The organism is Peribacillus sp. ACCC06369 (assembly GCF_030348945.1).
Taxonomy (GTDB): Bacteria; Bacillota; Bacilli; order Bacillales; family DSM-1321; genus Peribacillus.
This window is the reverse complement of record NZ_JAUCEN010000002.1, coordinates 4,093,277-4,323,962: the sequence shown is the minus strand read 5'-3', so window position 1 is coordinate 4,323,962 and position 230,686 is coordinate 4,093,277. Positions and strand designations below refer to the sequence as shown.

General features: G+C 39.6%; 221 protein-coding genes, 4 pseudogenes, 1 riboswitch and 4 other annotated features (2 of these 230 cut by a window edge). Of the genes and pseudogenes, 161 read left to right on the top strand and 64 right to left on the bottom strand.

The features are described from left to right. The 5 genes from QUF78_RS21925 to QUF78_RS21905 form a co-directional block, all read right to left on the bottom strand. On the bottom strand, positions 1-84 hold the beginning of the coding sequence (locus tag QUF78_RS21925; protein WP_289326327.1) for a hypothetical protein. 84 nt of this gene lie to the left of the window's left edge; the window shows 84 of its 168 coding nt (coding positions 1-84); its start codon is at positions 82-84; the stop codon falls past the left edge of the window. Beyond that, positions 81-242 carry a hypothetical protein gene (locus QUF78_RS21920; protein WP_289326326.1) on the bottom strand — a complete coding sequence of 54 codons (162 nt, stop codon included), beginning with the start codon at positions 240-242 and terminating at the stop codon, positions 81-83. Before QUF78_RS21920 ends, QUF78_RS21925 begins: the two co-directional genes overlap by 4 nt. 451 nt (positions 243-693) lie before the next feature. Further along, complete coding sequence (locus QUF78_RS21915) at positions 694-1,176, bottom strand: hypothetical protein (RefSeq protein WP_289326325.1); 483 nt, start codon at positions 1,174-1,176, stop codon at positions 694-696. Positions 1,177-1,392: 216 nt separating this feature from the next. Beyond that, positions 1,393-1,863 carry a FixH family protein gene (locus QUF78_RS21910; RefSeq protein WP_289326324.1) on the bottom strand — a complete coding sequence of 157 codons (471 nt, stop codon included), beginning with the start codon at positions 1,861-1,863 and terminating at the stop codon, positions 1,393-1,395. A gap of 27 nt (positions 1,864-1,890) precedes the next feature. Continuing rightward, positions 1,891-3,234 (bottom strand): PepSY-associated TM helix domain-containing protein, encoded by a 1,344-nt coding sequence (locus QUF78_RS21905; RefSeq protein ID WP_289326323.1) that lies wholly within the window; start codon positions 3,232-3,234, stop codon positions 1,891-1,893. 398 nt (positions 3,235-3,632) lie between these two features. Here QUF78_RS21905 and QUF78_RS21900 point away from each other — a divergent pair, with 398 nt between their 5' ends. From QUF78_RS21900 to QUF78_RS21880, 5 genes are all read left to right on the top strand, one after another. Continuing rightward, positions 3,633-4,694, top strand: coding sequence for a M4 family metallopeptidase (locus QUF78_RS21900; protein WP_289326322.1), 1,062 nt, complete (start codon positions 3,633-3,635; stop codon positions 4,692-4,694). Between the two features lie 32 nt (positions 4,695-4,726). Beyond that, positions 4,727-5,044 (top strand): protealysin inhibitor emfourin, encoded by a 318-nt coding sequence (locus QUF78_RS21895; protein ID WP_289326321.1) that lies wholly within the window; start codon positions 4,727-4,729, stop codon positions 5,042-5,044. A gap of 496 nt (positions 5,045-5,540) precedes the next feature. Then, positions 5,541-6,101 (top strand): competence protein ComK, encoded by a 561-nt coding sequence (locus tag QUF78_RS21890; protein ID WP_289326320.1) that lies wholly within the window; start codon positions 5,541-5,543, stop codon positions 6,099-6,101. A 725-nt stretch (positions 6,102-6,826) separates the two neighbouring features. Then, the gene (locus QUF78_RS21885; RefSeq protein WP_289326319.1) at positions 6,827-8,140 is read left to right on the top strand and encodes an Nramp family divalent metal transporter; all 1,314 of its coding nucleotides are present in this window, start codon (positions 6,827-6,829) and stop codon (positions 8,138-8,140) included. A gap of 79 nt (positions 8,141-8,219) precedes the next feature. Further along, positions 8,220-9,197 carry a 2-hydroxyacid dehydrogenase gene (locus tag QUF78_RS21880; RefSeq protein WP_289326318.1) on the top strand — a complete coding sequence of 326 codons (978 nt, stop codon included), beginning with the start codon at positions 8,220-8,222 and terminating at the stop codon, positions 9,195-9,197. A gap of 222 nt (positions 9,198-9,419) precedes the next feature. Here the strand turns inward: QUF78_RS21880 and aspA are convergent, their stop codons facing one another. Beyond that, the gene (gene aspA, locus QUF78_RS21875; RefSeq protein ID WP_289326317.1) at positions 9,420-10,856 is read right to left on the bottom strand and encodes an aspartate ammonia-lyase; all 1,437 of its coding nucleotides are present in this window, start codon (positions 10,854-10,856) and stop codon (positions 9,420-9,422) included. 20 nt (positions 10,857-10,876) lie between these two features. Next, positions 10,877-12,148 (bottom strand): cation:dicarboxylate symporter family transporter, encoded by a 1,272-nt coding sequence (locus QUF78_RS21870; RefSeq protein ID WP_289326316.1) that lies wholly within the window; start codon positions 12,146-12,148, stop codon positions 10,877-10,879. A gap of 205 nt (positions 12,149-12,353) precedes the next feature. Here QUF78_RS21870 and QUF78_RS21865 point away from each other — a divergent pair, with 205 nt between their 5' ends. Continuing rightward, the gene (locus QUF78_RS21865) at positions 12,354-13,625 is read left to right on the top strand and encodes a sensor histidine kinase (RefSeq protein WP_289326315.1); all 1,272 of its coding nucleotides are present in this window, start codon (positions 12,354-12,356) and stop codon (positions 13,623-13,625) included. After that, the gene (locus QUF78_RS21860) at positions 13,622-14,542 is read left to right on the top strand and encodes a response regulator (RefSeq protein WP_289326314.1); all 921 of its coding nucleotides are present in this window, start codon (positions 13,622-13,624) and stop codon (positions 14,540-14,542) included. Before QUF78_RS21865 ends, QUF78_RS21860 begins: the two co-directional genes overlap by 4 nt. Before the next feature lie 175 nt (positions 14,543-14,717). On the opposite strand, the gene QUF78_RS21855 is transcribed toward QUF78_RS21860, so the two are convergent. After that, entirely contained in the window at positions 14,718-14,975 is a 258-nt protein-coding gene (locus tag QUF78_RS21855) for a zinc ribbon domain-containing protein (RefSeq protein ID WP_289315057.1), read from the bottom strand. Positions 14,976-15,226: 251 nt separating this feature from the next. Between QUF78_RS21855 and QUF78_RS21850 the strand changes: the two genes are divergently transcribed. From QUF78_RS21850 to QUF78_RS21830, 5 genes are all read left to right on the top strand, one after another. Then, entirely contained in the window at positions 15,227-15,394 is a 168-nt protein-coding gene (locus QUF78_RS21850; protein ID WP_483313862.1) for a hypothetical protein, read from the top strand. Positions 15,395-15,854: 460 nt separating this feature from the next. Further along, a complete protein-coding gene (gene helD / locus QUF78_RS21845) occupies positions 15,855-18,197 on the top strand; it encodes an RNA polymerase recycling motor HelD (RefSeq protein ID WP_289326313.1) in 2,343 nt (780 codons plus the stop codon). Between the two features lie 181 nt (positions 18,198-18,378). Then, positions 18,379-18,510: a small, acid-soluble spore protein L gene (gene sspL, locus QUF78_RS21840; RefSeq protein ID WP_289326312.1), complete on the top strand. Its 132-nt coding sequence runs from the start codon at positions 18,379-18,381 to the stop codon at positions 18,508-18,510. Positions 18,511-18,764: 254 nt separating this feature from the next. Beyond that, positions 18,765-21,935 carry an ATP-binding cassette domain-containing protein gene (locus QUF78_RS21835; protein ID WP_289326311.1) on the top strand — a complete coding sequence of 1,057 codons (3,171 nt, stop codon included), beginning with the start codon at positions 18,765-18,767 and terminating at the stop codon, positions 21,933-21,935. A gap of 221 nt (positions 21,936-22,156) precedes the next feature. Further along, complete coding sequence (locus tag QUF78_RS21830; protein ID WP_289326310.1) at positions 22,157-22,318, top strand: hypothetical protein; 162 nt, start codon at positions 22,157-22,159, stop codon at positions 22,316-22,318. Between the two features lie 106 nt (positions 22,319-22,424). On the opposite strand, the gene QUF78_RS21825 is transcribed toward QUF78_RS21830, so the two are convergent. Continuing rightward, positions 22,425-23,693: an ATP-binding protein gene (locus QUF78_RS21825; protein ID WP_289326309.1), complete on the bottom strand. Its 1,269-nt coding sequence runs from the start codon at positions 23,691-23,693 to the stop codon at positions 22,425-22,427. Positions 23,694-23,966: 273 nt separating this feature from the next. Here QUF78_RS21825 and QUF78_RS21820 point away from each other — a divergent pair, with 273 nt between their 5' ends. The 3 genes from QUF78_RS21820 to QUF78_RS21810 all read left to right on the top strand — a co-directional run bounded on the left by QUF78_RS21820 (position 23,967) and on the right by QUF78_RS21810 (position 26,370). Beyond that, complete coding sequence (locus QUF78_RS21820; RefSeq protein ID WP_289326308.1) at positions 23,967-24,425, top strand: SRPBCC family protein; 459 nt, start codon at positions 23,967-23,969, stop codon at positions 24,423-24,425. Between the two features lie 1,009 nt (positions 24,426-25,434). Beyond that, positions 25,435-25,608 carry a hypothetical protein gene (locus tag QUF78_RS21815; protein ID WP_289326307.1) on the top strand — a complete coding sequence of 58 codons (174 nt, stop codon included), beginning with the start codon at positions 25,435-25,437 and terminating at the stop codon, positions 25,606-25,608. Positions 25,609-25,833: 225 nt separating this feature from the next. Next, positions 25,834-26,370, top strand: coding sequence for a hypothetical protein (locus tag QUF78_RS21810; protein ID WP_289326306.1), 537 nt, complete (start codon positions 25,834-25,836; stop codon positions 26,368-26,370). A 451-nt stretch (positions 26,371-26,821) separates the two neighbouring features. On the opposite strand, the gene QUF78_RS21805 is transcribed toward QUF78_RS21810, so the two are convergent. After that, entirely contained in the window at positions 26,822-27,805 is a 984-nt protein-coding gene (locus QUF78_RS21805; RefSeq protein ID WP_289326305.1) for an ornithine cyclodeaminase family protein, read from the bottom strand. A gap of 33 nt (positions 27,806-27,838) precedes the next feature. Next, a complete protein-coding gene (locus tag QUF78_RS21800) occupies positions 27,839-29,137 on the bottom strand; it encodes an MFS transporter (RefSeq protein WP_289326304.1) in 1,299 nt (432 codons plus the stop codon). A 173-nt stretch (positions 29,138-29,310) separates the two neighbouring features. On the opposite strand from QUF78_RS21800, the gene QUF78_RS21795 reads away from it, so the two are divergent. Continuing rightward, on the top strand, positions 29,311-29,823 hold the full coding sequence (locus QUF78_RS21795; RefSeq protein WP_289326303.1) for a helix-turn-helix domain-containing protein: 513 nt from the start codon (positions 29,311-29,313) through the stop codon (positions 29,821-29,823). Between the two features lie 252 nt (positions 29,824-30,075). Here QUF78_RS21795 and QUF78_RS21790 read toward each other — a convergent pair whose 3' ends face one another. Further along, positions 30,076-31,266, bottom strand: coding sequence for an MFS transporter (locus QUF78_RS21790; protein WP_289326302.1), 1,191 nt, complete (start codon positions 31,264-31,266; stop codon positions 30,076-30,078). A gap of 659 nt (positions 31,267-31,925) precedes the next feature. Beyond that, complete coding sequence (locus QUF78_RS21785; protein WP_289326301.1) at positions 31,926-32,720, bottom strand: alpha/beta hydrolase; 795 nt, start codon at positions 32,718-32,720, stop codon at positions 31,926-31,928. Positions 32,721-33,081: 361 nt separating this feature from the next. Between QUF78_RS21785 and QUF78_RS21780 the strand changes: the two genes are divergently transcribed. The 7 genes from QUF78_RS21780 to QUF78_RS21750 all read left to right on the top strand — a co-directional run bounded on the left by QUF78_RS21780 (position 33,082) and on the right by QUF78_RS21750 (position 38,986). Further along, on the top strand, positions 33,082-33,831 hold the full coding sequence (locus tag QUF78_RS21780) for a methionine ABC transporter ATP-binding protein (protein ID WP_289326300.1): 750 nt from the start codon (positions 33,082-33,084) through the stop codon (positions 33,829-33,831). Next, the gene (locus QUF78_RS21775; RefSeq protein ID WP_289326299.1) at positions 33,824-34,486 is read left to right on the top strand and encodes a methionine ABC transporter permease; all 663 of its coding nucleotides are present in this window, start codon (positions 33,824-33,826) and stop codon (positions 34,484-34,486) included. Before QUF78_RS21780 ends, QUF78_RS21775 begins: the two co-directional genes overlap by 8 nt. An 18-nt stretch (positions 34,487-34,504) precedes the next feature. Then, entirely contained in the window at positions 34,505-35,332 is an 828-nt protein-coding gene (locus QUF78_RS21770) for a MetQ/NlpA family ABC transporter substrate-binding protein (protein WP_289326298.1), read from the top strand. 466 nt (positions 35,333-35,798) lie between these two features. Beyond that, positions 35,799-36,098, top strand: a complete 300-nt coding sequence (locus tag QUF78_RS21765; RefSeq protein ID WP_289326297.1) for a DUF2599 domain-containing protein — start codon at positions 35,799-35,801, stop codon at positions 36,096-36,098. Positions 36,099-36,122: 24 nt separating this feature from the next. Continuing rightward, positions 36,123-36,449 (top strand): hypothetical protein, encoded by a 327-nt coding sequence (locus QUF78_RS21760; RefSeq protein WP_289326296.1) that lies wholly within the window; start codon positions 36,123-36,125, stop codon positions 36,447-36,449. 297 nt (positions 36,450-36,746) lie between these two features. Further along, complete coding sequence (locus QUF78_RS21755; protein WP_289326295.1) at positions 36,747-38,555, top strand: ribonuclease YeeF family protein; 1,809 nt, start codon at positions 36,747-36,749, stop codon at positions 38,553-38,555. Positions 38,556-38,557: 2 nt separating this feature from the next. Beyond that, the gene (locus QUF78_RS21750) at positions 38,558-38,986 is read left to right on the top strand and encodes an SMI1/KNR4 family protein (protein WP_289326294.1); all 429 of its coding nucleotides are present in this window, start codon (positions 38,558-38,560) and stop codon (positions 38,984-38,986) included. Positions 38,987-39,186: 200 nt separating this feature from the next. Here the strand turns inward: QUF78_RS21750 and QUF78_RS21745 are convergent, their stop codons facing one another. Continuing rightward, positions 39,187-40,110: a DUF5655 domain-containing protein gene (locus QUF78_RS21745; protein ID WP_289326293.1), complete on the bottom strand. Its 924-nt coding sequence runs from the start codon at positions 40,108-40,110 to the stop codon at positions 39,187-39,189. A gap of 246 nt (positions 40,111-40,356) precedes the next feature. On the opposite strand from QUF78_RS21745, the gene QUF78_RS21740 reads away from it, so the two are divergent. From QUF78_RS21740 to QUF78_RS21730, 3 genes are all read left to right on the top strand, one after another. Then, positions 40,357-40,611 (top strand): tRNA-Val4, encoded by a 255-nt coding sequence (locus tag QUF78_RS21740; protein ID WP_289327382.1) that lies wholly within the window; start codon positions 40,357-40,359, stop codon positions 40,609-40,611. Between the two features lie 909 nt (positions 40,612-41,520). Further along, positions 41,521-41,901, top strand: coding sequence for a hypothetical protein (locus tag QUF78_RS21735; RefSeq protein ID WP_289326292.1), 381 nt, complete (start codon positions 41,521-41,523; stop codon positions 41,899-41,901). Positions 41,902-42,082: 181 nt separating this feature from the next. Continuing rightward, entirely contained in the window at positions 42,083-43,231 is a 1,149-nt protein-coding gene (locus QUF78_RS21730) for an AlbA family DNA-binding domain-containing protein (RefSeq protein WP_289326291.1), read from the top strand. Between the two features lie 568 nt (positions 43,232-43,799). On the opposite strand, the gene dcm is transcribed toward QUF78_RS21730, so the two are convergent. Further along, a complete protein-coding gene (gene dcm, locus QUF78_RS21725) occupies positions 43,800-46,823 on the bottom strand; it encodes a DNA (cytosine-5-)-methyltransferase (protein ID WP_289326290.1) in 3,024 nt (1,007 codons plus the stop codon). A gap of 141 nt (positions 46,824-46,964) precedes the next feature. Here dcm and QUF78_RS21720 point away from each other — a divergent pair, with 141 nt between their 5' ends. From QUF78_RS21720 to QUF78_RS21685, 8 genes are all read left to right on the top strand, one after another. After that, positions 46,965-48,614: an AAA family ATPase gene (locus tag QUF78_RS21720; protein ID WP_289326289.1), complete on the top strand. Its 1,650-nt coding sequence runs from the start codon at positions 46,965-46,967 to the stop codon at positions 48,612-48,614. 59 nt (positions 48,615-48,673) lie between these two features. Then, on the top strand, positions 48,674-50,338 hold the full coding sequence (locus QUF78_RS21715; protein WP_289326288.1) for a DUF2357 domain-containing protein: 1,665 nt from the start codon (positions 48,674-48,676) through the stop codon (positions 50,336-50,338). 891 nt (positions 50,339-51,229) lie between these two features. After that, a complete protein-coding gene (locus QUF78_RS21710; RefSeq protein WP_289326287.1) occupies positions 51,230-51,469 on the top strand; it encodes a hypothetical protein in 240 nt (79 codons plus the stop codon). Then, positions 51,414-51,977, top strand: a complete 564-nt coding sequence (locus QUF78_RS21705) for a hypothetical protein (RefSeq protein WP_289326286.1) — start codon at positions 51,414-51,416, stop codon at positions 51,975-51,977. Before QUF78_RS21710 ends, QUF78_RS21705 begins: the two co-directional genes overlap by 56 nt. 406 nt (positions 51,978-52,383) lie before the next feature. Beyond that, the gene (locus tag QUF78_RS21700) at positions 52,384-52,668 is read left to right on the top strand and encodes a hypothetical protein (protein WP_289326285.1); all 285 of its coding nucleotides are present in this window, start codon (positions 52,384-52,386) and stop codon (positions 52,666-52,668) included. A 233-nt stretch (positions 52,669-52,901) separates the two neighbouring features. Then, positions 52,902-53,879, top strand: coding sequence for a hypothetical protein (locus QUF78_RS21695; protein ID WP_289326284.1), 978 nt, complete (start codon positions 52,902-52,904; stop codon positions 53,877-53,879). A 15-nt stretch (positions 53,880-53,894) separates the two neighbouring features. After that, positions 53,895-55,223, top strand: coding sequence for a hypothetical protein (locus QUF78_RS21690; protein ID WP_289326283.1), 1,329 nt, complete (start codon positions 53,895-53,897; stop codon positions 55,221-55,223). A gap of 12 nt (positions 55,224-55,235) precedes the next feature. Then, positions 55,236-55,367, top strand: coding sequence for a hypothetical protein (locus QUF78_RS21685; protein ID WP_289326282.1), 132 nt, complete (start codon positions 55,236-55,238; stop codon positions 55,365-55,367). 253 nt (positions 55,368-55,620) lie between these two features. Here the strand turns inward: QUF78_RS21685 and mcrC are convergent, their stop codons facing one another. Both mcrC and QUF78_RS21675 read right to left on the bottom strand, forming a co-directional pair. Next, complete coding sequence (gene mcrC, locus QUF78_RS21680; protein WP_289326281.1) at positions 55,621-56,664, bottom strand: 5-methylcytosine-specific restriction endonuclease system specificity protein McrC; 1,044 nt, start codon at positions 56,662-56,664, stop codon at positions 55,621-55,623. Further along, positions 56,642-59,095, bottom strand: coding sequence for an AAA family ATPase (locus QUF78_RS21675; RefSeq protein WP_289326280.1), 2,454 nt, complete (start codon positions 59,093-59,095; stop codon positions 56,642-56,644). Before QUF78_RS21675 ends, mcrC begins: the two co-directional genes overlap by 23 nt. 210 nt (positions 59,096-59,305) lie before the next feature. On the opposite strand from QUF78_RS21675, the gene QUF78_RS21670 reads away from it, so the two are divergent. Both QUF78_RS21670 and QUF78_RS21665 read left to right on the top strand, forming a co-directional pair. Then, on the top strand, positions 59,306-60,049 hold the full coding sequence (locus tag QUF78_RS21670) for a sodium:solute symporter family transporter (RefSeq protein ID WP_289326279.1): 744 nt from the start codon (positions 59,306-59,308) through the stop codon (positions 60,047-60,049). Between the two features lie 514 nt (positions 60,050-60,563). Continuing rightward, entirely contained in the window at positions 60,564-62,018 is a 1,455-nt protein-coding gene (locus tag QUF78_RS21665) for an Msr family ABC-F type ribosomal protection protein (RefSeq protein ID WP_289326278.1), read from the top strand. 72 nt (positions 62,019-62,090) lie between these two features. Here the strand turns inward: QUF78_RS21665 and QUF78_RS21660 are convergent, their stop codons facing one another. After that, the gene (locus QUF78_RS21660) at positions 62,091-62,585 is read right to left on the bottom strand and encodes a L,D-transpeptidase family protein (RefSeq protein ID WP_289327381.1); all 495 of its coding nucleotides are present in this window, start codon (positions 62,583-62,585) and stop codon (positions 62,091-62,093) included. 214 nt (positions 62,586-62,799) lie between these two features. Between QUF78_RS21660 and QUF78_RS21655 the strand changes: the two genes are divergently transcribed. From QUF78_RS21655 to QUF78_RS21645, 3 genes are all read left to right on the top strand, one after another. Continuing rightward, positions 62,800-63,138 carry a hypothetical protein gene (locus QUF78_RS21655; RefSeq protein WP_057276953.1) on the top strand — a complete coding sequence of 113 codons (339 nt, stop codon included), beginning with the start codon at positions 62,800-62,802 and terminating at the stop codon, positions 63,136-63,138. Positions 63,139-63,358: 220 nt separating this feature from the next. Continuing rightward, positions 63,359-64,084 carry a ZIP family metal transporter gene (locus tag QUF78_RS21650; protein WP_289326277.1) on the top strand — a complete coding sequence of 242 codons (726 nt, stop codon included), beginning with the start codon at positions 63,359-63,361 and terminating at the stop codon, positions 64,082-64,084. Between the two features lie 402 nt (positions 64,085-64,486). After that, entirely contained in the window at positions 64,487-64,852 is a 366-nt protein-coding gene (locus QUF78_RS21645) for a hypothetical protein (protein WP_289326276.1), read from the top strand. Positions 64,853-64,995: 143 nt separating this feature from the next. On the opposite strand, the gene QUF78_RS21640 is transcribed toward QUF78_RS21645, so the two are convergent. The 3 genes from QUF78_RS21640 to QUF78_RS21630 all read right to left on the bottom strand — a co-directional run bounded on the left by QUF78_RS21640 (position 64,996) and on the right by QUF78_RS21630 (position 68,140). Next, complete coding sequence (locus tag QUF78_RS21640) at positions 64,996-65,877, bottom strand: 5'-methylthioadenosine/S-adenosylhomocysteine nucleosidase (RefSeq protein ID WP_289326275.1); 882 nt, start codon at positions 65,875-65,877, stop codon at positions 64,996-64,998. 176 nt (positions 65,878-66,053) lie between these two features. Beyond that, positions 66,054-66,157: riboswitch (purine riboswitch) on the bottom strand. 520 nt (positions 66,158-66,677) lie between these two features. Further along, entirely contained in the window at positions 66,678-67,031 is a 354-nt protein-coding gene (locus QUF78_RS21635) for a hypothetical protein (protein WP_289326274.1), read from the bottom strand. A gap of 182 nt (positions 67,032-67,213) precedes the next feature. Continuing rightward, the gene (locus QUF78_RS21630; protein WP_289326273.1) at positions 67,214-68,140 is read right to left on the bottom strand and encodes an NAD(P)-dependent alcohol dehydrogenase; all 927 of its coding nucleotides are present in this window, start codon (positions 68,138-68,140) and stop codon (positions 67,214-67,216) included. A 148-nt stretch (positions 68,141-68,288) separates the two neighbouring features. Here QUF78_RS21630 and QUF78_RS21625 point away from each other — a divergent pair. Further along, positions 68,289-68,579, top strand: a pseudogene (locus QUF78_RS21625) (GntP family permease); the annotation flags it as partial. Between the two features lie 232 nt (positions 68,580-68,811). Further along, the gene (locus QUF78_RS21620; RefSeq protein ID WP_289326272.1) at positions 68,812-69,066 is read left to right on the top strand and encodes a sigma-G-dependent sporulation-specific acid-soluble spore protein CsgA; all 255 of its coding nucleotides are present in this window, start codon (positions 68,812-68,814) and stop codon (positions 69,064-69,066) included. Between the two features lie 47 nt (positions 69,067-69,113). Here QUF78_RS21620 and QUF78_RS21615 read toward each other — a convergent pair whose 3' ends face one another. Both QUF78_RS21615 and QUF78_RS21610 read right to left on the bottom strand, forming a co-directional pair. Then, a complete protein-coding gene (locus QUF78_RS21615; RefSeq protein ID WP_289315088.1) occupies positions 69,114-69,758 on the bottom strand; it encodes a hypothetical protein in 645 nt (214 codons plus the stop codon). A gap of 396 nt (positions 69,759-70,154) precedes the next feature. Beyond that, positions 70,155-71,021 carry a LysR family transcriptional regulator gene (locus QUF78_RS21610; protein WP_289326271.1) on the bottom strand — a complete coding sequence of 289 codons (867 nt, stop codon included), beginning with the start codon at positions 71,019-71,021 and terminating at the stop codon, positions 70,155-70,157. Positions 71,022-71,213: 192 nt separating this feature from the next. Between QUF78_RS21610 and QUF78_RS21605 the strand changes: the two genes are divergently transcribed. The 7 genes from QUF78_RS21605 to QUF78_RS21575 all read left to right on the top strand — a co-directional run bounded on the left by QUF78_RS21605 (position 71,214) and on the right by QUF78_RS21575 (position 74,891). After that, positions 71,214-71,495 (top strand): DUF2798 domain-containing protein, encoded by a 282-nt coding sequence (locus tag QUF78_RS21605; RefSeq protein WP_289326270.1) that lies wholly within the window; start codon positions 71,214-71,216, stop codon positions 71,493-71,495. 192 nt (positions 71,496-71,687) lie between these two features. Then, complete coding sequence (locus QUF78_RS21600; RefSeq protein ID WP_289326269.1) at positions 71,688-71,906, top strand: DUF1659 domain-containing protein; 219 nt, start codon at positions 71,688-71,690, stop codon at positions 71,904-71,906. A gap of 39 nt (positions 71,907-71,945) precedes the next feature. Next, positions 71,946-72,164, top strand: coding sequence for a DUF2922 domain-containing protein (locus QUF78_RS21595; protein WP_289326268.1), 219 nt, complete (start codon positions 71,946-71,948; stop codon positions 72,162-72,164). Positions 72,165-72,214: 50 nt separating this feature from the next. Beyond that, positions 72,215-72,370 carry a YvrJ family protein gene (locus tag QUF78_RS21590; protein ID WP_289315092.1) on the top strand — a complete coding sequence of 52 codons (156 nt, stop codon included), beginning with the start codon at positions 72,215-72,217 and terminating at the stop codon, positions 72,368-72,370. A gap of 155 nt (positions 72,371-72,525) precedes the next feature. Beyond that, the gene (locus QUF78_RS21585) at positions 72,526-72,792 is read left to right on the top strand and encodes a KGG domain-containing protein (protein ID WP_289326267.1); all 267 of its coding nucleotides are present in this window, start codon (positions 72,526-72,528) and stop codon (positions 72,790-72,792) included. Positions 72,793-72,905: 113 nt separating this feature from the next. After that, entirely contained in the window at positions 72,906-73,370 is a 465-nt protein-coding gene (locus QUF78_RS21580; RefSeq protein ID WP_289326266.1) for a KGG domain-containing protein, read from the top strand. A 174-nt stretch (positions 73,371-73,544) separates the two neighbouring features. Continuing rightward, positions 73,545-74,891 carry a DUF3238 domain-containing protein gene (locus QUF78_RS21575; RefSeq protein WP_289326265.1) on the top strand — a complete coding sequence of 449 codons (1,347 nt, stop codon included), beginning with the start codon at positions 73,545-73,547 and terminating at the stop codon, positions 74,889-74,891. A gap of 113 nt (positions 74,892-75,004) precedes the next feature. Here QUF78_RS21575 and QUF78_RS21570 read toward each other — a convergent pair whose 3' ends face one another. Next, complete coding sequence (locus tag QUF78_RS21570) at positions 75,005-75,397, bottom strand: thiol-disulfide oxidoreductase DCC family protein (RefSeq protein WP_289326264.1); 393 nt, start codon at positions 75,395-75,397, stop codon at positions 75,005-75,007. A gap of 393 nt (positions 75,398-75,790) precedes the next feature. On the opposite strand from QUF78_RS21570, the gene QUF78_RS21565 reads away from it, so the two are divergent. From QUF78_RS21565 to QUF78_RS21555, 3 genes are all read left to right on the top strand, one after another. Beyond that, on the top strand, positions 75,791-76,762 hold the full coding sequence (locus QUF78_RS21565) for an acyltransferase family protein (RefSeq protein WP_289326263.1): 972 nt from the start codon (positions 75,791-75,793) through the stop codon (positions 76,760-76,762). Between the two features lie 447 nt (positions 76,763-77,209). Continuing rightward, the gene (locus tag QUF78_RS21560) at positions 77,210-78,319 is read left to right on the top strand and encodes a D-alanyl-D-alanine carboxypeptidase family protein (RefSeq protein ID WP_289326262.1); all 1,110 of its coding nucleotides are present in this window, start codon (positions 77,210-77,212) and stop codon (positions 78,317-78,319) included. A 66-nt stretch (positions 78,320-78,385) separates the two neighbouring features. Next, on the top strand, positions 78,386-78,898 hold the full coding sequence (locus QUF78_RS21555; protein ID WP_289327380.1) for a DUF3189 family protein: 513 nt from the start codon (positions 78,386-78,388) through the stop codon (positions 78,896-78,898). A 245-nt stretch (positions 78,899-79,143) separates the two neighbouring features. Here the strand turns inward: QUF78_RS21555 and QUF78_RS21550 are convergent, their stop codons facing one another. Continuing rightward, positions 79,144-79,323, bottom strand: coding sequence for a small acid-soluble spore protein H (locus tag QUF78_RS21550; protein ID WP_054399815.1), 180 nt, complete (start codon positions 79,321-79,323; stop codon positions 79,144-79,146). A gap of 240 nt (positions 79,324-79,563) precedes the next feature. Between QUF78_RS21550 and QUF78_RS21545 the strand changes: the two genes are divergently transcribed. The 9 genes from QUF78_RS21545 (at position 79,564) to QUF78_RS21505 (ending at position 86,521) form a co-directional block, all read left to right on the top strand. Further along, positions 79,564-80,025, top strand: a complete 462-nt coding sequence (locus tag QUF78_RS21545; protein ID WP_289326261.1) for a GNAT family N-acetyltransferase — start codon at positions 79,564-79,566, stop codon at positions 80,023-80,025. A gap of 143 nt (positions 80,026-80,168) precedes the next feature. After that, positions 80,169-80,819 carry a hypothetical protein gene (locus tag QUF78_RS21540; RefSeq protein ID WP_289326260.1) on the top strand — a complete coding sequence of 217 codons (651 nt, stop codon included), beginning with the start codon at positions 80,169-80,171 and terminating at the stop codon, positions 80,817-80,819. A 327-nt stretch (positions 80,820-81,146) separates the two neighbouring features. After that, a complete protein-coding gene (locus QUF78_RS21535) occupies positions 81,147-82,019 on the top strand; it encodes an AraC family transcriptional regulator (RefSeq protein ID WP_289326259.1) in 873 nt (290 codons plus the stop codon). A gap of 191 nt (positions 82,020-82,210) precedes the next feature. After that, the gene (locus QUF78_RS21530) at positions 82,211-82,957 is read left to right on the top strand and encodes a class I SAM-dependent methyltransferase (RefSeq protein WP_289326258.1); all 747 of its coding nucleotides are present in this window, start codon (positions 82,211-82,213) and stop codon (positions 82,955-82,957) included. A 58-nt stretch (positions 82,958-83,015) separates the two neighbouring features. Further along, positions 83,016-83,552, top strand: coding sequence for a DUF1572 domain-containing protein (locus tag QUF78_RS21525; protein WP_289326257.1), 537 nt, complete (start codon positions 83,016-83,018; stop codon positions 83,550-83,552). A gap of 1,066 nt (positions 83,553-84,618) precedes the next feature. Continuing rightward, a complete protein-coding gene (locus QUF78_RS21520) occupies positions 84,619-84,930 on the top strand; it encodes a DUF6980 family protein (RefSeq protein ID WP_483313861.1) in 312 nt (103 codons plus the stop codon). 191 nt (positions 84,931-85,121) lie between these two features. Then, on the top strand, positions 85,122-85,301 hold the full coding sequence (locus QUF78_RS21515) for a DUF4083 domain-containing protein (RefSeq protein ID WP_289326255.1): 180 nt from the start codon (positions 85,122-85,124) through the stop codon (positions 85,299-85,301). A gap of 129 nt (positions 85,302-85,430) precedes the next feature. Further along, complete coding sequence (locus QUF78_RS21510; protein WP_289326254.1) at positions 85,431-85,805, top strand: hypothetical protein; 375 nt, start codon at positions 85,431-85,433, stop codon at positions 85,803-85,805. Between the two features lie 197 nt (positions 85,806-86,002). Further along, the gene (locus QUF78_RS21505) at positions 86,003-86,521 is read left to right on the top strand and encodes a histidine phosphatase family protein (protein ID WP_289326253.1); all 519 of its coding nucleotides are present in this window, start codon (positions 86,003-86,005) and stop codon (positions 86,519-86,521) included. A 94-nt stretch (positions 86,522-86,615) separates the two neighbouring features. On the opposite strand, the gene mleCBF is transcribed toward QUF78_RS21505, so the two are convergent. Continuing rightward, positions 86,616-87,458 (bottom strand): CBF family alpha/beta fold macrolide esterase, encoded by an 843-nt coding sequence (gene mleCBF / locus QUF78_RS21500; protein ID WP_289326252.1) that lies wholly within the window; start codon positions 87,456-87,458, stop codon positions 86,616-86,618. Between the two features lie 318 nt (positions 87,459-87,776). After that, complete coding sequence (locus QUF78_RS21495; RefSeq protein WP_289326251.1) at positions 87,777-88,553, bottom strand: 3-hydroxybutyrate dehydrogenase; 777 nt, start codon at positions 88,551-88,553, stop codon at positions 87,777-87,779. A gap of 253 nt (positions 88,554-88,806) precedes the next feature. Here QUF78_RS21495 and QUF78_RS21490 point away from each other — a divergent pair, with 253 nt between their 5' ends. From QUF78_RS21490 to QUF78_RS21465, 6 genes are all read left to right on the top strand, one after another. Continuing rightward, positions 88,807-89,754 carry a 3-hydroxyacyl-CoA dehydrogenase family protein gene (locus tag QUF78_RS21490; RefSeq protein WP_289326250.1) on the top strand — a complete coding sequence of 316 codons (948 nt, stop codon included), beginning with the start codon at positions 88,807-88,809 and terminating at the stop codon, positions 89,752-89,754. Beyond that, positions 89,751-90,926: an acetyl-CoA C-acetyltransferase gene (locus tag QUF78_RS21485; protein WP_289326249.1), complete on the top strand. Its 1,176-nt coding sequence runs from the start codon at positions 89,751-89,753 to the stop codon at positions 90,924-90,926. Before QUF78_RS21490 ends, QUF78_RS21485 begins: the two co-directional genes overlap by 4 nt. A 64-nt stretch (positions 90,927-90,990) precedes the next feature. After that, positions 90,991-92,661 carry a sigma-54 interaction domain-containing protein gene (locus tag QUF78_RS21480; RefSeq protein WP_289326248.1) on the top strand — a complete coding sequence of 557 codons (1,671 nt, stop codon included), beginning with the start codon at positions 90,991-90,993 and terminating at the stop codon, positions 92,659-92,661. 813 nt (positions 92,662-93,474) lie between these two features. Next, positions 93,475-94,860: a GntP family permease gene (locus QUF78_RS21475; RefSeq protein ID WP_289326247.1), complete on the top strand. Its 1,386-nt coding sequence runs from the start codon at positions 93,475-93,477 to the stop codon at positions 94,858-94,860. A gap of 32 nt (positions 94,861-94,892) precedes the next feature. Further along, positions 94,893-95,588 (top strand): CoA transferase subunit A, encoded by a 696-nt coding sequence (locus tag QUF78_RS21470; protein ID WP_289326246.1) that lies wholly within the window; start codon positions 94,893-94,895, stop codon positions 95,586-95,588. 17 nt (positions 95,589-95,605) lie between these two features. Next, complete coding sequence (locus QUF78_RS21465) at positions 95,606-96,253, top strand: 3-oxoacid CoA-transferase subunit B (protein ID WP_370016234.1); 648 nt, start codon at positions 95,606-95,608, stop codon at positions 96,251-96,253. Positions 96,254-96,590: 337 nt separating this feature from the next. Here QUF78_RS21465 and QUF78_RS21460 read toward each other — a convergent pair whose 3' ends face one another. After that, positions 96,591-97,505, bottom strand: coding sequence for an iron-hydroxamate ABC transporter substrate-binding protein (locus tag QUF78_RS21460; protein WP_289326245.1), 915 nt, complete (start codon positions 97,503-97,505; stop codon positions 96,591-96,593). A gap of 432 nt (positions 97,506-97,937) precedes the next feature. Between QUF78_RS21460 and QUF78_RS21455 the strand changes: the two genes are divergently transcribed. Then, the gene (locus QUF78_RS21455; RefSeq protein ID WP_289326244.1) at positions 97,938-98,855 is read left to right on the top strand and encodes a peptidoglycan-binding protein; all 918 of its coding nucleotides are present in this window, start codon (positions 97,938-97,940) and stop codon (positions 98,853-98,855) included. A 208-nt stretch (positions 98,856-99,063) separates the two neighbouring features. Here the strand turns inward: QUF78_RS21455 and QUF78_RS21450 are convergent, their stop codons facing one another. Further along, the gene (locus QUF78_RS21450; protein ID WP_483313895.1) at positions 99,064-99,576 is read right to left on the bottom strand and encodes a GNAT family N-acetyltransferase; all 513 of its coding nucleotides are present in this window, start codon (positions 99,574-99,576) and stop codon (positions 99,064-99,066) included. Between the two features lie 166 nt (positions 99,577-99,742). On the opposite strand from QUF78_RS21450, the gene QUF78_RS21445 reads away from it, so the two are divergent. The 13 genes from QUF78_RS21445 to QUF78_RS21385 all read left to right on the top strand — a co-directional run bounded on the left by QUF78_RS21445 (position 99,743) and on the right by QUF78_RS21385 (position 114,518). Continuing rightward, the gene (locus tag QUF78_RS21445) at positions 99,743-101,224 is read left to right on the top strand and encodes a sigma-54 interaction domain-containing protein (RefSeq protein WP_289326242.1); all 1,482 of its coding nucleotides are present in this window, start codon (positions 99,743-99,745) and stop codon (positions 101,222-101,224) included. Positions 101,225-101,491: 267 nt separating this feature from the next. After that, the gene (gene kamA / locus QUF78_RS21440) at positions 101,492-102,928 is read left to right on the top strand and encodes a lysine 2,3-aminomutase (protein ID WP_289327379.1); all 1,437 of its coding nucleotides are present in this window, start codon (positions 101,492-101,494) and stop codon (positions 102,926-102,928) included. Positions 102,929-102,930: 2 nt separating this feature from the next. Further along, positions 102,931-103,197, top strand: coding sequence for a YokU family protein (locus QUF78_RS21435; protein ID WP_289315114.1), 267 nt, complete (start codon positions 102,931-102,933; stop codon positions 103,195-103,197). Between the two features lie 65 nt (positions 103,198-103,262). After that, the gene (ablB, locus tag QUF78_RS21430; RefSeq protein ID WP_289326241.1) at positions 103,263-104,126 is read left to right on the top strand and encodes a putative beta-lysine N-acetyltransferase; all 864 of its coding nucleotides are present in this window, start codon (positions 103,263-103,265) and stop codon (positions 104,124-104,126) included. Between the two features lie 13 nt (positions 104,127-104,139). Further along, the gene (locus QUF78_RS21425) at positions 104,140-104,370 is read left to right on the top strand and encodes a ferredoxin (protein WP_289326240.1); all 231 of its coding nucleotides are present in this window, start codon (positions 104,140-104,142) and stop codon (positions 104,368-104,370) included. A gap of 80 nt (positions 104,371-104,450) precedes the next feature. Further along, on the top strand, positions 104,451-105,818 hold the full coding sequence (locus tag QUF78_RS21420; protein WP_289326239.1) for an aspartate aminotransferase family protein: 1,368 nt from the start codon (positions 104,451-104,453) through the stop codon (positions 105,816-105,818). 10 nt (positions 105,819-105,828) lie between these two features. Beyond that, positions 105,829-106,527, top strand: coding sequence for a CoA transferase subunit A (locus QUF78_RS21415; RefSeq protein WP_289315117.1), 699 nt, complete (start codon positions 105,829-105,831; stop codon positions 106,525-106,527). Beyond that, on the top strand, positions 106,512-107,174 hold the full coding sequence (locus QUF78_RS21410; protein ID WP_289326238.1) for a 3-oxoacid CoA-transferase subunit B: 663 nt from the start codon (positions 106,512-106,514) through the stop codon (positions 107,172-107,174). Before QUF78_RS21415 ends, QUF78_RS21410 begins: the two co-directional genes overlap by 16 nt. A 19-nt stretch (positions 107,175-107,193) precedes the next feature. Continuing rightward, positions 107,194-108,375, top strand: coding sequence for a thiolase family protein (locus QUF78_RS21405; RefSeq protein ID WP_289326237.1), 1,182 nt, complete (start codon positions 107,194-107,196; stop codon positions 108,373-108,375). Between the two features lie 11 nt (positions 108,376-108,386). After that, on the top strand, positions 108,387-109,712 hold the full coding sequence (locus QUF78_RS21400; RefSeq protein WP_289326236.1) for a peptidase: 1,326 nt from the start codon (positions 108,387-108,389) through the stop codon (positions 109,710-109,712). A gap of 160 nt (positions 109,713-109,872) precedes the next feature. Then, positions 109,873-111,360, top strand: a complete 1,488-nt coding sequence (locus QUF78_RS21395) for an amino acid permease (RefSeq protein WP_289326235.1) — start codon at positions 109,873-109,875, stop codon at positions 111,358-111,360. Between the two features lie 318 nt (positions 111,361-111,678). Next, on the top strand, positions 111,679-113,037 hold the full coding sequence (locus QUF78_RS21390; protein WP_289323635.1) for an IS1182 family transposase: 1,359 nt from the start codon (positions 111,679-111,681) through the stop codon (positions 113,035-113,037). Positions 113,038-113,861: 824 nt separating this feature from the next. Next, entirely contained in the window at positions 113,862-114,518 is a 657-nt protein-coding gene (locus tag QUF78_RS21385; RefSeq protein WP_289326234.1) for a DUF7010 family protein, read from the top strand. Positions 114,519-114,556: 38 nt separating this feature from the next. On the opposite strand, the gene QUF78_RS21380 is transcribed toward QUF78_RS21385, so the two are convergent. After that, complete coding sequence (locus QUF78_RS21380; protein WP_289326233.1) at positions 114,557-114,832, bottom strand: hypothetical protein; 276 nt, start codon at positions 114,830-114,832, stop codon at positions 114,557-114,559. 120 nt (positions 114,833-114,952) lie between these two features. Further along, positions 114,953-115,172: a binding site (T-box leader), on the top strand. Positions 115,173-115,202: 30 nt separating this feature from the next. Next, positions 115,203-115,427 (top strand) — a binding site (T-box leader). A gap of 31 nt (positions 115,428-115,458) precedes the next feature. Further along, positions 115,459-115,683, top strand: a binding site (T-box leader). Positions 115,684-115,742: 59 nt separating this feature from the next. Here QUF78_RS21380 and thrS point away from each other — a divergent pair. Beyond that, positions 115,743-117,650, top strand: a complete 1,908-nt coding sequence (gene thrS, locus QUF78_RS21375) for a threonine--tRNA ligase (RefSeq protein WP_483313894.1) — start codon at positions 115,743-115,745, stop codon at positions 117,648-117,650. Here the strand turns inward: thrS and QUF78_RS21370 are convergent. From QUF78_RS21370 to QUF78_RS21355, 4 genes are all read right to left on the bottom strand, one after another. Then, the gene (locus tag QUF78_RS21370) at positions 117,647-117,784 is read right to left on the bottom strand and encodes a hypothetical protein (RefSeq protein WP_289326231.1); all 138 of its coding nucleotides are present in this window, start codon (positions 117,782-117,784) and stop codon (positions 117,647-117,649) included. The genes thrS and QUF78_RS21370 overlap by 4 nt on opposite strands. Positions 117,785-117,835: 51 nt before the next feature. Next, on the bottom strand, positions 117,836-118,360 hold the full coding sequence (locus QUF78_RS21365) for a hypothetical protein (RefSeq protein WP_483313860.1): 525 nt from the start codon (positions 118,358-118,360) through the stop codon (positions 117,836-117,838). A gap of 114 nt (positions 118,361-118,474) precedes the next feature. Further along, positions 118,475-118,615, bottom strand: coding sequence for a hypothetical protein (locus tag QUF78_RS21360; protein ID WP_289326230.1), 141 nt, complete (start codon positions 118,613-118,615; stop codon positions 118,475-118,477). Further along, positions 118,581-119,207 (bottom strand): LysE family transporter, encoded by a 627-nt coding sequence (locus tag QUF78_RS21355; protein WP_289326229.1) that lies wholly within the window; start codon positions 119,205-119,207, stop codon positions 118,581-118,583. Before QUF78_RS21355 ends, QUF78_RS21360 begins: the two co-directional genes overlap by 35 nt. 252 nt (positions 119,208-119,459) lie before the next feature. On the opposite strand from QUF78_RS21355, the gene asnA reads away from it, so the two are divergent. From asnA to QUF78_RS21335, 4 genes are all read left to right on the top strand, one after another. Further along, a complete protein-coding gene (gene asnA, locus QUF78_RS21350) occupies positions 119,460-120,455 on the top strand; it encodes an aspartate--ammonia ligase (RefSeq protein ID WP_289327377.1) in 996 nt (331 codons plus the stop codon). Between the two features lie 326 nt (positions 120,456-120,781). Then, entirely contained in the window at positions 120,782-122,017 is a 1,236-nt protein-coding gene (locus tag QUF78_RS21345; protein ID WP_289326228.1) for an MFS transporter, read from the top strand. Positions 122,018-122,200: 183 nt separating this feature from the next. Continuing rightward, positions 122,201-122,833, top strand: a complete 633-nt coding sequence (locus QUF78_RS21340) for a LysE family transporter (protein ID WP_289326227.1) — start codon at positions 122,201-122,203, stop codon at positions 122,831-122,833. A gap of 192 nt (positions 122,834-123,025) precedes the next feature. Next, the gene (locus QUF78_RS21335; protein WP_289327376.1) at positions 123,026-124,363 is read left to right on the top strand and encodes an amino acid permease; all 1,338 of its coding nucleotides are present in this window, start codon (positions 123,026-123,028) and stop codon (positions 124,361-124,363) included. 50 nt (positions 124,364-124,413) lie between these two features. Here QUF78_RS21335 and QUF78_RS21330 read toward each other — a convergent pair whose 3' ends face one another. Together QUF78_RS21330 and QUF78_RS21325 are read right to left on the bottom strand one after the other, a co-directional pair. After that, entirely contained in the window at positions 124,414-126,087 is a 1,674-nt protein-coding gene (locus QUF78_RS21330; RefSeq protein WP_289326226.1) for a ribonuclease J, read from the bottom strand. A gap of 238 nt (positions 126,088-126,325) precedes the next feature. Continuing rightward, entirely contained in the window at positions 126,326-127,222 is an 897-nt protein-coding gene (locus QUF78_RS21325; RefSeq protein WP_289326225.1) for a TetR/AcrR family transcriptional regulator, read from the bottom strand. Positions 127,223-127,479: 257 nt separating this feature from the next. Between QUF78_RS21325 and QUF78_RS21320 the strand changes: the two genes are divergently transcribed. Further along, a complete protein-coding gene (locus QUF78_RS21320; protein ID WP_289327375.1) occupies positions 127,480-128,928 on the top strand; it encodes a DHA2 family efflux MFS transporter permease subunit in 1,449 nt (482 codons plus the stop codon). A gap of 227 nt (positions 128,929-129,155) precedes the next feature. On the opposite strand, the gene QUF78_RS21315 is transcribed toward QUF78_RS21320, so the two are convergent. Then, positions 129,156-131,159 carry a YhgE/Pip domain-containing protein gene (locus QUF78_RS21315; protein WP_289326224.1) on the bottom strand — a complete coding sequence of 668 codons (2,004 nt, stop codon included), beginning with the start codon at positions 131,157-131,159 and terminating at the stop codon, positions 129,156-129,158. A 122-nt stretch (positions 131,160-131,281) separates the two neighbouring features. On the opposite strand from QUF78_RS21315, the gene QUF78_RS21310 reads away from it, so the two are divergent. Further along, positions 131,282-132,184: a LysR family transcriptional regulator gene (locus QUF78_RS21310; protein ID WP_289326223.1), complete on the top strand. Its 903-nt coding sequence runs from the start codon at positions 131,282-131,284 to the stop codon at positions 132,182-132,184. A 215-nt stretch (positions 132,185-132,399) separates the two neighbouring features. Then, on the top strand, positions 132,400-133,089 hold the full coding sequence (locus QUF78_RS21305) for an alpha/beta fold hydrolase (RefSeq protein WP_289326222.1): 690 nt from the start codon (positions 132,400-132,402) through the stop codon (positions 133,087-133,089). 89 nt (positions 133,090-133,178) lie between these two features. Here QUF78_RS21305 and QUF78_RS21300 read toward each other — a convergent pair whose 3' ends face one another. After that, complete coding sequence (locus QUF78_RS21300; protein ID WP_289326221.1) at positions 133,179-133,805, bottom strand: TetR/AcrR family transcriptional regulator; 627 nt, start codon at positions 133,803-133,805, stop codon at positions 133,179-133,181. Positions 133,806-133,994: 189 nt separating this feature from the next. Here QUF78_RS21300 and QUF78_RS21295 point away from each other — a divergent pair, with 189 nt between their 5' ends. Continuing rightward, positions 133,995-134,753: an SDR family oxidoreductase gene (locus tag QUF78_RS21295; protein ID WP_289315136.1), complete on the top strand. Its 759-nt coding sequence runs from the start codon at positions 133,995-133,997 to the stop codon at positions 134,751-134,753. A gap of 389 nt (positions 134,754-135,142) precedes the next feature. Here QUF78_RS21295 and QUF78_RS21290 read toward each other — a convergent pair whose 3' ends face one another. From QUF78_RS21290 to QUF78_RS21280, 3 genes are all read right to left on the bottom strand, one after another. Then, a complete protein-coding gene (locus QUF78_RS21290) occupies positions 135,143-135,844 on the bottom strand; it encodes a FadR/GntR family transcriptional regulator (RefSeq protein ID WP_289326220.1) in 702 nt (233 codons plus the stop codon). Positions 135,845-135,994: 150 nt separating this feature from the next. Next, positions 135,995-137,353, bottom strand: a complete 1,359-nt coding sequence (gudD, locus tag QUF78_RS21285) for a glucarate dehydratase (RefSeq protein WP_289326219.1) — start codon at positions 137,351-137,353, stop codon at positions 135,995-135,997. Between the two features lie 31 nt (positions 137,354-137,384). After that, entirely contained in the window at positions 137,385-138,746 is a 1,362-nt protein-coding gene (locus tag QUF78_RS21280) for an MFS transporter (RefSeq protein ID WP_289326218.1), read from the bottom strand. Between the two features lie 311 nt (positions 138,747-139,057). On the opposite strand from QUF78_RS21280, the gene kdgD reads away from it, so the two are divergent. The 6 genes and pseudogenes from kdgD (at position 139,058) to QUF78_RS21250 (ending at position 144,599) form a co-directional block, all read left to right on the top strand. Beyond that, a complete protein-coding gene (gene kdgD, locus QUF78_RS21275) occupies positions 139,058-139,990 on the top strand; it encodes a 5-dehydro-4-deoxyglucarate dehydratase (protein ID WP_289326217.1) in 933 nt (310 codons plus the stop codon). Positions 139,991-140,007: 17 nt separating this feature from the next. Beyond that, positions 140,008-141,471 carry an alpha-ketoglutaric semialdehyde dehydrogenase GucD gene (gucD, locus tag QUF78_RS21270; RefSeq protein ID WP_289326216.1) on the top strand — a complete coding sequence of 488 codons (1,464 nt, stop codon included), beginning with the start codon at positions 140,008-140,010 and terminating at the stop codon, positions 141,469-141,471. A gap of 124 nt (positions 141,472-141,595) precedes the next feature. Beyond that, positions 141,596-143,119 (top strand): galactarate dehydratase, encoded by a 1,524-nt coding sequence (gene garD, locus QUF78_RS21265; protein ID WP_483313893.1) that lies wholly within the window; start codon positions 141,596-141,598, stop codon positions 143,117-143,119. A gap of 207 nt (positions 143,120-143,326) precedes the next feature. Next, a complete protein-coding gene (locus tag QUF78_RS21260) occupies positions 143,327-143,779 on the top strand; it encodes a GNAT family N-acetyltransferase (protein ID WP_289326214.1) in 453 nt (150 codons plus the stop codon). A 131-nt stretch (positions 143,780-143,910) separates the two neighbouring features. Then, positions 143,911-144,111 (top strand): annotated as a pseudogene (locus tag QUF78_RS21255) (recombinase family protein); the annotation flags it as partial. A gap of 74 nt (positions 144,112-144,185) precedes the next feature. Beyond that, positions 144,186-144,599, top strand: coding sequence for a hypothetical protein (locus QUF78_RS21250; RefSeq protein ID WP_289326213.1), 414 nt, complete (start codon positions 144,186-144,188; stop codon positions 144,597-144,599). 155 nt (positions 144,600-144,754) lie between these two features. On the opposite strand, the gene QUF78_RS21245 is transcribed toward QUF78_RS21250, so the two are convergent. Then, the gene (locus tag QUF78_RS21245; RefSeq protein WP_289323635.1) at positions 144,755-146,113 is read right to left on the bottom strand and encodes an IS1182 family transposase; all 1,359 of its coding nucleotides are present in this window, start codon (positions 146,111-146,113) and stop codon (positions 144,755-144,757) included. 505 nt (positions 146,114-146,618) lie between these two features. Here QUF78_RS21245 and QUF78_RS21240 point away from each other — a divergent pair. The 6 genes from QUF78_RS21240 (at position 146,619) to QUF78_RS21215 (ending at position 153,336) form a co-directional block, all read left to right on the top strand. Beyond that, the gene (locus QUF78_RS21240; RefSeq protein WP_289315146.1) at positions 146,619-146,930 is read left to right on the top strand and encodes a hypothetical protein; all 312 of its coding nucleotides are present in this window, start codon (positions 146,619-146,621) and stop codon (positions 146,928-146,930) included. A gap of 35 nt (positions 146,931-146,965) precedes the next feature. Continuing rightward, positions 146,966-147,442 carry a VOC family protein gene (locus tag QUF78_RS21235; protein ID WP_289326212.1) on the top strand — a complete coding sequence of 159 codons (477 nt, stop codon included), beginning with the start codon at positions 146,966-146,968 and terminating at the stop codon, positions 147,440-147,442. Positions 147,443-147,515: 73 nt separating this feature from the next. Further along, positions 147,516-147,965: an ASCH domain-containing protein gene (locus QUF78_RS21230; RefSeq protein WP_289326211.1), complete on the top strand. Its 450-nt coding sequence runs from the start codon at positions 147,516-147,518 to the stop codon at positions 147,963-147,965. A 103-nt stretch (positions 147,966-148,068) separates the two neighbouring features. Next, on the top strand, positions 148,069-148,767 hold the full coding sequence (locus QUF78_RS21225) for a polysaccharide deacetylase family protein (RefSeq protein WP_289326210.1): 699 nt from the start codon (positions 148,069-148,071) through the stop codon (positions 148,765-148,767). A 601-nt stretch (positions 148,768-149,368) separates the two neighbouring features. Next, positions 149,369-152,407, top strand: a complete 3,039-nt coding sequence (locus QUF78_RS21220) for an efflux RND transporter permease subunit (RefSeq protein WP_289326209.1) — start codon at positions 149,369-149,371, stop codon at positions 152,405-152,407. Positions 152,408-152,685: 278 nt separating this feature from the next. Next, positions 152,686-153,336 carry a DsbA family oxidoreductase gene (locus tag QUF78_RS21215; protein WP_289326208.1) on the top strand — a complete coding sequence of 217 codons (651 nt, stop codon included), beginning with the start codon at positions 152,686-152,688 and terminating at the stop codon, positions 153,334-153,336. A gap of 167 nt (positions 153,337-153,503) precedes the next feature. On the opposite strand, the gene QUF78_RS21210 is transcribed toward QUF78_RS21215, so the two are convergent. Together QUF78_RS21210 and QUF78_RS21205 are read right to left on the bottom strand one after the other, a co-directional pair. Continuing rightward, the gene (locus tag QUF78_RS21210) at positions 153,504-154,142 is read right to left on the bottom strand and encodes a hypothetical protein (protein WP_289326207.1); all 639 of its coding nucleotides are present in this window, start codon (positions 154,140-154,142) and stop codon (positions 153,504-153,506) included. A gap of 443 nt (positions 154,143-154,585) precedes the next feature. Further along, positions 154,586-154,726, bottom strand: coding sequence for a hypothetical protein (locus QUF78_RS21205; RefSeq protein WP_289326206.1), 141 nt, complete (start codon positions 154,724-154,726; stop codon positions 154,586-154,588). A 285-nt stretch (positions 154,727-155,011) separates the two neighbouring features. On the opposite strand from QUF78_RS21205, the gene QUF78_RS21200 reads away from it, so the two are divergent. The 4 genes from QUF78_RS21200 (at position 155,012) to QUF78_RS21185 (ending at position 156,617) form a co-directional block, all read left to right on the top strand. Then, the gene (locus tag QUF78_RS21200; RefSeq protein WP_289326205.1) at positions 155,012-155,623 is read left to right on the top strand and encodes a flavodoxin domain-containing protein; all 612 of its coding nucleotides are present in this window, start codon (positions 155,012-155,014) and stop codon (positions 155,621-155,623) included. Further along, entirely contained in the window at positions 155,544-155,711 is a 168-nt protein-coding gene (locus tag QUF78_RS21195; RefSeq protein ID WP_289326204.1) for a Fur-regulated basic protein FbpA, read from the top strand. Before QUF78_RS21200 ends, QUF78_RS21195 begins: the two co-directional genes overlap by 80 nt. Beyond that, a complete protein-coding gene (locus tag QUF78_RS21190) occupies positions 155,704-155,853 on the top strand; it encodes an FbpB family small basic protein (protein ID WP_148357550.1) in 150 nt (49 codons plus the stop codon). Before QUF78_RS21195 ends, QUF78_RS21190 begins: the two co-directional genes overlap by 8 nt. A gap of 311 nt (positions 155,854-156,164) precedes the next feature. Next, positions 156,165-156,617: a DinB family protein gene (locus QUF78_RS21185; protein WP_289315155.1), complete on the top strand. Its 453-nt coding sequence runs from the start codon at positions 156,165-156,167 to the stop codon at positions 156,615-156,617. Between the two features lie 29 nt (positions 156,618-156,646). Here the strand turns inward: QUF78_RS21185 and QUF78_RS21180 are convergent, their stop codons facing one another. Beyond that, positions 156,647-157,306, bottom strand: coding sequence for a DUF2238 domain-containing protein (locus QUF78_RS21180; protein WP_289326203.1), 660 nt, complete (start codon positions 157,304-157,306; stop codon positions 156,647-156,649). Positions 157,307-157,407: 101 nt separating this feature from the next. Then, on the bottom strand, positions 157,408-158,178 hold the full coding sequence (locus tag QUF78_RS21175) for an alpha/beta fold hydrolase (protein WP_289326202.1): 771 nt from the start codon (positions 158,176-158,178) through the stop codon (positions 157,408-157,410). Between the two features lie 277 nt (positions 158,179-158,455). Between QUF78_RS21175 and QUF78_RS21170 the strand changes: the two genes are divergently transcribed. Continuing rightward, positions 158,456-158,638 carry a hypothetical protein gene (locus QUF78_RS21170; protein ID WP_289326201.1) on the top strand — a complete coding sequence of 61 codons (183 nt, stop codon included), beginning with the start codon at positions 158,456-158,458 and terminating at the stop codon, positions 158,636-158,638. Positions 158,639-158,774: 136 nt separating this feature from the next. Here QUF78_RS21170 and QUF78_RS21165 read toward each other — a convergent pair whose 3' ends face one another. Then, entirely contained in the window at positions 158,775-160,133 is a 1,359-nt protein-coding gene (locus tag QUF78_RS21165) for an IS1182 family transposase (protein WP_289323635.1), read from the bottom strand. A gap of 486 nt (positions 160,134-160,619) precedes the next feature. Here QUF78_RS21165 and QUF78_RS21160 point away from each other — a divergent pair, with 486 nt between their 5' ends. Further along, positions 160,620-161,180, top strand: a complete 561-nt coding sequence (locus QUF78_RS21160) for a peptidoglycan-binding domain-containing protein (RefSeq protein ID WP_289326200.1) — start codon at positions 160,620-160,622, stop codon at positions 161,178-161,180. 545 nt (positions 161,181-161,725) lie between these two features. Here QUF78_RS21160 and QUF78_RS21155 read toward each other — a convergent pair. Then, entirely contained in the window at positions 161,726-162,154 is a 429-nt protein-coding gene (locus QUF78_RS21155; RefSeq protein WP_289315160.1) for a hypothetical protein, read from the bottom strand. A 223-nt stretch (positions 162,155-162,377) separates the two neighbouring features. Here QUF78_RS21155 and QUF78_RS21150 point away from each other — a divergent pair, with 223 nt between their 5' ends. Both QUF78_RS21150 and QUF78_RS21145 read left to right on the top strand, forming a co-directional pair. Then, positions 162,378-163,805, top strand: coding sequence for a phospholipase D-like domain-containing protein (locus tag QUF78_RS21150; protein WP_289326199.1), 1,428 nt, complete (start codon positions 162,378-162,380; stop codon positions 163,803-163,805). An 85-nt stretch (positions 163,806-163,890) separates the two neighbouring features. Further along, the gene (locus tag QUF78_RS21145; protein WP_353957921.1) at positions 163,891-164,820 is read left to right on the top strand and encodes an MBL fold metallo-hydrolase; all 930 of its coding nucleotides are present in this window, start codon (positions 163,891-163,893) and stop codon (positions 164,818-164,820) included. Between the two features lie 528 nt (positions 164,821-165,348). Here QUF78_RS21145 and QUF78_RS21140 read toward each other — a convergent pair. The 5 genes from QUF78_RS21140 to kynU all read right to left on the bottom strand — a co-directional run bounded on the left by QUF78_RS21140 (position 165,349) and on the right by kynU (position 170,610). Further along, positions 165,349-165,981: a LysE family translocator gene (locus QUF78_RS21140; RefSeq protein WP_289315164.1), complete on the bottom strand. Its 633-nt coding sequence runs from the start codon at positions 165,979-165,981 to the stop codon at positions 165,349-165,351. A gap of 199 nt (positions 165,982-166,180) precedes the next feature. After that, positions 166,181-166,807 carry an arylformamidase gene (gene kynB, locus QUF78_RS21135; protein ID WP_289326198.1) on the bottom strand — a complete coding sequence of 209 codons (627 nt, stop codon included), beginning with the start codon at positions 166,805-166,807 and terminating at the stop codon, positions 166,181-166,183. 63 nt (positions 166,808-166,870) lie between these two features. Next, positions 166,871-167,725, bottom strand: coding sequence for a tryptophan 2,3-dioxygenase (gene kynA, locus QUF78_RS21130; protein WP_289326197.1), 855 nt, complete (start codon positions 167,723-167,725; stop codon positions 166,871-166,873). 55 nt (positions 167,726-167,780) lie between these two features. Continuing rightward, the gene (locus QUF78_RS21125; protein WP_289326196.1) at positions 167,781-169,202 is read right to left on the bottom strand and encodes an amino acid permease; all 1,422 of its coding nucleotides are present in this window, start codon (positions 169,200-169,202) and stop codon (positions 167,781-167,783) included. Positions 169,203-169,332: 130 nt separating this feature from the next. Then, complete coding sequence (gene kynU, locus QUF78_RS21120; protein WP_289326195.1) at positions 169,333-170,610, bottom strand: kynureninase; 1,278 nt, start codon at positions 170,608-170,610, stop codon at positions 169,333-169,335. 182 nt (positions 170,611-170,792) lie between these two features. On the opposite strand from kynU, the gene QUF78_RS21115 reads away from it, so the two are divergent. Continuing rightward, complete coding sequence (locus tag QUF78_RS21115; protein WP_289326194.1) at positions 170,793-171,407, top strand: TetR/AcrR family transcriptional regulator; 615 nt, start codon at positions 170,793-170,795, stop codon at positions 171,405-171,407. Positions 171,408-171,462: 55 nt separating this feature from the next. Here the strand turns inward: QUF78_RS21115 and QUF78_RS21110 are convergent, their stop codons facing one another. From QUF78_RS21110 to QUF78_RS21100, 3 genes are read right to left on the bottom strand one after another with little or no spacing between them, the layout of a single operon-like run. After that, positions 171,463-171,618, bottom strand: a complete 156-nt coding sequence (locus QUF78_RS21110; protein ID WP_289326193.1) for a hypothetical protein — start codon at positions 171,616-171,618, stop codon at positions 171,463-171,465. Beyond that, on the bottom strand, positions 171,566-171,688 hold the full coding sequence (locus QUF78_RS21105; protein WP_289326192.1) for a hypothetical protein: 123 nt from the start codon (positions 171,686-171,688) through the stop codon (positions 171,566-171,568). The genes QUF78_RS21110 and QUF78_RS21105 overlap by 53 nt, the downstream gene beginning before the upstream one ends. 6 nt (positions 171,689-171,694) lie before the next feature. Next, positions 171,695-171,967 carry a hypothetical protein gene (locus QUF78_RS21100; RefSeq protein WP_289326191.1) on the bottom strand — a complete coding sequence of 91 codons (273 nt, stop codon included), beginning with the start codon at positions 171,965-171,967 and terminating at the stop codon, positions 171,695-171,697. A gap of 134 nt (positions 171,968-172,101) precedes the next feature. On the opposite strand from QUF78_RS21100, the gene QUF78_RS21095 reads away from it, so the two are divergent. The 6 genes from QUF78_RS21095 (at position 172,102) to QUF78_RS21070 (ending at position 176,130) form a co-directional block, all read left to right on the top strand. Continuing rightward, a complete protein-coding gene (locus QUF78_RS21095) occupies positions 172,102-172,449 on the top strand; it encodes a lmo0954 family membrane protein (RefSeq protein ID WP_289315174.1) in 348 nt (115 codons plus the stop codon). Positions 172,450-172,468: 19 nt separating this feature from the next. Next, complete coding sequence (locus QUF78_RS21090; protein WP_289326190.1) at positions 172,469-173,104, top strand: PspA/IM30 family protein; 636 nt, start codon at positions 172,469-172,471, stop codon at positions 173,102-173,104. Between the two features lie 154 nt (positions 173,105-173,258). After that, positions 173,259-174,005, top strand: a complete 747-nt coding sequence (gene liaF, locus QUF78_RS21085; RefSeq protein ID WP_289315176.1) for a cell wall-active antibiotics response protein LiaF — start codon at positions 173,259-173,261, stop codon at positions 174,003-174,005. Then, the gene (locus tag QUF78_RS21080; RefSeq protein WP_289326189.1) at positions 174,002-175,048 is read left to right on the top strand and encodes a sensor histidine kinase; all 1,047 of its coding nucleotides are present in this window, start codon (positions 174,002-174,004) and stop codon (positions 175,046-175,048) included. The genes liaF and QUF78_RS21080 overlap by 4 nt, the downstream gene beginning before the upstream one ends. Beyond that, a complete protein-coding gene (locus QUF78_RS21075) occupies positions 175,041-175,682 on the top strand; it encodes a response regulator transcription factor (RefSeq protein ID WP_289326188.1) in 642 nt (213 codons plus the stop codon). The genes QUF78_RS21080 and QUF78_RS21075 overlap by 8 nt, the downstream gene beginning before the upstream one ends. 148 nt (positions 175,683-175,830) lie before the next feature. Next, on the top strand, positions 175,831-176,130 hold the full coding sequence (locus QUF78_RS21070; RefSeq protein WP_289326187.1) for a hypothetical protein: 300 nt from the start codon (positions 175,831-175,833) through the stop codon (positions 176,128-176,130). 72 nt (positions 176,131-176,202) lie between these two features. On the opposite strand, the gene QUF78_RS21065 is transcribed toward QUF78_RS21070, so the two are convergent. Then, positions 176,203-177,366, bottom strand: a complete 1,164-nt coding sequence (locus QUF78_RS21065; protein WP_289326186.1) for an MFS transporter — start codon at positions 177,364-177,366, stop codon at positions 176,203-176,205. Between the two features lie 209 nt (positions 177,367-177,575). On the opposite strand from QUF78_RS21065, the gene QUF78_RS21060 reads away from it, so the two are divergent. Then, the gene (locus tag QUF78_RS21060) at positions 177,576-177,809 is read left to right on the top strand and encodes a hypothetical protein (RefSeq protein WP_289326185.1); all 234 of its coding nucleotides are present in this window, start codon (positions 177,576-177,578) and stop codon (positions 177,807-177,809) included. A gap of 344 nt (positions 177,810-178,153) precedes the next feature. Here QUF78_RS21060 and QUF78_RS21055 read toward each other — a convergent pair whose 3' ends face one another. Continuing rightward, the gene (locus QUF78_RS21055; protein ID WP_289326184.1) at positions 178,154-178,378 is read right to left on the bottom strand and encodes a hypothetical protein; all 225 of its coding nucleotides are present in this window, start codon (positions 178,376-178,378) and stop codon (positions 178,154-178,156) included. Between the two features lie 791 nt (positions 178,379-179,169). Further along, positions 179,170-179,405: a binding site (T-box leader), on the top strand. Between the two features lie 59 nt (positions 179,406-179,464). Here QUF78_RS21055 and QUF78_RS21050 point away from each other — a divergent pair. The 5 genes from QUF78_RS21050 to QUF78_RS21030 all read left to right on the top strand — a co-directional run bounded on the left by QUF78_RS21050 (position 179,465) and on the right by QUF78_RS21030 (position 184,428). Then, positions 179,465-180,814: an amino acid permease gene (locus tag QUF78_RS21050; RefSeq protein ID WP_289315181.1), complete on the top strand. Its 1,350-nt coding sequence runs from the start codon at positions 179,465-179,467 to the stop codon at positions 180,812-180,814. A 243-nt stretch (positions 180,815-181,057) separates the two neighbouring features. After that, positions 181,058-181,714, top strand: coding sequence for a phosphatase PAP2 family protein (locus QUF78_RS21045; RefSeq protein WP_289326183.1), 657 nt, complete (start codon positions 181,058-181,060; stop codon positions 181,712-181,714). Positions 181,715-181,880: 166 nt separating this feature from the next. Beyond that, a complete protein-coding gene (locus tag QUF78_RS21040; protein WP_289326182.1) occupies positions 181,881-183,086 on the top strand; it encodes a hypothetical protein in 1,206 nt (401 codons plus the stop codon). A gap of 254 nt (positions 183,087-183,340) precedes the next feature. Beyond that, complete coding sequence (locus QUF78_RS21035) at positions 183,341-183,670, top strand: PadR family transcriptional regulator (protein WP_214770658.1); 330 nt, start codon at positions 183,341-183,343, stop codon at positions 183,668-183,670. Positions 183,671-183,672: 2 nt separating this feature from the next. Beyond that, positions 183,673-184,428: an HAAS domain-containing protein gene (locus QUF78_RS21030; RefSeq protein WP_289326181.1), complete on the top strand. Its 756-nt coding sequence runs from the start codon at positions 183,673-183,675 to the stop codon at positions 184,426-184,428. 81 nt (positions 184,429-184,509) lie between these two features. Here the strand turns inward: QUF78_RS21030 and QUF78_RS21025 are convergent, their stop codons facing one another. After that, on the bottom strand, positions 184,510-185,898 hold the full coding sequence (locus QUF78_RS21025; RefSeq protein ID WP_289326180.1) for an L-cystine transporter: 1,389 nt from the start codon (positions 185,896-185,898) through the stop codon (positions 184,510-184,512). A 291-nt stretch (positions 185,899-186,189) separates the two neighbouring features. Here QUF78_RS21025 and QUF78_RS21020 point away from each other — a divergent pair, with 291 nt between their 5' ends. Both QUF78_RS21020 and QUF78_RS21015 read left to right on the top strand, forming a co-directional pair. Then, the gene (locus tag QUF78_RS21020) at positions 186,190-186,699 is read left to right on the top strand and encodes a GNAT family N-acetyltransferase (RefSeq protein ID WP_289326179.1); all 510 of its coding nucleotides are present in this window, start codon (positions 186,190-186,192) and stop codon (positions 186,697-186,699) included. Between the two features lie 186 nt (positions 186,700-186,885). Further along, entirely contained in the window at positions 186,886-187,749 is an 864-nt protein-coding gene (locus QUF78_RS21015; protein WP_289326178.1) for a pentapeptide repeat-containing protein, read from the top strand. A 49-nt stretch (positions 187,750-187,798) separates the two neighbouring features. Here QUF78_RS21015 and QUF78_RS21010 read toward each other — a convergent pair whose 3' ends face one another. Then, on the bottom strand, positions 187,799-188,557 hold the full coding sequence (locus QUF78_RS21010; protein ID WP_289326177.1) for a hypothetical protein: 759 nt from the start codon (positions 188,555-188,557) through the stop codon (positions 187,799-187,801). 108 nt (positions 188,558-188,665) lie between these two features. Here QUF78_RS21010 and QUF78_RS21005 point away from each other — a divergent pair, with 108 nt between their 5' ends. Both QUF78_RS21005 and QUF78_RS21000 read left to right on the top strand, forming a co-directional pair. Continuing rightward, complete coding sequence (locus QUF78_RS21005; RefSeq protein WP_289326176.1) at positions 188,666-189,403, top strand: MerR family transcriptional regulator; 738 nt, start codon at positions 188,666-188,668, stop codon at positions 189,401-189,403. Positions 189,404-189,628: 225 nt separating this feature from the next. Beyond that, positions 189,629-190,054, top strand: a complete 426-nt coding sequence (locus QUF78_RS21000; RefSeq protein WP_289326175.1) for a UPF0715 family protein — start codon at positions 189,629-189,631, stop codon at positions 190,052-190,054. A 31-nt stretch (positions 190,055-190,085) separates the two neighbouring features. Here QUF78_RS21000 and QUF78_RS20995 read toward each other — a convergent pair whose 3' ends face one another. Then, complete coding sequence (locus tag QUF78_RS20995) at positions 190,086-190,766, bottom strand: copper homeostasis protein CutC (RefSeq protein WP_289326174.1); 681 nt, start codon at positions 190,764-190,766, stop codon at positions 190,086-190,088. A 318-nt stretch (positions 190,767-191,084) separates the two neighbouring features. Here QUF78_RS20995 and QUF78_RS20990 point away from each other — a divergent pair, with 318 nt between their 5' ends. From QUF78_RS20990 to QUF78_RS20975, 4 genes are all read left to right on the top strand, one after another. Beyond that, the gene (locus QUF78_RS20990) at positions 191,085-191,351 is read left to right on the top strand and encodes a transporter suffix domain-containing protein (protein WP_370016172.1); all 267 of its coding nucleotides are present in this window, start codon (positions 191,085-191,087) and stop codon (positions 191,349-191,351) included. 55 nt (positions 191,352-191,406) lie between these two features. Then, positions 191,407-192,057 (top strand): NUDIX hydrolase, encoded by a 651-nt coding sequence (locus tag QUF78_RS20985; RefSeq protein ID WP_289326173.1) that lies wholly within the window; start codon positions 191,407-191,409, stop codon positions 192,055-192,057. A 386-nt stretch (positions 192,058-192,443) separates the two neighbouring features. After that, positions 192,444-192,905 carry a YjfA family protein gene (locus tag QUF78_RS20980; protein WP_289326172.1) on the top strand — a complete coding sequence of 154 codons (462 nt, stop codon included), beginning with the start codon at positions 192,444-192,446 and terminating at the stop codon, positions 192,903-192,905. Between the two features lie 42 nt (positions 192,906-192,947). Continuing rightward, complete coding sequence (locus QUF78_RS20975) at positions 192,948-193,433, top strand: DUF2690 domain-containing protein (RefSeq protein ID WP_370016170.1); 486 nt, start codon at positions 192,948-192,950, stop codon at positions 193,431-193,433. An 82-nt stretch (positions 193,434-193,515) separates the two neighbouring features. On the opposite strand, the gene QUF78_RS20970 is transcribed toward QUF78_RS20975, so the two are convergent. Next, a complete protein-coding gene (locus tag QUF78_RS20970; protein WP_289326171.1) occupies positions 193,516-194,046 on the bottom strand; it encodes a methylated-DNA--[protein]-cysteine S-methyltransferase in 531 nt (176 codons plus the stop codon). 20 nt (positions 194,047-194,066) lie between these two features. Further along, a complete protein-coding gene (locus QUF78_RS20965; protein WP_289326170.1) occupies positions 194,067-194,633 on the bottom strand; it encodes a bifunctional transcriptional activator/DNA repair enzyme AdaA in 567 nt (188 codons plus the stop codon). A gap of 210 nt (positions 194,634-194,843) precedes the next feature. Here QUF78_RS20965 and QUF78_RS20960 point away from each other — a divergent pair, with 210 nt between their 5' ends. The 19 genes and pseudogenes from QUF78_RS20960 to QUF78_RS20870 all read left to right on the top strand — a co-directional run bounded on the left by QUF78_RS20960 (position 194,844) and on the right by QUF78_RS20870 (position 216,890). Beyond that, positions 194,844-195,770 (top strand): DNA-3-methyladenine glycosylase family protein, encoded by a 927-nt coding sequence (locus tag QUF78_RS20960; protein WP_289326169.1) that lies wholly within the window; start codon positions 194,844-194,846, stop codon positions 195,768-195,770. A 408-nt stretch (positions 195,771-196,178) separates the two neighbouring features. Then, positions 196,179-196,553, top strand: a complete 375-nt coding sequence (locus QUF78_RS20955) for a collagen-like protein (RefSeq protein WP_483313859.1) — start codon at positions 196,179-196,181, stop codon at positions 196,551-196,553. 423 nt (positions 196,554-196,976) lie between these two features. Continuing rightward, complete coding sequence (locus tag QUF78_RS20950) at positions 196,977-198,572, top strand: ATP-binding protein (protein ID WP_289326168.1); 1,596 nt, start codon at positions 196,977-196,979, stop codon at positions 198,570-198,572. Then, positions 198,566-199,255: a response regulator gene (locus QUF78_RS20945; RefSeq protein WP_289326167.1), complete on the top strand. Its 690-nt coding sequence runs from the start codon at positions 198,566-198,568 to the stop codon at positions 199,253-199,255. The genes QUF78_RS20950 and QUF78_RS20945 overlap by 7 nt, the downstream gene beginning before the upstream one ends. A gap of 131 nt (positions 199,256-199,386) precedes the next feature. Next, positions 199,387-199,932, top strand: a pseudogene (locus QUF78_RS20940) (helix-turn-helix domain-containing protein); the annotation flags it as partial. Between the two features lie 277 nt (positions 199,933-200,209). Next, entirely contained in the window at positions 200,210-201,502 is a 1,293-nt protein-coding gene (locus QUF78_RS20935) for a CitMHS family transporter (protein ID WP_289326166.1), read from the top strand. A gap of 206 nt (positions 201,503-201,708) precedes the next feature. Further along, the gene (locus QUF78_RS20930; RefSeq protein WP_289326165.1) at positions 201,709-203,652 is read left to right on the top strand and encodes a PTS mannitol transporter subunit IICBA; all 1,944 of its coding nucleotides are present in this window, start codon (positions 201,709-201,711) and stop codon (positions 203,650-203,652) included. Between the two features lie 86 nt (positions 203,653-203,738). Further along, positions 203,739-205,829: a BglG family transcription antiterminator gene (locus tag QUF78_RS20925; protein ID WP_289326164.1), complete on the top strand. Its 2,091-nt coding sequence runs from the start codon at positions 203,739-203,741 to the stop codon at positions 205,827-205,829. Positions 205,830-205,834: 5 nt separating this feature from the next. Beyond that, positions 205,835-206,980, top strand: coding sequence for a mannitol-1-phosphate 5-dehydrogenase (locus tag QUF78_RS20920; RefSeq protein WP_289326163.1), 1,146 nt, complete (start codon positions 205,835-205,837; stop codon positions 206,978-206,980). Positions 206,981-207,701: 721 nt separating this feature from the next. Further along, positions 207,702-209,231, top strand: coding sequence for a nickel ABC transporter substrate-binding protein (nikA, locus tag QUF78_RS20915; protein ID WP_289326162.1), 1,530 nt, complete (start codon positions 207,702-207,704; stop codon positions 209,229-209,231). Further along, positions 209,231-210,184 carry a nickel ABC transporter permease gene (nikB, locus tag QUF78_RS20910; protein WP_289326161.1) on the top strand — a complete coding sequence of 318 codons (954 nt, stop codon included), beginning with the start codon at positions 209,231-209,233 and terminating at the stop codon, positions 210,182-210,184. Before nikA ends, nikB begins: the two co-directional genes overlap by 1 nt. Next, the gene (gene nikC, locus QUF78_RS20905; protein WP_289326160.1) at positions 210,175-211,014 is read left to right on the top strand and encodes a nickel transporter permease; all 840 of its coding nucleotides are present in this window, start codon (positions 210,175-210,177) and stop codon (positions 211,012-211,014) included. The genes nikB and nikC overlap by 10 nt, the downstream gene beginning before the upstream one ends. Further along, positions 211,011-211,808: an ABC transporter ATP-binding protein gene (locus QUF78_RS20900; protein WP_289326159.1), complete on the top strand. Its 798-nt coding sequence runs from the start codon at positions 211,011-211,013 to the stop codon at positions 211,806-211,808. The genes nikC and QUF78_RS20900 overlap by 4 nt, the downstream gene beginning before the upstream one ends. Next, entirely contained in the window at positions 211,805-212,569 is a 765-nt protein-coding gene (locus tag QUF78_RS20895) for an ABC transporter ATP-binding protein (RefSeq protein ID WP_289326158.1), read from the top strand. The genes QUF78_RS20900 and QUF78_RS20895 overlap by 4 nt, the downstream gene beginning before the upstream one ends. 69 nt (positions 212,570-212,638) lie before the next feature. Further along, a pseudogene (locus tag QUF78_RS20890) lies at positions 212,639-213,974 on the top strand (MATE family efflux transporter). Next, positions 213,952-214,773 (top strand): nicotianamine synthase family protein, encoded by an 822-nt coding sequence (locus QUF78_RS20885; protein ID WP_289326157.1) that lies wholly within the window; start codon positions 213,952-213,954, stop codon positions 214,771-214,773. Before QUF78_RS20890 ends, QUF78_RS20885 begins: the two are co-directional and overlap by 23 nt. Before the next feature lie 126 nt (positions 214,774-214,899). Then, positions 214,900-215,304 carry a DoxX family protein gene (locus QUF78_RS20880; RefSeq protein WP_289315206.1) on the top strand — a complete coding sequence of 135 codons (405 nt, stop codon included), beginning with the start codon at positions 214,900-214,902 and terminating at the stop codon, positions 215,302-215,304. Positions 215,305-215,308: 4 nt separating this feature from the next. Beyond that, positions 215,309-216,154 carry a VOC family protein gene (locus QUF78_RS20875; protein WP_289326156.1) on the top strand — a complete coding sequence of 282 codons (846 nt, stop codon included), beginning with the start codon at positions 215,309-215,311 and terminating at the stop codon, positions 216,152-216,154. Positions 216,155-216,203: 49 nt separating this feature from the next. Beyond that, on the top strand, positions 216,204-216,890 hold the full coding sequence (locus QUF78_RS20870; RefSeq protein ID WP_289326155.1) for an FMN-dependent NADH-azoreductase: 687 nt from the start codon (positions 216,204-216,206) through the stop codon (positions 216,888-216,890). Between the two features lie 101 nt (positions 216,891-216,991). On the opposite strand, the gene QUF78_RS20865 is transcribed toward QUF78_RS20870, so the two are convergent. Beyond that, positions 216,992-218,404: a sigma-54 interaction domain-containing protein gene (locus QUF78_RS20865; protein ID WP_289326154.1), complete on the bottom strand. Its 1,413-nt coding sequence runs from the start codon at positions 218,402-218,404 to the stop codon at positions 216,992-216,994. A 382-nt stretch (positions 218,405-218,786) separates the two neighbouring features. Between QUF78_RS20865 and pruA the strand changes: the two genes are divergently transcribed. The 12 genes from pruA to QUF78_RS20805 all read left to right on the top strand — a co-directional run. After that, complete coding sequence (pruA, locus tag QUF78_RS20860) at positions 218,787-220,334, top strand: L-glutamate gamma-semialdehyde dehydrogenase (RefSeq protein ID WP_289326153.1); 1,548 nt, start codon at positions 218,787-218,789, stop codon at positions 220,332-220,334. 17 nt (positions 220,335-220,351) lie between these two features. Beyond that, complete coding sequence (locus tag QUF78_RS20855) at positions 220,352-221,545, top strand: ornithine--oxo-acid transaminase (protein ID WP_289315211.1); 1,194 nt, start codon at positions 220,352-220,354, stop codon at positions 221,543-221,545. Between the two features lie 22 nt (positions 221,546-221,567). Then, positions 221,568-222,833 carry a Glu/Leu/Phe/Val family dehydrogenase gene (locus tag QUF78_RS20850; RefSeq protein WP_289326152.1) on the top strand — a complete coding sequence of 422 codons (1,266 nt, stop codon included), beginning with the start codon at positions 221,568-221,570 and terminating at the stop codon, positions 222,831-222,833. 37 nt (positions 222,834-222,870) lie between these two features. Further along, on the top strand, positions 222,871-223,125 hold the full coding sequence (locus QUF78_RS20845; protein ID WP_289315213.1) for a biotin/lipoyl attachment domain-containing protein: 255 nt from the start codon (positions 222,871-222,873) through the stop codon (positions 223,123-223,125). A 273-nt stretch (positions 223,126-223,398) separates the two neighbouring features. Further along, positions 223,399-223,638: a hypothetical protein gene (locus tag QUF78_RS20840; protein ID WP_289326151.1), complete on the top strand. Its 240-nt coding sequence runs from the start codon at positions 223,399-223,401 to the stop codon at positions 223,636-223,638. Between the two features lie 281 nt (positions 223,639-223,919). Continuing rightward, entirely contained in the window at positions 223,920-224,597 is a 678-nt protein-coding gene (locus QUF78_RS20835) for a DUF975 family protein (RefSeq protein ID WP_289326150.1), read from the top strand. 136 nt (positions 224,598-224,733) lie between these two features. Further along, entirely contained in the window at positions 224,734-224,913 is a 180-nt protein-coding gene (locus tag QUF78_RS20830) for a DUF4083 domain-containing protein (protein WP_289315216.1), read from the top strand. A 770-nt stretch (positions 224,914-225,683) separates the two neighbouring features. Continuing rightward, a complete protein-coding gene (locus QUF78_RS20825) occupies positions 225,684-226,922 on the top strand; it encodes a cytochrome P450 (protein ID WP_289327371.1) in 1,239 nt (412 codons plus the stop codon). A gap of 449 nt (positions 226,923-227,371) precedes the next feature. Next, positions 227,372-228,022, top strand: coding sequence for a phosphatase PAP2 family protein (locus tag QUF78_RS20820; RefSeq protein WP_289326149.1), 651 nt, complete (start codon positions 227,372-227,374; stop codon positions 228,020-228,022). Between the two features lie 82 nt (positions 228,023-228,104). After that, positions 228,105-228,716, top strand: a complete 612-nt coding sequence (locus QUF78_RS20815) for a DedA family protein (RefSeq protein WP_289326148.1) — start codon at positions 228,105-228,107, stop codon at positions 228,714-228,716. A gap of 180 nt (positions 228,717-228,896) precedes the next feature. Then, on the top strand, positions 228,897-230,534 hold the full coding sequence (locus tag QUF78_RS20810) for a spore germination protein (protein WP_289326147.1): 1,638 nt from the start codon (positions 228,897-228,899) through the stop codon (positions 230,532-230,534). Next, on the top strand, positions 230,524-230,686 hold the beginning of the coding sequence (locus QUF78_RS20805; protein ID WP_289326146.1) for a Ger(x)C family spore germination protein. 1,061 nt of this gene lie beyond the right edge of the window; 163 of the gene's 1,224 nt are visible here — the first part of the coding sequence; its start codon is at positions 230,524-230,526; its stop codon lies off the right edge, out of view. The genes QUF78_RS20810 and QUF78_RS20805 overlap by 11 nt, the downstream gene beginning before the upstream one ends.

The window sequence follows — 230,686 nt, the reverse complement described above, 5'->3', positions numbered from 1 at the left end:
ATTCTTATCGTTTTGAATGACAACAAATATGAAAATTCCATATAGCAAAATTGGAATGGTTAAAAGGATTCTGAGCTTAGTCACATGTCATCCTCCCATTTATCCTCAAATATTAATACATCAAGCATTTGAGCCACTTGAAAATCCTTTTCTGCAATTGCATTTATTAAACTTGTACAATTATTTTCCCTAAGAACATCTGCTAATAATTGTAAATCCATTGTCATTACTGCTGGTTTCATAGTGTCCCCCTTCTAATTTACCAAATATTCTGTCAGTTCTGTTATTACAATAGTATGAAGTACAGGGAAAATGCTGTCAATCAATATTCCATCTGTACTCATTTTGAGTTAATGGATTCAAAAGTTATCTACCAAAATCACTATCTCATATATTAATCTGCATAGTTAGATAGTCATTGGTGTGCCTCCTTGCATCCGTTCACTTCAGCGCATCGCCTTTTCCGTTTGGGAAAGGGTTTATTTTTTGCCATCCTATGTGGGCATCGGGATTACATCAAAATGTAATATCATGATGGGAAACATTTGAAAAGATGAGGTATCAGAAAAGTAATCCCTAAATTCTCAACCAACCTGTCAGTTCAATAAGGCTTTTGGTAATTTGCTATAGGAAAGAATCGTCCCTAGGAAATACAGAGACGATTCACACCCTTTCTACACAGAAAGGATTTCCCTATGTTGTTCTGCCCCAAAAATTCTGATACTGATGAAGGATATTCGATGTTAAAAAAGCTCCAACAGGAGGTAATTGCTCGGCATAGGTATTACCACTAACAGGAAATTCATTCAGAGCTATATCAGTAGTGGCAATCCACGATCCAGACTCACCTGCTTGTAAAGAGGGAGGCTTCATAAGAAAACGTCCGCGTAAAATAAAATGTCGAACTCTAATCTGGAAATCATCAATAATGGTTAAGTTGCCAGAGAATGTGGCATAAGGTGAATCGAATGTGAGTTGTTTGGTGCTTTCATTCCAGAAGCCATTAATCGGAATAGGTGTACCACGAAAATTAGCCGTACCACTTACTCTATTATCTGTAATGGAGTTAATGTTAAGTGTTCCCCAAATAATCGTTCTGCCAGCTATTGAAGAGTGGATACCCCATACAGATGGGAATGGAAAGCTAACCGTAGCAGTTCCCTGTGAAGTTACCAATGCTATGCCCTCCCTTAAAGTTTGTTTATGTTCTGAGGAAGCTCCCTTGTTTATAGGAACAATCCAGTATATGCGGCACGAGCAGAATAATCCAATAAATAAAGGTGAAGCATTACATACCCTGCCTGTAACTGCATCCTCTCCTAACCATCGTGGTAAACAAATATCCATAAAAAATCCGGTCTTCAAATGAAAACCGGATTTCAAATAAATTTATTAATGATGATGTTCATGACTTTCTTCTTGTTTTTGGATCCCTTTTTGCAAGAATTTCAATTCACTTTCAGACAGTTTTCCTACGATAAACTGTTTTTGAGGCATAATGATTGAACCATCGTTACTAGCATGTACTTTTATATAGTATAGGCCATCACTATCAAAGTTTTTACGTAAAGTATAAGTGCCGTTTACCTCTTCCTCAGCTTGTTCCATACTATATTTGAGAGAGCCATCTTGTTTCCATATCTCAAAATGAACATAATCTGCGTTTTCAACCTTTTTACCACCTTGAGTAAGAACAGCCTTTATCGTCTCCTGTGTATTAGCTGAAAAGGATGCTGGTATAATTATTTCAGCTTCAAGTGGTGTTTCTTCTTTGTATAGATTAGTGACATCCTTTTCAAGTGAACACGCACTTAACAATAGGCTGAAAATAAAGATTAAAGAAATACATATATATTTTTTCACGGCAAAAACCACCCTTTACATTTCGAATTATGCATTCAAAAACTTCTTAACTGCAGATATTCGTTTAATAATTAACCAGTCAATTAGCCAAACAACAATAAGAGACAAACCAACCAAAGGAAACAAAATTCCTAGACCTATTAACAGAAATAGAAAGAATCTCATGTTCTTTATAGGAGGAGCTTTTGGTGCACCTAATCCTTTTTTCGGCTTTCGCTTCCACCATAAATAAAATCCACTAAATGCAACAAGGATAATTCCTAAACAAATAAGAAGGCTGATTATTTGATTAATCAAACCAAATTGAGTCCCTTTATGCAAGGTAATCCCCCAAGCAACTATTTTTCCTATTAAACCGTAATGATCATAACGATAATCAGCTAGAACAGCACCGGAATATTGGTCAATATGAATAGTTGCTTCATCTTGTGCTTTCGGTGGAAAAGCTGACAATGTATAAACGCCATCCGTTTCTTTTGGAATATTAATGCTATAACTTCGATGCATACCCTCACGATTCGCTATCGTGACTACATCATCAATGGACAGTGGGATAAAACCTTGAATATCTGAGATAGGTACATCTAAATTTTCTGCAGCCCAAGGAACATCTGCAATGTCTTTTGTTTTAATTAAGGATGTTGGAGCACTTCCTGTCCATATGGAAGGAGGATACCCAGATCCGGAATTGGTAGCTAACGATTGAAAATTACTTCCCCAAAAACCTGACCAAGGCAAACCTGTCATAATTAAAAATAACATTCCTGCTGATATCCAAAATGCAGGTACTGCATGTAAATCTCTTCTGAAAGTATTTTTCCCTTTATTTATTCTTGGAAAAAGAACACCAGAAAGACTTAGCTTATTTTTGGGATACCATAAATAAAGACCAGAAACTATTAACACAACTGCCCAACACGCAGCTAACTCTACAATTCTATCTCCCAAGGTGCCAGCCATCAGTTCACCGTGAATTTCCTCGATTTTATCCATAATTCTGTCTTCATCATTTAACTCTCCAATAGATTTACCTGTATAGGGGTCTATAAAAATGGTAAGAGACTCATTATTAGTAGTAATGCTCACTTCGCTTGAACGGGAGGCATTTTCTCCGGGATGATATTTTGTCACCACTGCATCTGGGTATAGCTTCTTCACTTTCTCAATCTGCCGAGATGCTGGTAATTTATCTCCTTGCGGTGTTACCTCTTGGTAGTCTTGATAAAGTACTTGTTCAATCTGTGGCTTAAATAAATAGATTGAACCAGTAACTGCCAGAATGATAAGTAAGGGTGCAAAAATAATTCCAGCGTAAAAATGCCATCTCCATACTGTTCTATACAGAGCGGCGTTTGGTTGTTTAGTTTCCATTTATACAGGACCTCCAAGTAGTACTATTAAATTCACCTATATAGATGATAAAAGAAAGTTGTGAGAAAAATATGAAATTTATTCAAAAAAAGGAAGTTTGAATTTGTTAAAGATGAGATGGTCATTCCAAATAAGAAGAATAACTGGAACAAAGGAGCGAACGTAATGAGAAAGAGTTTGCGATTGGTAGAGTTGGAAGGAATGGAGGGAAATGGGGTAAGTGCGGCGAAAGTAATCTATAGAATGTCTTGAAGATAGGAAGAGCAGCGAGACAACAATGTAAACGGATCAGAGATAAACTGCTAATGAAGATGAAGACAAACACATTAAGGGAAGCAGCACACTTGAAAAAAGAAACTGTAATAGATCGTAAAAAAAATCATGGAGGGGTGTTAAATATGCACAAAAGAGATTGTTCCAAATTGAAGTGTCAGTGTTTCATTGTACCTAACTATATTCTTGAGAATTTGGCACAAAATGAAGTGGAAGAAGCACGGATCAGTTTAGCGAAAAGCCGTCAAATGCGCAGGCGCAGAATTTTGAAAGAATATGATATTGACGGGGTTGTTGCTTTAACTGATGCAGGATCTGGGCGTCATGGTGAATCTGCCCGCCATGTTTATGATTGTAAAGGAGGAACCAAGCTCCGGGAGAATGAGGCTAGGAAAGAAGGAGATCGATCAAGTGCAGACTCGGTAGTTAACGCTGCATACGATTATAGCGGAGTTGTGCGTGATTATTTCAAGGATGTCTTGCACCGTAATTCAATTGATAACCAAGGCCTTGATATCATTCTGAACGTTCATTATGGGAATAAATTCACGAATGCCTATTGGGACGGGGATGAAATGGTATTTGGTGACGGAGATGGGGTCATCTTTAGCAATTTTGCCAATTCACTCGATGTAATCGGACACGAACTGACACATGGGGTTACGCAGTTCACAAGTGGATTGGAGTATGAAGGTCAGTCGGGGGCCTTGAATGAACATCTTTCGGATGTGTTTGGAATTGCCATAAAACAATTTCATTTAAAGCAAACAGCTGGTGATGCCGATTGGCTAATCGGTGCTGATATAATGGGACCAACACTGAAAGGACAGGCCCTCCGTTCGATGAAAGCACCAGGTACTGCATTTGACAATAAGTTGATGGGTAAAGATATTCAGCCAGATCACATGAGGAACTTCTATAAAGGAGAGCGGGATAATCATGGTGTCCATATCAATAGCGGCATACCCAACAAGGCCTTTTATCTAGTATCCATGGAGATTGGAACGGACAAAGCGGCTTTGATCTGGTTCAATGCAATGCAAAATTTATTTGCAACGGCAAACTTCAATCAATTTGTACAAATAGTCATCAAGGCAGCACAAAAACTTGTTGATAGCGGAGAAGTTACCAAAACAGCCATAGAGACAATCGAAAATGCTTTTAAAGCGGTTGGACTGCCTGAGTAGTCATATTCGATGAATAGGAGGCTTCATCTACAATGCATATCAAATTTAGCTGCATGGGGGGAATGGCCAACCTCGACTTGAATTTTCAGATAGATACAGATGAATTGCCGAAGGAGAAAAATGAGGAATTACAGAACTTAATGAAGACAGCGGACCTTCCTAATGCTCAACTAAATAAAATGGCCGGAGCTAAAGCTCAAGGGTTTGACTCGTTTTCATACCAGCTGGATATAGCTGATGAAAAGAAGAAACAGTCTTTCTCATTTACTGACACAACAGCTCCAGAGGCAGTTCGGCCCTTGTTGGATTACTTACGTAATTTGGCCATTGAAATAAAGATGGCAGAATGAAATGAAGGTAATGAAAGAAGGTCTATCTACTCAGATAGACCTTTTTTTACGTGGTTTTAAAACTTCACAAAAATGTCATTTTATTTCACTTTTTGTATGGATTTTGGCAGTTAGTTCTCTAAATGGACACAGATTAACAAGGAAAGATCGATCTAGAGCAGAAAGCTTGAAAAGGAAATTGGAAAGTATGGCCGTTTGATGGCAAATTGTAAAGAGTTAGCTATCAAACAGGTAATGGAATCACAAAAAGGGAACGAATTTTGCTAGAGGTAAAATCAGAGCGATTTTACAAAAAATGCATATAATAGGATAATGGTCGCATAGAGGTGAAGTGAATGACATCTCATGAAATGAAAGTGACGATAGCCAGAAATAAAAACCCCTAGGTGAGTACGTCCGGGAAGACAATCACCTAAGGGCTTGCGAGCAGGAGTATACCTGCCTCTATATCCAGTATACTCCAAGAAAGTGAATAGTAAATGGGGGAGTGAATGGAATGATGATCCGAAAAAATTATTTAATGAATATGGAAACGGTGGGAATGATGGAGCGTTACGATTCGAATGGTGCCGAGATGACCATGGTAGTGGAAGGAGAAAACACATTCCATGTTGCACAACCGCGCCAGGAAATCCTGAATAACACGCTAAACCACTTTGGATTGGACCTTGACGGCGGGCTTGCAGCAGCAAAATCCGTGCTTGGCGGAAAATACAGGCTGCCCGTCTGTATAAACGCCCAGCTTGGAATGGTCTGGTTCTCCTCCCGCTCTTTCCGGAAAAGAGGAGGGGTCTGGTTTTCCTACATCCACATTCGTGATTTAGAGGAAATGAACGAAAAAGAAACAATGGTCCACACAAACTATGGACATTGCCTTCCTGTATCCTTAAGCAAAAATCAGCTCGCCTTCAAAAGGGACCAAGCATCCTATCTGCATACCACCTTCCATGGACGCTCTTTAGGCAAAAAAACCTTTTATTACGAGCCGGGAAGCGGAATCACCTTTTGCAAAGAACCTGGTGAGGTCCATTACAGGGTGAAAGGGAAGGAAATCTAGCCAAGGAAAATGTAAAGGTAGACCACCTGAATTAGCCATGAGAAACAACTTAAAGGAGCATGATTTCATTTGAAATCATGCTCCTTGTTATTATTGATTGGAAAAGTGACAACAATCCAATGTAATAAAATTCACGTCAAACATCTCACTCTAGGTACTGTTATTTGTTATTTTGTGATAACGTCGTTTTATAAATTTTCCATTTTTACAAAGAAAGATTTGCTTGTTTAAGAGAATGTAAAACGTAAAAAGTCTGACTCCATTAAATATTGGGAGTCAGGCTTTTTTACTTTCTAAAAAAGTAATTTGTTTCTAAGAGAATGTATGGATTGGAGAAAAGAATATTCGAGAATTTTTGAGGCTGCCAGTCTGAAAGATAGCGTCCTGATTTATCAACTAATTAGAAAGGTCATGAGGCTTTTTATGGTTTTATTTTAAAGAATATTCTAAAATTTATTATTGACTTACATTTTAATTTGTCTTACAATTGCGTTTGTAATAGTCGAAACATTCAATTAAATGGAAGGGGAGCTTTTTTAAGGAGCTGATTCACTTCAACATGAAGCATGACAACATCCTGAGTGTAAACTCTATGTCAATTCCGGAATCATATTTTCAGAAAGTTTTGTCATATTTTCAATATCTGTATGTCTTGAGTAAGCCATTTATTTTTTACTCAGGGAAATGAAAGCGAATACATACTCTTTGGGATGGAGTTGAAAAACTTGAAAAATCAATCTAATCTTGCTGAATCTACTGTAATGGCTCCTGAGTTCGAAAGTAGGAAACAAAATTTTTTCACGAAGTTTAAAACAGCTTATGGTCCAGGAATACTTGCCGTATTAACGTGGCTTGGAGCTGGTGATCTGGTGACTTCTTCTGTTGCCGGGGCAGATTATGGATATAGTTTAATGTGGATTTTAGCTTTATCATTAATCCTTCGTTTTCTTATCGTTAATATCATTGCTCGGTTCCAGCTTTGTAACACAGAGGGGTTAACCATTCTTGAAGGATATGGACGTATTCATCCATTTTTCGGTTACTTTATGTTTGGTTATGCATTAATAATGGGTCATCTTTTTAATGCATATATGATTAAGGGTGCGGGAGAGGTATTATCGACCCTGTTCCATGTTAATCAGCCATTCTTGGCTTCAATGGTAGTTGTAGCATTAGTTTTCATGCTTATTGGCAGAAATATTTATAATAGAATTGAAAGTGTAATGAAAGTTCTTTTGGCATTATTGACGATTGCCTTCTTGTACCTGGCCATTTCAGCAACACCGGATGTGGGGCAAATCATTAAAGGGACGGTCGGTTTTAGCATTCCAAGTGATACTGGCGTTCATGGAGCATTATTGGTGGCGATTTCAATTATAGGTGCAGTGGCAGGATCCATTTCGAACTTTGTTCATCCATATTTCATGAGAGAAAAGGGTTGGACGAAACCGAGTCACGTCAAGGTTCAAAGAAATGATTTACTGTTTGCCATCGGAGTTTGCATTGTGATCAATTTGGCCATTTGGGTTGTAGGTGCAGAAATTTTAAAACCAAATGGAATTCATGTGGAAACGATTGATGATTTGGCAATGGCATTACAAATGTCGTTAGGGCAATTTGGCTGGTACATTTTTTATCTTGGTGTATTTGGCGTATTGTTTGCGAGTATAGTAGGGAAGTCAACTGGTTTTCCAAGATTGATTGTAGACGCCTTTTACGTAATTAATAAGGACCGACGCGAAAAGTACAATGGGAAATATGAAAAAGATCCAATGTATAAATGGATTACGATTTTTGTATTAGTTACTCCAATCATTTGGTCCATTCCTGGCATGCCTGGTTTTATTGCATTGACAATTGGTGTAAATGCAATAAACATAATCGGTTTCCCTATTATCGCAATAGGAATGCTTGTACTATCAAATCGAAAAAACTTGATGGGTAAATATAAAAATAATTGGTTCGAAAATATTGTTCTGACCCTAGCCTCCGTTTTAGCGGTCTGGTCAGCAGTCCAATTGGCTCTTACCTTTATTTGAAATAATGGTAGATTATAGTTAGGGGATTTGTCTGCTTGGGTAATGAACATCAAACTTTATTCGAAGTGAGGGATCAATGATGAAACCGAGAGTAATCATTTATAAGAAAGTGGATCAAGAAGTGTTGGATTATATTCAAAAGACATGTGATGTCGTATATTTTGAGGGTCTTGACTCACAAAATCATCCTGAATTCCTTCAAGAGTTGAAGACAGCACAAGGGATATTAGGTTCAGGATTAAAAGTGGATAAAAGTTTACTGGATCAGGCACCGCAATTAAAAATCGTCTGTAATTCGTCGGTTGGTTACGACAATCTGGATGTAACAGAGCTGTCCAATCGGGGAATTATGGCTACGAATACTCCTGAGGTATTAAATGAGACAGTCGCCGATACGATTATGGGCTTGATGTTATCCACAGCGAGAAGAATGCCAGAGTTGGATCAATTGGTGAAGTCAGGGCAATGGACATCGAATATCGGGGAAAAATGGTTTGGGGTGGATGTCCATCATAAAGTATTAGGAATCATCGGAATGGGAGGAATAGGATCTGCCGTTTCAAAGAGGGCTCATTTTGGGTTTGGCATGAACATTTTATATCACAACAGATCCAGAAATGAGGAAGCGGAACAAAAGTATGGGGCTACATACTGTTCAATGGAAGATCTGTTAAAGCAGTCTGATTTCGTCTGCTTAATGACACCGCTCACTCCCCAAACCGAAAATATGATGGGGGAAAAAGAATTCAAACTCATGAAGGAGTCCGCCATCTTCATCAATTGTTCAAGAGGGAAAACAGTGGATGAAGAAGCCTTGATCCATGCGCTAACAACCGGTGAAATTCACGCGGCAGGACTGGATGTCTTTGTACAAGAGCCCGTCAAGGAAGACAACCCATTGCTTTCCATGAAGAATGTTGTCACTTTGCCTCATATCGGTTCCGCAACATATGAAACCCGCTTGAAAATGGCGATGCTGGCCGCAACCAACCTTGTTGCCGGATTACAGGGGGAAACTCCGCCTACCTTAATTAAAGCTGGTGTAAAGGTAAAGTAATTTATAAGGAATGAATTACGCTGGATAGTCCTTTATGGGGCTATCCAGTTTTTCAATTCCGGATTATCCAGTATTTTTACTCATCCTGCAAAGCAAAAAAAGCCCTCTCTATAAAAGAGGGCTTCAGGGAGTTCGGATTTACTGTTTTCAGAAATCCTCATTGGATTTCAAAACAACTGGAGTTATTCATCAACCGCAACTGCCATTCATCAAAATCGGAAATTACGATCTGTCGAACAGCTCAGCCCCGGAAATACCTGGGTTTGTCATCTCGTAAGGATTTAAAATAAGATCAAGCTCTTCCTCTGTTAACACATCATACTGGAGGCATAGTTCACGTACTGATTTTCCCTTTAAAATGGCTTCCCGTGCGATACGGGCTGCCACTTCGTATCCAATATGCGGATTAACAGCCGTGATAATCCCTACGCTTTTTTCCACATTCTCTTTTAGACGGTCTTCGTTTGCTTCAATATCCACCAGACAGTAGTCTGTAAAGGCACGGAATGCATTGTTCATAATGCTGATGGATTGAAGCAAATTGAACACAAGCACAGGTTCCATCACGTTCAGTTCAAGCTGACCCGCTTCAGATGCCAGGCAAATGGTATGGTCATTGCCAATAACCTGGAACGCTACTTGATTGATCATTTCAGGCATGACCGGATTGACTTTTCCCGGCATGATGGATGAACCTGGCTGACGAGCCGGCAAGTTAATTTCCGCAAGGCCCGCACGGGGACCTGAGGCCATTAAACGTAGGTCGTTCGCAATTTTGGACATATTCATCATACATATTTTCAATGCAGCAGAGACTTCTGTATAAGCATCTGTATTTTGTGTCGCATCAACAAGATGCTCGGCCCCGACAAGCGGAAGCCCGCTAATATCCGCCAAATGTTCAACCACACTTTCGATGTAGCGAGGGTCTGCATTTAATCCTGTTCCCACAGCCGTTGCGCCCATATTTATCTCATATAAATGCTGGCGTGATTGTTGAATGCGTTTAATATCCCGCTCTATTACACGGCTATATGCTTCAAACTCTTGACCAAGACGGATGGGCACTGCATCTTGAAGATGTGTCCGTCCCATTTTAATCACATGGTCAAATTGTTGGGCCTTTTTCCTGAAGATAGTAAGCATATATTCCATCGTATTCAACAATTTTTCTAGTGAAATAAGAGTGGCGATATGAATCGAGCTCGGGAACACATCGTTTGTTGATTGTGACATGTTCACATGGCTATTAGGACTTAATTGAACATAGTCCCCTTTCTCTTTTCCAAGCAATTCGAGTGCACGGTTACCAATGACTTCGTTTGCGTTCATATTCATGGATGTACCTGCACCGCCCTGGATGGGGTCCACGATAAAATGATCATGCCATTTGCCTTCGATTACTTCGTCTGCTGCCTGAATGATCATCTTACCAAGACCATCGTACAAACGTTTAGTATCCATATTTGCTAAAGCCGCTGCTTTTTTCACGATAGCCAATGCTTTAATCAATTCTTCATGAATGCGATAGCCTGTAATCGGAAAGTTTTCGACTGCACGCAATGTTTGGATACCATAGTATGCATGCACTGGTACTTGTTTTGATCCTAAGAAATCTTTCTCAATACGTACGTTATGATTTATTTGGACTGTTGACATCGTGTTTCCCCCTTTATAGTTTATGCTACGTCTGATTGTTTAATAGAATCAACGTAATGGTCTGCTTTTTCCTGGTCAAATTCGCCTTCCCACTTCGACATGACAATCGCCGCCAATGAGTTCCCCACGACATTAACCGCTGATCTTCCCATATCCAAAATTCGGTCGATACCGGCAATGAACGCAACACCTTCCACCGGCAGTCCCATAGAACCAAGTGTTGTTAAAACAACAACGAATGACGCACCCGGAACGCCAGCCATTCCTTTTGACGTTAACATCAGTACTAGTAACAACGTAATCTGTTGTGTAATGGATAGATCAATACCATACATTTGTGCCACGAAGAGTGAAGCAAGTGCCTGATATATCGATGAGCCGTCTAGATTAAACGTATAGCCTGTTGGAATAACAAAAGAAGTAATGGACTTCGGGCAGCCAAACTTCTCCATTTTGTCCATAAGCCTTGGTAATACCGACTCTGAACTTGCTGTTGTAAAGGCCAAAATCAGTTCATCCTTTAATACTTTCAGGATAACGAAAATGCTTGTCCCAGACATTTTCGCGATAATTCCAAGAATGACGAACACGAAGAATACCATCGTCACATAAACGGCAACGACTAGGTTCCCTAAAGGAATTAAAGTTGCGATGCCAAATTTAGCAACGGTTACACCAATGAGTGCAAATACGCCAAAGGGGGCAAATTTCATGACTAGATTCGTCACCCAAAACATTACTTCCAACACACCTTCAAAGAATCCTAGAATAGGCTTTCCTTTTTCGCCTATCGCAGCCACACCTAAGCCGAATAAAACAGAAAAGAAGATAATCGGTAATAAATCCGCTTGAGCCATTGATTCAAATACATTTTGAGGAACAATATGAGAAATTGTTTCTCCAAAGCCACTGCTTCCAGCCGTCTTTGTTGTTTCTTCATATTTTGAAATATCGCTTTTTTCAAGATTGCTTGTATCTAAACCAGCCCCCGGATGGAACAAGTTTGCCGCCAGTAATCCAATGACAATGGCAATTGTGGTGACAATCTCAAAATATAGAAGAGTCTTCCCGCCTAATTTTCCTAGTTTTTTAATATCGCCGACTCCCGCAATGGAGACTACTAATGCAGCCATGACAATCGGGATGACAATCATTTTAATTAAATGAATGAAAATATCACCGATAGGTACCATAATGGCCATGGCTGTTTCATTACCATGGAATAAAGCACCGACAACGATACCTAGTACAAGTGCAACAAAAATTTGAGTAGCTAAGCCAAACTTTTTCATTTAAATTCCTCCTATGATAGTTGCATTATTGTTAACGCTTTCAATTTTTAGATTATTTTAAGTTTATGATCATCCTACTGGAACCTACTGAAACCTACTGATACTTACAAGGGCCAGAAAAAATAATAATTTCAGTCAAAACCCTTCTCTCCTTTTTACCATTTCATGTGTTATGTTTTTACTATAGTGACTGGGAGGGACCGTATTGAAAAAGAGGATAAGGATATTACTATTGATTATGATTGCGGTGCCTCTGGCGGGTGAATTCAAGTTTTATCCATTCGATGATACATTCAGAGTCAGTTTGGGAACCCCCGTATTTTTCTTGTTTTTACTATGGGGGAGGGGAATCCACCCGATTATTGCAGGCATATTAACGGGGATGAGTGTGTTTGTTTTTCGTTTTTCACTGGCTGTCGGGATACGGGACATATCTGTTGAGGAAGCGATGTATCTTTATGTTCCAGCCTTTTTCTATTACTTCATCTACGCGTTCGCATTTCATAAAACGAAATTGAACGAACGGCACAATCAGCCGTTTATGATCGGACTTTTAGGGGTATTGATCGAGCTTTTTGCAAGTGTATCGGAAATGATGATCCGTTCTTTCTTGGCGAATCAGGGCACACCCTTGCTAGCCATGGACCAACTCGTTTTAATCGCCTTTATTCGAAGCTTTTTCGTCCTCGGCTTTTTTAATATATTAAAGCTGAGAGAAGCAAAATTCGCAGAAGCGGAGCAGCGCATGCAAAAGGAACAAATGCTGCTTTTCATTTCAAGTTTGTATGAAGAATCGGTTCAACTGAAGAAAACGATGCAAAATGCGGAAGAAATCACCCGCACTTGTTATGACTTTTACCGTCGGTTAAAATCAGAGGGGACTAATGGAAGCGATGCGCAAACTGCGTTGCAGATTGCCGGTCTCGTGCATGAAATCAAAAAAGATAACCAGCGGATTTATGCGGGGCTGTCGGAACTCGTGTCTTCCGAAAACCTGCAGGAATATATGAATATCGAAGAGCTTGGTAACATCATGATCGTGTCCAATAGACGATATGCAGAGTCCCTTCGCAAAGATATTTCATTTTCCTTGCATATAGATGGTGACCATCCGCCCTACCATGTATATATGGTATTATCATTAATAAATAATTTATTGGCCAATGCAGTGGAAGCCATTAAAGAAGAGGGGGACGTATCACTGCATGTGAAAAGGAAAGATCAATTCGTGGAGTTTTGCATCAGTGACAATGGCCCCGGCATTGCACCGAAGCAGAAGGAACTCATTTTTACAGCAGGATATACAAAGAAATTCGATGCGGCGGGAAACCCTTCGACGGGAATCGGTTTATCGTATGTGAAACAAACTGTTGAAAAATTTGGAGGACATATCAGGCTAATGGATAACTATAAAGAGACCGTATTCATCGTAGAACTTCCGATTGATGCGATTATGGAGAAAGGGTTAACGAAATGAATTATTTCATTATAGATGACGATCCTGCCATTCGAGGAATGCTGACAGAGATGATTGAAGATGAAGATTTAGGAAAAGTGGTAGGAGAAGCAGAAGACGGATCGCTAGTGAATAATGGCTTGCTGTTTTTAAAAAAAGCAGACGTTGTCCTAATTGATTTGCTCATGCCAATAAGGGACGGAATTGAAACGATCAGGGCTCTTGCTGATGGATTTCAAGGGAAGTTTGTGATGATTTCGCAAGTGGAATCGAAGGAACTGATTGGAGAGGCGTATAGATTAGGGGCGGAATACTACATTACAAAACCGCTGAACCAAGTTGAAATTTCAAGCATATTAAACAAAGTAAATGAGCGAATACTGGTGGATCAATCAATCCAGGGCATTCAAAAATCGTTGAACGTTTTTACGGGCCGCCCGAAGTCTTCGAAAGTGCCCTCCTCCCATACAAAAAATATTATGGAAGCCGGACGTTCCTTAATTTCCGATTTAGGTATGATTGGCGAAGGGGGAAGCGAGGATTTACTAAACATTTTAGGATTCCTCCAAAATGAAAAGCAAAGACTCGGTTCCGCCTACACGTTTCCATATTTAAAGGAAATTTTTGCAGGGATTGCTGCTGAAAAGCTGGGAGATCAGGCGAAAGAGGCCGAAATCCAGAAAGAAATGAAAGCTTCTGAGCAGCGTGTCCGTCGCGCTCTTAACCAGGCCCTCATCCATATCGCTTCATTAGGATTGACAGATTATTTGAATCCAAAATTCGAAGCCTATTCATCCACATTTTTTGATTTCTCGGAAGTCCGCAAAAAAATGCTGGAGCTGGAAGACAAGAGCAAAAAAGTAAGCAGCCAGAGCCGTAATAACATGAAAAAGTTTATCCAAGTGCTGTTTATGGAAGCAAGACAGATGATGAAATAATAAACCAGAAACACAAGTGAAATTGATTGAAAATTCACAAAAAAATAATAAAGACAAATCCGTTTATATGGATTTGTCTTTATCACTTTTTTCTTCGTATTTTTTATGAACAGTATGACTTTCTTTCAAATCTACAGAAAAAGATAAAAAAGTTATTCGTTTTCTAATAGTTTGACTAATGCCATCGCTCTAACTTTGGTATTCCTCTAGTAAAAAACTTAGCAATAAATTTAGGCATTTTCATATTTTCCATCAAATGATTTTGAACAAATTTTTGCATTTCTATCGCAGTAATATTTTGAGTGAATTCACCATTTATATAACAATGACTACAATATTTAGTACTTTTACTACCATCTTTTTCAGTTCCTCCACCTAATTCATCTTTAGAGAGCGGCATTCCACAACTCTGACATGTTTTATATCTTTTCATTATAAATTCTCCTACAAAAAGTTTTAATCTAAACAAATTATAAGGCAAGAAATTATGAGTAGAACTGACTGAAGTTTGGGACAAGCCCCACATATGTAGGACAAATCCATCAGGCAAGCCTTTTTTGAATCGTTCTGTTTAATTGACAATGCATGCAGATAAGGAGGCAGTAGAATTACGGATTACAGAAAGAAAGGAACTCGTCTTTAATATAGACCAGATCGGTCATAATATACTTGGAGATGAAGGAAATGAGTAAAAAGATAGGAAGCGCCAGAATCGCACCAAGTGTTAACCCGCAAGGACATGGAAAAGATGTCGAATTCTCCACAGAGCCAAAAAGCGAGCTTGAAAACAAGCAAAAAGGTCCAATACAAAATAAGCGGTATACGGGTAAATTAAGGTCACACTTCATATGAGAAAGCCCTTCTCTATATCGAGAGGGGGCTATTGTAATCCTCTTATAAGGAGGTTCTGATCATCATCTGTATGCAGGTGTAGGACAATATGAATCACAAGTCATCGATACTACGAGTCAAACCGTTGATGAGAGTGTCGTAGCTACCATGAAATCAGTGAGAGCGAAGAAATGGGGCCTTCGAATATGTAAATGGACAAAAAAATAACCAGCCATGCGACATGCTGGAGTGGTTACTGACATCAAATGTTAAGTTGGATTGTTCCTCCATGCGTTAAAAACGACGGATCTTTCATGGCAACTGTTATGTAATATTCATTGATATAATTCTGGAATTGTGATAAATTAGTATAGAAACACATTTACGAATTATATATAAACAGTTTATCCCTTATTTTAATTATAAGGTTAAACTCACCTCTAGTCAACCCCTAATTTCTTTTTTTGAAGGAGTGTCTGATATGAACAATGAAATTCAGCAGGAGCAAGAACGTTTGGATGAGGTGATAGAAACAATTACGAAGCAAATCAGCAAAATAGAAGGAGAGACTTTACAGCGTAGAAAAGAAGTTGTTAATATCCGGAAACACTTTTGGGATGACCTCAAGGTTAATGTGGATACTTTCGATGATTACCTCGAGACGATCATTGGCTTAAGGCAACAGGCTCAAGACTTGTCACAAAGCGAAGGTGCACATAGATATTCCTTCAAGAGGTTGTCAACACTGCGCCGCATGCAGGGGGCACCTTATTTCGGCCGGATTGATTTAACTGAAGAAGGGGCTTCCCTTACGGAACATATTTATATTGGGACCGCCACCCTTACTGATACAACAGGAGAAAACTTCATTGTCTACGATTGGAGGGCTCCGATTTCGAGTGTTTATTATGACTATCCTCCCGGTCCCGTAGAATACTCTACTCCCGGAGGCGTAATTCGGGGGATGCTGGAGAATAAGTGGCAATATATCATCAAGGGAGGCGTTATCGACTCAATGTTCGATACGAGTCTCACCATTGGAGATGAGATACTGCAGCAGGTGCTTGGTAAGGGGACGGATAAGCATATGCACAGTATTGTGTCCACCATTCAACGGGAGCAAAATAGAATCATCCGGAACGATCGCGGACGTCTGCTCATTGTTCAAGGAGCCGCTGGCAGTGGCAAGACATCAGCTGCCCTCCAAAGGATCGCTTACTTGCTTTATAAGTATCGAGATAGGATTAAGGCCGATCAAATCATTCTATTCTCACCTAACTCCATGTTTAATAACTACGTATCCAATGTACTACCCGAACTTGGCGAAGAGAATATGCAGCAGGTAACATTCCAGGAATATTTGGACCATCGTCTGGCTGACTCATTTCAAGTTGAGGACCCTTATGAGCAATTAGAATTTTTGTTGACTGGAGCGGATCATCCTTCCTATAGCACTAGGGCAGCGAGTATCCGATTTAAGGCTTCAATTCGCTTCTTTGAGATAATCAAAACATACAGTCAATCACTGGAATCATCTGGAATGATCTTTAGAGGGTTCAAGTTCCGAGGAGAAACGCTCGTCTCCGCCAAACAAATCTCAGAAAGATTTTATAACAGAGACACCACACTAAGATTTCACAATAGGATTGAAAAGTTGAAAGAATGGTTATGTGAGTTACTTGATGAAAGGGAAAAGTTTGAATTGAAACAACCTTGGGTCCAGGAGGAAATCGAGTATCTTAGCAAAGAAGACTATCAAAAGGTATATACCTACTTAGAGAAAAAACGCGGCGTTAATGAAGATTCCTTTGACGATTATGAGATGGAGAATAAAATGCTCGCGCGTATGATTGTTCGAAAGAAATTGAAGACGTTACGCAAACGGATAAAAGCATTTCATTTTATCAACATTAAGGGAATATACAAGCAACTTTTTGACGATCAAATACGGATCGAAGTGTGGAATGAGGGTAAAACACCTATCGAAAGGGAAATTTGCTTATCAACGCAAAAAATGCTGGACGAAGGTAAACTGCATTACGAAGACGCGACTCCATTTTTGCTACTGAAGGAGCTAATTCTAGGATTTCAGACAAATACCTCTATAAAATACGTGCTTGTAGATGAAGCACAAGATTATTCTCCATTTCAATTCGAGTTTTTGAAACGGTTGTTTCCTTCTGCAAGGATGACCGTGCTCGGTGACTTTAACCAGGCAATATTCGCTCATGCCAGCGAACGGGTGGATTTCCAGACTCTTACCAGTTTATACGGAATAAGTGAAACCGAGAGTATAACCTTGGATCAAAGCTACAGATCCACAAAGCAGATTATAGAATTTACACGTGAACTAGTTCCTGAAGGCCATCGAATTAAGGCATTCGACCGTGAAGGTGAAAAGCCTGTACTGACCCAAGTCTCCAGCCGTGATGAATTGCACCACAAAATCGTGACTAAAGTCAAAGACTTTCAAAGTCGTGAGTATAATACAATCGCAATAATATGTAAATCTGCTGCGGAAAGTGCCGCTGCATATGATGCCCTTAGTATCATCGGTGAAATTAAACTCGTACAGAAAGGCACAAATGAATATGAACAGGGTGTTGTTGTGATACCGGCTTATTTGGCCAAAGGCATCGAATTTGATGCTGTCATCATTTATGATGCATCTGTGCAAGCTTACGGTGATGAGAGCTTACGAAGATTGTTCTACACCGCATGTACCAGGGCTATGCATAACTTGCAGATATATACGGTTGGCGAACCCAGTCCTTTCTTGCTCAACAACGATGCAACGAAGAGTTTACTTCTGACCCTAGATTGACAAAGAGGGCCCGAATATGGAAAACAACTTTTTTGAAACCTGTGTAGACTTTAGTTCTATGCAGGTTTTTTATTGGGGTACTCTTTATAAATTCCTGATCGCAGGCAGAAGTTCACAGATAGAAAGGACCTCCATTTTAATTTACAACAGTTCGGACATAATATACTTGGAGGTGAAGGAAATGAGCAAAAAGACAGGAAGAGGTCGAATCGCACCAAGTGTAAACCCGCAGGGACATGGAAAAGATGTCGAATTCGCCACTGAGCCCAAAAGCGAACTTGAAAACAAGGCAAAAAAGTCCAATACAAAATAAGTGTATTGAGCAAAAATATGGTCATACTTCGTAAAGAAAGCCCTTCTCTTAATCGAGAGGGGCTTTTATAATCTATATCTTATTGATTATGGAGAAAAACCTAGTCCACGATTTTTGTCGATGAATCATACGTTTTTGGAGCAGCGGAATGTGAAAGAATAGTAAAATGGGGCTACCGTTAAAAAAATACCAAATACATTTGTCGCTGTGCTAATATGAAAGACTGAGCTTAATAAAATGGAGAGGAGTTACAAATGAAAATAAATCGATTAATAGCGAACAATATAAACCATTTAGATGCAGCACTTCAAGACGATCAATCATTAGGAATTGCTGGGTTATCCGGTTCCGGGAAGACGACTTTTTGTCAAACCATTGGGGAAGAATCCAAGAAGCGTCTCGTTTCCTTATTGCCCAAGTCTGAATATCAATATTTATTTCCTAATATTATGGAAACCAACTTCAGCGCCATCAAGATGGAGGAAATGCCGCTGGTCCTTTTTCTCGGCAAATCATCCATTTCAGCCAATCCCCGTTCAACCATTGGCACACATACTGGTGTCTTTAAAGAGATTCGTGTTTGTCTTGCTGAAAAATTCAATCTTTCTCCGGAAGTTTTTTCATTTAATAATGCCTTAGGCTGGTGCCCCACTTGTAAAGGACGCGGTACGACGAAAAATGTCGAATGTCCAAAGTGTGAGGGGAAACGCTACAATCAAGAAGTCGAGCAATATACGATTGAATTATTAGATCGCCCGCATACTATTTCCGATATCAACAACTTAAGCATCGAAACGATCCTATCACTCGCAGAGACATTACATATTAGTGAAGCTAAACAGCATATTCTCCAAAATATAATCAATATGAATATTGGTTATTTAAGTTTAAATCGTATTATGGGGACAGTGTCAGGGGGAGAATTAACACGGCTTTACTTGGCCGAATTTATGGCAACAAGTGAAAATACCGTGATCATCATTGATGAAATCTCCGTCGGTCTTGATCATCAAACCCTATTGAAAATTTTGGAACAGATTAAGCAATTAGGATATAAGAATCAAATTTGGCTCATTGATCACTCAGACACGGTATTAGATAGCACAAATGAACAATTGTTCTTTGGACCTGGCAGCGGGAAATATGGCGGGAAAATTGTTGAGGAATCACCACGTCCCAAACCAATCGCCTGGGAACGAAATGAAGCAGCGCCAACGGAATACTATCAATTTCAGGATCTTTACTGCCGTAATATTCAAATGGAAGAAATCCGGATTCCAAAGAATAGGCTGGTTACCTTTACGGGTGAGTCAGGTTGTGGGAAATCTACACTTGTCAATGAATGTATCTCTAAAGATTTTCAGAAGCGGTATCCAAAAGATAAACTGGTCATGGTCGGGCAGGATCGAAACAAATCGATTACCAGTCGATCAACCGTTGCGACATTTCTTGATATTAAAAAGAAACTAACCAAATACAGTGATGAAATTGATGATATTTTTCTGCGTTCGATTGAAGATATCATCGAAGAATTGCCAAATGAAGACATCGCTCATAAACGCTTGAGCTTATTGATCAAACTTGGGCTTGGTTATTTGACGTTGGAAAGAAAAACACAAACACTATCGACGGGTGAATTTCAATGTGTCCACTTAGTTTCCGAGCTTTTCGCGAAGACAAGAAACCCGCATACGCTGTTCATTTTTGACGAGCCTTCAAAAGGGTTATCGCAAAATATATTAAACCAATTCATCGATAGTGTCAGGGTCATCCTGGAGGATGAATCCGTCTCCATCATCATGATTGAACATAATGGTTATATGCTGGATAGCTCGGATTATATCGTTGATTTTGGTAAACGACAGCTAACACCTGTCCAACATCTTGACGTTGTCAGTCATGATGATCATTTTCGACACAATAACTGTGAGGATCAAGTGGAACCATTGCAAATCACTTCTACACTCCGGTCAAAAAATGGCATCAATTATTTACAGGAAAATCATCTGGACTATTTCAAAAAGGCAGAGAACGTCTATAAGGGCGGCATTTTAAAAAGCCTATCACCAATCGCTCGTGTGATTTATGGTGAATACGAATCAGACACGATTGCACCTGTGATCGCCATCGATCTTGAACGGCACTTGTACAGTCAATATACGTTTCTTTATGAATTGGGCGGAATGATCAACCATATAGTGGCTGCACATCCAACCAATAAAGATACAAGAAGCTTCGATTTCTATTCTGCAGAAAATCATTGTCCAAGCTGTTCGGGCCGCAGGGTCATTGAAAAATTTGACTTTGATGTCGTCATTCAAGACAAAAACGTGCCATTCTGGGATGGCTTATTACATCCAGACGTGATGGAAGTACTAAAATATTATCAACATTCAAAACTGCAATTCCTGTTTGATGAGATCAAGAATGAACTCGGTCACGACATTAGTAAAAGCTATAATGAGATGACAGATGCCGAAAAGCAGACCTTCTTATATGGGTATTGGGAAAAGTCCTTTTACGATAAAGCAGGCAAGGCATCAAGAACATGGGAAGGATTCAATTTCATCATTGGACGTTATATGTTCATATCGAAATCGATCATTAAAGAGCAGATGAAAGCATCAAAAGAGATGATCGCCTGTCCTGTCTGTCAAGGAACGATCCTCAAGCATCATAAAAAACTGACATTTGGTGATACAGACATTCGCGAGATCATCCAACAGCCGATTGATCAAGTTATCAAAATTGTTGGGAAGCTTCCAGAACTGGAAAAACTAAAAGCGATTGTGGGGGGCGATATCGCACTTACAGATGATGTCTCATTCCTTCCTCGGGAAACAAAAGCGGCGTTGAAAATGCTCGAACTGGAACTGGCAAGCTTCGTCGGCTATGAAGTGGTTTTACAAAATACCCTGCCATTCTGGGGCAGCATTAAAGGCAATATCGAAGCAATCAGCAGCAAAAACCAGATCACCATCTGTGACTTTGCCAATATTAACGAAACAAGAGAAACCATTATTGATAAATACTTCACCAATGGCAAATACAAAAAACTAACCTATGTCTATGAAGCATTTGGCTACAAAAAAATCGTTACCCAAATCAATAAAATAAAAGCAAGTCATAAATGCCCATTCTGTAATGGGAAGAAAGTCATTTCAGAAGATAACATCCATGACGGTGTGTATAAATTAACGATACCCTGTGTGAGTTGTCATGCCAGTGGCATCGATGATGAAGGGCGTAAAGCAATCGTCGAAGACATCGACGTGCAGACCTGGCTGACAGGGAAAGTAAGGGATGTCGTGGCAGAAAGTGAACGTACCGAGGCCGTTGCCGATATTCCCATTTTCAACCGGATTCGTGAATTGAACAAACGAGATATGATGGCGGTTCATCAATGCCTTGAACAGAAAAAATAAATTTAACAGCACTCAATTGAAAAAAGTCCGCCGATAAAGGCGGAGTTCTGTTTGAATATAAAAGGGGTTCAGAGTCCGAATATAGTGAGGTGAAGGTCGATCATGAACGGTCGAATACTATGTGGGATAGGTCGAATACTGTGCGTGAACGGCCGAATATTGTGTGGTTTAGGTCGATAAACTGCGTCAATGGCCCAAGACAGTGTAGCTGGTCGAATAAAATGCTCCGGTTATTATGGTTTTTTACTGTAATCCTCATTGGATTGAAGAAATTTGCGACACTCCTGCCGAATTACTGGCTAGCCGAGACCCCACAGGCGCTTGCGCCGAGGAGGCTTGGCAGGCAGTCGGCGGAAAGGGAGCGGATTTCTGAAATCATCTGAACTTTTTAAATAAAAAACTGCAAGCAAACTGAGTTTTCATCGAGTTTGTCTACAGTTTGAAAGTCCGCCGATAATGGCGGACTTTTTTTATGAAAAGATTCTTCATTTATTTTTTAGGATTATCTTCATGATAAACGGGAAGTGTTACTGAAATCGTTGTTCCCTTATTCAAAAGGCTATTTATATGAAGTGAACCATTCATCGTTTGGATGGTCTTAACAGCTACCATAGATCCTAGCCCTGTCCCTTTTTCTTTGGAACTGTAATAAGGTTCGCCAAAACGATTTATTTGTTCTTTGTTCATTCCTATTCCATTGTCACTTATTTCGATAATCATGCCGGAATTATTAATATAGGAAACAATACTAAGTTCCCCGCCATTTGGCATAGCCTCGATACCATTTTTAATCAGGTTTAGGAAGCATTGCTTGAAATGTTGAATATTCCCGCGGGTAGTGCCTGGAGTCAACTGTTCTGATATATTAACTAAATTCATGTTAGCTAAAGGTCTTATCATTTCAATTACATATCCTATTTCACGGTTAATTAAAATAGTATCCACTTTTTCAATTGCAGGTTTGGCAAATGCTAAGTATTCACTAATAATTGATTCTGCACTATCAAGTTCTCTAACAATATGTTTTATATATTGTTCTTTTACTTCTTGAGAAATATCAGAATCCTTTAGCAGTTGAACAAATCCTTTCACAACCGTTAAAGGATTCCTGACTTCATGTGAAATACTAGCTGCAAGCTGACTAACTATCTCCATCTTTTCAAGCCTTACCATTTGTGTACGGATTAAAATTGCATCTTTTAAAATTTCCATGATATATACAGCTAAACCTATAATGAAAGGAGGAAGGATAATAAAGTAAAATACATAGGCATCCGTTATTCGAAAATAATCAGACATAACGAGTGAAATAAAGCTGGTTAGGATTCCTAGAAACAAAATTAATAGTATCGAGCTATTTAGCTTATTTTTTCTATTAAAATTTTTGAATTTGGAAGAAAATAGAGCCGTTATAATAAATATAACGATATAAACAATTAACGTAAGTAAATTGAAACCATAAAAAGCAAACCTAACTGTTAATATTATGACTAACAGGGCAGCCCCTACAGGCCAACCACCATAAAGTGTCCCTATTATAAAAGGAATTTGCCTGAGGTCATGGACACAATATTCATCTATATAAATAGGGAACTTCATACATAATATAATGGGAATGCTCATGCATGCAGTAATAAGGGTCTTGCGATACTGATTTAACCTTTTGCCATGATCTAATAAAATGTAATAAATCAAAATGCTTACTAAAATATAAAAGAGATTATCTAATATATTTTGATTAATATAAATAAAATTCATTGGATTCTCCTGAAAATTACAATTTGGTCTATTATACAAGAATAACACTAAATGGGAGGAATTTAATAAAGTAATTTATTGACAGAAAGAAAATTCTAAAAAGAGTTGTTTAACAATGCCCTAGGTAAAAATGTCACTTGGGCTAGGACATACTCTGCACCTTATGATTTCAAATGGACGTAATGATCCCCATTTCATTCAACCAATGATTTATCAGTGTTAATTTGGTATTACATAGGAAAGTGAATATAATGTAAGTAGAGGTGATTTTCTTTGAAAAAATGGACAAGAGAAATAGAAATAAACGCCCCAATTGAACAGGTTTGGAAATTTCTTGATGGTTCTGTAGAGAATATGCAACGAATCATGCCTCAGGTGGTTGAACAAAAGCCCGTTAAAATAACGGAAGAAGTAGTTGGAAGTGTATATCGCCAAAAATATAGAGAAGGAAAACGAACAGAAGAGTATGATATAGAAACATTAGAATATTTGAATGAAACTAATGAGAAGAAGCTAAAAGTAGGCTTTATACTTGCTAAAATGTTTGAAATTACAGCTCTTTATGAACTAAATAAAATCAATGACAATAAGACTTCCTTTACATATACAGTCACCAGTCGCCCGTTAAAATGGTTTTTAAAAATATTATTATTGTTTGCTACCGATAAAGTGGTAGTTGAATTTTTAGAACGTGTCAAAAAGGTAGCTGAAGCAGAAACAAGTGGGTCATGAATTAATTAAGTCAATCTTCCGCATTATAGGGGGGCATATAACTTGCCCATGTTGGAGGGTGTGCTTTGAACGTTTCATTCCACTGCAGGCACTGTCTTTCCGCGGGCGGTCCGCCCTCGGCGCTTTTGCGCCTGTGGGGTCTCCCTTGGACGCGTATTTCCCGCAGGAGTCTCGCACCTTCCGTTTCAATCAACTCTGAGTGAAAACTAAGTAGACACAGCAACACAGATAGAAAAAGAATCCATCTTTTTTCAAGATGGATTTTTTTTTATTTGTCGTAAAACATTGGGGTGTAGGGGATTTTTGACTGAACTTACAGGTGTTTACCCCAAAAAGGGAGTTGCTTCGGACGTTATTTTTTCTAATGGAGGCACTTAACGACGTTTTAAGAAATACGAGAATAATAAGTTATGGTATCGGAGTAGGAGTAAAGGCAGGATTAGAAGATGATAAGTAATTCTAAAAAACAGTGGTTAAAACAAAATTAAAATTAGGTGGTGAATTTTGATATTGATGTCTACAAATAAAGAGAATTATAAAAAGGCTTTAAATTTCGGATTATTATTTTACTCGATATTCGTGGGGTTAAGTGGAACAATTTCCTTTGCAATTCTATTATTTTGGGTTGTCCCAAAAGATCAAATACCAACAATATTAGTACCTTTACTTTTCATAACTTTTTTTCTCTATGGTACTTGTGCTTTATCTATACTTATTCGTTCAAAAATCATTAAAAAATGAGTGATTATTAGTTGAAACTTTTTCCAATATAAAAGGTAATTGATGGTGGCTAAATTTGATAATATAAAAAATAGTAATCATAGTTTTTTTCTTCAATGCATCTGATATCACACGAGTATTTGGTTTAATTAATATTATTAAATATTCCATATATGAAAATCCTGAATTCAATTTTGGGATATTTCAATCTGAATTTTTGGTTATTATAGCATTATGATAAAGCTTCTTATACCGCTGCTTATAAGAAATACTAATAGGAAGAGGAGTAATGAAAACGATGGGTAAGAAAAAAGTTCAGTTACTTGCTTCACTATTATTTATAGTTAGTCTTTCTTTGATAGTTTCAGCTTGTTCCGATTCCAAGAAAGATGATGTAAGTGACGTAATTTCGGAGGATAAAAAAAATCTAAAGGGAATGAAATGGATGGTACTTTTGCGGTAGATGTGGATGTTCCACAAGAAACTGTAGGTGATGCGGATTACTTTTTTATCTGCTTTGTTCTATTTAACGATATTCGCCTCCTTTTGAGCAAGGCTCTTCTACCTATAGTTATAATTTTCAAGAAATGTGTGGTTTGAATGAAATGGGTATTTGTGGTTGGTGTGATCGTTTCAGTTCTTTTTATGAGTATTTGGATAAATAATCCATTTAAAAAGGAAGTATTCTATGGAAAAAAAATACGGCTTCGCGAATTTATTCCCTCCTAAAAGAATTGAGGAAGTAGCTTATATATTAGAGCATGATTTAGACGGAATAGAGATTCCTAAAGAAGATGAACGTATAAAATATATACTGGCTGATCCTTATGCTCCAGAAATGAAGCTAATTAAAGGAGTATATTTAATCTATAATAAAACGATACTAGAATTACTCACAGGAAAAATTCATTCTATTAATAGCTATGAATTTAAATACCCTAAGGAAAAGAATAGAAAGATTTCAGATACAGACATAGAATATGCACTGGACATGGCAACAATTGTAGTACTTGCAAGCACAAATAATAAAATACTCACGACCTATTTTATTAGTGGTTCTGCTGAAAAACTAAACAGTATATTAAACTTATGTATTGGCTACTCCAAAGATTTAGAATACGATGAACATAAAGCTAGTTTACAAAATTTTAAAAATGATATTGAAATAGTTAGTCAGATGGAATTATTAGAGAAAATACTTGGAAATGATTCTGGCGTAAGTTAAGTAATTAAAGATTTCTGTATATTAAATAGTTAAACACATCTATTGTCTTACAATCCTAAAACCAACTGTTGTTGGCAGGGGTACGGTTAAAGCTAAAACATTTGGTAAGTATTCTACAGCAATTGATGATAAAGTAAAAGTGATTGAAAAAGTTAGCAGTGGAGCTGTATGTAGCAATGGAAGAAAATCATGTATCTGTAGTGCCGACCACCATGAGCAGTGCCGTACCATTCGCCGATAAATAAAGACCTTTGTAAAAACCAGCCGCCGAGACTTGGTGAACATCACCAAGTCTCGGCGGCTATTTTAATGATTAACGATCCATCGTTTCTATTTTCAATGCCAAATAACCGACGAAGCGACTTAATGAAGTAGTTGGAAAAGAATAGGTCATCATGAGTTCCTTCTGGATTTAACTAAAATAATAGACCGCAACATGTACGAGCTTCTGTTATACCTCAATCTCCATCCCGATGTTCCGTTCTTTCGATTGGCAGTAAACACCTTTTGCCACAGCGAGGTCAAAGTAAGCAGCACCGACTGATTTAAAGAAGGTAATTTCCTCATCATTTTCCCTGCCTGTTTTGGTCAGCATTACAAGTTCAAAAAGCTCCCCATGAATATCATTAAACGACCAATTTCCCTGATTGGCTGCATGAATGAGTTCTCCTGCTTCATCCTTCACGCCCGCCAAATCGTCGACGATAATTTTAGCAGCGCGTGAAACCGTGGTATTATCCACTTCTTTCATATACGGCAAATAAGAACCGACCCCGTTAATGTGTGTGCCCGGCTTTAAATCCAGCCCATTAAATACAGGCTCGTTCGAGCGGGTTGCACAGCAAATAATATCTGCTTGACGAACAGCTGTTGAAACATCTTCGCAAACTTCAAAAGGAACGGTTACTCCGAATGCCCGCAGCTTTTCACCGAATTTCTCCGCTTTCTCTGATGTGCGATTTACTAATAAAATACGCTCAATGTCCCTTACGGCTAACACACCAATTGCTTGTTCAAATCCCATAGCTCCTGTTCCAATAATCGTGAGAACCCTGGCGTCTTTACGAGCAAGAAAGTCTGTGGCAATGCCGCTCAATGCCCCCGTTCTGAGACGTGTTAAATATGAGGCATTCAACAACGCTAAATGTTCGCCATTTTCCGCATCTGACAGCAAGATGACTCCTTGTGTTGTTGCCATCCCCCTTGAAGGATTCTTTGGAAAAATGGTAACAACTTTAACAGCCGAAACTTCTTCAGATAAATCAGCGCTTGGCATGTAAAGTGCCGATGCCTCGTGTTGAGGGAAAGCAAGAACTGTGCGATGAGGGTTGTCTATTCTTTGAGCACCATGTGCACGTAATACGGCCTTTACATCCGAAATTGCGTCCTTCATTTCATATGATTGTTGAATTTCCTTTTCACTTATAACCAACATTCAATTGTCCTCCTTTAAGTAAAAAACCATAGGTTACATGGCGCTACTATTATGCGTTTCGTCTAATTTCTGATTGCTGCGATCCTTAACTGCCCAAATCGCCGCTAGGGAAAGGACAGATGCAAAAATAATATAAATGGCGACAGGAACATAGGAGTTATTAAACCTATTAAGTAAAGCAGTTGCAACTAGCGGCGCTGTTCCTCCTGCCAGAGCTGCCCCGATTTGATATCCAAGCGTGATGCCGGTATAACGAATCCTTGCATCGAAAATTTCCGAGAACATCGTTCCAAGAACAGCTGTGATTGGAGCCCAAATAACCCCTAAACCTATCACTGTTGCAATGATTAATAGCAGTACCGATTTTTGCTGCAGCAACCAGAAGTATGGGAATGCAAACAGTGCCATCCCAATCGTTCCGGCTATAAACAGCTTTTTGCGGCCAATTTTATCGGATAACATCCCCATGAATGGTATTAAAATTGTCGTTATAATTGTTGCAATCATGACTGCAGTCAAGGTAGCTGTCCGTGAGAAACCGAGATTCGAAGTAGCATATGATACGACAAATGTGCTGAAAATATAAAATGGCGCTGTTTCTACCACTTTGGCTCCCACGGCGATAATCACTTCACGCCAATAATTCTTAAGAGTTTCTACAATCGGTAGCTTTGGAACTTCTCCGGATTCCTTTACTTTTTTGAAAGACGGTGTTTCATCAATTCCTTTACGAATCCATAGGCCAAAAAACACAAGCAAAGCACTAAAAATAAATGGTAAACGCCATCCCCAAGTCATGAATGCGCTTTCAGGAAGCAGTGTCATAATAGATAAGGCAATGGTTCCAAGCAGCATTCCTATTGTAACACCCATCTGAGGAATAGCTCCGAACAAGCCCCGTTTTTCAGCGGGAGCATATTCAACGGCCAATAAAAGCGCGCCTCCCCATTCACCGCCAATTCCTAGACCTTGAACTAAGCGCAACGTGATTAATAAAATCGGCGCCCAAATACCAACGGCTTGATACGTAGGAAGAAGCCCCATCCCAAATGTTGCGACCCCCATTAAACTTAGTGTTATAACAAGTGTTTTCTTTCTCCCGATACGATCGCCAATATGACTAAAGATCACTCCGCCAAAAGGGCGGATGAAGAATGCTAACGCAAAGGATGCATAGGAAAGCAACAGCCCTATTGTCGGATCCTCATTCACGAAGAATAGCTGGTTAAACACGAGAGCTGCAACGGTCCCATATAAAAAATAGTCAAACCACTCAATCGAACTTCCGACTAAACTCGCGATTAATATTCGCCGCATTTGTTTCTTTTCCATCATGAGTCACCCCTTTAAAATTGAAGTATCACTTCAATTTATTATTTTCTTCATTTTAAATAATTAGAAATTTTCTGTCAATATTTTTTTAATAAGTTATTAATGACGGAGCATTCATCAAATTTTGTCATGTATAATGAAGCTAGATACTATGTAAAAAAGGGGGCATCTGTATGCCTTTTGATTCAATCGGAAAAAAACTCAAATTATTGAGGAAAGAGCGAAAACTAACATTAAAGAGTCTGGCTGAACAAACAGGCGTTTCGATCAGCTTTTTATCACAAGTAGAACGGGGAAAATCAAGCGTCACATTAGAGTCATTAAAAAAAATCGCTGATACATTAGATGTCAATCCAAGTTTCTTTTTTTCTGAGGACCGCTCCCAAGAAAATTCAGATTATAATCATGAACAATTTCATTATCAGAATTTATCCAGCGGCATTCGTGATGCTGTTTTTTCGCCTATTCTAGTCACGTTAAAGCCAGGGGAAAATAAAGGAAGCGCTTTTTCTCATAGCGGACATGAATTCTTATTCATTATCGAAGGGAAGTTAACAGTGGAAATAGAGGGAGAAAGAATGGAACTCCATGAACAGCAGTCGTTCATGTTCGATGCTAGAAAAGCCCATTACTGGTTTAACTTCTCGGATAAAATTGTCCGGTTTTTGATGGTGTCGTCGAAATAACGTCACGGTATATAAATGGAAGAAAAAGCGTATAATTCAGGCAGCGTAAATCGCAATTGTCCGCTTGGTTTTTAGAGGTAAGCACCTAGTTTTATTTTTAAAAGAAGTATCAAAGAACAACTAACGTTCTTGATACTTCTTTCTTCAATTTTATTTGAAGGATTAACTGTAATCCCTTTTATTAGGATATGGAAAGATTTTAGTTCTATTGAGGTACCCTAGGAAGCATACCAAGGCGTACTTAGCTTTTTCTTATGCTGCTTTCTTTTGTTTTTGGTCTAAGCGATGACTTAGGAAAGTTAGAAGACTTGCACAGATAGCAACCAGCCCACCGACCAATGCCACACTCATCAAATCTCCCTGGTGGTAAACAATTCCACCTAATGCGGAACCAAAGGCGATACCGACATTGCTTGCTACTGGCATCAGTGAAGCAGCTAGTCCTGTAGCTTTTGGTTGATAAATACCGGCAAGGTCTATCAAATAAAGCTGGGTGGATGTTGTTAAGAGGATGGCCATTAATGACATCAAGCTAATGTTAACCAATCCCAAGATAAAATTATTTGTCGTCCAATATAAACTGATCAAAACAATTGCTTGCACGAGGAAAACAAACCGGAGGCGTCCGATAGCATTGTAGCTGGCAATTTTACCCGCGAGTATGTTGCTGAAAATGGAAATAAATCCGTAGCCAAACAAAATCAAACTGATTGAACTACTTGGTGCTTCCATTCCTTTCAGGATCGGAACAAGATACGTATAAACGGCATACGTCGCTCCAAATCCAAGAGATGGAATGAAAAAAGCCATTAAAATTCGCGGGTGTGTTAACAAAGAAAATTGATCACGCATCGAACTGCGAATTGTACTTTGCATAGTAGGCAATACGAAGAAAGATGCCAAAAACGCAATAGCTCCGAGAAAAGACGTTAACAGGAAGGTTGCATTCCAGTCATACCATTCAGCGATGACAGTGCCTATTGGTACTCCAATCACGTTTGCAAGAGTAAAACCACCGAAAACGAACGATATAGCAAGTCCACGTTTAGAAATCGGTATGGTTTCACTTGCAACAACCATGGCAAGTGAAATTAAAACCCCTGTTACAATCGCAGTCATCATCCGAAGTGCAAGGAGCATGATGTAGCTCGTCGAAATCACGCACAAAGCATTCAGGATGATGAACGAACCTATCAAAAACAACATCCATTTACGCTTTGGAAAATGGCTTGTTGCCGACATCACGAGTGGTGTGGCAATGGCAAACGTAATCGCAAACGCAGAAACGAGTGTGCCTGCTTTTGCATTTGTGATATGGAGACTCGAGGAAATATCGGTTAAGATCCCGATGATAACAAATTCGCTTGTCCCGAGAACAAATGTTAATAAAGTAAGTGTTAAGATAAGTAACCAATGTCGCTTGGATAATTCTGTGGCGTGCATAAATACCTCTTTTCTTAGATGAATGTAAATGTGTCACAGGGTAGATAAACAATTTAACTATCATACCATAAAACATTTTTACGAGGAAAACCCTTGCTTAGTTATCGTTAGTTATTTCTTGCTAAAAAACTTGTAGCTGAATCATTCAGTGATTTTACCGGACCTGTTATATACGGATTTATAAGGAAAAGCATAAGGGTAACAAGATGGTATGGAAAAAGCTATTTAAATAACAGGTTAACAAAAACATGTTGGCAGTGGGCCTATCAACCTGCTCTGGGCGCTTTTTACTCAACCAAAGCTTTTTATCGTATGTGGGCATCAAGTCCTTCCATTTGATGGAACGATCATGAGGTTCTGCTGCATGCTGATTGCGATCATTGTATCGATCAATGGCTTTTGATCACTGTTGGAAGTGAGGAAGGGTTTATGGCAGAGGATGCAAAGTTCTATATGCCATGCTGAATAGACAATCATTAAAGGAATTAGCGTTGAGCTGTATGTAGCGATGGATGAAAATCATGCTTCTGTAGTGCCGACCATTATAGTAGGGCCTTTCAATTCGCCAATAGATAAAGATCTTTGAAAAAAGCAGCCCCCAAGACTGGAGGGAAATCACCAGTCTTGGGGGCTATTGTGATGCAATCGATTAAGGCTAATTAACGATCCAGCGTTTCGGTTTTATTTTCCATGCCAAATAACCAACGAAGTGACTGAATGAAGTAGGTAGAAAAGAATAGGTCATCATGAGTTCCTTCTGGATCTGACTCAAATAATAGATTAGATTCCAAATAGCCTTCCTTGATAAATTCTTGATGGGCCTTCTTCGTGTAGTCAACCATATGCTGTTGAATCGTTTCTTTATAAATTCCCTCTAATTGCCCAACATATAAATAGAGCTGATGATCTTGACGATTCACAGTTGGTTTGATATAGATATTTCCTTGCCGTTCAATCTTTTCCCCTTGAAGATAGCGAAGAACATCCTCGTACCAAAAAGAAGCAGATAATGAGATATATTGATGGAATACCTCTGGATAATGATAGGAGGCGAAAATCGAAACAAGTCCTCCAAGTGAGCAGCCGGAAATAGCTGTATGTGAAGGTTCAGGATTCGTAGCAAAATGGGCATCTATATAGGGCTTTATTTCGGTTACAACAGTATGTAAATAAATCTGTGCTTGTCCTTCAAAGGTAGAAGCATGTGGTGCAAGTGATTGTGCTACCCACGGGGTATAGTCATTGTTGCGATCAATTGGTTCAATTCCAATAACGATAAGTGGTTCAATTTGACCTGAAAGAATTAAATGATCGATATAGTTTGCAGCTTGCATGGCAGTTTCTCCACCATCATGCATATAGATCGTTCGGTATTTCTTGGATTGATCGTAACTTGAGGGTAAGATGACACATACCTCATAGTTGGCAATTTTCTCATCAAGGTATTGAATCATGTATTTTCCTCCATGTCCTATAGAATATTCGTATTTTGTGATAATGATAACCATTATCATTTATAATTATAATACACCCTCTATTAGTTTAAAATGAATAATCCGATTAATAGAGTGAAAACTCAAAAAAATCCAGTCATAAAGGATGATAATTATGAAATAATCACTCATATCTAAGAATGATATATAAAAAGCCAATAGAAAGAGGGAGCCTAATAGGGTTGGAAGTCTTTAACTGTTAATTTGTGTCTTTGCATTTGGTCCTCATTAGTTGATAAAATGTTTCTCAGTTGTGTTTCTTTGATGAAACTATAATGAGGAGCGATATGCTTACCTTTCAACAAATAGAAAGTGGGATTTTATGATAAACCTGCATCAAGTGAGTAAAAAATTTTCACAGTTTCAGGCCATTAAGTCTGTTACTTTAACAATACCTAAAGGTGAAATTCATGGAATAATCGGAGCAAGTGGAGCAGGGAAATCAACGTTGCTGCGGTTAATGAATTTGTTGGAGACCCCAGATGCGGGCGAAGTGGAGGTAAACGGCCAAAGATTGACAACACTGAACAATAAAGCACTTCGAGGGGCACGGAAGTCGATTGGCATGATCTTTCAGCATTTTAATCTTGTGGCAAATAACACGGTTTATGACAATGTGGCGGCCTCTTTAGAACTGGCAAATTATCCAAAGAAAGAACGTCGGAACCGTGTTGTAGAGTGTCTTCAATTTGTCGGATTGGAGAAGGAGATGGAGAGATATCCTGCACAATTAAGCGGGGGACAAAAGCAACGTGTTGCCATTGCAAGGGCATTGGCAAATAACCCGCAAGTGTTGTTATGTGATGAACCGACCTCTTCCCTTGATCCAAATACAACGGCTGAAATATTAGACGTGCTAGAGAACATAAACAAACGCTTCGGTGTGACGATTGTCATTGTTAGTCATGAGCTGGATGTCATTAAAAGTATATGCAATCGTGTTACGATCATGGCAGATGGAGAGATTTATGACACTGTCTTAATCGAACCAACCGGGATTCAAAAAAGGGATAATCGTCCAGAATACTTTATCGAACAATTAGCAGAGAATGGTGGGCTAGGTCATGCCTGAGATTTTAGTTCAATATGAGGCAGAAATTTGGCAGTCAATTGGAGAAACCATTACCATGGTTGGTGTGTCCATTTTAGCTGCGATTTTGATTGGATTGCCTGTCGGGACCTTGCTATTTCTTTGTAAGAAGGGTCATTTGCTTGAAAATCCGTGGGCTTTCTCGATTTTAAATTTACTTGTGAATATTATCCGTTCATTCCCATTTTTGTTATTGGTTGTTTTTTTAATCCCGTTTACAAGACTCATAATCGGCACAGCCATTGGTACAGCATCTGCTTGCGTTCCATTAGCGATCATTGCCATTGCCCATTATTCGCGATTGGTCGAGCAATCTTTATTGGATGTGCCAAAGGGTGTGATCGAGGCAGCCATTTCCATGGGGGCTTCTGTAAAGGATGTCATATTCAAATTTCTTTACGTGGAGGCTCGTTCAGGGCTTGTCCTCGGACTAACAACATCGATTATCAGCTTTATTTCCTATTCAACGATCATGGGAGTGGTCGGAGGCGGCGGTATCGGCGACTTTGCCATCAGGTATGGCTATCAGCAGTTTAAAACAGAGCTAATGATTTATATGATTATCATTATGATTATTCTAGTGCAGCTTATCCAATTTATTGGCACAGCTGTAGCCAGAATGATTGATAAAAGATAAATAATGGAGGGAAACATCATGAAAAAAATACTCTTTCTCATGACAGCAATTATGTTGCTTTTAGTAGGATGTGGCAAGGCGGATGAAGGAAAAGAGAAAGAAAATGCGCAGAATCAGGAGAAGGAAGAGGTAACATTGAAAGTGGCCTCACTCATTCCCCCAATGACGGAAATTCTTGAGCTTGTTAAACCAAAGCTAGCAGAGGAGGGCATTAACCTGGAAATGGTTGTATTAGGTGATAATGTGCAGCCTAACACCGCACTAGCGGCAAAAGAAGTGGATGTGAACTTCTTCCAGCACGTTCCTTATATGGAGGAATTCAATCGAAACAAAAATGCCGAGCTTGTACCTGTGAAACCAATTTATTTTGCCAATTATGGTGTGTATTCCAAAGAATACGATTCAATCGATCAATTGCCAGAGGGTGCCGTTATTGCCATTGCAAATGATGTGTCGAATATTGATCGTTCATTGGCATTGCTAGCACAGCATAAAGTTATTACTTTAAAGGAAAAAAAGGGTCCATATTATACAATGTCTGATATTACTGAGAACACTAAAAACTATCAGTTTAAAGAAGTGGATTTATTAATGCTAGCGAGAACGTATGATGAAGCAGATGCGATAGTGATAACACCAGCTTACGCTGCACCGCTTGGTTTGACACCAAATAATGACGCTCTTCTCACAGAAGGTGTTGAAAATGACTTTGCGATTACATTAGTGGCACGCAAGGATAACGTGGATTCTGAGCCAGTCCAAAAGCTGGCCAAGGCTATGACAAGCCCAGAGGTACGCAAATTTTTAGAAGAGAAATATAGTGAAACGGCCATACCGGCATTTTAATTTTGATACAAAGAAAGGGCTATTCCTTCAACAGGAATAGCCCTTATTTACGTATCAGTTTAACTTTGTGATCACCCACCGTCTAGCTACTATTAAAAATACTGTCCAGCTTGCCAATTTTGTGGCTCCTGGACAGCATATCTTTGTCATAAAGCCACTTACTAACAGTAAAATTGAATTTCAAAAACAAATGTTTAATGATCCCTTCATGGGTATGCGCCCATTATATGTAAATATATTAATCTTTTAAACCCTTGATACTTTTAGTGTCAGGGGGTTTTTAATTTGTGGGGAAAAAGGTATCACAAAGAGGTGGTTCACAGCTTTTTTACCTATCTAATATGTGAGTGGACGGAAAGAAGGGAAATATTCCATATGTGGAAATCCTGAATTCATTTTTGGGATCAATCAATCCTAGTTTTTTGTTAATGTTCCATTATAGGAAAAAACAAAAAAGGAGAAGAAAATGAAAAAACGAGCTAGAACCTGTACTAAAGCTTATATTACCGCTCATTGGGCTTTGGGTCCGTCTAGTATGACAGGTCTTTCTCAAGCAAAAATTATGTTGGATATGTGGAGTGAAGTGACGGCTGATGCTGATTTCAAGAAGTATATTAGTAGCTCAAAGGTAGGTAGAATTAAAGACCAGTTTATATGTCATGCAGCTAATCCTCTTACTATTTATAAAAGTTCTTGGAACTTAGAACCGTGGCGACCTGATAAAACTTTGGCTGGTACTTATATTAATATTTGTAATCCAGAATAAGTTATGGTCAGAAGGGGGTATAAGATGCTAATTGAAAGTATGAGTGACTATTTTTATGAGCCATTGTACATACCGATTTTATTGCTGCTGCTTGGATTGTTATATTTAGGTATTTTAGTATATAGTTTTACAATAATTAAGTTTAATTTCATAGGCTATGGTTTAATAGGAATATCTATAATAACGTATCTTCTTGTTGGCTTGTATTTGACCGGAAAAGGATATTATTCAGACGGACACGCTCCAGATCTATTTCTTTTTGGAAGTATGGGTTTTTTAGAGCTTACTTTATTAACTTATCCTTATATATTTCTTACTTTGGCGGTGGTTCTTGGTAAAAAAGGCGAGTAATTCAGGGGAGAAATCAAAGCTTTATCTGGGGTTTAATAGAAAATAAACATCTAGAATTAACCATAATCTGGTCAGAGAAAAATTAATTTAGTTTTGGATTGAGGGCGCTCTTTAAGCGCTCTTTTGTTTTTTTAGTGATTTTGGAACAAACGAGCCACTTATCTTGTTAATTCTTGAATAAATATAGAAACTCTTCTAAAATATATTTAATCCACAATTTAACAGTAAATAAAATTATTACATACAAATGACATCTAGTTATAAAAAAAGTAGTTGAAAGGACTTTCCATAATGTCGATGATTTACGAATCTCAAACACTAGTTCAGGCCATGCAAACGCGTGTCGGACAATATAAGGACCTAAAAGAACAGCTCACTGAATTAAAAAAAGGATTTGAGAGTATCGTTAATTTAGATGATGAGCTGCAGGGGCAAGGCGCAGTGGCAATCAAAGGGTTTTACAAAGCACAGATCGATGTCGTGGATTCTTGGCTGCGTCTGATCAATCGGCATGTTGCCTTTTTAAGTGGAATTCAAGGAGATACAATCGAAGCGAACCTTAGTGAAACAATGGTTACGGTCCCTTTTTTAGAGGAAGAGCTGACAAATGCCAATCGGAATTCTAAGGAAATGGTCACAGCCCAAAAACATGATCTGAAAAAAATATTTTCCGGAATTGATGATATCATTCAGTTAGAGCCTTTCTCCGATGATTCGTTCTTTGAAAATATCGAGAAGGCTGACAAGAAACTGACCCAAACGATAGACAAAGTAAACGAAATCGATCATAAGTGGACGACTGAATATGCCAAATCCGAAGAGGACCAAGCGGCAGTGACGGCAGTCATGGAGCAATTGAAAGTATCCAGTACAAGGGGAGGAGAAGTATCCCCTCTCTATTTTAATGCAACAGCTTATAAAAATAGTGAAGCCTATAAAAACCTAGAAGTAAGGAAAAAAGAAACCGCGGAATATCTGAAGGTTAAGCAAGAGGAAGCGGAGAATCGCCGGATCAAAGAATTGAAGGCACAACTCGATCATGTAACGGATCCAGATGAGTTTCTCAAAATCGCCAAGCAGATCGGGTATGAAAACTTAGGACCCACCCAGCAGCAATATGTCCTACAAATAGAATCCTCAAAGCAAACAGCAGACATTGCAAAAGGAATAGGCGTAGGCCTATATGATGTAGGTAAAGACTTTGTGACGGGAATATGGGATTTTGTCACAGATCCTGGGGAAACGGTTGAAGGCGTGGCAAACTCGATCATGCACCCGATAAAAACCTATAAATATATATCCAAGTCCATCTCGGACTCTTATGAACGGGATATGGTAAATGGCGATGCCTATTCGCGGGCTCACTGGGTATCCTATGCCCTCGGAACAGTCGTCACATCAGTAGTAGGAACAAAAGGCGCAGGTGCTGTAGCGAAGACTGGGGCAGCGACTACAAAAGCGGCTGCAGTAAAAGGCGTTACGAAAGCAAAAGAACTGGCCACTATCCCTAACCTATTGCCATACAATCCTAAAAACCAACTGTCGTTGGCAGGGGGAGTACCTTATAATGTGGTTAATGGTACGGGGTTAAAGGAACAGTTAATTTCAATGGCGAGAGTGGAGTCGGAGATTAGTGGTCAGGCTGTGGATATAGGCACTTACCGACATTTTAAGGAATACAAGAATAATAAGTACTTTACTCGAATAGTAGAATATAATGCAGGCAAAGTCGGAACAGGCTTTACTTATAAAGTCTATCAAAGAAGCGATATTAATTGGGATATGGTTCGAACAAGGGGAGCTAAAAAGGGTAGAGGGTTAACAAATGCAGAAGCCTCAGCAAAGTATGGTCTAGCACCTATCCTAGATGATGCAGGTAGTGTTGCAACGCTACACCATTCACAACAACAAGGCATTGGGCCATTATTTGAAGCATCAACTAGGTATCATAACATCAGTAATGCAAAAAGAGCCCCATTACATCCTTACAAAGGAAAGTTGAATCCATATTATCCTATGGATGAGGGAACGAGAGAAGCATTTCAAAAAGTAGATTCTATTAATTATTGGAAAACAAGGGGACGAGAAGCTTTAGGAGGGAATTAAAAATGAGTATTTTGCCTGAGAAATTAGATCAAGTTCTAGGAGAGGACATTTATAAACGTGAAGATAAAAGTAAAGTAGATGAGGCATTAAATAGTTTAGAAGTAGATGTATCAAATACATTCCGTGAATTTTACCATTATTATGCTGGACCTTTTTGGGAAGAGTTTGTACCTTTTGAGTTACTAGATATCGTAGATGAAGAGAATAATATTGAATCATATACATTTATTTCCCGAAAAGAGTATGGCTTTCCGAAAAAGTATTTAGTTTTAAGTGAAATGTCAGCAAATGCTGTATTAGTGCTTGATGCTGTAACGGATAAAGTCTATACGGTGAATTTTGAGGGCGGAGATGAGTTACTTTTAACAGGAGAATTAAAAGAAACGTGGCCTACATTTTATGAGTTTTTGAAAGCATATTTTAACTGCTAGTAGAAGAAGTTCCACATCCTAGGAAAACAATGGATAGAACGTTTACACGAACCCTCAGAAATTGGTGCAACAGCCGTTTGCCTAGCATCAGAAGGTGCAGCAGCCTACATGAAGAGACCGGCTTTACGGCAGAATGTAATATACTAAAAGTCTGTTAAAGTGATACCAAATAAAAAACGGGCTTGCGTAATGCTTGCCCGTTAACTTGCGTCATAACTCATATTAATAAGATGCTTTGCCTTCTCAATATCTTCATCGCTAGCTATTACAACCTCTAAATCCCCTGTACCGTAATGACCGATATTACTTACATCACGAGTAAAGCTACTTTCTAAGGTAATACTTTGCGGATTCACTTTTAAGTAAAGAAGTAATTTGCCCGTTTGGGGGTGTATTTCTACGCACGCAAAGTTTTTAATCCGTTTAAACGCTATGTAATGTTTTAATATTTTTACTTGTACATCATCACCTAAAGCTAACATATATGCTTTTACTGTTTCAAATCTATCGGTTAATTGCGTATTGGCTTGCTCTAAATAATCCGACACCGTTTTAGCTTTTGTATTTCTGTTAGCATGAGTAGTTGGTGCACCTTCATCGCTATTATGAACAGTTTGTGCAGTTGTAGCGTTAACTAAATCGAGTAACAATAGCCCGTCTGCATAATGCTTATAAACGTATAACTCGATATTTCGGTTAATTTGTTCTACTGCGTGTTCATCATATTTAGTAAAGCCTCCTGCTATGCAAAGTAAACGGGGGCTACTCCAGTCAATAGCGTCTGAAACTGTTTGCCCGTATTTACGCATAACCATTAGTTCAAATTCGGCTTTATGGTCAAGCAGCCAATTTAAATAAAATAATCCTTGATTAATAACATTTTCGTTAATGGATCGCTTATATTCAATAATTACGGGAGAATTATTTTCATCAATACCTAACGTATCAATTCTACCTGCATGGCGTTTACCCGTACTATATTCGGAATCTAAAAAACGCACACCTAAAAACGTATCTAAATGACGTTCAATTATGTGTTGTAAGGATTTTTCAATAGCAACTGATTTTCCTGCTAGTTCATCAACGGTATCACCGTTTAAACGAAACAGTTTTATATCTCCCATAATACACTCCTTCCTTTACGTTACTTAAAATTATATCATTAACGGTTTGGATAATCTTCCCTTAGTTTAGGGTTAGAGTAAACATCTTATCCGTAATTGACGGACTTTCCAAAAGCGTCATAGAAACCGATAGAAAATAATTCTTAATCTCCATAACCTCATGTCGACATATACTATCGTCCTTGGATAATATGATTTACAAAATATTCATATAAGTTTAAGAAAGATCCATTTGGCGATTTAGGAATAATATTGCCGGAAGAAATTTGTCTTTTCTCAGGTTTCATTGAAAATATTGCAACAATAGAACAAGTCGATGAATATATAGAATATATTGAGAAGGTTATAAACGGGACAAATGAGAACTTTGAAATTGAATTATATGCTACTAGTTTGCTCATAAAAAAAGATGTAACAATTGTTGAAAAATTTATTAGAATTGAAGTACCTCATGAAAATACAATAGAAACAAAGCAATTTATAGAATTACTATTAGTATGACGAGATAAAATTCCAGATATATTCAAAGGATAAATTCGGCGGACTTCGATTGATAAAGTCAGTCGAGGATCTTTAATAACTTATATAGAGTTGTAAAGTTGCCTGAAAGGAAGGAACGAAACAGTATAAATATCATCATCAAGATGGCTTGTAGAGAAAGATGTCCATATAGAGAGTTTACTCATACAGGAGGGCTAGGGGTATCAACTATTAATGGAAAATAGATAAGAGGAGGAATTAAAAATGGTATAAATTAAAAACACGAATAATAAACACTCTCTAGAAGTGATAGAGCAATTTGAAACGGAAAATAATGTGAAGTTAACGGAAAAGTACAGGGAATTTTTACTTAAATGGATGGGGGAACCCCTGAGCCAAGTGTATTTGATATACCTGATGAGCAGCGAAAAAGTGTTTTAAATGTATTTAAGGGGATTGGTGATATGTATGATAACTTGGAAGAGGTAATAAACATATTCCATATGGATTTATTCCCATAGCAGATATTCTGCTGGTAATTTTGCTTCGGCACTAAAGTCCTTAAACGAATTATATTTATTTTTGGGATAATGTGCAAGAACCTGAAAATCCTGATGATATGCCCAATATGTATTTTCAAGCGAATGATATTAATGAATTTTCAGAAATATATAGAAAGGTATGAAAAGAGATTTATAGATTTTGGAGTAAAAGAAATATAAATAAATGAACTTACTGATCAGGCGATAACAGTGGAATCTAATCGGTAAATAAGTCTGGAGAAGGGAGGCGTTACTAAATGTCTCCTTTTACTTTGTGAATAGAGATTAAAAAAAATTTAAGGAAATATAATAGGAAAACCCTTTCGTGTGGTATAATTTTCCTGTTGATAATTATATATGAAGGGAACGATTTCGATAGCCTTGTTTGATGGAGTTTTTTAACAAATTAAATGATAGGCTTGTTCAAATAAAGAATGCGTCCAAGTTTACAATAAAAGATCTAACCGAAGGTGAGATAAAAAGCATTTTCGAAGAACATAGATTGCCAATAGAAGTTATTTTTCTTACTATAATTTATATAGAAGATATAAACCTCTTTAAGCATGGCCCAAGAATTGGAGAAGAACTAAGAGCACTCACAAGCAACAAGCTCTCTTTCATACAAACTTACAACGATAAAAGACTGTTTTCTCCAAACATTACTAGTATTAGAGAAGCAAGAGATTATATTAATAATTACTTAGTTCAAATGTTTAGGGTCCAGGATGAAAATGAAGGTGTTATCCTTCAGTTGCTGCTATGGAAATAGGAGCACTTAGGAAATTTTACAGTTTCCGAGAAACATGAAATATCAAAATAGAATATCTGAATATCCTATTTCCTTAAGGGATTGATTTTGTCTAATGCATCAAAAACAATACTTTTAAAATGTCCAGTTTATATAAAGGAAACTAATTCTTTTGGACAGGCCTAAGTGAAAGGATAAAAAAATGAAATTACTTAACAAAGCGCCACATGTTATAGATAAGGAAGATATACAGGAATTAATAGATGCAAAAGTTATAGAAAATAAAAGAATAGAATATAAAAAAGAGTTACCGGGATTAGCGGAAAAGGATAAAGTTGAATTTGGACGTGATGTATCGTCATTTGCGAATGCTTCAGGTGGTTATATTATTTTTGGCATAGAATCTAATACTGCGGGAGAACCAATAAGGTTTAATCCTTTAATAGTGAATGCAGACCAAGAAATCTTAAGAATCGAGTCTATGATTCGAAGTAAAATAGAGCCAAGAATTCCTGGGGTTGTTACGGTACCAATTAATTTAGAAGAAGGTTATTTAATTGTTATATACATTCCTAAGAGTTGGGTATCTCCACATGTCATGAAAATTAATAACGAAAGGTTTGAGTTTTATTCGAGAACATCAAATGGTAAATATCCTCTTGATTATAATGAAATTAGATCAAATTTTTTAGCTGCTGAAAGAACTTTTGATAGGATAAGAGATTTCCGCACAGCTAGAATCGGAAATATAATCTCCGATGAAATGCCAATTGCTTTAGAAGACAATCCTAAGATAGTTTTACACAATATCCCAATTAGCGCATACAATCATTTAGGAAATGTAGTGGATTTATCACCACTTCCCCAAAATACAAACTATTTAGAGCCGATAGATGGTGGGATTTCGGGCTTAAGGTATAACTTTGACGGGTATCTTACTTTCTATAATTATAAAGACAAAGTAAATAATGATTCGTATCTACAAGTGTTTAAGGATGGAAGTATTGAATCCGTAAATGCTTCAATAATAAAAAAAGGTTCCAAACACTTAACTATTAATACAATAGAACGAGAACTTGTTAAAGCTGTGGAGCGTTACATAGAAATTAACAAGTTGTTGAATATTCAACCACCATTCGTATTAATGGTATGCTTAATTGGCGTAAAGGGGTATACCATTATGGATTCAGCTCCCATAGATAGAGAGTTTTTAATTATTCCTGAAATTATTGTCGATTCACTTGATAAAAATATCCCACAGGCAATGAAGCCTATATTTGATGCAATTTGGAATTCTACTGGGTGGGCTTATTCAACTAACTATGAAGATGGGAATTGGAAATTAAAGTAGTACTTTGTATTTATGAGTACATACGGTCCATTATTTACTTTATAAGTAGAAGACAAAAAACTGTTAGCTTTAAAGGGCTAACAGTTTTTAAAATGCTCAAAAATTTAGCTGATAAGACTTTTATATTGTATTTAAAGTAAGTAAAAAGAAAGTTAGGAAAAAACTAAAAAAACAATTTTTTGGTTGTTATTTTTTCATTTTATACACTTATATGAATGGGCGGCATGATGTAATCATCACCTTGAAGCCTTATTCATCGATAGGTCAAAGTGAAATTCCTGAATTGGAAATGACCAATTGAATAAGTATTATGGAGTATAGTTTATACATCCACCTACTGCTAAGAATATTAAGGTAATTCCTAATATGTGGAGAACACCCCCTTTTACAATCGTTCAATGTAAAAGGGGGTGGTTTAATAATATATTCAACTTGTTTAAGAATAGCTTAAAGCCAGCCTTTCGTTACTGGTGCTTTTGCTACACTATTATGATAAGAAACCTCAAAAAACAAAAAAGCACTCAATGAGTGCTTTTAAGAAATGACACTAACCTTGTAGGCTCTATCTTCATTTACCTAACAGTACTGGTTCTACTTCATTAAGGATTTCAAAAATATCACTCTGATGAGTTATTTTAAAATCACTTTCATTAATCATTGTATCTAAATCTTTACTGGTTAATATATCTACTACACTTTTAGCAATCGCTTGACTCATTAACGGTGGAACAGCATTGCCGATTTGTTTTCCAATAGATGTAACATCACCTAGGAAACGATATTTGTCTTTAAAAGATTGAAGACGTGAAGCTTCACGTGGTGTTATTGTTCGATGTTGCTCTGGGTGAATAATACGTCCTACTGACGGTGTGTTTAATCTTGTTGTAAGTGTATACGATGGATGTTCCTTTTCCATCCTACCGTACGCTCCGCTATGAACTGAACGTGTTTGGAACTCTTCCGGTAAATCTTTCTGTGTCATACCAGGTTTTATCATTTTCATTTTTTCGATTGTAGATATTTTATGAACAGAAGAAATGTGATTGAATAATTTTCCAGATGAATTACGCATTAGCATTTGATAAAAGTTTTGTGCTTCAGAATCTAATGTCGTTTCCTCTATACCTTGCCCACTCTCTAACGGCGGTAAATCACTAATAGCATCCCATACTGATACATATGTTTCAACTGCATGTGTTGATTCTGGAAAGAAAAGGTCTGAGTTCAACCCTAGACGATTTCCGATAAAAATAGCACGTTTACGTAATTGTGGTACACCATAATCTGCTGCATTTAAAATCCTTGCACTTACGTGATATCCAAGCTCTCTAAATAAATCGAAAATAGCTTCTTTAAAACGGCCTTCCGAAAAATTCAAAATTCCTTCAACGTTTTCAAAAATGAATACCTTAGGTCTAAAGTCTTTTACCATTCGATAGAATTCTTTAAACAACTCATTACGAGGGTCTTCAATTAGTTTTTGTTGATTACGTATGCGATTACCAGCCATTGAGAATCCTTGGCATGGTGGACCACCAATAATGACATCGCAATTTAAACTTTTATTACTAAAAATCTTTTTAATATCATTAGTTTTTAACTGTGTAATGTCTTCATTAAACACAAACGTTTCCGGATTATTATACAAGTATGTTTGTGCAATTTGGGAATCGAACTCAACAGCAGCTACAATATTAAATCCCTCTTCCTTAAACCCTTCTGAAAAACCCCCTGCACCTGAGAATAAATCTAGCACATTTAATTTGTTGGAATTTTTCACAACCATATCTTGGCATAACCATTTATATTCACCATTATCTTCTTCGTATTTAAAGTGTTTCTTTAGCAAATTTTCTACATTAATAACTTCATTTTTATCATTCATATATGCTTGGTTTTTAGCTATTAAAGGCAAAATATATTCATATAACTCAGCTGAGTTAACACCTTGTTTTTCTAAAATAAGATTGCGAGCGCTATTTATGATAAAAGGTTCGGAATTTTTCATGTAGTTAATTTCAAACTCTTTAAACGGCGATACTTTTCTAAAGTTATAAACAAAGTCGCCTTTTAGTGTATTGTCCCTATTAATACCTTGCGTTCCAGAAGAAACGGCTTGTGGTTGCATAACAATATTCACTAATTCGAAGCCAGCTTTCACTGTACCTTCTAAGATAGCCTTCCATACTTTTAAGTCGCGATTATGAAATGTGAAGGATAAATACTTATTCGGTTTAAGTACGCGATAGAGTTCTTTAAAGGTATCTGAAATTAAACTTTCGAATTCATCGATAGTTTTCTTTCGATATGGATCTAAAATGATTTCTTCTTCGTAGTTAACATCTTTGTGAAACCATGAATTCCAAAAATGGCTTAATGCAAGATATGCAATACTTTCTCCATATGGAGGATCAGTGAAAATATAATCAACACTTTCTGATTCAATAAATTGCAAATTAGTAGAACTGCGATTGTGAATATCAGCCAACTTATTATTTATATTTAATAGTTCGGATTTTCCTTTAAAGATAGCTTCACAACGCATTTTGAAACAATCAAAAACGTTACGTTCTGTATGCACTTTTGGCACCCAAAACTTACTAATAACCCAGCCAGACTTATACATCACATTTTCTATATCTCCAGGGAGCATTTTAGATACATTTGGAAGCATTGAAGAAATACTAAACATTAACATAGATTTAACGTTAGGATCTTCAACTTTATCAACTTCTTTCAGAAGGCTTGAAATAATAAGCAATGCTCTTTCTGTAAATAGTTCATATATATATGTTTTTTTATTACGACGGACATATTGTAATATTGCGTCTTTAGGATAAATTAAATCTCCCTTTTGATCTAATTGAAGAAAGTGATTTTTGTATTCTTCAATTAGTTGTAAGTCCTCTTCATTTACATCACATTTAAACTTTCCATGCGTTGGGCAAATACCACGAACACGTTTCGCTTCGTCATTCTCCCATACCATTATTGTATATGAACAAGATTCTTGGCATATCGGACATTTTGTATCGTATAGGTATTTATACTTAGTGTTCACTGTATTTAAAATGCGTTCGTATTCATATTTAAAAACAGATAAGTCAACAGGTTTTAAAGTATTTTCAACAATTGAAATAGCTGTCGGATTAATGTCTACTCCGATGGATTTACGGTTTAACTTCACCGATTCAATTACCGTTACCCCACTACCCATAAATGGATCTAATACAACATCATTCTCTTTCGTAAAATGCGAAATATATTCTGAAATGACGTTATGTGCTTTTCTTCCCCAATATTTATGCATTAAATAATGCTTTGGATGTGACTTTGGAGGAATAAAAGAATTAATAGGCATCAACTCATTTACTCTCGCTTCTATATTTTTAGTAGCATCAATAATTTGGTTATTATAAAATTCTTCTTTGAATTTTATAATAGCGTCTTTTTTAAATCGTCTATATTGTCCTACACCTACTCGTAAACAAGGAATATAGCCGTTATCAGCCCATCTTTTTACTGTCATATCTGAAACATCTAACAATTCAGCCACTTGTTTAGTTGTTAAAAACTTATTACTTTTCTGCATAATTCACCTCGAAAAAGTCGAACATTACAAACATTATCGCACGATACGAACGTATAATCTATACTTTTTTTTATTATTTTAATAAAAATGTTGGGGGAAAGTGGTAAAATAATATGAATTTAGTCGATTGGAGGATATAACTTGAAATATTTCAATTTTTTCAGAAGCAAAGGCTTTAATTATTCAGATGAGGTGTTAACAAATTTTGCTCTTTCATTAAAAACAAAACCTTTTGTAATTCTTTCAGGTATTTCTGGATCAGGAAAATCTAAAATAGCTCAGATTTTCTCTGAATTTCTAGTAGATGACCTTTCGAAACAATTCGCTTTTATGTCAGTAAAACCGAATTGGAAAGACAGCAAAGATTTACTTGGCTACCACAATATCATTACAGATGAGTACGAAACGACACCGTTCTTAAACTTATTAATCCGTGCTGCAAAGGAACCAGACAAACCGTTCTTCTTACTATTAGATGAGATGAACCTTGCCAAAGTGGAACACTACTTCTCTGATTTTTTAAGCTGCATCGAGAGCAGAAATTACATAGAACAAACTACAACTACTGCAACTACTGAAGAAGAAGTAATTACACGTCTAAATAGTCTATATACAGATAGACCAACAGTATCAGAAGCAATTGTATTATCTGCGTTTGATTTAAAAGAAAAGGGTTATTCTGTGCATACCCAGTTTTACCTCATTGAAGAATATAGAAATAATAGATTCTCACAATGGTGGTATAATTCTTTTTCAAGTTCAAAAAATTGGACGGCTCAATATAGGAGTGAATTTAATCAGGGAGACAATCGATTAGCGAATCGACTATTTGAGTCACCTTCAGGTGGAAAAGTTTATCGTTTAAAACAAGAAAGTGAACTTAGAGGCACAGAGTTAACAAGATATAAAGAAATTGAGGAGAAATATTTCCAATTAACAAAAGCTAATACTTTGACTAATAAGGTAATTACACAAGAACCAATGATTTTACATTCAAAAGTTAATAGTTTACCTAGCACGGATTCAGCTTATCCATCAAAAATTATTAATAATGTTTCTACTGCGGCAGATTGGTATGATGACGCAACGAATACATACTTTATCCCAAGCAAGCTTGAGATTCCAGTAAATATCTTTGTAGTCGGTACAGTAAATATTGACGAAACAACATATATGTTTAGTCCTAAAGTATTAGACCGTGCCAATTTAATTGAATTTAACGACGTAGATATTTCAAGCATTTTCGATACACCTTCAACAACAACTGGTCAACCATTTAAATTGCAGAATGATCCTATTTTATTACCTTTAGAATTGGCTACATTGCAATTATCACAAGGTCTAGCCACTTCCAATCCAGATGTTATGAATGACTTACTGGAGATATTTAAATTACTAGAAAAATACAATTTACATTTTGGTTATCGTGTCATTAATGAAGTTTCACTTTACATCACAAATGCACTTAAAGACGTTACTACTTATCAAAATCTTGCGGGAGATGCATTAGATTTCCAACTACTTCAAAAGGTATTACCGAAATTCAACGGTTCCATCCAAAAGTTATGGGATCCTTTTGTTGAAATTCTATCGTACATACGAATCTCTAATGCCACACCATTGCAAGCCGAGCAATTAAATAGTATGACAACTCAACTGTTTAACAAAGAACTAGTGAAAGTGACAAATGCAGATTACACAAGCGTGTTCAAATACCCACGAACGGCGAAAAAATTATTAATTCTATTACGCAATCTTGAAAACTATGGCTTTACAAGCTTTATTGAATAATGTCACTTTACCTTGTAAAACCATTCTTTTAAAGAAACTATAAGAATAGAGGTGAAATTGTGACAAAACAAAACATCAAATATTTTAAAAATAATCATGTAATTATTTATCCGAGTGTGTTTGCAGAATCAATAGATGCTTCAAACGTAAAAACGCCGTTTGAAAATTGCGATAATGAAATTCTTCAATATGATGAATCGTTAAATGAGTTATTTTTAGAAGAAGTCACTTCTTATACAGTGGAAACACTGGATGACACAACATTTGTAAAAAATGACTTTAAATCGATTGGAATCTATGTATCAAAAAGTACAGGACTACTCAAATATGTAAATTACTTGGGTGCTGCTACTTTCAGAGGACTAAAACTTAATATTGTTAGCCAAAAGCTTTCAGAAGAGGCTGTACAATCAGTCATATCAGATATTCAAAAATCATATTTAGACTTAGTCTATGACTATCATAATCCTACCGCATTAAAAACAAGAAATACAAAGCGAAATCAAGTCAGCATTGAATATCATAAACTTAAGTTAATATTGGGCATGCTTGAACATAGGCGACCTGAAAAAAATATATATAAAATTATGGAGAGAATACTCAACAAACCATTTCAAAGCTATTATAAGCAAGAGCGTACTGTATCGGCTCATGATTCATTTTCATTTGGAGATCTAGATATGTCTAGAATGGTATCCGGTAGAAATGAGTACTATCCAATTCGACCGACACAGCTACAGAATAGCAAACTCGTTAATAGTTTCTATATTCATACAGGAAAACGGATCTTGCCAATGTACTATACTTTAAATGAAACACTCGACACTTTCGATAGTCATGAAAATCGTTTTATAAAATATTTTCTAACGTTATTAATTGACTATTTAAAGAAACTCGACAAAATGGTTACACAAAAAGGTATTTTTGGCTATAACAAGACTTTAAAACAATCAATACAACTACATGAGAAAAAACTAAGCCATATTGTCACATCGTCCTTTTTTAGAAAGATTGCTCCATTAACGATGATTCCTTATCAATCACAAGTTCTTAACAAACGTGAAGGATACAGAGAACTATTCCATTACTATAATATTTTAAGCACTCAACAGGAACTCGTATTTGATGATGAAATAGACAATTTAATCGATTCTAAACGTATTGATAAATTATATGAGCTTTGGTGTTTTTTTAAAGTAGTTGATGTCTTCAAGCAAATTAACCATGGGTTATATGAGGAAAACATAACTTTAACAGTTAATAAGGAACGCATCTTATTTAGCGAAAAAAACGAAAATTGCTATTATACTTTTACTAATTTTTTAGGTCTAAATCTCGATATAAAAGTACATTTCCAAAAATTCTTTAGTGGTAGTGATACCTATACGTTAAAATATGATCCTGATATCACGGTGGAATTTTTAAAAAATGGCACCTTATATTTTCGTGTTTTCTTTGATGCAAAATATCGTGTTGAATTTGATAAAAACGAAGTAGGAAAATTTAAACCAGATGACATCAACAAAATGCATGCATATATCGATGCAATTTACTATAGTAAAGGTGCTTATATCCTTTATCCCGGTGATGTTGAGAAGATTTTCCCTGTGAACCCAAAAAATATACTACCAGGTGTAGGTGCATTGTGTTTAAAGCCTATAAACAACGGAGATAAATTAAAACTGGTTACCTTTATCACGAATATCATTAATGAATTAAAATAAATAGTTTGTACATACAGTTCTTTACTGCGGAAAATATTATGGAAATAGACACTATTCTCTTTCCTCAGTTCTCAAAACGTTATTCAAAGTTTCAAGGTTATCAACCCTTGTTGATTGGTCGTCTTTTAAATGCCCGAAATAGGTTTTATACCATATTTAGAACACATATCATAGCTCAATATACCTTTGGGACTTCTCAACTAACTGTTCTTTTGAGTTGCTGTAAAGTGTGTATAGATGTTGATTGTTATTTAAATATCAGAGTCACCTAACCGTATTGAACCTCATTTCTACTTGCACCGGCTTCAAATAAAAGGGGAAAAATGTATATGGAGCAACCCATGAATAATATTCTAAGTTGTTTTAATCACTTCATTGAGTTTTTCGTATAGAAAAGCTAAGCAGAGACCAGAAGTTTGAACAAAACTTCTATAGAAAATTGGATATCTTAAGTATAGAAACGTGTGTGAAGTTTTGTACTTACACTTAAGGGGCAGGTTCTTTTAAGAGTGCAGTTTGATTTTTATTTAGGACGCAGTTTACATTGATTCCGATTCTTCTAATTTGGAATGATGGTTTGGATTTCCTTGGATTTATGGATATTAAGGAAGACCTTAAGTCAGGTCAGTTGATGGCCGTGATGAAAAAGCGGAACAGATAGCGGATGATCTTTTTTATGTTGCTTGATGAGATGAATTAAGAGAGAGTAGAGCATTATTTTAGCAATGCTAAGTTTGATGGAGAGAGGTATGTTGGGGATGGGAAAATTGGTTACGTCTACTCTTCGAAACAAGATATTAGGCTGCTTGTGAGCCTTTATGTTATTGGGAGGATCAATAATGGATAACACGACATCCTTTTAGTAAAAAGGTGCTTGTCTGGGGAATACGAATGAGTTTAATTAATTGCTGGTTGCCCATTTTGCCCCACGCCACCGAAATGGTCGATCAATTACTAAAATATTTCATTGAAAAAAGTCCTGAGGAAATTCAGCGTGAAGGGATATTACCTAGGGGAACGAAAGAGGAATGGGAATCAACTTTAGAAGAAAAAGTACTTGTCGGAACGGTTTCGAATGAAGCAATTTATCGAGACTTTATTCAGCAGGGCTACTATCAGCTTCCAAATTAATAGCCTAAAAAAGGGCTGGCAAGAAGCAAATTATGTAGCGCTTTATACGACTTCAGAACTTGGGGAGAACGGTGTTAGAGAGTATGGAGAAATCAAGCGAATCGCTACTGAAGAAGATTCTGTTCGTTTCTTTGTAGAGGTTTGGAAGAACACAAAGCAGGTTATCCGTCCTGTAAAATACGGCATAGCAACATATATGATGACAACTCTTTCTTTACTAAACGAGGCGAAAGAGCTGCCTGAGCTGTACATGAAAAACAAACAGGAAACCACTCTTTGGAGGATGCTCAGAAGGATCTCAGATCAGATTGAGATTAACCTGGATAACAAGGTTTTAGATGAAGCCTTAGGAGTAGGGACTTTCTCGTTTAAAGAAATCGAAATCCATTTGGACAAAGAGAAACGAACCTTATCCATTAGGAATGATAGTCAGGAGCGGGTACTGGGAACAGATTTACTAATCCATCAGCCTTCCAAAGTATTTAGAGAAGTTCTTAGTTTGCTTTGAGCCACTATACTTTCGTATTGTGGTTTTTTTCTACCTCGTCTCATGTGCAATCCTCTGTTTCCCAACATTACGTTGTAATACCCCATAAAAAGGAAATGAAGGAAAAACCAAATGGAATGCATTCTTTTGGGGAAGGATTTCGGGTTCTGCTGTCTTACATATGCTCTTGGCTTCATCTTCAAAGATGATGCCAAGGTGCACAATTAACGGCATATTCACGTCAGCAGGCTTGATTTGCTTCGAGTAAATCGAATAGTAGCAAAAAAATGAGATTGCTCTCTTTAAAAGGATAAGAGGCAATATTCTGTTATTGAGAAGGTCGTTATGAGGTTGGATTATATCAAGAGATATAGGAAAACTGATATAATCAAGGTGGTAAATGGTGGATATAAAAAGGAGGAATTACATGTGTACAGAATGTAATATTAAGTCATCAACAGTCGTTGGTTCTGTTGTAATTAATGTTAGAAGGTGTAAGAAAAGGCCTGCAAATGATCATGGCGTTGGAATAGTTGGAAAGTTATTCTATGTAACTAAAATAGCATCTCGAGGAGAAGGGGTGTATGGACATGTAATAAACGAAACTACCGGAAGACTACAAAAAACTCAGGCTCATATTAGAGATTGCGAGTTTGAATTAACTAATTATAAATGGGAAAATGGGATTAGTTCAAAAATACAAAATATATAGGAGGAGGGGTTCAAGAGAAGAAAATATTATTTCGACAATTACTTTAAGTGATAAAGACTTATCATATATTACGTTAGAAGTTGAAGAGTTTAAAATGATTTGTAGAAATGTTGCAAATGTACACTTAAATTTCTTTGATTATATAAAGGCTAAATATTAAAAAACAGCTTTAAATGGTGTGACACGTTTTTGAACTTTCAAAATTCAAATCTCAAAGTTTTAAGGAGATAAGAATGTCTATTTATAAAAATATTTTTCATTATTATCGTGGACCATCGAAAAAAGGCGCCGAAGACACTAAACATTTACAAATCGAAAATAATACCACGAAGGCATTTGTTAATGTTTTACAAAATTCTTCACCAACTCTTACCATGAAACTGACAAAATGGTTAGGGTTAAACGGAAATGAAAATGATACTTTTGAGTACATGTATCAAGTCTCTAATGAGCTTCATCGCAAGACTCCACAAGCTGTTGTAATAGGAATTGCAGAAACTAAAAACATGATAAATAACTTACAAATGAAGAAATATTATATTCCCGATGGAGCAATTTTATCAGAAAATGTTTCTATTTTAATAGAAACGAAGATAGGATTAAATTCTTACTTAGAAATTAACCAGCTTGAAGGTCATAAAAAAAGATTTGCTATAAATCAAAAGGTTGAAAAAAATATTATTTTGACCTGGAGTGATATCAGGAACTTTTTACAGGAACAATATCAATTTTTTAAACAGTCAAATGATGTATTAACATGTTTCTTATTGGAACAGTTTGAAGAATTCTGTGTTATTAATTGTATAGGTGGAACAAAGACAAATGAATATTTCTTTCTTCAGTTTGAAAAGGTTAAGGCTCAAAAGTTAGCAAGAAAAATTCATGACTATATCTGGAATGAATCAGGATACCAAGATATACAAGATGCTGGAACGAAAGATGGGATAGGATATAAAAGAGTAAGAAAGCCCAAATTTGCTACTTTATCTATCCAAAGGCAAAGACATTTTATTCTTCATTTCGGCAAGAAAGAGGAGAGATTAGGTCTTAGTATTCAAGAAGAGATAGATAAAATGCTGAGTAGGAACTTTTATAGACCAGACTATGAGATTGAAAAATATCCTCATGAAGCTTATATAAGATTAGAATGGGTAGATAATTTTGAACAAATTAAACCTTACATCGATTTAGCATATAATTTACGATCGTAAAAAAGGAGATTAAGCATGATGGAGCCAAAGGCTTTTGGATCATTTGTTAAAAGGGGAGAAAATATTTATCGAACATCAGCTTACATTCAGTGGGGAGATTCGGAGGAATCTATTGGAGCATGTCTTTTACAAAATCCAGGATCAGCTACACTAGATAAAGAATTAACTCAGTTACTTAATGCAGTGGGGTCTGCCAGTGGTTGGATAAAGGCAGAAGATCCTACTATGAAACAGTTAGTCTCTGTTATCGAAGGAATTTACGGTAAAGACAAGCCTATTTCAGGTCGATTACATATCTATAATATTTTTAATCTTCAAAATACTAAGTCGGAAGATGCAATAGAGCATTTTGAAAATCTTGTCCAATCTGGTGAATATGATATTACAAAACCGCTAGTTAATATAAACGAATTTAAATTGCATCCTTGGATTCTCCTTGGTTGGGGAGTCAAGCACGAAAGGAGATGGGAGAACTATCGACTGATTAAGGAGAAATGGCGTAAATTAATAAAGGACACAAAGATTCCTTCTTTCGGAAAAAAACATGAAAAAAAGAATGAATATTATCACCCATGCCCACTCATTGCATCACACAGGCCAATGATGGCTCAAGAGCTGATTAATATATATAAGCAGCAGTTTTGTATTCAACGTTTTCCAAGCTATGCAACAAAACCTAATTTGATCGTAGAAATGAAACAAGTAGAAAAATATGACGATGACGACTATGGATGGTATAGAACGCCTGCAAATCCTGAATCCGTTGTAAAGGGATTCTCTCACCTAAGCATCCAAAGTGGCTATAAACTAAGGGCGTATCAATTTAGTGATGGTGGCGGTAATGGTAATGGAATCGTATGGGCAATTCCTGAAAAAAAGGAGTTACAGGATGTAGAAGATTGTAAGCAATTAGATGGTTTCTTATCGGCTCCAAAACCAGCTCATGCATTGTCAGATTTTATGCAAGTCATTGAAGGAGATAAAACACCTTTATCTTATTTACAGGCGGCAATCGTATATCATGAATTACATGAATTTGGAGCTAATTGGCATGGGACATCTTGGGGAAGAGATGTTATCTTGCCAGTGCAAGATGAATCAGGAGATGAATCATATGAGAATTACAGTAATGATCAATGGGAAATGATTGAGAAAGAGCCTGATATAAAAGAGCCTCATTTTTATTACAGTAGGGAAGGATACCCCGTCATTGTATTTCATACCATAAATGATATCGGCACAGTCACATGGAATCGATATGTACATGTATTTAATAAAGATGATTATACATTAAAAGTTGAACAAACATGTATTGCGACTGGTGGTGCTGGAATTATCTTTTAGTGAGGCGATTGAATGAATGATACTTGGTTCAAGCCGATCACTTCTAATTTAACGGCACCGATCTTTCCTAACTACTTAACTGAAACAGAGTATCGAAAACAAATCTACTTTGCAGACAAATCCTCTAAAAAGCTTTGGGAGTAAGATGAAGTAGGAGTTAGTAAGTTGATTTCGACTAGTGTTAATTTCTTTTGAAGAAATATTTTTAAGCTGAACTTTAACGTTACCCCAGATGATCAAAAGATTTTTTTGAATATTACGGATATTTGTATAGATAGGCTGTATTATCACTTTGAGCGGAAGGCTAGATAGTCATTACTATAAGTCCGATTACAAATTTGTAATCGGACTTTGCAGTTATTGGTCTAGAAATATAAATATGGGTGACTTCTTTTTACTACCTTAATACAACTATTTCAAGTAACCTTTCATGGATAGACTCCCAGTTGCTATTTAAATCCACTGTGAAAATTTTCATAGGAAAGCCCTTCACTACATAGGAGAGATTCAGTGCCTTACCGGTTTTTGGATACAGTAGGATGCCTATTGTTTCCTTCCCTATAGCTTTTTTATGATTACTTAAATAAGCAAAAAGCTGATAGAGATTTCCGCTAATTAGTTTTTGAGATCCCCAGTTTTGTATAAGCGAGTTTTGATAGTATTTTGTATCCATGATAATTTTCCACTCAATATTTTCAAGTGATATATCTGTTTGCATCAGGGGGAGATAGGCGGTGTTTTCTCCCTCTGCTTCCCAATAAATGTTTTCTCGGTAAACTTTGAATTCTGGTAACTCTATTTTATAAAAGGAGCGAACGAACTCCTCGAAAAGACGTGCCATCGCTTTTGGTTCTCTTTCAAAATCTGCGAATGTAGTTTCTAGACCTTCCTCATGCATTAACAACGATTCAAATAGAAAACGACAAATATCCAATACAAAACGATAATGTTGGTTACTTCTGTGGAGCTTGATCTTATAAAAAATTTGGGGATCAAGCTTAATAGTACTGATACCTTCAAAATACGGGTATAGTTGACGAACCTCTCCTTTAAGCGTTGGATCTAAGTTTGAACTTTGGATCAATTTAACCAGGGTAGACTTGATAATCTGGTTGTGGAGAATGTCATGGCTCATATCTTCAAATTCACAATGCATTTTTCCTCGTTTAAAGGAAAAAGTATTAATAGATTCCTGAAAATGGATTCTTCCTCTTAAGTTTGATAGTTCCTCTTGATAGCTCTTATATTCTCTATAAAACCCTTTTTTGATTAGGGATCGGAGTTTAACTAGTAGAATCCTTGTCAAAAGGTGCTTCATATCCTTTTCATTTTCACGAGAAATGTTGGCAAAGTCTTTCTCTGCTAAATGTCCCCATGCATAGCAAAGCATATAATAGAGATTTTTAATTGGAATTTTGTTAGAGTCTGGAGAGGAGACCATTTACTTTATCCTCCTGATCAAACCAATACTCTCTAAGCAATGGGGCAATTTCTAAGCGAATAATCCGTTCATACCATTTTTGCTCATCCTCCACCTGCTCGAAGGTAGGGCAGAAATAACTATGTCCAATCTCATATCCTTTGCCCAGGTTGACAGTATCTTTTATGATTTCCTGATTGATTTCACTAATGGTTGTGGTTAATTTATCGATAAATCCTTGACTAATTCCTTTATTGATTAGATATTCTTCAAATTGTTCTGTATGGAAAGCCGGTTCCAAAGTAATAAACGAGAATCTTCTACGAAGGGCATAATCTACCATGGCTAATGAACGGTCTGCAGTGTTCATTGTTCCAATAAGATATAAGTTTTTAGGAATATAAAAAGTATCCTCACCTTCACTATAAGCAAGCTTTACGGAATATTTCTTTCCTCGTTTATCAGCTTCAATCAGCATCATTAGTTCTCCGAAAATCTTCGAAAGGTTTCCTCGATTAATTTCATCAATAATCATATAATAATTGCTTTCCGGATCATTAATCGCTTTTTTACAGAAGGAGTAAAAAATGCCATCCTTTAAAGAAAAATGCCCTTGTGCACTCGGTTTATAACCTCTAATAAAGTCTTCATAAGAATAGGATTGATGAAACTGAATCATTTCTATTTTCGTATCATCCCTAGTGCCCAAATGTAGATAAGCAAGTCGCTTAGCAATAAAGGTTTTTCCAACTCCTGGCGGCCCTTGGAGAATGAGATTTTTCTTATAATCAAGAGTTTCAAGGATTTCCTCTATCGTTTCTTCATCCATAAAAACTTCTGTGAGAATTTGCTCACTATTATAGAGAGCAGCTTTTTCAATAACAATAGGCATAGTTGAATCATTTTCTAGATAAACAGAATTTTCTCTTCCGACCATATCTAACAATTCTTTTACAAAATCCTCATAGGGACTGATATCTGTTAGGGTTTTGGTGATCAACTGATTATTTTCAATTTCCCATTTCCCAGTTGCTAGCCATTCTACCTTACGCAATGATTGGTAACGTTCACGTGTTGGATCGTATTTGTAATCCGAAACAATTTTTCCATAAGCAATAATCTGTTTGATTCCTTTTTTGATAAAAACATAATCGCCAATTTTCATTTCATGAGCGAACTGATAGTTGGCAAGTGCATCATTATTAGGGTTGTGATCAAACTGGAACGCTTCTTTTAAAGCTTCTGCTATTTCTCTCTTGCTTTTATATTGTTTAAGGTCACTAATTTCTTCCCAGCCAATTGCTATTAGCTCATTTTGGTGGAAATCCTTCCACATCGAGTTGCCTTCCCCAGCTGCTAATAGCCAAAATTGTGGAAGATCATCCTCTTCAGTTTGATACTCTATTTTCCCGTATTTCTCAAATAGAAAACTAAAGAATTGATCAATTTCATAAAAAATGGGCAGGTTAGTTCTCTTTCCGACTATTTCAAGATATGTGTCCACTATTTTATTTTCTTGCATGCAAATCTGGAATTTTAGTAATTTGGTCGCAAAGGAATCTCCGCGTGAATAATTAGGAGTCAGTTCTAGGATATTTTCTGCTGCCACTTTGTCTCTTTGATTGTAAAAACAATATTCTTCTGAAAAAAGATTTCCTATTAATTCACTGATAACACTTGTTCCGAATCCAAAAAGCTTGTATTCCCCATCAGAGAGAAAACGATCAATTCGGTCTTTGATGGAATCATTTCCGTAAATAAGGTATTCAAAGCTTTTTCGGTAATGGTCAATAGGAGCATTCATATTTCCGAGGGCTCGCTTCTTAGCAAGCGGCATTCGAAAAGCATTGATATGATTGCCCAACTCCTGAATGTCTTTCCATTCCATCGCTTGTATGTTTTCCTGTTTTTTAAATTGATTGAAAAATTGATAGCTTTCTTGTAAATACTCAATATTCGTCAAAAACCAGTTTTGTGCTTCGTCCTTAAAAAAATGAAGGAATTTTTCTGTTGTAGAAAGGTTTAGTCTATCTTCGATTTCTGAAGGTGAATTCCATAGGTTTTTGAGACGATTGAATTCGTCATCAGTTAATCGGTAGTTTGTCATTTGACTGATTTTGAATATTTGTAAGTTCATTGTATCTGGGATTTCTTTTAATTCATGACGAAATAGCATTTGTTCTTCTGCTGTTAAACGACATTCGAGTACTTTTAAGTCTACCTTGAAATCCTCCTCATTTTCATAAGGTTCTGACACAATTTCGCATAATGCGATTACACCGCCAGAATTTTTGATTCTGCCATCAGATCTCCAAATAAAGACTTGATCTTTTTGTTGAATCTCATCCAAATACTGCTTTTGTCTGATTGACCAGTTTATGACTTCATTTTCTAAGAAGTATGTATCTAAATCAAAATGTTTTGGGTTTCCTTGAAAAATCCACTTGCCCATTTAAGAATTCCTCCTTTTAAATTAATATATTATTTTATCATAAACCATTTTTGTAATTTTTAAATCAATTTAGGTAACTCAATTCACTATATACAGCCTATATAAATTTATTGATACCATCATGCTCCTTTTCCCTAACCTCTGTTTACCCCAATTATCAACGCTTTCCGTGCCGGCGTTTGGGCCACCGTTTCCATTTTGACCGTCTATTTGTTTCTCCATATCAGCATATCGACAATCACCACCATTAAAGCGGATATCGCACCGACGGAAAAGGTATTCATTTGGGCAGCGATGAATATTGTCCCGACATGGCTTGGAGTCATCATCGTTAGCGGCATCATGGCTGCGGCATTATCTTCCTGTTCGAGCGTCCTTCAGATTATAGGAAGCAGCATTACACGGGATATCATGGAACAATCACGGAAAAAGGAATACACAGATCATCATCTATTACGGGCCAGCCGCATTTCCATGGTTGTGATCAGCTTGATCATCTTATTGATTGGATTGTTCCAGCCGCCTGCTGTCATGTGGATCGGCTACTTTGCGGCCACATTATTTGCAGCATCATGGGGACCGATTGCCATATCAAGCGTATTTTCAAAGAAGGTAACAAAAGAAGGAGCTTTTTGGAGCATCGTATTCGGCTTCTTTGGCGTGATACTCGGGGAAAGCCTCAGCATGTTCGGAATTAGCCTTCCTGTATACTTCAATCCTGTAATCATCGGTTTAATCCTAAGCATAGGCGCACTTATCATTGGCTCCAAGTATGGAACGATCACCATCGAAGAAAGGGAGTTCCAAGCAAATATCCTTCAAACCCCGATTGAAATAGATGAGCAAAAAGAAATGACTATCACCCGCAGATACCCGGCCTATTTAATGATCAGCGGCGTCATGATCATCATGGTTACACTGGTGTTTTATTATTGGCCGATAAATATGAATTGATTGATAGAACGATACTATTGTACTGGCAGGGGAAATCCTTGCCTTTTTTTATATAAAATAAAAAATCATTGACTGATGGAAATATCCTGGTTAGAATAGGGGCAAGATTTGAAAGGAGCGATAAACGTGGCATTTTTACAACTATACTGATATACACACATATTATGGAAAAAACCACTTTGTATAAGGGGTTATTTGCTGTGTGTATAGGATGGATATGTTGTAGAAGTTTTGTCGTTCTACCGAATATCTATGCCGATTTTTTTAGTACACAGAGCATCTGTGTACTTTTTTATTTTGGAGAGATTTTTACATGATGATGTTACTTTTCTATTGATGCGAGTTTGGAAGATAAGCTCATATCGATTACATGGTAATGCAACGGTGACTATGAAGATGAAATAGGGGGAATGTAAATTGCAGTTCTTATTATTCTTTTGATGCGAGCTTGAAATAGAAGCTCGTATCGATCCAAGCTATCGATACGAAATCACAAATTTCGGAGGTAGCGAATATGGAACAAATATGCTTTGAATTAGAAAATATCAAAGTGACCTATTTAGATAAAGAGATATTGAAGATTGAACGATTAGCTGTACATCAATTTGACCGCATCGGCATCGTCGGGAAAAATGGTACAGGGAAAAGTACGTTATTAAAGTTACTTGCTCGAGAAATTCAACCGACAAGCGGAAAAGTAAAGAGTTACGTTGATTGTGGCTATTTTGAGCAAGTTAAAGCCCCTGCTATTGCAGAAACTGATCCAGCGTTAGTGGGAAAATTAGCAGTTCCGCGAAATTCAGAATCGCTAAGCGGCGGTGAGCAAACAAGAGTGAAGCTTGCCCAATTGTTTACCCACTATTTCGAAGCGTTACTTATCGATGAGCCGACAACCAACTTGGACCAAGACGGCATTTCGTTTTTATTTGATGAATTACGCTATTACTATGGTGCGCTTCTATTGATTAGTCATGACCGGGCTGTATTGGATGAACTTGTCACAACGATCTGGGAAGTGCATGAAGGCAAGGTAAATGTATATTCCGGAAATTACAGCGAGTACATGGCACAGAAGCAGTTACAACGTGAACAACAGAGGCAAGCTCATGAACAATTCATAAAAGAAAAAAGCCGGCTTGAAAAAGCAGCGCAGGAAAAAATGAAAAAAGCTGAAAAAATCGCTCAAGCTGGAAGATTATCGAAAAAAGAGGCGAATGCAAAACCGAATAAGACGTTTATGACGAAATCAAAAGGCACCAGCCAAAAAGCCGCACAACGTGCAGCGAAGGCAATTGAGCATCGAGCGGAAAAACTTCAGGAAGTCGAAGCTGTACAAGAGGAAAGGCAAATCGTGTTTCGCCAGTCAAAGCAATTGGAATTGCATAATAAGTTCCCGATAATGGCAGACCGATTGACTCTACAAGTGAAGGAGAAAGTATTATTGGATGAAGTGAGTTTCCAGCTGCCACTCGGTAAAAAAATAGCCATTACGGGCAGCAACGGGAGCGGTAAAAGTACTTTGCTGCACCATATTGCTAATAATGGTGCAGGCTTAGCGCTTTCTCCAAAAGCGAAAATTGGTTACTTCCGTCAAATGAGCTATAGATTTGCAAAGGATGAAACGGTTCTGCAATTCTTGGGAGATCGCTCAGAATATGATGAAGGATTTTTAAGAAGCGTCCTGCATTCGATGCAGTTTGTCGGTACAGATATACTGAAAAGTGTTCAGTCATTAAGTGGCGGCGAAGCGATTCGCCTCCAACTTTGTCAGTTGTTCTTAGGGGAATACAACATTCTGCTATTAGATGAACCGACCAATTTTTTAGATATTACTGCCATTGAAGCATTAGAACGATTTATAGCGGCATATGAAGGGACGATCATATTTGTATCCCATGATCAAGCGTTCATAAATCATGTAGGAGATCTTCAGTATAAAATTCATGCGAAAAAATTGGTTCAAGTGTAATTTTTAAGTTTATGCCAAAATAAGCCGATGAGAAAATCTCGTCGGCTTATTTATAATAATTCACTAAACACATTAAGGATGAATCGTAACCAATGTCCCGATTGGAACAGTTCTTGATAATTCCTCCACGTCCCGATTATGCATGCGAATACAGCCTTTTGAGACGGCTTTACCAATCGAGCTGGGATCATTCGTTCCGTGAATGCCATAGTGTTCTTTTGATAAACTCATCCACATGGTACCGAATGGGCCTCCGGGGTTGGGGGCTTTATTAATGATGATGAACTGCCCTACTGGTGTACCGAACAGCATTCTTCCAACGGCAATCGGATATTGTTTTTGCAGTACTCCATTTTTTAGCAGCCTTAGCTTACGATTATTAACGGACACATCGATCTGAAATGGAATGGTATCGGGAGGAGGAAAACCAGGTATTAAAATGGGTTGACCAGGGTAAATGACATTTGGATTTATTGACGGGTTGGCAGAGATGATTGCTGATAGTGGTTTCCGATAGTCCCTTGATATCTGTGTCAGTGTTTCACCTGGTTTAACTGTATGAATCAGTCTGAACACCTCCAAAGGTTATAGTTGTCATGTTACATTCTATGTAATTATTAAAAAGTGTTTCGTAACTGCCACAAGACCATGACAGGCTGTTATCTTTTTTTAATAAAACTTATTTGTTAAGTAACTAAGCAGAAAAGAAACCGAAATGAAGTTTTGATAAAATAAGTTTTTATGGAGACGGATTTTTGTTAGTTAAAGAGGGGGAACAAGGGTGGAGGAACATGTGAAAAAGGCTTTAGTTGAATGGAATGAAGAAATTAGTGATGTGTTAAATGGGATAGAAAAAGAGTATGAAGAAGTTAAGCGTGACCTTCAGGTTTATTCCTATAAATTCAATATCACTAAACAAGTTGTGCAATCCACTATAAATGATGAAATTATTCGGAACATCCGCGAGCTCTATCATAAACCTTTTGAACAAAAGTTGAACGAATTGAAAGAATCGATAAAAGAGCTGGAAGAGAAGAGAAAGGTTTTCCAAATGTTTGTTGATAAGATTGAAAAGGTTAGTGAAAGAGAAGAAGGAAAGCCTCAAATATCAGTCATATAAGGCAGAGATTCAGAGCCTCAATCCATAGGAATCCTTATGGGATAACCGGATCGGCTCTACTATTTTTTTCATACTCATCTACCATGGCAGGGATTTATAACTGCTTTTTTTTTGAGGGGATTTTGCAAAAAAAGCGCTAACCGCCTCTATTCCCGGATCACCGTTTACCCCAACATCAACCAGGGTACACTATCCTATAAAAAGGAAATGGGGGAGTAGCATGTGGAATGCGGTCTTTTGGGGAGGGGTTTCGGGTTCTGCTGTCTTGATTGGCGCACTTGCCGCCATCTTCATTCCGATAAAGAAAAACATCATTGGCTATATAATGGCATTTGGTACTGGAGTATTGATAGGTGCAGCGGCATATGAGCTGCTTGCTGATTCGGTTCGTGATGGAGGAATCTGGGCAACGGCGATTGGATTCATAACAGGGGCCGCCGTGTTTACTGGCTTGGATATTCTTGTTTCCAAAAAAGGTGCGAATAAAAGGAAACGGTCCAATAACAGCTCTTCAAAAGAAGCGGGCCTAGCCATTTTTATTGGGACGGTGATGGATGCCATACCGGAGTCGATCATGATTGGAGCAAGCTTAATAAGCGGTGGCTCGGTAAGCTGGCTATTGATCATTGCCATCTTCATCAGTAATATCCCTGAGGGACTCTCCAGTACAACTGGTCTGCTTAAAAGTGACTATTCAAAGAAGAAAATCATGCTGCTGTGGTTTTCCGTAATGCTCATTTCAGCTTTATCTTCGATGTCGGGCTATCTATTTCTCGATCATGCCCCGGAATATGTTCTGGCAGCGATGGCAGCCTTTGCAGGCGGCGGAATCATCGCCATGATAGCGTCAACGATGATGCCTGAAGCGTATGAAGACGGAGGACCAATCACGGGTATATTCACCGCAGCCGGCCTGCTTGTATCTTTGGTTTTGGATTCGATGTGATAACGAAAAAGGAGATTGTCCCCTTGGAAAAGGGGGCATTTTTTGTGTGGGAAGTAGTTTATGGAGAATTAGAAAGCTGTTGTGGAAAAAAGCCAATTTTATAAACCTGGGTCTATTAGTAAGTGTTTATCATTCCTATCTTTTTACAATTAAGACTTTTGATTATTGATTTTAGATAAAAGTTCATCCCAATCGGAGGGAAACCCATAGTAAAATAAGGAAATTAAGAATGAAATTCCCTATTTAGCGGGCGAGTTCTAGGTTTCTTTGTGTATGTATTCCATTAGAACTTTCAGTATAGCGAGGAAATCTATCTTTAAAGAATAATTGTTGGTGTTAAAATATCATTTCAAATCATACACTTTTCATATATTGGATTTTGGAAATTGAGGTGATGGAGAAATGAACTACGAGATGCAAATAGCGAATATGTTGGCTAAAAACATAAATGGTTTCATTACATTCGTTCGGGAAAATCATGAAAATGAAAACAATTGCTTTTGTTTAAATAGAGATAAATTGTATCAATTAAAGCTTCTTGTTGAGGAGTTTAAGTTTCAAGTATTGGCCGATGAACTTAAACGGATCAATCGGTTTACCTGGGATGAAAACTACACTACGTTATTAGTAGATAGATTCAGGAAAGGAATGGGCATCATTGAAGAATACGTAGAAAATAACTACAGTGATTTATTCATTTTTACCGCTAGAATTTACACATTGAATAGCCTCAGTTTAACCTTTTGTAACGAGGAAGAATCAATATAACCACAAAAAAATAGTCCGTTAATTTGGGCATCCGCGAATAAAAGAGAGCACATATTATCGTATATAATATGTGCTCTTCTTCTATTTCATTATAGGGATAGTTGACCAAAAAGATTCTAATTCTTTTTGCTCCGAGCCCGATCTTATTTGCTTGGCATCGCAGAGATATATTTTTTGACTACTTCATACACATATTCTTGATTGGCTGCTGCTGTATTAGGGTTATATTTACCGCCATTCACTTTATTATTGGATAGCACTCGTATACCTAAGAAGGGAACATCGTAAGCTTTGGCGATTTGTGCTGCCGAAGCTCCTTCCATTTCTTCAACAGATGTACCATATTTCGTATGGAACCACTTTATCCGATCCACTTCATTATTCCAAACGTCTGCAGAACCGATAGTACCATCGACAACCTTACCTTTTGTGTAGGTATCTTTAACTGCATGAGCAGCTGCGAGTAAATCCTTATCTCCCTCGTAAAAGCGTGGTTTTTCAGCGTTAGGATCTTCTCCTGCACTTCCTTCAGAAGCCATTAGGTCCATTGGTTTCCAAATGGTTGGATCAATTCCTTGGTTTTCAGTTTTATCTGCCGTTTTTAATGAACCTAGGTTTACCGTTCTTTTTCCTAAAACAACATCAAAAACGTTTAAACTTGGGTCATGTCCGCCTGATGTTCCTTGATTGATGATGGCAATGGGGTTATATCTTTCAATGGCCAATGCTGTAGCGGCAGCTGTGTTTTCCATCCCTTTACCTGTTTTTGCAACGATTACAGGATAATTGTCTAAAGTTCCAATGTAAAATACAAAATCTCCTGATTTTTCTTCTTTGACATTTTTTAACCTTTTCGCGAAATTTTCAGCTTCGATCGGCATTGGACCTTGAATCATGATAGGCCTTTGAGTCTTTTTTTCGGCCGTTTCATTTTTGGAAGCCGAACTGCATGCTGCAATCACCGACACGAAAAGTAATGTAAGGATTCCTAATAGAGTGTACTTTTTGAACATGTTTTTTCTCATATAATTTCTCCTTAAAACATATTTATTCGATTGTTTGATACACTCGCCGTTGCGGTCAAAGAAAAAGGTCCAGAACGGCAGAATGATTACTGCCTTCTAGACCTACGATAGTCAAAGTAAAGATGATTAAGCAAAATGATTATAATGCTAAATCATTAGCTGCTCAAGAAAGCGGGCAGCCGAATACTTTAACTCGTAGTCTAGTTCTTTCACTGGGAACCAGGTAGAAACGCTCAGACCATATTTCCGAGCATATACGAGTAAATTACGATTATTACTTTGCTAATATAACAAACAAATGATAGAAAATCAATAAAAAAGTGAACGTTTAAATATAAAATTGTTTTAATGTTCGTATTTAAGGGGAGGTTCGATAAAAAATCCAATTTCTTACAAGGTAAATGGGGTTTTAGTGGGGGCTTGGACACAATCATTATGTGGATGCTTTTCGAATAGTATAATTTAAAGGCCAAGTCAGAGATAGAAGATTCGGAAGTGTCTCATCACGAACCATAATTTTTAAAACAAGACTATGGTTTTCTTAATGTTTTTTTGAGGGGTTGTAAATCTGATCGTTGATTGGAACGTAGGGCACTCGCTTTCCGCGGGCGGTACGGAAGCCTCCTGGCCGCTCGGCTGCAGGGTCTCCCTTGGACACGCTTTTCCCGCAGGAGTCTCGTACCTTCCGTTCCAATTAACTGGAATGTTTTTAAATAGAAAAATGAGGAATTTTCGTTCATTAATGAATAGGGCGAAAAATGATTACAGGATAGAAGAATAGGTGCAAAGGGTGCACCTATTTAGTTAATCGCCCATAAAAAGATGGCTAAAGCGATCATTGAAGAGATGATACCAAGCATTGCTTTCCACTTTGATGAAGCGTTCAACCATATAAAGACACTGCTCACTATCATTCCAATAGAAAAAAGCACGCCGCTAATCACTTTCATCCATGTCATTTCAAAAATTGGTTCGACCAACAAGAATACGAAACTGAGTGCGACTATACCATATGTAGCGATAAAACGCTTACTCGTAACATCAGTCTTCAGGTCATTTCGTTCATCTTCTGACATCTTTTTATAACCCCGCCACATCATGAAGGCCGGAATCCCTAACATTAAAACTAATCGTACGATTGCATCTATATTCATTGAGTCCTCCAGAAATTGATACATATCTTCCATATACGTTTGTATCTGGTTAAAGTTTCAATATAAAAAAGGACACCTTTCATAATGACATCCGAATCACGTTACGACATACCCCTTTAGATCCATTGTCTAAGGGGTATTTTCATGTCCAAAAAGGTAGTTAAAACATGTGCAATGTTTTGTCAGGATTTATCATGATCAACCAAAGTAATAACTACATTTCCCTTTTTATGGCCTTGTTCCACATATCTATGAGCCTCGGGAATCTGTTCCAGCGGGTAACGTTTATCAATGACTGATTTTAACTTTTCTGTTTCGATAAGCTCCTTGAGGAATAGTAAATCTTCCGTAAGTATCTTTGCTATCCCTTGTCCTTCAACAGACACGAATCTCCCGTTCGGGCTTAGTGCTTTCTTGCAAGTGGCTTTCGAGCTTTTCCCGACTGCATCAAAGATGATATCATATCGTTCTTGTCTTTCCGTGAAGTCCTCTTCCGTATAATCAATTACCGTATCGGCTCCCAGCGATTTTACCAATTCAAAATTAGCGGCACTGCATACTCCGGTAACTTCTGTGCCAAAGTATTTGGCAAGTTGTACAGCGGAAGTGCCAACCGAACCGGATGCACCGTAGATGAGGACTTTTTGTCCGTCCTGGATATTGGCTTTTCTGAAAAAATGCAGGGCTGTCGTTCCCCCAAAAGAAACGGCGGAGGCTTCTTCATAGGTCATATTAGTAGGCTTCAGTGCCATGGGCCCGTCTTCAGGTAAGCATGTGTATTCGGCATGTGCCCCAAAATTCATGCCAGTCATGGAAAAAATCTGATCACCTTGTTTGAATTTTTTCACATTCTTCCCTATTTCCTCTATCTCCCCGGCCAACTCCACTCCGAGTATCGGTTTTCGCGGTTTTCTAAGACCCAGGAAGATCCGCATCGGCAGCCATAACAAGAAAGGGCTCTTGAAGCTCCGGACCCTTATGTCCCCTGAAGCCACTGTTGCCGCATGGACCTTTACCAGAACTTCATTGTCCTTGGGAGTTGGTTTAGCTACCTCTTGGAGTTCCAGTACATCGGGTGAACCGTATTTCGTGCATATCATTGCTTTCATCGCGAGTCTCCTTAGTTTTTGGATTCAATCTTTTAATACTATGAAATAAGCTGAAAGATAAAACTACATTGATACGAAACTAAAGAAACTTTTGAATGAATGCTTAAAAGCAGTGAGATTTCACATCCGAAATCCACTGCTTCAGTTTGTAGAAGGGTCGGCATCCGGGGGAATGGGTATTGCATTAAGCGCAATGGCCGATAAATACAATCAGGCGATCGCCGCGGCAAATATCTCACCCGAAGTGATGCACCGTGTCGTTGCCATGGCATCAGGAGGCATGGACACACTTCCGCATAACGGAGCCGTCATCACCCTGCTTGCCGTCACAGGATTAACGCATAGACAATCATATGGCAGCATATTCATGATTACCATCATTAAATCATTGGCTGTCTTTGTGATCATTGCTCTCTATTCTTGGTTTGGTATTGTATAAATAACGAATTCACGAGTAAATCCTTGAAATTCACGAGTAAAACTCCAAAACTCACGAGTAAAAGCCAAGAATTCACGAGTAACTCCCCAAAACTTATGAGTAAAACCCTAAAAAGAAGGGATATCCAATTTGGATATCCCTTTTTTGGGGTCAACAGAGGAATTTATCAGCAAATAATGGGGGAAGTTATAAATGAAGCATCTAAAAATTAACATTCGAGAGGGATGGTAAGATGGATCGTACGATTGGTTTCTTACGCGAGATATTGTCTAACTATACGGACCAATATCCTGAAGCGCAGGAAATTTATAATAAAATCAAAAGTGGACATTTTCATTCTGAAGAAGAACTCGTCAATAAGCTTACTGGAAAAGAATCCAGTCTCCTTAACCATATTCTTCCCCAGGAAATTAAGCATGCAAAGGAAGTCAGTGATACGGAACGGGTCACTCAATTGTCGGAGGTATATGAACTGCTTCTTATTTAATAAAACCTTGTCCATGATGATCATGGACAAGGTTTTGTTGGTTTTTTTTACTCCATTTCACTAAGTGAATCCATATGACTGGCTATCATGGCGATGATCGTGCTAGCTTCTTCCCTGCTGAAAATGAAATTTGTTTCATCCTTTATCAAGTCATCATCCGCTGTCCGAATTCGGTTGATCCGTTTCAACACGCCATCACCCGTTTCCTGCACGATGCCGAATTGATAGGTGACCTCCACTTCATTATCCTGGATATAGGCGGTCACTTCAGGCGTCTCCCAATCTACATCGATTTCGTATACATCGGATTCTTCGCCGCCGTCTGTATCATAAGATTCATCATACTCATCATCCAATTCAAATTCATAATCGTTGTCGTCCTCTTCCAAATAATTATGGAAGCTTTCATGGACAGCATCGACGATATCTTCAATATCTGAAAGGATTACCTTGCTAATCTGCCCTAAATCCGGATCGAAGGATTCCATATAAAATTCCTCATTATACGGATCGAAAAACAGCGTGGAAAAATAATCTCTCTCATCGTCATCCAGCTCTGTATAAAATTCGATGCGTGGATGCTTAGACCCACGTTCCACGATCATGCTGCCATTGCGGTCGTATTTCTCACAAATTGATTTAAGATGATCCTGCAATTCCCCGCTTACTCTGTCAAACCATTCTAATGACATCCAACATCCACTTCCTTTCATCATTATTATTTCCCAGAAAAGGCGAACATGACATTCCATTTAAAGCCAAATGGAATTTAACTTCACATCAAAAATGTCAGTTATAAAAAAAAAATTTAAAGGAAAAATAAAATGAAAAGCAAAAACGGTATTTTAATCAGAAAAAATTCTTGGATTTAAGCAATCGGGACGGGATAAGGCTAAATGTCTGGTTGTACTATTCCAACAATTGCACTGCTTTTTGCAAACTGCAGTGCCTTACTAAATAAAACCAAACCATCTAATGGAAGAGTGTTTATCGAAGCGAATTAAGGCTTTATTTATTGGATTTTTTAATCCAGCCGTTATTGTAGAATACGAAGGTTCCATTTATAGATAACGCAGTTTTGAGCATTTTTATCTAGCTTCCCTATACCTTTCAATAATAAAGTCAATAAAATACCTACTTGCTATTGGCAATACCCTTTTATCCTTGTATGCCAAAGTAATTGTTCGAATAATAGAAGGAGTGATAGTTTTCGTCACAATATTATAGGGACATCTATTTAAGAGAAGTTTCGGTAAAATCGAAATGCCAAGCTCTTGTTCAATCATGGACATGATCGCATAGGGATCATATACTCGATACTGTGTATCAGGTTCAAAATTGTACTGTTTAAAAACTATTAAAGGTTCATTTATAACTCCCTCATCCAGCAGGATATAAGGATCTTTTAGCAATTCTTTTAATGAGACTTTTGTGGATGATGCTAAAGGATGATTTTCTGACAATGCAGCCAGCATTTCATCTTCTTGCAAGGGTATCGTAGTTAGATCCGAAACATTTGAATTCACAAAGCCAAAGTCTACGCTGCCTTCTTTAATCCAGTTTGAGATTTCCGTATAATTTCCTTGATGTAATTCGAAATGAACAGTTGGGTAAAGTTCCTTAAAATCTTTGATCAATCCCGGTATCCAATGGCATGTAACACTGGAAAAGGTGCCAATTCGAATAAGGCCACTTTGCAGTCCTTCCATCTCTTTATGCTTTTCAGTCAGTTCCCTATGTGAATTACAAATCTTCCTGATATAGGGCAAAAATTCCTCGCCATCCGGTGTCAGTGTAATCCCCTTTCGAGAACGTAAAATAAGAGTGGTAGAAAGCTCTTCCTCCAATGAATGCACCATTTGGCTAATGGCGGACTGAGTATAGCCAAGTTCTTCAGCAGCTTTTGTAAAACTGCCTGTTTCTATGGTTTTGATAAAAGCATAATACGAATTCAACCTCACAAACCCCTTTACATTAGTAATTCTAATAGATCTATTATAAAAATTGGTTTTACTAATGTAAATGGAAGAAATAAAATATAGTTGTGAACAGGACTACGTAAAACGGTTGGGAAGTAATGTTTCACTTGTTAAATTAATTGAAAGTATCATGGAACCTATTAGATCAGGAGTTGAAGTAGAAAAATAATGAATATTAACGTTAAATACAGAAATATTATTTATGCATTTTTAATGGCTTTTTGTATGTCCTTTTTTATTTCATTTATATTAGTCTCAATAAATAGTGGGTATGATCAACTATTCTTATCTACATGGTTAAAAACTTGGTCCCAGGCTTTTATCTGTGCTTTCTTTGGAGCTTACTTTTTTCCGAGAGTAATACAACAAATAATGAGAAGAATTAATTTTGTGGAAAAACCGCTAATAATTGAGGAAGATTTTTTAGTGAGAGAAGAAGATAATAGATAATGGCCAGTAGAGAATTTGTGGATATTGTTTTAAAGGCATTCCTGAAAAACAGTAAAAAATATGGTTTTTAGAAGACTGATAAAGAGAGCTGCCCAAATGGGCGGCTTTTTATTCGTTCCCTGAAGAAATTTCAAGGCCATGCTACTTTCATCCCGTAAAAGTTTATATAGAGTGTGAAAGGGGGTGAGTGGCATGGCAAACCAGATTCCAGTATCAAGTACGTTGCGGATCGATTTTGAGACGGGGTTAAATGAAAAAGGGGCTCTCGTTTTCAGGCGGAGGTCATTTTCGAACATCAAGGTCGATGCGACGGCAGATCAGTTATTTTCGACAGCTGTTGCAATCGCGAGTGTGCAGAATTATCCAATGGGGGAAGTGACTCGAGTGGATACGTATTCATTGTTTGGCTAATTGGCTTTTGGAAAGTTGGAAGAGGGGAGGTGACATGAAATGGCTAAAGTACTGGAAATGATTTTCGTTACGAAGGAAGGGCAGTCAGCGACGATTTCTGTTGATAATCCGAAGGAGCCGGTCAGTGTAAATACGGTTAAACTGGCTATGGAAAAAGTGATAGCGGGGAATGTGTTCGTTACATCTTCCGGGGATTTCGTAGATTTGAAAGCGGCGCGCGTTGTCGAGCGGAATGTCGAGGAAGTGGAACTTATCTAACGGGGGAAGGTCATCTTTGTAGGACGCCCTGGAAGTGAGGTGAATTAAAAGTGGATCAAATCCTGCCATTTGTCAGTGATATTGGGTTCCCGATCATTGTTACCCTTTATTTGCTTCATAGGATTGAAACGAAATTGGATACTTTGAATGAGACGCTTGTGGAGCTGCCAAATCGCTTGCGAGAAGGGATTTCCAAGTCAGGTTAACGAAAAGCGGGGAGCATCATGAGTGATAACATTCATGATGCTCTTCCTTTTAAATGGCAAAGTTTTAATAGATTCTAGTTTTATACCGAAACTATCGGGTATACATAAAACTGTAGCTAGTTCATGAAAAATCCAAATAATAAGGAGGAGTTTTAATGACTAACAACAATGAAAAAATGAGTAGGGAAGAAGCTGGCCGCAAAGGCGGGGAAGCGACAGCCAAAAATCATGATAAGGAATTTTTCCAGGAAATCGGCCAAAAAGGCGGAGAAGCGACATCCGAAAGTCATGGTAAGGAATTCTATCAGGAAATTGGACAAAAAGGCGGAGAGGCACGGGCCAATCAACGTGATGGGTCCGATGATGGAAAAATGAGCAGGGAAGAAGCAGGGCGCAAGGGCGGGGAAAAGAGTCGCCGTTAAATAGAAGAAGCGACCTGAAGTATTTGTAGATTCTAGTTTTATAGTCGTTCAAGCGGGTATATGACACATGTAGCTAGTTCATGGAAAATCCAAATAATAAGGAGGAATTTTTAATGACTAACAACAATGATAAAATGAATCGTGAAGAAGCAGGCCGTAAAGGTGGAGAAACAACAGCAAAAAATCATGATAAGGAATTCTATCAAGAGATTGGCCAAAAAGGCGGAGAAGCGACATCCGAAAATCATGGTAAGGAATTCTATCAAGAGATTGGCCAAAAAGGCGGAGAAGCGACATCCGAAAATCATGGTAAGGAATTCTATCAAGAGATTGGCCAAAAAGGCGGAGAAGCGACATCCGACAATCATGATAAGGAATTTTATCAGGAGATTGGCCAAAAAGGCGGAGAAGCGACATCCGAAAGTCATGGTAAGGAATTCTATCAGGAAATCGGCGAAAAAGGCGGAGAGGCACGGGCCAATCAACGAGATGGCGACGGCAGCTCTGACGGTTCCGGTAATGGGAAAATGAGCCGGAAAGAAGCAGGACGCAAAGGCGGGGAAAAAAGCCGCCGTTAAAATAGAAGGAAAAATCAGTAAAACACATAAATGATCGAGGGAAGTAACCATTCCCTCGGTTTTTTTATGTTGATTCAACATCGTGTCCCGGGGAAATGCCTATCACAGCACATTGCAAAGTGTGCTTGGAGTTTAAAGTGGGTAAAGAAATAACACCTAGAAAAGGAAGAGGTGATGAAGAAGTTGATCGCTCATTATTCATTTCCCCGTTTAAAAGTGGGTGGAGTTACATTCACTGCACGGCATTCATTGCTTGCTCTTGGTCTTGCGGGAATCGCTTATCTCCTTTCCAATAAGCGGAAGCATCAAGTGGTATTCAAAACGGCTTCATTGATGTGTAAGATCGAAAGGAAAAAAGATGCCATTAAGCTTAGGTGGCCTGATGAAGGGGGCTTCTATCGGGTATATAGGGGGCAAGAGCTCATTTACAGCGGCTCGGAGCCAAGTATTGCAGATCGGGGTTTGACTCCAGGGACCATCTATACGTACACGATAGATAGCTTGAATGAAAAAGAACAGGCAGTGAACAGGATGAAGATACAGACATCAACGACCGCCGAGAATAAAAAAGAGGATAATATCCTTTTGGATATGGTGTTCACCACGATTGTCGCAAAAGGCCAAACCAGCCTGGAATGGGAGCCCATCAAAGGGATAAAGGAGTATAGGGTTTACCGGAACAGCGTGGAGGTTGGGAAAGTGGATGGATGTTCCTTCAGTGATCGGAGCATTAGTGAAGATCAAGCATACACCTACACCATCAAAGCGAAGCGGCCCCTGCCACTTTCAGAGCAAGAGTCCTTTGCGTTGAAATCCCTTTTGGCGAGTATTGTCGGAGCATTTAAAAAAGGTTCTTCCCAAGCACAGGCAGCGATCGAGGAAATAACGAATACCAAAAAGATAGGACCTGTGAAACAGCTTTTACAGTCAGTTGAAAACGATGTGGATGGTAAAAAGAAAAGAAATTGGCAGCTGCGCTATTCCACCTTTTTACCGGAAGAATGGCTGAAAAACCCCAATCTTGCCTCAAAGGTTCCATATTTTAAAGGTGACAACCGCGGGTTTGATCCTGAATCATCCCGTTACCGGACTAGGGTCGATGTGTATATTCACGAAAAGGAGAAGAAAGCCGAAATTGAATTTTCCAAAGCCGTCGGGAAGAGTGAGGCCTACAACCATGATGGGGATTTCCTCGAAGAAGGAGTGGCATCCGATGAAGACATTGTAGTGAAGCACGTGTTATCCAATCATGAGAAAACGACAATACAACTGACACACTCTGTAGGCAACCCAATCATCATTTCTCCTGCCGTGGATTATAAAGTGATCGGGACCTTTTACCGAAATGGCGAAATCAATATAGCCGGCTATCATGATCAGGCACCGCATCACGAAGTCTACCTAAAGGAGGCAGATGCCCCAAACTGGCAACCCCTGCACCAAGCGGAAAACAAAGGGCTCGAAATGATGGCGCATCCTACGGCGAATCATTTATGGAGATACTCCACATTTACACAATGAAAGGACGAAAAGCCATGATCGCTGATCGTCCTTTTTTTTGACCATTTCTAATACAACAAACAAAAAGGACCTCGAATACTTTGAAGTCCTTTTTGCTTCTCGATTAGGTCTTATTATAAAAACCGCTTTCGAACACTTGGCGATGGAAGCATACAGCTTTCTTCTTTCTTACCGAACCATTTGTAACGGTTTCTGGCAATGAAGTCATAAACGAAGTTCCGGATGAAGCTTGGAACGATGATGAAACCGTAAAGCAATTTCCATGCCCCTTTTAAGCGGCGGCAAATCCTCAAGGCTGCAGACGATTTATAGTAGGCCTGATCCTTTTCGATCAGCACCATGCTATCTATATCTGCAGGAACATCGTACTTCTTCAGCAACTCTTGACCAGCCTCACTTTGAAGCGAAGCGTAATGAAAAAGCCCCTGTGGATCCCGCTTGATAATGAACTGGACACTCGAATCGCAAAAGTTGCATTCACCATCAAATAAAATGACCGGATTCATGAACATTCCTCCTATAGAGAGACGTTTATCATACTCATGCTTATATAATACACTACCCGTTTTGGTAAGGCGAAAACGGCTGGAACTGTTTGGAGTTTTGAAATGTTGGAAGGTGATTTTGATTGTTCCGGCAAGTCACTAAACGGGTGCGTTAGCGCCATAAGAAGGCCGCAATTGGCGGTGGAATTTGGTTTCAGTCTCTGTCTGTTATCAAACTGTTATTTTCCATTAACCATACTGTAAACAAGCTATGTTATGGTAGATACTCCAATGAAGTTCCTTTAGTAAAAAGCCGGCAATCCTTTATTAGAGGAGAGCCGGTTTTTTCATTCAAACCATAATTGAGGATTAGGAGATATAACTAGCAGTTTCTTTATAGGAGGTAAGATTTTTTTGAAACGTGATCCTTATTTTGATAATGCGAAAGCTGTTTTAATCGTACTAGTGGTTTTGGGACACACATTAGCTCGAATGGTAGAAGAAAACGAATGGATTTTAACTATTTATTTGTTTGTTTTTTCGTTCCATATGCCAGCTTTTATTTTAGTATCCGGCTATTTTTCAAGAAAGATAAAAAGTAAAAAGGACCTCTGGGTGCTAATAAAGAAAATATTAATTCCCTATGTAATATTCCAGGTGATTTATACCTTCTATTATCAGAAGTTATTTGATGAACCAATTGAATTCTCCATTTTGACTCCAAGGTGGGCCTTATGGTTCTTAATAAGCTTATTCTGTTGGAATATATTATTGTTTATATTTTCCTCCAGGAAATATGGAATCGTTTTTTCGATAATTGTATCTCTAATAATTGGTTACATTGGTGAAGTAAATGAATGGTTAAGTTTGTCGAGAACGTTCTTTTTCTTTCCTTTCTTTTTAATTGGACATTTTTTAGAAAAAGATCATTTTGAATGGGTTAAAAAGAAAAGTAATGCCCTAATCGGCTGGGTTGTACTAGGGTTAATCTTTACCGGTATTTACTTCTATGGTGAAATTACTTGGAGGGAATGGTTTTATGGCCGTTTAGGTTATAAGGAATTAATGGAAGGTTCCATTGCCCTCGGTTTTATATATAAGTTGATCGTTTATTTAATCATGGGAGCAGCAACTTATTGCTTTTTTTGTATTGTTCCTAAAAAGCATACATTTTTTACTGAAATAGGATCCATTACATTAGTTATTTATCTTTTTCATATGTTTATTTTGGAATATGTTTATAACTCATTTATATATGATTGGATCAAAGAAAGTGGCCAATATTATGTTTTATTAGTCATACCTGTAACCATTATATTTATATTATCAAGAAAACCAATTGTAAAAGTGGAATGTGTGTTAATAGGTATGAAAATGAAAACATAACAGATAATTGAAGATAGGTTTAAATAAAGCTTGTAAAAAATTCAGGTCCGAAATACATGGACATGAATATTTCATAAAGAAATGATCAAGCATCTAAAAAGTAACTAGCCCTTCAGTTTGAAGGGTTTTTTCATGAAAAGATATTGTCATGCAGGAGGATCCATCGCCATCAAGATAAAAAAACACACAGATCCCCTAATTGGGTGATTTACAAAAAAACTATTTAAAAGGGAAATCTTTTTTATTTAGTTGGAGACTCCCACTAAAAGGGCAATCCCCCTTATAAAGTTATATCAGGAAAGAATATGAAAGATATTACCCGAAATGTTTCCAAAATTATTAAAGGGTAATTACTGTTTTATTTCAATTTCAATAATCCATCTCTAAACATTCAGATTTATTTTATTATGACTATATAGGATTTAACTATCATTAAAGGAGCGGCATATGAAAAAGTTTTTCTTCATCTTCATTTTGGCTTTAATCCCTTTCGCCTCTACGACTGTAAGTGCAGAATCTGACTTACCTCTCAATAGTGAAGCCGGGATCATTATTGACGCGAAAAGTGGAAACGTATTATACGAAAAAAACATGGATAAAAGTATGTATCCAGCCAGTCTAACGAAAGTTGCCACTGCTATATATGCTATAGAACACGGGGATAAGAATGAACTGGTGACTGTTAGCAAAAAAGCAGCGGAGGCAGACGGGTCTTCGGTATTTATTGAACCTGGGGAGGAAATAGAGCTTTCCAAATTAATTGCAGGGATGCTAATCAACTCCGGAAATGATGCAGCTATCGCTATTGCCGAGCATATGTCTGGTAGTGAAAAACTGTTCATGGAAGATCTGAATGAGTTTTTAAGAAAAGAAGTAAACGTCACCGATACTCATTTTACGAACCCCCATGGATTGTTTGACAAAAACCACGTAACTACAGCAAGTGACCTTGCGAAAATTACCCAATATGCAATGAAAAATGAAATTTTCCGTGAATATCTTGGGAAGAAGGAGTTACCATGGGAAGTGGAAACATGGGACACAACTCTAGTTACCCATCATAAAATGTTAAAAGGCGAACTACCCTATAAGGGAATAACCGGCGGGAAAACCGGTTTCGTCAGTAAATCCGGCTACACCTTGATTTCTACTGCTACTAGAGGAGAACAGGACTTGATTGCCGTCACTCTAAATGCTCCTTCGGACAAGGTTGCCTATTCTGATACTGAGCTTTTATTCAGCTATGCCTTTGAAAACTTTATATCAGCCAAAATTGATAAAAAAAGCATACTGTATTCAGCGGACTACTCTAATTCCTACACGCTGAACGAAGACTTATACTATACTCATTTAATTAATGATATACCCAGTCTAAAAACGAGCAATGATGGAATTCTCTCAATCATGAACCAAGAAGGGGAAGCAATAGAATCCTTTGACCTTAAAACGGTCGCTGATGTCAGGAACACAGTTTTGCCTGCCTCGATTAAAAAAGAAACAATCAATGAGAAGCTAATAAATTTTTCTTTCCCATCTCTAGGATGGGGAGGCATATAACCAGCCGAATTGGAAATGGAGTATCTGACCATAATAGTATTAAATAAAACTATTAGGGATGATTTCATGATGTATATCTATAATGATTATGGGGGTACACATACCACGTCTTTGGCTGCCGCATATCATTTAAAACAATTACCTCAATCGGAAAGAAAACTAACTTCGGAAGAAATATTACATGTAAAATATTTCAATAAATTAACAAAAAAAGAATTTGGAAAGCTAATTTTTCGCGGGACCGATGAAGAGGGCAACTCAGTTTATACAATTGGACATAAAAGAGACAAACTTGTTGTTCCAGCATTAAAAGAATTGACTTTACTACTAGAAGAGAAATTTCACTTTAACGAAAAAATAGTATTCTCCAATACATCACCAACTGTACCTATTGCCATGTCCATAGGGGGATATTTATCAAGAGCATTAAAAATTGATTTTATAGGTGTACCATTATTAATTATAGGCACCAAACAATGCTGTGATAATATTTTTCGGTTGGTTGAAAATACGAAACAAATTGGGAAAGCAGCGACTGGGGAAAAAGTGATTATATTGGAAAATGAAATATATAAGTAAGAAAGTTTTATCCCTGTTAGTAAAAGATTGCTTTGCCCCTAGGAATTCGAATGTCGATATATATAAAGTCAACAATTGATGTTGGCTTTTTTTGTTACGCTTTTAATGAAGATGTGCTATAGAGAGGTGGTGCTTGTTCATCTAACGGGCATTAGGGGATAGATTAATTAATATGATGATAATTGAATTGAACCGAATAATAAACCACCACCCGAAAGTGGAGGTTTATTATTGAATCGAGGAAATTACTGTTCTTGTAAGCTGGTTACAGAAACACTTTGTTTTTTATTGGGATCATCAAGGGGATGGATTGTAGCCGTTCCATTTTGTTCATCCACGTGCTCAATGTAGATACTTTCCTCATTATAGGTTACAGTAACCATATTTGGTGAAGAAGCAATTTCTTCCGCTCGTTGTGCGTTCATTTTAGCCACCTCCTTTGGACTTGCAACATGTATAATATTTGTTTCGAATTACTTAGATATACTTGTTGTAATTAAAATGCTTGCAAGAATCCCTTACACCCTTACTTAACTAACTGGTGCGTTAGCTGAAGATCGAGTCAGTTTTTAATTATTTCCAATAACGCGGCATGTTAGTTCAAAAGACTAAAATCAGTGGTTTGATATAATTACAGTACATTAAAAAGTTTAGGGGGATGTAAAATGACTATATGGGTAAATAAGGGATTTTCGATTTCTACTAATAAAAAGTATTTAGATGTAGATTTAATACATGATTTTTTGAATCAAGAAGCTTACTGGTCAAAGGGGATACTCAAGGAAACAGTAATAAAGTCAATTGAAAATACGACCTTATGCTTTGGGGTTTATAAAGGTGAAATAGGTAATGAAGGAAGTGAACAAGTTGGATTTGCAAGGGTAATAACCGATTTAGCAACCCATGCGTACCTTTGCGATGTGTTTATATTACCTGACTATCGTAAATTGGGATTATCAAAATGGTTAATGGATGTTATCACCAACCATTCCGAACTAGAAGGGGTTCGCAGGTTTATGTTAGCTACTAAAGATGCACATTCATTATATAAAAAATACGGTTTTAATCAGATTGATAATTCAGAGCTATTTATGCAAAAAGTCCGTAAATCCCCATATCAACAATAAGGTTATTTTCATTAGCAGGTGCAAAAGTTCTCTAAGGGACAGTGACGAATTGCTCTTTTCTTATAGAGCAAAAGGGCTGAAGCAGCAATTCTTACTTATATGCAGGAAAACAGTATATATACGAAAAGATATGAGGAATTAAAATGGAAAAATTTAATTTGATCAAGCAAAATCATAGTGTAGTTCCAAATTATAAAGTAAATGATAAGGAAGTTTCTTTTGATATATACATTAGTCCAAAACAAGAGGTCTGCATTATTGGGATATTAGATAATAACTATATATGCTGGTGTTCTATAACTACGATTTCTGACTATGAAAATAATTCTGCTATTTTTCAATATGTATCGAATCTCCAAATAAAAACGATATCGAATAATCATAAAGCTTTAGGAGATCGGTATAAAGAAGTTAAAAGTTGGCATAGAATGCAGATTTGTAAGAGACCTTATCAAGATCAGTATCTATATTATTCGCCAGTAAGTTCTTCCTTCTTTACGGAAAGTGAATTTTTCGCAAGAGAAATCTATACGTTTTATAAACAAGAGAGAGCCAAATGTGAATACAGGTTAATTGACGATGCTTATATAACTATTTTAGAAAGATATAAAAGCATTTTAAATAAAGAAAACCAAGAATATAGTTATTATTACGAAATGAACCCACTAATTAGGATAATAAAAGATGAAAGTTATATAAAACTATGTCCTATATCAGAAATCAGACAATTATATTTAGAATGCCTTGAAAAATGTGATGGTTTATATAACGGATATATGACAGCGGTTCGTTAAAAAATATAATTTCGGGGTGAATAAAAGGGCCATTTTGATTAAAATCAATCAAAAAATGCGGTTGCCCAATTTAAAGAATTTTGAACGAAAAGCTTCTTCTTACTGAACATGAATAAAAATAATAAAATGACTTACAGTGTGATCGTTTTCTTTACTTTTGTAAAAGGTTGCTTTTTTATTGAAAGTCTATAAAGAGATTGTGAGGGGTTGTACTTAAACTAACTGAAGTTTAGCTGAAGTAGGATTAGACCCTGCATAATCGTGCACAGAATGTCGGATGATTAGTTTCAACTCCTGCTATTCTGTTGATATAAGGGAGGTCATTGAATGGATTTGCTCAAAAATATGAATGGCGCCATTAAATTCATTGAAGACAATCTTACGAATGAAATTGACTTTAAAGAAGTTGCAAGGCTAGCTTATTGTTCGGAATATCATTTTAAAAGGATGTTTTCCTTCCTGGCAGGTATTTCCCTATCCGAGTATATCCGCCGAAGACGACTTACGCTTGCGGCGTTTGAGCTTAAAGATAACAAGATAAAGGTCATTGATATAGCGATAAAGTACGGGTACAGCTCACCGGACTCTTTTACAAGGGCGTTTCAACATTTGCATGGTATCACACCATCAGAAGCGAGAAGTAATGGCCATTCACTTAAAGCCTTTCCACCGATGTCCTTCCAATTATCCATTAAAGGAGGCAGTGAAATGAACTACCGAATTGAAGAAAAAGAGGCATTTCGCATTATTGGAATTAAAAAAAGAGTTCCGATCATTTTTAACGGGGTTAATCCAGAGATTGCATCCATGTGGCAAAGTTTAGACGAGAAAATGATAAATGAACTTAAAGACCTTTCGAATGTCGAGCCAACCGGACTGCTTAGTGCATCTACGAACTTTTCCGAAGGCAGGCTGGAGGAAAAAGGGGAGCTTGATCATTATATCGGCGCAGCTACAACGAAGGAATGTTCAGATAACTTAACACAGCTTGAAGTTGATGCATCTACATGGGCGGTATTCGAAGCAGTCGGACCTTTTCCTGAAACACTGCAAAATGTATGGGGCCGTATTTATTCCGAATGGTTTCCATCCTCTAACTATGAACAAATCGAGGGGCCGGAAATCCTTTGGAACGAAAATAAAGATGTAACCTCACCAACATTTCGAAGTGAAATCTGGATTCCCGTTTTGAAAAAGTAAGCATAGGCATAAGATTTATCCGAAGAGCTGTTTCGACAGCTCTTATTTATTTTTAGCTGGGGATCGTAGCTGCCTTAGGCAGCTTTTTTATTATGGAACTATCGGTGGCAGGTCTAAGCAAAAGAGGTCTTTTTATTATGTTTCGAGAATTAATATTAATAGATTAATGCTAGAACAGGGGGAGGAAATGAATGAAACAAAATATTTATGATAATCAGATTTTCTTTAATGAATATGCGTCGTTACGTGAGAGTGGTGTTACCTATAATGATTTTGTTGAGCAGCCATCAATTAAATCTACCATTTCAAACCTTAAGGGGAAATCAATATTAGATTTAGGTTGTGGAACTGGTCATTTTTCAAGGTATTGTATAGAAAACGGTGCTTCGAAAGTTTTAGGTGTAGATATTTCAAGAAATATGATTGAACAGGCGAAAAAAGATAACAATCACGAGAAAATAGATTATATGTGCATACCAATAGAAGACCTGGATCTACCAAATCAAAAATTGGACTTAATCATAAGTTCTTTGGCTATTCATTACATAGAAGATTACCCAAACCTAATTAAGAAGATTAATGGATTATTAAAAAAGAACGGTGAATTTATCTTTTCAACTGAACATCCGATAGTTACAGCTCGAAAAGAGATGGATAATTGGATTCACGATAATGAAGGGGTTAAATTACATTGGGCATTGGATAATTACCAGGAAGAAGGAAAAAGGGAACAACATTGGTATATTGATGGTGTGATTATATATCATAGAACCATTTCAACTTTAATAAATACACTTATAGATAATGGGTTTGTAGTAGAAAAGATTATTGAACCACAATCAATCCCTACTGGATTAGAGCAAATGCCGAAATTAATTAATGAAAACCGGAGACCGTCTTTTATTATTATTAAATCAAGAAATGGGGATAGGAGCTAACTTGGCAGTTTAGTTGTGAAGGCTCTAAGAAATCAGATTAATTGTAGGGGGCGGAATAATGAATATAGGAAACGAATATTTAAAAATTGTAATTGAAAGATTTAAAAGTGTAAAAGATCTTGGAGATAAAACGATAAACCAATTATCTGAAGAGGAGATCTATTGGACTTATAATGACGTGTCAAATAGTATCGCAATAATAGTAAAGCATCTGAGTGGAAATATGGTTTCAAGGTGGACTGACTTTTTAACAACAGACGGAGAGAAGGAATATAGAAATCGTGACGAAGAATTTTCAGATGATATATCTTCAAAATCAGAGCTCACAATTGTTTGGGAAAAGGGTTGGCAAACCCTGATTGATACATTAACTGGTTTAAGTGAGCAAGATTTATTAAAAAAAATATATATTCGTGGAGAAGGTCATTTGGTATTAGAGGCTATTGAGAGGCAAATGGCACATTATTCTTATCATGTTGGGCAAATTGTTTATATTGGTAAACAAGTAAAAAACAATAAATGGGAAAGCCTCAGTATACCAAAGGGGAAATCTGAAGAATATTTAAAACAAATGCTTGATAAACACCGAGAGTAGATCGATCGTTATTGAGTTAACTGGTGCGTTGAAGATAGGAGCTGTCTTTAAGGCAGCTTTTTCATTATGAATAAGAAGTCGAATTTGCACGCATTATTCCTTCAAATACGATTACAATATCGCCCCAACCAAAATGTTAGTTGATTTCGCACAATTGATAAGGTTTTGGTCACATTTACAACGACCCGGGTATGATTTGTAAGTACCATAGCAATAATCGTGAGTACGGCAGCAGGTATCAAGAGAGTGAGCTAAATATAGATTTTGAAGAAAAAAAGAAAATTGTCAATGATGAAGATTGTTGGTTCAATCCTTTCAAATTTAAACAGATTATTAAATTAATGGGTGCGTTAGCTGAAGTTCGGAGCTGTCTTTACCGGCACCCTAGAGCAATTGGCTCGGCTCAGCGGTACAACCGTGTAAGGCCCGCGGATACAACCGACCTTTAATTATAATTACGGATCAAATCGTTTGGTAGGATCAGATCTTTTTTTTGTTTTTATAATAATAACATAAATAGAACAGATGTTCCAGTGGTTATGTGTAAATATATTACATTTTTTAAGCCGGCTCTGTTAAAGGGTATGTTGATTTTTTTGTAGAACTAACGGGGCAGGGGAGTTTAAGAAGAAAAGCTTGAACAGGATAGGCAGCCGTATTTGATTCTTGATTAGGAAATTTTTTTGTTTTTTTGACGATAAAATATGTTGTTGGTAAATGGAATTATGGAACTAAATGGGTATCTATAATTAGCTAAAAAAGGGGAATTTTATTTGATTGCACTAATTATCTCTGTATATATAACTATTACACTTGTATCGCTCTTTACTTTCGCTGGGCCTTATTCTCCATTGGTGGGACTTGCCATCGGATTCCCAATACATATGCTAATATTACTTACACAAATATATAAAGAAGTAAAAAAGATATCTAAAAAACTATACGAATAGTTTGTGCCAACTCTACAATATTCAACTAACAGGTGCTCTACTTCAACAAGGGATTAAAATAACATTAAACCCATGTACTTAGAAACCAATAAAGGTTTGAACTCAAGGAGATTTTTATGAATGATCACTGCTGCGAAACTATGAAAGATCAAGTTAATATTATGTGCAACGTTCACGCTGACCCATTTGATTGTCCAGACACTTTGATTACTTATAATGATAAATTTGATGAATATGGGTTAATAATCCAGGATGGTGGCAGCTCAAGTATAGAGATAACCTATTGTCCCTGGTGTGGCACGAAATTACCTGGTTCTAAAAGAGATTTATGGTTTGAAGTCCTTGAACAATTAGGATTTGATGACCCTGCCGAGCAATCTATTCCAGAGGAATTTAAAACAGATAAATGGTATAAGAATTGTAAATGAGCAGAAGTTTCACTAGCTTGTTGAAAGATACTTAGGGTGCTTTTAAGAACTATGGTGTGCTTTAGCTTTACTTCTATTTTTCTTATTCAACAATAGGCGTAGGTTGTTAGTTCAACAAGCTTAGTGTAGACGTTCTGCGCAGTTTATATATGTTATAATTAATTCAAAAAAAGAGAAAAGGTGGATTTTTTTTGAATTTTAATGCCGGTGATATAGTATTTCAACTTATTATGTTTATTTTGTTGTTTGGTATCATTTTTGCTGTTTACTTTTTCGTTCGTTCCCTTCTTACAAGGACAAACAAATCCAATAGCGTAAAACAAAAACTTGATAGAGTAATTGAGCTACTTGAAAAGGATAAAAGGGATTAATTTACTTTTTATCCTTTTTTTCTGAACAGTTTATTATTGCTGATCAGCAGCTCCTCTTATGCAACAAATGGGACAGTTTAGCTCAACAAGAAAATGTTAAAATAGGGAGTTGAAAGGTGGTGATGGTGAGTGAATGTATTCCCGGATGAAGACGATCTTCTTTCGTTGTTTGAGTGTGAACCTACATTATTTGATACCACTGAGAAAGGTTTACCATTTTATCACAATAAAGCAACATATCAATTTTCTAATGGAGAGGAAGACTTTATTGTTACACTATCTCCATCTTACGGTGAAGTGAAAATACAAGTAACTCTACCGACTTCAAATAAATTGTTATCACTTTTGGATTTAAAACGAGTTGAAAAGTTTGAGATTACAGCAGACAAAAGGGAACTTTCAAGTGTACTTTTAACGGTTCTGAATGAGGATTCCCAACAAACAATAGAAATTGATTTTAAGCCAAAATATAAACTGATTTTTAGAGAACATTATACACGGTAAAACTCAGTCTTGTTCGACTAACGGATGCTTTACTTCATTACCAGGAGCTGATCAGCAGCTCCTTTTCTTATGCAAGGAACAAGTTTCATGCAGGTATAAATTGTAACGAATACCTCTGTTTTTATTCTTTTAAAGGTTTTATTAAACATTGAATAGAATTACTAATTTGGATAAATAAACAAAATTGAGGTGTTATCTTGCAGATACTATTAATTCGACATGGTGAGTCAGAAGACGATTTTTTAGAAGAAAATTATGAAGGATCTACAGATTTACCGCTAACTATTAAGGGCGTGGAACAAGTGGAAAAAATGTGTCGTCGTGTTTCAGAAGAGTTTCCACCGGAATTCATATGGTCAAGTACCTTGATTCGTGCCAGTAAAACTGCCGAAACTTTATCCAATACTATCAAATGTCCAGTAACATTCTTGGATGAGTTACGAGAGATGCAAGATAGGGAGAGTGAATCTGATTTTAGATTACGAGCTCAAAATGTACTTTCCCATCTTAGAGAAAACAGTGCAAACTATAAAAGGATTGCGGTTGTGTCCCACGGGGGTATGATTACAAAAATAATTGAAAGTTTTCTTCAATTGCCACACGAAATTGATGATGTGTGGTTCAATTCCAATAATACTGGCATTCATCTTCTTGAGTATACCGAACATCCAGATAAACTTATTAGATTTTTAAACAGTACCACGCATTTGAATTAACGTTTGTGTACGCTATATAACAAAGGAAGCCCAATTTCTCGTTTGTACCACTGAGAAATTGGGCTTTTATTAGGGTCATCTTCGACTTATTCTTTTACCACGAACTAAGCTTTATAACTGAATCTATAATTTTGTCCCAATCTTCACTATGAATCTCATGCCCTGATCCATCAAGAGTCACTAATTCTGCATGAGGGATGGCTTTCGTAAGTGCAAGCCCGTGCTCGTATGGCAGGGCTGGATCTTCTGTGCCATGGATAATGAGGACAGGCACACTGATCTCACCAATTCTATCGTAATACACGTCCCCGCCTTGCAGCATGGCATGATTAAATCTGCTCGGTAGCTGTTTGGCGCGATCAAACTCTCTTTCCGCCAGTTTATACATTCTTTCCTGCTCATAAGGTTTGGAACCGGCTAATGTTTTCCATCCGTCCGCAAGGTAAGGGATGGCCGCCTCCCGATTTGACCAATCGATGGAAGCACTCTTCGCATGGTGATCCAATATAGTCTGGTCCATTGGAGGCAGTTTTTCCATCACAGTCCCGAACACACTTGATGCAATTAGCGTAAGGGTAAATACGCGTTTCGGATATTTTAAGGCAAGAATCTGGCCGATCATACCGCCTAGGGACATTCCGACGATATGAGCTTGCTTTATGGAATAAGCGTCCAGGACACCCACGGCATCGTCAGCCATGTCCGTTATTGTATAGTTGGAAGTACCGGGTTCATAAACGGCCGATCGTCCCAGATCCCGATGATCGTACCGAATGACAAACCTCCCCTGACCAGCGAGTCGGAGACAGAAATCCTCATCCCACCAGTCTAATGAAGACATGGCTCCCATGATTAAAAGCACAGCAGGGTCCTTAGGGTTTCCAAAACTTTCCGTACATATATCGACTTTATTTATTTTCAGTATCTGTTCACTCATGTTTTTTACCTCCGTATTAAATATTATCTAATTACGCAGATCAATAAATTCTTTCCGGAGCATGATTGGCCTGCCCCTTTAATTATCGCAGTCTAACCCACTTAATAATCATGACGGGGCCTCCTTTTATTTTTGTAAAATGGAAGGTATTCCTATAATACTGTAACATGTGGAAATCCTTTGCGCCACCAAAATTTTCCACATTCCTTCCTCAGGAAAAAGTCTGTCCTGTTATTCCATGAATGCAGAAAAGCCCGAATAAAAGAGCACCTTTTTGGTGCCATTCATTCGGGCTTTTGTTCTTTTGCAAGATGTATTTTATTGAGCTGTATACCCGCCATCTAACACAACTGCCTGGCCGGTGATGCCTCGTGCTTTGTCGCTTGCAAGGAAAATGGCGTAGTCGGCAATTTCGCTTACGTCGAGCAAGCGGTTTTGTGGGACGAGCGGATAGATGACTTCTTCCAAAACGCTTTCCAGCGGTACTTGCCTTGTTTTTGCTAAGTCCTCCAGTTGACCGCGGACGAGAGGTGTGTCCACGTATCCTGGGCAAAGGGCATTTACGGTTATGCCTGAAGAGGCGCTTTCTAAGGCGGCTACTTTCGTTAATCCGATTACACCGTGTTTTGCACTATTGTAAGCTGCTTTGTTGGCGAATCCAATTAGCCCGTTAATGGAAGAGATGTTGATGATTCTGCCGAAGCCTTGTTCTTTCATGATGGGCAAAACGTTCTTGATCGCGATGAATGGAGCGGTCAGCATGATTTTGATCATCAGTTCGAATTTTTCAGTTGGAAACTCTTCGATTGGTGCAACATGTTGAAGGCCGGCGTTATTAATGAAAATATCAATTCGTCCATATTTGTCTTTAGCTTGTTTGATTAGTTGGATAATATCTTCTTCACTTGTTACGTCTGCTTTTAAGCCGATAACATCCAAGCCTTTGTTCCTTAGGTCCAATGCAGCTTTTTCAACAGTGTTTAGATCAAGGTCGGACAAAACGACCTTTGCGCCATTTTCAGCAAATATTTTTCCAATCTCAAAGCCAATTCCTCTGGCAGATCCGGTAATTATCGCCACTTTATCTTTAACCATATTACATTCCTCCAATAAAAATGTAATGGTCCAGGTCTGTCATTTTAAGTTGGTGAACAGGGATATTTAACAAGGGAAGGGAATATAAAGGGAAGGTTATGAAAATATGGTATAGGTTATTGAGTAAGAGTCTATCATGATTTTCAAAATAACAAAAGAATTTTTGTTTACCCATATTGCTGGCACAGATATTGCATACATAAAAAGGTGAGTAAAAGCAGGTAATTTAAACGGATAAGAAAGGAGAATCTGGATGATTAAAAAAATAGCCATTATCGGTTCAGGTGTAATGGGGAGTGGAATCACTCAATCATTTGCAGTTGGCGGGTATTCCGTCACCATCAACGATATAAAGGAAGAGTATCTATCATATGCCCAAAATCGAATCTCTGAGAATCTAGCATTGCTCATTGAGGAAGGGGTCTTGACTGATCGGGAAAAGCAAGGTGCCTTAGCTAATATTACATATAGTGTAGATTTGGAAGAGGCTATAAGGGATGCTGATTTTATCATTGAGGCCATTCCGGAAGTCATCGGGTTGAAGTTGGATCTTTATCAGCAATTGGAGAAGATAATCAAACCGGATGCAATTGTAGCTTCAAATACATCGACCTTTCCGATTTCCCAATTGATGGAGAAGGCCTCGTTTGCGGACCGAATGGTTATCACGCATTTCTTTAATCCTGGCCATTTGGTTCCTTTGGTTGAAGTTGTTCAGCATAACGGCACAAAGCCGGAAGTCGTCAAGACAACACTTGATTTGATGCGTAAAATCGGTAAGTCTCCGATTCTCTTGAAAAAAGAAATAGCAGGATTCATTGCTAACCGTTTGCAGACTGCCTTGATGCGGGAAGCCTTTTATCTATTAAAAGAGGGCGTTGCCAATGCTGAGGATATTGATACAGCGATAACGGCAGGACCAGGTTTTCGATGGGCATTTACAGGGCCAATCGAGATTGCTGATTTTGGCGGACTGGATACATGGCAGCGTGTTTTTGATAATGTTTCACCAGTGTTGGATCAGAGTAAGGAAGCCCCTGTTTTGATTCGTGATTTGGTCGAAAAGGGGAAGCTTGGGGCGAAGTCGGGTGAAGGGATTTTCACGTATGAGGAATCTACCGTTTCTCAGAAAATCAATGAGAGGGACCGTAATTTTATTAAACTAGGTAAATTAAAAATGGAGAAGGAGGAAGTACTATGAGAGAAGTAGTGATAGTAGGGGCAGCAAGAACACCAGTGGGTGCGTTTGGAGGCAGTCTTGCCAATGTTTCAGCGGTTGACTTGGGAGTTGTGGCAGCAAAGGAAGCGATTAAGCGGGCAAATATCTCGGCTGATATGATTGATGAGGTATTGATCGGGAATATTCTATCTGCTGGATTAGGGCAAAATGTGGCACGTCAGGTTGCGATTCATGCAGGGATTCCGGAAACAACGCCGGCTATGGCCGTTAATAAACTTTGCGGGTCTGGCCTCCGTACGGTAATAATGGGAGCGCAATTCATTGCCCTTGGTGATGCCGATGTGATTCTTGCTGGGGGGATTGAAAGCATGAGCAATGCCCCGTATTTACTTCCAAATTATCGTTTTGGACAGAAAATGGGTAATGCCGAAGCAGTGGATTCAATGACCTATGATGCCTTAACGGATGTTTTCAATCAGTATCATATGGGCGTGACTGCGGAGAATATTGCGGAGCAGTGGGACATCAGCCGGGAAAAGCAGGATGAATTTGCTTTAGATAGCCAATTGAAGGCTGAAAAGGCGCAGCTAGAAGGACGATTTGCAGATGAAATCGTACCTGTTGAATATAAACGCAGAGGAAAGACAATCTTGGTAGACCAAGATGAGCACCCACGTCATGGGCTGACGATAGACCAGCTAACGAAGCTGCGTCCTGCTTTTAAGGAAAATGGAACGGTTACGGCTGGAAATGCATCCGGGATCAATGATGGTGGGGCGATGTTGGTCCTGATGTCCAAAGAAAAAGCGGACGAGCTGGGACTGGAAACGCTAGCGACAATTAAGTCATATGGAAACGCCGCGCTTGATCCGAAAATCATGGGATACGGCCCAGTGCCTGCGACAAGAAAAGCTTTGGCAAAAGCGGGATTATCAATAGATGATATTGATTTGATGGAAGTGAATGAAGCCTTTGCGGCCCAGTCACTTGCCGTGCTGAAGGATCTTGAATTGAATCCGGAAAAAGTGAATGTAAATGGCGGGGCAATTGCTTTGGGCCACCCGGTAGGTGCATCTGGTGCCCGCATCTTAGTGACATTGTTGTATGAAATGAAGCGTAGGGATGCAAAAACCGGCCTTGCCACCCTATGTATCGGAGGTGGACAGGGAACTGCGCTGATTGTGGAACGTTGATGCATTGGCCTCAATTTCCTATGATATAATGGGGGGAACTTCAGACCGGTTAAGGAGAATGGGAATGGCCAGCGATAATAAAACTGTTCAATTGGAATTGGTGAAAGCGATATTGGAAGAATTACCTTTTGGGGTTTTGGTAACGAAAAACGAAAAAGAAATCGTTTTATGCAATAGCGTATTATCTGAGGCTTTTGCCGAGAATCAATTTGACCTGCGAGTAAATTTAATTATCGAAAAAAACCTTATACCAGACGTAAATACTCCTATTCGTTTGAAAGGTAATAATGGGATTGTCAGAAAAGCAATCGTTCAAATGGTTGATGAGGAATATCAGATTTATCTCCTATTGTTTACAAATAATAAAAGTGATTTCCTTAATATCGATAATCATGAAGAAATTCTGTTTAAGGATATCATCGAATTTGCCTATGATGGCTTGGTGATGGTCGATACGGAAGGGTATGTCCAAATGCTGAGCCACGCTTATGCGGATTTTCTTGGAGTCGATCAGGAAAGCTCTATTGGGAGACATGTAACGGAGGTCATTGAAAATACCCGTATGCATGTGGTCGCCAAAACTGGAAAGCAAGAGGTCGCTGAATTACAGAAGATTAAAGATAATTATATAATTGCGACCCGCTCCCCGATACGGAAACAAGGTAAATTAATGGGAGCGGTCGGGAAGATTCTTTTTAAGAATGTCGGGCAGTTCACCGCTCTTTCCAAGCGGATAAACTCACTTGAAGTAGAGCTGAAAAAGTACAAAGGCGATTTTCGCGAGAGAAATAAGGCCTCCTATACGTTTGATCATTTGATGGGAAGAAGTCCAGAATTCATGGAAGTAAAAGGTCAAGCGAAAATTGCTGCTAAAAGCGACTCAAATGTGTTGATATTGGGTGAAAGCGGAACTGGTAAGGAACTGTTTGCGCATTCAATTCATAATGCCAGCAGACGGGCCATGGGTGTATTTGTCAAAGTGAACTGTGCAGCCATCCCAGCAGAGCTGCTGGAGTCAGAGCTTTTTGGCTATGAAGAGGGTTCTTTCACTGGTGCAAAAAAAGGCGGAAAAGCAGGTAAGTTCGAAGCGGCTGAAGGCGGGACGATTTTTCTGGATGAAATCGGTGAGCTGCCACTGCATATGCAAGTGAAATTGCTCCGTGTTTTACAAGAAAAAGAAATTGAACGGGTCGGCTCGACGGGAAGCATTCCCATTGATGTACGGGTAATTGCTGCAACGAATCGTAATTTGGAGGAAATGGTCTCGAAAGGGGAATTCCGACTTGATATGTATTACCGGTTAAAGGTCATGCAAATCCACGTACCTTCCTTAAGGGAGCGACCGGAAGACATTGAAATACTGGTAAATCATTTTGTTGAAAAGTACCAGAACCTCATGAAAAAACGCGTACAGGGCATGAGTGATCAAGCATTACGGCTCCTTCGCCTTTATAAATGGCCGGGTAATATTCGTGAGTTGGAAAATATCATTGAACGTGCATTGAATATCGTCGATGAAGAGGAAATGATACGTTCCAAGCATCTTCCTAAAGAAATAACGGGACATAAAGAATCAGTCTCAATCCGCACTTTAGCTGAAGTAATGGATGAAACTGAACGGGGTGCAATAGTTTCATGTTTGGAAATGACTTCTGGTAATAAATCAGAAACGGCAAAGAGACTCGGAGTGAGCCGAACAACACTGTATGAAAAAATGAATAAATATGGTTTATGATTGTAGAAAAGAACCCTTATGCCAAAGGGTTCTTTCTGAATTTTAAAACAATTTTGATTGGAACGAGTGTGAGAAACTCCTGCTTAGAAAAGCGTGTCCAAAGGAGACCCCGCAGGCGCAAATGTGTCGAGGGCGGATCGCCCGCGGAAAGCGAGTGCCTGGAGTTGAACGCAACGGTCAATTTATACAAATCCTCAAAAAATCATTATTATGGAGTTTGTCGACATTCTGAAGTGCCCTTTAGCCAAAGGGTACTTTTTTTATACTTTTAAACCACCTCTTAAGAATAGATACACATTTGTGCATGTTTTACACCCGTAAATCCTTGAGTGTGTTAAGAAATCCGTACACAAAACAAGAGGGAATTTGAATGTTGTAAGAAAAGGTTTACACTTTTTTGGGGTTTATGACTTCTGTGTATTGAAACCTTGACAGTTTTAAGGGGTTTCAGCTTTTACAATTTATAAAAAGAGAGATGAAATCTTTGAAAAGGCTTTAAAAGATGATGTTTTTTTAATTTAGGATAAGTTGGCACAAGAATTGCATAAATACTTTGGTGAATGGCCTATCTGTCATTTTATCTGGTGTTTCGACGTAAAATGAAAAGGGATTTTTAATTCAATAGTTTGTTGAAAGCGTTCTCAATAAATGGGAAGCACTTAGTAAGATCATTCAGCTTGACTTGGGGAAGGCAGGTTTGGATGGTGAAAGCGGAAAAATTAAAAATATGGAATTTAGGGAGATTAATGTTTCTACTTAAAGGCTTCCGAAATAATTTGGGGGCAAGGGGAGAAAAGAAAAGGGGGAATTAAATTGGTGATTCAAATCTTAGCCATTGCTGTGGCTTTAGGACTTTTAATCTTTTTAGCCTATCGGGGCTATCCGGTCATTATCATAGCGCCGATTGTTACGTTATTGGCAGTCATTTTATCTGGCGGGCATTTGCTGCCGAGTTATACAGAAACTTATATGACGTTTGCTGCTAACTATGTAAAAGCATTTTTCCCGATATTTTTATTAGGGGCCGTATTTGGAAAAGTCATGGAGATGAGCGGTGCAGCAGCATCCATTGCCAAGACCATCGTAAAATCACTAGGTTCAAAGCAGGCTATTCTTGCTGTAGTGCTGGCTTGTTCGGCGCTGACATATGGCGGGGTTTCGCTGTTTGTAGTGGCATTTGCCGTTTATCCATTTGCAGCTGCAATTTTTAAAGAAGCAGACATTCCTAAGCGATTATTGCCAGGAACGATTGCATTAGGCGCATTCACTTATACGATGGATGCCCTTCCTGGAACACCACAGATTCAAAATATCATTCCAACGAACTATTTCGGAACAGATACTTATGCAGCTCCATTAATCGGGATTATTGGCGCGATCATGGTATTCACTGGCGGAATGATCTGGTTAGAACGTCGTCGTAAACAAGCGGTGGCAAATGGTGAAGGCTACGGGGAAGGACATATTAATGAACCGGAAAGTGCCGAAGAGCAAAACCTGCCTAACTTTTGGCTGTCCATCGTACCGCTCGTCCTTGTCGTAGCGTTTAATTTTGCTTTCAGTCGCAGTGCCATTTCGGTTAAGCACTGGTATGATGCATCGGTGTTGAAGGAATCCTTCAATATTGCCGATGTAAGCACAGTCACTTCATCCTGGTCTTTGATTGTTGCACTGACAATCGGTATTATTGCAGCGATGCTTCTGAATGTTGGGCGTATAAAGCTCAAATTGGCAAGTGGATTAACAGCTGCTGCAATGGGATCTTTGCTTGCGATATTCAATACTGCGTCTGAAGTTGGTTTTGGTAATGTTGTGAAAACGCTTCCTGGATTCTCGGTGATTCAAAACTGGGTGTTCAATGCAAGCGGTAATCCACTCGTATCGGAGGCTATTGCCGTCAATGTACTGGCAGGGATTACAGGGTCTGCATCTGGTGGACTTTCGATTGCGTTAGAAGTAATGGGCGGTCACTATTTACAGGTGGCTCAAAGTGTTGGAATCAGCCCGGAAATGCTACATCGAATTGCATCCATGGCATCTGGCGGAATGGATACGCTTCCACATAACGGTGCCGTTATTACTTTACTTGCTATTACAGGACTGACACATCGTCAATCCTACAAGGATATCTTTGCGATCACGATTTTGAAAACAGTGACTGTGTTCATCCTTGCTTTTGCAACTTCCCTATTTATTTAATAGAATAGTATTAGGAATGGAGATGATGGAAAATGAGTAAATTATTAACATCTTTTGAAAGCGCTATTCAACAAATCGAGGATGGAGCAACCATTATCGTTGGCGGGTTCGGATTAAGCGGAATTCCAGAAAATCTGATTTTTGCTTTGCGTGATAAAGGTGTAAAGGATTTGACCATTGTCAGCAACAATTGTGGAGTCGATGATTGGGGTCTAGGTCTTTTGCTGGAAAATAGACAAATCAAAAAAATGATCGCTTCTTATGTAGGGGAAAATAAATTATTTGAGCAGCAATTTTTAAGTGGAGAGCTGGAGGTCGAGCTAGTTCCCCAAGGAACGCTTGCTGAGCGTCTAAGAGCGGGTGGAGCAGGAATCCCTGCCTTCTATACAGCTACTGGAGTAGGAACGGAAGTCGCCAAAGGTAAAGAACATAAAGAGTTTGATGGTCGCACATACATTATGGAAAAAGGAATAGTCGGAGATTTTTCCTTTGTGAAAGCTTGGAAAGCAGATCATTTCGGTAATCTCGTCTATCGGAAAACGGCAAGAAACTTTAACCCTGTCGTTGCCACCGCGGGGAAAGTCACGATTGTTGAAGTGGAGGAGCTTGTGAACACAGGAGAGCTCGATCCAGATGAAATTCATACTTCAGGGGTTTATGTACAAAAAGTACTTGTAGGAAACCGTTATGAAAAACGAATTGAAAAACTTACAACTGCTAACGCATAAAAAGGAGGAGTATTCGAATGACTAGACAACAAATTTTAGAACGGGCCGTTAAAGAAATCCAAGATGGTATGTGTGTAAATTTAGGAATCGGAATGCCGACCTTGATTGCTAACATGATTCCAAATGACTTTAATGTTATGCTTCAATCGGAAAATGGCTTACTGGGAATCGGACCATATCCAGAAAAAGATGCAGTCGATCCGGATTTGATTAATGCAGGAAAAGAAACAGTAACGGCAAAAGCCGGTGCATCATTTTTTGATAGTGCTGAATCGTTCGCAATGATTCGCGGCGGCCACATCGATCTAGCCATTTTAGGCGGGATGGAAGTTTCCGAAAATGGGGACTTGGCAAACTGGATGATTCCAGGGAAGATGGTAAAAGGAATGGGAGGTGCGATGGACCTCGTCCAAGGAGCAAAACGGATCGTTGTCATCATGGACCATGTGAACAAACATGGGGAATCCAAAGTGAAAAAGAGTTGTACACTGCCATTGACGGGAGAAAAGGTCGTCCATTGCCTGATTACAGAATTGGCCGTATTTCATTTTACAGAAGCGGGTATGGAATTGATTGAATTGCAAAATGGCATAACACTTGATGAAGTGAAAAGTAAAACAGAGGCTGACTTTACAATAAGCCCCTCTATTGAAATTAAGGCATAGTAAGAGATTACTTGAATTGACCTATCAGGGAAACGGATAAAACTCATTATTAGGCTACTTTCAGTTCGTAAACGTACGGACGGAGGTAGTCTAATTTTTTTGATGTTGAAATAAATTCCCTTTCTATGTTAAAAAGCAGTTTGTATTTTACTAGAGATTGTGGAGGCAAAACAGGCTTTTCAATTCAGTTATCAATCTTAGAAAAATTATCATCTTCCATTTTTTACATAGAGTTTGTATGGAGAAATAAAAAAACTGTAGGCAAACACGGTTTTCATCGAGTTCGTCTACAGTCTGAAAGAAGGAATTCTTATTAAATGAATTCCTTCTTTGCATATTAATTGTTAAGAAATGATTTTTCGAAGAATTCCAGAAGATACTCTAGTGTGATTGGATCACTGTAAGTTGATGCTTTACTATTTATTTCAAATACACGATCGTTCTTAACCGCAGGTATATTTTTCCATGAATCAGTCTCCAAAAATGAATTAACAACATCCGGGTTTTTACTAAAGATCATATAATCTCCAGAATACTCAGGAAGCACTTCCGATGAGAGGACATAAATGCCTGATTTAAGTGCCTTTTCTTTTACTTTCGCAGGCATTTTCAAATCCATTGCTTGATACAATATTTCTGTCCCGCGTGCATAATTATTTCCAAATACATAAAACTCCTTGGCATCATTTTCAATTACAGAAACGGTTGCATCTTCGCCAATTTTTGCACGTATCGCTTCTCCTGCGGATTCTGCACGCGTTTTGAAATCATTAACCCATTCTTTTGCTTCCTTTTCTTTGTTTAAGAGTTTTCCGATTTCTATCTGCTGTGATAAATAATCCAATTTCCCCCAAGTGAATACTACAGTAGGAGCAATTTCATTTAGTTTGCCAATATTTTTCATCTCGGATCCTACTATGATTAGGTCCGGTTCCAGTTCGATGATTTTCTCCAGGCTATCTTCTGAAACGACTTCCACTCCCTTAAGTTTTTCTTGAAAAAGGGGATTCATATTAGTCCATTGATCTATCCCAACGATATTACCTTCTAAAGCCAAAACATTAGGTCCATTAGAGAGAGCAATTATTCTTTTTGGGTTTTTAGGAATCTCAATAGGGCCAGTTTCTGATTGATAGGTAAATGTTTCTTCTTTAGTCTTGGCTGCATTATCTTCGTTCGCTGTCTCGTTGTTCCCACAAGCACTAAGAATAAGTACGAACAAGAGTAGGAATGGTATGAATAGTTTTTTCATTCTGATTTTCTCCTTGCTTATTATAGTATAAGTTTAAAAAATGTATGTAATTAGTAATGATATTCATTTTCAATTACTATCAATATCTTAATGGTAATGATAATCATTGTCAATTAATTTCGCCAGATTGCTAAACTCATTGAATTAAGCTGTTGCCCCTACTTGTAGAAACATGTTTAAGGCTGGGTGGGGTGAAGCTATGAAAATACACGGAGGACTAAGAGAACTGTTCAAAGATCGGCAATGTTGGTCTAGATGTGGCAAAGGAAGATAGCCAAAGTAAGGTCAGGGATTTTTTAGATGGATCAGAACTGAAGAACCTTTCAATAGGCATAATCATTTAACGAAGCCTTTAATAACAAAATGGAAATATTTCAGCCATGCTACTTTTCCGTTAAAAAGGCTTATATAAGGTTTAAAGGAGGGATTACATTGACAGTAGCATTACGAACATTATTGGATAGATCAGTGAAAAAGATGGGGACAAGGATGAATCCAGTGGTGAAGGCATCAGCATTGGAAATGATCGAACGTGCTTATAATGAAGGGATTTATGTACAGATAAGTGCTGGCCACCGCTCTTTGGAAGAACAAGCTGCGCTTTATGGCCAAGGAAGAGTTTACAGCTACAATGGAAAAAACTATAGTAATCTAGCTAAGCCTAATGTGACAAACGCTAAACCAGGCCAGTCTTATCATAATTTTGGACTGGCTATTGATTTTTTCACTGTGAGTGATGATGGCAAGAAAGCGAACTGGACAGTGAATTCAAAGTGGCAGCGTGTAGCTGCTATAGGTAAGGATTTAGGATTTAAATGGGGCGGGGATTGGAGTTCATTCAAGGATTATCCCCACTTGGAAATGACGGGTGGGCTATCCTATTCACAGTTACAAGCAGGGAAAGAACCTCATCTTACCTTTAAATTCGAAAAAACGGATCTCCCGAAAACCAGCAAAGGAGATACCTATATAATTTCCATACAAAATACGTTAAATAGCCGGTATAAAGCAGCAATTTCCGTTGATGGGTTTTACGGTCCCGAAACTCGATCGGCCCTTATAAAAGCTATACAAACGGAACTGAATAAGCAATTCAATAAAAAGCTTGCTGTCGATGGAAAATGGGGACCTAAAACCAAGACTGCAATCGTCACCGTAAAAAAAGGAGCTGCAGGCAATATCACATGGATTCTCCAAGCAGCACTTTACATGGAAGGATTTAACCCTGGGCCCCTTGACGCAGAATTCGGTGAGAATACAGAGATGGCATTATTTAAATACCAGAAGGCAAGCAAGATTTCTGCAGATAAGCAAGCAGGTAAAGAAACATGGAATGAATTGTTTGCTTGATAGAGAATGCAGGTAAATGATGGCCGATTTGATCCTACACAGCATAATTCGACCTACACAGCAATAATTCGACACTTCGCAATAATCCGACCAACACCAAATCCGGCCTGCACACGATATTATTCGACCTCACCCCGAACCTTACCCGGGAAATAATTCACCTAAACTCGGCATAATTCGACTTACCCGGGAATAATCCGTAAAGAATTCATTCAAGTTCCAAGCACCAATCATTGCATCGCATTAGGCTTCCCAGTGGGTATTCGAATTCACATTCGGAGATGAGGCGGAAGTCTAGCTTACGGCAAATTGCGTTTGACGCAGGATTATTGATTGACGGGAATGCGTGAATATATTTATATTTCCGTTCGGCTTTGATTTTGGCTATCAGAGCCTTCATGGCATGGGATGCGATTCCTTGTCCCTGAAATGAAGGGAGGACGCTCCAACCGCTTTCGTACACATTTTCATTATTCCATTCGGTTTGCCAGTAGCCAACGGAACCAGCCGCTTCTGTCTCTGGAAACAGGATGATGCTAAACATGCATCCCTTATTTCCCAGCTGAAGATACCGCTGATGCCGTTTCATGATTTGTTCATTACTTTCCGGACCACCAAGATGTGCCATCATTTCTGGGGCATTAAGTTGAAAAAGTAAATCAAGGTCCTTATCTTCCCATGGTTTAATTTCTAATCTGGTTTCTTTGCTTCGTTCTGTAATCCGACTCACCCCTACCTTTTTATTTTCTTATAGTAACTTTCTTTGCTGGATGCGAGATACCTTTTTTTATATGTGAAATTACTATTCTATTGGAGTAGGATTTTATTAAAGATAAAGAGATGAAAGTTTCCCATTAAATGCTATAATTTACAGGTGATTCTATCAAATGACAGAGAACGGAGATGAAGAAATGAAATCTTCAGTGAATCAGTTTTCCACTCAATTTGAATGGATATTGAATGTGATCAATGTGGGTGTCCATATAGTGAATAAAGATGGGGATACGGTTTTCTACAATGAAATGATGGCACATATCGATGGGCTTGATCGTGAACAGGTATTGGGGGAGAATATCTTTCAGCTTTATCCATCCTTGACCGATGAATCCAGTACGCTGCATGTAGCATTGGAAAAGGGCGTGGAAACGAATGAGTCCATCCAGACGTATGTCAATTTAAAAGAGAAAAAAATAACTTCAATCAATAGTACGTATCCTTTATATGAGGATGGTGAAATTATTGGGGCAGTGGAAATAGCAAAGGATATTACGAAGGTCATGAATATGTACGACCAAATTGTTGATTTGCGTTCCCAGCTGGCCGAGACCCATAAGAAAACCAAGTTCCTTGAAGGGACGGCGACCTACCATTTCAGTGATTTAATCGGTGATAGCCATGCATTTAAGCAAGCCATTTCATTGGCGAAAAAAGCGGCCCGTACACATTCCCCAGTCATGATTTATGGACCTACAGGGACGGGAAAAGAATTGGTCGCTCAAAGTATACATAATGTAAGTGCTCAGCGAAATCAACCATTCATAGCGCAAAACTGTGCGGCTGTTCCAAAGGAATTGATGGAGGGGCTGCTGTTCGGTACGACGAAAGGGGCTTTTACTGGAGCGATGGATCGCCTGGGCATTTTTGAACAGGCAAATGGCGGTACCCTTTTCCTTGATGAGTTGAATAGCCTCGATCTCGGCCTGCAGGCAAAATTGCTGCGGGTGCTTCAGGAAGGCGAGGTACGCCGTGTTGGGGGTTCGAAGGAGCAAAAGGTTAATGTGAAGATCATTGCTGCGATGAACATTTCTCCAGAAGAGGCGTTAGATCGGGGAATCATTCGCTCGGATTTATTCTTTCGCCTGAATGTCGTGACGATCCAAATGCCTTCACTGCTGGAGCGTAAAACGGATATTCCGGAAATCGTCAATCACTTTATTCAGAAATTCAACAAATCATTCTTTACGGAAGTACGCGGAATCAGTCATAAGGCGATGCAGAGGCTTCTTCAATATCCATGGCCCGGGAACATTCGTGAACTGGGACATGCCATCGAGTTAACCTTTAACGTCATGGACGCAGGGGAAGATATGATTGATGAACACCATCTTCCTGCATATCTTTTTCCTTCAGGGAATTACGCTGCATCAAATACGCAGAACCATCCTTCCCCATTGAAAAATAAGATTGATTTACCTGTCGTTCTTGAAGAAATGGAAAGGGAAATGATCATCAATATGTTCGAGAAATATAACGGGAATATCAGCAAAACGGCTGAAGCCCTCAATATTAAAAGACAGGGATTACAATATAAGTTAAACAAGTACGGCATTGAAAAAGTTTATACGGCAGGATCGAGAGAATCAAAATAAATGTGGTTGTATTTGAAAACGCTGTCAAATCATTGATAATGATGTAACTTGAAGAGGGCTCTTGTGTAAAGAGACCCTCTTTTTTTTGTTTGGCGCAAAGAATCTGGCTGCAAAAAATTAGGCATAACGAAAAATTATTTGCGGTTTTAAGGTCGATTTGTCCCCCTTTTCTTATGTTTCCCTTGTTTTGAATGTTGGCATCAATCTTGCAAATGTATATAGATAAGTTCTTAGAATAAGGGGGCATATTAAATGAATTTGATGGGAATGGATGTAAAACATACAGAATACCTTGGTGGGCGCAGGCATTATAATGATATCGAACTTTGGAAGGACGTAACGGAAGAGCAGTGGAATGATTGGATCTGGCAATTGACCAATACGATTAAAACATTGGATGATCTGAAAAAGGTCGTCAACTTGACACCTGATGAAGAGGAAGGTGTCCGGATTTCGACTCAAACGATTCCATTGAACATTACGCCATATTATGCATCTTTGATGAATCCGGATGATCCTCGCTGTCCGATTCGTTTACAGTCGGTACCGCTTTCGGCAGAAATGAACAAAACCAGATATGATTTGGAGGATCCGCTGCATGAGGATGAGGATTCCCCTGTTCCAGGATTGACGCATCGTTATCCGGATCGCGTTCTATTCCTTGTAACGAACCAATGCTCCATGTACTGCAGGTATTGTACGCGCCGCCGTTTTTCAGGTCAGGTTGGCATGGGTGTTCCCAAAAAGCAGCTGGACGGGGCGATTGAATATATCCGGAATACTCCCGAAGTTAGGGACGTGCTGATTTCTGGAGGAGACGGCCTGTTGATCAATGATAAGATCCTTGAATATGTATTGAGTAACTTACGTGCCATCCCGCATGTGGAAATCATTCGGATCGGAACTCGTGCACCGGTCGTTTTCCCGCAGAGGATTACGGAAAATTTATGCAATATTCTGAAAAAGTATCATCCGATTTGGTTAAATACGCATTTCAATCATTCCCTTGAATTGACGGATGAAGCGAAAAAGGCATGCGATATGCTGTCGATGGCAGGCGTGCCGCTTGGTAATCAGGCTGTCATCCTGGCTGGCATCAACGATAGTGTCCATATCATGAAAAAGCTTATGCATGACTGTGTTAAAGCAAGGGTTAGGCCTTATTACATTTATCAATGTGATCTATCTGAAGGGATTGGCCATTTCCGGGCGCCGGTTTCAAAAGGACTGGAAATCATTGAAGCGCTTCGCGGCCATACATCAGGATATGCGGTGCCAACCTTTGTGGTGGATGCTCCTGGCGGTGGAGGAAAGATTGCCTTGACTCCGAATTACCTGCTTTCGCAAAGTCCGGATAAAGTCGTTTTACGGAACTTTGAAGGAGTGATCACTAGTTATCCGGAGCCGAAGAATTATGTTTCCGGCAGTGCGGATGCTTACTTTGATGAAGTGTATGGTACTGAGGATAGGAAAGAAGCCGTGGGGATTTCCGCTCTCATGACGGATGAGAAATTCAATTTGGTGCCAGAGGGCCTTCGCCGTCTTGACAAGAGAAAGGCGTATGAAACCACTGATGAACATGCATCATTGAAGGATCGCCGTGATAAACGGGATGAAATGAAGGAAAAATTAAGGTTAGCCCAAGAAAAAAAGAATGCCTTGGTCGGAAGCGGCTCGGTGAAATCTGAAGGCAAGGAGGAATGAAGATGGATTGCTTGTGGTGTAATGCCCCAAACGTAGAAGAAAGTGAAAAAAAGGATTGTTACTGGATCATGCCTGATGGGAAACGCTCTATAAGAGTCCTTCAAGTTCCAGCCTTGAACTGTCCGGAATGTGGAATCTATGTGTCTGATTCGATGAATCAAAAGGTGGACGAAGCCTTATCCATATATGATGTGAGTGAATACCCTGATGAGTTTACGTATGAGCAGCTTCTTCAGGCACCCGTCAAAAAATTATTCAATTGGAAATAGAATGCCGGGAGAAGCGGATGATATGCATCTCTTCTCCCGAATTCTTTAAATAAGGGGGTTACATAATGCCTGTTCAAAAGCTGCCTTTTTTCACCCAGATCGAGACTGGGGATTGTTATACCATGGAACTCTATCATGATCATGCCAATCAGCGCTTGCGCATGGATGATTATCGGGGAAATATCCAAAAAGCGATGGCCCGGGCGCTTGTCATCGCAAAGGAGCAGGGCTTTACTAAAGTGATACTTAAAGCTAGAAACGAAGATTTATCTGCGGCATTGGGACAAGGATACATGCTGGAAGGAATATTAAGCAGGTATTTCAACGGGAATGATGCCTATTGCATGGCTTTCTATTTAACGGATGAAAGGCGAACGAGCGACTTTTGGGTCAAGGAAGATAAAGTCATCCAAGATGTAAGTGAGATTCCCAGACTGATGGATATGCAGAAAATTCCTGAAAATTATATCCTCCGTTTTGCTACAGATGAAGATGCGCAAGAGCTGGCTAATTTATATGGTGAAATTTTTGAAACCTATCCTACACCGATGAATGATGAGCGATATATCAAGAAAGTGATGGAGGAAGGTACGATCTTCAGTGTTATCGAATATGAAGGATCCATTGTGAGTGCTGCATCCGCGGAAGTGAATGAGATGTATCATAATGCTGAATTGACGGACTGTGCAACGATTCCCCATCATCGAAAGCATGGTTTCATGAAGGTGCTAATCTCTGCATTGGAACAAGAATTGATCAGGAAAAACATTTATTGCTCTTATTCATTGGCGCGATCATTGTCGATGGGAATGAACGCCGTTTTTCATCAGCTTGGTTATGAATATGGCGGCAGATTAACGAAGAATTGCAATATTTGGGATAAGTATGAGGACATGAATATTTGGGGTAAAGATTTATCTTTCAAGTAGGAGGATTGTTTCTATGGCTAAATACACATGGGTTGATAAAGAAACCTGTATTGCCTGCGGGGCGTGCGGTTCAACAGGTCCTGAAATTTATGACTATGACGATCAAGGGATTGCTTTTGTGATCTTGGATGATAATCAGGGGATTGCCGAAGTTCCTGAAATCCTGCATGAGGACATGCAGGATGCTATGGAAGGCTGCCCTACAGAGTCAATCCTGATTCAGGATGAACCTTTTAGCTGGTAAACTAGGTTTTTTTAATCTGGGAAATTAGTTGATTAATAGAATGCTGCACAGTGGGTACGAACGTTAAAAGGAGAGATGACATGACACGCAATTATTTGATTAAGCCTACTTTAGATCATGACTATCCCACTATCTCTCATGGGAATGGAATTTATCTTTATGATACAGATGGAAAACAGTATATAGACGGATCATCAGGTGCTGTTACGGCAAGTATTGGCCATGGTGTAATAGACGTTGTCGATGCAATGACGGAGCAGGCCCGCAAAGTTTCTTTTGCATACAGGTCTCATTTTACGAGTGAAGCCGCAGAAGCATTAGCCAAAAAGCTAAGTGATTTGGCTCCAGGGGATTTGAATTGGTCATTTTTCGTGAATAGCGGATCCGAAGCGACCGAAACGGCGATGAAGATAGCGATTCAGCATTGGCAAGAAAAAGGATATGAGCGAAAAAATCGTATCGTCTCCAGATGGACGAGTTATCACGGGATTACGATGGGCGCTTTATCGATGTCAGGTCATGTACCGAGGAGAAAGCGTTTTGTTCCGCTATTGGAAGATTTCCCTAGCATTTCCGCTCCCTACTGTTATCGCTGTCCTTATAATAATGAATCTTCCGGCTGCAAGCTTCAGTGTGCTAATGAACTGGAAACAGCCATTCAAAGGGTCGGCTCCGAGAATATCGCAGCCTTCATCGCAGAGCCGATCATCGGGGCATCCGCTGGTGCTGTAACACCGCCGGATGGCTACTATCAAAGGATTAAGGAAATCTGCGAAAACTATGACATTCTTTTTATCGCCGATGAGGTAATGACGGGAATCGGACGGACAGGAAAAATGTTCGCGATGGAACATTGGGGAGTCGACCCGGATATCATCGCATTGGGTAAAGGAATGAGCGCCGGTTATACTCCAATGGCAGCCACAATGGTTAGTGACCGTGTCATGGAGCCCATTTTAAAAGGCTCGAATTCAATCATGGCTGGACACACATATAGTGCAAATCCTCTATCTGCAGCCGTTTCATTGGAAGTGCTTTCCTACATTGAGGGAAATGACCTGGTTCAGGCGGCTGAAGATAAAGGTCAATATCTGTTTAAGAAGCTGCAAGGGTTGGCTGGGAAATTCGACATAATTGGTGATGTACGGGGGAAAGGGCTTCTCCTCGGACTTGAGTTTGTCTCCAATCGGATTTCAAAAACGCCATTCGACTTGCAAATTGGCCTGACCACTAGGCTTGTCAATAAGGCTTTTGCGAAGGGATTGTTGATCTATCCTGCTGCGGGTGCGATTGAAGGAATCGCTGGTGATGCGGTTATCCTATCTCCGCCATTAATCATTACGAATGAAGAAATCGATCGCCTCGTCAAGATACTGGAAGCTTCCCTTGAAGAGTTGCAGCGTGAATTGCACTCGGAAGGCTTGATTGAGGACATGCAGGCTATTTAGGAGGAACGGTATGAAGCAGGTCATTACGAAGAAAAACAAAATTGTGACCCTGGAAGAAGCACTGGAGCATATTTCCGATGGATGCACGCTCATGTATGGCGGATTTGGCGGAGTGGGGACTCCCCCCACGCTCGTGCAGGGTATCCTGGCCAAAGGTGTTAAGGATTTGACCTTGATTGGCAATGATACTGGATTCCCTGATATCGGCATTGGCCGGCTTGTGACTGCTGAAAGGGCAAAGAAAGTCATCGCCTCACATATCGGATCCAATCCTAATGCAGGCAGGCTCATGACTGAAGGAAAGCTGCAAGTGGAGTTTTCACCGCAAGGGACATTAGCAGAACGGATTCGTGCTGGCGGTGTAGGCTTAGGCGGGATTTTTGTCGATGTCGGGATTGGCACGATAGCCGAAGAAGGCAAGAACAAGATGGTCATAGAAGGAAAAGAATATTTGGTGGAAACCGCGTTGACCGCTGAAGTCAGCATCGTCCATGCGAAAAAGGCAGATTCACTAGGGAATTTAGTGTACGACAAGACTGCATGCAATTTCAATCCGCTGGTAGCGATGGCAGGGGCCTTCACGATTGCGGAAGTGGAAGAAATCGTTCCTGCAGGCGAATTGGATCCGGAGTGTATTGCCACACCAGGCATTTATGTAGATATGGTGATTCCGACAAAAGGGGTGAATTGGAAATGGGCATGGCAGTAGATGTACGAAATCGCATCGCGAAACGCGCCGCCAAGGAAATCCATGACGGATTGATCGTCAATTTAGGCATCGGCATTCCTACCCTGGTGGCCGACCATATACCTCAAGATATCCATGTGCTGTTCCATGCGGAAAATGGCGTTCTCGGTACAGGTCCAAGTCCGGATCCGGGGAAAGAAGATCCTGCCCTCTGTAATGCGGGAGGGTTCCCGATCACCACTGTAATGGGCGCTTCATACTTTGACAGTGCAACTGCATTTGGAATGATCCGGAAAGGATACATCGACATCACCATCCTTGGAGCCTTGGAAGTCAGTGAAAAGGGGGACTTGGCGAATTGGATCGTCCCAGGTAAGCGAGTGCCAGGGATGGGTGGGGCGATGGAGCTTGCCCAGAAAGCCAAAAAGGTGATCGTCCTGATGAATCACGTGAATAAGCAGGGTGAATCGAAGATATTGAAGACCTGTACGCTTCCATTGACGGCAAGGCAAAGTGTGGATTTAATCATTACGGAGATGGCTGTCATGGAAGTTACGGAAGAGGGATTGGTGCTGAAGGAAGTCATGGCGCCATATACCGTTGATGATGTGATAAGGAATACAGAGGCGACATTGAAAATCCATGCTGCTGTCAACACCATTGAATAGGTAAGAGGAGGAAAAAAGCATGAATGAGGTTGTCATCGTTGCTGGAGCGCGAACTGCAGTTGGATCCTTTGGCAAATCACTACGGAATGTTAAAGCTATCGAATTGGGCCGTCAAGTATTGGAAGGTTTAATGGATAATTATGGGTTAGGTAAAGAAAAGGTAAATGAAGTGATTTTCGGACATGGCTATGTCCACGGAGGCGGACTTAACTCGGCCCGAATTTCGTCGCAGATGGCATGTTTCCCACACAGTGTCCCAGGCCACGTTGTAATCAAAGCATGTGGATCAGGTTTAAAGGCCATTACCAACGCCGCTTTAACTATCGCTGCTGGTCAAGAAGACGTAATCATTGCCGGCGGAGTGGAGAGCATGAGCAATGTGCCTTATATCGTGAAAAATAGATGGGGCGGTAAATTTGGAAACGTAACGATGGAGGATGCTCTGCTGGCAGATGGATTAATATGTTCCTTGGGAAATGAGCATATGGGAATAACTGCCGAGCGCTTGGCTGAAAAATACGGTATCCGTCGTGAAGAACAGGATCAATTTGCTTACCAAAGCCACAAGAAGGCTTGGAAAGCTATAGTAGAGGGTCGCTTTGATAGAGAAATTATTTCGCTTAAAATCAAAGATCGAAAAGGACTTCAAATCTTCAACCATGACGAAGGTGTACGCGAGGACATTCATCTAGATCAACTAGCCAGTCTTCCAGCAGTATTCAAAAATGAAGGAACCATTACGGCAGGAAATGCCTGTCCTATGAATGATGGAGCTGCAGCTGTACTATTAATGTCCAAGCAGCAAGCAGAAGAAAAGGGATTAAAACCGCTCTTGAAAATAAAGGCTTTCGCCAGTGCAGGAGTTGAACCTGGAGTTATGGGGATTGGACCCGTACCAGCGACTCGAAAGGCATTGGCAAAAGCAGGTCTATCGTTAGAGGATATTGGACTGATTGAACTTAATGAAGCCTTTGCTGCCCAAGCACTTGCAGTGATCAAGGAGTTAGATTTGAATCAGGATATTGTCAATGTCAATGGAGGGGCAATTGCACTTGGTCACCCTGTAGGAGCAACAGGTGCAAAATTGACAGTCACATTGATGCATGAAATGTTGCGTTCACAAGTTAAGTACGGAATGGTAACGTTGTGTATGGCAGGTGGAATGGGACTTTCAGTAATCTATGAGAATATGTGTATTTAAGGAGGATAAATGTGCCGGATATAAAAAAACGGATAAACCAATGGATCAAGGATCATCGGGAAGAAGGAACAGACCTATTGCAAAAAATGGTACAAGCCCCGAGTACGCAAGGAAATGAAGCCGGGGCACAGGCCATCGTCGCCGAAAAGCTGGAGGAAATGGGTTTGCAAATCGATAGTTGGGAACCTGACGGCGGCGAACTGAAGAAGCATTCTTATTTCCATTCTCCACGAAGTGATTTCTCCAACAGCCCTAATGTGGTGGGAATCATGAAAGGGACTGGAGGCGGCCGTTCCATCATTTTGAACGGGCACATCGATGTGGTTCCTGACGGTGACCGGGCACAATGGGACGACGATCCATATAGTGGAGCCATTAAGAATGGAAGAATGTTTGGACGTGGCGTAACCGATATGAAAGGGGGCAATGTGTCCCTGATCCTTGCCATGCAGGCATTGAAGGAAAATGGCATCCAATTAAAAGGAGATGTCATTTTTCAAAGTGTGATTGAAGAAGAAAGCGGCGGGGCCGGAACATTAGCAGCCGTCCTGAGGGGATATAAAGCTGATGCTGCCCTTATCCCTGAACCGACGAATATGAGGATTTTCCCGAAACAGCAGGGCTCGATGTGGTTCCGGGTCCATGTTAAAGGACGTTCAGCCCATGGCGGAACAAGGTATGAAGGCGTTAGTGCCATTGAAAAAAGCATGATCGTCATCAATCATATTCGGGCCTTGGAAGAGAAGCGAAATGCACGTATCAGTGACCCGCTTTATCAGAACACGCCTATTCCGATTCCAATCAATCTAGGTGTCATTGAAGGTGGCAATTGGCCGTCATCCGTTCCCGACCTTGTGAAAATCGAGGGGAGGATGGGCGTTGCGCCGGAGGAAACGATGGAGCAGGCGAAGGACGAAATGGCTGACTGGTTAGTGCAGCTGAAAGAAGTGGACGAATGGTTCAAGGAAAACCCGCCCGTATTGGAATGGTTTGGGGCACGCTGGGTTCCAGGAGCAATTGATGTAGAGCATGAACTGATGAATGCGCTTGTTCATCAATATCGGCGAGTTGCTGGACAGGACCCGGTCATTGAAGCCTCCCCGTGGGGAACGGATGGGGGATTGCTGACACATGTCGGTGAAACGCCCGCAATCGTATTCGGGCCTGGAGTAACCGAGGTTGCCCATTATCCAAATGAATACATCCTACTCGACAATGTGTTCTCGACAGCGGAGATCATTGCCCTTACTTTAATTCAATGGTGTGGAATGGAACAAGATCAGGATGAGGCTATTCCTGTAGGGAATAAGCTGACGATTCAAGGCAATGGCAATTAAACCGAATAGTAGACTAGCCAGTAAATATCAGGATTTTCCTTAACTGCAATAAAGTCTTCCACAAAACGATTGTGGGAGACTATTCATATCTGAAAATATCTCTTTTACTATTTCTTGAACTTTTAATATTAAAAGAAAATGAGGTAGGGACCATATGGACATGAATCTCATTAATAATCAAGAACCGACAGTTAAAAGGAATCTCAATGATAATCAAGAACCGACAGTTAAAAGGAATCTGAAAGCAAGGCATATGACCATGATAGCCATTGGCGGTTCAATAGGAACCGGATTATTCCTGGCAAGCGGGGCAACCATCCAGAGTGCAGGGCCCGGTGGTGCCCTCGCTGCATATGCCTGCATTGGAATCATGGTTTATTTCCTTATGACGAGCTTAGGGGAAATGGCAACATATATGCCTGTATCGGGCTCATTTTCCACCTATGCCACGCGCTTTGTAGATCCCGCATTCGGCTTTGCACTTGGCTGGAATTATTGGTTTAACTGGGCAGTCACCCTTGCCGTGGAAATAGCTGCAGCAGCCATCATCATGAAATTCTGGCTCCCTGATGTACCCAGCCTTATCTGGAGTGCATTATTTCTTGGAATCGTCTTCACCCTCAACGCCCTATCCATTAAAAGCTTTGGTGAATCTGAATATTGGTTTGCTTTAATAAAAGTCGTCGCCATCATTTTCTTTATCATTATTGGATTATTGACCATCTTAGGGGTTTTTGGCGGAAAGGTGATCGGGTTTGAAAACTTCACCATGGATGAGGCTCCATTCAAGGGAGGGTTTTTATCGATCATCAGCATCTTTCTAATAGCGGGATTTTCTTTTCAAGGCACGGAACTGGTTGGTATTGCTGCCGGAGAAAGTGAGGAACCCGAAAAAAATGTTCCGAATGCGATCCGCCAAGTATTTTGGCGCATCCTATTGTTTTACATCGGGGCTATCCTCATACTCGGCCTGTTAATTCCTTATACGAGCCCAAGTTTGCTGAACGGGGATGTGGAAAATATTTCTGTAAGCCCTTTCACACTTGTTTTTGAACGCGCAGGACTTGCATTCGCGGCATCCGTCATGAATGCTGTCGTGTTAACTTCCTTACTATCCGCAGGGAACTCGGGGCTTTATGCATCAACACGGATGTTATGGTCGATGGCAAAAGATAATCAAGCTCCCAAATTCCTCGGCAAGGTCAATCGCAGGGGAATCCCGATGAATGCTTTGCTCATCACGGCATTTATTGGGGGACTCGCCTTCTTGACCTCCATTTTTGGGGACCATGTATTTACATGGCTATTGAACGCATCGGGGCTAACCGGCTTTATCGCCTGGATTGGAATTGCCATAAGCCATTATCGCTTTAGACGTGCCTATGTTGCACAAGGTGGTGACTTAACCGAATTGAAATATAAAGCAAAATGGTTTCCATTCGGGCCGATTTTTTCATTCATCCTTTGCATGGTTGTCATAGCAGGACAAAACTATGAAGCATACCTAAGCGGCAGCATCGACTGGTATGGCGTCACTGTCTCCTATATCGGATTACCGATATTCCTGGCAATTTGGTTAGGTTACAAAATTTATCATAAAACCAAATTAATTTCATTGAAAGATTGCCAATTTGATAAAACCATTTAGCTGATAGGAATAGAAAAACCTGAGACCCCTTTGGGGACTCAGGTCAGACTGTAGACAAACTCGATGAAAATCGAGTTTGTCTATTTTTTATGAGTTGTACAATTTGGCCGTTGATTTTCCACTCCAGGCACTCGCTTTCCGCGGGCGGTCGGGGAGCCTCCTCGGCTTTCGCCTGCGGGGTCTCCCCTAGACGCGCTTTTCCCGCAGGAGTCTCGTACCTTCCGTTCCAATCAACTTTGTCTTACCTTTTAGATAAACACTTTTGCCTGGAGTCATTTTTGTTTTAAAATAGAAGTATTAAAACTTGAGGTGATGAGGATGCTTTCTAAACATGATTCTATTCAGCGAGATCAACTTGAAATGATTACGTTAGATCAACTGGTGCCACTGAACCATTTGGTTCGTAAAATGGAGGCTGCCATTGACTTCACTTTCATTTATGACTTGGTGAAAGAGATGTATTCAGAGGTAGGACGCCCAAGTATTGATCCAGTTATTTTAGTTAAACTGACATTCATTCAATATACCTTCGGTATTCGTTCCATGCGTAAAACGATTGAAGAAGTTGAAACCAATATGGCTTACCGTTGGTTCTTAGGCTATGGTTTCCATGATAAAGTACCTCATTTCTCTACGTTCGGGAAAAATTATGAGCGACGCTTTAAAGATACAGACCTGTTTGAACAGATTTTCTATCGCATTTTAATGACAGCTGCTAATAAAAAGTTAATAAGTGCTGAACACGTTTTCGTGGATTCCACACATGTGAAAGCCAGTGCGAATAAAAGGAAATTTGAAAAGAAAATCGTTCGTAAAGAAACACGAGCGTATCAAGGGCGTCTTCAAGAAGAAATCAATCAAGATCGTGAAAAACATGGAAAGAAGCCTTTTCCATCAGATAAATTTGATAAAGAAGAGACCAAAGAGATTAAAGAAAGTACAACGGATTCTGAGAGTGGCTACTATGTGAAAGATGAACGAACAAAACAGTTTGCCTATTCATTCCATGCGGCCGCAGACCGCAACGGTTTTGTATTGGGAACGATTGTAACACCTGGAAATATACATGACAGTCAGATCTTAGAGCCACTAGTTGAACAAGTGATTGAGAAAGTTGGAAAACCGGAAGCCGTTGCCGCAGATGCAGCTTATAAAACACCAGCGATTACAAGCTACCTATTTAACAAAGAAATCATACCGGCTTTACCTTATACACGTCCTCGCACCAAAGAAGGATTTTTCCGCAAACAGGACTATGTATACGATGAACATTTTGATTGTTACCTTTGTCCTTCGGGAGAGCTATTAAAGTACTCAACAACCAATAAAGAGGGCTATCGCGAGTATAAATCACCCAAACACACTTGTGCGACATGCTCATTTTTATCTCAGTGTACAGAAAGCAAAGACCATCAAAAAGTGGTGACACGGCATATTTGGCAAACACATGTGGAAGAAGCAGATCATCTGCGTCATCATCAAGATGTAAAAACTATATATGCGAAACGTAAAGAAACGATTGAGCGTGTATTCGCAGATGCAAAAGAAAAGCATGGTATGCGTTGGACAACTTTAAGGGGACTTAAAAAATTGTCGATGCAGGCGATGCTTACTTTCGCTGCCATTAATTTAAAGAAGATGGCCAATTGGACATGGCGAGGTCCAAAAATGGCCTAACATAGTGGGCTCGTAGAGCCCCAATCTCCTAACTTCAGGCAAAAATTCAAAGGGAATCTCAAAAAGGGGTTCGGAATTTTTTAATTCCGAACCCCTTTTGTCTACAAACTGACCTGAGACCCCTTTGGGGACTCAGGTTTTTCTATAGTCAACTTAGTTAATTAAGAAAATGCTAAATTAGACGCGATATTGTATGAACCCAGTTATATCTCCGAAAGTAGGAATATATCGACGAAAATCCAGTTATATCTCCGAAAATAGGAATATATCGGCGTAAATCCAGTTATATCTCCGAAAGTAGGAATATATCGACGAAAATCCAGTTATATCTCCGAAAATAGGAATATATCGGCGTAAACCCAGTTATATCTCCGAGAGTAGGAATATATCGACGAAAATCCAGTTATATCTCCGAAAGTAGGAATATATCGGCGTAAACCCAGTTATATCTCCGAAAGTAGGAATATATCGACGAAAATCCAGTTATATCTCCGAAAGTAGGAATATATCGACGAAAATCCAGTTATATCTCCGAAAGTAAGAATATATCGACGAAAACCCAGTTATATCTCCGAAAATAGAAATATATCGACGAAAAGGGCAATTATCTCATTATGGCGGTAAGTAGACATATTCTCTTAGGTCCCCGATAAAAACGGTCGTTTTATTTGCTGCCAGCCCATTCAATGTTGGCTGAAGGTGAAGTGGCACCATAATAGTCAATGCTTTGGCATTTTTGCAGTTTGGTCTGCCTGGCTTAAGACCGTGATGATGAATAATCGGGGAGTGAGCGCAATACTATTACTCTATGTACGATATTACCTGTGGATGAAAGGAAACTGATGATGCAAACCTCAAGACTCATATCGAAAGAGGCGTTTCGCGGTTCTGGAATTGGCGTCATTTTCATGGCATTATTCGGCACGTTGTGGGCAGGTACCGGTGTAATGGGATTGCAAGGGTGGGGGTTTCCTTACGTGGAACTTGCTGCCATATTCGTAGGAATCATAATGGTTATAGAGGGCATTTCCTTAATATATACATCACAAAAAATGCCCGATCAAGTTTCAGAAAATGGGGCTAGGCGTTTGAAACGTATGAATTTCTGGTTTAATATCGTTTTCATTGCCGAAGGTTTACTGATTGGGATTGCCATCGCCATCTGTAATATGATCAATCAGACCGATCTTATTCCTGGAGTCATCGCCATTATTGTAGGGATTCATTTTTTACCTTTGGCGGCGCTTTTTCAAATCAAGATCTACTATGCAACAGGAGTGCTTCTCTGTTTATTGGCGCTTATCACATTACTTATTGTGCCAGACACCGTCATGTTTGGGGAGCATCAAATCCTTGCACCGTTATCCTTGCTTGGCTTTGGATGCGCGCTAATTCTTTGGACCACTGGACTGACATTATTGCTTAGTGTAAAGAATCCAAGGGAAGCGAAAGAGGAAGATTCACACAATGAAAATAAATAGGAAACATACAAAAACCCGCCGTGGCGAACGGGTTTTGATTAATTTTTCATCCAGGTTAATAGCCTGACAATTTGAAATGGTTCATTCCAAACCAGAATGAAACTTAAAAGAAAGAAGGCAGCCACAGCCAGAAACTTCGTCTTTCCTTTTTCGCTTTTTAACATGGCCCCGAAACTAAATAACATACCAATAAGTAACGCACCGAATCCTGAGACCATTAGAAGCTCGAAGGATTTTGGTAAAAAAAAGGCGCAGCAAAATGATACGGCACCAATCACAGCAAATAGGAAAGACCAATTGCTTAAACTTTTCATGACGACTCCTTTTTACTAATTATACCAATTTAGTGTTTATAATGAAATTAAAAAATTTGAGGTTGTCACTTATGGGAATATATTGTAATATATATAACAATATAAAAATCCATTTACATTTTAGAAGCATTGATAAGGACATGAATCATTTTTACGGTCTGCAGAGAGGGAAGGGCAGCTGCAAACTTCCTGGCTTAGGAAAATGATTTACCGCCTTTGAGCCATATCGGTGAACGAGAGTAACTGATATCGTCTAAGCTACGTTACAGCTCCAGAGCCATGAGTAATCTACTTATGGGAAATTGGGTGGAATCACGGGTATAACGCACTCGTCCCTTATATAGGGATGGGTGCGTTTTTTTTATATAAAAATATTGCCATGATAAGGACATGAATCATTTTTACGGTCTGCAGAGAGGGAAGGGCAGCTGCAAACTTCCTGGCTTAGGAAAATGATTTACCGCCTTTGAGCTATATCGGTGAACGAGAGTAACTGATATCGTCTAAGCTGCGTTAAAAGCTCCAGAGCCATGAGTGTTTTCTTGCTTATGGGAAATTGGGTGGAATCACGGGTATAAACGCACTCGTCCCTTATATAGGGATGGGTGCGTTTTTTTATATATAAAAATATTGCCATGATAAGGACATGAATCATTTTTACGGTCTGCAGAGAGGGAAGGGCAGCTGCGAACTTCCTGGCTTAGGAAAATGATTTACCGCCTTTGAGCTATATCGGTGAACGAGAGTAACTGATATCGTCTAAGCTGCGTTAAAAGCTCCAGAGCCATGAGTGTTTTCTTGCTTATGGGAAATTGGGTGGAATCACGGGTATAAACGCACTCGTCCCTTATATAGGGATGGGTGCGTTTTTTTATTACTAAAAAGGGGTGTTTATGTGATGGGTGAAAAAATGATTAAAGTTCAATTCCCGGATGGGCAGCAAAAGGAATATCCGCAAGGGATGACAGTGGAAAGTGTGGCAGGGTCCATCAGCCCAAGTTTAAGGAAAAAGGCAGTAGTAGGAATACTGGATAAACAACTGGTTGATCTAAGTCACAAGTTGAATAAGGATGCCGAACTGTCAATCTTGAATCTGGATTCGGATGAAGGATTACAAGTTTTGCGACATACATCGGCGCATGTTTTGGCACAGGCTGTGAAAAGATTATACCGAAATGTGGAATTAGGGATGGGGCCAGTCGTAGAAGATGGTTTTTACTATGATTTTAAGTTAGATCATCCTTTGAGCTCAGAAGATTTACAAGCTATTGAAAAAGAGATGGAACATATCATAAGTGAAGATCTGGAAATTAAAAGGATCGAAGTGTCTTATGCAGAAGCTGTGAAGTTATTCCAGGATAGAGGGGAGTCATTCAAACTGGATATAGCAAAGAATATCCCTAAAGATGAAAAACTAACGATCTATCAACAGGGGGAATTCGTCGATCTTTGCAGAGGACCCCACCTTCCATCCACATCATTTGTAAAATCGTTCAAATTGACTCGTGTATCGGGAGCCTATTGGCGGGGAGACAATCAAAATGAAGTTCTTCAAAGGGTGTATGGCGTGGCTTTCCGAAAGAAAAGAGATTTACAGGATCATTTTAAATTCCTGGAGGAGGCGGCCAAACGAGATCACCGCAAATTAGGGAAGCAGTTGGAGTTATTCATGTTTTCGGAGGAAGCTCCTGGAATGCCGTTTTATTTACCGAAAGGACAAATCGTTAGAAATGAATTGGAGAAGTTCTCGCGGGAGATCCAGACTGAAGCTGATTACGACGAAGTTCGGACTCCTTTCATGATGAACCAGCGGTTATGGGAACATTCGGGTCACTGGGATCATTACCATGAGAATATGTACTTCACTGAGGTGGATCAAACAAAATTCGCGATGAAGCCTATGAACTGTCCAGGTCATATGCTTATTTTCAAAAACAATCTTTATTCTTACAGGGATTTACCCATCCGGATGGCCGAGTTCGGTCAAGTCCACCGTCATGAATATAGCGGTGCATTGAACGGGATGTTGCGGGTCCGTACATTTTGTCAGGATGATGCCCACATTTTTGTTCGGCAGGATCAAATCGAAAGTGAAATTAAACAAGTGTTTCATCTGATTGATAAGGTGTATCGCACTTTTGGTTTCGAGTATTCGGTGGAACTCTCGACTCGTCCAGAGGATTTAATGGGCGAAGATTCCCTTTGGGAAGCTTCTGAAACAGCCTTGAAAAATGTTCTGGAAAGCATCGGGATACATTATCAATTAAATGAAGGGGACGGGGCATTTTATGGACCGAAAATTGATTTTCATATTAAAGATGCATTAAAACGAAGCCATCAATGTGCAACAATCCAACTTGATTTTCAGATGCCCGATAAATTTGATCTGACTTACATCGATGAAAATAATGAAAAGGTTCGTCCTGTCGTCATTCATCGTGCCATATTTGGATCGATCGATCGTTTTTTTGGAATCCTGATTGAACATTTTGCTGGTGCTTTTCCGGTATGGCTTGCCCCCGTGCAAGTACAGATCATCCCTGTCTCACAAGTTCATTTGAATTATTGTTTAAAGGTTCAAAAAGAACTGAAGAATCAAGGCATAAGAGTGAAAATTGATGATCGGAATGAAAAGATGGGGTATAAAGTCAGGGAAGCTCAAATAATGAAAATTCCATATATGCTGGTCCTTGGCGATAAAGAGGAGAAAGAAAATGAAGTGAATGTCCGGAAATACGGGGAACAAGAATTTGAAAATGTCGCAATTGAACGGTTCATCAATAAAATGGTCCAGCAAATAAAAGAACGGAGCATCTAATAAGAAAGGAGCTTAATCCGGAACTCACGAGTAAATGCGCGAAACTCACGAGTAAAAGCACGAAATTCACGAGTAAAAGCACGAAATTCACGAGTAAATGCGCGAAACTCACGAGTAAATGCTTGAGTTTCCATAAATGCCCATAAAAAAAGACAGCCGAATATATCGTCTGTCTTTTTTTTTATCTATCTACAAATCCATACCCAGCCAACGCCAGGAATGAACTGCTGGAAACAGTTACCCCCCGGGCCGCCTTGTCCGCCGCCTTGTCCGCCGCCTTGTCCGCCGCCTTGTCCACCACCTTGTCCGCCGCCTTGTCCGCCGCCTTGTCCGCCACCTTGGCCACCACCTTGGCCACCACCTTGACCGCCACCTTGTCCGCCGCCACCAACAGGGCAGGTTAATCCTAGATATTGTAATCCGACTATATCTGTATGATGAACCTCATTTGGGATGCCGCCTTCGAGTATCTGTACCATATTAGTAACATTATTTATCCCCATCAAAATAAAGGTGTGCTGGGTGTTACCCCAAAAACCTCTGAAACAATGACCTTGTCGGCCTGCGTTTAAATGTGACTGAATAGTGGCTACTGGAACCAGTGTTTGTACTGGAAGTCTGTCATCATAATAAGGCAAATTAGCATAAGAATTATCATAATAATATGGAACATTATAAGAGTAATAACCGTAATTATTATACATTTTCAAGAAATCCTCCCTTTGTGTTTACCCTTTCAGACTATGAACAAAGAGGGGCTAGTGTCCGACATGGACAAATATGGACAATAAAATAGGCGGCCTATTTTATAAAAAATAAGATAATTAATACGAACTCACGAGTAAAGAATCGAAATTCACGAGTAAATCCGCCAAACTCACGAGTAAATGCCTGAAATTCACGAGTAAATGCTTACATCTCCTTAAATCTTTATGTAAACAAAACTTTGGCTGCCTGGATGGCAAAGTAAATGCCAATCCCTATAAGGGATATTCCTGAAATGATCGAGATGCCCATTAGAATGGGTTTGGATAAGAAACGTCTGAAGGTGCTGGCGATGATGGCCATTGTGAAATCCCAGGCTAAGAGGCCGATAAGGATTCCTGAACTGTATAAAAGTAAATGATCCATATCATATTTGGATGCGGAGTTTGCGAGAATCGATCCATAAATCCCCAACCAAAACAAAATGGATAAAGGATTCGAAAGGGACATGATGAATCCTGTTAGGAATGAAGAAAAAAGGGAATCTTTTGCTTTTCGTTCATTCACTTCAATCTTACCCGCACTAAGCAGACTTTCGATTCCGGTATAGGTCAGGACGAAAAAGCCAAAGAGCCACAAAAATGTCTTCATGAAGGAGTTGTCCAAAAAGTGGACGACACCGAAAAAGACGAGGGCTATAAAAACAAAATCGGCTAAAATGGCACCCCAGCCAAAAACCCAGGCATGCCAAAAACCTTTCTTGATCCCTTTGTCCAATTGTGCAGCGTTAATGGGACCGATAGGAGCCGCCAGTGATAAGCCCAATAATACATAGCTGAAAAAAACACCCAATTCATCACCTCATCGTTTGTTACATCTTCGTTAATTGAATGTATTCAAACAATTGGACTTGTACCACCTTTTTAGTCCTTTTTTTGAGTGGATATGGTGAATTTAGTCCGGTTTGCTGCACTCGGTAGAGACCCTTTTTGTAACAACACAGAAAGGTCCTTCATAATGTAATTTAGTCAAAAAAAGACGTCAAATTAAATTCATGCGCTATGTTCAAAAGGGAATTGGAGGATAATTATGCCAAAATTATCAATGCCAAATAAGTACAAAACAATTCTTGATATCATGCATACTGATATTGCAATTAATGAAATTAAGGATCATTTTGAAGAAGGACTTTCAACTGCGTTAAACCTTATAAAAGTATCAGCCCCTATTGTTTTAAATGAGGGTAATGGAATAAATGACAACTTAAATGGTGTGGAACGGATTCTTACCTTTGATGCTCTGGATATTAAGAATAAAAAAATAGAAGTGGTTCAATCTTTGGCAAAGTGGAAAAGAATAACTCTATCTAGGTATGGTTTTGCTTCGGATGAAGGAATTTACACAAATATGAATGCGATCAGACGTGATGAAAAATTAGATAATTTACACTCGTTATTTGTGGATCAATGGGACTGGGAGAAAGTCATAGCGAAAGAACAACGTAACGTAGATACATTAAAATCTGAAGTGAAAAAAATATATAGAGCCATTAAGTCAACCGAACGTCATATGTTTGAATTCCATCATATGCTTAAGCCTGTGTTACCTAATGAAATACACTTTATTACGACTCAGGAGTTGGAGGATTCATACTCAAATCTGACTCCGAAGGAAAGAGAAAATGTAGTAGCAAAAAAATATGGTGCGATTTTTATTATGAAAATTGGCGGAGAGTTACAATCGGGAGAAAAACATGATGGGCGTTCACCAGATTATGATGATTGGGAGCTAAATGGCGATATCGTTTTGTGGAATCCACTTTTGGAATGTGCTTTTGAAGTTTCTTCAATGGGAATTCGGGTGGATGAAGATTCGCTGTTAAAACAATTAAAGTTATCCAAAAACGAAAATCGTACGGGGCTTGAATATCATAAGTCCGTATTGGAAGGAAATCTTCCATATTCAATAGGTGGAGGAATAGGCCAATCCAGATTATGCATGTTTTTGTTGAAGAAAGCACATATTGGCGAGGTTCAGGTTTCGGTATGGAATGACCAAATAGTAAACGATTGCAAAGAAAGGAATATTATTCTTTTATAGTTAAACACGATAGCTGATTAATAGCAGAGACTCTCGAAGGAATGCGAAAAGATACATTTTAGGAAGAGTGTAATCGAGTGACGTTTGAAATGCAGGGAAACCCATTCATTTAAAGAATGGGTTTTTTGGTTTAAAGTAGAATGAATCCTTATTTTAAAGTCGAGGCAAACTAGAAGGGGAAGTCCTAAAGGGGTAATTTTGGCACTGAATAAATATTATTTCCCTATAACATAATAATTAAAGACATCTAAAAAATGATGCACAACAAATTGGTTACACAGATAGGTTACCTTTTATTGCTTTTATAATGGATGAGGAGTGTAAGTATGGAAGGTCATGAGGAGCAAAAAAATAATGTAAGCGTGTGGTGTCTCATCAGTATGGCATCGATTCCATTGGTAATGACACTAGGAAATTCAATGCTTATCCCTGTTTTGCCGATTTTCGAGGAAAAGGTGGGAATATCTTCATTTCAATCAAGTATGGTGATTACAAGCTATTCTGTTGCATCTATTTTCTTAATTCCTATTGCTGGTTATTTATCAGATCGATTCGGAAGGAAGATGGTGATCCTGCCAAGCCTTGTCCTTGCCCTGATCGGCGGCTTGATCGCGGGTTATGCATCATGGAAAATGGATGATCCCTATACATGGATCATCATTGGGAGAGTATTGCAAGGGATTGGTGCGTCTGGAGCCTCGCCGATCATTTTGCCTCTGGTGGGGGACCTATACAAGGATGATGATGAAAAAACCAGTTCTTGCCTGGGTATCATTGAAACCTCGAATACATTTGGTAAAGTCCTGAGTCCAATATTGGGTTCCCTATTTGCCGCATTTATCTGGTTTTTACCATTCTTCTCGATTTCATTCTTCAGTTTAATATCTATTGTCTTGGTCTTTTTCTTTATAAAGGTACCAAAGGAGAAGGATGAACCGAAGAAATTTAAAGAATTCTGGCATGATACGAAAAAAATATTCAAGCAGGAGGGAAAATGGTTATATACAGTTTTCCTGATTGGTGTATTTGTCATGTTGGTTTTGTTCGGTGTTCTTTTCTTTTTGTCTGACAACCTTGAAAAAGTCCATGATTTGCATGGAGTCAAAAAAGGTTTCGTGATAGCGATCCCGCTGTTTTTTCTTTGTGTATCTTCTTATGTTGCAGGGAAAAAAATCAAGGGAGAATTACCAATCATGAAAATGATCATCATGATCAGTATAGCTGTCCTTTCAATCAGCCTTGTTTTTGTCGGTTTTACAAAAGAAAAGGTTTTCCTTCTATTACTCATAACGAGCCTAGTTGGCATAGCAATTGGTGCGTTATTGCCGACACTCGACGCAATCATCACTCAAAATATAAAAAAGGAACAGCGGGGGACGATTACCTCTTTCTACATGTCATCAAGGTTCATCGGAGTTGCGGCAGGCCCACCGGTTATGTCCCTTGTCATGAAAAATCATGTCAATATGACCTATATCATTTCGGGAATCATTGGTATATGCATTGTATTGATTGTTATGAAATTCATTAGTTCAGACAAAAAAGAAGCAGCTGATAACTAAAAGACTTCGAAAAGCATACTAAGGAAAATTCAAAAAAGCCGGTTTTTTCCACACGGCTTTTTTTGTGTGTAATTCGCGTGAAAAGTGTTATCCCATCTAAATTTTTTTCAGCAAGAGGTTATAGGTGAGGGGTTGTCACATAAAATGTACAAGTTATTAACTAGCTCGAAGGAGTGATGCTTTTTGAGTGTACATTTGCTGCTGAGTTATTTTTTCTTGGGGCTTACCCTTGCAGCACCGATTGGTCCGGTGAATTCTGCTCGTATCGATAAAGGGATCAAGAACGGGTTTTGGCATGCTTGGATCGTAGGGGCAGGGTCGATGATCGCAGATGCCTTGTTCATGATTTTAGTGTATGTAGGTATGGTACGGTTTTTAGAAATTCCGATTGTCCAAATCTTTCTATGGCTTTTTGGCGGATTTGTGCTAATTTATTCTGGGGTCGAAAGTGTTTTACGGGTTAATACGATAACATTAAATCAATACAGGAATAGAGATTCTTTATTATCCTGTTTTTTAACTGGCTTCATTATGTCAGTGACCAGCCCATTATCAATTTTATTTTGGTTAGGGATATATGGATCCGTCTTGGCTAAAACAGCTTCAAGTTATGGGACATCCCAACTTTTCATCTATAGCGGGATGATTTTTCTTGGTCTTACCTGCTGGGATTTTTTTGTAGCGGCATTAACGAATGGATTTCGCAGGTTTTTAAATGAAAAAAGCTTAATGGCGATTTCGGTCATCTCAGGATCATCACTGATCGGTTTTGGGGTTTATTTTGCTTATCAGGGCATTCGTGCCATCCTATCATAATTCTTAATGCTTTAGTTTTTTACATAAGGTAGGGTATTTGAAAACTTCTTCCTTGCATAATTCATTGTGGCATTATCAACACTATGAATGATGGAAGGAGGGGGTAATGTCATGAGGACAAAAGCCAATTGCAGTTCAGCGAAAGGGAAGGCTGTCCAAGATTCTAATGCATCAGGTGAACAACAAGGCGATATGAAATGGTGGCAGCTATCATTGGTCGGTGTAGGCTGTACGATCGGGACAGGGTATTTCCTTGGATCGACTATAGGGATTAAAACGACGGGGCCATCCATTGTATTTTCATTTGTATTGGCTGCACTAGGTACCTACATCGTTTATAATCTGCTTGCCAAGATGACGGCGGCCGATCCTCAAGAGGGTTCTTTTTGTTATTATGCCAATAAAGCATTTGGACGATGGGCTGGCTTTAGCTGTGGCTGGAATTATTGGTCCTCCAATATATTGATCATGGGAAGCCAGCTTACTGCGCTTTCGCTATTATCTCAATTTTGGTTCCCGAAAGTACCGCTGTGGCTATTTGCATCCGGATTCGCCATTGTTTCAATCGTGGTGGTATTGTTGGGAACAAAAGGGTTTGACAGGGTGGAAAACATCCTTGCAGTAATTAAGACAGCAGCAATCGTAATGTTTATCATTATAGCAATATGTGCCGTTTTGGGCTGGTTTGGTCTTGATGGAGGGAAACCGCCCTCCTTTCCGAATAAGTACAATGAATTATTCCCAAAAGGGTTAAAAGGGTTTTGGACATCACTAATCTATGCTTTTTATGCGTTTGGCGGCATTGAGGTCATTGGACTAATGGCGATGCAGCTTAAAAAGAAAGAAGATGCGCCAAAGGCAGGGACGATCATGCTCATGGTTCTAACCATCATATATGTGGTTTCATTAGGGTTAGCCGTAACCATGATTTCGTTAGGGGCATTCAGTGAAAAAGAAAGTCCATTCGTTTCGGCATTGGACAGTTATCACCTGACGTTTTTCCCGCACGTTTTTAATGGTGCAATTATAATAGCTGGTTTCTCGACGATGACCGCTTCACTTTTTGGTGTAACCAATCTATTGGTAACGCTCTCCAATGATGGGAATGCACCCTCGGTATTCATGCAAAAGATCAAGAAATTCAAGGATCTTCCACTGCCCTCACTAGGGCTTGGAGCCCTAGGTCTTTTAGGATCGATCATCACTGCCTTGCTCCTGCCAGGCAAGATTTATGAATACATTACAACATCTGCTGGAATATTACTTTTGTATAACTGGGCATTCATCATTCTTTCTTCATTCAAAATCTTGGAAAATAAGATTTGGAGTAAGATTACGGCCGTTTTCGGACTTCTTCTAATTTTTGCCGCTGTCAGTGGCACGCTGCTTGAAAAAGAAATACGACCAGGGTTTTTCATCAGCCTTTTATTCATCGTGATCATCGGTCTTGCTGCCGTTTTCATGAAGTTCAAGGTTTGGAATAAGAATAAGGCGATGGCCGCAAAAGCCAGTAAATCGGAACTGGATTGAAAAAAAGGAACTCGACTATATGAAGTCGAGTTCCTTTTTATGTGTTGGCGCTAAATCTCAATGATTATCGGAAGGATCATTGGTTTTTTCTTAGTTTGGGTAAAGAGATATTGCCCCAGTTCCTTCTTTATGGTTTGTTTAATGATATTCCATCGGTATATTTTATCACTTTGTAAATCGTTGACCGTTTTCGTAACAAGACGATTTACATGTCTCAGGAGCTCTTCGGAATTTTGAACATATACAAATCCACGGGAAATGGTATCGGGTCCTGATACTATTTTTCTTTCCGTCTTGCTTAGTGTTATGACGATTACGAGCATCCCATCTTCGGAAAGCTGCTTACGGTCCCGCAGAACGATTTCTCCAACATCACCAACGCCCACACCGTCAACAAAGGTATTGCCGGCAGCGACCTTTCTCGTTTGACGGGCGACCGAGTTTTCAATATCAACGACATCGCCATTATTGATGATGAAAGTATTGTCCTTCTCCACCCCGACAGACTCAGCTAGTAGTCGATGTTGGTGCAGCATCCGATACTCCCCGTGAATGGGTATGAAATACTTAGGTTTCATCAGGGTAAGCATGAGCTTTAACTCTTCCTGATAGGCATGTCCGGAAACATGCATGCCTGTTACAGTCCCAGATCCGTAAATGACTTTGGCCCCCAGTTGAAACAGGTTGTCGATGATGCGTGAAACATCGCGTTCATTTCCCGGTATTGGAGTGGAGGCAAGAATCACGGTATCACCAGCTAATATACTCATATCCCGATAATTCGAACTGGAAAGGCGAGACAGAGCAGCAAACGGCTCTCCTTGACTTCCCGTACATAAAACCGCGACTCTTTCAGGAGCATAATTATCGACCTCATGTGCTTGGATCAGCATCCCCTCAGGAACGTCGAGGTAGCCGCGCTCGATGGCAACGGATACGACGTTCACCATGCTCCGTCCCAGTAAGGCCAATTTTCGGTTTGTCTTCTGAGCAGCGTTCACCACTTGTTGAACGCGATTGACGTTTGAAGCGAAGGTTGAAAGAAAAACTTTCTGTTTAGCCTGCATAAAGGCTTCTTCAATATGGCTGCCAACCAGATGCTCCGAGGGACTTGAGCCGGGACGTTCTGCGTTCGTGCTTTCAGATAATAAAACCAGTACACCTTCACTCCCGATTTTCGCCATTTTATGAATATCAGGATACTGATCATTCATGGGAGTCAAGTCAAATTTAAAGTCCCCTGTATGAACGACCGTGCCTTCCGGAGTATGCATGGTGACTCCAAGGCAATCGGGTATACTATGATTCGTTTTGAAAAAGTCCAGACGCAACCCCCCGAACTCCAACTTTGAATCCGAGTCGATCTGGATCAATTCAGTATCACCCAAAAGGTTATGTTCTTTTAATTTCAATTCAATCAAACCAAGTGTTAAACGTGTGGCATAAATCGGTACATTCAATTTTTTCAAGAAATAGGGGATACCGCCAATATGATCTTCATGCCCATGAGTCACAATTAAAGCCCGGATCTTCTCCTTATTTTCCTGAAGAAAGGTAATATCAGGAATGATCAAATCGACTCCTAATAAACTTTCATCAGGAAACTTTGCACCACAGTCAATAATGACCAAATCGTTTGAATATTGAACCACATACATGTTTTTACCGATTTCATTCACTCCGCCTAGAGCCAGTATGGACAAAGTATTTTCATTCACACTCAAATAGCTAGACCTCCCTTTAATATATTAAAGATAGTGTTTCCTTAGGCCCCTCTTATAAAACCAACTTCTTTTTTAAAATGACTTCCCAAGCAATTTAAAACCAAACCTGAAAGGGAGGAGGTCTGAGAAACATGCGTTAACAAGCTACTAATGCTCATAAAAAAAACACCTACCGTTTTCAGTAGGTGCATGAGTAAACCATTCCATCCTCATTAGAGAAGAATCCGCTCTCGTTCCTTCATTGGCTCAAGCAAGAGTTGATGCTTTCCTCAAAAGTCTCAATGTATCCTTGGACCTGCGCTGCATATTGAGTCTTTAAAGAGTTCAGCAAACTTTCTATCAAAAATTTTCGTGGTTTGTCTGACTGCATCAGCTCATCTTGAATAAAATCGACCAATTCCATCGCTTTTGTTCGATCTTCACCGCAAGGAAAAGCTTTGTTTATCGCTTTTTTCAATTCCGTGGTGGCGTCCAGCAAATCATTATGGCAAGGATCAAGATGGTTTTTAAAGTTGGGAAACCACGTGTCCATTAGTTCCGGATCAAGAATCTGTTCTCCGCTTTCAGCCACTTCATTGACTAAATGGACAATTCGGTTCATGCAATAGCGGATAATTTGTATGTCCGGTGTACCAGCCGCATTAGCACGATAGCTAAAATGATTCATGTGGGTCATCATCGAATGAAAGATAATGACGCTATCTAAAAGAAAGGGTTTTTTGCTTTCCCCGAATATATCGAGAAACCGGTTATACATCCAACGTATGCTCAACAATAGCGTCTGATTGATGAATTGTTTTAATTCTTCATCGTTGGAGACACGGACTTCTTCGATCAGGATAAGCAATTTGCTTTGCTTGTTCACCATCATCTGCAGTTCGAGTTGCTGGATGAAAATTTCGATATTGGCTGAATCTTGATCAATCAACAGTTTCTCCCGTTCGTGGCGAATCCTTGTATAGACGGAGCGGAAAATGGCTATAAATAATTCACCCTTCGAAGGGAAATAATTATAAAATGTACCTTTTGAAATACCGCTGCCGTCTAGAATGTCCTGAATGGAGGTGGCTTGGTAACCTTTATCAATAAACAGCTTATGAGCCGTATCGATGACATTCTGCCTTCGATTATTCATCATATCACCTAATTTTCATTATACTGCTTGTATAAATGTAATCGTACTCTATTTTCCATCACAGCACAAACCCTTATTTTAACCAGTAAATATTTATTGCAAAAAATGAACTAGGGGTATATTATTGATTTTATGAGATTGGGTTATACCTATCGTACAATTAAATGAACCAATAGTTTGAATGGAGGAATAGATAAAAAGTGAGTACTGCACAAACAACTGAAAAAAAGGGTTCGTATGGCATTTTGATCATACTGATGGTCGGGGCGTTTATATCGATACTGAATTCAACCCTTTTGAATATTGCACTGCCATCAATCAAAATAGACCTGGGGATTGAGACTTCCACAGTACAATGGTTGACGACGGGCTACATGCTAGTGAACGGAATCTTGATTCCGACAACAGCTTTCTTAATAAGAAAATATTCGGTGCGTAATCTGTTCCTGACAGCCATGCTCCTATTCTCAATCGGGACGATCGTTGCAGGTGTTGCGCATGCATTCCCGTTATTATTGAGCGCACGTATGGTTCAGGCTGCAGGTTCTGCAATTATGATGCCGTTATTAATGAACGTGCTTTTAACTGCATTCCCTGTTGAAAAACGGGGCTCGGCAATGGGATTATTCGGTTTAGTCATGATGTTTGCCCCTGCAATCGGGCCGACGCTTTCAGGCTGGATCATCGAACATTATGATTGGAGAATGCTATTCCATTTCATTACTCCGCTAGCTTTACTAGTGCTTATTCTCGGCTTCTTTAAACTTAAAGACAAAAAGGAAAAAGTCGATATTAAAATTGATAAATTATCGGTCGTTCTTTCAAGCTTAGGCTTTGGCGGCTTGCTTTATGGATTCAGTTCCGCAGGCAGCAAGGGGTGGGATAGCCCTTGGGTATATGGAACATTGATTGTCGGTGCCATTTCCCTGATCCTTTTCATTACACGCCAGCTTAAAATGGAAACGCCGATGCTTGAATTCAAGATTTTCAAACATCCGATGTTCGCTTTATCCGCAACGATTTCAATCGTGTTGAATATGGCCATGTTCTCGGCGATGATCTTAATGCCGATGTATACACAAACGGTCCGTGGCATTTCACCATTCGATTCAGGATTATTGATGCTGCCCGGTGCACTATTGATGGCCCTCATGTCACCGATTACCGGTAAGCTCTTCGATAAATTCGGTGCGCGCATACTTGCTTCAACCGGTTTGTTTATTACTGTGGTGACGACGTATTTCTTCAGTAAATTATCAATGGATACTTCTTATACACATATTGTGATTCTGTATTCCGTCCGTTTATTCGGTTTGTCCATGGCCATGATGCCGATCATGACAAATGGATTGAACTCGCTGCCAGCCCGTATGAACCCGCATGGTACAGCCATGAATAACACGCTGAACCAGATTTCAGGCGCAATCGGTACAGCATTGCTTGTTACGGTCATGTCAAACCATGCCGCTTCTTCCGGTGAGGATTTAATGACCAAAGCGATGAGCAAATTAACAAGCCAGCCCACTGCCGAGATGATGGAACAAATGCAGGCCCAAATCGGGATGCAGGCGATGCTCGATGGAATTAACTTCTCCTTCTTTGTATCTACCTTCATTGCTGCTGTGGCACTGATTCTGACATTATTCATTAAGCGTGCATGGCCGGCTGAAGAAAAACCAGCTGTGAAAGAAGATCAAACCGCTTAAAGGAAACAATCAAAAAGCCCCTATGTCACCTGAATACTCAGGCAGCATAGGGGCTTTGTTTAAACTTCAGCCGATTTAGTTTGGTTTATCACCAAATTTAAAACCCCGGATGGAAATAATTCGAACAATCCATAAGCCTCATCCGTTAGTATGTTTTTTCCGTGAGTTCACTTCTGACTTTATGTATGCAAAAAAGCGCAGTGCCATTGGCACTGCGCTCTTTTACATCAGGATGTCACTTCATCTGAAGTCGTCTTTGCATGCTGGATATGACTCGCTATCCAGCCAATGATCGCTGCAGAAACGAGATAGGCAAGTAAGATCCAAATCTGCGTTCGCAAGTTTTCCCAGCCGCCTAATGAGATGACCTCTTGAAGCTCCTTTAGTGAGTGGGCCATTGGCAAAAATTGACCGATTTTCGTCAATATCGACATGCCCAGTTCGCCTGGGAATGTTCCGCCGCAGGTAGCCAATTGGAATACGAGAAGGGTCACGGCCGCGAATTTGCCGATCACTCCGAATACGGTAACCAACATAAGAATGAACGTCATGAAGGTAAATGAAACGATGATGCTTGATAGAATGAATACAGGGATACTGGCCACATGTAAATGGAATCCAAGCAGGACGACTGCATCCACTAGAAGTGCCTGAATCAAGCCGATTACATATACCAGCCCCAGTTTATTCGTGAAATGGACGGTTCCGGTAACCTTAAGATTCTGCCTGCGGCCAAGCGGCAAGATATTGGAAGCCATGATGCCGCCTACATAAAAGGCCAATGACAGAAAATAAGGCGCAATCCCGGTTCCGTAGTTAGGAACTTCCGACAGATTGGATTGGACCAATTGCACGGGTTCAGAGAACATCGAGGTGGTCGAATCGTCGTACTGAAGACTGGCCGTTTTATCCGCAGCTTCATTTAGCTTGAAAGATAACTTGTTTGAACCCGTTTCCAATGAAGCCAGTCCGTCTTGAAGTTCCGTCGATCCGCTGGCTAGTCGGCTGCTGCCGTCAGCTAGTGAATCGATTCCGGTATTTAAAGTGGAAAAACCATTAGTCCATTTAGAGAATCCATTCGCGAATTCTTCAGACCCCTCGTTCAATTGCTTAGCACCCGAGGTAGCTTGTGCCATTTTATCACCAAAGGTTTTCATTCCCGATTGAATGGTGCCTTGGCCATCTGCCACTTTAGCTGCACCTTCGCCCAATTGCTTTTGTCCGGCATTTAAAGTGATGGCTGCTTTTGATAAGCCTTCTGATAGGGCAAGGATTTGCTTGAAGTCTTGATCCTTCATTGCATCGGGATGACTTTTGATATAGGCATCCAATTGTTTCTTAAGAGTATTCGCTGTATCGGCAGCCTGTTCTTGCCCTTGCATCAATTTTGCATTTCCGGCTGACCAGTTCTCAACACCCTGACTTACTTCATTCATTCCATTTTCCAATGAGTGATGTCCATCCGTTAGCTGCTTCATGCCGGAATACAAGTTCTGGGAACCTGATGTTAATCCTTCCGCACCATCAGCCAAGGCTTCTTGTCCATTCAAGAGCTTGGTACTGCCTGATTGCAGCTTCTGGGCACCATCATTCAAATCCTGAATGCCATCAGTCAATTTCTCACTGCCGCTTTTCGCATCTGCCGTTCCAAGATGAAGCTCTTCCGCTCCATCCCCGGCATCCGCCAAGCCTTTAGAAACGTCCTGGAATTTCGAAAGGATGCCTTCCGAATATACCTTTGTAATGCTTGCGTTGATTTTTGCAGTCATCTTTTCAACAGCAGTTGTGCTGATTTGTGAGGCAACGAAGTTCTTACCTGGATTGACCGTATATAAAAGTTTGGCCGTTTCCGGTTTTTCATCCATTAGTGTCGTGACATTTTTCGAAAAATCATCCGGAATCGTGACAACCATATAATAGGTACCTTCTTCAAGGCCTGTGTTAGCCTCCTCTGCCGAAACAAAGTGAAAGTCCAATTCTTTCTGCTTCTTCAATTGTTTAACGAAATCATCTCCAGCCTCGATTGGCTTATCGTCCATTTCCGAACCATTATCGAGATTGACCACCGCTACCGGGAGCTGATCCAACTTTCCATAAGGGTTCCAATATCCTGCCAAGAAGAAACCTGAGTAAATTAAAGGAACGACTAAAAGGAAAATCAATGCGATTCTCCCGTGTTTATGTTTCCACATTGCTGTTATATCATGAAGTACAAGTTGTAAACCTTTCATTATAGAGCCTGCCCTTTCTAACTAAATGAGATTATTTCATCATAAAGGCTTTTTAAGATACTGTATAATACATAAATGATTATGTAATAATAGATTTAAATCTATGTGAAAAGAGTGGGAAAATGGAAATTTTACAGCTGAAGTACTTTCAAACCGTAGCACGACTGGAACATATGACGAAGGCTGCGGAACAGCTTCAGATTGCACAGCCATCCCTCAGTAAAACCATATCCCGCCTAGAAGAGGATTTGGGAGTCGCACTCTTCGATAGGGAACACAGGAAAATCAGGCTCAATGCAGCCGGAAGAATATTCTTGAACCGGGTCGAACGGGCTTTCGCGGAACTGAACGAAGGAAGGCGCGAAATAGAGGAATTAACAGATCAAGACCAAAAGAACATCACATTGGCCGTTACCATTCCCAGGGTCCTGCCTGATTTATTGGGTACATTTTTATCTCAAAACCCGGATGTCCGTTTTCAACAATTCCTAAAATCCATATCATCCATGAAACAGCTACTAATTGAAGGGGAAATCGATTATTGCATATCATCCGTTCCAATTGAAGGCCCCGAATTAAAGTGGGAACCGCTGATTACCGAAGAAATATATCTGATCGTGCCTCCAAATCACCGGCTGGCAGGCAGGGAAAGCATTCAACTTCATGAAGTGAAAGATGAACCATTCATAAGTATGAACACAGGCTTCGGGTTCCGTAACCTAACCGACCAATTTTGCCTCGAAGCTGGATTTGTCCAGCACATCGCATTCGAAGGAGATGAACCTGCTGTCATCTCGGACCTTGTCAGGAAAGGATTGGGCGTCGCCTTCGTATCCGAATTGACATGGCTCCACCAAACCGGATCATTATCCCATAAAATCCGGATAACCGAGCCTGCCTGTCAAAGAACCATTGGGCTCGGCTGGTCAGAAAAACGCTACTTCACACCAGTAGCCAAGCAATTTCGTTTATTTGTCATGGATTACTTCGCTGCTGTCAACTCTGCTAGGCTGATGGGTGAATAATAGGATAGAGGCAGGATTGACCGTGCGAAGGTCGAATTAATCGGATGAGGGCTGGAATAAAAGGGATGAAGGCCGAAATTAGCGGATGAAGGTCGAATAAATGGGTGAAGGCATAAAAAGTATAATTTAATTATAGTGAACATAGTATTTTAGGAGGTTTTTATTAAATAGATCGGGTTCAAAATGACAAATCCGATCCTAGGAGATGAATGGAGATGGAAGTACGGGTTAATCAAATTGAGTTGAATGGCCTCACTTTTCAATATCGGGAGAGTGGGGAACGTTCCGCACCACCGCTTGTCGCCCTTCACGCGCTGGGGAAAAGTGCAGAATCATGGGATCACGCGGCTGCCGTATTAGGGGAAAATTATCGCGTATTAGCTTTAGATCAACGGGGTCACGGTGGGAGTTCGAGAACTGATACATACAGTTTTGAATTGATGTGCGATGATTTGCTTCATTTTGCGGATGCTATGAATTTGGGAAGGTTTTCGTTAATGGGGCATTCCATGGGGGGAACGGTTTCCTATCTTTTCTCTCAAACTTATCCTTCTAGGATAGAAAGGTTGATAGTCGAAGACACGCCTCCTCCTTTTTCGGATAAACCAATCGAATTTCCTTCCAGACCTTCTGGCCCTCTGCCGTTTGATTGGCAGGTGGTGCCTTCGATTCTACAGCAACTGAATGAACCCAATCCCGAATGGTGGGCGCGTCTTACTGAGATTACCATGCCAACTCTTGTTATAGGCGGTGGGGCGAGTCATATTCCCCAAAACAAATTACAGGAAGTTTCCGAGCTTATTCCGAATTGTGAATTGGTGACGATAGAGGACGCCGGGCACTTTGTGCATGATGATAATTTACCAGCTTTCTTAGCTGCCGTGAGAAGTTTTCTTATTTCGTGAATCCACCTACTTATAAGGCCCTTTTAATAGATAAATGATTAAATTCCATCCAAATAGCATTTTGAGGGAGGGCTGCCAATGCAGCCCTCTTATTTTTGCCTGGAATCTTTCAATGTTTGGTTTATTTTATAAACGGCGTTTACCGGCTTATTATTAATGATTTCCAGAAGCTGTTCAGCCATATAGTCAGCGCTGTATTTAAATCCAGTGTTGACCCATTCGATTATCATGCCTAAAATCGCGTAAGCTTGGTAACTGGAGGCAAGTTCTGTATTGATCTTTGGGTTCGGCCGATAATCTTCTAGGTCCTCTAATGGGAGTTTCTTTAATTCATTACAAATCCTTTCTAGTAATTTTGGCCATGCATTCGACTTTAGAATGAGGGTATAAATGTTTGCATAGTTAGCTACATGTTCAAATATTTTGATGACGGAAGCCGTCAGTTCATTGATGGTGAAAGTATCCACATCTTTATAAGGTTCCCGGTAAGATATGATCAAATCAGCTATGACATCCTCCATGACCTCTTCAAGCAGTTCCTCTTTGTACTGATAGTGTTTATAAAATGTACCCCGATTAAGATCGGCGAGTTCTACAATGTCAGTAATCGATATCTCCCTGAAATCCTTATTTTGCATTAATGATATGAGGGATTCTTTTAAAGCCTTTTTGGATTTCCTGATCCTTCTATCAATCCCAGTGTTATTATTAGACATTTTCTTCACCCTTTGTTCGTTATTGTACTTTTGATAAACAATATAACTCTTTCTGTTCATTGTTCAACATCGAGGTCATCATTTGCTGATTGTATAAGCCTGCTGAAACTAATTATACTATAAGGGAAGGTAGTTAATGAACATCTGTACAATAAGTATCACTTCACTAGAATGAATGGGGGAGTTTGAATGAAATTACAAGACAAGGTTGCAGTAGTGACTGGCGCAGCATCAGGCATGGGGAAACAAATTGCTATAGATTATGCTAGAGAAGGTGCTAAAGTCGTTGTATCGGATTTAAATCTCGATGGTGCGAATGCAACGGTAGAAGAAATAAAAGCGAATGGCGGAATGGCATTTGCCATTAAAACGAACGTAGCGGTAGAAGAAGATATTCAACATTTGATCGATACCACGGTCAGTACGTATGGTACGGTTGATATTTTGGTGAATAATGCGGGTATCATGGATGGCATGGAACCTGCCGGGGATATAGAGGATTCTGGATGGGATCGGATTTTTGCAATTAACACGACAAGCGTCATGCGTTCGACTAGAAAGGTTTTACCAATCTTTTTAGAAAAACAAAAAGGGGTCATCATCAATATTGCTTCTGCTGGCGGTTTATATGGTGCTCGAGCAGGCGCAGCATATACTGCCTCTAAACACGCAGTGGTCGGGTTCACAAAAAACACGGGCTTCATGTATGCAGATAAAGGCATTCGCTGCAATGCAATAGCACCAGGTGGAGTTGAAACCAATATTGGTTCCAGCATGACGAATATCAATAAGTTTGGCGCATCCCGCCAACAACTGGGTATGGCTATCAATCCACGCAATGGCAAACCTGAAGAAATCGCTAAAGTGGCTTTGTTCCTTGCTTCTGACGATTCCAGTTTTGTTAATGGTACTGTCATCACGGCAGATGCTGGCTGGAGTGCTTATTAAGCCGTAGATTAAAAAGAGGATGGTCAAAAACTAGGAGACTATACATGCATTCCTGCCAATAAGCAGGGGTGCATTTTTTTGAGTGGGTCATTGGCAGGTTCATTGGATGGGGATTTTGGTGTTAGTTAGACAATTTGCAAGAGGAAGGTTTCGACTTCATTCGGGAGTCCTGACATTGTCATTTCAATCGAACTGGATAAGTGGGGGCTGGATAGTTCAACTACTATCCAGTTTTTCTCAAAAAGAATTATGCTATCAATTGGATTTAAAAGATGAGTTGAACTCTGAAATCTTGGAAGCAAAATTGGTTCCCTGAAAAAATCCACTTTTCCTATTAAATTGGATCATTGAGTGATCCATTAGTTTGCTGGGTCCTCACAAACGATATATTATTTTGCGTGAGAATATTGAAGGACTTTCTGACGAACGTAATCAAGGTGCTTGTACATTTGGTTGAATGCTTCATGGGGATCATGTGCTGTAAGTGCCGCATAGATTGCTTTATGATATTTTACAGTCAATTCCCGTTCCCTGAATTGAATCAGGCTGTTTATTTTATTATGGGTAATCAATAAGGAATCGATCATCCCTTCGATAATGGGATTGTTCGCGCTTAAAGCAATGATTTTGTGGAATTCTTTATCAGCCTCTCCATAATCGTTGTCTTCACTATTGGCAATCGTGTCGATCGTAACTTGTAATTTCCCCAGTTGTTCATCGGTGATCTTCTCGGCAGCCATTGTTACCAATCCCAATTCCAATGCCATTCGTGCTTCGATGATAGCTGGTAAATTATCAGTAGCCAGCGCCAGCATGACAGAGAATGGATGAGTTCCGATCTTATCGTTAAAAAAGGTTCCTTCACGCGTTTTCCGTGTTATGACACCCAGTGTATCAAGTGCACTGAGCGCTTCCCGTAAAACCGGCCGGCTTACTTCAAGTTCTTTCATAAGTTCCATTTCAGGAGGCAGTTTGTCACCCGCTTTCATTTGTCCAGTGACGAGCAGATGCACAATTTGATCCACTACTTGTTGTGAAAGAGTGTTGCGATGTACCGATTGTACGCCTAATTTCTTTGACGATTCTTCCATTATGTAACCCCTTTTCTGTGACTTCCTATATGTATTCCTACTGTAAGACTAATTATATAATATAATAAACTTATTTGCATGTAGACCTATGTCCAAAAAAAGTAAAATGCGCCGCTCTTAAGAGAGTGACGCATGCATTCCTTTAAAAAATCATCTGACAAGGCAAGGTGATTTTGGATTGAACTTCCATCCGGAGACCAGGTATTGCATAGCGATTGAATCATCACGGGCACCAAGCCCTTTTTGTTTATAAAGCTGATGCGCCTTCTCGATTTGTTCCATATCCAATTCAATTCCAAGTCCGGGTTTGGAAGGAACATCCACCATTCCGCCGACAATTTTAAAAGGTTCTTTTGTTAAGCGCTGACCATCCTGCCAAATCCAATGGGTATCGATCGCAGTGATTTTGCCTGGCGCTGCTGCTGCAACGTGTGTAAACATGGCAAGTGAAATGTCAAAGTGATTATTGGAGTGGGATCCCCATGTCAATCCCCATTCGTTGCACATTTGAGCGACACGGACGGAGCCTTGCATCGTCCAAAAATGCGGATCGGCAAGAGGGATGTCCACGGATTGAAGTTGAATGGAATGCCCCATTTGCCTCCAGTCCGTTGCAATCATATTCGTTGCGGTGGGAAGACCCGTTGCGCGCCTGAATTCCGTCATGATCTCCCGGGCGGAAAAACCATTTTCCGCTCCGCATGGATCTTCCGCATAAGCTAAAACATGATGCTGATCCCGGCAAAGCTTAATCGCATCCTCCAGCAGCCAGCCGCCATTTGGATCAAGGGTGATCCTGGCTTCAGGGAAGCGTTCCGCAAGTGCCGTCACCGCTTCGATTTCTTCTTCCCCGCGCAAAACCCCGCCTTTCAATTTAAAATCATTGAATCCATAGCGAGTGTGGGCAGCTTCTGCCAAGCGGACAATCGATTCAGGTGTCAGTGCTTCCTCATGACGGAGGCGGATCCAGTCATCTTCCGCTTCAGGTTCGCTTAAATAACCAAGATCTGTTTTATTACGGTCACCTACATAAAACAAGTAGCCCAGCATTTCTACCTTATCGCGTTGCTGTCCTTCGCCGAGAAGGGCTGCGACTGGAACGCCCAAGTATTGGCCAACTAAATCGAGAAGTGCCGCTTCAAATGCTGTTACGGCATGTATGGCAATACGGAGATCAAACGTTTGAAGGCCGCGCCCTCCTGCATCCCGGTCCGCAAACTGCTTACGGATGGTATTTAGAATGTTGTTGTATGTCCCGATGGACTGGCCGACAACCAATTGTTTGGCATCTTCGAGTGTCTGGCGAATTTTTTCGCCTCCAGGAACTTCACCTACACCCGTATTACCCGCATTGTCTTTTAGAATGACAATGTTCCGGGTGAAATAAGGAGCATGGGCACCGCTCAAGTTCAGAAGCATGCCGTCATGGCCCGCAACTGGAATGACGCTCATTTCTGAAATGACCGGTGTGCCGATTTTTACATTATCCTTAAGCAAATGATTGTTCATAATTTTTCCCCCTACTAGAATATTTAATTGACTATGATTTTAACTCGACACGTTTAATTTCACCAACTAGGAATAAATAACTTAAAATCGCGACAAGAGCATTAGCACATACGAAGACTAGCGCCCCATTGAACGACCCTGTCGTAGCAATGATATATCCGATGATAATCGGTGTTGTAATGCCTGCAATGTTACCGAATGTGTTGAAAAGCCCCCCGCTAACACCGGACATTTCTTTTGGTGAGGTATCGGCCACTACCGCCCAGCCGAGTGCCCCAAATCCTTTACCGAAAAACGCAAGCGCCATAACGAAAATAACAACCCATTCCGTATCTACATAGTTTGCAGCTACCAAGCTCATCGATAGAATCATCCCAACAACAATTGGCACTTTTCGGGCGACAGTCAATGAGAATCCCTTCCGTAACAAGAAATCCGAGAATGTCCCTCCGAGAATGCCGCCAAAGAATCCACAAATGGCTGGAAGGGAAGCAACGAATCCAACTTCAAGAATGGTCATGCCTCTTTCTTGCACAAGGTACACAGGAAACCATGTCAGGAAAAAGTACGTTAACGTTGTAATGCAATATTGTCCGAGGTAAACACCCAGCAGCATACGGTTCGATAAAAGCTGCTTAATATGATTCCAGTTGACGCCTTTCTTTTCCTCCTTATGTGTAATGGTTTGATCCATATTGATCAAAGCGCCGCCTGCTTCGATATATTCAAGCTCAGCTTTGTTGATACGCGGATGTTCCTTTGGACTATAAAGCGTTTTCATCCAGATGAAAGCAACGATGATTCCTAAAGCGCCCATAAAGAAGAAGACGTATTCCCAACCAAATTTATACGTAATGTAACCCATGATCGGTGCAAAGAGAACAGTTGCAAAATACTGGGCGGAATTGAACGTGGCAGCCGCGGTTCCGCGTTCATGGCTTGGGAACCAGGTAGCAACGATTCGGCTGTTGGCCGGGAAGGAAGGGGCTTCTGCCAATCCAACTAAAAAACGGAGTCCGAACAATACCATGACCGCTGTTCCGGCAGAACCGAAAAATCCGAGGAATCCTTGTAAAAGCGTAAAGGTAGACCATAGCATGATACTCCAAAAGTAAACTCTTTTTGAGCCAAAACGGTCTAAAAGCCAACCACCTGGAATTTGTCCAGCTACATAAGACCAAGCGAAAGCGGAGAAAACATAGCCCATCATGACTGAATCGAGACCAAGCTGACCAGACATGTCCGTACCCGCGATTGATAGCGTCGCACGATCCGCATAATTCAGGGCGGTGACCATAAAGAGCATAAAGACAATGAACCATCGTGTGCGTGTTTTTTTCTGTGCACTTGGCAGTATAGGAGATGCTTGAAAAACTTTTTCTTCTGCGTTCATATACTCACTCCTTAAACGTATTTTATTTTCTTGATACCGCTTACAATGTGTTCGCTTCCCCCCTTTGCGAAAATTCTTACTATTTAGTTTTGTCCAATGGTAAGACAAATGAAATTGTTTGTCAATGTGTTTTTTATAAATTCGTTTTTACATTTTAGCTCCTTAATTATCTATTTTTTTTGTATATATTAGAAGCAAAATTATTGAGGTATGATTTGATGTCGCATTTTTCAGAAAATAAAAAATATACGATTGACCATTTGGTGTATTTGTCTTACAATAAAACAATAATACACAAGGAGGAATGGATAATGAATAAGATTCGCAAAGCACCTAAAGGGATCCTAGGTTTTCCCGTGGCTCCATTCACGACGAGTAATAAGCTTGATGAACAAGCACTCGCCCAAAATATCCAATTTTTAATAGATGAAGGCCTAGAGGCCATTTTCGTGGCATGTGCGGCAGCAGAGTATCCATCGTTAAGTAAAGAGGAATATGAAGTGATGGTGGATGTGGCCGTATCCGTCACGGGTGGAAAAGTACCTGTATACACAGGGGTAGGGGGGAACATTCAAACTTCCCTGGAACTTGCCAGAATATCAGCAGATAGAGGGGCGGATGGTTATTTAATATTGCCACCATATCTCGTTACTGGAGAACAGGCAGGTCTGGCGGCTTATTTCAAAGCCATCGCAGAGAGTACAGACTTAAATTCGATTGTATATCAGCGTGATAATGTTTCCCTTTCAATTTCAACTTTGGAAGCGCTTGCGGAGGTCCCGCAGGTGGTCGGCGTCAAAGATGGTCTAGGCAATATGGAGTTGAATGGACTGCTTACACAAACCTTCGGAAAACGTTTCGGCTGGCTGAACGGAATGCCGCTTGCGGAAGTTACCATGTCGGCCTATGTTCCACTTGGCTTTGACTCATACTCATCTGCGATATCCAATTACATCCCGCACATCTCACGAAAATTCTATAATGGCATTTTGAGTGGAGATCAAGAAACGGTCAATGAAATTTACCAACAGGTCATCATGCCGATCAACAACATTCGCCGTCAGCGAAAAGGGTATGCCGTCTCTCTCATTAAAGCAGGTATGGAGATCATGGGAATGCCGGTTGGGCAAACAGTCAGATTACCGATTCTTCCGGTTGAAAAAGAACATTATGCAGAAATGCAAACGATATTAGAGAATGCCTTAGATCGTTTTCCAAAAGAAACAACCATCCAATCAATCTAATAAAGGCGGGATTATATATGATAACTACAGTTCAAACAAAAACGTATCTAAATTATATTAATGGTGAATGGGTTGCTTCCATTTCAAATGAAGTTGAAAAAAGTTTAAACCCGGCAGATAAACAGGCCATTGTCGGATATGTACAAAAGTCTACTAAGGATGACTTGAACCTGGCTGTGGAAGCTGCAAAAAAGGCAAAAGATAAGTGGCGCAAACTAGCTGGATCTGAGCGCGGGGAGTATCTATATAAAGTAGCTCAAATTCTTGAAAAGCGGATTGATGAAATTGCTGAATGTGCAACACGGGAAATGGGTAAGACCTTTGCTGAAACAAAAGGGGAAACGGCACGCGGCATTGCGATCCTGAAATACTATGCAGGAGAAGGAATGCGTAAAGTGGGTGATGTCATTCCATCCACCGACAGTTCAGCGCTAATGTTCACGACGCGCATCCCGCTTGGTGTAGTGGGCGTCATTACACCTTGGAATTTCCCAATCGCCATCCCAATCTGGAAGATGGCTCCTGCTCTTGTATATGGGAATACGATTGTGGTGAAGCCCGCAACCGAGACGGCCATCACCTGTGCGAAGATTATGGAGTGTTTTGAAGAAGCCGGTTTACCGGCGGGTGTAATCAATATGGTCACAGGGCCGGGCAGTGTCATCGGGCAGGGCATCGCCGATCACGAAGATATTAACGGCATTACCTTTACCGGCTCAAACGGCGTTGGTAAAAGGATTGGACAAGCGGCGTTAGCACGTGGAGCGAAATACCAGCTTGAAATGGGTGGGAAAAACCCGGTAATCGTAGCGGCGGATGCGGATCTTGATCTGGCTGTGGAAGCAGTCATTACAGGTGCGTTTCGTTCAACGGGGCAAAAGTGTACAGCGACAAGCCGTGTCATTGTTGCTGCAGAAGTTTATGAAGAGTTCAAGCGGATGCTGGTGGAAGAAACGAAAGGCATTTCCATCGGGGATGGATTGGACAGCGGGACATGGATGGGGCCATGTGCTAGCGAAAATCAATTAAATACGGTTCTTTCCTATATCGAAAAAGGAGTGCAAGAAGGCGCTACCCTTCTAATTGGCGGAAAGCGTGCTGAAGAAGGCCCTCAGGCAAATGGCTTTTATGTAGAGCCGACGATTTTTGATAACTGCAAGTCAGAAATGGCAATTGTTCAAGAGGAAATTTTTGGTCCAGTGATTGCCATAATGAAAGCTGATTCAGTTGAAGAAGCCCTGCATCTTGCGAACAGCGTGGAATACGGCCTTAGTGCTTCGATTTTTACAGCCAATATCAAACATTTGCTCTCATTTGTTAACGATATGGAAGCGGGATTGATCAGGGTCAACGCGGAAAGCGCAGGCGTTGAATTACAGGCGCCATTTGGTGGCATGAAAAACTCCAGCTCCCACTCCAGGGAACAAGGGGAAGCAGCAAAAGAGTTTTTTACATCAATTAAAACGGTGTTTGTCAAATAAGGGGAAAAGAAGAAGTGTGTGTGTTACCATTTTATTAAACTGATATTATATCGGAAATAATAACTGGCCCGTGAATCTTTGTTAGCTTTCTTATAATGAAGGGAGTGGTAAAGTGGATACGAAAATGCAACTCACGGAGGTACCGCTTTATATTAAGGTAAATACGATAGACAATGTCGCCATTGTGGTTAATACTGGGGGCTTGGATCAAGGAACCCTTTTCCCTTGTGGGCTAGAATTGAAAGAAAGAATTCCACAAGGACATAAAGTAGCATTAATGGATATAGACAAGAATGAAGCCATCATCCGCTATGGAGAAGTTATCGGCCATGCAGCTGAATCAATCAGGAAGGGCAGTTGGATTCATGAGTCATTGGTGATACTGCCGGCATCCCCGGATTTAAAGGAATTAACGGTAGCAAATGATATACCTAAAACTTTACCACCACTTGAAGGATATACATTTCAAGGATTTCGCAATGAAGATGGCAGTGTTGGAACTAAGAACATATTAGGCATTACAACTAGCGTTCAATGTGTAGTAGGCGTTCTGGATTTCGTGGTGAACCGCATAAAAAAAGAGATTCTCCCGAAGTATCCCAATGTTGAAGATGTTGTCGCTTTGAATCACAACTATGGCTGTGGAGTCGCAATCAATGCACCGGAAGCAGTTATTCCCATTCGTACGATTCAGAACCTGGCGAAACACCCAAACTTCGGCGGTGAAGCCTTGGTAGTTGGATTGGGCTGTGAAAAGCTTTCCCCAATGAGAATAAATCCAAGCGGAGACGACTCGGATATCATTTCACTTCAGGATCAGCAGGGATTTGCGGGAATGGTCCAATCCATCATGGAAATGGCTGAAGAACGATTAATGAAGTTGAACAGCAGGCAGCGCGAAACATGTCCAGTTTCCGAATTAGTCATCGGAACGCAATGCGGAGGAAGTGATGCATTCTCTGGTGTGACAGCTAACCCTGCAGTGGGATATGCTACAGATCTGTTAGTTAGAGCAGGGGCGACCGTTCTATTTTCTGAAGTCACGGAAGTACGGGATGCGATTCATTTATTGACGCCTCGTGCAGTGAATGAAGAAGTAGGGAAGGCTTTAATAAAGGAAATGGATTGGTATGATAACTACCTTGCATTGGGTGATGCCGATCGAAGTGCCAATCCGTCGCCAGGAAACAAAAAAGGCGGATTGGCCAATGTAGTGGAAAAATCATTAGGGTCCATTGCCAAATCAGGAGGCAGCCCTATATCTGGCGTACTGGCTCCAGGTGAAAAGGCTACGGAAAAAGGGCTGATTTTTGCAGCTACACCAGCTAGTGACTTTGTTTGCGGAACGTTACAGCTGGCTTCCGGCATACATCTTCAAGTTTTTACAACCGGAAGAGGGACACCCTATAATCTGGCAATGGCTTCCGTCATCAAAGTTTCTACACGAAATACATTGGCTGAGCAATGGAAAGACTTGATTGATATAAATGCCGGAACTATCGCTACTGGAGAAGCAACCATAGAGGATGTTGGGTGGGAAATATTTCACCTTATATTGGAAGTGGCCAGCGGTAAAAAGAAAACCTGGGCAGAGCATTGGGGCCTGCATAATGATTTGGCATTATTCAATCCAGCTCCAATTACCTAATAATGATTTTCTGGACGAACTTCCTTATAAAAGTGGAAGTTTGTCCTTTTTTTGTTATTCCTATTTTTAAAGCTGTCATTATTTTTCCTCGAGAAAAGAGGAACGCCGAACTATTGGCAGAAGTTATACATGAATTGATGGTTGATAGATTAGTATTTCATCATGACGTAAAAGTGTGATGATGAAGTACGTATTAGGAGGCATTGTATGATCACATTCAGGAATGCAACAGCAAAGGACTTAAGTGAAATAGTGAAGATGCTTGCGGACGATGTATTGGGGAGGGAAAGGGAGCGCTATGAAAATCCCCTTCCTGAAAGCTATCAAAAAGCATTTGAATCCATTGATTCAGATGAGAATAATGAATTGATCGTAGCATGTCTTGGTGAGGAAATCGTTGGGGTGCAACAAATCACTTTCACTCCTTATATTACCCATCAAGGCGGATGGAGAGCTACGATTGAAGGGGTTCGGACGGCATCTTCAGAACGGGGGAAAGGAATAGGAAGCAAGTTGATCCAATATGCGATTGAGCGTGCAAAAGCGCGGGGCTGTCATATCATTCAGCTAACGACCGATAAAAATCGGGAAGAAGCGCTGCGTTTTTATGAACATTTAGGGTTCAAAGCGACTCATGAAGGTTTGAAAATGAAGCTTTAATTCAACGTTTTTTGTCCTATCATTGGGGAAGGTTGCTGCGGCAACTTTTTTTTGTGTACAAACATTCGCTGGTATTATATGTTAAAATTATTCGTGAGATATTTATAGATGTGTAGGATCTATCTGGCAGAGATATTGAACGTACAGAGTATCAAAAAATGAAAAATATAATCCGTTTTGATGATGAGTTAGTTATTCATAAACTTTCTAGGTTTGGCCGTAATAAGGAAGAGATACTCAAAGAATGGAAAGAAATTATGGAATTAGAATACAGCGTTAAATATCCCACAATAACGAGAATGACTATCTATAATAAAAAGAAGAAAATATGAATTTATGTAATTGTACTATTGAGTAGTTGTGTTAATATTACTAATGTATGAAATTAGAAAGGTAGGAAATACATATGAAAAAAAGCATCATAGCTTCACTTGCACTTGCACTTGTTTTAAGTCTTTCAAGCTTCGGAGGTACTCAAAAAGCAGAGGCAGCAGATTGGTCAACTACAGGAAGTATTTGGACTTCATATTATCATTCTGGTTCATTCACTAATTATGTTTACCAACGTACTATGACGACTACTGTGTCAGACGAAATTTGGACTACTGTAAATGCAAGTAGCTCTGCATCTGGAACATTCACAGCTAGACTTCAAAAAAAGACTAATGGTGTCTGGAAGAATTACAAAACAAAATATCCTGCTAAAAATGGCTATACAAACATGAACTGGACAGGTGTTACCAAAGGTGCTACATACCGTGTTAAATTAGAAAACACGAGTGGTAAAAAAATAACTTATACATTTAAAGTAATGCAATAATATTAATTCAATAAAAGCCTACATCCTTAATTGGGATGTAGGCTCAGTTTGTAGACAAAAGGGGTTCGGAATTAAAAAATTCCGAACCCCTTTTTGAGATTCCCTTTGAATTTTTGCCTGAAGTTAGGAGATTGGGGCTCTACGAGCCCACTATGTTAGGCCATTTTTGGACCTCGCCATGTCCAATTGGCCATCTTCTTTAAATTAATGGCAGCGAAAGTAAGCATCGCCTGCATCGACAATTTTTTAAGTCCCCTTAAAGTTGTCCAACGCATACCATGCTTTTCTTTTGCATCTGCGAATACACGCTCAATCGTTTCTTTACGTTTCGCATATATAGTTTTTACATCTTGATGATGACGCAGATGATCTGCTTCTTCCACATGTGTTTGCCAAATATGCCGTGTCACCACTTTTTGATGGTCTTTGCTTTCTGTACACTGAGATAAAAATGAGCATGTCGCACAAGTGTGTTTGGGTGATTTATACTCGCGATAGCCCTCTTTATTGGTTGTTGAGTACTTTAATAGCTCTCCCGAAGGACAAAGGTAACAATCAAAATGTTCATCGTATACATAGTCCTGTTTGCGGAAAAATCCTTCTTTGGTGCGAGGACGTGTATAAGGTAAAGCCGGTATGATTTCTTTGTTAAATAGGTAGCTTGTAATCGCTGGTGTTTTATAAGCTGCATCTGCGGCAACGGCTTCCGGTTTTCCAACTTTCTCAATCACTTGTTCAACTAGTGGCTCTAAGATCTGACTGTCATGTATATTTCCAGGTGTTACAATCGTTCCCAATACAAAACCGTTGCGGTCTGCGGCCGCATGGAATGAATAGGCAAACTGTTTTGTTCGTTCATCTTTCACATAGTAGCCACTCTCAGAATCCGTTGTACTTTCTTTAATCTCTTTGGTCTCTTCTTTATCAAATTTATCTGATGGAAAAGGCTTCTTTCCATGTTTTTCACGATCTTGATTGATTTCTTCTTGAAGACGCCCTTGATACGCTCGTGTTTCTTTACGAACGATTTTCTTTTCAAATTTCCTTTTATTCGCACTGGCTTTCACATGTGTGGAATCCACGAAAACGTGTTCAGCACTTATTAACTTTTTATTAGCAGCTGTCATTAAAATGCGATAGAAAATCTGTTCAAACAGGTCTGTATCTTTAAAGCGTCGCTCATAATTTTTCCCGAACGTAGAGAAATGAGGTACTTTATCATGGAAACCATAGCCTAAGAACCAACGGTAAGCCATATTGGTTTCAACTTCTTCAATCGTTTTACGCATGGAACGAATACCGAAGGTATATTGAATGAATGTCAGTTTAACTAAAATAACTGGATCAATACTTGGGCGTCCTACCTCTGAATACATCTCTTTCACCAAGTCATAAATGAAAGTGAAGTCAATGGCAGCCTCCATTTTACGAACCAAATGGTTCAGTGGCACCAGTTGATCTAACGTAATCATTTCAAGTTGATCTCGCTGAATAGAATCATGTTTAGAAAGCATCCTCATCACCTCAAGTTTTAATACTTCTATTTTAAAACAAAAATGACTCCAGGCAAAAGTGTTTATCTAAAAGGTAAGACAAAGTTGATTGGAACGGAAGGTACGAGACTCCTGCGGGAAAAGCGCGTCTAGGGGAGACCCCGCAGGCGAAAGCCGAGGAGGCTCCCCGACCGCCCGCGGAAAGCGAGTGCCTGGAGTGGAAAATCAACGGCCAAATTGTACAACTCATAAAAAATAGACAAACTCGATTTTCATCGAGTTTGTCTACAGTCTGAGCCTACATCCTTAATTGGGATGTAGGCTTTTATCGTTCTAATTCACTTACTAATTTCATTTGCAAACCTATGAAAATGAAGCTTTAATTCAACGTTTTTTGTCCTGTCATTGGGGAAGGTTGCTGCGGCAACCTTTGCACAAACATTCGCTGGTATTATATGTTAAAATTATTCGTGAGATATTTATAGATGTGTAGGATCTATATGACAATCATGAAAGGGTGTGCTCGATGGAAAACGAAGCATTTATTCAGAAGAGGTACGGTGTAATTAGTTTTATTTCATTCATCATCGGAATTATTTGCTTTTTTATTGTTTTTGTTACACCTATTGGAATTGCCAATATCGGGAGCCTGACTGGATATTATATAACATTTTTCCTTACGATTACCGGCATCGTCCTTTCTATCATAGGTATTTTGAAGAATACGGAGAAAAAAGTGATTCCTATTATTTCTTTGGTTTTTTCTTCGTCTTTCTTCATATTATGGGTTATCGTCATCACTTTGTTATTAACGGGTGAAATTGAATTTGCCCCGTAGACCAAATTGGATATGACTAAAAGGGTGGTTTTTCAATGATAAGAGGTTTATATGAAGCACATTTACCGGTCCGTGATTTGAAACGGTCCATCGAATTCTATGAGGGACTTGGTTTACAGTTGGATCATAAGGTTGAAGACAACCTGGCTTTTCTATGGATTGAAAAGGATAAAAGTTGGTTGGGGCTTTGGGAAACGGAAAAAGTGGAGGTTGAGTATCATCCCTCTTTAAGGCATATAGCATTTCAAGTATCATTGGAAGATTTAAAGAAATCAGTCGCATGGCTTGAAGATAGGGGCTATTCGCCAAGAGAGGCTTTCGGATTTCAACCAATTGAACCTTTCGTGATGCCTCACGGGGAAGATGCCCACGCTAAAATTCACTTTAATGATCCAGACGGCAACAGTTTGGAACTTATTAGTAAATTGGCAAATCCCAAAAAAATCACGAATCGTATGTATTTAAGTGAATGGGTACGGTTAAATGAATACAGAAGTGAAAAAAGCGAATGACAGTTAGGCGGAAGTTTTAAGAATGAATTGTTTTAATATGCTTTATGTTAAAGCAGAATGGGGGATTTATAGAATGAATGTCAAAGCGGAATTATATTGGAATGAATTTTGGCAGGGGAAAGACGAAGGAAAACCCAAGTCAGTCAGTGCCTGGCAATTCGGGGCTGATCCCGATTATTTGGCTCAATTAGTGATCGAAGGGAAAAAAACGGCTACATGCTCTGGTTATGTTTTTTATGAAGAGGAAAATGAATCATTACCATCCGTGGGTGATTATAGCATTATATTAAGCAGTGGGGATGTGCCCTTAGCCATCATACAAACAGTGAAAGTCGATATATCGCCCATGAATGAAGTGAGTGAAGAGTTTGCGATGGCAGAAGGGGAAGGCGATGGAACCTATACATACTGGTGGGATGCCCATGAAAATTTTTTCAAGGAAGCACTGGACAAAATTGGCCACACCTTTAAAGAAGATATGCTGCTGGTGTGTGAGCGTTTTGAATTGATTCATGTGAAGTGAATGTAGAGGGTTCATTCGTAAGTGCACAATAAGTATTTTCGTTCAGTGATTTGCTATAATAGGTCATTGGATTAAAAAACTTATAGAAAGATAGGTATTTGCCATGAAAAAGAAACTGACATTCATTGGATTGGGTATCCTGGTTGTTTTCCTGCTATTTCTTGGTACGTATAAATTGATGAATTCGAGAACCTATCAGGTATTCGGAGGATTAACGGATAAGGTCGAGACGAATGAAAAAGTGGTCGCTTTGACTTTTGATGACGGCCCATCGAAGAATGTAAATCAGATCCTTCCGTTGTTGGATAAATACGATGCAAAAGCTACATTCTTCCTGATTGGTAACGAAATCGAAAATTATCCAGAGGAAGCTGGGAAAATAGCGGAAGCCGGACATCAGATTGGGAATCATACGTATGCCCACAAGCGAATGGTTTTTAAGTCCCCTTCCTTTATAAAAGCGGAAATCGAGAAAACGGATAAATTGATTCGAAACTCAGGATATAAGGATGAAATCGACGTTCGCCCACCAAACGGGAAAAAGATCTTAGGTTTGCCTTATTACTTAAATGAAAATGATAGGGACACCATTACCTGGAATCTGGAACCGGATAGCTATTACACTTCCGCTTCTGACAAAGTGAAGTATGTGAAGGAAAATATAAAACCAGGTTCGATCATCCTGTTGCATCCGATGTATGATGATACGGGTAAAGAACTTCAAGCGATTGAAGAGATTTTACGAGAGTTAACGAACGAAGGGTACACGTTTGTAACGGTCAATGAACTTCAAGAGTTATAGGGTTGAATTTTTACAAGATTCTCGAAAAAATGGGTTGCTGCGGCAACCTTTTTTTTATTATTCCGCTATGTGAAGGGTTAATAATTCCCGATATACAGAATAGTACAAAATGGGGGCGGCATATTGTTTCATAACGGTATGTTGATGTAAGAGGCAGGATTTCCTGTGAATTTTCCTTCATGTAAATAAAGCTATTAAAATGGGGCTGGTTACGTTGTATCGGAATAAAAATACCGCTCTAATCATCATTTTGTGTTTCCTGTTATTCCTATTTCTTGTCGTGCTCGTTTTTCGCCACATCACGGTATACTTCGTGTATAGCTCGGGCATCGGACCTTTATTATTTATCGGGATAATGATTTTCGCTATCGTTATGCTTTTTTTAAAAGGATTTAAATAATCAAGATTGTTTCTATGAGGCTGCTGCGCAGCCTTTTTTATGTGGAAAAAGTTCTTCATACCAAGTTGGTTTATCTTAATTTATAGAGACGCAAAAAAATATAAAAATCAATAAAAAATTAACACTCCAGCATTAGTAAAATATGGTAAGATTTAAAATGGAAATATTTTCTTTTAAATTATAATCAGGGGTGATTTGTTCGTGGAGTTTTTTACTAAGTGGTCGTTTAACAACAAGGCTGCCGTTTCATTGGTAACCATTTTTATTTTGTTGATAGGTGTGGTCAGTTATTTTAAATTGCCAATGGAATTTTTACCATCTGCTGATAATCCACAAGTTACGATTATCACAATTGGGCAGGGCACTGATTCGAAAACGATGGAAACACAAGTTACAGATCCGATTGAAAGAGCAGTAACGGGAGTAAAAGGAAAGAGTTCAGTATACTCCACCACTGGAGATGGATTTTCAAAAGTAGATCTATTTTTTGAAGCCGGATCGGATATGAAACAAGCGAAACTAGATGTTCAAGAGGCTTTAGGCAATGTAGCATTGCCACAAAGCATGGCAAAGCCTACTGTTACACAGCTAAATACATCAATGATTCCGATTTCATTTATAGCTGTTACTTTCAAAGAAGGATTAACAGCTGAAAACATAGACTTTACCAAGAAGGAATTAGAGCCTCTATATAAAGATATTAAAGGGGTTTCGGATGTACAGACATTTGGAGTTTCCCAATCTGTACTTTCAGTCAAAGTGGACAATAAAGAATTGGCTAAAAAGAAAGTCTCCATTCAAGATATCATGGGCGTCCTTAACGGTCAGAATACAGCTCTGGCCGTAGGCGAAAAAGTGATTGATGGGAAGGCAAGTAACATTAAGGTTATTGGGGATTTAACAAGTATTGAAAAATTAAAAGCGTTAAAAGTCACTCCAAATGTAACTCTTGGAGAGATAGCAAAAGTTGAAGAAGCGAAGGATGGTAAACTCATCAGTCGTTTTAACGGAAAGGAAAGCATTGATTTAAGCATTATCAAGGACAGCCAATCAAATGCTGTCACAATCAGTAAAGAGGTTGAAAAAGTATCAAAAGAAATTAATGAAAAGTATGGTGACCAGAAATCGACCATCTATTTATCTACAGCAGATATGGTGGAGACTTCCGTTCAGACGATGGTTAAAGAAGTGCTGCTTGGTGCGCTATTCGCCACCATTGTGATCATGGTCTTTTTACGAAATGTACGTTCTACATTCATTACAATCGTATCCATACCGTTATCTCTTGGCTTTACGTTATTTTTGCTGTCATTGTCGGGAGTGACGCTGAATATTTTGACGCTAGGCGGTGTCGCTGTAGCGATCGGGCGATTGGTGGACGATAGTATTGTTGTTATTGAAAATATTTTCCGGAAAATGCAGCAAGAGAAGATTTCAATCGAATTGGTGATGGATGCAGTAAAAGAGGTGGGAGTGGCGATAACAGCTTCAACCCTTACTACTGTAGCCGTTTTCTTGCCGGTAGCTTTATTGAACGGAGGGCTCCAAGAGTTTCTTCTGCCTTTCGCTTTAACGGTCACTTATTCTTTGCTGGCTTCCTTGATTGTCGCATTGACGGTTGTTCCGTTAATGAGTGCGGGATTGCTGAAAAGAGCGAAGCTTCCAAAACATCGACCAGCCAAGCGTTTCACCAAGCTGGTTACATGGTCATTAAACCATAAATGGGTTGTCTTGATTGTTGCTTTGCTATTGTTTGTCGGTTCTGTTGGTACATATTTTGCCATGCCAAAAGGGGCGATTGATAATTCGTCTGCAGACTATGTCTCCGTGACATTAACTTATCCAAATGATCAGCCATTTGATGAAGTAAAAGAAAAAGCGATTGAACTCGAAGAAACGATGCAAGATATGAGTGAAGTGGATAATGTGTTCATGCAATTAGGAAACTCTGCAGAGGCGGCACAATATGGCGCGGTCACATCACCTACAGAAGCGACTTTCGGCCTCTTGGTGAAGGATAAAGCAAATATTGATGCAATCCTGAAAAAAATTGAAAAGGAACAAGAAAACTATCCTGATGCGAAGCTTACGACCACCGCTTCTTCATTCATGATGGGGGCATCAAAGACGAACATTACGATAGATGTGATCGGCAGTAATGTTGAAGATTTGGAACTGACTGCCAATAAGGTCAAAGAAAAAATTCAGGATATTAAAGGAATTGAAGATGTTACAACGAACCAGGACGAAAAGAAAACCATTTATTCATTCAGGGTAGATCCAGCTAAAGGCAATACAGAACAAATAGGTCAACAATTAGGGATCATGCTTAATAAAACCCCTATCGGCAATATAACGTTGGAGGATAAGCAGACACCTGTCGTCCTTGAACCAATCTTAGATCCCAAAAAACCAGAGGATTTAAAAAGTATTCCCATTATGACAGATGGCGGTCTAGCTCCGGTGTCGAAGGTTGCTTCTTTAAAGAGCGAAGAGAGTGCAACAACGCAGTTCCATAAAGATGGGGAAACGTATCTTCAATTAACGGCAACGGTCGATCCGACTAAACTTTCCGATATTGCAAGCAAAATAAATCTTGAGATATTTGGAGATAAGGAGAACAAAGGCGGCCTTGATATTCCGAAAGATGTAGAAATTTTAGTTGGAGGAGCCAGTGCACAGCAAACAGATGATTTTACTGATTTGTTCCTTACGATGTTAATATCCATAGGCATTGTCTTTCTAATCATGGTTATAACTTTCAAATCGATTAAAGCACCGGTCGCCATTCTATTTTCCTTGCCATTCGCTGCGATTGGAGCGGTATTAGGATTGGTTATCAGTCGAATTCCAGTGGATATTACAGCACTGTTGGGTGCTCTCATGCTGATAGGAATTGTGGTGACAAACGCAATTGTGCTTCTGGATCGAGTCAAACAAAACGAAGAAAAAATGATTATCCGTGATGCGATCATTGAAGCGACAGCTACAAGATTCCGTCCGATCATAATGACGGCTGTAGCAACCATTTGTGCCATGCTGCCGCTTTTATATAAAAAGGCGGAAACAGGAAGCCTGGTTTCACAAAGTTTAGCGATCGTGGTCATTGGCGGGCTAGCTGTTTCAACACTGCTCACACTTATCGTGATTCCATGTATATACGAATTGCTGTATTATAAAAAATCGAAAAAACAGAGGAAGAAAAAGAGAGAACCCGTTAACGAACAAATCGAGATGTAATGGAGAATAACTGAAAAGTTTGTAGAGAAAGCGACGCTTCCTTTACAAACTTTTTTTCTTACTTCCCGAACTGAAGGTTTTAAAGCTTTTTTAAAATAATGCTTGACTTATCGTCAACCTGTAACTAAAATGATTACAGCAGGTGATGAAACAAACGCAGGAAGCAATCGACTGTGTAGTTACAAAATGCAATGTTCTTATATTAATATTTTTTTGTTCTACGTTGTAACTATTTTGGTTACAAGTTGAGCTAATGATGAAAAGTGAGGGAATATAATATGACAGTGAAAATTAAAGCGTATTCTGATTTTATATGTCCATTTTGTTTTTTGGGCAAAGGTCCTTTAGACGAAATCGTGAAGGAAAAAGATGTGGAAGTGGAATGGATGCCATTTGAACTTCGTCCTAGTCCATATTCCAAAATTGATCCATGGAAAGAACCGGATAAGTTGAATTCATGGGATTCTTACATTCTGCCTGTTGCGAAAAAGCTGGGAGTTGATATGCGTTTACCCCGTGTTTCTCCGCATCCATATACACATTTGGCGTTCGAAGGGTGCCATTTTGCAAAGGAGCACGGAAAAGGGAACGAGTTCCACAACAGAGTATTTACAGCGTTTTTTCAAGAGGAACAAAATATTGAAGATATTGAAGTATTGACAAAATTAGCGGGTGAAGTTGAACTTCCTGTAGATGCTTTTAGAGAAGCGTTAGTGTCACGAAAGTATCGGGAAGTGCACCAACAAGCACTCAAACATGCTTATGAAGAAGCAGATATCAGGGCTGTTCCGACGTTTATTATTGGTGATGAAGTCATCCAAGGACTTGCTAGCAAAGAAAGGTTAGCGCAAGTCATTGAGAAGGAAGAAACCAAGAATAAACTGAATGAATTTGATGGCCTGCAATGCGACGTTAAGGGGAATTGCTAAAAGCCTTTTAACTGTCAGGGAAATGCGGATATACAACGGTAAGGTCATTTCAGGAAACTCTTTAAAATAGGGCTTGATTAATTTTAGAGTACCTAAATATTACAGAAAACCCCCTTTTATCAAACAATAAAACCGTTCCTTTTACTGTTTAATATAAAAGGGGTATTTTAATGCAATTCTAGTTGAATTGTAGTAACAATATTAGAATCATCAACCCATAAATAAACATTCTTACATTTATGCGTGAAATATCTAATGGCAAAAGTATCTTTTAAATAATCTTCTAAAGTCCAATTGTATAATGAGAGAGAGATTATTGGCCCCTTTGATGTATTTTTTAAACAATCTAACACCTTATCGAACCCCATATCTTCGTATTTCTCTATAAATTCAGATATTATCTTGTATGATTTTTGAGGTTTCCATTCATATTGTGTCTTGCTAATTGTCCCATATAGATTTTTTATGATTGGATTTAAATGATTCGACCTGATCAAGGAGAGAGATTCTTGATTCGGCTTACTTAACATTATTTCTGATGGTAATTCGTTTTCTAATACAATCTTCGTGCTGTCAAAATGCATAATAATTTCTTCGATTACTTGATTATCAATTCTATTATCGACAAATAACGAAGTAACACTATTTTCATCTTGATAACCCAACAGTAAAAAGAATTGAGTTAATAGTGAATATTTTTTTTGGACATTTGAATTGGGGATAAATTCCCTGATCTTGAAATCTGAAAAACTGTCTGTATTGTCTTCGAATTGATTAGAAGCTTCAAAAGGTTTCAACCATTCCATTAGCAGCCCACCTAGTATGTTTTTTATTTAACCTCAAAATAACTATAACCATTTGCAATGGCTGAATAAGTACCATTTTTTACTGTCCTGAACGTTCCACCTAGTTTTGCACGATATTTTCCAGCAGACAATCGATCAGATGATTCATTTCTAATTGTGGAAGTTGGTCGGTTTATAGGATAGCTAAAGTTGTGAGTTTTATAATTTTTCCAACCGCCATTAAGAAATCCGTGATGTTTTTGTATTGTAACTTTTACATTGCTATAAGAGATTACATCTCCACCAACATGTATTGTCCAAGGGCAATATGCAGTTTTACTTATGACATAACAGCCAACCGTTCCGCGTGCGAAAGAAAGTCCGTATGGAGTGATAACTGATTCATTTCCATTAGAAAGGCCATCTGGTGAATAATCAGTGTTTGCAAGATTTGGTAGTGAATTCTAGTCTACTGTTGGCTCTGCCTCTTGTGTTATTACTTCTGTTAATTCTTTAGATGGTTCTGTATCTTCTGCTTTTGTTTGATTAGGAAAACTAGCGATCAAAAATACTGAAAATAAAAATAAATAAAGCACTTTTCTCATCATAATAACTTGATACGATATGTAATAATTTAACTATATAGATAGATATAACAAAACAAAAAAACACCTTCCAATTTCATATCTATCTTTCTTGTTTTTTTAATAAATCCATAAATATATGATTTTATTATGGAAAATAATTATTTAGGGATATTTATACTATATTTAAGGTGAAGACGGACTGTTTAATAATATTTAAGGAGGTAAATAATTGACAATGAGAATCATTTTCATTTATAGTGAGATGTGTAATGAAATTAATTCTCAATTAGGAGAGTGATATAGATGAAGGTATTCATTGGTTATGTCAGTTTATCCGGTAATACCGAGAAAATGGCTATGAACATAAAGAATAGAATGAAGGCTGTCGGCTGTGAAGTATATATGGAAAGATTGGATACTGTTGAAGTTGATGCCTTAAAGGATTTTGATTTGGCCTTTATTGGTTTATATACATGGAATCTTGAAGATTTACCGTATGAAGCAAACGAATTTTATGAAGAAATTGACCAAGTGGACTTTGCTGGAGTTAAAGTCGCATTCTTTGGTGCCGGCGACTTGACCCATTCGAAACCGTGCGCCGCGATAGATATCCTTTCCGATAAAATGAAGCGATTTGGATTTAATGTACATGATCGAGTATTGAAAATACACCATGAAAGCAGTACATACGACCGATTAAGGAAATGTGAAGACTTTGCAGAGCATGCCCTTATATGGGGAAGCAAGAGGAAGAAGTGGAGATTCTTCATGTGGGATCGGATGCTAGGCAACCCAAAATACCAAAAATCAGCATTTTTGTTAAGGAGGGCCCTTGATGATTACCCAATTAAGTGCAAAGGGAGAAGCAAAAAAAGAGGAACTTATCCAAGAACTTCTGAAATTCGGGATTTTTAAAAAATATAATAAACAACTATACGAGCTTCCGTTAGTAGTTTTACAGAAGGAATTCAATCACTTGAGAGGTGAATTAAAAAGTGTCTAGGAGAAAGAAATCTTATACTGAACTGCTAAAAGAAAACCGCGAACTTCTGTTGCATGACAAAATAGAAGTGGAACGCATCTATACAAAAATCGATCAAAAAGCTATTAATGAAAAAAAGGAAAGTAAGCAAGTACAATCATGACTGGTTAAAATTTGAATGTTGCCTCCAGGTATTGAAGAAATTTGCGACACTCCTACCGAAAAACTGGCTAGCCGAGACCCCACAGACGCTTGCGGCGAGGGAGCGGATTTCTGAAAACAGCTGGAACGTTTTTTAAATTGCAGGGAAACTCGCTTTTTTTCGGGTTTGTCTGCAGTCTGAACCGAAATCCATTTTTGATTTCGGTTTTTTCTTTTGGGTCAGTTATTAAATGCTGTTGATTGAAGAAGAAGGTATTTTCTGGTTGGTTGCCGAATAAAAATCCTTTAGGTAAAACTTAGGGGGAGTGCAACTTGAAAAATGTAATAGATGGAATCAATAATTGGATAGGTTTTATACCAGAAGAGTTCAACCGGATGACAGAAAAAGAATTAAATCATCGACCAATGCCACACAAATGGTCCAAAAAAGAGATTTTAGGACATCTATGCGATTCTGCATTGAACAATATGAATAGGTTTATCAAGATTCAGTACGAAGAACAGCCATATGTTATACAATCATATAATCAAGACCAATGGGTATTAGTCCAGAATTATCAAGAGCGACCAATGGATGAGATAGTTAACCTTTTTTGTACTTTAAATAAGCAAATCGTACATATAATAACGAATACACCAAATGATAGATTATCTAATCTTTGTGATATCGGAAATAATCAACAAAAATCATTAGAGTGGCTAATAAATGATTATCTAGAACATATGGAACATCATATTAACAATCAAATTCTAATTAAAAAATAGTGATCTATATAGGTCATTATTTTTTAAATTTATCGTTTTTCAGAGCCTTTCTTTTTGTTTTCTTCTCGATTTTTCACTATTCGTAACAGCTTGTCATGAAGTTTGGATAAGGTTAACAATACAAGGATAGAGCCGATTAAGGTTAACGACATATCCCATTGTGCGTCCCAAATATCACCCTGTGTTCCTAAAAATTCCTTTGAAGCCTTTCCGCCTTTTGAAATGATGGCAGCTATCCATTCGATGATTTCATATAAGGCTCCAATGGCAAGCGCAAAACTTAATGTGACAGCAAATAACCAGGGTCCTTTTGTTAGAGGGGTTTTACGTATTACTATTTCTCTAATTACAATCGCAAATAAACCTTTTAGGAAATGTCCAAACCGATCATAGTGGTTCCGGTTTAGATCGTAATGATCTTTTATCCAATTAAATAGAGGAACTTTTGTGTACGTATAATGGGCACCGATGAACATGGTAATTGAAAGAACGGCAATAACGAAATAGGATAATGTAGTAAGGCGGAATTTATTATATGTAGCCATTACATAAATCAGAAACACAACGGCAGGAAGTACTTCCATTGTCCATATCAAGTATCCTTCAGGCTTAATAACTGACCAAATAAAAACTGCCGTTACTAGCAATAGTAATATTAAATGAATCAGTGTACTTTTATCTCTTCCCAATTTTTTCACTCCATAAATTTAGGATATGTACAATAGTAAAAGAATGAAATTTTCTACATAGTACTTGATGGATTGGTTTATTCGTTTATAAATAGAAAGAATCAAACAGTTGTATGGATAAAATGCTTAATACTTTCATTTAAATCATTAGCCGCTTTTGTAGGGATCTGATGCTTTACATGATCAATAAATTTTAATTCCGTACATGGCAATTTTTCATGCAATAAATTAGCATAATGATAAAGTGGTTTATCTTTTTTACCATAGATCAGTAAAATTGGCAGGGTGATTTTCTCTAGCTGATGGGTACAGTTATAATGCAAACTATAATAGTAATACTGCTCGATATTTCTGGCATCTCCTTTTAGGGCTTCATTAAACATTTTGTTGAACAAATTTTCGGTATCTGAATTACTCCATGAAATGGATAGCGCAAGAATTGGAACTGCGTCTTTATTTGCAAGTGATATTCCTAAAGTGATCTTTTGCTTTAAATATTTATCCCTCACTTCAGACATTCCACCTATTACAATGCCTCCTAGAGCCCTATCGGCACAACTTAGCAAAAATTCCAATACGATAGAGCTGCCGGTTGAATATCCGCATATGATTGCTTTTTTAATTTTCAAATGATCAAACAGTAGTTTGATATCTTCGATAATCAGGGGATAAGTTACTGGCAGTCTTGAATACTGACTTCTTCCGTGACCCCTAATATCAAAAGTTATAACTTTGAATTCTTGGGATAATTCCTCCATTTGGTATTGGAAATTCACACTAGTCAGTACTGGAGGATGAATAAAAACAATAGGAACCCCTTTTCCCTTAACAGAATAATACAAGCTAGTACCATCCACATCTAACATTGGCATGAATATTCACCTCAATAATCTTAAATCATTTTTCAATCATTGAATGGCTATACTATTTAATAAACAACTTTTTGATAAGCGTTTGGATTTCAGCATAAAAATAAATTTCCATTCGAAGGGTACTTGCATAATATCCCTCCTGAAAGAATTTTCCCTTAAAAACATGTTTTTATTACTAATTGTTACGTTAATAAACATCTTGAATTTTTGGGGTTCTTTTGAACAAGATATAAGAGTTCAGGAAATGAACAATAATATATAAAATAAGGTGATGAAAATGAAGGCAAACATGGATAAAATTTTACCAGTTGTCGCTTCGGTCGGAGTAGGTATTGCCACTTATCAAATGTTGAGTGGAAATGGCGGGAAAATGAAAAATATGGTGCCGCTTGCTACTAACTTGATGGGAATGGGAACTGGGATGCAAGGGCAGAATCAACAACCGTCAGATTATCAATAAAATAATCCCCTTAAGGGGATTATTTCAGTTTGTAGACAAAAGGGGTTCGGAATTAAAAAATTCCGAACCCCTTTTTGAGATTCCCTTTGAATTTTTGCCTGAAGTTAGGAGATTGGGGCTCTACGAGCCCACTATGTTAGGCCATTTTTGGACCTCGCCATGTCCAATTGGCCATCTTCTTTAAATTAATGGCAGCGAAAGTAAGCATCGCCTGCATCGACAATTTTTTAAGTCCCCTTAAAGTTGTCCAACGCATACCATGCTTTTCTTTTGCATCTGCGAATACACGCTCAATCGTTTCTTTACGTTTCGCATATATAGTTTTTACATCTTGATGATGACGCAGATGATCTGCTTCTTCCACATGTGTTTGCCAAATATGCCGTGTCACCACTTTTTGATGGTCTTTGCTTTCTGTACACTGAGATAAAAATGAGCATGTCGCACAAGTGTGTTTGGGTGATTTATACTCGCGATAGCCCTCTTTATTGGTTGTTGAGTACTTTAATAGCTCTCCCGAAGGACAAAGGTAACAATCAAAATGTTCATCGTATACATAGTCCTGTTTGCGGAAAAATCCTTCTTTGGTGCGAGGACGTGTATAAGGTAAAGCCGGTATGATTTCTTTGTTAAATAGGTAGCTTGTAATCGCTGGTGTTTTATAAGCTGCATCTGCGGCAACGGCTTCCGGTTTTCCAACTTTCTCAATCACTTGTTCAACTAGTGGCTCTAAGATCTGACTGTCATGTATATTTCCAGGTGTTACAATCGTTCCCAATACAAAACCGTTGCGGTCTGCGGCCGCATGGAATGAATAGGCAAACTGTTTTGTTCGTTCATCTTTCACATAGTAGCCACTCTCAGAATCCGTTGTACTTTCTTTAATCTCTTTGGTCTCTTCTTTATCAAATTTATCTGATGGAAAAGGCTTCTTTCCATGTTTTTCACGATCTTGATTGATTTCTTCTTGAAGACGCCCTTGATACGCTCGTGTTTCTTTACGAACGATTTTCTTTTCAAATTTCCTTTTATTCGCACTGGCTTTCACATGTGTGGAATCCACGAAAACGTGTTCAGCACTTATTAACTTTTTATTAGCAGCTGTCATTAAAATGCGATAGAAAATCTGTTCAAACAGGTCTGTATCTTTAAAGCGTCGCTCATAATTTTTCCCGAACGTAGAGAAATGAGGTACTTTATCATGGAAACCATAGCCTAAGAACCAACGGTAAGCCATATTGGTTTCAACTTCTTCAATCGTTTTACGCATGGAACGAATACCGAAGGTATATTGAATGAATGTCAGTTTAACTAAAATAACTGGATCAATACTTGGGCGTCCTACCTCTGAATACATCTCTTTCACCAAGTCATAAATGAAAGTGAAGTCAATGGCAGCCTCCATTTTACGAACCAAATGGTTCAGTGGCACCAGTTGATCTAACGTAATCATTTCAAGTTGATCTCGCTGAATAGAATCATGTTTAGAAAGCATCCTCATCACCTCAAGTTTTAATACTTCTATTTTAAAACAAAAATGACTCCAGGCAAAAGTGTTTATCTAAAAGGTAAGACAAAGTTGATTGGAACGGAAGGTACGAGACTCCTGCGGGAAAAGCGCGTCTAGGGGAGACCCCGCAGGCGAAAGCCGAGGAGGCTCCCCGACCGCCCGCGGAAAGCGAGTGCCTGGAGTGGAAAATCAACGGCCAAATTGTACAACTCATAAAAAATAGACAAACTCGATTTTCATCGAGTTTGTCTACAGTCTGAAATAATCCCCTTAAGGGGATTATTTTTTTATTCAAGAAACGAGGTCTCTATCATATTAGCTTTGGAAATGCACCCCGTAGATACTATTTACCATTTTTTATAATTTAAGTAATAAAACACCAAATAAATAACTCCATACGTTATAATGAATGGGCTCCAAGGAAAGTAAGTCAGAAACCTGCAGGAGTGATTATATGAATGGAGGTTATTTGTGTTGAAGAAGAAAGTATTGGTCATCATTCCAACCGTTGCCCTGATGTTAGCCCCTTTAGGAATGGGAACTTCAATTACCCAAGCAGCATCTAAGGGCAGTCAAACCCAGAAAATCGAAACGAAGGCGGAAACGCGCCCGACCCTCCGGAAAGGCTCGCGTTCTAGTTATGTAAGAGACTTACAGCAAAGCCTTAAAGATGTTAAATATAATGTAGGCGTTGATGGGATTTTCGGCACCCAAACACAAAATGTCGTAAGAGAGTTTCAAGTGGATCATAACCTGGGTTCAGATGGTATCGTTGGACCATTGACATGGGCTGCCTTAGATGAAAATAAGGTAGAAAGAAAACAGTTCACGGAGAAAGACGCGATTGCGTTAGGTAAAAAGAAGCTGGGTAACAATATCGTTTTCAGCGGTGATGGCAGATTGCTGAAAGACGGCAAAAGAAAATCATATTACAATTATAAAGCAGCTAATAAAGATTGGATGGATCAAGGCGGGTCAGGAACGATTGGGTGGTTCCACATTTACAAAGATGGCCGTGTAGTGGAACAATAATGGGATATACAATGGTCTCACTATAAGTGGGATTTTTTTATGTATAAGCATGGATTTTATAAGGGGAATGAATATATCTATATTTTTCTATAAATAACAAGTAAATACAGATATAATAGAAAGTGGACAGCAATTTGGTATAGTGGGCAGCGGTCACTCCTTTAATGAAAGGGGGTGTCGCTGGTGATTTCTATTATGGACGGACTGATGCTTATGATTTCATTTGCCTCTTTAATCGTCGCAGTAATCGCGGTTACATTAAAAAAGTAACCCCCTCCATACCATCCGGCCAGATGTATGTAGGAAAAGGGTTACTTTCATGATTGAGTAGCTACTGACTTACCACAGAAAGCCGCTGCTCTTTATGCAGTTTGCTGTTCATTAAGACGCTGATCTAACCAGTGTCTTTTTTTATATATGTTAGTTATCTTTATTATATCCTCATTTTACCTATACATTCAACTAATAAACATGGAAAGAGACTAAAATCCATTTCTCGATTAGCTTCTTAAATAATGAAGCTTTCGGATTCCAAAGGAGTTCCACTAAATCATTTCCAGTTTGAATAATTTCCTTCCTTTATAAGATACAATCGAAGGAATCAAACAAAGCAAGGCCATCGGTAAACAATAAAGAAGATAGAAGTGCCCCCCGTTTTCCAGCAAGGGAATATAGGCTAAAGCTGTAAAAAATAAGACGGAAAATATGATTGTGAAAATCCCGAAAGACTGATGATAGAACGCATGAATTTCCCTTCTTCGTTCCGCTTGATTGGGTAACGTCATTGCTGCTTTATGCGTTCGAAGGAATAGGTACAAGGAGAACATTAGAAATAATGCGGAAAATGGTAAAGCGACGGCAAATAATGAAACGTCTAGAATGGAAAGATAAAAGCTGGATAAAAAGAATACCTCTGACACACCTAAGGCAAAACAATAATTGAAAATACTTATTCTATCAGGTTGTTTAAGCATGAAATCCCTCCTTCTATATCATATTATGCAACTGCTTTCATGTTCACCACTTTGTCACATTTAAAAGGAAAATAAATGCACCAATTTCTACCCAAGAATGACCTAGATAGGCGCCGCTGACTAACTGATCAGAGGCGTTTTTATTTCTGCTTGAAGATGTTGAATAGAGTCTTTGCATATTACGAATAGTATTAAAATATCACTAAAAGGGGGGGAGTGCTCAATGACTGTAAAAACGGCAATTAAAGGAGTGCTGCTCGTTCTTCTAATGTATTTGCTTTATGTAGTGGTGACGGCAGTGGTTCTTTTCCCCAAAGAAGAAAAAGAAGAAGATAGGCCGATTAATCAAGTAAGTGCATATATGGGAGAGAAGGAAGCCACCGTAGATCGTGTCCTTCTTCTCGAAGACGGTTATGAGTCGGGACTCGCCCGAATGCGAATGATCCAGAAAGCCCAGAATTCAATCGATATTGCCTACTATGCTTTTGGAAAAGGCAAATCAACCGAACTTTTTCTTGGAGCCTTGATCGAAGCGGCTGACCGAGGTGTCAAAGTCCGAATCCTTCTGGATGGAATATCCCATGGACTCAGAGGTCAATTAAGCAGTGCCCGTTATGCATTGGCCTCTCATGAAAACATTGAATTAAGATATTACGAAACCTTTAAGCCATTTAAGCCGTGGACCTGGCATAATCGCCTTCATGATAAGATCCTCACTGTAGATGGAAAGTTAGGCATCATCGGAGGGAGAAATATTGCCGATAAGTATTTAGCTAGCAAGCCGCCGAGGAATTTTGTCTATGACAGGGATGTACTCATTTTCAATGCTAAAGAGGAGAAAGATAGTGTAATCGTTGAAATGAAGGACTATTTGCATGAATTATGGACCCATCCATATACGAGCGATGTTTTTTCGGACCTCTCGAAAAGGCAAACGGAGAAAGGAAAACGTGAAAGAGATGCATTAGCGAATCAATACAGTAAAGCTTTGAAAACTAATGTAGATTTCGTTAATCCTGCCGTCGATTGGAGCAAGGCTACAACACCTACTAAAAAAGTGTCCTTCATACATAATCCCATCGAGCGTTTCAATAAACACCCAATTGTTTGGAGATCTCTAGTGGACATTGCGGCGAATGCCAATCAATCGGTACTCATCCAAAGTCCCTATATTGTTCCTGCGGATGCCTTGAAGGAATATGTACCGAAGCAGATGGATTCAAAGGCTAATTGGACGATACTTACCAACTCGGTGGCATCAACCCCGAATGTGATCGCTTTTTCAGGTTACTTGGCGCTTAGGGATAGTATCGTTGAGACGGGCGCAAGGCTTTATGAATATGCAAAGCCTTATTCTTTGCATGGTAAATCGGTTGTCTATGATCAACGATTAAGTGCAGTGGGTTCCTACAATTTGGATTCTCGATCTGCCTTTTTAAATACAGAATCGATGGTGGTCATCGATAGTGAAAAATTTGCAGCGCAATTGACAGGAGCCATCGAGTCGAAAATCTCAAATAGTACACTCGTTGCGGACAATAATAAATATATAGAACCACCTGAAGATCAGAAAAAGGAAGAGTCTTTTTTTAAAGCCACCTTTTTAAATGCCCTCTCGAAAGTTACGGTATATTTGAATAGGTTCATTTGAATGATGACGAAAAGACAGCAATCCCAGTGATTGTTGTCTTTTATTAGTCGTATTCGTTTTAAATGGATCATTAGCTAATTAACAAATGTTTAATTTGCTATACTTGAAAAAAGCCAATCAATATATGGGGGATATCATCCAATATCCGAAGGAGAACAGAAACATGCAAACATTACAGCATCTATCGAAACATATCGTCTATCTGCCGCCAGTTCAGGTAACCGATCGGCCGGTTCTTGCCGCCGTTACGGGAAACAAGAAAACGCTCATCATCGATGCCGGGAATTCCGTCCAGCATGCACAGCTCTTTAAGGACGAATTGCTTCGGAATGATATAAGCGGGAATTTCCTTGTTCTTACCCATTCCCACTGGGACCATGTTTTCGGACTGGAGCATATCGGGATTCCGGTAATTTGTCAGGAAAAAACATACAACAACATTAAAGATATGCAGCAGCTTTCATGGGAAGATCAGGCACTTGATCAACGGGTCGAAGAAGGGACAGAGATTCCCTTTTGCGCCGATGCAATCAAATTGGAACATGGGACGAATAGAGAGATTTCCCTGCCCCTGCCCGATATCATCTTTGAAAAAACGATGACAATCGATCTAGGCAATGTAACCTGTGTAATTGAACATGTCGGCGGCGACCACGCCAAAGATTCCTGCATCATTTATGTTCCAGAAGAAAAAACATTATTTCTGGGAGACTGCCTTTATGCCAATCTTTATGCTGAAAAATGGAATTTTACGGCTGAACAGGCATCGCTGCTCGTTAAGAAAATTGAAGCCTATGATGCCGATACATATATACTCTCCCATCATGAGCAGCCTTGCACGAGACTGGAAATGGAGGCGGAGCTTAAGCTAATGAAAGAATGTGCCAGAACCGTGGTCAAACATCGGGGAAATCGAGCTTTAATGGAGCAGGAATTGGCTAAAGAGTTAAACCGGGATTTAACGGAAGATGAGCTCGAATTGATTGGATTTTTCGTAAATGGTTATGTTGAGTGATTTGAACACCATGGCAAGTTAAAGAACACAAAAAGGTAAACAGGTTTATTTTAAAGGTTTGGGTGGGGTATGAGTTTGGTATTGGGCTCATACCCTTTGGTTTGCCCTTTTTCTGCAACAGATCTACACAAAATCGATAATAATCGATATTAGTACTGAAACAATAAGAACTGATAGGAAACCTGATATGATTCTCCCAGCTTTTGCTCCGCTATTATCGGGATGAATATGACCAATAATAAAGGAAGGGATGAAAAATATAGCTGAATAGATCATTGTATAATGAATGCCTGTATCTCCATTTGACCAAGCGCTTAGGCCGATATTATTTAAAATAGTATCTCCTTGCTTACAGGAATCTCCCGAATTTAAAAAAACCAAATTATGGTTTTTGTAATTGTAACATAACCTAAAGGTACAATCCCTACATCTTCACCAGAATCAAGAGCCAGTCTTTTTCTTCTTTTTAAAATAAAAACTGCACCTCCAATTGTTAGATGGTGTCTAACAATTAGGGTGCAGTTCTAATTAATTATGAGCTTTTTCCAAAGCTAGCTTTATCCCGAAACCAATCAAGACCGTCCCGGTTATACCCTCGAAAATCGCTTGGGTTTTAGGCTTTTTCATAAAAGCACTGATCTGGTTCAACAGATAGATATAAAATACAAACCACATTGCAGTTAAAACGGTATACGTAATGCCCATGATCAGGAACGGTAAAAACGTATCCTTGCCAGGATCCACGAACTGAGGCAGAAACGTTAAGAAGAAAACGGCCACTTTAGGGTTCAGCAGATTGGTAAGGAACCCTTGCTTAAAGCAAGACTGGTTTTCGTACCTACTTTTGACTGACGTTTCCGCCGCTGCAGCCACTTGCTTATTCCTTAATCCCCATAAGGTCTTGAAGCCTAGATATACCAAGTAAACGGCACCGACATATTTGAAGATGGAAAATAGTAAAGCGGATTTCACAATGATTGCCGAAAGTCCGAACACGGCAGCTGATGTATGGATAAGCAGGGCACAGCATGTGCCGAACATCGTTTTAAAACCTCCCGACGTCCCCACGGTAACGGTGTTCCTTGTGGCTATCGCCGTATCTGGACCAGGTAAAATGATGAGAAGAATGCACATGATGATGAACAAATAAAAGTTTTCCATATTCGAACCTCCACTCTTAGTGATGAATTCTGAAAATTATAACATAGATGTACTTGGTTTAGGGAGATAAATTCGATAGAGAGGGGAAATCGTCGGCTTGACTAATAAATACGGTGTTTAATGAAACAAAAAAACAAGCCAAATCATTTTTTGATCTGGCTCGTTTTTTTTATTAATTCAATACCAACACTGTTATATGTTAGGGTAACTTTTTCAAAACAGCACGTACCGGACTTCCATCTGCTTCAACTAATGGAAGTGGGAGGGCTGCCAACTCATAATTCCCTGGTCCTATATCGTCCAATACAAGCCCTTCCAAAATGTGAATTCCATGACCGGCAAGCTCATGATGGGCAGACAGTTCTTTACTATCCAATGGATCTACGGATGGCAAATCAAGACCGATAAGACGAACACCGAGTTCTGAAAGATATGCCGCTAATTCTGGTTGGATATGAGGAATGGTTTGTGGAAACACACGTTTATCCTTCCATGCGTCTGTCCGAATTAACAGACGGGTGACGCCTTGTAGATCCAGATTGGATAATTCATTGACTCCAATGCTCGTTCTGTTTGGTAAAAGGATGACTCGGGCATTCCCCATATATAAATCGAGATCCAGTTCAATCACTCTTTTTCCATCGTTATCAAAATGAAAAGGTGCATCAATATGGGTACCAGTGTGAATGCTCATATTGATTTGACCTACATTGACAGATCCACTCTCTTCTTTACTCCAATTGACTTTGTAGGAGAAAGGTGTGTCTCCAGGCCAGACTGCAACGTTTTCATCCAGACGTTGTGAAATATCAATCCATGTTCCCATGCATCTTACCTCCATATCTTCTGGCTGTTGCTTTCTTTAAAAATTAACCTGCCTATTTTCCTCTTATAGCTTCGTTCTTAGGCTCCATAGTTCTGGGAAAAAGTGTTGGTCCAAGGCTCTTTTTAAATAGTTGACACCTGATGATCCGCCAGTACCTTGTTTATTACCAATAATCCTTTCCACTGTGGTCATATGATTAAAACGCCATAATTGCTGTTGATGGCCAATGTCCACTAACTTCTCGCCCAACTCATATAAGTCCCAATATTGCTCGACATCGCGGTAAACTGTCAGCCACGCTTCTTCTACACTGGTATTTGGTTCATATTTTTGTGACCAATCCCTGTTAAGCGCTTCTTGATCAATGGGTAATCCCCGCGCCACAAGGGCATTAATCGCCGCATCATAAATACTTGGCTCATTAAGGGCCTCCTGCATTTGTTCGTATAGATCTGTCTGATGTTGATAGACAGATAGCGTATGGACATTTTTGTTTCCTAGAGCAAATTCAATCAAACGATTCTGATAGGATTGGAATCCGGAAGATTGTCCAAGTTTATCCCTGAACTCCATATATTCTGCCGGTGTCAAAGTTGAAAGGACATTCCATGACTGAATCAATTGCTGCTGAATCCTTGAAACACGCGACAGCATTTTAAACGAGGGTTCCAATTTGTTTTGGCGAATAGACTCAGTAGCAGCTGTCAATTCATGTAAAATGAGCTTCATCCATAGCTCACTCGCTTGATGGATAATGATAAAAAGCATTTCATCATGATGATCGGAACATCTATGTTGACTAGTTAAAATCTTATCAAGGTGGAGATAATCTCCGTAAGACATCGACTTTTGAAAATCGGTTTGAATTTCTTTCTCAAGCCCAGTTATTGTTTGTCCATTGTTATCCATATTCTTCATTCCGCAATCCCCTCACTTTTCATATAAAAAACTGTGATCAATTTTTTCCGTCATTCTATTCTATCTTTTCTGCCAGAGTTTCCTCCACTACATTATGATTAATATTTCTTTTTTTCGAAACAAAATAAGCGACAGATAAAAATAGTAACCAAGGAATCCCGAATTGAAGCATGATTTTGAAATCCGTAAACCATGACGTAATCATCAAACTAAATAGAAGAACAGCTCCTAGTATCGTTAAATAGGGGAAACCGATCATCCTTACCGGTAACTTGCGTCCGCCTGTTTTATCCCATTTCACCCTGAAAAACAAATGGGAGATGAAGATCATAAGCCATGTGAACATGGCACCGAACATGGAAATCCCCATCATGAAGGCATAGGAAGAACCAGGAAGTAACGCATGAACGCCTGCAGCGATAAAAATCCCTGTTGAAGAGACAGCAAGTGCTTTTGTCGGAACACCCTTTTTGTTTAACTTTCCTAAAAAGCTAGGTGCATTTTTTCCACGTGCCAATGAAAACATCATACGTGTTGAAGCATAGAGCTGAGCGTTCATGGCAGATATGGCAGCCGTTAAAATAATAAAGTTCATGATCCCGGATGCACCTGGAATGTTCAATATTTCCATCACTTTTACGAATGGACTTACCTCGATCCCAGCCGTTTTCCATGGAACGATCATCAGCATGATCCCGATTGTCAGCACATAGAAAGTGGATAAACGAAACACAGTAGCTTTTAATGCTTTTGGAACAGCTGCATCTGGATCTTTTGCCTCCCCTGATGTAACCGCTATCAATTCAGTTCCAAGAAAGCTGAATAAAGAAATGAATACGGCTATCCACATACCCTTCAAACCAAATGGGAAAAAACCGCCTTCATTCACGAAGTTTTCCGGTCCTATATGTGGCTGTTCGGATGAACCGAATAGTACATAGGCTCCAAGAAGGATAAAACCAACAATGGCACTTATTTTAATAAAGGAGAACCAATACTCAAATGTAGCGAATGTATTCACGCTGGTAGCATTTACATAAATCAGGACACCTGCAAACAACAAAATCCATACGATTCCCGGAACGGCCGGAAACCAATAATTCATATATACGCTGACTGCACTCACTTCTACCCCAACAGCCAAAACATTGCCAATCCAATAGGAATAGCGGACAAGATAGCCTGCCATAGGAGTCATGTACTTTTCAGCAATGGCTCCAAAAGATCCGGAAGTAGGATGGGCAACCGTCATTTCGGCTAAACAGCCCATCAATAGTAAGACAATGAACGCCCCGAGAGCATAACTGAGCAATACACTTGGCCCTGCCGCTTGAATGGCAAGCCCGCTGCCAAGGAATAGCCCCGTCCCGATGGCACAGCCCATCGCGATCATGGAAAGCTGGCTTGTTTCTAACTCACGTTTTAATCCTTTCTCTGGCTCATCTTTAATGTTCAATTGAGTATTTTTGTTCTCCATAGTTCATCCCCTTTTTATCCAAAAGACTTTATCCTGCCCTAATGGGCAGTCAGTTTTAAGCGTAGACTAATGACGGGCTGATTCAACTAACCATTGGAGGGAAGAAGCCTCCTCTGCCGAAAAATTCACGTTATGCAACCACTTCACGTTCATTCTTGAATTTTTCATATTGTTTTTCTGACATGATTTTCTTGAGTATTTGTACCACTTCCCAAACTTCTGCGTAGGAAGTATATAGTGCAACTGGAGCAAGGCGAATGATATTGGGTGCGCGGAAATCGGGAATGACACCGTTTTCCTTCAATGCCTTACATATCCGTGCAGCTTCTTTATGCTCAAGGCTTACATGACCGCCGCGACGTATGTCTTCTCTAGGCGTTCCAATGAAAAAACCCATGTCTTCCAATTCTAATTCGACTAAATCCATTAAATATTGATTGATTTTCAGTGATTTTTCGCGAATATTCTCAATTCCCGCTTCTATAAAAATGTCTAATGACCCAATCAAAGGTGCACAACTTAACACATGCGGCGTTCCAATTTGATATGCGCCTGCTGATTCAGCTGGTGTTAAGGTATGTTCCATATCGAATTGTTTTTCTTTTTTGGAGCCGAACCATCCAGCCAATCCAGGCATCGTTCCAAAATGTTTTCGATTTACATATAAACCGCCAACACCGCCAGGACCGCCATTCAAATGTTTATAATTGCACCAATACGCAAAATCCACACCCCATTCGCTGAATGAATGCGGGATCGCACCAATAGAATGACATCCGTCAAAACCGATTACTATTCCTCTATTATGAGCTTCCTCAGTTAATCGTTTCATATCCAATATTTGACCGCTGCGATAGAGGACTGTAGGCAAGATGATCAAAGCGATGTCATCGGTCATTGCTTCGATGATGTCATCCTCTTCAAGAAACCTTCCATCGCGGCTTTTCACGCGGATAAGATCGATTTCCGGATCGTATCCATGTGTACGCAGCTGACTTTGAAGAGCATAAATGTCAGTCGGAAAGGTTAGTTCATCTGCTAAAATTTTTGTACGCATGCCTTCCGGCTTATAAAAAGTAGCTACAAGTTGATGCAGATTTACAGTTGTGGAGCCGGTTACAATAACCTCCTCGGGAGAAGCTCCGACCAATTGGGCCATCTTCGCGCCCAATTTCTCTGCCATGAAAAACCATGGGTGATTCCCTTGTGTCCATCCATCAATCCCATGTTCCTTCCAATCTTCCAAAGATTCCAAAAGAGTGCGTTCAGCCCTTTTCGACAGAAGCCCCAATGAGTTTCCATCCATATAGATCGAATCCGGCTTTAAATAAAACTCTTCTCGAAAACCTTTAAGTGTATCTATCTCATCCAATTGTTTTGCATAATCCAACGTGTATTCTGAAACCATAATCATCCTCCTATATTAGTTTATCTAATATTCTAGGAGAATCGTACCAAAGAATATGACGCGATGTCAATAAGTTAATTCAGAAAATTATAAACATTAGATCATTCACAAAAAAATTTCCAACAAATGTTTTTTATTTTGAGGAAAATCCATTATGCTAGAAGATAAGGGGAGGAATAGGCATGGATAATGGTAAAATAGGGGATAAACGACATTTGCGCTCAATCATGACACGTCAAAAGTTATTGGAAGCTGCAAAGGAAGTATTTCTTGAAGAAGGTTTTCAAGCTGCGGTTATCTCCCAAATGATCAAAAGGGCAAACATCGGATACGGAACTGCCTATGTTCATTTTAAAGGAAAAGAGGATCTTTTAATTGTACTAATGGAGAACGTAATGGAGCAATTTTACGAAATTGCCGAGACCTCTTTCTTTCCAAAATCAAAAGACGAAGCAAAACATATCATAAACAAACAAGCCAATGCATTTTTAAAAATGGCAGAGGCTGAACGCTATATGATGCAAGTTTTCGAACAGGCCATTGGGGTTTCAACCGTCATATCAGATAAATGGAAAGCGATCCGCATGAAGTTCATCCAGCGAATTTCAAAGGACGTCGCCTACGCACAGCAAAATGGACTGGCAAGAGCTGAACTGAACCATGAGCTTGTCGCAAGAGGGTGGTTTTTCACGAATGAAATGTATCTTTGGGAAATTGTCCGAAACGAACATCATAGTTCTGTTGAAGAAATTTCACAAACCATCACGTCAGTTTACGTCGAAGGTTTGTATTTGTAATGAAAATAGCAGTTCAAAAATCTTCCGGTTATATACAATCGGAAGATTTTTATTTTCAGCATAAATAGCAAAACACTGAATTCACGAGTAAAGTATCCAAACTCACGAGTAAACCATTAGAATTCACGAGTAAAGCGTCCAAACTCACGAGTAAAGCATCAGAATTCACGAGTAAAGTGTCCAAACTCACGAGTAAGCCAGCTAAATTCACGAGTAAGCCGTCCAAACACGAGTAATCCAGCTGAATTCACGAGTAAGCCGTCCAAACACGAGTAAACCATCAGAATTCACGAGTAAGCCGTCCAAACACGAGTAAAACAGCTGAATTCACGAGTAAGCCGTCCAAACACGAGTAAAACAGCTGAATTCACGAGTAAAGCGTCCAAACTCACGAGTAAATCAGCTGAATTCACGAGTAAAGTATCCAAACTCACGAGTAAACCATCAGAATTCACGAGTAAAGCGTCCAAACTCACGAGTAAACCAGCTGAATTCACGAGTAAAGCGTCCAAACTCACGAGTAAACCATCTAAATTCACGAGTAAGCCGTCCAAATTCACGATCAAAACGCCCCTCATTAGCCTGGGACTTAGAGCATCTACGCCTTAAGTCTTACTAGAAAATATAGCTAAGGCTCATTATACGAACTTGTAAAAGTAGATAAGATATAAACAAGGAAAGGAGGACGAAAACAATGAAGAAATTTGGTTTATTTATTGTAGGACTGATCGCATTATTCCTGTTACTGGCGAATGTGGGTCCATTGATCAGCCTGGCGATTTGCTTGGCGATCCTATACTTTGGATTCAAGCAGTTCATGAAGTCCGAATCGACAGGGGCAAAGGTTGCGTGGGGATCAGTCTCCATTATCGTGCTGATCGTTTCTATTTCCCATATCCCGGCAATATTGGGATTGGTGGCAGCTTATGTTCTTTACCTGGTTTATAAAAAATGGAATGAAAATGATGAAAGTGCATCATCGAATGAAAACGACCCATTCTCAAATTTTGAAAGAGAGTGGAAAGAGTTGAATAAGAACTAATAGAAGGGATGGAATTGAAATGGGTAATTTATTTTCAAGAATGAAACAAACGATTTCAGCGGATTTTCATGACTTGTTGGATAAGAAGGAGCAAAAAAATCCAATTGGGATGTTAAATCAATATTTGCGTCAATGTGAGCAGGAGACAGAAAAGGTCGGTAAGCTGCTTGAACGTCAATATCTTTTGAAAGAAGAGTTCACGCGTGAATATAATCAAGCGCAAAATCTAGCTGAAAAACGAAAGCATCAGGCGGAAATCGCTAAGCAGTCGGGAGAAACCGATTTAATGGAATTTGCCATCAAGGAAAGCCTGCACTATGAGGATCGTGGGCTTAGTTTGAAGGAGGCGCATAAAAGTGCAGAGGTTCAGTTGGCTGAACTGGAGCGGAAGTATGAAGAAATGAAGCATAAGCTCAAGGATATGCATCTAAAGCGGATGGAACTGATGGGCAGGGAGAATATTGCCCGGGCAAACCACCGGATCAATCGGGTATTGGACGGAGGCAGTTCCGACGCGAAACCGGTAGCGATGTTTGAAGAAATGGAGCATTATATCGATCGCATCGAGCACCAGGTCCATACAGATTATAATCGGCATACGATCGATGCCAGGATTGTCCAGCTTGAAAAAGAATTGGAACAGAAAGAAGCGTAAACGTACATTGAAGAATTCCTGTTATCCCCTGGCTTATTGGAATGGAGGGCGGGGGAAAACAGTCTTCAGAACGTGATAATTTCATGGTATTCTTAAAAGGCACGGGTTCCTGTGCCTTTTAAGAATATCATGATCATACAGGGGAGGCGAACCGATGTTGAACAAGATGAAGACGGACTATATGGGATGGATATTTCTCATCGGAGTCGTCCTGCTTTTTTTAGAGATTTCATTTACGGGTGGAGGTCTCCTTTTTTCCATCGCTTTTTCGATAGGATTTATCTATTTAGGCAGGAAATTCACAAAACGGTCAATCGGGAAAATCCTATTTTTTATAGGGCTGATTTCCCTTATCATCACAGTCTTGAATATGTTCGTCTTTAGATTTTTCCTTATGGCGATCCTCATTTATCTTTTGCTTTTATATTATCAGTCCAAAAAGAACCCTGATTGGATCAGTCCCATTTTAACCAATGAGGATTTGGACGAAGAACGGATCAAGAAGGAACGATTGCTGAAAACCGATTATCTATTTAAAAATAAGTTGTTCGGTCATCAACAAACGGCCGAACATGTATATGAATGGAATTCCGTTAATGTTCAGGGCGGGGTCGGTGATACGGTTATCGATTTAAGCAAAACGATTTTACCGAAAGGCGACGCTGTCATTTCCATTAGGAATATCATTGGCAATATTACTGTCCTTGTACCATATGGCATCGAAATCAGGGTCCATCATTCCGTCGTTGCAGGCAGGGCCCGAATCTTTGAAAATAAGCCTGAATCCAGGGTCTTTAATCAAATTTATTCCTACCAAACGGAAGGGTTCAATGAAACGGATCACAAGGTTCATATCATCACTTCAATCTTAGTTGGGGATTTAGAGGTGAAGCGGGTATGAGCATAATGACACGGCAGATATTGACTGCCCTTGGTGTTTCTTTTGTTCTTTCCCTTGCTTTGCCGGCGGCGGTTTTCTTTATCTTTCCTTTATCCGACTGGAGTTTATTGTGGGAGAAAGTGGTCATGGGGTTACCTTTCGTCATATTCCTGCCAAGTCTGGTCATTACGGTAGGGTTGATCTATGGAGTCGTTTCGGGGATGTTTTGGAAGAGGCAGCTGGAAAGGGTGGATGAAGGGCTTCATTTACTTGAACAGGGCCGCTTACCTTCGCAAGAGGAGACGTTTCCGGTCCAAGAAATGGCTAAAATGGTGGAACGGATGCATCTGATTCATAAGCAAATCAATGAGCAGACTAAATTATCGCAAAAAATGGCGAATGAAAAGGCCATTGATCAGGAGAAACAGATCCAGGAAATCGTTTCCCAGGAACGAAACCGTTTGGCGCGGGAACTGCATGATTCGGTGAGTCAGCAATTGTTTGCCGCTTCGATGTTCATGTCGGCCATTACCGAGTCACAATCCGATATGGAAAAAACGGAAATGAAACAATTCAAGATAGTGGAAGAGATGATCCATCAATCCCAGCTCGAGATGAGGGCTTTATTGCTTCACTTGAGACCCGTTGCATTAAAGGGAAAATCTTTACAGGAAGGAATGAAGGAGCTCCTTTTGGAATTGGCTCAAAAAGTAACGATGGATATAAAATGGAAGATGGAGCCTGTCACTCTGGATAAGGGGATTGAGGACCATCTGTTTCGGATTTTACAAGAATCGATTTCCAATACTCTAAGACATGCAAAAGCGGATTCGCTTGAAGTGCTATTGATCGTTCGTGATGGACTGATCATTTTACGGATAACGGATGATGGCATCGGTTTTAACGTCGAAGAGTCGAAAACGGGATCATATGGTCTGCAAAACATGCATGAACGGGCTGTTGAATTAGGCGGAACGATGCAGCTTGTTAGCGTTCCGAATAAAGGAACGAAACTTGAAGTGAAAATCCCATTATTAAATGCTGGAGGTGATCATGATGATTAAAGTATTATTTGTCGATGACCATGAAATGGTAAGAATAGGGGTATCGGCTTATTTATCCGCACAGGCGGATATCGAAGTGATTGGGGAAGCTGACAATGGTCTGAAAGCTGTCGAACTGGCAATGGATTTGCGTCCGGATATCATTTTGATGGATTTGGTCATGCCTGAAATGGACGGCATAGAAGCGACGAAACGAATTATCGAAAAATGGCCTGAAGCAAAGATCATCATTGTGACAAGCTTCCTTGATGATGAAAAAGTGTACCCGGCATTGGAAGCCGGAGCGACGAGCTATATGTTGAAGACATCTAAGGCCAGCGAGATTGCGAGAGCTGTCCGTTCCACGTTCCAGGGGCAAAGCGTACTTGAACCGGAAGTGACGGGGAAAATGATGGAAAAGTTGCGTCGTCCAAAGATTTCACAGCTTCATGATCAATTGACGAATCGCGAAATGGAAATTTTACTGCTGATGACACAAGGGAAATCGAATCAGGAAATTGCGGATGATCTATACATAGCCCTGAAAACAGCCAAAGTGCATGTCAGCAATATATTAAGTAAGCTTGCCGTGCAAGACCGCACACAAGCAGTGATTTACGCATTTAAGCATTCGCTCGTACAAGAAGAACAGTGAGAGCGTCTATTTACCAATAGGTAAAAGTTTGTTATATTAAGGGAATTATCCCACTATATTGGAAAGTTATTTTCACTATCAGGGGTTGCTGCGGCAGCCTTTTTTTCTTGGATAATAAATCAGCTTAAAAGCAGAAAGCGGGTGAATGATGTTAAGAGTCATCTTAGAATTATTTCGTATCGTCACCATTATTTTCGTTATTGGAATGATTTTGGGGTTCATCATTAATTCAATCTATGCGATTTTTGGTATAACCGTAGAGAATACCACGGGCGGATGGATTGTTGGTCTGGCAATTTTTCCATTACTTTATGTACTCTATAAAAATCGGCTTCAATTTTCAGGGTTCTATAAAAATGGCGGACAAGTAAAACTCTCAAACAGGACAACTACAATTCTGCTTTGCATCTCCGTGCTAATGTTAACGGTTGCCCCCTTATTTCGCTAATGGAAACTACATTCGAATGCAAAAAGAGCATGTTTTGATCAAAACATGCTCTTTTTTATACCGTTTTTTGGATTATACAGCTTCTTCTGCAGTATCGAGCCTCTTGCCATATATCCGATAAAGAACCAAAGCAAATACCATTCCTATGAAGGAGATGGAGGAGATGAACAGGTAAAGGGTCTTGCCCCCGAAAGCCCCATATATGGCTCCGCCTATATAAGAAGCAATGATTCCCGAAACCCCGAAGAATAGCAGCGCCAGTACCGTCTGGCCTGTAGCACGCCATTCCACCGGAACGATCCGATACAGATATTGGATGGCGGCCGAGTAGAAAATGGGGAACGTCAATAGCTGCATGACCTGCAAATAAGCTAATAGCTGTGGATCGGTTATCCACGCAGAGACGAAATAACGGATAAAGAAAAACGCCGCTGCAAACGAAATGATGATGATTTCCTTACCCTTGCGCAGCCACCAGAAGCTTAGGGCGAATACAACGATTTCACTTCCTGCCGCTAAGAACCAGGTCAAGCCTACAAGCTTGGCACTTCCTCCAAGTTCCCGGATATACACTCCGAGGAAAGTATCGTTCATCCTTGCTGGAACAGCACAGATAAACACCAATAACAGAAAGAGAAGTGTCTCTTTATTGCTGAAAAAGTGCTTAAGGCTGCTTAAAGTGACAGGTTTTCCCGAAACGGGTGCATCAGGCATCATCCAGCTGACGATGAAGCTGATCAAACCTATGCCGGCAAAAAGGAAGGCCAGGCTGTTAGCTCCGAAATATGACATAACATAGCCGGTGATCAGTGAAATGACCGCATAACCCAAAGCACCATATGTCCGGATGGAACCGTAACTGATCCCGGATTTCTCTGCAATCGTGAAGTTGAGGCTTTCTGTCAGGGGATCGATCGGCATCAGAAAGAAATATAGCAGCATGGCAAACAGGATGAGCTGAATATAACTGCTTGAGTCATAGAGAAAATAACCGATTACGCTCGAGAAAAAGATGAGTAACAACAGGACTTTTCGTATAGTCCTCGTTTTGTCGCTGATCATTCCCCATAAAGGCTGGGTGATGAGGGTGACAAAACCTCCTGTACCGATGATGAATCCGATTTGGGCTGGACGCAAACCTTGATCAGCCAGATAAACTGGGAGAAACGGAATGAAAATGGCAAGCAGTCCAAAATATAAAAAGTTAAAACTTTTTAATAATCGTAATGCTTTCATAAAAAGTATGATACCTCACGTGTTCTATAGATTGGTTGATTAACCCTGTTATTGTAACATTGATGACAGAATTTGAGAAAATAGAATTTAATATTTATGGATGGAAATAAAATGGTAGAGTTGGTTTCGAGGTTAAATTTCACTTTTTTAAAATGGATGTAAATGATAGAATTAACACTTATTGTTAAATGCAAGGAGTGGTGTAAATAATGGATCAAAACACAAAAGTGGTTCAAGAGTTGCAGGAATTGAAGCAAAAAGTCGGTCATCTTGAAAACCTATTGACGGAGCAAGCTAATAAAAAGGAAAAAGCAGGACCCCTTCGAATCTTCATGGATGCAGTAGTCTCTTTGCTATTCGGCTTAATTATTGTAGGGCCGGTTGTAGTGGTTGTCGTTGGGGTGTTGATGGTGGTTGCATCATGGTTAGGGATAAGGTTTTAATAGTTTGATTTTATTAGGCAAACATTATCTGTTAATTGTAGGGTTTTTCCAGCTGGAATTATTAATATAAGATTCAGGAAAAAGGTCACGGTCTTGCTATTCCATCTAATTATAGATGGGGAAGGTGACATCATGATACATTTTTTATTGAACTTAATTACAGAAATGGGTATTCTCCAAAGGCCTAGCAACAAAATGTACGATTCTTCTCAGAATAACGAGAAAAATACTCTTGTTTTAACTATTGAGACCGTTTTAGTTATCAAAAAATGGTAAAGAAAGGTACATAACTAAAAACCACACCTAAAAAAGGGAGTGGTTTTTTCCACTTTTATTAGGTGTGGCTATTTTATCCTTTTTTCTAATAAAGCTTTAAATGTACTTGCTTCTTCTTCAATATTATTTCTATTTTTTATAGTTTTTTTTAATTGAATTATTCCGACTCCTAACATACAAAGGCTTAATGGAATAAATAGAACTACAAAAGTTGTTGGTTTAATCATATTCGCACTAAATAAAATTAAAAGAAAGAATGTTAATACAGTCGTGTAATTAAAAATTCTATTCATATTTACCTCCTTTTCCAAGGGAAATATTTACATATTGCATACATGATTATACAATTAAAACAAACACATGAGAAAAGGTATTTTGAGCAATGAAAAATTTCAATCGGATTTTTATGGTATTCCTGAGTTTAGTATTATTTACAGCTATAGTCTCTATTCATTCAAATTAAACTGAGAGTAGGTGGATCTGCTCTTAAATCATTAGCAGCAGAAATAACTGGTGTCGCAGGGCTTTATGCGTGTAATAAATTTATAAAGAGATAGTAACTATTAAAAAAGTAATACGAGAGCTAACCAAAGAATAGACCTCCCTCCTCAAAGGAAGGGGTCTATTTCTTTTTGATTTTGCGAATGAGAGGTAGTTGGAATGTAGAAAGGTAACAAAAAGACCTTCGAAAAAAAGGAAAAAATTATTAAAAAAGCCACCGATTTAATGTTTTTTCGTATTTTTCTTATTCTTTCCCATTAACGCAGTTGCTATTGCTCCGATAAAATTCCCTAATGCTTCAAACATCAAAATTGACCTCCAATAATAATGGAAATAGTTAATATTTATATTTTATACCAATTATACCAGAGGTTAACATTGATAATCTAACGGGTGCGTTAGCGCCGAAAAAAGCCACAAAGTGCCTTTATTTTAAATAGCATTTTACTGTTTCAAAAAGCTTTCTAATCATGATTTCCGATGATTTGTTTCTTTAAAAATATTATCCTAAGAAAATTATTGACAAATTTACTTCGAGTCCGTATAGTATTGGATATTATTAAAAATATTCAGATATAATTTTTGAAACGCAATGATCAGGAGTAGTAAAAGCATATTATTCGGTTAAGAGAGCTGCGGGTTGGTGCAACGCAGTCCAATGATTCTTTGAACTTGCCTGGGAGTGGTAAAGCGGAAGATTAGATGTAATCTACTCTTTTGTTTTAACGATTGACCTTCGTTACAAGGTTTTTAAAGCAGGGTTCGAAAAGAGCCAATAAGAGTGGTACCGCGGTAAGCTTAAGGCATATCGTCTCTTTCTTCATTTGATTATGAAGGAAGAGACGATATGCTTTTTTTGATTTTTGGGAGGTTAGGATATGGAAACTGAAAAACGGAATTTACAGAGGACAATGACTTCAAGGCATATTACGATGATGGCATTGGGCGGTGCCATCGGGGCAGGTTTATTTAAAGGAAGCAGTTCAGCCATTGATATGGCAGGACCATCCGTAATCGTTGCTTATTTGATAGGAGGCATCATCCTATTATTCATCATGCAAGGTTTAGCTGAGATGGCGGTCCGCAATAGCGGTGCACGAACATTCAGGGATTTGGTCCAATCGATTTTAGGAAAGTATCCTGCCTATTTCCTGGATTGGATCTATTGGAAAATGTGGGTATTGAACATCACGGCCGAATCAGTGGTTGCGGCGATTTTCATTCAATATTGGCTGCCTGGATATCCGATCTGGATTCTGGCATTAGCTGTTTCGGTGTTAGTTACTGCGGTTAACTTGCTGTCGGTAAAGGTTTTTGCTGAAACGGAGTACTGGCTTGCATTAATTAAAATTACCGTCATCATTGTGTTCATCATGGCTGGATTATTGTTACTGCTCGTGACTTTTGGTGATCATACAGCGGTCGGTTTCTCTAACTTGACTGAGCATGGCGGTTTCTTTCCGAATGGATCGACAGGTTTAATCACGGCGATGCTGGTGGTAATCTATTCATATGGTGGTACGGAAATCATCGGGGTCACATTGGCTGAAACGAAAAATCCTGAAAAAGTTGTTCCAAAAGCCGTTCGCAGTACATTGGTCAGGATCATTTCTTTCTATATCATTCCATTTTTCATCATCGTTAGCTTGATTCCTTGGAACGAAGTAAACGGTGTGCCGGAAAGTCCGTTTGTGATGGTCTTTCAAATGATTGGGATTCCAGGTGCCGACCATATTATGAACGCCGTCGTTCTACTGGCGATCATTTCATCGATGAACTCTGGATTGTATGGTTCATCCCGCGTCCTGTATACACAAGCTGTGGACGGTCGCATTCCGAAAATCTTTTCACGTTTATCCAAGAAGAAAGTTCCTGTTTACGCAATATTAATGTGTACGTCCGCTTTATACGGCGGTGTACTGATTTCCTTATTTGCAGGAAGCAAGACTTTTGATTTCCTAATGGGATCGCTGGGATATACTGTATTATTCATCTGGTTGATCATTGCATTCGCCCATTTGAAATCACGTAAACAACAGTCCGGAAAAACAAGTGGCTATGCAGTTAAATGGTTCCCGTATACGACATGGGCTGCGATCATCGCTTTAATAACGATCCTGATCGGAATTATTTTCACGACATCCATAATCGTAACGATCATTACACTTTGCATCTATATCTTCATTACCTTGACGTATGTATGGAAAAGAAGGCTTAACAAGATCTAGCAGTAAGCGGGGCATAAATAAAGTTTCAGTTTCAAGCCGTGGTATGCATACCATGGCTTTCCTTATGTCATGCAGCTGAATGGGAATTTAGTTATTTTTGGTCTACAACTGGAAAAGTAAGAGATATCCATTTTACTAGTTCATGGGAATCATTAACTTTAGCATATAAATAATCAATCTAGCGAAAAATGTTGTATAATAATCTTTGGAAATTACCCAATATATTGAAAGCCGGAGCGAGCTATGAAAAACAATCCTATCTTATCCTTTCACCCGTTATGCTATTTATTACTTTTAATGATTACTAGTTCCATCTACTCGGTAATCAATCAATCTTCAGGTCACGCTGTTGATGTTACGACTATAATAGATGGGGAGATTCCCTTTATTAAAGAATTTGTCGTTCCATATTTACTTTGGTATCCGTATATTTATGGATTGCTGATTTACTACTGTTTTGTTGACCGTAAGCACTATTTTGTAGCATTAGGCAGTTTGATATCGGGGAAACTTCTCAGTTTTCTTGTATATTGCCTATGGCAATCGACAGTCCCGCGTCCAGAAGTGGTGGGGAACGATATCTTTGCCCATTTAATGCGATTCGTTTATAGTCATGATCAACCTGTCAACTGTCTGCCGAGCATTCATGTACTGACTACATTCATCATGATGATCGTCGTCCATAAGCGGAAAGAACAGCATAAATGGGAGTATGCCAGTGTCACTGCATTCGGAACACTGATTATCCTTTCGACGCTATTTACGAAACAGCATGCTGTATTGGATGTGCTGGCCGGAATACTCCTTGCATATGGGGTGTATGCTTCGATCCAGTATATGTACCAAGCGTTTTCGGCTTATCAGGCCAATCATTATCCAGCAAGGCAAATTAAAAAATGATCTCAGGCCACATTACATGAAAAATGCCATTGTAAGATATTCGCTCCCGTGAGCTGATATTTTACAGTGGCATTTTGTGTTTCTATTAAGAATTTGGATATTTATGTTAAATAATATATGGTATTATGTTTTTAACCGAATTGAAACAGTGGAGGGGAGGTAAAAAATGACTCATTATCTTAATCGAATTGCTGAAGACTTAGTTAAAGAGAAATTGGAAAATTATTGGCCGGGTTTTGAACTCGTTGCTTATGCATTATATGATAGGAGAAATGTTTATCTATTCAATCATCCTAAATTTAGTAGCAATCAACAAGATAGATTTCATATTTTAAGATGGGATGTACAGTTTACTGGAGATACAATCATCCTATATGAAGAATATCCCACTGCGATTGTCAATATGGAATCATATGAGGAATATGAAGGTTTGTATTCAATACTGATTCACGAATTATTTCACGGGCATCAGTATATAAAAAGTGAAAAACGGTTTCCAGATGAAATGATGGGAATTACATATCCGTTGTCAAAAGGTAATGTGGAATTACGAAATCAGGAAAGAACAAATCTTTATAATGCATTGTTGGAAAATAACATAATTAAGAAGAAACAATATCTTAATGCTTTCATTGCCTTAAGAGAAAAAAGAACAGCCAAGATTACAGGGTACCTAACATATGAAAAATTAATTGAAACCGTTGAGGGACCTGCGTTGTATGTGGAATTAAAGGCTTACTCGGAAAAAAGCCCGCTTGATTACGATTCAGTTTTAAGAATGTATGGACAGGACTTAATGAACAAATATGAATCTACTTCTAATATAAGAAGGAGAAGTTATAGTTCCGGCTTGTTTATGTGCTTGTTACTCGAAGAGCTTTCGCCAGGTTGGATGGAAAGTTTTTTTGATATAGAATATACATTATATGACCTATTAAAACAACAGTCCGGTGACTATATGGAATATTCAATAGCTGATGTTAAAATAAGTTCTGAAACAGAGGAAGTCGTTAATTTTGCTATGGAAAAGAGATTCAAAGCATTTGAAGAGTTTAATGAACAAGCAGGTATTCATCTATATATTGAAGGGGAAATAACTGCTATATCCTTTGACCCTATGAATATCATCCCATTAGAAGATAGACTTTTACATAAGAGCTTTATAAAAGTAAGAATGAATAATCAAGATTTTCTTATTCAACAACCTGTTATTGCCCATGTTGATAATGGAATTCAAAACATAAATAAACTACACCTGATATTAGAGAATGCCCCCATTGAAAACATTGATTCGATTACAATTAATGATGTTGGAGAAATAAAGGGAAGATATAAGAAACAAGAAAATAACTTGCATTTACTTATTGATTAAAATGTATCCTCAATATCTTATTAAACTATCATTTTTTATATGAAATCTTTTCGGGAGTGTCCCTTTTTGTTAAATCGCCAAAAATTTTAAAACGCAAAAAAAAAGTAAATCTCACTACAGGAATAATAAGGAATTAATGACTTGCAATACCAGGTAGTAAAATGTAAAATAAAGTATATCTTGCTTTGCAAGGTAAATATTTTTGGGCCCAATACCTTGTTATACAAGACAAAGGAAGAAGTGATTCAATATCCATGTCATCAACTCAAATGCTTAAAGGGATTTTGGAAGGTTGTCTGTTAGCGATCATTAAAGAAGGGGAAGTTTATGGGTACGAATTAGCCGAGAAGCTTGGGGAATATGGGTTTGATTCTTTAAGTGAAGGTACCATCTATCCCTTATTAATACGCATGCAGAAAGAAAAATTAGTCAATACCACTTTAAAGAAATCAACAGCGGGACCTAGCCGGAAGTATTACTCGTTATCTGAAAAAGGCGAGAGCGAACTGGAAGTCTTCATTGACCGCTGGGATAAGCTAAGTTCAAATGTAAATAAAATAGTGAAAAACAAAGGGGGAATGTAACTGTGCTTGATGTTAACAAAACGTTATCCAAGGAGAGTCAAACCTTTTTGGAAAACCTCAGATTATACCTTTTTTCGAGTGGGAAGAAAACCGATGCAATTGAGGATATCATTGAAGAGTTAGAGGTCCATCTTTTTGAAGCGGAGTGTGATGAAAAAAGTGTAGAACATATCATAGGCAGTAGTCCAAAAGAATACATGAAACTTCTTTCTGATGAAATGTCAGTCGATTTTAAGGGATGGTTTAAATATATATTGATGATTTTATTTGGGGCATTTTCCTATTTGATTATTGATAAGGCTTTAAATGGTGGAATTGAATTTTCGTTTTTGGAGATCATCGGTTATCCTATGGCTGGAATCCTTTCAATATTAGTTTATATGATATCTTTCAGGTATATGGCGAGGCATAAATTATCCATGTTCAAGCAAGGTGTAATCCTATTTGCCCTAGGCATGATTTCGATAGCATTGTTTGCAGGTTTAATTATTTTTAGTGGAACTCATAGCACAACTTTTATAAAACTTGAAAACACAGGTACTATTGTTGCTGTAATACTAGCCATTTCTATATTCATCCTCATATCCATATGGAGTAAAACCTGGGTTTCCATCATCATTCCAATATTGCTTTTTGCACCAAAACTTTTATTGACCAATTATCAAGGGAACGTAAATTTGATATTGAGCAGTGTCATAACGATGCTGGGTATCCTTCTTTATTGTGGATATACCATCAGGAAAACCAAAAGTGATTGAAGTGATTATATAGTTCCAATTTACAAGCAAATAAAAAGCATCAAACTTCCCATAAGGCAGGAAGTCCGATGCTTTTTTATTTTACATTTCAGCTTCAATTTTCAAAGATGATTCTTCGCTGAATTGTTCTTTATCCAGGTCACCCGTTATTTTACTCGTCAGAATACCGGAAGTCATGCTGCCGCTGACATTGACAGCCGTTCTTCCCATATCGATCAATGGCTCGACGGAAATCAATATACCAGCCAAAGCGATTGGCAAGTTCATTGCAGATAATACTAGAATGGCAGCGAATGTTGCTCCTCCACCTACACCTGCAACCCCGAAAGAGCTAATGGCCACGACGGCAATCAACATGGCTATAAAGGAAGGCGATAGTGGGTCGATTCCCACCGTTGGAGCGATCATGACCGCTAACATGGCCGGATAGATACCGGCACAGCCATTTTGACCGATCGATAAGCCAAAGGATCCGGCAAAGTTGGCAATTCCTTCGGACACCCCTAGTTGTTTCTGCGTTTGGATGTTCAATGGAAGTGCTCCTGCACTTGTTCTCGAAGTGAAGGCAAACGATAATACCGGGAAAGCTTTTCTCAAATATACCATTGGATTCAATCCTGAAATCGTCAGCAATAACAAATGGATGAGGAACATGACAATCAGGGCGACATAAGATGCACCGACGAATTTTCCCAATTTCAGGATGGCATCCAAATCACTCGTAGCTACTGTCTTCGTCATGATCGCCAAGATTCCGTATGGTGTTAAACGAAGGATCAATGTGACTACGCGCATGGTGATGCTGTGCAATGTATCTACTATTTTAGCAAAAAATTCAGCTTGTTCAGGCTGCTTCCTTTTAACCCCTAAATAGGCAATCCCAAGAAATGCGGCAAAAATCACAACTGAAATGGTTGATGTCGGTCGTGCTCCCGTTAAATCAAGGAACGGATTGGACGGAATCAATTCAAGGATTTGCTGCGGCATCGTTTTATCCTGAATCGTACCGTAAGTTTCCGTTATTTCATCCCCGCGGCTTAACTCTGCATCCCCTTGGTCAATTTGAACGGCTTCCAAATTGAACACAGTTGCCGAGGTAATCCCGACGGCTGCTGCAATCGCAGTCGTTCCAAGCAGGATTCCGATGATCAGGATACTGATCTTTCCGATATTGCTAGTTAGTTTCAATCTTGTAAATGCGGATAAGATCGAAATGAAGACAAGCGGCATAACGATCATTTGCAGGAACTTGACATAGCCTGAACCTACAATGTTAAACCAATCGACCGATTTAACGATCGCTTCTGATTGAGGTTCATAGAAAAACTGCAAAAGAAGTCCGAATACAATCCCTAAACCAAGTCCAGTAAAGACCCTTTTTGTAAAGGAAACATGCTTCTTATTCATGTAAAATAAAACGCCTAAAAGAACGAGCATTATGGCAAGATTTAAAAACACATAACCAATCATATATATTCCTCCTAATTCCGATTAACCAAATGAGAATAATGAATATCTGATGACTATGATACATCATCCGTTGATTTATTACCAGAAGAAAATAATTTATTTTTGACATTTCAAGTAATTCATGTATGTATCCATATTCAGGGACTGAATAAGAAGTCACAAAAAACAGGTATACAAATCTTCCATTATATATCTTTATCAGGAAGGATAAGCCCTTGGTTTTCTTGAATGATAGGTATGGAAGATATCAGGTCGCATATATTAAACGTTTATTGAAAGGATGAAGGAATGATGGATATATACATTGACAGGCTTAATGAACAGGATGCAAAAGAGTTATTTGCATTTGAATGCAATAATAGAAGGTTTTTCGAGCAAACGGTCCCAGGCCGGGGAGATGATTATTATAGCTTTGGAACGTTTGCAATCAGGCATAAGGAATTATTAAAAGAACAAGAGGATGCTATCTCCTCTTTTTATCTGATTAAGGAAGACTCAGGAACAATCGTCGGCAGGATTAATCTTGTGGATATTGACCCGATTAATGGTACGGCTCAGGTCGGTTATAGAATCGGTGAAGCGTTTACGCAAAAAGGGATTGCGAACGAAGCTTTAAGGCTTTTGGTTAATCTGGCACCGGAAATGAATGTGACTCAAATACATGCCAAAACGACAAGCGACAATATTGCCTCCCAAAAGGTTTTGGTGAAAAACGGTTTTGAACGGATTTCGATTAATGAGGAAATTAGTGCGGATACGGGTCAAAGGCTAACATTCTACCATTATAGTAAGAACTTATAAATCCATTTTCTTCTATTAATAATAGGGAAAGGGCAGGAGTGACGATTGTAAGGGACCTTGGGTGTTGTAGCAATGAAGAAATATTCCCAGATATTTTCCCGGCATTGCTGGGATTTTTGATGAAATAGTAGAAAACAAAAAATCTACTAGTATGAAACGATTGGTTTTATAGAAGGAAGTGTAAGTATGTTTAATCAATTAACGAATAACGATAGTATTCTTAATCAATTACGTGCAGACTGTGAGAATTGTTTCGGTTTGTGCTGTGTAGCCTTGCCATATGCAAAATCTGCTGATTTTGCATTGGATAAAGATGGAGGTACACCATGTTCAAACCTGCAATCGGATTATCGTTGCGGCATCCATGAAAATCTCAGAGCAAAAGGATATCGAGGCTGTACGGTATATGAATGCTTCGGTGCAGGTCAGAAGGTATCTCAACTCACTTATGAAGGAAACGATTGGAGAGATAACCCAGCGTCAGCAAAGGAAATGTTCGAGGTATTTCCTATTATGCAACAACTTCATGAAATGCTTTGCTACTTGAATGAAGCACTGAATTTAGAAGATGCGAAACCTCTTCATCGAGATTTGCAGGCCGCTTTTGAGGACACGGAATATCTCACTCAGCAAAGCCCAGAAGCTATCATGAATCTAAATGTACCAGCCCATAGAGCGACCGTTAATGAGTTACTTCTGCGCACAAGTGAACTGGTACGTGCAAAGGTACCAAATAAGAAAAATGGAAATCGAAAGAAACAGAACAAAATAGGCAGGGGTAGTGACCTTATTGGTGCAAAGTTGAGAGGTGCAGACCTTAGAGGGGCGAATTTAAGAGGGGCCTTGTTTATTGCAACTGACCTCAGAGAAGCTGACATGAGAGTGACTGATCTTATCGGCGCAGACTTTAGGGACGCTGATTTGCGCGGTGCCGACCTCACTGGAAGTTTCTTCATCACACAAGCACAGGTTAACTCGGCTAAAGGTGATATGAAAACGAAATTGCCGCTTTCTTTAAGCATTCCCGATCACTGGAGAAAAGAAGGCTAGCTAGGATCGGAGCTAACTTTTATGCAGAGTTCATAGATAAGAAAATTGTTTAATTCACGAGTAAAAGCTCCAAATTCACGAGTAAAAGGCCAAAACTCACGAGTAAAAGCATCAAATTCACGAGTAAAAGCATCAAATTCATGAGTAAAAGCATCGAACTCACGAGTAATTGGCCAAAATTCACGAGTAAAGCCCAATTCACGAGTAAAAGCTCCAAACTCACGAGTAAAAGCTCCAAACTCACGAGTAAAAGCATCAAACTAACGAGTAAAGCCAAACTCACGAGTAAAAGGCTAAAACTCACGAGTAAAAGCATCAAACTCACGAGTAAAAGGCTAAAACTCACGAGTAAAAGCATCAAACTCACGAGTAAAAGCATCAAACTCACAAGTAATTGGCCAAAATTCACGAGTAAAGCCCAATTCACAAGTAAAAGCTCCAAATTCACGAGTAAAGCCAAATTCACGAGTAAAAGCATCAAACTCACGAGTAAAAGCTCCAAATTCACGAGTAAAGCCAAACTCACGAGTAAAAGCATCAAATTCACGAGTAAAAGCTCCAAATTCACGAGTAAAAGGCCAAAACTCACGAGTAAAGCCAAATTCACGAGTAAAAGCATCAAACTAACGAGTAAAAGCTCCAAATTCACGAGTAAAAGGCCAAAACTCACGAGTAAAAGCTCCAAACTCACGAGTAAAGCCAAATTCCCGAGTAAAAGCATCAAACTCACGAGTAAAGCCAAATTCACAAGTAAAAGCATCAAACTCACGAGTAAAAGGAATTTTAATACTAACATGCGATTCTTCATTAGGAAGGATCGTCTTTTAAAATTGGGCGTGAAAATTTAAGTTTTCCATTTGACTCTCACGTTGCGTAATACCTTACAGTAAATGATATCGAAAGGAGGTAAAGGGCAGTGGCAATGAAAGTGAAAGAACTGGCCGATTTAGTTGGCATTAGTGTGCGGACACTGCATTATTATGATGAAATCGGGTTATTATCGCCAGAGGAAACAACCGATTCGGGTTATCGCCTTTATTCGAATGATAATCTTGAGATGTTGCAGCAAATCCTGTTTTTTAGGGAACTCGGCATGCCATTAAAGGAAATCAAACAAATGGTAAGCAGCTCTTCGTTTGATAAACAAGAAGCGTTAAGGCAACATCAAAAAATGTTACTGGAGAAACGCAATCAACTTGATAAATTAATTAACACGGTCGATAAATCGATTAAGCATATGAAAGGGGAAATTCAAATGACGAATAAAGAAAAATTTGAAGGGTTTGACTTCAGCCAGAATTCATATGAAGAAGAAGCTCGCAAGCTTTGGGGGGATAAAGCTGTCGATGAGTCGAAAGCTAAAGTGGCGGGCATGTCCAAAGATGCACAAAAAGTTGTATCGGAAATCTATATAAAACTTGCGTCAATGCGAAATGCCTCGCCCGAGTCGGAGGAGGCACAAGAAGCGATTAAAGAATGGTATGACTGTTTGAACAATAACTTTGGAACATACTCATTGGAGGCTTTCAAAGGATTGGGTCAAATGTATGTGGATGATCAACGCTTCACCAAAAATATCGACCAATATGGTGATGGTTTAGCAAAATTCATGTGTGATGCGATGGGTCACTTTGCCGATGCTAACAAAAATTGATTATTGTTCATCAATCTGGGGTGCCCAAGATTGAAGGAATTTCATGATGGGAGGTTGCTGCGGCAACCTTCTTTTTGTGAGCTGAAAATCAGGCACGAATGGCACGTTGTTTCGCTCCAAATTAAAACATCTCCGCGTTATATAGTATAATGATTATGTAAAAATTCCCATTATATTATTGAAGGCTGTGCGGTCCGTCTGCATTATAGCGAGGTGCTGGTTTAAATGGAAACTTGGAAATTGAGTGTAAAGGTATCGGAGCTTAGCGATGTGATTCCTTATTATTTTTTTAGTCTAGTCTCTTCCTGTCTATCGCTTTCTACGGTGTTGGTTATTTTTAGCGAGGGTTCTAATTGGGGGCTGCCTGGCATTATCGTGTTTTCTTTTTATGTGGTTATCCCTTATTTATTTTTTGCTGTTCCGGTACAGGTCCTTTTCAATAAGTATCCTAATAAATTCAATTTAGTTTATTTATACCTTTATGTTTTTTTCTCTTTGGTGGCTGTATTCATTTATAGTTCGGTGTTAAACTTTGACTTCAGCATGGAAGTTTTAACTACAAAGGATTACTATGCAATGAGTCTATCCGCGGCCCTGATTTTTTGGTTTTGGGACTCAGTCTTTTTACAGAAAAAGAGATCTGCATCATAAAAGGGACCAAAGTAGCGGTCCCTTTCCGACATTATTTCTTCAGCATGTTTACGATTTCACTAGCTTTTTCTAATTGAACGCCTTCAATGATACTGTTATTTTTTCGAACAGCCGTACCGAAATGATAGTAACCGGTATGCAGTTCGGAATCGATGGAAAGGATATTATCCTTGTTTAAGCCGCTTCCCACCAATATCGCTATGTCGCCGCAGGCTCTTTTCATTTGTTGAATGGTTTTCATGCGGCTGGGGAAATCCCCGTGTCCACCAGAGGTCAAAATCGTTGTGATTTCTGGATATTGAGCTAGCATTTCAGCTGAACGGACTGGGTCGTACGTATCATCGATGGCTCGGTGGAACGTAATCTCCAAACCTTCACATTCCGTCAATAGCTCTTCGAGGTATGGTCGATTGATTTCATTTTTTTCATTTAATGCACCCAATACGACCCCGTTCGCTCCCAGTGATCGAATGATTTGGATATCTTTTTTCATAATTCCCAAATCATTTTCAGTATAACAAAATGACTGGCTATGAGGCCTTACCATCACGTTGACTGGTATCTTTACTGAGCTGACGACAGCTTCTATCAGGGCGTGGCTTGGAGTTAATCCCCCCTCGGCTAAAGCACTGACAAGCTCGATTCGGTCTGCTCCCGATTTTTCGATTAAAAGTGCATCTTCTATGGTTGTGGCAATGAATTCAATATACATTGGATTTTCCTTTCCCGGCATGCAAGTGTTATAAAGAATAGTATGTATAAGATTATTAAATCCATTAAGAATAGTAAAGTCAATCCTAATGAATACAATGAGTTTCTCCACTCACCGTTATTATAACCGGATACCTTATTAAATAACTGCTTCGGTTTTCCCAAACTTTCCTCAACTGGATTTCTTTATTTCTCATATTTATGAAACAAAATCAACATTCAAACGTATAAAAAAAGAATATATTCAAGATGGTAGATTAGAAAGTCGAAAGTTTTGCAGAATAATCAAATGAATATCATCATGACGGAGGTTATTTAATTGGATAAAAAAAGTAAGGAAGTAACGAAATCGAGGTTTTACAAAGTAGGGATGGGTTGCCTGATCATTTCCCTTCTCACTTGGATCATTCCTGTAATAGCACCTTTTACGCCTTTTTCGACTGCTGTTAAAGCGGGGGTCATAACAGGTGCGATCGTCTTTGCGGAAGTCATGTTCTGGGCAGGTGCACTTTTGGTTGGGAAAGAAGTGGCTGCTAAATATAAAGGTTATTTAAACCCGAAAAATTGGAGAAAAGAAAAAGGGTGAAGAAACGCAGCTAGTTAAGCTGTTTTTTATAAAAAAGGGCTAGGAGTGAAGCTCCATGGAAACTGAGATGTTGAAAATATTCGATTCCAATCGCATTCAAATCGGCGTGGCTACGCGTGAGGAAGTACATAGAATGGGACATTGGCATGAGGTTTTCCAGTGTTGGTTCGTTAGTAGGGAAGCCGGGGTGGATTACCTATATCTTCAACATCGCTGTGCGCTGAAAAAAGATTATCCGAATCTATTGGATATTACGGCTGCCGGGCATTTACTGGCTCATGAAACGGTATATGACGGAGTAAGGGAAATAAAAGAAGAAATAGGCATTGAAATTTCCTTTAACGAATTGGTTCCGTTAGGGATTATCGAATACCATCAAACGAAGGAAGATTTCATCGATAAAGAACTGGCTAACGTCTTTCTATATGAAAGTACACATAGCTTCGATGATTTCACCTTGCAGCCAGAAGAGGTTTCCGGGATGGTGAAGGTTGTACTGAATGACTTTGAAGGGCTTTGGACAGATGCGAAGGAAAAAGTGAACATTAAGGGATTTGAAATGAATCAAGAAGGCCGCAGGATGATAATCGATCGATTTGTCGGGCGAGATGAGTTCGTGCCGCATGAGATTTCCTATTATGAAAGCATCATCAGATTGATCAGGGAAAACTTATCGGTGGAGCCAGGTGCTGGCGCCGCTAAATGATAAAATATTGCCCCAACGAAACGATTCTTGTTTTGTTGGGGTTTTTCGCTTTTCTAAATCGAATCCCGTTAAAAACATTATGTATATCGGCCTGTGACCATTCCCGGTCAACGGTAGCCTATTGGCTCGTATTGTCCCAACGTGATACGCATATGTCCTTAGTTCATCTCTCATTTCCCTGAATTTCTCATAGGGATAATGACTTTGTCCATCCGGTTATTTAAATGATAAAGCGAGACATACCAGACTGTAAGGGTGCTAGCGTGATGCAAGTTTAAGGAGGTTTCTGTAGTTTTTCATAATCTAGGGAATTTATCACTTGTAAGAATATTACAAAATTGTAAGATGAACAGTGTATAAATTTTGTTAAGGGGATGAGTGAAACAATGAAAAAAATGGTTTTATGCATTTCATTTCTTGTAGCTTTTTTAGTCCTTTTTGGCTCCCTTGATTCATTTACCAGCAAAGCATCAGCAGAAACACACACCTATGATGGAAAAAGTCCTTACTACAATAGTTGTGCGAATAGCGCAGTCACGAAGAAGTCCGTGAAAATTTATGCCAACGGAGGTTCTGCCAATTTGGAGTTGAAATTCAGCACAACTTGCAAAACGGCTTGGGCAAAGATCACTCTAAGCAGACCGGCTAAAACAGATGGGGAGGCAACGGCATTGGTTGTTCGAAATACTGATAATAAACAATTTAGCTGTGCATCTCCTGGAGGAAATGGTGAAATAAATAAAGGTCAAACGACGTGCTATACACCAATGGTATATGATTTAGATCCGCGGAAAGCAAAAGCGGTCGCGTTTTGGCCATATACAGCAGGTGAAACCGGCTGGTATTAATGAAAAAGGAAATGCCTTCATCTACTTTTATGCAACGAAAGGATGAATGATTTGAATAAAAAGCTTAAAATGATAGGTTTATCGATAGTGATGACACTGTCGATGTTCATTGTTGATTTTGGATTTGGAAATGATCAGGCACTGGCAGAAACACACACCTATGATGGTAAAAGCCCTAACTATAATAGTTGTGCAAGTACGGCGGTAACGAAGGATAAAAAATGGATCGATTCCAATTCGTACGTAGAATTGAAATTCAGCACTGTCTGTAAAACCGCCTGGGCAAAAGTGACCGTAACACGCCCCGCTGTATACAACCATGAAGCGGATGCCAGGATCGTCCGAAGTACTGATGGTAAAGCCTATACATGCGCCAGTTCCGGGGGAAATGGTGTTGTGAATAAAGGGCAGACCTCGTGCTATACACCAATGGTATATGATTATGACCCGCGCAAAGCACAGGCGCAAGGGATACATGCGATCCCTAATAGTGATGCATATAAAAAAGCGGTGACCATTTGGTACTAGAAAAACTTGGAGAACGTCAAAAGCAGTTTGCAAGCATCCGCATGACCGGATGCTTTTTTTTCGGTCAGATTGAACTCACCCCTCATTCATCCTCACGATGTTGTGCTTCCAATTGAAGTAGATATTGTTTCATCTCCGTACCTCCCCGGTAACCGGTAATGGCCCCGTTTTTTCCGATTACCCGATGACATGGCACCGTGATCAGAACAGGATTGGCACCAATGGCCGTTCCGACCGCCCGAACAGCTGCAGGTCTTTGGATGATTTGGGCAATATCGGAATAGGAACAGGTTTTTCCATAAGGTATTTGATTCAATGCTGCCCAAATTTCTTGTTGAAAGGGAGTACCTGTTACATCTGCGGGAAGAGAGAAAGTCTGCCTGCTCCCTTCGAAATATTCTTGGAGTTCTTTTAGATAGGGTGTTAGTGCTTTTTCATTTTCAACAAGGCTCGCCATTGGAAAGCGTTTTTGTATCCAAGACTTCAGTTCTTCATGCGATTGACCCGGAGAGCCTACATAGCACAGTCCTTTTTCCGTCTTTGCGATATATAATTGCCACGTATCATAATGTAATATGGCCCAGTCAATGGTTTGTTGTTTAACATTCTTCATCTGGTTCACGCTCCTTGGCTTTAGTTTTGGTGATAAGCTTTCCGATATCCTGAAGGTGTATTCCCCATTCTCCTTTTGAATAGCGTTATGAAATAGGGTGTGCTTGAGAAACCGACAGCCAAGCCTATTTCATTTATCGGCTGTTCGGAGTTTTCTAGGAGCCTCGTTGCTTTTTCAAGGCGAAGCCGTTGAATGTATTCTGTGGGCGATATCCCCTTCACACGCTTAAATGATCTTTGCAAATGATAGGGGCTGCCGTGGGAAATATCCGCCAATCTATTCAATGTGAGGGGTTCGCTGTAATGGGTGTCGATCCATTCGGCTATTTGTTCAACCCATTCTTCTGTCGGCAAGTTCAGTCCTTCGGGTTTACAACGTTTACAAGGCCGGAAATCATCCTCTAAAGCCATCATGGCATTTTTGAAAATCTTCACGTTTTCCTTATTCGGCACCCTGGATTTACAGGAAGGCCTGCAAAAGATGCCGGTCGTTTTTACTCCGTATAAAAATTGATCATCATATGCGGCATCACAATCCATAATGGCTTTCCAATAATCATTCGGGATATCTGCCTTTTTCGGATTCATCACACTCACCTCTCTTTTTAGTATACAAGAAAGGGTTCATATACAAACATTTTGATAATATAAAAGCAAGATAACGTAATTAATCATTTTAGAGCCATTCTGTTAAAATAAGGGGGTTGGATGAAATTTCCGGAACATCACTAAGCTTGAAAGAAAGAGCAAGATAACGTACTCATTTTTTTATTAGAATAAAGCTAAAGGAGGAGCAGAATGAAAGAGACATTATCAAATGATGAAGGCATGACTGAATTGAGAATTCGTGCACCAAAAGAGTTTGGTTTTGCGGAAAATCTTAAATACTTATCAAGATCCTCAAATGAATGCATGTTCGAAATTGTTGATCAAAAGATTTATCGTGCTCTTGTTGTCGATAACGAGACACTTCTAGTCGAAATCAGTTCAATGAACGAAACGGAGCTGACCGTTCGATTTCCAGGACGAACTGCACCGGTGAAAAAACATGTAAAAGATACTGTTTCCCAATATATTCGTCATTGGTTCGATCTTGAAACGAATCTGCTTCCTTTTTATGAGCTTGCCAAAAATGACCCTTTACTGCAAAAGCCGGTAAACAAATTCTTCGGTTTAAGAAATATGGGCATTCCGGATTTATTTGAAGCCATTGCCTGGGGAATACTTGGACAGCAGATCAATTTGACTTATGCCTATACCTTGAAACGGAGATTGGTAGAGAAATTCGGGACATCCGTTGAATATGAAGGAAAACGATTTTGGCTGTTCCCGACGCCTGATGTGATTGCGAATTTAACGGTAGAAGATTTTTTGGAAATGAGAATGACCGTAAAGAAATGCGAATATTTAATTGACGTGGCACAATTAATGGTACGCGGTGAACTTACAAAAGAAAAGCTGTTGAATGCAAAGGATGTAAAAGTTGCCGAAAAAATGCTGACCAAAATACGCGGAATAGGTCCGTGGACAGCCAATTATGTACTGATGAGGTGTCTACGTTTTCCAGCAGCTTTTCCAATCGATGACGTCGGGCTCCATAATTCCATGAAGCTGGTCATGGAAACGGAAGCAAAACCAACGAAAGCGGAAATCCTGAAACTATCGGAAGCGTGGACCGGTTGGGAATCATATGCGACCTTCTATTTATGGAGACTGTTATATTGACTTGAATTATTCTTTGGAACGGATTCAAAAGGTAACTGTAAGTTTGGTCGATATATTCCAATTTTCGGAGATAAAACTGTAAGTTTGGTCGATATATTCCAATTTTCGGAGATAAAACTGTAAGTTTGGTCGATATATTCCAATTTTCGGAGATAAAACTGTAAGTTTGGTCGATATTCTCTATTTTCGGAGATAAAACTGTAAGTTTCGTCGATATATTCCAATTTTCGGAGATAAAACTGTAAGTTTGGTCGATATTCTCTATTTTCGGAGATAAAACTGTAGATTTCGTCGATATTCTCTATTTTCGAAGATAAATTGCAATTCCCCTTCAATTTGTCAGCAGCCCAAACACCTTAAGTCATATAACATACATTATTACATTCAATCATATAGAGGTGAATGACCATGTATATGTACCCAACGTATCATTATGAAGATCAAGTTTTCCTTGAACGACAGTTTCCTGGTCTACCGGGCTTTCCAGGTGCTCCTCAATTTCCAGGTCAATCTGGACCACCGATGTATTCGCAAGCACCAACAGCCCCACCACCAGCGTTTATCCCTCAACAACAATCGGCTTCAACATTTGCTGTAGATCCAGGGGCCATTTCGTTTTGTCTGTTCAGGAATACTTTTATCTGGCTAAACAATGGGGCGAGATTCTGGTATTACCCGATTTTCGTCGGTCCGCGTTCTGTTGCCGGCTTTAGATGGAATGGCAGGTTCTGGACAATTTTTGGTATCGATACAAGACAAATCAATTCATTTAGTTGTTTTTGAAAAATGCTCAAAGGAGATGTCGGTCATACGATCTCCTTTGAGCATTTTAGGTTTTTTTCGAACTAAAGCGGTCAACAACCCCTCTAGGGAAAGGAAATACAAGGTGCAAATCATTTGCTCCTTGAACTTCGCACCATGATTGTTTTGTCTAATAGGAGACTGAGAACTAATCCGATCAGCACCTCAGGTGAAACGATATCAGATAGTAGAGGGTCATATAGACTATTGAAAAGGATTAAAGAAATTCATTTTCCCCTCCCTTTTTTGTTAAACTATCCCTTGTTTTGGAGGCAGGTGCTCTTTCCTTTTTGATTGTGGCGAAATAAACGGCCAACAATGTTCAATATTTAATAGAAATGGTAAAATCATTATGCTCCTATAAAATTTAGTGAATGAAAATGAAAATAGAGGATGCTGTTGAATATGAGGAAAGTATCGCTGGAAACCAAGATTCTCGGGTTGGTCCTATCGTTGAGCCTGTTTTTGATCCTTTTATTGACGACTACTTTTTCCTATATGGAAGGAAGGCAAATAGCGAAGGATAAAGGTCAATTGGCTTTGGAACTCTCAAAGACGATTAGCTTCATGCCTACAGTTACAGAGGCCTTTGAAAAGGAAGATCCCGCTGCCACAATCCAGCCGATTGTCGAAAAGATCCGCGTGGAAACAGGGGCTGAGTTCATCGTTGTAGGGAATAAAGAGGGCATTCGCTATTCCCATCCTCTGGCTTCCGAAATTGGGAAGCGGATGGAAGGAGGAGATAATAGCAGGGCCATTCGGGATGGTGAATATTATGTTTCCGAAGCCGCTGGATCACTGGGTCTTTCCATTCGGGGAAAGTCACCGGTTTTCAATGAGGATGGAAAAATTATTGGAATCGTCTCGGTCGGTTTTTTAGTGGACGATGTCCGCGCCCAAATTTTCAAGGATTTGTCCAGAGAGATGATTGTTACTTTAGTGGCCATCATGATATCGATCATTGGCAGTTATATGCTGGCAAGGAGCATACGTAAAGATACATTGGGGCTGGAACCTTTTGAAATCGCCAATTTATATAAAGAAAAAAATGCAGTGCTTCAATCGGTGAAAGAAGGGATATTGGCCATTGACCAAAATGGGTTGATTACCTCGATGAATCAGCCGGCGAAAAAATTGCTCGATATAAAAGAGTCCGTTCGCCATTTGAACGTTGATGGCCTATTTCCTTCGAAATATTTATTCGAAGTGTTGAAGTCCGGTAAACCGCAAATAGATAAGGAGATTTCATGGAAAGATAAATCCGTAATTGTTAATTGTACGCCAATCTTCGATAGTGAAGGCGTAAGCGGTGTTGTGGCTTCGTTCCGTGATCGAACGGAAATTGAGGAAATGGTCAACACATTATCGGAAGTGAAGATGCACTCAGAGGATTTAAGGGCACAAACCCATGAATTTACCAATAAACTATATGTCTTATCCGGATTGATACAATTAGGGGAATATGATGAAGCGATAGATATGATCCAAAGCGAAACGTCCGAATTGCATTCCCTTAACCGTGTCGTGTTCGAACAGATAAAGGATACAAAGGTACAAGCCCTGTTACTTGGTAAGATAGGGAAAGCATCGGAAAAGAAGATATTCTTTGAAATTGACGCACAAAGTTACCTAGAGAAACTTCCGGATCATATAAAATTGTCGCAGCTGACATTGATTCTAGGCAACATTATCGATAATGCACTTGAAGCGGTTTCAGGCATGGAGGAGCCCCTTGTGAGATTTTTCGCCACCGATATCGGAAATGATATGGTATTTGAAGTGAGTGATAACGGAAAAGGAATACCTGAGGATGCAATCGCCCATATTTTCGATCGGGGTTTCACTTCGAAAAACAGCGGAAGTCCGAGTGGTTATGGACTTTCGAATGCTGATCGTGTCGTAAAAGAGCTGGGCGGCATCATCGAAGTTCAAAGTGAGGATGGAAACACCATATTCACCGTGTATCTTCCTAAAGAACAGAGAGGAGGGAAAGAATGCTGAAGATAAGAGCAGTCATCGCAGAAGATGATTTTCGTGTAGCGGATATCCATGAAAAATTCTTGAAAAACTTTGATGAAATAGAAGTGGTCGGAAAAGCTGTCAATGCCAAAAAGACGCTTCGGATTTTGGAACAAAAAAGCCCTGATCTGCTTTTGCTTGATGTATATATGCCAGATCAGCTTGGTACAGACCTCCTTCCGGATATTCGGCAAAAATTCCCGAATGTGGATATCATCATGATTACCGCCGCAACGGATAAAGAACTACTTGAAAAGGCGCTTCACTACGGTGTAGAGAATTATTTAATCAAACCAGTGGAAATGAAGCGCTTCAACCAAGTTATCGAAGAGTATCTTAAGAAAGCGCATCTGATGAAATCCAAACAAGAAATAGATCAGGATTTTGTTGATCTCATTTTGAAAAAGGGATCTGCCGTTTCGGAAACGAACGATGGGACCGCCTTACCGAAAGGCGTCGACGAAATCACTTTGGCGAAAGTGATCGAAGTACTCGAAGCAAGCGATATCGGTTTGTCGGCTGAGCAAGTGAGCGGACAGATCGGCGCTTCCAGGACAACCGCGAGACGCTATCTGGAATACTTGATATCCGTAAAGAAATGTAAAGCGGAAGTCGTATATGGGGTAGTGGGAAGACCCGAGCGAAGATATTATAAAATTCAATAGTATGAATTGAAACACCTTCATTATGGAGGTGTTTTTTTATGCATGCATGGTTTGAAAGATTTCAAAAAAAGCAATATATGTCAAAAAAACGATGTTTTAATCTGTTATCTTATTCTTAAGGAGGTTCGGAAATGAGATACAGTCCCATCATTCAAAAAACGATTGAATATATAGAGAATAGCTTACAAGACGAATTGTCCTTGGAGAACATCGCACGATTCGCAGGTTTTTCGAAGTTTCATTATCATCGTATTTTTCACAAGGAGGTTGGCGTGACCGTATCAGAATATATTCGATATCGAAGGATCGCCAATGCCGCAAACATGCTGCTTTATACGGATGTAAAAATAATTGACATTGCTTTATATTACCGCTTTGAAACACAAGAATCCTTTACTCGTTCATTCAAGAAATATTATGAACTGCCGCCAGGGCAATATCGGAAACTCGTAAGTAAATTAACCTTGCAAAAGGAGGAAATGACGATGAAAAACGAACAATTATTAAAAGGATGGAATTTAAGTGGGAGTCATCCATTCAATTATAAAATGGGAATTGACCGGGAGACATTCCATAAAGGCCGGGCATCAGGTTTCCTGAAATCCGTCACTGCGGAATCCAAGGAGGAATTTGCAACGATGATGCAACAATTCAAGGCGGAAAATTACCTTGGTAAAATGGATGGACCGGCAAATTTATCATTTGAAGAATAAATACGATGCCTCTGCCTTGCATAAAGATTTAGTCACTGTTTGTTTAATAATCATATCTTTTCCTTAAAGAACCCGCCATTCAACCCGGGAAATGGCGTCCGGTTCACTCTGGAAAAGTGCTTCCGTGAACACAATGAACAAAATTAACAAAATAGTTTTAAAACACAATAAATTGAAAACGCTTACAGATAAAGCGATTTCATATACAATTTAACTTATTAGAAGATTAGGAGTGATAGATATGCTCGCTTTATTGGGATATTTGATGATAGTAGTTTTTATGATTTTAATTATGACAGGGCGACTTTCAGCCATGATAGCTTTGATTGCAGTACCAAGTGCCTTTGCACTTATTGGTGGGTTTGGCGGTAAAATGGGTGAGATGGCGTTGGAAGGAATCAAAGACGTCGCGCCAACGGGAATCATGATTTTATTTGCGATTCTTTTCTTTGGCATTTTGATCGATGCTGGCGTTTTTGATCCGATCATCAATACAATCCTTAAGGTTGTAAAAGGAGATCCAGTGAAAATTGCCATCGGTACGGCAATCCTAGCTTTGCTGATTTCCTTGGATGGAGATGGTACGACAACATATATGATAACGATTTCAGCCATGCTTCCGCTATATAAACGGATTGGAATGAGACCGTTAGTATTGGCCGGTATTGCCGTATCGTCATCTGGAGTCATGAACCTTCTTCCTTGGGGAGGCCCTACAGCACGGGTGATGACCGCTTTAAAACTTGAAATGTCCGATGTTTTCACCCCTGTCATTCCAGCGATGATTGGCGGAGTCCTATTCGTTCTTTTCATGGCATATTGCCTGGGTAAAAAAGAAAGAAAGAGAATTGGGATCATCGAAGTCGATTATCATGTTATGGCACAGCAAGCTGCTGCAACGGAAGATGCTTATCTTAAACGTCCTAAATTGATAATATTCAATTACGCATTGACTCTTACACTATTGGTTGCGCTGATCATGGAACTTATGCCTTCAGCGGTCCTGTTCATGATAGGTTTTGCGATTGCCATTACGGTTAACTATCCGAAACTCAGTGATCAGAAAGAACGTGTGGCAAACTATGCGGACAATGCATTATCTGTAATTTCGATGATTTTTGCAGCAGGTGTCTTCACTGGAATCCTTGCCGGTACGGAAATGGTCGATGCCATGGCAAACTCTTTGATTCAGCATATTCCAGACCAAATGGGTGCACATTTTGCCGTCATCACAGCCGTCATCTCAGCACCTTTCACGTTCTTCATGTCTAATGACGCTTTTTATTATGGTGTACTCCCATTACTTGCTAAAGCGGGAGCCGCTTATGGAATTGACCCTGCCTTGATTGGAAGAGCTTCTCTTTTAGGGTTGCCTGTCCATCTATTAAGCCCGCTTGTTCCATCTACTTATCTATTGGTTGGAATGGTAGGGGAAGATTTCGGTGCATTGCAGCGCACTTTCCTGAAATGGGCATGCGGATCGACGCTTGTCATGATAGTGGTAGCTGTCCTATTGGGAATCATCCCACTATAAGAAATATTTTAAAGGAGTCCCGTTCGTAAAGATGCGAACGGGACTCTTTTCTATCTGCATCAAGCGCTGAATAATTCTGGAAAATTGAGATACATTATGTTTGTCTTCCCTTCCGCGACAAAGTTAGCTTTTTCTTTTATTGAACGCGGAAGTTACGTACCTTAAGATTAATGGAAACTATATTAATATGAAGGGAAGAGAGCAAAATGGCTCATTTTAATATAAAGGTTGCCGTTCAGAAGTTCGGTAACTTTCTAAGTTCAATGGTCATGCCGAATATATCAGCTTTCATAGCATGGGGGTTAATCACTGCCCTATTCATTCCATCGGGTTTCCTGCCAAATGAAAGCCTTGCCAAAATGGTTACACCAATGGTCACGTTTTTACTGCCGCTTTTAATTGGTTATACGGGCGGTAAGCTAATCCATGACCATAGAGGTGGAGTAGTTGGTGCCATTGCGACAATGGGTGTCATCGTTGGATCTGACATCCCGATGTTCCTTGGCGCAATGATAATGGGACCGTTCGGCGGTTATGCCATCAAGAAATTCGATCAACTGATTGAAGGGAAAATAAAAGCCGGCTTCGAAATGCTTGTTAATAATTTCTCGGCGGGGATACTTGGCGGCTTATTGTCCATTCTATCCTTCCTGGCCATCGGGCCTGCTGTGGATGTATTTACAGGCTGGCTTGTAGCAGGAGTCGATTGGCTTGTCGGTACAGGTTTACTGCCGTTGACAAGCATCTTGATCGAGCCTGCCAAGGTATTGTTCTTGAACAATGCCATTAATCATGGTGTACTATCACCAATCGGTGTAGAGCAAGTTAAACAAACAGGGGCTTCAATCCTGTTCCTTCTGGAATCTAATCCTGGACCAGGTATCGGCGTATTGCTTGCCTATTGCTTTTTTGGAAAGGGAACGGCGAAGAAATCGGCGCCAGGAGCAGCCATCATTCATTTCTTCGGTGGGATCCATGAAATTTATTTCCCTTATATCCTAATGAAACCGATGTTATTTTTAGCCGTCATTCTTGGAGGCATGAGTGGAGTTTTCACATTGGTCCTACTAGGCGGAGGATTGTTCGCTCCAGCTTCTCCAGGCAGCATACTTGCCATTACAGCAGTAACTCCGCATAATGCGGGCGCATATGTTGCTAACTTTGCAGGCGTGATCGTAGCGGCCCTTGTTTCATTCATCGTCGGTGCATTCATCTTGAAAACAGGAAAGCAATCCGAAGAGAATATTGAAGATGCCGCGAAAAAAATGCAAGAAATGAAAGGCAAGAAAAGCTCTGTAGCCGATGTATTCGCTTCAGATCCGGGAACGATGCCAACAAACGTCAGCAAAATAATATTTGCCTGCGATGCTGGGATGGGATCAAGTGCGATGGGGGCTTCGCTGCTTCGCAAGAAGGTGAAGGAAGCCGGATTGAATATCGCGGTTACAAATACGGCGATCTCAAACATTCCTGCTGATGCACAAATAGTCATTACACAGGAAGAGTTAACTCCAAGGGCACAGAATAAAGTTCCGAATGCTTATCATGTATCTGTCGATAATTTCTTATCGAGCCCTGAATACGATGCATTGCTTGCACGGCTTCAGGATGACGGTACCGATGAGCTTCATGAAATCGTCGAAGATGCCGAAGAGAAAGTTCCCGGTGTTCGTGAGCATTCAATCGAGCCTGGCATCAACGAAGATGAACAGGATGATAATGAATTGCTTCGCGAAGAAAATGTTTTCCTTAATCAACAATTTGCCAATAAAGAAGAAGCGATCCGCTTTGCGGGAAGGGCTTTGTTCAATGCAGGCTACGTGAAGGAAAGCTATATTGAGGCAATGATTGCCCGCGATGAATTGACTTCAACTTATATGGGCAATGATGTAGCCATCCCGCACGGAACCGAGGAAGCGAAGAAAGATGTCCTTAAATCTGGATTTACCGTTTTACAGATTCCTGATGGTGTCGACTTTGACGGCCAAAAGGCACGAATGATATTCGGCATTGCCGGTAAGGATGGAACACATCTTGAAATTCTATCTGGCATAGCAGTTACCTGCTCTGAAATGGAGAATATTGAAAAGATGGTTAAAGCCACATCAGCCAGGGAATTGATGGATATCATAAACGTCGGAAATAATTAAATACTCTAAACCATGAATAGAAAAGCGTTTTACGCTTTTCTATTCAGTATTTTCTCGTGTTACTCCACCTGAAATGAGTTGGTAGCATGTATATTACTTCAAGGGAAAAATCAATCATAGAATTGATCATAAAAACTTCAGGGAAACATTCAGCCATATCCATTGCGACACAACTGAATGTTAGTGTACGGACGGTTCAACGTGATCTGAAGTCCATAGAAAAAATCCTGCAATCTTTTGAATTGCATTTAACACGCAATACGCATGAAGGGCTGTCCATCGATGGAAAGAATCAACAAGTCTTTCGGCTAGTACAGCACTTGATGGGTAATCATCCGATCGATCAAACGCCACAAGAACGAAAGTTGCATCTCCTTTTAGCTTTACTGCAGGAGGAATCATATAAAACTCAAGCACTTGCGGGGGATCTAGGTATAAGCATAACCACTCTTACCACCTATTTAGACGAACTGACCGAGTGGTTAAGAAATTTTAATATCGTGGTTACCAGAAAAAGGGGAGTCGGAATTGAGCTTGCCGGAACTGAAGAAAATAAACGGAAAGCCCAGGCCGCCTATTTCTTGCACTTCTTTAATGAAGAGCTGATTGAAAGTTTATTTTTGTTGCAAGAAGGAAAATTTCCAGAAGCGAAAATCCTCGACTATTTCGATCCCGAATATCTTCTGGCTATTGATGGGGTGCTGAACTCGACTTTTAATAGTGTCCATTCGCGGTTGGCGGATAGCGGGTATATAGGGTTGATTGTACATATTTATGTAACCCTGCAAAGGAATGAAGGCCAATTTCTTTTGGAGAAGGACTTCAAGAAAATAAGCGAACTCTCGGATGAAAATAATCTCATGAATAAAATAGGCAAGGAACTCAGTGCCATGCTGGAAGTCTCTTTTACCATCGATGATATTAGCTACCTTGCGGCCATCCTTAAAGGTTCCAAGCTTCATGCGGCGGATGCCGTTCCCTATGACAGTGTGGTGCTGGGCCAGCTGATAAGGAACTTGATAAAAGATGTTTCTGCTCAACTGCAAATCGATTTGACCAAGGATTTCCCATTGTATCAAGGGCTCCTTGCCCATATGGAACCATCGCTCTTCCGGATCAAACAGGAAATGGGATTGTATAATCCCTTAACGGAAGATATTAAACGAAAGTATCCGGTTCTCTTTTTAGCAGTGAAGACCAGTCTGGAAAAGGGATTCAAAGAAATCAAAGATTTTCCTGAAGATGAAATAGCCTTCATCGTCCTTCATTTCGGATCTGCCTTAGTGTTGCGGGAGGAAGAAATATCAATAAGGGCACTCATCGTTTGTCCGACAGGTATAGGCACGTCGAAGATGCTTGCAAGCCGGATCAAAAAAGAAATCATGGAAATCCAGACTGTAGAAATCAAGACGATCAAGGATATCCAGCAGCAGGGCAGCCTGAATAACTATGATGTGATCATTTCTACCGTTCGGCTTCCATATATCGATATGGATTATATCCTCGTATCCCCTCTTTTGAGTGAAGAGAATATATTGAACATCAGGAATTATTTAAGGAAGAATATTGAAAACTTCACGAAGAATAAGCGTTATGGCAGTCATACTGGCCATAAGGATTCCCAGCCGAAAAAAGAGGATGGCGAATTGAAAGAAGTGCTGCAGGAATTGAAAGATGTCCAGCAGAGCATCGAGTCGATCACGGATAACTTACGGTTTTATCGGTTTCCGCACATGAAAGGACATCCGCGGATCATCGAAGAAATGGTCAGGCTGGCTGAAAAGGAAGAATTGCTAATTGGTGCGGATGATGTGATCCGATCACTGAACGAGCGGGAAAAAAAAGGCGGATTAGGCATTCCTGGCACTGGAATGGGCCTATTTCATACCAGACATAAGAATGTGAAAGAGCTGATATTCCAGGTCGCCCACTTGGAGGATTATTGTCTGGTAAAAGGTATGGATGGAAATGAAGTCCATATGAAAAATTTGCTGCTGATGCTGGCGCCTGAAGAATTGAGTGTGAAGCAGCAGGAAATCGTCAGCTTAATAAGTTCAAGCTTAATTGAAAGTAATGAATCCATCATGATTTTTTCATCTACGGACGAAGAAATGATCAGCAGAAGACTGGAAGCCATATTTTTGGACTATTTATATACTAACTTGATAAAGGGATGATTGTAATGAAACAAGCAGTACATTTTGGAGCAGGGAACATTGGAAGAGGATTTATCGGAGCACTCTTTTCACAATCTGGATATCATGTGACATTTGTAGATATAGCTGAACAAATCATCGATCAGTTAAATGTTAAAAAACAATATCAAGTCAAATTGGCAACTGATCAACAAGAATCGGTCACTGTAAAAAATGTTTCAGGTTTAAACAGCTTAAAGCAGGAAGAGGAAATCATTAAGGCAATATCAGAGGCAACCTACCTTACCACTGCAATCGGTCCGAATATTTTGCCTCATATCGCTCCTTTAATTGCAAAAGGGTTAGCTTCAAGAGTGAAGGAAACCGATGAAAAACTATATGTGATTGCTTGTGAAAACCAAATATCGGCAACAGACCTTTTAGAAGGGTACATTCTCGAAAACATGGATCAAGAAACGAAGGAAAACCTAGCTGGAAAAGTATTCTTCTTTAATTCAGCTGTCGACCGGATCGTTCCTTTACAAAATAACGAGGGATCACTAGATGTATTGGTGGAACCTTATTATGAATGGGTCGTTGAAACGAATGAAAGCATTCCTGCCGTCGAGGGGATGACCATTGTAAAAGAACTAGCTCCGTTCATTGAGAGAAAACTGTTTACCGTTAATACAGGACATGCCGTCATTGCTTACCTAGGTTATCTCAAAAATAACAAATCGACGATTGACCAGTCTTTGGAAGACGAAGGCATTGTAGAGCAAGTCAAGAAAACCTTAGGGGAAACGGGAGAATATTTAATAAAGCAATACGGGTTGGACGCAGATGAGCATAAGCAGTATATCGAAAAAATCATTAATCGATTTAAAAATTCCTACCTAAATGACTCAGTGAATAGAGTGGGCCGTTCACCGCTTCGTAAGCTCGGGCCGAACGACCGACTCGTCCGTCCTGCCGTAGAAGCTAAGAAAGCCGGTCTTTCCTATACTAATCTGGCGAAGGCGATAGCAGCCGCTTTACTCTTTGATTTTAATGAAGATGAAGAAGCGCTTAAACTGCAAACGATGATCAAAGAAAATGGTGTAGCTAACGCACTTAATGAGGTTAGCGGATTGGACGAAAATAGCGAAATAACCAAAATAGTTATCAATCATTACAACGAATTGAAAAAATAAAAATATACAAGATCCGAAGAACTCCTGAAATTTATTTTTCAGGAGTTTTTTCTTAATCAAAAGCCAATTAAAGAAGGTACCTCTTAGCCGATATGGCAGCAAAATTTTGAAGCTCAAAGGAAGAAGTGCAAGCCGATTAACAAAAATGAAAAAAAACCTTGTTAATAGTAATCATTACGTTTTATAATGAAAGACAGTCAAGACAAGAGTCACTTTTTAATTTTCACAAAGTCTAAATCGTAACGATTTTGATTTATTTGATGGAAGGAGCTTTTTAATGTTGGAGGATATAGCACTTGCTTGAGTTTAAGATTTAGATTTTACATAAGAGGATATGTGCCGTATTACAAGCGATTCGTGCAATTGCTCAAGAATCTGGCCTATTAACAAGATTTAGAGAGCTGTTACTCGAGAGTTTGGTGTTTAATCTCGAGTTTAGAGCAAATACTCGTAAGTTTGGCTGATTTACTCGTGAATGGGTGTTTTAGTTAAGTTGGTTGATATTACACAAGATTTTGCGTCTATTGCCGAGATATAGAGCTGTTACTCGTGAGTTTAGAGCATTTACTCGTAAGTGCGTATGTATTCCGAGTACGGTGCGTGTATATAGGATGATTTCTGATTGAGGTAACATTAGATTGGTTCGTCATGACTAAGGTGTAAATCGTAATCAATACGATTTTACAGCATAAATAAATATGAAGTAATGGAGGAATATATCATGTTCAGAAAATATAAATCGATTTTTGTTCTATTTCTCTCATTCTTGCTCTTGGCTGCTTGCTCGACCGAGTCTGCGAAAGAGCAAGGGAGTGGGAAGAAGGAAGTGAATTTACTTTTTAATTTCGCAACTAGCTCGCTTGATCCGAATGTTGATACCAGTTATGTGTCACTTAGGGCTGGGATCACTGAGACATTGGTGCATCTCAATGATGAGGATTTGACTATCGAACCTTGGCTGGCGAAAAGCTGGGATAGCAAGGATGGTCAATTATGGAATTTCGAGTTGAGGGAGGGTGTGACTTTTCAGAATGGAAAGCCTATGGATGGCAAAGCGGTGAAGGCATCCTTGGAGCGGGCGATGAAAGATAGTTTAGCGATCAAGAATGCCTTGCGCATTGAATCGATTGAAGCGAATGGAAATGAGTTGACCATTAAGATAAAGGTTCCCTTTCCGGAGTTTCCATCTGAATTGGTCCATCCAAATACATCGATTATTGATGTAACGGAACGTGACTACATAAACAGGCCGATAGGAACAGGGCCATTTGCCGTTTCGAAGTTCATACCAGGTACGGCTGTTGATCTAATCCGGTATGAGTCTTACTGGGATGGATCCGCTAAGCTTGAGAAAGCCAGGTTTTCATTTAATGAAGATGCCAATGCACGATCTCTTGCCCTGGAATCGGGAGACGCAGATATTGTTTTCCGTCCGGAAGTGGAAAGCCTGGAAAATTTAGAAGCGATAGATGGTGTGAAGGTGGAATCCACATCGACTTTCCGTGTCCATCAAATGACGATGAATTTGGAGCGTAAACCCCTGCAGGACATACACGTCCGAAAGGCGATAGATGCCTTGATCGACCGCTCTTCGATTGCGGATACGATTTTACATGGTCATGCAGAAGTGGCAACAGGGCCTTTTCCATCCACTTTCTCGTTTGCTCCGGACTATCCGAAAAAAGAGAATGGAATGGAAGCGGCTAAGGGATTTCTTGATCAGGCGGGATATAAGAAAGTGAATGGTGTCATGCAAAAAGACGGCAAACCGTTAACGTTTACACTTCTTACATACAGTTCTCGTGCCGACCTGCCGTTAATTGCCCAAGTTTTTCAATCGGATGCCGGCCAGTTGGGGATTGATGTGAAAATCAAGCAAATAGAAATCCCGGAAGAGTATATGGCTGCCAATCGGGATTGGGATTTAACGACCTACAGCAATTTAACGGCTCCGCGCGGGGATGCCGGTTATTATTTAAATGCAACTTATCATCCAAAGGGAGCTTTGAATTTCAGCGGGGCCGATGATGATCACCTGACGTCCCTTATTGACAAGCTGAATGTAACGGTCGGACAGGAGAAGCGCTCGGATTTAGCTGAAGATATTGCGATGTATGTGGATGAACAAGTGTATAATTCGTTCATTTTACACCCGAATACACTTGTTGCCTATGACGCCGATAAAGTTGAAAACTGGATCACTTCGAGAAGCGAATACTACATGCTGACGAATGAACTGGATGTGAAGTGATGTTCCGCATCTTGTTCCGGCGATTTATTGAGGTCGTGATTTTTGTCCTTGTGATTACATTTATCTCTTTCCTTTTTGTTCGGCTTGCTCCGGGGGACCCGGTTCTTTCGATACTTCAAGTGGATGATGTTTCAATCACAAACGAGCAAGTCAATGAGCTTCGTGAAGAATTGGGGTTCAATGATCCGCTGATCGTGCAATATGGCGATTGGTTTGCGGACTTTATCCAATTGGATTTCGGGAATTCCTATCTTACGAATCAGCCCGTTATGGAAATGATCATGGGCGGACTGCCTGCTACACTTGAGCTGACGGTTGGGGCATTGCTTGTCATGCTTGGTATAGCCATTCCTTTAGGGTCGTTTGCCGCATTGTACAGAGGAAGCTGGATTGATCAATTAAGCCGTACCGTTTCTTTGTTGGGGGCAGCCATTCCTAGCTTTTGGCTGGGACTGCTAATGATAGATTTATTTGCGGTGCGATGGGGGGCGCTTCCAACAATGGGAAGGGACGGATTCCGTTCTTTGATTCTGCCGTCTGTCACGTTGGGGCTGGCCATCACTAGTGTGTACGTCCGGTTGCTGCGTTCGAGTTTGATTGATTCCCTCAGTCAAGATTTCATCAGGGCTGCCAGGTCAAGGGGGATTTCAGAAATCCGGATATTCTTTGTCCATGCATTTCGTTATAGCTTGCCCCCGGTCATTACCGTATTCGGTGTCAGCCTTGGCAGCCTGATCGGCGGTGTAGTGGTGATCGAAGTGATTTTTGCCTATCCAGGCATAGGTAAGATGGTCGTGGACTCGATTCGGTCGCGGGATTACCCAGTCATTCAAGGGTACCTGTTGATCATGGCCATCATTGTATTCATGGTTAATAGTGCCGTTGATTTATCTTATCGATATTTAAATCCGGAGCTAAGACTGAAGGGGAGGAAGCATGGAAAATGGAGTTAGTGTTCAAAAAACAATCCAAAAGACGGTGGAGGATGACCCTCCTATTTACGGTGATGGTTTTGGTCCTAACCGTTGCGGCTTACACCTTTCTTATCCTGAAACATGATCCGACATTGGTCAATCTGGGAGAAAGGCTATGGCCGTCAAGTATGGAACATCCATTAGGAACGGATCATTTAGGGCGTGATGTATTGACACGCCTTCTGCTAGGTGCACAGCTGACGGTTGGCTACGGGCTCTTATCCTTGTTAGCGGCTGTTATCATCGGCGTCCCATTCGGGGTGATTGCCGGATTTAAAGGAGGACTGATCGATCGGATCTTCATGCGCATTGGAGACGCGTTTCTCGCATTCCCTGATACGATTGTTGCCATTGTGCTGAGTGGCCTATTAGGGCCAGGCATCGAAAATCTTCTTTTGGCGATCGTTCTAGTGAAATGGGTGAATTATGCCCGGCTTGTACGAAGTACGGTGATCACTGAACGCCAGAAGGATTATGTCACAGCCGCTAAAATCAATGGATTAAGTTCATTCAGGATCATGCGGAAGCATCTATTTCCTCATCTCATCGGCAACGTGCTTGTCCTTTCGAGTCTCGATTTAGGGAAAATAATTTTGCTCATATCTTCCTTATCATATATTGGGCTCGGGGCGCAGCCGCCGGCACCGGAGTGGGGGGCCATGCTGAACGATGCCCGTCCATATTTTCAATCCAATCTGTTACTGATGATTTACCCGGGGCTAGCCATCGTATTTGTCGTCCTTTTATCCAACATACTCGGTGATTATTTGCGCGATGCATTCGATGTGAAAAAGGAGGTGGAATCATGAGCATTTTATCCGTAAGACATCTAAATATCATGGGAAAGCAAAATCATATCGTCAAGGATCTTTCATTGGATGTGCATGAAGGTGAGTGGTTCGCACTTGTCGGACAAAGTGGGAGCGGCAAAAGCATGACGGCCATGGCAATCGGCCAGCTGCTTGCACCGAATCTCCAAGCAAAGGGGGAAATATGGTATGGGGAAAAGAATCTTTTAACACTATCCACTTCTGAAATCCGGCATTTTCGCGGAAAGCGCCTGGCTTATATTTTTCAAGATTACCAGGGTTCATTCACACCGTTCCATACCATCGGTCAACATTTCGAGGAATATCAGCGGACACATTTGAACCTTTCCAAAAAGGCAAGGCGCAAGCAAGCGGTCAAGGCGCTCATATCGGTGGGCCTGAATGAAGGTATCTACAGTAGATACCCTTTTCAATTAAGCGGTGGGCAGCTTCAACGTGTATCCATTTCAATAGCCATGCTGCTTGAACCGGATATATTGATAGCTGATGAACCGACCACTGCCTTGGACAGTGTATCTTCCTTTAAGGTCTTGCAGCTGTTATCAAGGCTCCAAAAAGAAACCGGATGTGCAATCTTGTTCATCACCCATGATTTACGTCATGTTAGGAAATATGCGGACCGCATTGCGGTCATGAAAGACGGAGCCATTATTGAAACCGGTGATAAGGATGAGGTTTTGAATCATCCACAGCATACTTACACGAAAAGACTGATTCAATCATCGCCTACACTGAGAAGAAGTCCATTTAAGCTTGAAGGAGTGTCGGGATGAGTTTAATAGACGTACGAAATGTCCATAAAACCTATGATAATGGAGTAGAAATACTGAGGAACGTGAATTTTAGCATCGAAAGGAAGGAATGCCTGGGATTAGTGGGAGAGAGCGGGTGCGGAAAAAGCACATTGGCAAGAATCATCCTTCAGATAGAATCTATTGACCGAGGAAGCATCCTATTTGAAGGAACCGCGCTGCAAAATAAAAGTGAACGCAGTTTAAACCCATACCGCAAGAATATCCAGGCCGTTTTGCAAAATCCTGCTTCAGCTTTGAATCCAAAACTAAGGATAAAAGATTCACTAATGGATCCATATCTTCAATATGGCAGCCAGGTCAATATGAAACATTTTACGTATACAAGTGAAGGGAACTTTATCGGACAGCTGCTGGAAACCGTGGAGCTTCCAAAGGATTTAGCTGAACGTTACCCGCATGAACTAAGCGGCGGACAAAAGCAGCGTGTGACCATTGCGCGCGCAATCAGCATTGAACCGGCCCTCATTATATTGGATGAACCGACTTCAAGCCTTGACGTGCTGTCACAAGCGGCGGTGCTGAAATTGTTAGGCGAGCTGAGGGAGACTTTGGACATTTCTTACCTTTTCATTTCCCATGATTTGTCGGCAGTACAGGAGATGAGCCAACGGATCATGGTGATGAAAGGGGGTGTTATTGTGGATTCTTTTGAAAACGAACATCTCTTTTGCAACGATCGCCATTCATACACGAAAGAGCTGATTTCGATGTTTGAATAAAGTGGTTATACCACTTATAGGTTTTAAATCGTAACGATTTCGATTAAAAGGGACTAAGGGGGAAGTAAAGTGAACCATCGATCATATTTGGCCTTGGCCATTCCTCTGACCATATCGACGATAACGACGCCATTAATAGGTGCGGTGGACACCGCCGTTGTGGGTCAGTTACCAAACCCTGCTTATTTGGGTGGCGTTGCTATAGGTACGATCATTTTCAATACCTTGTATTGGCTGTTTGGATTTTTGCGGGTGAGTACTTCGGGATTTGCTGCACAAGCACTTGGGGCAGACGACGAAAAGCAAGGTGTGTTAGCCTTTTTAGGCCATTTATCCTGGCGATTGTTGTAGGGATGGGTTTCATCCTTCTTCAGGGGCCAATTGAACAAGTTTCCTTAACACTGATGAATCCGGATGCTGATGTACGCGGATATGCGGCTGAATACTTCGGCATTAGAATTTGGGGAATCCCATTCACTTTGATGAATTACGTCATATTGGGATGGCTGATGGGGATGTCCAAGATCAAGGTTTCGCTAGTGTTACAGGTGTTCATGAACCTCATGAACATTGCCCTGGATTTGTTATTTGTCCATATATTCGAATGGGGTGTGCCGGGGGTGGCCATAGCGACACTCCTTTCGGAAGTGACGGCCTTTTTCATTGGACTAATCATTATTTTGAAGGCGTCGCCACATCAAATGGAATTGCCTCCTTTGAAAGAGATGTTCGATCCGTCATCCATTAAGAAAATGATGTCGGTGAATCGGGATTTATTCATCAGGACGCTTTGCCTGTTGACCGTTTTTAATATCTTCACCGCAAAGGGAGCCTCGTATGGAACGGAGATATTGGCAGCGAATGCCGTTCTCATCCAAATTCACTATATGATGGCTTACTTCTTTGACGGGTTCGCAAATGCTTCGAGCATACTTGTTGGAAAAGCGATTGGTGCGGGAGATAAGCGCTTATATAAGAAGACCCTGAGCCTGTCGTTGCAGTGGGGGGAATATCTTCCCTGATGATTGCTGCCAGTTACCATTTATTCAGTGAGTCCATCCTTTCGCTTTTCACACGGATACCGAGTGTCATTGAGCTTGCAAACGTTTATGGGATCTGGCTTATTTTGTTTCCTCTATCGGCTAGCGTAGGCATCGTTTTCTACGGAGTTTTTACTGGGGCAACAGAAGCTGCCCCGATTCGTAACTCGATGATTTATTCCTTGATCGCCTTTGTGATCACACTGTATATCTTTTTGCCGGCATATCAAAACCATGCATTATGGCTGGCCTTTACTGTATTCAGCTTAGGACGTTCCGTATTTTTAGCATTGTATATTCCACAGTTAAGTAAAAAATTATTTCCTAATGGGAGTGTTCGCCTTGAAAACGATCAAATGGTCTAGAAAACAGGAAAAAATCATTCATACATATATGGATACATATAAAACCTTACTCAAAGAAGATGATTTATCACCAAATAACGAAATAATCAATCGTGTTTTATCCGAACTGGTTTCGATGATTTCGAAACCATTGGACCCGCAAATGGCTGAAGAAATTCTCAACCATGATGAAATCCGATCGATTCGGGGTACCATGCTTGATAAGCTGACGATTGCTGAAACCTTGATGGAGGATCATTATGCCAAGTTATTTATTGGCAGGGTGAACTCCCTGGATGACTTCCGTTCGTTCATTTATTGGGATAACTACAAAGAACTGATCAAAACGGAAGTCAATGAATTGAAAAAAGTGAAAAAAGATATTCAGTCATTTGCATTTGTAGGAACGGGTCCTCTGCCATTAAGCCCGTTACTGCTTCAACGGGAGTTGGATGCAAAAATGACTTGTCTCGATATAGATGAACAAGCCCATTCACTTGGCAGGCGCATCGTCCAAGAACTGGATAACGAAGGGACTTCAGATTATATTTTGAATGATGGCGCCCTTCATGATTATGCGGAGTTTGATCTAGTATGGATTGCCAGCCTGGTCCCCAATAAAGAAGAAATCCTGGAAAGGATATTTCAGACGAAGCCTGACGCAACTGTCGCAATACGGTCAGTGGACGGCATTCATCAATTATTATATGAGCCCGTTGATGCGACAAAGTTCCGTAAAGTGGCATGTGAGGAAGTCGGGAGAACCATTGCGGACTCTTTCATCATCAATTCAACCATTTATTACACATTTAAACCGTGATACCAAGGAACGAGTTGCTTCGGCAATTCGTTTCTTTTTATATTCCAATAAACTTACTTGACATTATAAACTTATTTAAATATAATTACTTACATAAAGTAACCGATAAAAAAGGAGAGTTCATACATGAATAAAAATGAAGCAGGTCAAGTTTTTTTAAGGGTGATTTTAGGTCTTACCTTTTTCATTCACGGCATTTCAAAGTTTCAAGGGGGCATAGGAAACACGGCGGGATTTTTTGATAGTCTTGGTATTCCTGGGTTCATGGCTTACATCGTTGCAGGTATCGAATTAATCGGTGGACTTGCGGTTATACTTGGTTTGGGAACACGAATCGTTTCCGTCCTGTTTGCGGTCATTATGGCGGGGGCGATTTTTACGGCTAAATTATCTGCTGGTTTTCTTGGAAACGGGCAAGCAGCGGGCTACGAACTGGACTTGGCACTACTAGCCATGTCAGTCTATCTAGCGTGTACAAACCGCATAGCCCTCTCTTTGGATAACATGATTTTCAATAAAAAAGGGAAGTGACATTATGAAGAATTTTCATCAAAAACCAGTTACTTTTGTTGGCGAAGTCAGTATAAATGTTTTGGATTTAGATAAAGCCATCACGTTTTATCAAGATATCATCGGCCTTCAAGTATTGAAGAAAAATGAAAGGCAAGCTGTTTTAACGACTGACGGAAAAACCCCGTTGCTTACACTTGAACAGCCTGCTGATGTGATTCCAAAAGAAGGGCGGACGACGGGCTTATATCACTTTGCCCTTTTACTGCCGACCCGTGCAGACTTATCAATTTTCTTACGACATTTACTTCAAACGAAATATCCATTTGGAGCGGCGGATCATGAAGTGAGTGAAGCGCTGTACATTACCGATCCTGATGGCAATGGCATTGAAGTTTACTCTGACCGGCCATCGACTGATTGGAAGTGGGCCAATGGGGAGGTCGCGATGGGCACGGATCCGTTGGATGGGAATGACCTTCTGGAAGAAAGTAATGGAGAATGGAGCGTAATGCCTGCAGGTACCTTAATGGGACATATACATTTGCATGTGTCAGATTTACGTAACACGGAGGAGTTTTACATGCAAGGTCTTGGGTTTACTGTTGTGAATCGGTACGCAGGAGCACTCTTTACTTCCACCGGGGGATATCATCATCACATCGGATTGAACATTTGGAATGGTGTAGGCGCCCCAGCTCCTAAGGAAAATAGTGTGGGACTAAACTGGTATACCCTCGTTTTTGCAAATGATGAAGCGAGAGATAAAGTGATGGAACGACTGAAAGGAATAGGAACTGTCGTTACGGAAAAAGAGGAGTTTTATGTCGTAACAGATCCATCAGGCAATGAGATTCATTTAGTCGTCTAAAAAGGGCTTATTGTAATGGAATTAAAGTAGAAAGCAATGGTGAGGAAAAATGGGATTCTTAAATAGATTATTTGGGAAAAGAGAAACGGCAACAGAGGAGAATGGGGAAATGACAAAAGTATTATTCGTAAAAGTGAACGATCGCCCTGCAGATCAGGCAATCAGCTCGAAAATGTATGACACATTCTTAGAAACATATAAAGAGACCCACCGTACAGATGAAGTGATCGAGTTGGATTTATTTAAAGAAGAACTTCCTTACTATGGGAATACAGCCATTACTGGTTTGTATAAACGCAATCAGGGTCTTGAACTGACAGCTGAAGAGGAAAAAGCGGCAAAACTGGTTGACCAATTCTTAAATCAATTCCTAGCCATGGATAAAGTTGTTTTCGCATTCCCTCTATGGAACGCAACGGTTCCTGCGCCGCTGATCACATACCTTTCCTATTTGTCACAAGCAGGTATTATGTTCAATTATACCGCGGAGGGACCGGTTGGGTATGCTGGCGATAAAAAGGTCATGCTATTGAATGCCCGCGGTTCGGATTATGCATTGGAAGGAATGGCTTCTGCTGAAATGGCTGTGAATTTAGTTAAAAATATCATTAGCCTGTGGGGGATCAACAATCCGGAGGCAGTGGTCATTGAAGGACATAATCAGTATCCGGATCGGACACAGAAAATCATCGCGGATGGTTTGGAAAACGTTGCAAAAGCTGCTGAAACATTCTGATTGGGAAGTTTCTCGGCTGAAAGGAATCGAAAAGGTACTGGATGAACAGGCAAAGAAGGCCCCCATATATCAATGGGGGCCTTCTTTGTGCAGGAAAGACGTTATTTGTCCTGATACTTTTTCAAACGGTATTGAAGACTTTGGCGACTGATATTCAGGGCTTTAGCTGCTTTAGAGATGTTCATGCCATGTTCCTTTAATACCTTCTCCAAGTATTGCTTTTCAGTATTGGCGATATAATCATCAAGAGATAATGTCGACTCCTGTAAATCTCCATTCGTTTGGACATCTTTTTTATCGGGATGAATGTCTTCAAAATGTGCTTTCTTTCTAAATAGGGTAGGAAGGTGATTGATGGCAATCTTGGTATCGCCAGGTTCCAGTAAATTCATGGCCCCTTCAATGATATGTTCAAGTTCCCTTACGTTCCCAGGCCAGTCGTAATCATAAAATAGTGAGTAAACCTCTTCGCTGATCCCTTCAATATTCAATTCGAACAGCGCATTGAATTTCTCGATGAAGGATTGAGCCAGCAAAGGGATATCCTCTTTCCGCTCACGAAGAGGAGGGATGAATAACGAAACGACACTTAATCGATAGTATAAATCCTTTCGTAAATGATCATTTGAAATGGCATCTATTGGATCCTCATTTATCGTTGCAATGACCCGAACGTCAATTTTTTTATCTTTTGTATCCCCAACACGACGAATCGTCCTTTCTTGAAGGGCCCTTAATAATTTCGCTTGCAAATTCGGATTTAACGAATTGATTTCATCAAGCAGGATGGTTCCGCCCTGTGCCTGTTCGAATAATCCAGGCCTTTCGATCGATCCGGTGAAGGCCCCTTTCTTTGTGCCAAAGAGTATTCCTTCAATTAAACTATCTGGCAGGGCAGCACAGTTTTGGCTGATGAAAGGATGTGTCGAACGGCTGCTGCCATTATGGATACTTTGGGCGAAGAGTTCTTTTCCGGTTCCCGTCTCCCCGACGATGAGGATGGAGGATGTGGTCCTGGTCGAGCGCTTGCTCTTTTCTATGACGTCCAGGAAGTTCTCACTGGTTCCGATGATGCTGTCAAACGTATATTTGGTATCGCCCTTATTTAAGATATTGTCTTTAATGATTCTTTCGAGATTCGTTATATCCTTTGCCACTTCAATTGCTCCGATGATCGTTTGGTTCGGATCCAAAATCGGAAACGTATTATTGATTGTTGTAATTTCCTGTCCAAGATTATTGAAGTATGTCTGCTTCGAGTTCTCGGTAGCCTTACCTGAATGGAGCGCCCGGATTAATGTACTCTCCGTTTCTTCCTTGAATTTAAAGATATCGTGAATCTTTTTCCCTAATACCTCCTCTGATTCCATTCCTTCAATTTCAGCCATTTTCTTGTTATAAACGATGGTTCGACCCTTTATATCGATTATATGTATCCCAATATCGATTACATCCACAAGCGAATAGAGGATGGTTTGGAAACCTTCTATTTTAATGATTTGATCTAAATGCATGAATGCCTCCCGTTTTTATTCATTTCTTAGAGCTATTGTAGTGGAATTGAAGAAAAGGCGCAAATAAAATTTGCACAGCAAGGATATTTTGCATCCAGGTGCAAAGATATTTTGCGGAAAAAGTGTAAAAACACTGTTTTTTATGGTTTTATGAGTTGGCATGAATCTTGCATTAATAAAAAGTGTAAGGTTTAAGCGACAATAACAGGGATTAGAGCAAAAAATAATGGCATACTATGTCAATTTTGCCCCAAAAGTGCTGAATTTCATTGCATATTTCATAAAAAAACAATATTTTTACGAAAAAATGAAAAGTTGGCACGGAACTTGCTTATTAAATAAGTGAGAAATAAAAACATTAACTTTAGGGAGATGAGCCATAATGGTCCAACCATATAAACACGAACCATTTACTAATTTTAAAATCGAAGAAAACAATAAAGCTTTTCAAGTGGCATTGAATGATGTAGCTAATGATTTAGGGAAGAAATATCCGCTGGTCATTAATGGTGAAAAAGTGTTTACTGATGAAGTCATTACCTCTGTAAACCCAGCAAATAAAGAAGAAGTAATTGGAACTGTGTCCAAAGCAAATAAGGACCTTGCTGAGCAAGCCATGCAAGCGGCAGATAAGACATTCCAAACATGGAGAAAAACGAAAGCTGAAGTGCGTGCAAATATTTTATTCAGGGCTGCAGCCATCGTTCGGAGAAGAAAACACTATTTCTCTGCTATATTGGTTAAAGAAGCAGGAAAGCCTTGGAATGAAGCGGATGCAGATACAGCGGAAGCGATCGACTTCATGGAATACTACGCACGCCAAATGCTGAAGCTTAAAGACGGCATGCCAGTGGAAAGCCGTCCGATTGAACACAATGCCTTCAGTTATGTTCCACTTGGTGTCGGTGTCATCATCTCACCTTGGAATTTCCCATTTGCGATCATGGCAGGCATGACGACAGCGGCCCTTGTTTCAGGTAATACCGTCTTATTGAAACCGGCCAGTACAACACCGGTCATTGCAGCAAAATTCATTGAAGTATTGGAAGAAGCGGGCTTACCGGCAGGAGTCGTGAACTTCATTCCAGGAAGCGGTGCTGAAGTTGGTGATTATTTGGTAGATCATCCTCGCACACGTTTCATCAGCTTTACCGGATCTCGTGATGTTGGAATCCGTATTTATGAGCGTGCGTCTAAAGTTCATGAAGGCCAAATTTGGTTGAAACGTGTCATCGCTGAAATGGGCGGAAAAGACACGATCGTTGTTGATAAAGAGGCTGATTTGGAATTGGCAGCACAATCAATCGTCGCTTCTGCATTCGGATTCTCTGGTCAAAAATGTTCTGCTTGTTCACGTACCGTCATCGTGGAAGATGTATATGACCAAGTCTTGAATCGTGTCATTGAATTAACGAAAGAAAAAACGGTCGGGGAACCAACCGATGTAAACAACTTCATGGGTCCGGTTATCGATCAAGCCGCTTTCGACAAAGTCATGAGCTACGTTGAAATCGGTAAACAAGAAGGGAAACTTGTTGCAGGTGGAGAAGGAGACAATTCAAAAGGTTTCTTCATCCAGCCAACCATCATTGCTGATGTGGATGAGAATGCACGAGTCATGAAAGAAGAGATTTTCGGACCAGTGGTAGCGTTCTGTAAGGCAAAAGATTTCAATCATGCTATCGAGATCGCCAATAACACGGATTATGGATTAACAGGTGCGGTCATCTCGAACAATATTGAACATATCGAACAGGCGCGTGAGGATTTCCACGTAGGTAACTTGTACTTCAATCGTGGCTGTACTGGTGCCATTGTAGGATACCAGCCATTTGGCGGATTCAATATGTCAGGTACAGATTCAAAAGCGGGCGGTCCTGATTATTTAGTTCTGCATCTTCAAGGAAAAACAACATCTGAAACGCTATAATTTGAGGGGGAATCAACATGACAACAGTAACGGAAAAATTAATCGAGCAAACAGAACAATATGGTGCAAACAATTATAATCCACTTCCAATCGTCATTTCGAAGGCAGAAGGAGTTTGGGTGGAAGATCCTGAAGGAAACAAATATATGGATATGCTAAGTGCCTATTCAGCAGTGAACCAAGGTCACAGGCATCCGAAAATCATCGACGAATTAAAAAAACAAGCAGATCGCGTGACATTGACGTCCCGTGCATTCCATAGTGATAAATTAGGCCCATGGTATGAAATGGTGTCCCGCATTACGCAAAAAGACATGGCGCTGCCTATGAATACAGGTGCTGAAGCCGTTGAAACAGCAATCAAAGCTGTTAGGCGCTGGGGTTATGATGTTAAAGGAATTGCAGAAAACCAAGCTGAAATCATTGCTTGTATCGGGAATTTCCATGGCCGTACGATGGCAGCCGTTTCATTGTCATCCGATGATGAATATAGAAGGGGCTTTGGACCGATGTTACCAGGGATCAAGCTTATTCCTTATGGTGATCTTGATGCATTGAAAGCAGCGATTACACCGCAAACGGCTGGATTTTTAATCGAACCGATTCAAGGTGAAGCGGGAATCATCATACCGCCTCAAGGATTCTTAAAAGAAGCTTACGAACTGTGTAAAGAAAATAATGTCCTATTCGTTTCTGATGAAATTCAATCAGGACTTGGACGTTCAGGAAAAATGTTCGCCTCTGACTGGGATGGAGTAGTTCCGGATATGTACATTTTAGGCAAGGCGCTTGGCGGCGGGGTTTTCCCAATCTCTTGCGTAGCTGCAAACCGTGAAATCCTTGGCGTATTCAATCCTGGTTCACATGGTTCCACATTCGGCGGCAATCCATTGGCATGTGCGGTTTCCATCGCTTCATTGGAAGTCCTTGAAGATGAGAAGCTTGCGGAACGTTCATTGGAGCTTGGACAATATTTCATGGATAGTTTAAAAGAAATCAAGAATCCGATGATTAAAGAAATCCGTGGTAGAGGTCTATTCATCGGGGTTGAATTGACAGAAGCTGCAAGACCTTATTGTGAGCAACTTAAAGAAGAAAAACTGCTATGTAAAGAAACACATGATACAGTCATCCGTTTTGCTCCGCCGTTAGTGATTACAAAAGAAGAATTGGATTGGGCAATCGAACGCATTAAAAGAGTTTTATCCTAATATCCCTATGAGGTGAATTCCATTGAGTACAACGATCAAAGAAGAAAAAGAAACTGCCAGCTTGCTTGAATCAACACAGGTCGTAATCAAGGAGGCGCTGGATAAGCTTGGATATTCTGAAGAAGTGTTCGAGCTTTTGAAGGAACCTCTTCGTATGCTGACCGTCCGGATTCCAATTAAGATGGATGATAATACGACGAAGATATTCACTGGGTACCGTGCCCAGCACAACGATGCCGTTGGTCCGACAAAAGGTGGGATCCGTTTTCATCCCGAAGTCGATGAGGAAGAAGTCAAGGCACTGTCAATGTGGATGAGTTTGAAATGCGGAATTGTGAATCTGCCATATGGCGGAGGAAAAGGCGGCATCATCTGTGATCCGCGCCAAATGTCCATTGGTGAATTGGAAAGACTTAGCCGCGGGTATGTTCGGGCGATCAGCCAAATAGTTGGGCCGACTAAAGATATTCCGGCACCGGATGTTTATACGAATTCACAAATCATGGCATGGATGATGGATGAATACAGTAGAATAAGAGAACACGATTCTCCTGGTTTCATTACAGGTAAGCCACTGGTACTGGGCGGTTCACACGGTAGGGAAAAGGCGACTGCACAAGGTGTCACCATCTGTATCGAAGAAGCGGCAAAGCGTAAGGGCATAGAATTGAAAGGTGCACGCATCATCGTCCAAGGGTTTGGGAATGCAGGAAGCTTTTTAGCTAAATTCATGCATGATGCAGGTGCGAAAGTGATTGGCATCTCGGACGCATATGGTGCGATATATAATCCGGATGGTCTGGATATCGATTACTTACTTGATCAAAGGGATAGCTTTGGAACGGTAACGACACTATTCGAAAACAAAATCACTAATCAAGAACTTCTGGAACAAGATTGTGATATTTTAGTGCCTGCTGCCATTTCCAACCAAATCACCAAAGAAAATGCACATCTTATCAAGGCCCAAATTGTCGTGGAGGCAGCTAATGGACCTACAACTTTAGAGGCAACCAAGATCTTGACGGAACGGGATGTGCTTCTTGTACCCGATGTATTGGCAAGTTCAGGCGGTGTGACTGTTTCTTACTTTGAATGGGTTCAAAATAATCAAGGTTATTATTGGGAAGATGAAGAGGTCCAAACCAAATTAAAAGCGTTATTGGTCAACTCATTTAATCAAATATATGAAATGTCCGAGACTAGAAAAGTGAATATGAGGTTGGCGGCATATATGGTGGGTGTCAGAAAAATGGCAGAAGCCTCGATATTCCGTGGCTGGGTTTAAGCTTTAGTCTAATAATGGAGAGTGGAGGAGTGATTCCGTGTTAAAACCGATTCATACCATCGAGTGTGTACATGATGGGACCATCGAACAAGTTTACGTTCAAAAGAATTCCTATGTTTATGAATGGGAGAGGCTCTTTTTAGTGAAAACGGAGGATGGGAAATTGATTGATGTTTCAATAGGTGCCAGTGGTCACATTACTGAAATCAATGTCACGGCAGGGGATCCTATAAACAGAAAGCTACCTTTAGCTTTGCTCCAAGACGATTTTATTATAACTGGCTCTGATTGATCATAGAAAAAGGGTGTTCCAAAGGCGGAAACTATTCGGCTTTTGGGATGCTCTTTTTTTTGTTGTTTTAAAGCGCAATCGGATCTTTTAGGGTAAGTCAGGAAAAATTTCGAAAGAGATATTTTTCGATCGGACCGGAGGAAATCGATAGGATTCAAGTGGAAGGAACCTATATGGGCGGTTCTTTGGTTCATCAGTAAGAAAGGGGGAAAACTAAGTAAAAATAATAGGGGACGAAAAGGGGGAGATTTCCTTTTCGTCCCTTTCACTATCTTGGATCGGATGAAAGGAACTTTCTATAGTGAGAAACTTTTTACTCTTTTCTTGCAAGAGAGCCTTGGAATCTACTTGAGTGTAAATGGCGCACAAAGTCTTATTGGGGAGAAGGAAAATGGAACTAGAATAACAATAGTGAAAAATAAAAGCGTCTTCGCTGACGGTATTCTTAACAAGCCATGGTTCAGCGAAGTTTTTGGAAGGAATTGTTGGGTTCGTGGCACTGAAATTGATTAATGGCATATTGTCATATTCGCTTTCATAAACTGTTAGGGATACAAACAAGCCAAGGATCATTTAATTGCCCAGATGGGAGGTGATCGTGATTGCCCGAAACCGATTCAACCGCTTGTTGTGCTTTCTAGGAAATTAAGCCCACGGCTCGAAATATTATGTTAAAATACAAAATGGGATCTAAACATCAAATAAATAGTGGTTTTTCTTAATTCAACCAAATATGCAATAAAATGGTGAATATTCAGAATTCCACTGTTTAAAAAAGGGGAGTTAAATAGAATATGAGAATCTCAGAATTAAAAAGGAAAGCCCTGCATTCGTTGGGAGGTAAATGGGGAACAGCTGTATCGCTTATGTTGCTCTTCTTCTTAATAAATATCATTTTACCTTTAATTGTCGAAGTGATCGTAAGCGGTGGGTTTTCACAATGGTTCATGCAGGAAGAAACACCGGTATGGTCTGATATCTTCAGTACGGTCCTGTCCATCGCCTTAATCCCGCTCACCATTTCAACCACTTGGTTCTACTTGAATTTGGTTAGGGAAGGAAATCCTGATATTCCAGAGGTATTCGCAATCTATAAAGATGGAAGAACCTCTTTCAAGCTTATTGGTGCATCCATTTTACAAGGTATTTTCATTTTTTTATGGTCATTATTATTAATCATTCCGGGTATCATTAAAAGCATCGCCTATTCGCAGCAGTTTTTCTTATTGAAGGATCATCCAGAATACACTGTGCTTGAATCCATTACAGAAAGCAGAAAAAGAATGAAGGGCTTGAAATGGAAGTATTTCCTTATGCACCTAAGCTTCATAGGGTGGGGCATCCTTTGCATGTTCACGCTGGGAATTGGTTTACTATGGTTGATTCCTTATGCAGGAACAACAATGGCTGCATTCTATAATGAATTAATCGTACCTCAAGAAGATTTTGACGATCAACAAATAGAGGTATAAATGATCAACCGATAGCAATTGGCTATCGGTTTTTCAATTATGCCGTTAATTCTCGATTCCCCATAAAAAGGTTAAAATGTTCATTTTTCCTGGTGTATAATAGAATACTGAGAATGCCATTTAGGGGGATTACATAGTGAGTGGTTTTAATATTGCGGATCTGATATACCAATTGTTTTGCCTTGTATTTTTAATTCTGATCATTGTTGGGACCGTATCCCTTTTCCGTTCCGTCAAGCATCGTAAAACCAGAATGGATATCATGGAAAAGAAAATGGATGATTTACATGAACTGATTAAAAAGGGCAAAAATTGACGGCTGCATTGTGCAGCCATTCAGACTGTAGACAAGCTCGAAGAAAGGCGAGTTTGTCTGCAGTTTTTTTATTTGAAAACGTTCCAGCTAAATTCAGAAATCCGCTCCCTTTCCGCCGACTGTCTGCCAAGCCACATCAAAGCAAGCGTCTGTGGGGTCTCGGCAAGAGTGTCGCAAATTTCTTCAGTCTAATGAGGTTTCATAAAACAATAAAAAAACATGAAGGATAACCAAGTCTTCTTTTATAATCATGGTTCGGGAAGAGACCATTCCGAGACTCCTGCGGGAAAAGCGTGTCCAAGGGAGACCCCGCAGGTGCAAAGAGTGCCGCGGAAGCTCCCCGCCCGCCGCGGAAAGTGAGTTCCCTACGTTTCAATAAACGTTCAATTTTTACAAACTCCGGAAATTATTAAATTATCTATACTGAAATAACTTAGTGAAAAGCACTGTCTCCGAATTTGAAAAAGAGGATTGGATTTTAAGCATCAATTGAAGGACATAAAAAAATAGAAAAAGGAAGGGAATTGTCAAAAATAAGCAGTTTTACATAGGGTTGTTGGGATTGTGGGGCAAATTTCATGTAAGGCTGCTGGTATGGAAGATGCATGGTTTGTTGCGGGGTTTTACCCTATAATGGAATAGATGTGTATTTAAGGATTTGGTGAAAAAGTCTATCAGGATTGCTCGACCCTATAACAAATCGACTGAGATGGGAATGCTGAACATGCGATCCTTTTGTTAGGTATCTTTGAGAAGTGGGAGGAGTCGGTATCATGAAAGAAGTTATAGCAATAAAAGAATTTACTAGGTTTAAAACACGTACGGAGGAATTTAGTCCATACGCTTGGTGTAAACGGATGTTAGAAAATGACCCCGTGAGTTATCACGAAGGAACGGATACGTGGAATGTTTTTAAATATGAAGATGTTAAGCGTGTTCTCAGTGATTATAAACATTTTTCGAGTGTCCGGAAACGGACTACCATATCGGTTGGAACGGATAGTGAGGAAGGTTCAGTTCCTGATAAGATCAAAATCACTGAAGCGGATCCACCGGAGCATAGAAAACGCCGTTCACTGCTTGCCGCAGCATTCACACCTAGAAGTCTTCAAAACTGGGAACCTCGCATTCAGGAAATAGCGGATGAATTGATCGAAGAAATGGATGAGGAAACGGAAATCGATATGGTGCAATCATTGGCGAGTCCGCTTCCGATCATTGTCATGTCAGATTTGATGGGCGTTCCTTCGAAAGATCGCTTATTGTTTAAGAAATGGGTGGATATCTTATTCCTTCCTTTTGATAAAGAAAAACAAGAAGAAGTAAATGAATTGAAGCAAGTGGCAGCAAAAGAATACTATCAGTATTTGTATCCGATTGTTGTGCAAAAACGATTGAACCCGGCAGATGATATCATCTCGGATCTTTTGAAGGCGGAAGTGGATGGGGAGATGTTTACGGATGATGAGGTTGTCCGCACGACCATGCTGATTTTAGGAGCAGGTGTCGAGACAACAAGTCATTTACTGGCCAATAGCTTTTATTCCCTGCTATATGATGACAAGGAAGTTTATCAAGAGTTACATGAAAACCTGGATTTGGTTCCGCAGGCGGTCGAAGAAATGCTCCGTTACCGTTTCAATCTCATTAAATTAGATCGCACCGTAAAGAAAGATAACGATCTATTAGGAGTGGAATTGAAAGAAGGGGAAAACGTGGTTGTTTGGATGAGCGCAGCTAATTTGGATGAAGAGATGTTTGAAGACGCCTTCACCCTTAATATCCACCGCCCAAATAATAAGAAACATCTAACCTTCGGAAATGGTCCTCATTTCTGCCTCGGAGCACCGCTAGCCAGACTGGAAGCAAAGATTGCGCTTACTACATTCCTGAAGAAATTCAAGCATATTGAAGCGGTGCCATCGTTCCAGTTAGAAGAGAACCTTACCGATTCAGCGACCGGGCAAACTTTGACATCACTACCGCTTAAGGCATGCCGTACACTATAAAAAAAACGAAAAACCTTGTGCACTAACCTGCATAAGGTTTTTTCGTTTTAGTAGGGACGCAGGGCATACATGGTGAATGGTAGCGTAATGTTATTAAAGCTGCCATTTTATCTGAATTTCCATATGTAGGATTTGCTGCTTCGGCATTGGCTGGTGTAATGATAGCCTCTAAAATGCAAACTGGTTATTTGATTGTACCATAATCGATCATAAGTGAGTCCCTGAGAAAAGAATACCGAAGATATAACGATCCAAGTGAATGAAACTAAAGTAACCTTAAGTTGAGGTGACAATGACGAATAGAGTAGTATGAAAAAGTAGAAGATTTGATCATAAACACTGGATGCGTTGTGGGCAATGAAGCAAATACATTCATTCTGCAATGAAGAAGATATGATAAAATAGAAATTTCCATATGAAACGGTTTTCAAAAGTGAAAGGATGTTATTATGAAATTAAAGCAACAATTAATCATTGCTTTTATAGTAAGTGTACTTTCTTTAATCGGGTTCAGTTTCATGGCATTTACCATTAGTGCAAATGAATACCTGAAATTTGATGAAAAGGTGATTTCCTTAGTGCAGGGATGGGAGTCCCCCTTACTGACTGGTATCATGAAGTTCTTTACCTACATAGGTTCAACTTGGTCCTTGATCATCCTCTCTTTGATGATTTTGTTTTTCTTATATAAGGTTTTGAAGCATCGTTTGGAGCTAATCTTATTCAGTGCCGTCATGGTTGGTTCACCTCTTCTCAATTTGATGGTCAAGCTTTTCTTTCAACGCGCCCGGCCTGATTTACATCGGCTCATCGAAATAGGGGGGTACAGTTTCCCTAGTGGACATGCCATGAATGCATTCTCTTTATACGGTATTCTCACATTTCTGCTATGGCGTCACATCACGGCTAAGTGGGCGAGGATCCTATTGATTCTGTTCAGTATGATGATGATCCTATCGATTGGTATAAGTCGAATATACTTGGGAGTCCATTATCCTAGTGATATCATTGCGGGATATTTGGCGGGTGGTTTTTGGATTGCGATTTCCATTTGGTTTTTCCAAAGGTATCAAGAACGGCGGAAGAAAAAAGATATTTAATAAAGGGTCAAGATTATTGCAAGATAAGCAGCCGGCGGGTAACAAGTCAGCTGTTGATTCAAATCAGTTAGGAGCGTAATAAATGGAAAACTGGATTACGGAATTCATGAATGATTTTGGGTATATGGGAATCTTTCTATTAATAGCATTGGAAAATATTTTCCCGCCGATCCCATCAGAGGTCATTCTTACTTTTGGCGGTTTCATGACGACAACAGCGAATATGACGATTATGGGCGTCGTGATCGCATCGACTATAGGGTCAGTGGCAGGGGCAGTCGTCCTTTATGGAATTGGTTTGCTTCTTGATGTTAAGGTCATTGAAAAGTTCGTGGAAAGATGGGGCCATATTCTTCGGTTAACGGTACCGGACGTCCATAAGGCGAATTCATGGTTTGACAAGTATGGGGCATGGACCGTGTTTTTCTGTAGACTGGTTCCGCTTATCAGAAGCTTGATCTCGATTCCAGCAGGCATGTCCCATATGAGCTTTTGGCTCTTTCTGCTTTACACAACATCCGGAACATTAATTTGGAACATCATCTTAGTCAATATCGGGGCAGCTGTTGGGTCTTCGTGGGAAGATATTGTAGGATATATGGACATTTATTCAAACATCGTTTATGCGATATTGGCTTTGCTATTCATTCTTTTCGTTGTTTTGATTTTTAGAAGGAATAAAGGCAAAGTATAATCTAGAGTTTAGTTGATTGGGCCGTTATAATCGGCACTTCATTACATAACGGAAAATAACCGCCAAAGGCTGTCATTGCGACAGCCTTTTTCTTATGGAAGGAAGAAGGCAGAACTCAGAATAAAGGGGGAATGCTTTGGACAAAATGAGTGAAACGAAAAAGGAATGAGGTTCGGTGCTATGGCTTCTTTTTTCAAACAAAAGAGACAAGTGAAGCAACGTGAAAAGAAAAAGGAAGATGAAAGTCAATCCAAAAGCAAAACGCCTGATTATATAGAAAATTCCATTGCAGCAAATCTGGAAAACGTGAAGAAAAAGACGGGAAACAGTCCGGACATCATTATCCGAACATTGAAAATCGGTCAAAATCCGGAGATAAAAACGACTATTCTGTATGTGCAGGGTCTGGTCGATAATCCAAGCGTTACGGACTTTTTAATTGAGTCAATCATGAAAAATCCTCATCTATCAGAAAAAATACTTCCACAAGAAGCAATGGATATAATCACGGAAGACGTGGTTTCCCTCGGTGGTGTAGAAACCGTCAAGGATTGGGAAAAACTATTTTTATCCTTATTATCAGGGGACAGCATCATTTTTGTTGATGGTATCAACATCGCCCTGGTTGCCAGTACAAGAGGAGGAGAAAAGCGCTCGATTCAGGAACCAAGCACGCATTTGACTGTCCGGGGATCAAGAGAAGGGTTTACGGAATCGAATGGAACAAACATCGCCATGTTACGCCGGATCATCAATACACCGGATTTATGGATAGAGTCGATGAAAATAGGCACGGTGACCAAAACGGACGTTTCCATCATGTATATAAATGGAATTGTCAAAGAAGGGATTGTTGAGGAGGTCAAGAAGCGCTTAAAACGAATTAACATCGATAGCATTCTTGAATCAGGATATATTGAACAATTGATAGAAGACCAGGTCATGACCCCATTCCCAACCCTTAACCATACAGAAAGACCGGATATGGTCGCAGGAAACCTTCTGGAAGGAAGAGTGGCGATATTCGTTAATGGAACGCCTTTTGTCCTGGTGGCACCGGCATTATTCGTACAGTTTTTCCAATCTGTCGAAGACTACTATAATCGCTTCGACATTGCTTCAGCCACACGTTTTTTACGGATCATCGTTTTCATTATCTCTATAGTCGGGCCGGCAGTCTATGTTGCAGCCACGACTTTTCATCAGGAAATGATCCCAACGAAGTTGCTAGTCATTGTAGCGGCCCAAAGGGAAACGGTTCCTTTACCCGCCGTCATTGAAGCGCTTCTCATGGAAATGACCTTTGAAATATTAAGGGAAGCAAGTCTTCGGATGCCAAAGGCTGTTGGTTCGACGATGTCCATTGTCGGAGCATTGGTCATCGGGCAGGCGGCTGTCCAGGCTGGTATCGTATCGCCGGCAATGGTCATCATCGTCTCGATCACGGCGATTGCCAGTTTTGCAACCCCTTCTTATGCCATAGCGATTTCTGCCCGCATTGTGCGGTTCGGATTCATCATTTGTGCCGGCGCTTTAGGTTTTTATGGCATGATTTTGGCCTTTATCGTGCTCATTGTCCATTTATGCAGCCTCCGTTCATTCGGTGTTCCTTATATGTCACCGCTCGCCCCTCTGAATCCGGAAGGGTTAGGTGACACATTTTTCAGAAGACCTATGTGGGCCTTTAAGGAAAGGCCAAAATTATTATCCAACGAAAATAACCTGATAAGGGAAGGCGAAAATCAAAGACCCCTGCCTCCTGAATCGCGTGGAATGAAAACTGCTGACGAGAAAAAAGGTGAAGGCAATGAATCGTAAAAAGCTAATTCTTTTCTTGATGTTGATCTGTACCACATTCACCACCGGTTGTTGGGATAAAACAGAGTTAAACGAAATGGCCATTGTCTCGGCGGTTGGACTCGACAGAAATAAAGAAGGAAAGTTAGTGGGAACTTTCCAAATCATTAATC

Coding starts and splice junctions, on each gene's coding strand:
- QUF78_RS21755 (WP_289326295.1), top strand. CDS start 36,747: ATGATTTACGAATCTCAAACACTAGTTCAGGCCATGCAAACGCGTGTC.
- QUF78_RS20985 (WP_289326173.1), top strand. CDS start 191,407: ATGGAAACTGAGATGTTGAAAATATTCGATTCCAATCGCATTCAAATC.
- QUF78_RS20950 (WP_289326168.1), top strand. CDS start 196,977: ATGAGGAAAGTATCGCTGGAAACCAAGATTCTCGGGTTGGTCCTATCG.
- QUF78_RS20895 (WP_289326158.1), top strand. CDS start 211,805: ATGAGTTTAATAGACGTACGAAATGTCCATAAAACCTATGATAATGGA.
- QUF78_RS21125 (WP_289326196.1), bottom strand. CDS start 169,202: ATGGAGAACAAAAATACTCAATTGAACATTAAAGATGAGCCAGAGAAA.
- QUF78_RS21305 (WP_289326222.1), top strand. CDS start 132,400: ATGGAAGTACGGGTTAATCAAATTGAGTTGAATGGCCTCACTTTTCAA.
- QUF78_RS21245 (WP_289323635.1), bottom strand. CDS start 146,113: ATGCTTTCTAAACATGATTCTATTCAGCGAGATCAACTTGAAATGATT.
- QUF78_RS21580 (WP_289326266.1), top strand. CDS start 72,906: ATGACTAACAACAATGATAAAATGAATCGTGAAGAAGCAGGCCGTAAA.
- QUF78_RS21895 (WP_289326321.1), top strand. CDS start 4,727: ATGCATATCAAATTTAGCTGCATGGGGGGAATGGCCAACCTCGACTTG.
- gucD (WP_289326216.1), top strand. CDS start 140,008: ATGATAACTACAGTTCAAACAAAAACGTATCTAAATTATATTAATGGT.
- QUF78_RS21230 (WP_289326211.1), top strand. CDS start 147,516: ATGAATGTCAAAGCGGAATTATATTGGAATGAATTTTGGCAGGGGAAA.
- nikA (WP_289326162.1), top strand. CDS start 207,702: ATGTTCAGAAAATATAAATCGATTTTTGTTCTATTTCTCTCATTCTTG.
- QUF78_RS21195 (WP_289326204.1), top strand. CDS start 155,544: ATGATTACCCAATTAAGTGCAAAGGGAGAAGCAAAAAAAGAGGAACTT.
- QUF78_RS20835 (WP_289326150.1), top strand. CDS start 223,920: ATGAGAATCTCAGAATTAAAAAGGAAAGCCCTGCATTCGTTGGGAGGT.
- QUF78_RS21710 (WP_289326287.1), top strand. CDS start 51,230: ATGAGTTTAATTAATTGCTGGTTGCCCATTTTGCCCCACGCCACCGAA.
- QUF78_RS21080 (WP_289326189.1), top strand. CDS start 174,002: ATGAGCATAATGACACGGCAGATATTGACTGCCCTTGGTGTTTCTTTT.
- QUF78_RS21150 (WP_289326199.1), top strand. CDS start 162,378: ATGACTGTAAAAACGGCAATTAAAGGAGTGCTGCTCGTTCTTCTAATG.
- QUF78_RS20880 (WP_289315206.1), top strand. CDS start 214,900: ATGAATAAAAATGAAGCAGGTCAAGTTTTTTTAAGGGTGATTTTAGGT.
- QUF78_RS21000 (WP_289326175.1), top strand. CDS start 189,629: ATGGAAACTTGGAAATTGAGTGTAAAGGTATCGGAGCTTAGCGATGTG.
- mcrC (WP_289326281.1), bottom strand. CDS start 56,664: ATGGTCTCCTCTCCAGACTCTAACAAAATTCCAATTAAAAATCTCTAT.
- QUF78_RS21060 (WP_289326185.1), top strand. CDS start 177,576: ATGGATCAAAACACAAAAGTGGTTCAAGAGTTGCAGGAATTGAAGCAA.
- QUF78_RS21310 (WP_289326223.1), top strand. CDS start 131,282: ATGGAAATTTTACAGCTGAAGTACTTTCAAACCGTAGCACGACTGGAA.
- QUF78_RS20960 (WP_289326169.1), top strand. CDS start 194,844: ATGAAAGAGACATTATCAAATGATGAAGGCATGACTGAATTGAGAATT.
- QUF78_RS21205 (WP_289326206.1), bottom strand. CDS start 154,726: ATGAGAAAAGTGCTTTATTTATTTTTATTTTCAGTATTTTTGATCGCT.
- QUF78_RS21645 (WP_289326276.1), top strand. CDS start 64,487: ATGAACTACGAGATGCAAATAGCGAATATGTTGGCTAAAAACATAAAT.
- QUF78_RS21540 (WP_289326260.1), top strand. CDS start 80,169: ATGGAAAAATTTAATTTGATCAAGCAAAATCATAGTGTAGTTCCAAAT.
- QUF78_RS21290 (WP_289326220.1), bottom strand. CDS start 135,844: ATGGAAGAATCGTCAAAGAAATTAGGCGTACAATCGGTACATCGCAAC.
- ablB (WP_289326241.1), top strand. CDS start 103,263: ATGCCTGTTCAAAAGCTGCCTTTTTTCACCCAGATCGAGACTGGGGAT.
- QUF78_RS20970 (WP_289326171.1), bottom strand. CDS start 194,046: ATGAAGAATGTTAAACAACAAACCATTGACTGGGCCATATTACATTAT.
- QUF78_RS21700 (WP_289326285.1), top strand. CDS start 52,384: ATGTGTACAGAATGTAATATTAAGTCATCAACAGTCGTTGGTTCTGTT.
- QUF78_RS21705 (WP_289326286.1), top strand. CDS start 51,414: ATGAAGCAATTTATCGAGACTTTATTCAGCAGGGCTACTATCAGCTTC.
- QUF78_RS21010 (WP_289326177.1), bottom strand. CDS start 188,557: ATGAAGAATCGCATGTTAGTATTAAAATTCCTTTTACTCGTGAGTTTG.
- QUF78_RS21795 (WP_289326303.1), top strand. CDS start 29,311: ATGCCTTTTGATTCAATCGGAAAAAAACTCAAATTATTGAGGAAAGAG.
- QUF78_RS21115 (WP_289326194.1), top strand. CDS start 170,793: ATGGATAATGGTAAAATAGGGGATAAACGACATTTGCGCTCAATCATG.
- pruA (WP_289326153.1), top strand. CDS start 218,787: ATGGTCCAACCATATAAACACGAACCATTTACTAATTTTAAAATCGAA.
- QUF78_RS21790 (WP_289326302.1), bottom strand. CDS start 31,266: ATGCACGCCACAGAATTATCCAAGCGACATTGGTTACTTATCTTAACA.
- dcm (WP_289326290.1), bottom strand. CDS start 46,823: ATGCAGAAAAGTAATAAGTTTTTAACAACTAAACAAGTGGCTGAATTG.
- QUF78_RS21405 (WP_289326237.1), top strand. CDS start 107,194: ATGAATGAGGTTGTCATCGTTGCTGGAGCGCGAACTGCAGTTGGATCC.
- QUF78_RS21390 (WP_289323635.1), top strand. CDS start 111,679: ATGCTTTCTAAACATGATTCTATTCAGCGAGATCAACTTGAAATGATT.
- QUF78_RS20820 (WP_289326149.1), top strand. CDS start 227,372: ATGAAATTAAAGCAACAATTAATCATTGCTTTTATAGTAAGTGTACTT.
- QUF78_RS21850 (WP_483313862.1), top strand. CDS start 15,227: ATGAGTAAAAAGATAGGAAGCGCCAGAATCGCACCAAGTGTTAACCCG.
- QUF78_RS21640 (WP_289326275.1), bottom strand. CDS start 65,877: ATGAGAAAAAACATGTTCAAAAAGTACACTCTATTAGGAATCCTTACA.
- QUF78_RS21465 (WP_370016234.1), top strand. CDS start 95,606: ATGACTAGACAACAAATTTTAGAACGGGCCGTTAAAGAAATCCAAGAT.
- QUF78_RS21070 (WP_289326187.1), top strand. CDS start 175,831: ATGTTAAGAGTCATCTTAGAATTATTTCGTATCGTCACCATTATTTTC.
- QUF78_RS21745 (WP_289326293.1), bottom strand. CDS start 40,110: ATGGGAGATATAAAACTGTTTCGTTTAAACGGTGATACCGTTGATGAA.
- QUF78_RS21530 (WP_289326258.1), top strand. CDS start 82,211: ATGAAACAAAATATTTATGATAATCAGATTTTCTTTAATGAATATGCG.
- QUF78_RS20920 (WP_289326163.1), top strand. CDS start 205,835: ATGAAACAAGCAGTACATTTTGGAGCAGGGAACATTGGAAGAGGATTT.
- QUF78_RS20955 (WP_483313859.1), top strand. CDS start 196,179: ATGTATATGTACCCAACGTATCATTATGAAGATCAAGTTTTCCTTGAA.
- QUF78_RS21525 (WP_289326257.1), top strand. CDS start 83,016: ATGAATATAGGAAACGAATATTTAAAAATTGTAATTGAAAGATTTAAA.
- QUF78_RS21920 (WP_289326326.1), bottom strand. CDS start 242: ATGAAACCAGCAGTAATGACAATGGATTTACAATTATTAGCAGATGTT.
- QUF78_RS21520 (WP_483313861.1), top strand. CDS start 84,619: ATGAATGATCACTGCTGCGAAACTATGAAAGATCAAGTTAATATTATG.
- QUF78_RS21420 (WP_289326239.1), top strand. CDS start 104,451: ATGACACGCAATTATTTGATTAAGCCTACTTTAGATCATGACTATCCC.
- QUF78_RS21690 (WP_289326283.1), top strand. CDS start 53,895: ATGATGGAGCCAAAGGCTTTTGGATCATTTGTTAAAAGGGGAGAAAAT.
- QUF78_RS21905 (WP_289326323.1), bottom strand. CDS start 3,234: ATGGAAACTAAACAACCAAACGCCGCTCTGTATAGAACAGTATGGAGA.
- QUF78_RS21165 (WP_289323635.1), bottom strand. CDS start 160,133: ATGCTTTCTAAACATGATTCTATTCAGCGAGATCAACTTGAAATGATT.
- QUF78_RS21635 (WP_289326274.1), bottom strand. CDS start 67,031: ATGAATATAGATGCAATCGTACGATTAGTTTTAATGTTAGGGATTCCG.
- QUF78_RS20930 (WP_289326165.1), top strand. CDS start 201,709: ATGGCTCATTTTAATATAAAGGTTGCCGTTCAGAAGTTCGGTAACTTT.
- QUF78_RS21570 (WP_289326264.1), bottom strand. CDS start 75,397: ATGAATCCGGTCATTTTATTTGATGGTGAATGCAACTTTTGCGATTCG.
- QUF78_RS21760 (WP_289326296.1), top strand. CDS start 36,123: ATGCTAATTGAAAGTATGAGTGACTATTTTTATGAGCCATTGTACATA.
- QUF78_RS21835 (WP_289326311.1), top strand. CDS start 18,765: ATGAAAATAAATCGATTAATAGCGAACAATATAAACCATTTAGATGCA.
- QUF78_RS21620 (WP_289326272.1), top strand. CDS start 68,812: ATGGATCGTACGATTGGTTTCTTACGCGAGATATTGTCTAACTATACG.
- QUF78_RS21035 (WP_214770658.1), top strand. CDS start 183,341: ATGTCATCAACTCAAATGCTTAAAGGGATTTTGGAAGGTTGTCTGTTA.
- QUF78_RS21490 (WP_289326250.1), top strand. CDS start 88,807: ATGATTAAAAAAATAGCCATTATCGGTTCAGGTGTAATGGGGAGTGGA.
- QUF78_RS21090 (WP_289326190.1), top strand. CDS start 172,469: ATGGGTAATTTATTTTCAAGAATGAAACAAACGATTTCAGCGGATTTT.
- thrS (WP_483313894.1), top strand. CDS start 115,743: ATGATTAAAGTTCAATTCCCGGATGGGCAGCAAAAGGAATATCCGCAA.
- QUF78_RS21370 (WP_289326231.1), bottom strand. CDS start 117,784: ATGGAAACTCAAGCATTTACTCGTGAGTTTCGCGCATTTACTCGTGAA.
- QUF78_RS21615 (WP_289315088.1), bottom strand. CDS start 69,758: ATGTCATTAGAATGGTTTGACAGAGTAAGCGGGGAATTGCAGGATCAT.
- QUF78_RS21210 (WP_289326207.1), bottom strand. CDS start 154,142: ATGGAATGGTTGAAACCTTTTGAAGCTTCTAATCAATTCGAAGACAAT.
- QUF78_RS21675 (WP_289326280.1), bottom strand. CDS start 59,095: ATGGGCAAGTGGATTTTTCAAGGAAACCCAAAACATTTTGATTTAGAT.
- kynU (WP_289326195.1), bottom strand. CDS start 170,610: ATGGTTTCAGAATACACGTTGGATTATGCAAAACAATTGGATGAGATA.
- QUF78_RS20935 (WP_289326166.1), top strand. CDS start 200,210: ATGCTCGCTTTATTGGGATATTTGATGATAGTAGTTTTTATGATTTTA.
- QUF78_RS21235 (WP_289326212.1), top strand. CDS start 146,966: ATGATAAGAGGTTTATATGAAGCACATTTACCGGTCCGTGATTTGAAA.
- QUF78_RS20925 (WP_289326164.1), top strand. CDS start 203,739: ATGTATATTACTTCAAGGGAAAAATCAATCATAGAATTGATCATAAAA.
- QUF78_RS21600 (WP_289326269.1), top strand. CDS start 71,688: ATGGCAAACCAGATTCCAGTATCAAGTACGTTGCGGATCGATTTTGAG.
- QUF78_RS21650 (WP_289326277.1), top strand. CDS start 63,359: ATGTGGAATGCGGTCTTTTGGGGAGGGGTTTCGGGTTCTGCTGTCTTG.
- gudD (WP_289326219.1), bottom strand. CDS start 137,353: ATGAACAATCATTTGCTTAAGGATAATGTAAAAATCGGCACACCGGTC.
- QUF78_RS21545 (WP_289326261.1), top strand. CDS start 79,564: ATGACTATATGGGTAAATAAGGGATTTTCGATTTCTACTAATAAAAAG.
- QUF78_RS21890 (WP_289326320.1), top strand. CDS start 5,541: ATGATGATCCGAAAAAATTATTTAATGAATATGGAAACGGTGGGAATG.
- QUF78_RS20965 (WP_289326170.1), bottom strand. CDS start 194,633: ATGAATCCGAAAAAGGCAGATATCCCGAATGATTATTGGAAAGCCATT.
- QUF78_RS21250 (WP_289326213.1), top strand. CDS start 144,186: ATGAAAAAAAGCATCATAGCTTCACTTGCACTTGCACTTGTTTTAAGT.
- QUF78_RS21320 (WP_289327375.1), top strand. CDS start 127,480: ATGGTCGGGGCGTTTATATCGATACTGAATTCAACCCTTTTGAATATT.
- QUF78_RS21200 (WP_289326205.1), top strand. CDS start 155,012: ATGAAGGTATTCATTGGTTATGTCAGTTTATCCGGTAATACCGAGAAA.
- QUF78_RS20810 (WP_289326147.1), top strand. CDS start 228,897: ATGGCTTCTTTTTTCAAACAAAAGAGACAAGTGAAGCAACGTGAAAAG.
- QUF78_RS20815 (WP_289326148.1), top strand. CDS start 228,105: ATGGAAAACTGGATTACGGAATTCATGAATGATTTTGGGTATATGGGA.
- asnA (WP_289327377.1), top strand. CDS start 119,460: ATGCCAAATAAGTACAAAACAATTCTTGATATCATGCATACTGATATT.
- QUF78_RS21550 (WP_054399815.1), bottom strand. CDS start 79,323: ATGAACGCACAACGAGCGGAAGAAATTGCTTCTTCACCAAATATGGTT.
- QUF78_RS21015 (WP_289326178.1), top strand. CDS start 186,886: ATGTTTAATCAATTAACGAATAACGATAGTATTCTTAATCAATTACGT.
- QUF78_RS21295 (WP_289315136.1), top strand. CDS start 133,995: ATGAAATTACAAGACAAGGTTGCAGTAGTGACTGGCGCAGCATCAGGC.
- QUF78_RS21485 (WP_289326249.1), top strand. CDS start 89,751: ATGAGAGAAGTAGTGATAGTAGGGGCAGCAAGAACACCAGTGGGTGCG.
- QUF78_RS21225 (WP_289326210.1), top strand. CDS start 148,069: ATGAAAAAGAAACTGACATTCATTGGATTGGGTATCCTGGTTGTTTTC.
- mleCBF (WP_289326252.1), bottom strand. CDS start 87,458: ATGAGTGAACAGATACTGAAAATAAATAAAGTCGATATATGTACGGAA.
- QUF78_RS21460 (WP_289326245.1), bottom strand. CDS start 97,505: ATGAAAAAACTATTCATACCATTCCTACTCTTGTTCGTACTTATTCTT.
- QUF78_RS20975 (WP_370016170.1), top strand. CDS start 192,948: ATGAATGATTTGAATAAAAAGCTTAAAATGATAGGTTTATCGATAGTG.
- QUF78_RS21605 (WP_289326270.1), top strand. CDS start 71,214: ATGAATATTAACGTTAAATACAGAAATATTATTTATGCATTTTTAATG.
- QUF78_RS21415 (WP_289315117.1), top strand. CDS start 105,829: ATGAAGCAGGTCATTACGAAGAAAAACAAAATTGTGACCCTGGAAGAA.
- QUF78_RS21560 (WP_289326262.1), top strand. CDS start 77,210: ATGAAAAAGTTTTTCTTCATCTTCATTTTGGCTTTAATCCCTTTCGCC.
- QUF78_RS20875 (WP_289326156.1), top strand. CDS start 215,309: ATGAAGAATTTTCATCAAAAACCAGTTACTTTTGTTGGCGAAGTCAGT.
- QUF78_RS21335 (WP_289327376.1), top strand. CDS start 123,026: ATGAAATGGTGGCAGCTATCATTGGTCGGTGTAGGCTGTACGATCGGG.
- QUF78_RS21630 (WP_289326273.1), bottom strand. CDS start 68,140: ATGAAAGCAATGATATGCACGAAATACGGTTCACCCGATGTACTGGAA.
- QUF78_RS21155 (WP_289315160.1), bottom strand. CDS start 162,154: ATGCTTAAACAACCTGATAGAATAAGTATTTTCAATTATTGTTTTGCC.
- QUF78_RS21470 (WP_289326246.1), top strand. CDS start 94,893: ATGAGTAAATTATTAACATCTTTTGAAAGCGCTATTCAACAAATCGAG.
- QUF78_RS21045 (WP_289326183.1), top strand. CDS start 181,058: ATGAAAAACAATCCTATCTTATCCTTTCACCCGTTATGCTATTTATTA.
- QUF78_RS20945 (WP_289326167.1), top strand. CDS start 198,566: ATGCTGAAGATAAGAGCAGTCATCGCAGAAGATGATTTTCGTGTAGCG.
- QUF78_RS21665 (WP_289326278.1), top strand. CDS start 60,564: ATGGAACAAATATGCTTTGAATTAGAAAATATCAAAGTGACCTATTTA.
- kynA (WP_289326197.1), bottom strand. CDS start 167,725: ATGAAGAATATGGATAACAATGGACAAACAATAACTGGGCTTGAGAAA.
- QUF78_RS20900 (WP_289326159.1), top strand. CDS start 211,011: ATGAGCATTTTATCCGTAAGACATCTAAATATCATGGGAAAGCAAAAT.
- QUF78_RS21140 (WP_289315164.1), bottom strand. CDS start 165,981: ATGGAAAACTTTTATTTGTTCATCATCATGTGCATTCTTCTCATCATT.
- sspL (WP_289326312.1), top strand. CDS start 18,379: ATGAGCAAAAAGACAGGAAGAGGTCGAATCGCACCAAGTGTAAACCCG.
- QUF78_RS21870 (WP_289326316.1), bottom strand. CDS start 12,148: ATGAAAAAGTTTGGCTTAGCTACTCAAATTTTTGTTGCACTTGTACTA.
- QUF78_RS21815 (WP_289326307.1), top strand. CDS start 25,435: ATGAAAACGATGGGTAAGAAAAAAGTTCAGTTACTTGCTTCACTATTA.
- QUF78_RS21240 (WP_289315146.1), top strand. CDS start 146,619: ATGGAAAACGAAGCATTTATTCAGAAGAGGTACGGTGTAATTAGTTTT.
- QUF78_RS21170 (WP_289326201.1), top strand. CDS start 158,456: ATGAAGGCAAACATGGATAAAATTTTACCAGTTGTCGCTTCGGTCGGA.
- QUF78_RS21105 (WP_289326192.1), bottom strand. CDS start 171,688: ATGGTTTACTCGTGTTTGGACGGCTTACTCGTGAATTCAGCTGGATTA.
- QUF78_RS21020 (WP_289326179.1), top strand. CDS start 186,190: ATGGATATATACATTGACAGGCTTAATGAACAGGATGCAAAAGAGTTA.
- QUF78_RS21055 (WP_289326184.1), bottom strand. CDS start 178,378: ATGAATAGAATTTTTAATTACACGACTGTATTAACATTCTTTCTTTTA.
- QUF78_RS20995 (WP_289326174.1), bottom strand. CDS start 190,766: ATGTATATTGAATTCATTGCCACAACCATAGAAGATGCACTTTTAATC.
- QUF78_RS21380 (WP_289326233.1), bottom strand. CDS start 114,832: ATGAAAAGTTTAAGCAATTGGTCTTTCCTATTTGCTGTGATTGGTGCC.
- QUF78_RS21730 (WP_289326291.1), top strand. CDS start 42,083: ATGAAATTACTTAACAAAGCGCCACATGTTATAGATAAGGAAGATATA.
- kamA (WP_289327379.1), top strand. CDS start 101,492: ATGGATGTAAAACATACAGAATACCTTGGTGGGCGCAGGCATTATAAT.
- QUF78_RS21800 (WP_289326304.1), bottom strand. CDS start 29,137: ATGGAAAAGAAACAAATGCGGCGAATATTAATCGCGAGTTTAGTCGGA.
- QUF78_RS21075 (WP_289326188.1), top strand. CDS start 175,041: ATGATTAAAGTATTATTTGTCGATGACCATGAAATGGTAAGAATAGGG.
- QUF78_RS21830 (WP_289326310.1), top strand. CDS start 22,157: ATGCTCCGGTTATTATGGTTTTTTACTGTAATCCTCATTGGATTGAAG.
- QUF78_RS20855 (WP_289315211.1), top strand. CDS start 220,352: ATGACAACAGTAACGGAAAAATTAATCGAGCAAACAGAACAATATGGT.
- kynB (WP_289326198.1), bottom strand. CDS start 166,807: ATGGGAACATGGATTGATATTTCACAACGTCTGGATGAAAACGTTGCA.
- QUF78_RS21175 (WP_289326202.1), bottom strand. CDS start 158,178: ATGCCAATGTTAGATGTGGATGGTACTAGCTTGTATTATTCTGTTAAG.
- kdgD (WP_289326217.1), top strand. CDS start 139,058: ATGAATAAGATTCGCAAAGCACCTAAAGGGATCCTAGGTTTTCCCGTG.
- QUF78_RS21780 (WP_289326300.1), top strand. CDS start 33,082: ATGATAAACCTGCATCAAGTGAGTAAAAAATTTTCACAGTTTCAGGCC.
- QUF78_RS21325 (WP_289326225.1), bottom strand. CDS start 127,222: ATGAATAATCGAAGGCAGAATGTCATCGATACGGCTCATAAGCTGTTT.
- QUF78_RS21860 (WP_289326314.1), top strand. CDS start 13,622: ATGAATTATTTCATTATAGATGACGATCCTGCCATTCGAGGAATGCTG.
- QUF78_RS21785 (WP_289326301.1), bottom strand. CDS start 32,720: ATGATTCAATACCTTGATGAGAAAATTGCCAACTATGAGGTATGTGTC.
- QUF78_RS20980 (WP_289326172.1), top strand. CDS start 192,444: ATGAAAAAAATGGTTTTATGCATTTCATTTCTTGTAGCTTTTTTAGTC.
- aspA (WP_289326317.1), bottom strand. CDS start 10,856: ATGTCAACAGTCCAAATAAATCATAACGTACGTATTGAGAAAGATTTC.
- QUF78_RS21555 (WP_289327380.1), top strand. CDS start 78,386: ATGATGTATATCTATAATGATTATGGGGGTACACATACCACGTCTTTG.
- QUF78_RS21425 (WP_289326240.1), top strand. CDS start 104,140: ATGGCTAAATACACATGGGTTGATAAAGAAACCTGTATTGCCTGCGGG.
- QUF78_RS21805 (WP_289326305.1), bottom strand. CDS start 27,805: ATGTTGGTTATAAGTGAAAAGGAAATTCAACAATCATATGAAATGAAG.
- QUF78_RS21585 (WP_289326267.1), top strand. CDS start 72,526: ATGACTAACAACAATGAAAAAATGAGTAGGGAAGAAGCTGGCCGCAAA.
- QUF78_RS21345 (WP_289326228.1), top strand. CDS start 120,782: ATGGAAGGTCATGAGGAGCAAAAAAATAATGTAAGCGTGTGGTGTCTC.
- nikC (WP_289326160.1), top strand. CDS start 210,175: ATGGAGTTAGTGTTCAAAAAACAATCCAAAAGACGGTGGAGGATGACC.
- QUF78_RS21735 (WP_289326292.1), top strand. CDS start 41,521: ATGGAGTTTTTTAACAAATTAAATGATAGGCTTGTTCAAATAAAGAAT.
- QUF78_RS21410 (WP_289326238.1), top strand. CDS start 106,512: ATGGGCATGGCAGTAGATGTACGAAATCGCATCGCGAAACGCGCCGCC.
- QUF78_RS21765 (WP_289326297.1), top strand. CDS start 35,799: ATGAAAAAACGAGCTAGAACCTGTACTAAAGCTTATATTACCGCTCAT.
- QUF78_RS21775 (WP_289326299.1), top strand. CDS start 33,824: ATGCCTGAGATTTTAGTTCAATATGAGGCAGAAATTTGGCAGTCAATT.
- QUF78_RS21445 (WP_289326242.1), top strand. CDS start 99,743: ATGACAGAGAACGGAGATGAAGAAATGAAATCTTCAGTGAATCAGTTT.
- QUF78_RS21040 (WP_289326182.1), top strand. CDS start 181,881: ATGACTCATTATCTTAATCGAATTGCTGAAGACTTAGTTAAAGAGAAA.
- QUF78_RS21315 (WP_289326224.1), bottom strand. CDS start 131,159: ATGAAAGGTTTACAACTTGTACTTCATGATATAACAGCAATGTGGAAA.
- QUF78_RS21685 (WP_289326282.1), top strand. CDS start 55,236: ATGAATGATACTTGGTTCAAGCCGATCACTTCTAATTTAACGGCACCG.
- QUF78_RS21145 (WP_353957921.1), top strand. CDS start 163,891: ATGTTTAATTTGCTATACTTGAAAAAAGCCAATCAATATATGGGGGAT.
- garD (WP_483313893.1), top strand. CDS start 141,596: ATGCAACTCACGGAGGTACCGCTTTATATTAAGGTAAATACGATAGAC.
- QUF78_RS21395 (WP_289326235.1), top strand. CDS start 109,873: ATGAATCTCATTAATAATCAAGAACCGACAGTTAAAAGGAATCTCAAT.
- QUF78_RS21260 (WP_289326214.1), top strand. CDS start 143,327: ATGATCACATTCAGGAATGCAACAGCAAAGGACTTAAGTGAAATAGTG.
- QUF78_RS21280 (WP_289326218.1), bottom strand. CDS start 138,746: ATGAACGCAGAAGAAAAAGTTTTTCAAGCATCTCCTATACTGCCAAGT.
- QUF78_RS21215 (WP_289326208.1), top strand. CDS start 152,686: ATGACAGTGAAAATTAAAGCGTATTCTGATTTTATATGTCCATTTTGT.
- QUF78_RS21810 (WP_289326306.1), top strand. CDS start 25,834: ATGGAAAAAAAATACGGCTTCGCGAATTTATTCCCTCCTAAAAGAATT.
- QUF78_RS21880 (WP_289326318.1), top strand. CDS start 8,220: ATGAAACCGAGAGTAATCATTTATAAGAAAGTGGATCAAGAAGTGTTG.
- helD (WP_289326313.1), top strand. CDS start 15,855: ATGAACAATGAAATTCAGCAGGAGCAAGAACGTTTGGATGAGGTGATA.
- QUF78_RS21065 (WP_289326186.1), bottom strand. CDS start 177,366: ATGAAAGCATTACGATTATTAAAAAGTTTTAACTTTTTATATTTTGGA.
- QUF78_RS21695 (WP_289326284.1), top strand. CDS start 52,902: ATGTCTATTTATAAAAATATTTTTCATTATTATCGTGGACCATCGAAA.
- QUF78_RS21825 (WP_289326309.1), bottom strand. CDS start 23,693: ATGAATTTTATTTATATTAATCAAAATATATTAGATAATCTCTTTTAT.
- QUF78_RS20865 (WP_289326154.1), bottom strand. CDS start 218,404: ATGCATTTAGATCAAATCATTAAAATAGAAGGTTTCCAAACCATCCTC.
- QUF78_RS21770 (WP_289326298.1), top strand. CDS start 34,505: ATGAAAAAAATACTCTTTCTCATGACAGCAATTATGTTGCTTTTAGTA.
- QUF78_RS20870 (WP_289326155.1), top strand. CDS start 216,204: ATGGGATTCTTAAATAGATTATTTGGGAAAAGAGAAACGGCAACAGAG.
- QUF78_RS21750 (WP_289326294.1), top strand. CDS start 38,558: ATGAGTATTTTGCCTGAGAAATTAGATCAAGTTCTAGGAGAGGACATT.
- QUF78_RS21855 (WP_289315057.1), bottom strand. CDS start 14,975: ATGAAAAGATATAAAACATGTCAGAGTTGTGGAATGCCGCTCTCTAAA.
- QUF78_RS21480 (WP_289326248.1), top strand. CDS start 90,991: ATGGCCAGCGATAATAAAACTGTTCAATTGGAATTGGTGAAAGCGATA.
- QUF78_RS21025 (WP_289326180.1), bottom strand. CDS start 185,898: ATGATTGGTTATGTGTTTTTAAATCTTGCCATAATGCTCGTTCTTTTA.
- nikB (WP_289326161.1), top strand. CDS start 209,231: ATGTTCCGCATCTTGTTCCGGCGATTTATTGAGGTCGTGATTTTTGTC.
- QUF78_RS21435 (WP_289315114.1), top strand. CDS start 102,931: ATGGATTGCTTGTGGTGTAATGCCCCAAACGTAGAAGAAAGTGAAAAA.
- QUF78_RS21300 (WP_289326221.1), bottom strand. CDS start 133,805: ATGTCTAATAATAACACTGGGATTGATAGAAGGATCAGGAAATCCAAA.
- QUF78_RS21575 (WP_289326265.1), top strand. CDS start 73,545: ATGAAGAAGTTGATCGCTCATTATTCATTTCCCCGTTTAAAAGTGGGT.
- QUF78_RS21095 (WP_289315174.1), top strand. CDS start 172,102: ATGAAGAAATTTGGTTTATTTATTGTAGGACTGATCGCATTATTCCTG.
- QUF78_RS21535 (WP_289326259.1), top strand. CDS start 81,147: ATGGATTTGCTCAAAAATATGAATGGCGCCATTAAATTCATTGAAGAC.
- liaF (WP_289315176.1), top strand. CDS start 173,259: ATGTTGAACAAGATGAAGACGGACTATATGGGATGGATATTTCTCATC.
- QUF78_RS21050 (WP_289315181.1), top strand. CDS start 179,465: ATGGAAACTGAAAAACGGAATTTACAGAGGACAATGACTTCAAGGCAT.
- QUF78_RS21595 (WP_289326268.1), top strand. CDS start 71,946: ATGGCTAAAGTACTGGAAATGATTTTCGTTACGAAGGAAGGGCAGTCA.
- QUF78_RS21900 (WP_289326322.1), top strand. CDS start 3,633: ATGCACAAAAGAGATTGTTCCAAATTGAAGTGTCAGTGTTTCATTGTA.
- QUF78_RS21495 (WP_289326251.1), bottom strand. CDS start 88,553: ATGGTTAAAGATAAAGTGGCGATAATTACCGGATCTGCCAGAGGAATT.